This window comes from Halarcobacter mediterraneus (genome assembly GCF_004116625.1).
GTDB classification, from domain to species: domain Bacteria; phylum Campylobacterota; class Campylobacteria; order Campylobacterales; family Arcobacteraceae; genus Halarcobacter; species Halarcobacter mediterraneus.
In genome coordinates this window covers 115,343-346,028 of record NZ_NXIE01000003.1, presented here as the reverse complement: position 1 = coordinate 346,028, position 230,686 = coordinate 115,343, and the positions used below count along the sequence as shown (strand labels likewise).

Here is a 230,686-nt window from a genome sequence, read left to right as displayed (position 1 = left end):
GCAAACTTAACTGTAATGCCAGAAAATATGATGAAAAATCTTAATTTAACTGGTGGCTTAGTATTTTCTCAAAGAGTATTATTAGAGCTTCCAAAAGCAGGTGTTAGTAGAGAAGATGCTTACAAAATTGTTCAAAGAAATGCAATGAAAGTTTGGGAAGAAATCCAACAAGGTAAACCAACTATAAATGAAGAAGGTGAATCATTATACTTAGGACACTTATTAGCTGATGAAGAATTAAGAGCTAAATTAAGTGAAGAACAAATAAGAGAATGTTTTAACTATGATTATTACACTAAAAACGTAGACGCAATTTTTGATAGAGTATTTAAAAAATAAAACAATATTTAACTAATATAAGGCATTAATATGGCAATAATGATTCAAAAAAGAAATGGAAGAAAAGAAGTTTTAGATATTACTAAAATCCAAAAAATGACAATTGAAGCCACAGAAGGTTTAGATGGAGTATCTCAAAGTGAATTAGAACTTGATGCTCAAATTAAGTTTGTAGATGGAATGGGTTCTGCAGATATTCAGGATGCATTAATTAAAACTGCAGTTGAAAAAATTGATATTGATGTTCCAAATTGGACATTTACAGCAGCTAGATTATTTTTATTTGACCTTTATCATAGAGTTGGAAAATCAACTCATGGAATAAAAGGTGAACCATATTGTCATTTATCAGAGTATCTAAAATATGGAAAAGAAGCAGGGAGACTAATTCCTAGTTTAGGTGAGGGCTATGATTTAGAAGATTTAAATAATTATATTGATCCAAGTAGAGACTTACTATTTAATTATTTAGGGATTAAAACTTTATATGATAGATATTTGATAAAAAATAGAGATGGAAATCCAATAGAACTTCCACAGCAAATGTTTATGGCAATTGCTATGTTCTTAGCTCAGAATGAAGAAAATAAACAAGAAAGAGCAAAAGAGTTCTATGATGTAGTATCTAAATTTGAAGTGATGCTTGCAACTCCAACCTTATCAAATGCAAGAACAAATAGACATCAACTTTCTTCTTGTTATATTGGTTCAAGTCCAGATAATATAGAAGGTATTTTTGATGGTTACAAAGAAATGGCACTACTTTCTAAATATGGTGGTGGTATTGGTTGGGACTGGAACCAAATTAGAGCTTTAGGTGGTGTAATTGATGACCATAAAAGTGCAGCTGGAGGGGTAATTCCTTTCTTAAAAATTACAAATGATATTGCAATTGCTGTTGATCAATTAGGTACAAGAAAAGGTGCAATTGCAGTTTATGTAGAACCATGGCATATGGATATCAAAGATTTCATTGATTTAAAGAAGAACTCGGGTGAAGAAAGAAGAAGAACTCATGATTTATTCCCTGCTTTATGGATTTCTGATTTATTTATGGAAAGAATTCTTGAAGATTCTCATTGGACTTTATTTGATCCATATGAAGTAAAAGACTTATCTGAACTTAATGGGGAAGAATTCAAAAAAAGATATGTAGAGTATGAGCAAGATGAATCTATTACTAAAGATAGAATTAAAGCGAAAGATTTATGGAAAAAAGTTTTAACTTCATATTTTGAATCAGGTTCTCCTTTCCTTTGTTTTAAAGATAATGCAAATAGAGCTAATCCTAATCCACATGTGGGTCACATTAGATCTTCAAATCTTTGTACAGAAATTTTCCAAAATACAAATCCTAATCATTATAAAATAAAATTAGAATTTGAAGATGGTTCAATTGAGACTTATGAAGAACAAGAATTAGTAGAGGTTGATGGTGGACAAAAGAAAAAAGCTAATAAAGTAACTGCTTTAGATTCAATAAATGGTAAAAAAGTATTTATTGTTGAAAAAGAAAAAACAGATGGAGATACAGCTGTTTGTAACTTGGCTTCTATTAACCTTGGAAGAGTAAATACAAAAGAACATATTGAAAGAGTAGTTCCAACAGCAATTAGAATGCTTGATAATGTAATTGATTTAAATTTTTACCCTTTAAGAAAAGTAAAAGCTACAAATCTTAAATCAAGAAGTATTGGTTTAGGAGTAATGGGTGAATCTCAAATGCTTGCAGAAAATAAAGTAGTTTGGGGAAGTAAAGACCATCTTAAGAAAATAGATTCTATAATGGAATCTATTTCATATAATGCAATTAAATCTTCTTCTGAACTTGCTGTAGAGAAGGGTGTTTATCCTACTTATGAAGGTTCAAACTGGTCAAAAGGTATTATGCCTCATGATCATGCTCCTCAAGCTGTAAATGCTCTTGTAGACAAAGATTTATTTGATGCAGGATATGATTGGGACTCATTAAGAGAACAAGTTAAATCAAATGGTATGAGAAATGGTTACTTAATGGCTATTGCACCTACATCATCAATTTCTATTTTAGTAGGTACTACGCAAGCTATTGAACCAGTTTACAAAAGAAAATGGTATGAAGAAAATTTATCAGGACTAATTCCTGTTGTTGTACCAAATCTTAGTCCTGAAACTTGGCAGTTTTATACTCCAGCTTATGAAATAGATCAAATAGATATTATTAAAGCTGCTTCAGTTAGACAAAAATGGATAGATCAAGGGCAAAGTACAAATATTTTTATGAGTTTAGAAAAAGCAAGTGGTAGATATTTACATGAGATTTATACTACAGCTTGGAAATTGGGTCTTAAGTCTACTTATTATTTAAGATCACAATCTCCAGAAGCTTCAAATGATGTTGAAGACAGAAGTATGGAGTGTGCAGGTTGTCAATAAGATAAACTGCCATTTTTTTCATACAAATGTTTTGTAGAAAAAATAATATATGAAAAAAAACAAGGAATATTAAGTGGGAAGAAAAACAATATATAACCCAGACTCTAGAGAAACTTTTAATGAAAGAAGAATCTTTGGAGGTAATCCAGATGGAATGATTAACTTTACTAAAGTTAAATATCAATGGGCATTAAACCTTTGGGATATGATGGAAGCTAATACTTGGTTTCCAAGGGAAGTTCAAATGACAGGTGATGCTAAAGACTATAAATATTTAACTGTAGCAGAGAAAAGAATGTATGATTTAGTTCTTTCTCAATTAATCTTTATGGATTCTTTACAAACAAATAATTTGATGGATAATATCAATCCGTATATTACAGTACCTGAGATTAATGCGTGTTTGTCAAGACAATCATATGAAGAAGCAAATCACTCAAAGTCATATGCTGTAATGGTAGAATCGATTTCTGATAATACAGATGAAATATATGATATGTGGAAAACAGATGCAAAACTTAAAGAAAAGAATAATTATATTGCCGAAGTTTATCATAACTTAGCAGGGGATATTACTGATGAAAAAATTGTATTAGCAATGTTTGCTAATCAAATTTTAGAAGGTTTATATTTTTATGCAGGTTTTGCTGCTATTTACGCCCTTGGAAAATCTGGGAAAATGCTAGGTTCTTCTCAAATGATTAGATTTATTCAAAGAGATGAAGTAACTCACTTACTTTTATTCCAAAATATGATTAATTCTACAAGAAAAGAAAGACCTGATTTATTTACTCCTGAGTTAGAAGAAAAAGTGAGAAATATGTTTAAAAAAGCTGTAGAACTTGAAGCTTCATGGGGTGCATATATCACTCAAGGACAGATTTTAGGGTTTACAGATGCAATTATTACTCAATATATTCAATATCTAGCAGATAGAAGACTTGAAGCAGTTGGTTATACGCCAATGTATAATGTAAAACATCCAATCCCTTGGGTTGATGGGTATGCTTCATTTAATGATCAAAGAACAAATTTTTTTGAGGGTAATGTTGTAAACTATTCAAAAGGTTCTATCGACTTCGACGATTTTTAGAATTTTTTCTAAAAAATTATTCTTATAAGAGGATATTATTTACTAAAAAAAGTATCCTCTTTTGTAATCCAAATGAAATCAATCCTTTATAAAATAATCTTACTAAATATAAAGAAGGATAAGAAATGATTTCAAAATATGAAAGTGGAATACTTTTTTTTAGTTTATCAATTGTATATTATAGTTCAGCAGTAATCACTTATTTAGCAATTTATAATTATTAGCTACTATATCCTTTATTCTTTGTGGTTTTGCAAAGTAAAAACCTTGAAATAGCTTACACCCTAAATCTTTTAGGAATTCATAGTGTTCTTTTGTTTCTACACCTTCAGCTATAACTTGTAAATCTAAAGCTTCAGCAAGAAGAATCACACTTTTTATTATGGCTATATCACTTTTATCTTCTAAAATATTTTTTATAAAACTTTTATCTATTTTAACTTGGTCTAAAGGCAGTTTTTTAAGATATTGTAAAGAAGAGTAACCAGTTCCAAAATCATCAAGGGAGATTTGAATACCAAGATCTTTAAGTGCTTTCATTTTATCTCTTGTAGTATCTAAATCTTTTACAAGAAGAGATTCTGTGAGTTCAAGTTTTAAACTATTCTTTTTGATTTTATAGATGTTTAAATAGTTTTGCATTTCTTTTACAAAATTTTCTTCTAAGAATTGTTTTGCACTTATATTAATTGCTAATACCCAATCTTTCGTATAATCATTTTTTTGCCATTGTTTTAGTTGTATACAAGCTGTATTTATTACCCAAGATGTAATAGGTAAAATTAATGTTGTTTTTTCAGCAATAGGAATAAAATCATCAGGGGAAATACGACCTCTTGTTGGATGATTCCATCTAATTAAAGCTTCTGCTCCAAATATTTTATTATCTTCTGTATATTGTAGTTGATAGTATAATTCAAATTCTTTATATTCTATTGCTTTATGAAGTTGTGAATAAGTATCTAAATGAGCTTGTGCGATATTATTTGCTTGTCTATCAAAGAAAGCAAAACTTTGTTCATTTTTCTTTGCAAGATGTAAAGCTGTATCTGCTTGTTTAAATAATTCATTGGCATTAAGGAGGTCTTCATCATATAAAGCTATTCCTACATAAGGGATATTATTTATGACTTTATCTTCAAAAACTATTGATTCAGAGAGCTTAGAAACTAAAAATTCTGCTAATATTTTTGCTTCAATAGAAGCAGCACTTTTACTTTTTTCTATACTTGAAAACCAAATAACAAATTCATCTGCGCCTATTCTAGATATTAAATCAGAATCTTCAAAACTTTCTTTAAGTTTTTTTGTAATAATTTGTAAGATTAAGTCCCCAACATTGTGTCCATATGCTTCATTTATAATTTTAAAGTCTTTAAAATCTAAACAAAGTAATATTCCCCAATCTTCTTGTTTTTTTTCATCAATATGTTTTTGGATTTTACTAATTAATAAATCTTTATTTGCCAGACCTGTTAATGAATCATATTGTTGTAAATATTTTATTTTTGCTTCACTCTCTTTTTGAACAGTTAAGTCTATAAATGAAGCAACATAATAGATTAATTTAGAGTTATCATCTAATACAGCTTGAATAGTTAAGTGTTCAGGGAAGATAGTTCCATTCTTTCGTTTATTATAGATTTCTCCACTCCAGTAATGGAACTTGTTTAAAGTATTATGCATTTTTTCATAAAAGAATTTATCTTGATAAGAGGACTTTAATAAAGCAGGTGATTTTCCTATAGCTTCTTCTTTTTTGTATCCAGTAATTTTAGTAAAAGCTTTATTTACTTGTAGAATATTTTTATTCTCATCAGTAATCATCATACCACTAGTTATTTCAAAAGCAGCAGCTGCTATTTTTTCTGTTTCTTGAGCTTTTTCAACTCTTTGCAACATATAATTAACTTCATCATAAAGTTTTCCAAACTCATTATCTTCTTTTGTATAAATTCTATGTTTTAAGGAATCAAAAAGTTCTATGGTATTTAAAAAAGATACTAACTTTAAAATGGGTTTAGTAAATTTTTTTGCAAAGAAATTTGCTAATGAAAATGAAAATAATAGTAAGATGATGGAAGAAGAGATTAACATAAAAAAATCTCTTCTTATAATATCCCAAATAGTAACCACTTGGAAATTTAATTGGACATACCCTAAGTGGTTATCTTCGTAAATTGCATCGACAAACAAAGATAAAAGATTTTTATTTATTGTCATTTTTCTTTTATTGTCTTTTTCTAAAGGTTTTATTTCTCTATGCTTATTATTTTTACTATATTGAAATATAGGCTCTTTTGAAAGTTTATATAAAACCATAGAATCTAAATTATGAAAGTGTTTTAATTTGCTTGTGATATCTGCGGCACTTGATATATCTTTTAGAAGAATTAATTTTGCAATATCTTGACCTAAAATATTACCTACAGTTTTTGATAGGTTTACAGCATTGTCATATTGAGATTTTAAATTCCAATATACAAAAGAGCTATAACCGAATATTCCTGTAAGTAAAGTAACAAGTAATATAATTAAGGTTAGCCTAGTTTTAATAGACCCTTTGTACTCTTTTTTTGTCATTAGTTTAATTTTGAAGGGTTTGTTATAGGCACTTGAGTATCATTTCCCCATTCTACCCAAGAACCATCATAAACTGAAGCTTTATAACCTAATTCCTGAAGAACTATGTAGTTTAATGCTGCTTCTGCTCCTCCGTCACAATATAGAATTATCTCTTTATCCTTTGGTATATTTTTATATACTTTTTTTAACTCATCAAGATTTTTTATTTTATTTCCTGTATTAGTTACTTGATAATTTTGAGTACAAGCATAGTTTTTTGCTGTAGGTATATGTCCAAATCTAGTAGCTGTAGACTCTTTTCCTAAGTAGTGTGATTCTTTTCTTCCATCTATGATAGTTTTTTTACCAATTGAAAGTAGGGTACTTAGTTTTGTTTGTATTTTTGTATTATCAACTTTTGGAACAAAATTAGTTTTATTTGGAAGAAAATCATCTTTTGAAATAGGAAGAGTCCCTTCTTCCCAGTTTTTATACCCCACATTTAAAATACCAACATTTTTATGTCCTAATATTTCTAATATCCAATAAAGCCTAGCTGACCAGATAAAGCTTCCATCATCATAGGCAACTACTAAAGAATCATTTTTTATTCCTGCATTACTAAATAGGTTTTGAAGCTTTTCAATATCTGGCATAAAAAGTTTTTCATCAAAGAGGTTTTTTAATGCAGGAATATTCACTGCTTTTAAAAGGTGACCTTTTTTATATGCCTCTTTATCTCTTAAATCTAATAGCACCAAATTAGGATTATCGATATTCTTTTTTATCCATGTAGTTTTTACTATAGATGGCATGTTTTTATTTAAGTTAGTGTACTGAGCAAAAATATTAACTACTAATAAAAGTATTATAATTAATGACCTATTAAGCATAGGAGTCCTTCATATTACAAAATATTTACTTTTATTATTTTACAATAAGAAATATTAATATAAATTTATTTTCTTATTACAATTCAAATTTATATCCTATTCCTTTTATATTTATAATAGAGTCCTTTCCTAATACTTTACGTAAATTTTTTATATATGTTCTAATTGTTGTATCAGTTGGAAGCTCATCATATAACCAGTTGTTTAAAGTAAGCTCTTCAATTGAAACTGCTTTATTTGAGTGTTTTAACAAGTATTCAAAAACTTTTGACTCTGTTTTTGAGAGTTGAAATTTATTATTATTTACTATGAGTGATTTTGAAGAAAAATTATAGGATATCGATTCATTTATTTTTTCTACTTCTTTTGATTCTATTTTTCTTAGTCTTTTTATATTTTCAATTCTAAGTTTTAATTCACTTAAGTGAAAAGGTTTTTTAATATAATCATCTGCTCCTACATTAAACCCTTTTTCCATATCTTTTGTAGTATGCAGTGAAGTTATAAAAATAGTTGGAATATCCATAGCATTAGCTTTTAAATTTTCTAACAAATCAAAACCATTTAGAGAAGGGACATTTACATCTAAAATAAGTAAATCAAAATGATTCTCAAAAATTAATTCATAGGCTTCTTGTCCATCATAAGTTGTTACAACATCATATGTTAGTTCCTCTAAAAACTCTTCTATAATCTCATGTAACAAAGTATCGTCTTCAAGTAATAATATTTTCATTTGTTAAACTCCAAGTTTAAGTATATAAACTACACGTGTAAGTTATGTGGAAAATGTTATAATTAATTTTCATAAGGAGTATATCATAGATTTAACAAGAAATGAAAAAGTAACTTTTATTAGGTTTTTATCTTTATATTTAGGTTCATCTTTTATTTTATTAGTTCTTTTATCCTTGTTATATTATCAAAATGAAAAAACTCTACATCTTGATTTAGAAAAGACAAAAATGGAGAATATCTCTTCTCAACTCTCTTCAAAAATTATATTTGCACATATGATGGATGGAAAACTAGAAATAGAAAATTATTTAAAAATGCCTCAATATAAGATAGCTTTTTATGATAAAAATAAACAGAAGATATTAGGGGATTTTAATGGAGATGTAAAGTTAGAGAAAGGTTTCTATCAAAATGATAATAAATATATCTTAGTTGATAATTCTACTTTTGGACATTTAGGCATCTTCTATACAGTGATTAAAAATAAACAAGTATTTAAACTTATTGAAGATATTAAGAAAAGAGTTTTACTAATCTTTTTAATGATTTATTCTTTAATTTCTTTTATTGCTTACTTCTTAGCAAAGCTATTTATTAAACCAATACAAAATGAAAGGGAAAAGTTAAATAACTTTATAAAAGATACAACCCATGAATTAAATACTCCTATAAGTGCTATTTTGATGTCTTCAGAAAGTGATAATCTTACAAAGAAACAACTTGAAAGAGTAAAACTAGCAGTTCATAGAATCTCAGAAATCTATAGTGATTTAACATATGTTTTTTTAGAAGAGAAAGATGAAAATAGAGTATTGCATGAACTTGAACTAAAAGCTTTAATAGAAGAGCAACTTAAATACTTTGAAGTAATAGCTTTAAAAAGAAAGATAACTATTCACACGGAACTTGAAGAATTTAACTACAAAATAGATAAAAATGATTTTATAAGACTTTTTAACAATATACTTTCAAATGCCATTAAATACAATAAAAAAGAGGGTGAAGTATTTATTACTTTAAAAGGTTCTACTCTTAGTATAAAAGATACAGGTATTGGTATTGAAAACAAAAAAATAGATGATATTTTCAGTAGATATTACAGAGCTACAAAAGAGCAGGGTGGTTTTGGAATAGGATTAAATATCGTTCAAAATATTTGTAAAACTTATAATATAATATTTAATGTAGATTCACAGATTAAAGTAGGTACTACTTTTACTTTCACTTTCTAATTTCCACACATCTTCCATAAATAAAAACTAAACTTCTTGAAATAAAACTCAAGGAGACAAAATGAAACTATTGAAAATATTTTCAATGATAGCACTTTTAATAGGTGTATTAAATGCAGACCCAATTGATTTAAGTGGTAGCAAAGATGGATATGAGGTGACTTTAAAGTCTGAGAAGTCATTAGTAGTTGGAGATAACTATTTTTATGTAACACTTGCAAAAGATGGAAAGTCTGTAACTAATGCAAAAGTAAAAGCAAAATTTTTCATGCCTGAAATGCCTGGAATGCCATATATGGAATATGTAGGAAAAGCAAAGTTAGTTGATGGTAAATATAAAATGTTAATCAACTTAACAATGAGTGGTACTTGGCAATATCATCTGATGTTTAAAACTGCTGATGGAAAAGTACATAAGCTTAGATCTAGTGTGAATTTATAATGTTAAAGCAATCTCTTACTATCGTTCTTTTAGTAAGTTCTATTTATGCAAAGGAAGTAGGGCAAGTAGTAAAGGAAGCTATTAATAAAAATAGTTCTTTACAAGCTTTAAATCAATCAATTCTTTTGACAAAAGAGCAAATAAATTTAGCTTCAAAGTGGCAAAATCCAGTTTTAAATTTTGGGGCAAATGATATTCAATTTGATAATGTTTCAAAAAGAGATTTAGAACCTATGCAAGCTCAGTTTATTGGTCTTAATCAAGTTATACCAATAGGAGATAAAAAAGAGTTAGAAAAAGAGATTGCAAAAGATGACTATGAACTTTCAAAACTAGTCTTAGCTGATAAAAAACTACAATTAGAATCAAAAATATATGAGTATATCTATAGTATAAAGCTAGTTGAACAAAAAGTCTCTCTTTATTCACAACTAAAACAAAATGTTTTAAACCTACAAAAACTTTTAGAAGAGTTCTATAAATACAATAAAGCAAGTCAGATTGATATATTAAAGGTGCAAACTTTATATGATGAACTTGATATAAATGAAGAAAGACTAAAAAACAATCTTAAAATTTACAAACTCCAATTAGAGCAATTAACATATACAAAGTTTAAAGATATAGATATAAGTACTAAGTTAGAAAAAATTACTTTTACAACTAGTATAGAGACACATCCTAAGATTTTACAGATTAAAAAAAATATTGAAAAATTTAATACTACATCAGAGTTTGAAAAGCAAAAGAAAAACTCTGATATAAATTTAGCAGTTAAATATTTTCAAAGAGATAATAAATATGAAGACTACATAAATATAAGTGTAGCAATTCCACTTTCTGTTTATGGAAGTGAAGACATAAAATCAAGAAAAGCAAAGCATAAAGCAAATGAATACAAAAATATTTTAGAAGACTCAAAACTAAAATTTACAAATCAAATTAAAATTTTACAAAACAATATAAATAATGCTTTTTATTCATATAGAAAATTAAATGAAAACATTATTCCAAAATACAATCAAATTCAAAAAACACTTGAAAGCTATAACAGATTTTCATCATTAAAAAAAATTGACTCCAAGGAATTGATAAAAAACCTAAATGAATTAATCAAGTATAAACTAAAAGCAATTGATGAAAAACAAAAATATTTTACAAATTTAGCAAATTCTATTTACTACACAAAGGTTGATAAATGAAAAAGTACTTACTAGTCCTATTTTTAGGCGCCTGCATATTAAATGCTGAAATTCTTGAAGTAAAGCAGTTATTCAATAGAAAGCTTGTCAAAGTACAAAAAGAGCAAATAGGGGCATTAAAAAGCTTTTATGGACGTCTTGCCTTTGACGAGTCTTTGACATTTGATGTTGTAAGTAGATTTGATGGATATATAACAAAATTAGATGCTAATAAGCTTTATTCAAGAGTAAAAAAAGATGAAGCTCTTTTTTCAATTTACTCCGATGAGGTAAGTTCAATAATTCAAGAAATTAATATTGCAAAAAAATTTAATAAGAATTTAGTAAAAAGTAATGTAAACAAATTAAAAGCTTTAGCTGTGAATAAAAAAGAGATAGAAAGAATTAAAAAAGGTAAAGAAGAAATCTCTGATATTTCATTTTATTCTCCTTTTGATTCAGTGGTTATAAAAAAAGAGATTAATAATGGTAGTTTTGTAAAAAAAGGAAGTCTTTTACTTCAACTTGCATCATTAGAAAAACTTTGGGTTATTGCAAGTGTATATCAAAAGGATTTATCTTTTGTAAAGAAAGGTCTTAAAGCAAAAGTTTATATTGATGGCTTTGATGAAGCAGTTATCTCAAGAGTTGATTATATCTACCCTACAATAGATGAGACAAATAAAAGTGTTGATGTAAGGTTTCTTATTGATAATGAGGATTTAAAGTACTCACCAAACATGTTTGCTAAAGTTGATATAAAGCAAATTAAAGAAGAAATTCTAACTTTACCAAAAACAGCAGTTTTACAAAAAGGAAGTAAATACTATGTTTTTCAATATCTTTCAAAAACAGAATATGAGCCTATTGAAGTTACTGCAAAAAGAATCTCATCAAATAAATATGAGATTCTAGAGGGAATCCAAGAAGGGCAAAGAGTTATTAATAATGCTTTATTTTTACTTGATTCAGATGCAATCACAAATGGACTTTATAGTTCAGATGATGATGGCGACTGGTAGAGCTAGGATTAGTTATGGTTGAATCAATTATCTCTCAAAGTATAAAGAACAAATTTTTAGTCATCTTTACAATGCTTGTATTAGCTATTGGCTCAATTTGGGCAATAAAAAATACAAGCTTAGATGCACTACCTGATTTGTCCCCTCCACAAGTAATTGTACAAGTGAAGTGGGCAGGGCAAAGTCCTAAGACTATAGAAGAGCAAGTTTCATATCCTCTTATTTCAAACCTTATGAGCCTTCCAAATATTGAGACTGTAAGAGCAATGAGTTCATTTCAAAATGCACTTATTTATGTAATCTTTAAAGATGGAACAGACCTTTATGATTCTAGAAATAGAATCTTAGAACAGCTTTCACAACTTCAAGGAGCATTCCCCGAAGGTGTTGATGTAGCAATTGGTCCAGATGCAACTGGTGTAGGATGGGCTTATCAATATGCTTTAAAATCTGATACTAAATCCCTTGATGAGTTAAGAACATTACAAGACTACTATTATAAGTTTGCACTTTTGGGTGTTGATGGAGTTAGTGAGATTGCATCTATTGGTGGATTTATTAAAAACTATGAGATTACTATTGACCAAGATAAGATGGTGCAATATGATATTTCAATTGCTAATTTGAAAAAAGCAATAGAATCTAACAACGATGAAAAAGGTGGAAGAATCATTTTAGAAAATGGTTTTGAACATATGATTCAAGCAAAAGGCTTTTTAAAAACTGTTGAAGATATTGAAAATATTACTATAAAAACTTTTGATGCTAATCCTTTATTTGTAAAAGATATTGCAAGTGTTAATATCACTTCATCAAATAGAAGAGGTATGGCTGACTTAAATGGGCAGGGTGAAACTGTTGGTGGAATTGTAGTTGTAAGATATGGTGAAAATCCTTACTCTGTAATAAAAAGAGTTAAAGAAAAACTTGATACTTTAAAAACAAATGATGTAGAAGTTGTTGAAGTTTATGATAGAAGTTCACTTATTGATAAAGCAATTGATACACTTAAAAATACTCTTCTTGAAGAGTCAATTATAGTTATGATTATTGTGGCACTATTTTTATTCCACTTCAGGTCAGCACTTATTATTATCATTACTTTGCCACTTACAGTTATGATTACTTTTTTATTAATGAAGTTTTTTAACTTAGGTTCAAATATTATGAGTCTAGGTGGTATTGCTATTGCAATTGGAGCAATGGTTGACGCAACAATTGTTATGGTAGAAAATGCCCATAAACATCTTCAAGGCAAAGAAAACATTTCCAATAAAGAACGAATTGATATTATAATCAAGTCTTCAAAGCAAGTAGGGCGACCAATCTTCTTTGCACTAGTTCTTGTAGTAGTCTCTTTTTTACCAATCTTTGTTTTAACAGGACAAGAGGGAAGATTGTTTACACCTTTAGCCTTTACTAAAACATTTGCAATGGTAGCAGGAGCAATTTTATCTATTACGATTGTTCCTATTTTAATGATTTTTTTTATAAAAGGAAAAATCCTAAAGGAAGATAAAAATATCTTAAATAGGTTTTTTGTGAAACTTTATTCTCCTGTTTTAAAATTATCACTTAAATTTAGATATTTAATTGTTGCTTTTTTTGTTTTTACTTTGGCTCTTTCTTATCCTGTATATAAAAAGTTAAATTGGGAATTTATGCCAATGATGAATGAGCAAACTTTTATGTATATGCCTGTAACTCCTTATGGAATTGGAGTTGATTTATCAAAGGAATTAACTCAAAAAACAAATCAAATATTAAAGTCTTTTCCAGAGGTTGATACAGTATTTGGTAAAGCAGGGCGAGCAGATACTGCAACTGACCCAGCACCACTAGCTATGATCGAAACAATAGTTACTTTCAAGCCAGAAAATCAATGGCGTGAAGGAATGACATATAAAAAGCTTATGCAAGAGATGGACCAAAAGCTAAAAGTTGCAGGGCTTATTAATTCGTGGACATATCCAATCCGTGGAAGAATCGATATGCTTCTTACAGGTATTAGAACTCCTTTAGGAATAAAGCTTTATGGAGATGATCATCAAAAGTTAGAAGATACTGCTTTAGAGTTTGAGAAAAGACTTAAAAAATTAGATTCAACTTTATCAGTATCAACTGATAAAATAAACTCTGGATACTATTTAAATATAAAACTTGATGAATTAATGTTAGCTAGATATGGTATTACAAAAAATGATATTCTTTCAACAATCTCTTTAGGCGTTGCTGGTTCAAAAGTTACAACACTTTTTGATGGATTAGAAAGATATCCTATTAGCTTAAGATTTGAAACAAGTCAAAGGGAAGATATAAATGCTTTAGTTAATCTTCGAGTAAAAACAAAACTTGGATTTCAACCTTTACAGATGTTTGCAGATTTAAACTATGAAGAAGGACCTTCTGTAATAAAATCAGAGAAAGCACTTAACGTTAACTTCATTTATATTACTCCTAAAGCGGATATCTCATCAAAACAATACAAGGATGAAGCAAAAGAGATTCTTGCTGATATGAAGCTTCCTGAAGGCTTCTATTATGAATGGGCAGGGCAGAGTGAATATTTGGAATCAGCAATGAATAAATTTGTCTTTATTATTCCACTAACTTTTGTACTTATATTTATTCTTATATATTTTGCACTTAAAAATATCACATATACTTTTATTATATTTTTTACTTTGCCCTTTGCCTTAACGGGTGGAATATTTTATTTGGAAGTTTTAAATTTTAATATGTCAATTGCAGTTGTTGTTGGTTTTTTAGCTTTACTTGGAGTTGCAGCAGAAACTTCTATTGTAATGCTTGTATATTTACATGAAGCTATGAAAGAGCTACCAGATAAGTGTGAGGAACTTAATAATACTCATATTTTCCATGCAGTTTATAAAGGTGCAGTTTTAAGACTTAGACCAAAACTTATGACACTATTTGCTATCTTAGGAGGACTTATTCCTATTATGTATATTGATGGAGTAGGGAGTGAAGTTATGCAAAGAATTGCTGCACCTATGATTGGAGGAATGATTTCTTCAGCAATATTAACATTAGTGATAATACCTGCAATTTTTTATATTTTGGTAACAATAAGAAGAAAAAATTATGGAAATTAATATTTTTTATAAATTGTGTTATTTATCACACGATAACTACACAAAAAAGGTGTAGAATTGTTCTACAGTTTTAGCAGATATAGTGGAACTTGCGCTCACTTAAACATAATATAACCAACAACCAGCAAAGAGACTTCTCCTTATGAGTAAAAGTTCCATTATATCAACTGTAGTTAGTTTTTATGATTATTTCTCAATTGAGAGAAGAAGACTAGAATTGTCTTCTAGGTCTTTCTTCTCTTGGTTTTGCTTCATTTACTCTTAAAGCTCTACCTTCACAATCTTTACCATTTAAAGCTTCGATTGCTTCAGAACCAGATTCTGATGTTTGCATTTCAACAAATCCAAAACCTTTTGATCTTCCTGTATCTCTATCTACGATTACTTTCGCACTTTTTACTTCGCCAAATTCTGCGAATAACTTTTCTAAGTCACTGTCAATCATTTTATAAGACAGGTTTCCTACATAAATATTCATTACTATACTATCCTTTAATTAAGTAATAATATTATGCCTTAATTAAAAATAATTAGCAAGTAAATCTTACAATTCTTTATTAAAATTTACATTAATTGCAGAATTTAGTCTACTTTTAACCTCTTCAATTCCTAAAATTGCCATAATATCATACACTGATGGAGCTTGTGTTCCTCCTGTTAAAGCAATTCTAATTGGTTGGAAAAGTTGAGGAAATTTTAATTCAAACTCTTCAATGAAAGGTTTTGTAATTAATTCATAATCACAAGCTAAATGAAGTTTATCTTTATTTTCTTCTAAAATTTGTACATAAGATTCTAAAATTTTAATAGTATTTTCTTTTACAAATTTTTTTGTTCCTTTTACTTCATATTCAGTAGGAACTTTCAAAATCTTTTCTATGGCTTCTTTTAATTCAATTAATGTTTGTGCTCTTTCTTTACAAAGATCTAATAACATTTCTTTTTTGTCATGTCCATTTAAATGGCAATCAAAGAATTCTAATTCTTTGGCTAATCTATCATTTGAAACATTTTTAATATAATGAGCATTTAACCATAATAATTTCTCTTCATTATATGACGAAGCAGATTTATTTATATTTTCAGGATTAAATAATTCTAACATTTCTTCCATTGAAAAAATTTCTTGATCTCCATTTGACCAACCTAATCTAACAAGAAAGTTTAATAATGCCTCAGGAAGATAACCTTTTCTTTTATAATCCATAACATCAAGTGCACCATCTCTTTTAGATAATTTTTTACCTTGAGGATTATTAATCATAGGAACATGATAAAATTTAGGAACATCAAATCCTAAAGCTTCATAAATTACAATTTGTTTTGCTGTATTAGTTAAATGGTCATCACCTCTAATTACATCAGTCATATTCATAAGTGCATCATCAATAGTTACAACAAAATTATATGTTGGCATTCCATTAGATCTTGCAATTACAAAGTCATCTACTTCTGCACAATCAAAATTCATAACTGATCTAACTCCATCAATAAAAGTTATTATACCTTCATTTGGAGATTTTATTCTTACAACTGGTTCAACACCTTGAGGTATTTCAGGAAGAGTTTTGTCTACTTCTGGTCTCCATGTTCCATCATATCTTGGAGTTTCTTTATTTGCCATTTGCTTTTCTCTTAAAGCATCAAGTTCTTCTTTTGACATATAACAATAATACGCTTTACCTTCATCAAGTAATTGTTGAATATATTTTTTATATATATCTAATCTTTTTGACTGATATTCAACTGTACCATCATAAGATAATCCAACCCAATCGAATGCTTCTAAAATAGCATCCATTGCTGCTTCATTATTTCTTTGAGTATCAGTATCCTCAATTCTAAGTCTAAAAGTTCCTTTTGTTTTTCTTGCCCATAAATAACTATATAAAGCTGTTCTTAGGCCACCTATATGTAAGTATCCTGTTGGACTTGGAGCAAATCTAGTAATTGCCATTTTTATATTCCTTAATTATCGTCTTTATTTTTGTAGTTTTTGAAAAAGCCAATTGCAGAAAATATTGCAACTATTGCAATGAAGATTAACATTGCTAAATCAAGAGCTTCCATTAGTTTCCTTTTCTTTTAGTTGTCCACATGCAGCGGAAATATCTAATCCTTTTGACTCTCTAATTGTACATAATAAACCTCTTGAGGTTAAATATTCTTGAAATTTTACCATATCCTCCCTTTGTGGTCTTTGATATGATGTACCAGGATATGGATTAAAATAAATTAGGTTTACTTTTGCTTTTATTCCATCAAGAAGTTTTAAAAGTTTTTGTGCAGATGATATATCATCATTTTTATCTTTTATAACTAGATATTCAAACATAACTTTTTTTCTTGCATCAACTGGAAATTTTCTTACTGCGTCAATAATTGATTTAATATTGTATGCTTTATTCATTGGAATAAGTTCACTTCTTAGTTCATCATCTACAGCGTGTAAAGAAATAGCAAGTTGTATTCCTAAATCTTCATTCCCTAGTTTTTCAATTTTTGAAGATAGTCCAGATGTTGATACTGTTTGTCTTCTTCTTGAAATAGCTAAACCTTCTTCTTCAGAAAATACCTTTACAGAGTGAACAAAGTTTTTATAGTTATCAAGTGGTTCTCCCATTCCCATAAAGACAATATTAAGTGTTTTATTTTCAGGGATTTGGTTATCTTTTTTGATTTGAACAATTTGATTTACTATTTCTCCAACTGAAAGGTTTCTAACAAAACCACCTTTTGCAGTTAAACAGAAAGTGCATCCAACTTTACATCCAACTTGTGTTGATATACAGACAGTATATTTTTCTCCTCTTTCAATAGAACCATCTTCATTTACTTTTTTTTCTTTCATAAGTAATAAAACAGATTCAACTGTGTGTCTATCTTTTAATTGAAAAAGATATTTAATACTTCCATCAAGACTTTTTTCTTTTTTAACTATTTTTAGAATATCTATTTCATAGTTTTCTTTTAATTGCTCTTTTAAATCATTTGGGATATTTTTCATCTCATCATAAGATGTTACATATTTTTTATATATCCAATTATAAACTTGCTTTGCTCTGAAGCTTGGTTTTAATTTTTCTTTTAATTCATCTAATGTGAAATCATAGATTGTACTCATAGCTTTCCTTTTAAGCTTTAAACTTATTTTGAAGTGTACAAAATCTTTTATTTGTAACAGTTAAAATAAATAGCTTAGTTTATATTATTGTTGTAGTTCTGTCGTGTAGAAATTAAAGATGTATATTAATATATGATATTCTTGTTAAAATGTTTCACGTGAAACACCGTAAAAAAAATGTAAATAGTTTTACATTTTTCGGTGTTGAAAGTGGAGTGGTGTGCAAGCTTGCACCCACGTAACTAGAGAAACATTTTATTAGGCTGTTGTAAAATACTATTTAATAATTTGTTTTTCTAGTAAATAAGAAGTTAGTTTTTGCATTGCTGCTTTGTGGTTTTTTAAGAAGTCTTCGTGAGCATTTTCATTTGTATAGTTTGTAATAACAAAGATTCCCGCAACTGGAATTTCAAACTCTTTGGCTACTTGTAAAATAGAGTAAAACTCCATATTTTCACATCCGATTCCATACTCATTAAAGTTTTTTGATAATTCAAAGTTTTTAGAAATATAGTTTGAAGAGTTTATGATGGTATCATTTCGTACCATTTTATTTTCTGATTCAAGTACATTATCAAGTGGAGTATAAGAGTTGTCTTCTAAAAATGATAGTTCAATATTAGCTGCTCTTTTTGATTCTACTATATCAAAAATTTCATGATTTCCATAGCTTCCTGCACTTCCAATAAAAAGTAAAAAATCAGGTTTGTCAAATAAACATTGTCTTGTAAGATTAATTGCCGTCTCAATTAATCCTACTCCCATTTCTTTTGCGAAATTAAAAGTTTCATTTCTCCCTGCACAAATTATCATTATTTACACTCTAAAGTAAAAGATGGAGTAATTGATACTTCTTCTTCATTTGATTCAGGAACAGCAATTTTTGTACTAAATGAAGATTCTGAATTATAAGCCATTCTTGCAATTGGTCTATATGAGTTAGTATTAATACTTATATTTTTTATTTTACACTCTTTATTTAAAGTATTTGATAACTCATTTGCATAATTACTAAGCCATTGAATTGAAGTTAATCTTAATTCTTCTTGAGCTTTAATATATTTATCTTCTTTTACTGTCCAACTTAAATTATTAATAATAATATTTGTATCTCTATCTTTTTTTAAATCTATTAATTGACTTATAAATTCATTAATATTACTTGCTTTAGTTGAACTTACTTTATATCTTAATTCTCCTCTGTATCCAATAATCTTTGGAACATTGTTTGAAGTTCTGTAATCAGGTCTAATATTTAATGTTCCATAATCTTTTTCAACTTTATTATAAGACTTTATTTTTTTATTAAATTTTTCAAGTGTTTTGTTTATCTTTTTTTCACTATCATCTTTAATTACAATACTTAAATTTGTTGTGAGTGTATCTTGAACTAGTGTCTTAGAAAATTTTTTATTAAAATTCACATCAAATGAGAATAATAAAGCTGGCACTGCTGCTAATAAACAAATTTTTTTCATATTAAATCCTTACTGGTATATTATTTTCTCTTAAGTAGTTTTTTAATTCCATAATATCAATTTCTTTAAAATGGAAAATTGATGCTGCAAGTGCTGCACTTGCTCCGCATTCAAAAGCTTCTTTTATGTGTTCCATTGTTCCTGCACCGCCACTGGCAATGACAGGGATATCAACAATACTAGAGATTTTTGAAGTTATTTCTAACTCAAAACCTGTTTTAGCTCCATCTGTATCCATTGATGTAAGTAAAATTTCTCCAGCTCCTCTATCATATACTTCTTTTGCCCATGAAATTGCATCAATTCTTGTATCCTCTCTACCACCTTTTACAAAAACGTGGTATGAACCATCTGCTACTTTTTTTACATCAATAGCAACAACAATACATTGTGAGCCAAATCGTTTTGCACCTTCATTAATAAAGTCAGGATTAACAACTGCTGAAGAGTTTATGGATACTTTATCACAACCTACATTAAGCAAATTGTAGATATCTTCGAGCTTTCTTATGCCTCCTCCTACAGTTAGAGGGATAAAGACTTCTTTAGCTACATCTTTTACTATATCAACTATAGTATCTCGATTTTCATGGCTTGCTGTAATATCTAAAAATGTAATTTCATCAGCACCTTCATTATTGTATCGTTTAGCTACTTCAACTGGATCTCCAGCATCTCTTAATCCAATAAAATTTACACCTTTTACAACTCTTCCGTCTTTTACATCTAAACAAGGTATAATTCTTTTTGCAAAATAACTCAATATAAATTCCTTCTTAAAATTAAGTAAAATCTTATCTAATTGTAAGTTAAATGAAGCTATACTATTTATTCTTATGAAAAAGTTAATAAAAGCAAAGAAAAAGTTTGGACAAAACTTTTTAATCGACAAATCAATATTAAATAGAATCATCCAATCGATGCCCAATAATAGTAATAAATTAGTTGAAATTGGGCCTGGCTTAGGTGATTTGACAGAAAAGTTAGTCAAGTACAAAGATACGCTAGCGTATGAAGTAGATACTGATTTAATTAGTATTTTAAAGTCAAAGTTTGCAATAGAACTTGATAATGGCCGATTTCAACTTATCCACACAGATGTTTTAACGGCATGGGAAGAAGCTGGTAGTCTATATGAAAATAAATATGACTTAGTAGCTAATCTTCCTTATTATATTGCGACGAATATTATATTAAGAGCAATTGAAGATGATAATTGTGAGAATATTCTTGTGATGATTCAAAAAGAAGTAGCTTTAAAGTTTTCTGCAAAAGAAAATGAAAAAGAATTTTCTTCTTTGGGTGTTATAGCAAGTCTATGTTCGAAAGAAAATGGGATATTATTTGATGTTCCTCCTGAGTCTTTTGACCCTCCGCCAAAAGTTATGTCTTCAATACTATATATTAAAAAAGATATGGGTGTAAAACTAGATAAAGGTTTTTTAAAATTTTTAAAAGTTTGTTTTTCTCAACCAAGAAAAAAGCTTTTTAAAAATTTATCCAATATTTATGATAAAGAACTTTTATCTAATATTTATAGTGATCTTGATTTAATAGAAACTTTAAGACCTCATGAGTTAAGCGCATCTTTGTATAGCCAAATGTATACAAAGGTGAATAATGGAAAACAACGAAACAAATAAAGTAGAACAAGAAAATACTGAACAAAAAAATGGTACTCAGAAACAAGAAAAGTCTTCTGAGAAGAAACCATATAATAAAAGAAGAAAACCAAATCCTAGAGCTAGAACAAATAGCAGTAAAACTAATAAAAGTTGGTTAACAGACTTAAAAAAAGCATATATTATAAATGAAAAGTCTCATAAAAATAGATTAAATCCACATAATAAATTAAACCTTTCAACAAATGCAAAAATTAGGATAACACCTCTTGGTGGTTTAGGTGAAATTGGTGGAAATATGATGGTAGTTGAAACTGAAAAGAGTGCAATTATTGTTGATGTAGGAATGAGTTTCCCTGATGAAGATATGCATGGTGTTGATATTTTAATTCCAGATTTCTCTTATATAAGAGAAATTAAAAATAAAATTGAAGCTGTAATTATTACCCATGGACATGAAGACCATATTGGTGCTATGCCATATTTATATAAAGAGATGCAATTTCCTATTTATGGAACATCATTACCATTAGAAATGATTGGTTCAAAGTTTGATGAACATAAGATGAGAGAATATAGAAAACTATTTAGACCTATTGAAAAAAGAGTACCAGTCAAAATTGGAGATTTTGAAATAGAATGGATTCATATTACTCACTCTATTATTGATTCATCTTCTTTAGCTATTACTACAGAAGCTGGTACTATTATTCATACAGGAGATTTTAAAATAGATCATACTCCAATAGATGGCTTTCCAACAGATTTACATAGATTTGCACACTATGGAGAAAAAGGTGTTCTATTACTTATGTCTGATTCAACAAACTCTCACTCTCCTGGATTTACAAAATCAGAAAGAACAGTAGGACCTACATTTGATAGATTATTTTCTTCTGCAAAAGGTAGAGTGATAATGTCTACTTTCTCATCTAATATTCATAGAGTTTCTCAAGCAATTGAACATGGAATTAAATATGGTAGAAAAGTATGTGTTATTGGAAGATCAATGGAAAAGAACCTTGAAATTGCTATGAGTTTAGGATATATAAAATTCCCAAGGGATCAATTTATTGAAGCACATGAAGTAAATAAATATGATGATAAAGAAGTTCTTATTGTAACAACTGGTAGTCAGGGTGAATCTATGAGTGCTTTATATAGAATGTCAATCCATGAGCATAGACATATTAAAATTAAGCCAGGGGATCAAATTATTCTTTCTGCAAAAGCAATTCCTGGAAATGAAGCAAGTGTATCTGCTATTATTAATCATTTACTTAAAGCTGGTGCACAAGTAGCATATCAAGATTTTAGTGAAATTCATGTATCTGGACATGCTGCTCAAGAGGAACAAAAATTAATGTTAAGATTAGTTAAACCTAAATTCTTTATGCCTATTCATGGTGAATATAATCATGCATTAAGACATGCAAGGACAGGTATTGATTGTGGTGTATTAGAAAGAAATACTTATATTATGAGTGATGGAGAACAAGTAGAAGTTACTCCAAAATATCTTAAAAAAGTGAAATCTGTTAAAACTGGTAAAGTTTATATTGACAATCAACTTAATAATAAAATTGCAGATGACATTGTAATTGATAGACAAACCATGGCAAATGAAGGTGTTGTTATGATTGTTGCTCAAGTTAATGAAAATGATAGAAAAATGGAACAAAGACCTAGAGTTACATCATTTGGACTTGTTCCTAATAAACAAGATAGAGCTTTTTCAAAAGAGATAGAAGATTTATTAGATACATTCTTAAAAAATGCAAAAGAGGGTATATTTAAAAATAATAGAATTGTTGAAGATGAGATTAGAAAAGTTGTTAGAAAACACTGTATTAGAAAATATAAAAAATACCCAATGATTGTACCAACACTATTTGTTCAATAAGGAAAATAAATGAATTTTAACGAGATTGCTTTTGATGTATTAAAAACTGAAGCTAATGAATTATTAATAGCTGCTAATAATATAAAAGATTTTGATATAGAAAAAGCAGTTGATTTAGTTGTTTCTTGTAAAGGAAAACTTATTGTTACAGGAGTAGGAAAATCTGGTTTAGTTGGAGCTAAAATAGCTGCAACACTAGCTAGTACTGGAACATCCTCTTTCTTTTTACATCCTACTGAAGCTATGCACGGTGACTTAGGAATGATAGGTAAAGATGATATTGTTTTAGCAATATCATATAGTGGGGAGAGTGAAGAATTAATCCAACTTTTACCACATTTAAAAAGATTTGATATACCATTAATAGCAATGGCAAAAACAAAAGAATCAACTCTTGGAAAGTATTCTGATTTCTTTATTAATATTTCTGTATCTAAAGAAGCCTGTCCTTTAGATACTGCTCCTACTTCTTCTACAACATTAACAATGGCTATGGGTGATGCTTTAGCTGTTTGTTTAATGAAAAAAAGAGATTTTAAAAAAGAAGACTTTGCATCATTTCATCCTGGAGGAAGTCTTGGTAAAAAACTTTTTGTAAAAGTTTCAGACTTACTGAGAAAAGAAAATTTACCAATTGTTTCACGTGAAACAAAACTAAAAGATGCAATTGTTATAATGAGTGAAGGTAGATTGGGAAATGTTTTTGTTGTTGATGAAGATGGAAAATTAAGTTCAGTTTTAAGTGATGGTGACTTAAGAAGAGCACTAATGGATAAAAACTTTACTTTAGAGTGTGATGTTGAGTCAATTTCAAATAAAAATCCTAAAACTATAAATGATAAAAATATACTAGCAAGTGATGCACTAAGAATTATAGAAGATTATAAAATACAAGTGTTAATAGTTACAGATGAAGAGGGTAAAGTTCAAGGAATTTTACATATTCATGATTTAATTGAAGCAGGAATCAAATAATGAAAAATCAAGAAGAAATAATAGAACTAACTAGACTTAATAAATTTATATCTCATAATAGCAACTATTCTAGAAGAGAAGCAGATAAAATAATTGAAGAAGGAAGAGTATCTGTCAATGGAAAAGTAGTCACAAATCTTGCTACAAAAGTATCAATTAATGATGAAGTAAAAATAGGTAAAAAATTAATTAAAGAAGATAAAAATAGAATGTACACAGTAATTATGTACAATAAACCTAAAGGTGAATTGGTTACAAAAAATGATCCTCAAGGAAGAAAAACTATTTTTGATACTTTAGGACAAAAATATAAACATTTTCTACCAATTGGTAGACTTGACTATGCTAGTGAAGGTTTAATTCTTTTAACTGATTCTGTTGATGTGGCTAATAAATTAATGCATTCAAAACTAGAAAGAATTTATAAAATAAAAGTAGATGGAGAAATACATCCTAAAGTTGAAGAAGCCATGTTAAATGGTTTAGAACTTGAAGATGCAAGTTCAGGAGCCCATGAAAAATCAAAAATAAAAGCAATGAGTTTTGAACCTTTTATTGCATATCAAGTTCTTACAAATAATAAAAACTTCTCTAAACTAAAAGTTGCAATATCAGAAGGTAAAAATAGAGAACTTAGAAGATTTTTCGGACATTTTGGTTTAAATGTAATGGATTTAAAAAGATTTGAATTTGGAGGGATGACTCTAAATAATCTTCCTACTGGTAAAAGTAGATACTTAACAAAGGATGAATATAGAGACTTAAGGTCTTTCTTAAAAGTTGATGATGACTGACTTATCGAATATTTTAAGACCACAAAAGCTAATTGAGTTTGTGGGACAAAAACATATAATAGGGAAAGATAAAACTTTATACAAACTTATAGAAAAAAAAGAGATACCACATCTTTTTTTCTATGGTAAACCAGGAACTGGAAAAACAACACTAGCAAAAATCATTGCAAAAACAATAAATACAGATTATTATTATTTTAATGCAACAACAATTAAAATAGATGAACTAAGAAAAGTCTTTGATAGATACAAAAATGCTTTAATCAAACCTATTGTTTTTATTGATGAAGTACATAGATTATCTAAAAATCAACAGGAAGTTTTACTTCCTATAATGGAAAATTATGATGCAATAATAATTGGTGCAAGTACAGAAAATCCATTTTTTACCCTTACTAATGCAATTCGTTCAAGGTCTTTTCTTTTTGAGTTTAAATCCCTTACAAATGAAGATTTAGATCAAGTTCTTAATAGTGCAGTTAATAATGCAGATTTAACGATAAATAAAGAGTGTAGAGAGTATTTAATCAATTCAAGTGGTGGTGATGCAAGGGCTATGTTAAATTTGCTTAATTTTGCTTCTAAAATATCAAAGGAAATTGATATTGAAGTATTGAAAGATTTAAGAAAAGATAGTATTGTTGATGGAGTGAGTTCTAAGGATTCTCATTATGATTTAGCAAGTGCATTGATAAAATCTATGAGGGGTTCTGATGTGGATGCTGCAATATACTATTTATCAAGACTAATTGCTGGAGGAGAGAGTGTAGAGTTTATAACTCGAAGATTAGTAATTTTTGCAAGTGAAGATATAGGTAATGCAAATCCAAATGCTTTCAATTTAGCAGTAAATACTATGATCTCTACATCTAAAATAGGATATCCAGAAAGTAGAATAATTTTAGCTCAATGTGTAGTTTATTTAGCTTCTTGTCCCAAATCTAATAGTGCTTATGCAGCTATAAATAAAGCATTACATGAAGTAAAAAATGGTAAGATATTAAATATTCCAAAACATCTTGATAATAAACACGAAGGTTATTTATACCCACATGATTTTGGTGGTTGGGTTGAACAAGAGTATTTAAAAGAAGATTTAATATATTATGAATCATTAAATATTGGATATGAAAAAACTTTGAATGAATGGTTAAAAAAAATCAAAAATAAAGATTAGTAAATTAAAAGGGTTTAGATGGATTTTCTTTTAGAATATTACTTATGGATATTAGTATTTCATATTGTTGCTGTAATGTCATGGATGTCAATGTTATTTTATCAACCTAGACTTTATGTATATCATACAGAACATAAAGATAAAAAAGATTTTGTAGAAGTTGTTAAGATTCAAGAATATAAAATGTATAAATATATAGGAATGCCTGCAATGTGGGCTTCAATTGCTAGTGGAATTTTGATGATTGCTTTACAACCTGATATGTTAAAAGGTGATGGTTGGCTTCATGCAAAAATATTTTTTGCTTTACTTTTAATTGCATATTCTTTTTCTTTGGGTTATTTTATGAAAGAATTAGCAAAAGGTAATTATTCAAAAAAAGGAAGCTTCTTTAGAGCATATAATGAAGTTCCAACTGTATTAGCAGTATTAATAGTAGGCTATGTAGTGACAAAAACTTTTTCTCTTAGTTTTACAATTATTACTTTATTAATAGGAAGTTTTATAATATATAAAGTACTAAAACAAAAACCAAAAGAGAAAAAGAGTTAATATGAATTTTGAAAAAGTATATATTTTAGATACAAATATATTACTTGAAGATGCAAGTAATATATTTAAATTGAGTGATGAAAAGAAAAATCTAATTGTTTTACCTGAGACTGTTTTAGATGAAATAGATAGTAAAAAAAGTGGTTTTGATGAAATAAATTTTCAAGCAAGAGAATTCGCTAGAATCTTAGAGAATTCAACTATTATTAACACAAGAAAAGATGGAAATTTTAAAATAGTAAGTTTAGAAATTCTTTCTCAAAAAGAAGCAATAATTGATGTGATTTCTTGTGAAGAATATGCAATAAATACAAAAAATGTTGCAAACAATATAATTAATGATAGAAAAATACTAGAAATAGCAAAATTCTGTAAAGAAAACTATAAAGAGGAAAGTACTTTTCTTTCTTTAGATATTATGGCAAGAACAAGAGCCGTATCACTTGATATAAAAACAGATTCTTTATTAGGCTCAGATAATGATACTTTTAATTATGAGTTTATTAAAACAATAGAAATAAATTTTGAAGATACAGAACATTTAGATAATGCCTTAATTACTGATTATGATAAAGAGTATAAACCATATAATTTTAATTACTGTTTTAAAGTAAAAGGATCAGATCAAGTAATACTTGTAACAGTTCAAAATAATAGAGTTGTTTTATTAGATGAAGGTGAAATGAGAAATCAGATAATAACACCTTTAAATAAAGAGCAACTTTTCTTTTCATCTGGAATTTTATCTCATTTTTATAATGTATTAATAGTAGAAGCTAAAGCAGGTTCAGGTAAAACCTTGCTTGCTTTAAGTGGAGCATTAAAACTAGTAAGACAAAAATATTTTCAAAGAATTATATATATTAGAAATTCAATTGAATCTTTAGATAAAGGTGAAGATATTGGATATTTACCAGGATATGAAGAAAAATTTAAAATATATAATCATCCTTTAATGGATAGTTTAGACTATATTGTAAGAAGTGAACATAAAAGAAAACAAACAAATAAAAAGAATACAGATAATATCCAAGAATTAGATGATCAAGAGGTTACTCAAAGAATTGAACAACTTATACAAAACTATGGAATCGAAACAATGTGGGTAGGTGAGATGAGAGGAAGAACTCTTTCAAATGCTTTTGTTATAATCGATGAAGCACAAAATATGTCAAATAAGACAATGCAAATGGTCTTATCAAGAGTTGATAACACTTGTAAAGTAGTAATTTTAGGAAGTAATAAACAAATTGATAACTTTTATGTAAATAAACATACAAATGCTTTGACTACTCTTTTAAAGTCAACAAAAAATGAAAATTCACTAATCAATATTTTTGCAATAAAACTACAAAAAGTATTAAGAGGTCCAATTACAGAATGGGCTGAACAAATCTTTTCTACAAAAAATAGATAATTTTATTTAAAATATGATACCTTTATGTATTAAAATACGTAAAGGTAAACATATGAAGATAGTATTTTTAGATGCAGAAACTTTGGGAGAAGATATCTCTTTAGATAAATTTGATTCTTTTGGTGAAGTAATTAAATATCAAGATACAAATCCTGAAGAAACATTAATAAGAGTTAAAAATTGTGATGTTGTAGTTACAAATAAAGTAGAAATCACAAAAGAAATAATAGAAAACTCAAACTTTAAACTTATATGTGTTGCTGCTACTGGAATAAACAATATAGATATAGAAGCAGCAAAACAGGCAAATATAGAAGTAAAAAATGTAAGTGATTATTCAACATCAAGTGTTGCACAAATGACTTTTACTCTTACTTTGGATTTAATACATAAATTAGATTATTATAAACAATATGTTGAAAGTTTAAGCTGGTCAAATGGAAAATTATTTACTAATGTAGACAAACCATTCTTTGAGTTAAAAAACAAAAAATGGGGAATAATTGGACTTGGAAATATTGGAAAAGAAGTTGCAAAAATAGCAAAAGCTTTTGGATGTGAAGTAAATTACTATTCTACTTCAGGTAAGAATTTAGATACAAACTATAAGCATCTTAGTTTAGAAGAATTATTAAAGCAATCAGACATTATTAGTATTCATTCTCCATTAAATAAAACAACACACAATTTGTTAAATAAGACTAATTTAAATTTGTTGAAAAAGGATTGTATCTTGGTAAATGTTGGAAGAGGTGGAATAATAAATGAGAAAGATTTAGCAGAGAAACTAGATTCTCAAAAAAGCTTATATTGTGGGCTAGATGTTATAGAAAAAGAACCAATTGTAAAAGATAATCCTTTACTAAAAATCAAAAATAAAGACAGACTTGTATTAACACCACATATTGCATGGAGCTCAATAGAAGCAAGAATAACCTTAGTAGATAGAATATTTGACAATATAAAAAAATTTGTATTATAATACGTATTGTAATTTGTATAGGAGTACATAAATGAATCTTTTGCAGTATAAATCAAATGAGATGATATCCTCAACAGAATTGATAAGAAAGAGTAAAAGTATTTTTAATAAAATACAAAAAAAAGAGATTGAAAAAGCAGTTATTTTAAGAGATGGGAAACCTCAATTTATGCTACTTGATTTTGAAACTTATGAAAAACTAATGACTGAGTATTTATCTTTTAAAGAAAACAAAGAGAAAATAAAAAAAGAAGAAGTTCTAGAAAATACTGAAATTGCAGAAGAAGATATACAAAAGGCTTTTGATGAAATTGAAAAATTGAATCTAGAACCTAGAACTGTTAGCAGTACAAAGAATATAGAAATTACAGTTGATGATATAATAGAAGAAGAAATAAAAAATGAAGAAGAACCCTTAAAAGAGTTTTGGGAAAAGTAAAAAAGTAATGGTGACCATGATTGGGCTTGAACCAACGACAACTACGATGTCAACGTAGTGCTCTACCAACTGAGCTACACGGTCAAATTAATATAAAAATTACTTTTTTATTTCATGAAGTGTATTTAATAAATATGCTTCAACAATTTCATCTATACTTCTTTGTGTTGGAGCAACTAAAACAGTCATATTTTCTTCTTGAAATTGCCAAACATATTCTTGGTCATTTTCAACAACAACTGTTTCTATATAGGCATTAACATCTTCTTTGTTTTTGTGGAATTTACAATTTACTATTCTTCCCTCATCAAGCTCAATAAAAGCCCAATACTTACAATTATCAAGTGTTGTTAACAGTGCTTCATATCTTCTATCCGAATCTACAGGGATTAGTAAACACATACTATTTTCCTCAATTTTTTATTTTTAGGTGGTATTATATATTTTTACAACTTATTAAAACTTTACTTCTTTGCTATAAGTAATTTTTTTCAAACCATTTCGAAAAAATAAAGATAGTCCAAAGGTGTTGTTTAAACTTTTTTTGTGAAGCTAAAGTATAAATATGTTTTAAATATTCTTCATTAAATAGTTTTGTTTCTTTATTTACTTTCAATATTATTTCTAAAATAGAATCTTTATACTCTTCTTGAATCCACTCATTAAATGGCGAATTAAAACCTTTCTTTGTTCTGTGAACAATCTCTTTAGGTATATATTTAGAAGCTATTTTTTTAAGAAGATATTTATTTGTATCTCCAACTTTAAGTTTTGAATCAATACTAAAGGCAAGATTAACTAATCTATAGTCTAAAAAGGGAGTTCTAAGCTCTAAAGAGTTCTTCATAGAAATACGGTCAATCTTACTAAGTAATGCTTCTCCTAGCCATATTTTTAAATCAATATAACTCATCCAATCTACAGGGTCTTTTTTTGGGGTCTCTGTTTTGAAAGTAGGAACTTTCTTAAATAGTTTTCTTTTTTGAATATCTGAATAAATCTCACCAAAAGAGTTATAGATATTTTGTTTTTTTACAACTCTTCTTAAATATTCACTCTCCTTAGTATTGTTTTGTAAGGCACCAATAATGGAGTCTAAAAACTCATTTTGTCCACTATCTAAAGTTTTTGCAAAATCATAGTATCCTAAAAACTTAGCATAGTTATCATATCCTAAAAAGAGTTCATCACTTCCTTCTCCACTTAAAACAGTTTTTATTCCTACATTATGTATTTTATTTGTAAGAATATTAAGTGGAACCGCTGCACTATCTGCATGAGGTTGTTCCAATGCTGTTAAAGTATCTTCAAAATAGTTTATAAAATCATCTTTTCCTATTTCAAGTCTTGTATGATTTGAGTTTATATGTTTTGCTGTAATCTCTGCATAATCTAATTCGCAATAGTTTTTATATTCACTATATCCTACAGAGAAAGTGTTTATTTTACTATCTGTAATTTTAGAGTATAAAGCAGATACAAGTGAACTATCAAGCCCACCACTAAGTAAACTTCCAACTTCTACATCAGAAACTAGTCTTGCTTCAATACTTTTTATTAGAGCCTCTTCTATCTTTTCTAAGGCTTCATCTTCCTCTTTTATAGCTTTGTAGGTATTGATTTTATAGTATCTTTTCTTTTTTAAATCATTATTTTGTAAAGTAAAGTAAGTTGCTGCTTCAAGGGAATTTATATCTTGATAGAAAGTATTTGGAGATATTGGAACAAAATATTGTACATATTGACTTAAGGCTACTTTATTTAATTTTGGAGTACTTCCTAAGAGTTTTATAATAGAATGAATTGAAGAAGAGAAGATAAATTTATTGTCTTTTAAATAGTAAAAAAAGGGTTTCTTCCCATATCTATCTCTAGCACAAAAGTATTTCTCTTTTTTCATATCAAAAATGCAAAAAGAGAACATCCCATTTATTTTGTTTAAAAAATCTTCTTCATACTTTTGATATAGTCTTATTAAAACCTCTGTATCTGATAAGGTTTTACATTTTAAATTTTCTTCTTGTATAAGTTCTTTATAGTTATAAATTTCTCCATTAAAAACAATTAAAATATCATCAAAAACCATTGGTTGATTTGCTTCATTGTCTAAATCAATAATTGCTAATCTTGTATGTCCGAACTCTTTATCTTTTATTTTTAAAGAAGAACTAAAATCAGGACCTCTATTGTATAAATTCTCTAAAGCTTCTTTAAAATTATTTGATAAAAAATTACTTCCTAAAATACCACACATTTTATAGTCCAAAGAATTTATTTATTACAATTACATAAATAGCCATAAAAGCTACAAAGCAAAGTGTACTAATAATTACTGCAAAAGTTGTATCAATAGGCTTACAGTTATAAAGTGAAGATAGGTTTACATTATTTACGGCAAGTGGCACAATTAATTCTAGGAAAATGATTGCACCAACAAATGGATCAATTTTAAAATAAACAATTACAAATAAACCAATAATAGGTAAAATAATATGTTTAAAAAGAGTTATATTTATAGATAAATTCCAATTAGCACTTTTTACTTTAACTTGAGACATAAATATACCAAATACAATAAGTTGCATAACAATAGCTGCATAAGCACCCATATTAAATACTTTATCTAAATCCTCATTTAATGAAAAACCATAATAATTAAATAAAAGTGCTAATATTGCTGAATGCATAGCTGGTATTTTAAAAATCTCTTTTAACGCATCTGTAAATTTAAACTTTTCTCCTGCAAAAAAATAAACAGAAAAAATATAGATATAAAATATATTAGCAATATTTAAAATAGAAGTATAAGGAACAGAAGCTTCTCCAAAAAGAGCAATTCCAAGTGGAATACCTAAGTTTCCTGTATTTCCTACAAGAGAAGATGCCAAAAATATTGAACGGTCTTGATAATTCTTAAAAATCTTTTTCGAATAAAAAAATGCAATAATCAAGGTAATAAAAATAGCTATAAAATAAATAAGAGGAGATATTAAAAACTCATTATTGATAGGAGCTCTTGTTAAACCCCAAAAAATAAGTACTGGTTGTAAAAAGTATAGATTTAAAAGTACAAAGCTTTTTTCTTTTACTTCATTTTTGAAAACTCTTTTAAAAATAAAACCAATAACAATAAAAAGATAAATAGTACTAACAGATATTAATGCTTCTATGTAAGATTCCTTTTCTTAAAAAAGAATCTTATCAAAAAAAAGTAGTCTATTTGCTTTTAAGTCATAATACCTTTTATCATAAAAAAGATAGCAGCAGATAATAAAGCAGCCGTAGGAACAGTAATAATCCAAGCAGCAATTATTTTCTTAACAGCATCTCTTTTTACATATTTTACTTTTTTTGCAGATTTGAAATTTCTTTTATCTTCTCTAACTTGTTCTATTTTTTCTTCAATATTTTTATAAAGTTCAGCAATTCTAATATAATCTGATTTCTTTTTTTCTGATAAAGCTTCTAGTGTAGTTAGCTCTTCTTCATAATCATCTAGAATTTTTTTATCTTTTTTAAATTTTTTTCTTGTATCTGCTATAAATCTTGTTTCTGATGAATCAATCCACTCTCTTAAGAATCCAACTCCAAATACTCCACCAACTGCAATATGAGTAGAAGAAACAGGAAGACCCAATTGTGAAGCAAAAATCACAGTTACAGCTGCAGCCATTGCGATAGAAAAGGCTCTTATTTGATCTAACTCAGTAATTTCAGAGCCAACAGTTTTGATTAGCTTTGGACCATATAAAGCAAGACCTACTGCAAGACCAATCGCTCCTACTGCCATTACCCAAAAAGGTATATCAACTTTTGGAGAAATACCTCCATGCATTATTGCATCATTTATAGCAGCAAGTGGTCCAATTGCATTTGCTACATCATTTGCTCCATGGGCAAAAGATAGTAATGCAGCTGCAAAAATAAGTGGTATTGTGAATAAAGAGTTAACCCCTTCTCTATCATTAGCTATTTTTGAAGATGCTTTTATAACAAGTGGTTTAACAAAATAGTAAATACAAATAGCAATAATTAGTCCAATAAGGGAAGCAGTTAAAAAATCAAGTTTTATTAGTTTTTTAACACCTTTCAGAATTAAGTAAGTTGAAAATGCCCAAGACATAACAGCTACTAAAATAGGCACAAATTTTTTAGCAGATTCCAGTAAATCCTCTTTAAAAATGATTTTCTTTTTAATAAAATAAAGAAAACTAGCAGCAATAATTCCACCTAATAATGGAGAAATAACCCAAGAAGCTGCTATTTTAGCCATTGTTCCCCAAGAAACTATGGAAAAGCCAGCAGCTGCTATACCAGCTCCCATTACTCCACCTACAATTGAGTGTGTTGTCGAAACAGGTGCTCCTATAGATGTTGCGAAGTTTAACCAAAGAGCAGCCGCCAAAAGAGCAGCAGTCATAGCCCAAATAAATATTTCAGGATTTGTTATTAATGCTGGATCAATAATGCCTTTTTTTATTGTCTTTACAACATCTCCACCTGCAATAAAAGCTCCAGCGGCTTCAAATACGGCAGCAATAATAATTGCCCACATAAGAGTCATCGCTTTTGAGCCAACAGCTGGACCAACATTATTTGCAACATCATTGGCTCCAATATTCATAGCCATATAAGCACCAAATACTGCTCCAATGATTAAGAAAGTATTGTTATGAACATTGCCATGTGAAGTATAGCTCCATAAAAATACAAGTACAACGAATATAAGTGCTAAAGAAAATTTTGCAAAGCTTGGTAGTGTTTCATCTGTAGCTTTTTCAAATTTATGAAGTGTTTTAATATCCAAAGTTTCCCTTTTGTGTAACTATTTTGTAATTTAGTGTTGGTATGATTTTATTGGGTAATTCCTTATACAACCTTTAAATAAGCTTAAGTTTTATATTACTAATCTAGCTATATTATTTCATATCTCTATAATATATTCTTCTAAATTTCTAAATAATATTAAATTTTTATACAATTTAAATAATATTACTTGACAAAATAGTTTTTTTTCTATAGAATAGTAATAAAATATAGAGAAACTAAATTAAAAAGGAGAAAATATGAGCATTTCAATCTTAAGAAGTAAAGATTCTACAAAGATAGAAAAGGTTAAAAAAGAATTTGATGTGTTTAGAGTAATCACAATGAAAAAAGGAAATCTAAACAGTATTGAATTTTTTAATAAAGATGGTGCTTTTAGAGGTTTTGGTAGAGATTTTAAAACTGCTTATAGAAAAGCTAAAAAAACTTTAAAAAACTACTACAACTAATGAATAACAAGAAGAGGGTAACCTCTTCTTAATGAAATTTTATAACTCAAGCATTATATTAAAAAGAAAAGTTCTAGGATCCCCTTGCGTATCAGAATAAATATAATACTCTTCATTTAGTATATTTTTTATATCTAAATCAATTCTCAAGTCTTTATTTCTAAACTGCGTGAAAAAAGAAGCACCAATACTTCCTATTGTATAACTATCGAGTTCTTCATTGTTTGAACTATCACTATACCTTTTTGCAACATGTGAAACTTTACTTATAAATTTTATATTTTTTAAACTATATTCTAAACTTACATCGGCTTTTTTTTCAGGAGAATATTTAGGTTTTTTACCTATTAGATAATCCAAATTACTATTCGTAACTTCAATATCAGTAACCTTTGCTGAGGTGGTTACTTTAATATCTTCACTTAAATTCTTTGACAAAGAAAGTTCAACTCCTTGATAGTCTTCTTCAATATTTTTAAAACTATTATCCTCTTCTTCATCATAGATATAATTATAATCCCGATCTACTTTAAAAAATGAAGTTTTTATAGAGTATGAGTTTTGAACTTCTTTTGATAGTGAAAGACTAATTCCTTTATATCTTTTATCGCTTGTTTCTATATAATCATTGTCTAGTTCTTTTTCTTTTCTATATATATAGTCTCGATTGATTTGATATAAAGAGGTATCAATGGAAAAAAAATCAAAATCACTTTTTACATTAAAACTAAACTTTTTGTTTTTATTATCTTTAAAAACTTTGTAGTCTGATTTATGACCTATCGTGTCTATATTTGTTCCTTCAAAACTTAAACTTGTAGTAAGAAAAGAGTAGGGTTTATAGTATAGTTTTATATTAGACTCTTGAGAAATATCTTTTTTTCTGTAAATAGAGCTAGCAATATAGTTACTTCCTATAGAGTCTTTATATTGCATATTAATATCTAACCAGATTTCATTATTTAGATACATATAATTATTGAATAAAAGATTATACATATTTTCTTCATCATATAAATCATTATATTTAGTATAAGTATTGTCGTCACTTTGATAACCAGCTTTTTTAAGCTTATAATTTAGCATATATTTGAAAAAGTCATCTTCTTTACCCATTTTAAATTCAGCTTCTTCTTTATCTAGATTTACCCATTTTAATTTATCATTAAAACCATTATAAGTATCTACAAACTCATAAGTATTTTCTTCTGCAAGAAGTTTAGTTGATAATAAAAAAAAAGTAAAAAAAAGAAAAATACTTTTACTCATAGATAAACCTTTTAACCCCTTATTGTAAGAGAATTATACTATAAAAAGTATATATAAAAAGTTTTTAGTTAAAGGTAGAACATGGAAATTTATATGAATCAATACTAATACAAGGAACACAATTCTCAGCATATAAACCCATGTTCTAATTTTGGAGATTAAATGAGGCTTCAAATATTGAATAATCGGGGGAGAATATACAATATAAGTTTGAAACCTACTAAAGAAATTATAAACAAAAAAGAATAATGAAAAGTAAATAATCTCATTATAAGTTCGTTAACTTTTTATAAAATATTGGTTCTAACTAATAATTTATAAACTTACGGTTGGGTTCCAAGGCTTTTACATAATATCTATAGCTTGTTCTTTATCACCTACCATTCTTTGGATATAATAAAGAAGGTTTTTGTAATGTTTTGTCATTTTCTTACTTGAGATTTTTGATAGATGTTATCAAAAATAAAATTAGAGTTTTCTGTAGGCGTAGTTTTTACTTAATAAAACTGGGAAAAAATTCCCAATTTTTATCTTCTTCTTGGTCTTCTTTTTTGGTCTTGGTTTCTATTTCTAGAGTTGCTATTTCTTCTTCCTCTTCCACCTCTATTACCATTTCTTGAACCACCATTTCCTCTATCGTCTTTAAGTCTTTCAAATAGTCTTTTAATATCTGTATGAGATTTACCGATATTATTATTTCCTTTTACATAAGTACTATTTGTAAGCATAGAAGCTAGTTTGTGAGCAATTGTTGATAAATCATATTCTTCTTTTAAAGATTCAACTAAATCAACCCCAGAATCATAAACTTTTTGTTCTGTGATTTTACTTTTTAATGAGTCAGTCTTTTTTTCTTTTACAGATGCTACATTTGGAATAACTTTAGCTTCAAGTTTTCCACCAGTAGCTTTTTGAATTTTTTGTAACATTCTAAATTCATGGGGAGTTACAATAGAAACTGCTGTCCCATCTTTTCCTGCACGTCCAGTTCTTCCAATTCTATGAACATAGCTTTCTGAATCAAATGGTAAATGATAATTAAATACATGAGTTACATCATTTACATCTAGTCCTCTTGCTGCAACATCAGTAGCAATTAAAATTTCTAGTTTTTTCTTTTTAAAAGCATTTATTGCTTCTTCTCTTTGTCTTTGTTCCATATCTCCATGAAGACCTTTAGCACTAAAGCCTTGAGAAACTAAAAATGTAGATAATCTATCAACTTCTTTTTTCGTTCTACAAAAAATGATAGATTTCTCAGGGTTTTTAAAATCATAAAGTCTAATTAAAGCATCATCTCTTTCAAATTCATCAACCACATAAAATGTTTGAGTAATTTTTGAATTTGTTATTTCTGATTTTGTAATAGTTATAAACTCTGGTTCTTTTAAAATAGTTTTAGCAAGAGTTTTTATTGCTGTAGGCATTGTTGCAGAAAACAATAGTGTTTGTCTTTCTTTTGGCATAAAGTTGAAGATTTCTTTAATATCATCTAAAAATCCCATATCAAGCATCTCATCTGCTTCATCTAGAACTATAAAAGAAGGTTTGATATTAATCTTTTTACCTTTTAATAAGTCTAAAAATCTTCCTGGAGTTGCTACAATAATACCTGCATTTTCAATATGTTTTAACTGTCTTGAATAAGATTGTCCACCATATACTGTTGCTGTGTTAATTCCTAGATTTTTACCAAACCTAAAAAGTTCGTCACTAACTTGCATTGCAAGTTCTCTTGTAGGAACAATTACTACAGCTTCAACTTCTTTATCACCTTTCATCTTATTAATAAGTGGTAAACCAAAAGCTGCTGTTTTTCCTGTACCTGTATGTGCTTGACCTACAATATCTTTTCCTTCTAGAATTACAGGAATAGCATCTTTTTGAATAGGACTTGGTTCTTTAAAACCTGCTTCATCAATTGCTTTTTGTAAGTTTTCTTTGAAATTAAATTCATTAAATGTCATTTATTACCTTTGTGTATTTTGCCTTGACATAGGCATTTAATATAAAAAAATACACTAATATAAACCGTTTGTATTTAATAAAACTTGATTAAAAAACTTGATGCTTACTGAAAAAAGCAGTGCTTTGAAACTAGAGACTCAAAGTAGAAATAGTATATATCTGTGTATAGTTTTGCCAATTATATCTAAAATAGGCTAAAAGAAAGCTGTAAAGCCAGAGGTGGTTACCTCTAGCTTTTATAAGTCATCTAATTTTTTATAGTTTTCTAAGTATTTTGTATCATAATTATTTGAAATAAAATCTTCATTTTCCATCATCTTTTTATGGAATGGAATAGTTGTTCTAATTCCTTCTACTTCAAACTCATTTAAAGCTCTTTTCATAATATTTATAGCTTTTTCTCTACTTCTTCCCCAAACAATTAGTTTTCCAATCATTGAGTCATAATAAGGAGGAACTATATATCCTGCATAAACATGAGAGTCAACTCTTACATTTCTTCCTCCTGGAACAAACCATTGTGAAACTTTTCCAGGACTTGGTAGGAAAGAGTTTGGGTCTTCTGCTGTAATTCTTACTTCAATAGAGTGTCCTCTAAACTTAATAGTCTCTTGAGGAGGCAATTCTTCTCCTTGTGCAACTTTTATCATTAGTTCAATAATATCAATTCCAGAAACCATTTCTGAAACAGGATGTTCAACTTGAAGTCTAGTATTCATTTCCATAAAATAGAAGTTTTGTTGGTCATCTGCTAAAAATTCAAATGTACCAGCTCCTTCATATTTTAAATATTTTGTTGCCTTAACAGCAACATCTAAAAGATTTTGTCTTGTTTCTTCATTTAACAAAATTGCAGGAGACTCTTCAATAACTTTTTGGTGTCTTCTTTGAAGTGAACAATCTCTTTCTCCAATATGAATAGCATTTCCATGAGAATCACCAACAACTTGTACTTCAATATGTCTTGGATTATTGATAAATCTTTCAAGATACATTGTTCCATCACCAAAGGCAGCAAGTGCTTCAGAAGAGGCAGCTGTAAAAAGTTGTTCAAATTTATCTTCTGATTCAATAAGTCTCATTCCTCTTCCACCACCACCTGCACTTGCTTTTGCCATAATTGGATAACCAATTTCTTCAGCAACTTTTTTAGCTTCCTCTACAGAATGAACGGCACCAGGGCTACCTGGAACAACAGGAACACCTGCTTTTATCATTTCATCTTTTGCTTTTGATTTATCAGCCATTTTTTCCATTACATCAGTTGATGGACCAATGAATTTAATATCATGTAATTTACAAATTTCTACAAAATCTTGATTTTCTGATAAAAATCCATATCCTGGAAAAATTGCATCACAACCTGTAATTTCAGCAGCAGTGATAATTGCAGGAATATTTAAATATGAATCAATTGATTTAACATCACCAATACAAATTGCTTCATCTGCATGTTTTAAATATGAAGCATTTTTATCTCCTACACTATAAATTGCAACAGATTTTTTACCCATTTCTCTAATAGTTCTAATAGCTCTTTGAACTATTTCTCCTCTATTAGCGATTAATATCTTTTTTATTTCAGCCATAGCAAAACTCTTTATTAAAGTTTTTCTACTGCAAATAATGGCATATCATATTCAACAGGTTTTCCATTTTCAATTAAAACATCAATAATTTTGCAATCGAATTCTGCTTCAACTTCATTCATAATTTTCATTGCTTCTAAAATACAAAGTGTTTGACCTTTTTTTACAGTATCACCTTTTTTTACAAAAGCAGGAGCTTCTGGTGATGGAGCTTCATAGTATGTTCCTACCATAGGAGAGTTGATTGTATCTCCTGCAATAGTAGTTGCTGATTCTCCTGGAACTACAGCAGGAACAGGTGCTGCTTGAGTAGTAGCAGGTGCAGGTGCTGCAATTGGAGCAGCAGTTGTTACTACAGTTCCAGTTTCAAACCCTTTTTGCATAGAAACTTCAAATTCTCCTTCTTTTACTTTTAGTTTATTTAATTCACTTTTATCAAATACTCTTATTAATTCTTTTATTTCTTTAAAATCCATGTTTAACCTTTTATAATCAAATTTTGGAAATAATACCATAATTAATGTTATAAATTCTTATAGTAAATTTTAGAATTATGGTAAAATTAGCTCATATCTTACAAAATATACTAAATAGAGATAAAAAAAGAGCATAAACTGATAAAAAAACACTAATTTATAAAAATACAACTTTGTGGTAATTTTTATGAAATTAATTGAAACTAGGAAGAAAAATGATAAGTGATAGAAATTTTATTAACATTGCACATGAAATTGCAAGTGCTTCAAAATGTGTGTCAAAACAAGTAGGTGCAGTGATTGTAAAAGATGGGAGAATTTTATCTACTGGATATAATGGAACACCAGCTGGTTATATTAATTGTAGTACACATTGGGATGGAGAATATACAAAAGATCATCATGAGTGGTCAAAAACTTATGAGATTCACGCAGAAATGAATGCTTTAATTTGGGCTGCAAGAAAAGGGATTAGTATTGAGGGTGGTACTATATATGTAACTTTGGAACCTTGCAGTGAATGTTCTAAAAATTTAATAGCTGCAGGTATTAAAAGAATAGTTTATGATAAAGCTTATGAACATACCAACTCTGATATTGTTTCTAAATTTATAAAAGACAATGGAGTTATAATAGAGCAAATTAAATGATTGGTGGAATTAATAATCATAAATTCTATAAAAAAGCAATAGATAAATATGGAATAAGTGCAAGAGGTGTACATTGGCAGTCCCAATTTACTCAATACCTTAGATTCGAAATATTAAACTCTTTTATAAAAGAAGATATTGAAAAATCAACTTTAGTAGATGCAGGATGTGGCTTCGCAGAGTATTTAAATTATTTGAAAAAGTCCAGTTTAGAGCCTAAATTATATCTTGGTATTGATGTTGAAGAGAAGATGATTTCTTTAAGTGAAAAGCGTTTTCCTAATAATAAATTTTTAGTAAAAGATATTTTAAAAGACTCTTTGCCTGAAGCTGATTATTTTGTTTGTAGTGGTGCTATGAATATACTTAGAAAAAAACAGATGTTTAGGTTTATTGAAAATTGTTTAAATTCTTCAAAAAAAGGTTTTGTTTTTAATTTTCTAAAATCTCATACTTTAAATGGTGTAGCATATGAAAAAGTAATTGACTTTTGTGAAGGCTTAGGTAAAGAAATTTATATAAAAGACTATTACTTGGATAATGATATTTCCATTTTTTTAAAGCACTAAACTATTTAGTCAAATATAGTAAAATATCATAAATTTCTCATATTGATAATATATACTTTTTCTATAAATCAAAAATAGATTAAGGATATTATGATGAAAGTAGGTTTATTTATTCCCTGTTTTATGAATGAGTTGTATCCAAATAGTTCGATGGCAACTTTAAAACTATTAAAGAAATTTAATATGGATGTTGAGTATCCAATGGACCAAACATGTTGTGGGCAGCCAATGGCAAATTCAGGCTGCTCTAAAGATATGAAAACATTAGCACTTAGGTTTGTGGAAATATTCAAAAAATATGACTATATTGTTGCTCCAACTGGTTCATGTGTAACTATGGTAAAAGATCATTACGAAGCATTTTTTGATGAAGATGATAAAGACTACAATAAAGTGAAAACTTCTATTTACGAAGTGTGTGAATTTTTACATGATATTATTAAAGTAGAAAAAATTGATTCTTATTTCCCACACAAAGTAGGAGTTCATAACTCTTGTCATGGACATAGAGGTTTAAAATTAGGAAGTGCAAGTGAACTTAATATTCCTAAAAATAATAAGCTAAAAAACCTACTTAATTTAGTAGAGGGAATAGAAATTGTTGAATTAAACAGAGAAGATGAGTGTTGTGGTTTTGGTGGAACCTTTGCTATAACAGAAGAAGATATTTCTGTTGCAATGGGTAAAGATAGAATTAAAGACCACATTGACTCAAATGTTGAGATAATGACAGGTGCTGATATGTCATGTCTTATGCATATGCAAGGTTTAATAAATAGAGAAAATAAACCTTTAAAAGTAATGCATATAACTGAAATCCTTGCAGGAAAGGTTCAATTATGAGTATTTTACATAACCATCCAGCAAAAGCAAAAGAGTTTGTTGCAAACGATGAAAGAATGCATTGGCATGACCAAGCTCTTTGGTTTGTAAGAGAAAAAAGAGATAGAATCTCAAAAACTATTCCAGAGTGGGAAACTTTAAGAAAATATGCAGATCAAATCAAGTCTCATACTATGGCAAACTTAGATAAATATCTTTTAGAGTTTGAAAAAAATGCAAATGCAAAGGGAATAAAAGTTCATTTTGCAAAAGATGCACAAGAACACAATGAAATAGTACATAGAATATTAAGTGAGAACAACGTAAAAAAAGTTGTTAAATCAAAATCTATGTTAACAGAAGAGTGCCATTTAAATCCATACCTAGAGTCAAAAGGAATGGAAGTAGTTGATACCGATTTAGGTGAAAGAATTGTTCAACTTAGAAATGAACCACCTTCTCATATTGTACTTCCTGCAATTCACTTAAAAAAACAAGATGTTTCTGATACTTTTCATAAAGAAATGGGAACTGAAAAAGGAAACTATGACCCTACATATTTAACAAGAGCAGCAAGAGAAGATTTAAGACAAAAGTTCTTAGATGCTGATGCTGGTATTACAGGGGTTAACTTTGCTATTGCAAATACAGGTGGAGTTGTAGTTTGTACAAATGAAGGTAATGCAGACATGGGTGCTTCTTTACCAAAACTTCATATTGCATGTATGGGAATTGAAAAAGTAATTCCTAGACTTCAAGATTTATCTGTATTTACAAGACTTCTTGCAAGAAGTGCAACTGGACAAGCTATCACTTCATATACTTCTCACTTTCATGGACCAGTTGAAGGTGGACAAATGCATATTGTAATTGTGGATAATAAAAGAACACCATTTTTACAGTCTGAATCTTATAAAAAAGCATTAAACTGTATTAGATGTGGAGCTTGTATGAATACTTGTCCTATTTATAGAAGATCTGGTGGTCACTCATATGATTATGTTATTCCTGGTCCAATTGGATCAACATTAGGAACATTTAGGGATCCAAAAAAGCATAAAACTTTATCATTTGCTTGTACTCTTTGTGGTTCTTGTACAAATGTTTGTCCTGTTAAGATTGACCTAGATTCGCAACTTTACACCCATAGACAAGATTTAAGGGAAATGAATATTATCTCAAATCAAAAAAGACTTTCTATGCAATTTGCATCTTGGTTAATGAGTAAACCAGCACTATTTGATTTTGCAGGAAAGATAGCCAGAAAAGTGGTACCAAATTTACCTAAGTTTATGATTTACAATAGATTTAATGTTTGGGGAAAACAAAGGGATTTACCTGATATGCCAAAGAAAAGTTTTAAAGAGCTTTATAAAGAGGAGTTTGGAAATGACAAGTAAAGAATTAATATTAAAAAATATTAGAACTAATAATGTAGTCCAAGATACAACTCTTCCAGATTACTCAAATTTTGGATTAACTTTTGAAGATAAACACTCTTACTTTTCAACTATGCTTGAATCAGTTGGAGGAAAAGCTTTATTTATTAAAAAAGAAGAGTTAGAAGAAACAATTAAATCTATATATCCAGATGAAAAAATTATAACTTCCAATGTAGAGGGCTTTTCTTTAGCAAACTTTGATGCAAATAAAGAGAATGATCCACATAAGCTAAAAGATATTGATTTAGCTGTTGTAAAAGGTGAATTTGCAGTTGCAGAAAATGGTGCTGTTTGGGTTAAAAATAGGGACAACAGACACAGAGCTTTATATTTCATTGCACAAAATATCATTTTAGTATTAGAAAAAAGTGCGATAGTTAATAATATGCATGAAGCCTATGAATTAATCTCTTTTGGTGAGCCTTCATATGGAGCGTTTATTAGTGGTCCTTCTAAAACTGCAGATATTGAACAATCCTTGGTAATTGGAGCGCACGGTCCTAAATCAGGATATGTGATTTTTGTAGAATAAGCTAGTATCTGTGATATAATCATAAAATAATAGAAGGATTATTTTGAAAATATTATTAGTTGTATTAGTTGCTTTTACTTTTTCTTTTGCTTCAAAGGAAGTATTATTACTTCATTCATATCATAAAGGGTATAAATGGAGTGATGATATTTCTTTAGAAATTGAAAAAAGATTTAAAGATGAAAAAGATATAAACCTTACAACTATTTATATGGATACCAAACATATAGCAGGCTCTAGATATTTAAATCAATTGGGAGAAATTTACAAAAAACAGTTATCCACAAGGGATTTTGACCTTGTAATTGTTAGTGATAATAATGCTTTTGATTTTGCAATTAAATACCATGAGTATCTTTTTAAAGATTTACCTATACTATTTTGTGGAATTAATAATTTTGATAAAGCTTTTTTAGAACAAAATAATATGAAAAAATATATGACAGGTGTCGTTGAACAAGTTGATTTAGAAAAGAATTTTGAGTTGATTTTACGAATGCAACCAAATTTAGAAAAGTTGGTAATAATAAATGATAAATCAAAAACAGGATATGCAGTAAAAAGAGATTTAAGAAAAGTTATTGAGAAGTATTCAAAAAAGATTAATATTGAGTATATAGATAATTTAGATATTGATAACTTAAAAAAGAAGGTACTTAATTTAAACAGAAAAAAAAGTGCTCTTTTATTTGTACTTTTATTTAAAGATACTACAGGAAAGTTTTTTACTTATAAGCAAAGTTTTAAAAAAATATATGATGTGAGTCAAGTACCTATTTATGGTCTTTGGGATTTTTATTTAGATTATGGAATGATAGGTGGCTTATTAACTTCTGCAAAAGCACAAGGTGAAGCTGTTTCTTATATGGCTATGCAAGTATTAAATGGAAAAGATGTAAGGGAAATTCCAATTATAGAAAAATCCCCAAATAGATATATTTTTGATTATAAAGAGTTAGATAGATTTGATTTAAGTGTTAAAGATATTTTAGAAGAGTATGAAATAATAAATGAACCCCATGATTTTTTTAGGAAGTATACAAAACTTATTGTAACTATAGTCATAATTATTAGTGTTTTATTAATTATGATTTTTTCAATGAAAGCAAATATTCAAAGAAGAAAAAAAGTAGAAAAGGATTTACAAAATAGGATTAAGTTTGATAAGGTTTTATTAGATACTTTACCTAATGCAATCTATTATAAAAATATAGATGGAAAGTTTTTAGGTTGCAACAAAGCTTTTTCTGATCTTCTAGATATTCCCAAAAAAGAAGTAATAGGAAAAAACGCGAGGGATTTTTTCCCTTCGGATATAGCTAATAAAAATGAATTAATAGATAAAAGACTTTTAAAAACATTGGGTAAAAATACTTCTGAGATGACTTTACATTTAAATGACAATCAAATGAAACATATAATTATCAAAAAAGCTGTATATCTTAACAATGACAGTTCAATTGGTGGAATTGTATGTATAATGGATGATATTACAGAAGAGGTACAACAAAAACAGTTTTTAATTCAGCAAGGTAAATTAGCTGAAATGGGTGACATGATTGCAGCAATTGCTCACCAGTGGAATGAACCTTTAGTCGAACTTTCTGCCCAAGTTCAAGATATACAAACATCATTTTTATTAGGAGAATTAAAAAATTCCCAAGTTGAGGAATTTGTAAATGATTCAATGGTTCAAATAAAATATATGTCTAAAACTTTGACAGATTTTAGAAACTTTTTAAAACCATCAACAAAAAAAGTTATCTTTTCAATAAGAAATTCCTTTGAAGAAATTTTAGAAATTATGGGAAAACAACTTTTTTATTCAAATATAAATATGAAAATAAACTATAAAAATGATGATTTATTAATTTATGGTTATGAAAATGAATTTAAACAAGTTTTATTAAATTTAATTAATAATGCAAAAAATAAAATTTTAGAAAAAAAGACAGAAGAAAAATATAATTTAACTATTAATATTGAAGAATCTAAAAATCATAATAAAATAGAGATAATGGATGATGGTGGAAATATTGAAGCAAATATAATTGATAAAATATTTGAACCTTATTTCACAACTAAAAAAAGGGGTACAGGTTTTGGTCTTTATATGGCTAAAGTAATTGTTGAAGATAAGATGAATGGACAAATAACAGCACAAAATAGAGATAAAAATGTAGTCTTTACTATAAAACTTCCAAAAAAGAGGTAAAAAATGAAAATCTTATTACTTGAAGATAATAAAAAGTTAAATGAAACCATAAAAAAAAGATTAGAAATTAAAGGTTACAAAGTTTTTAATTATATAGATGGAAAAGAGGCTTTAGATAGTATAGATGAAGGTTTTTCTTGCTTTATTCTTGATATAAATGTACCTAATATTGATGGAATAAATATCTTAAAGAAAATTAGAAATTATTATGCTGAGGTACCGATTATTATAATAAGTGCAACAGTTGAGCTTGATATGATAAAAGAAGCATATGACTTTGGTTGTAATGATTATTTAAAAAAACCATTTTTTATTGATGAACTTGAAATAAAAATAGAAAAACTATGTAAAATAAAAGATGAAAAGGAGTACTTTGATGAAAACTCTTATTTTGATTATAAATCTTCAACTTTATGTATGGAAACTGAAGAACATAGACTTACAAAAAAAGAGAGATTACTTATGAACTTACTTTTAACTAAGAAAAATCAAGTAATAACCTATGCGGAAATAGAAAGTTATGTTTGGGAAGGTTCTTTTGCTTCAATTGACTCAATTAGGTCTTTAGTAAGAAGACTTAGAAAAGTTTTAAAAAAAGATTATATTCATACCGTAGTTGATACAGGATATATTTTTAAAGTTGAGTAATCGGTCTATAATAGCACAAAAATAGCAATTTTAATAAAAATCAAGAAACTAATAAAATTTCCTTAAAAATAGCTTCTTTCTTACTTTATAAAAGCAAAATATCATATCTTTTTCATTTCTGCAAGTTACAATTTTTATGATACACAAAAAAAGGAGTTCATATGAATATGTTTGGTAAGACAACTAAACTGCTTGTAGCTGCAGCACTTATTGCGGGATTAAGTTCTGAAGCAATGGCTAAAAAAGTATATAAATGGAAGTTGGCAACAACTTGGGGACCAACTTTATCACCCTTTATTGATGCCCCTAAAAATATGGCAAAAATGGTTGAGGAAATGTCTGATGGTAGGTTAATCATTAGAGTTGATGCTTCAAACAAACACAAAGCTGCCTTGGGAATTTTAGATATGGTAAAAGGTGGACAATATGATATGGGACATTCAGCTTCATATTACTGGAAAGGTAAAGATATTAATACTTTCCCTTTTAGTACAATGCCTTTTGGTATGACAATGCCAGAACAATATGCATGGTTCTATTATGGTGGTGGAATGGAACTTATGAAAAAAGTTTATAAAAAACATAAAGTATTGTCTTTCCCAGGAGGAAGTTCAGGAAATCAAATGGGAGGTTGGTTTAGAAAAGAAATCAATACTGTAGATGATTTAAAAGGTCTTAAAATGAGAATCCCAGGTTTTGCAGGGGAAGTAATGGCAAAACTAGGACTTACAGTAACTAATATTGCTCCAGGTGAATTATATACTTCACTTGAAAGAGGAACGATTGATGCTTTAGAATGGGTTGGACCTGGTATGGATATTAATATGGGATTCCATAAAATTGCTCCTTATTATTATACAGGTTGGCATGAACCAGGATTAGACTTACAATTTTTAGTAAATGAAAGAGCTTATAAAAAACTACCAAAAGATTTACAAGCGATTTTAATTACAGCAATGAGAGCAAGTGCTTATGATATGTACATTCAAAATTATCATATGAGTTCAGAAGCTTGGCAAAAGATGGAAAAAGAATATCCAAATATTAAAGTAAAAACTTTTCCAAAACCTGTAATGGATGCTATGAAAAAAGCAAATGCAGAATTAAGAAAAGAGATGGTTAAAGGGCAACCTCTATTAAAAGAGATTTTTGATTCTCAAGAAGCTTATCAGAAGAAAGTTAGAAAGTGGACAGAAATGTCTGATTATATTTACTTAAAAGATAATTTATAGGCTTGTCTTAATACTATAAAACTCTCCATTAGGAGGGTTTTATATGATAAGTAACATAAATATAGACTAACAAAATATTTTTATTTTACTTATTTTTAAAACCAAAAGGAATTTTAATGTTATTAAAACTTGAGCGAGCTTTTAATAAATTTGCTGACTTTATTGGAACTATTACTGCAATTGCAATGGTTCTTATGATTTTAAATGTATTTTATGATGTAATAATGAGATATTTTTTTAAAACAGGAAGTATTGCAATGCAAGAGATGGAATGGCATCTTTTTTCTGTAATCATTCTTCTTGGAGTAGCATATACTCTAAAAGAAGATGGACACGTAAGAGTAGATTTAGTTTATGATAAGTTTAGCCCTAAAAGAAAAGCGCTTATTAATATGGTAGGTTCTGTATTATTTATTTTACCTATTGCCCTTTTAGTAGGACTTAGTTCAATTAATAATGCTCATGAAGCTTATCTTTCAATGGAACAAAGTGGTGATCCAGGTGGTTTACCATACAGATGGATTGTTAAATCTCTTATTCCTTTATCTTTCTTTTTATTGATTATCACAACAATTGGATTTTTTATTAGAAATTTAAATATATATAAAGGTTTACATCCAATGGATGAATATAATTTAAAAGGTGAAATTGAAAATCTAAAATGTGAACTAAATGACCATAAACATCATATTGTAGATATTGACCCTTATGCAAATAAAGATGAAAAAGGAGAATCAAAATGATTGGTATAGTTATGTTCTTTACAGCATTATTTATGCTGATTATTGGATTTCCAGTAGCATTTACCTTTGCAGCTGTTTCGGTCTTTTTTGGAATATTTGCTGGTTTTTTAGAAGTTTTTTCTTATTCTGAAGAAGGAACTGCTTTAGCTCAACTTTTAAGTGAAGGATGGGCTGAGGGTATTGCAATGTTTGATTATATGCCTTTTAGAATTTTTGCTATACAACAAAGTACTATTTTAATGGCAATTCCTATGTTTATTTTCATGGGAATTGTTTTACAAAAAACTGGGCTTGCTGAAAAGCTTTTAGAATCAATGGGGTTTTTATTTGGAGAAATTAGAGGTGGTGTTGCAATTTCTACTGTTTTAGTTGGTACTTTACTTGCAGCTTCAACTGGAGTTGTAGGTGCTTCTGTTGTGGCAATGGGAGTTATTTCTCTTCCTGTTATGTTAAAATATAAATACAATACAGAATTAGCAACTGGTACAATCTGTGCTTCAGGGACCCTTGGTCAAATTATTCCCCCTTCTATTGTTCTTATTATTTTAGGGGATGTTTTTCAAGTACCAGTAGGGGATCTTTTTGCTTCAGCGGTTGGTCCAGGATTAGCACTTGTTTGTGCATATATTGTTTTTATTTTAGTAGTCTCTTTTATAAAAAAAGATATGGCACCTGTAATTCCTGCTGACCCAAGTAGAGGAAGTAAAAAGAAACAAGTTATTAGAGCTTTAATAGATATTATTCCTTCTTTAACTTTAATTATTTTAGTTCTTGGTTCTATTTTTGCAGGAGTTGCCACTCCAACTGAATCAGCTGCCGTAGGTTGTATTGGTGCGATTGTTTTAGCAGCCTTATATAAAACATTTTCAATTAAAATGGTAAAAGAAGCAGCTTTAGAATCAGTAAAAATCACTTCTATGGTTTTTGGTATTTTAATTGGTGCAACAGCATTTTCTATGGTGTTTTCTTATACTGGTGGAGAAGAAATTGTTGAGCATGCAATGATGAGTTTACCTGGTGATGATAAGTGGGGATTTGTAATTTTCACAATGTTGGCAATTTTAATTTTAGGGTTCTTTATTGATTTTATTGAGATTTCATATATTATTGTTCCTATTTTAATTCCAGTAGCAGAAACTTTAGGAATCAATCCTGTTTGGTTTGCGATTTTAATTGCAATGAACTTACAAACATCATTTTTAACACCACCTTTTGGTTTTTCACTCTTTTATTTAAAAGGATGTGCTCCAGCTGGGGTGACAACTTCTCAGATTTATAAAGGAGTCCTACCCTTTATTATAATACAAGTGATAGTACTTGGTCTTGTTGCCTTTTATCCAGAAATATTTGGAATGTCTGCTGACATATAATGATAAAGGAGTATGTAATGTCGATGTTTTTAAAACTTTTAACAAATTTAGTATTTAAAACCAAAGATAGAATGTACTCTTTTATTGATGATCCACAACAAAGAATATATACTGTCCCACGCCTTGAATAATATTTTTTATAAATTTAACAAAGAAAAATTTATAAGGACAAAAAATGTTAGAAGGAAAATACCAAGAGTTTTATAATGAGGTATCAAAAATAATTGATACTAAAAAATTATTTACAGACAAGTTGCATACATTAGCTTATGGAACGGATGCCTCTTTTTATAGATTAATCCCAAAAATTGTAATTAAAACAGACAATGCAAAAGAAGTTGAAGAGATATTAAAATTATCAAATGCAATGGAATTAAGTGTTACATTTAGAGCAGCAGGAACTTCGCTTTCAGGACAAGCAATAAGTGATTCTATTTTAATTGTTACATCTAGAAACTTTAGAGATTTTAGAATCTCTGATGATAAAAGTGCTATTACTTTACAACCTGCACTTACAGGACAAGAAGTAAATAATCTACTTGCACCATATGGTAAAAAAATTGGACCAGACCCCGCAAGTATAAATGCAGCAATGATTGGTGGAATTGCAGCCAATAATGCTTCAGGTATGTGTTGTGGAATTTCACAAAACTCATATAAGACTTTAAAATCTATGAAACTAATTTTTGCAGATGGTACAAAACTAGATACTGCAAATGAAGAATCAAAACAAGCTTTTAAGCTTTCTCATAAAGATTTAATTGAAGGTTTAGAAAAGATTTCTAAGGAAACAAAAAGTGATGAAGAGTTATCAGCTTTAATTGCAAAAAAGTTTAAAATTAAAAACACATGTGGTTACTCAATAAATGCACTAATTGATTTTGATGATGTATTTGAGATTTTACAGCACTTAATTATTGGTAGTGAAGGAACTTTAGCCTTTATTGAAGAGATTACTTATGAAACAGTTGAAGATTTAAAAGATAAAGCTTCAGCACTTATTTATTTTAAAGATGTAAAAGAAGCCTGTAATGCGGTTACTAAAATCAAACTTGCACGTGAAGCAAAAACTATTACAGTAGATGCAGTTGAACTTATGGACAGAGCAGGACTTGCAAGTATTGAAAATGATCCAGCGATGCCAGAGTATATTAAAGATTTTGATGAAAATGTAACGGCACTTCTAATAGAAACAAGAGCAGTAAATGATGAGTCCTTAGATGTTCAAATCAAAGAGCTGGAAGAGTTACTTGAAGAGTTCTCTGTTGTAAGAGATATTTATTTTACAAAAGATGTTCGTGAGTATACTCTTTATTGGAAGATTAGAAAAGGATTATTCCCAGCAGTTGGAGCAGTAAGAGAAGTTGGAACAACTGTTATTATTGAAGATGTTGCATATCCTATTGAAGTGCTAGCTGAAGCTACATTGGAGCTACAAGCACTATTTAAAAAACATGGTTATAGCGAGGCTTTAATTTTTGGACATGCATTAGAAGGTAACTTCCACTTTGTATTTACTCAAGACTTCTCAATTGAATCTGAAGTAAAAAGATATGATGAGTTTATGAATGATGTAGTTTCATCAGTTGCAGTAAAATATCAAGGAAGTTTAAAAGCAGAGCATGGTACAGGAAGAAACATGGCTGCATTTATTGAAGTAGAGTGGGGTAAAACTGCTTATTCAATGATGAAAAGAATCAAAGAAGTATTTGACCCAAAAGGACTTTTAAATCCTGGTGTTATTATAAATGATGATGCAGAAGCTCACCTAAAGAACTTAAAAGCAATGCCTGCAACAAATGAGTTAGTTGATACTTGTATTGAGTGTGGATTCTGTGAGCCTACTTGTCCTTCAAATGATATTACTTTAACTCCTAGACAAAGAATTGTTATAAATAGAGAAATCTCTAAGCTTGAAAGAGAAGGAAACTTTGAGGAGGCTAAAGAGTATAAAGATTTATATCAATATGATGGAATAGAAACATGTGCAACATGTTCTTTATGTTCAACTGCTTGTCCTGTTAAGATTGATACTGGAAGTTTAACAAAACATTTAAGAGCTGAACAAATAAGTTCTAGAGCTGATAAAATAGCTTCTTTTGTAGCAAATAATTTCTCTACAACTTTAAAGGGAATGAAATTTGGTTTAGGTGGAGCTAATTTACTTCATAAGATGATTGGAACACCAAGTATGGAAGGTTTCACTTCTTCTATGAGAGACCTAACAAAAGGAAACTTACCAAAATGGAGTGCAAGTCTACCAAGACCAACTTCAATAGATACAAACTTTGAGCAAAGACTTGTAGATAAAAAAGTTGTATATTTCCCTTCTTGTATAAATAGAACAATGGGAAGAGATAGCAAAACAACAGTTGAAGAAGAACTCTTTGATATAACAGTTAGCTTACTTCAAAAAGCTGGTTACCAAGTACTATTTCCTAAGAATATAGATAGCTTATGTTGTGGAATGCCTTTTTCTTCAAAAGGGTTTAATAAGCAAGCTAAACAAAAAAGTGATGAGTTAGAGCAGGCTTTAAAAGAGATTAGTAATTTTGGAGAGTATCCAATACTTTGTGATACAAGTCCTTGTACTAAAAAGATGCTTGAAAGTTTCCAAGATGGAATGAAGGTTTATGAGCCAATTGAGTTTACTTTAGATGTATTAAAAGAGAATTTAAAGTTTACACAAATAGATGAACCAATAACTATTCATACAACTTGTTCATCAAGAAAAATGGGATTACATGAAAAGTTTATAGAATTAGCAAAAATGTGTTCAACAAATGTAATTGTTCCAGAAAATGTAAAATGTTGTGGTTTTGCAGGGGATAGAGGCTTTACTTTCCCTGAACTTAATCAATCTGCACTTAGATTTTTAAAAGATGATGTAAAAGGTGCGAAATATGCATTTTCTACTTCAAAGACTTGTGAAATTGGTTTAAGCGAAACTTCTGGCTTAGATTATAATTCTATTTTTTATCTAGTGGATAAGTGTACAAATTAAAAAAATAAATAATCTTTTTTTAGAACAAAACAGATATTTACCATTAATTTGGTAAAATGTCTGTTTTTACATTAAACTTAAGTTTAATAGCTACAAAAGGATGAAATAATGGATGGAAAGAGAAACTTGTTTTCAGTTAAGAAAATACTACTTGCTTTAGTAACTTTTGCTTCTTTATCATTTGCGCAGCAATTAGTTGATGCAATAGCACTAGTTGTAAATGATGAACCAATTACACTTTATGATATTGAAAAAAGAAAAGCCCAAGCTAATATAAGCAAAGATAAAGCAGTAAGTCAACTTATTGATGAGGTTTTATTTGATCAATTAGTAGATGACAATAATATTACAGCAGATATTTTTGATGTTAATAACTATTTAGAAAAACTTGCGGCTTCTAATGGAATGGATTTATATGAATTTAAATCAATTATTAGGCAGCAATATAAAGATTATGCAGCATATGAAGAAAAAACAAGACAATTAATCTTAAGAGAGAAATTAACAAATAAACTTGTTAGAGGAAATGTAAAAGTAGCTACAGAAGAGGACTTGAAAATTTATTATGAAAATAATAAAAATATGTTTAAAACAGCATCAAAAGTAAAAGCAATCCAATATTCATCAAAAGATAGAAGAGCTTTAGAAGAAGCTAGAACAAATCCTATGTTAAATATTCAAGGAGTAAATAAAGCTCCAGTAGATTTAGACCAATCTAATTTAAATCCTCAATTAAGATATATTTTAAATGAGACAGCAATAAATAAATTTACTCCTATCTTTACTTCAGATAAACATTATGTATCTTTATTTATTTCTCATAAAGAAAATCAAGATATTATCGCATTTGAAAATGTTAGAGATAGAATATTTAATATAGTAATGCAAGATAGAGAGAAAAAATATTTAAAAGATTATTTTGAAAAACTAAAACTATCAGCTGATATAAAAATAGTAAGATAAAAGGAAATAGATGTTTGAAGTTATTATTGGATTAGAAGTACATGTTCAACTAAATACAAAAAGTAAACTATTCTGTTCTTGTGCAACAAGTTTTGGAGAAGAACCAAATACAAATGTATGCCCAACTTGTTTAGGACTTCCAGGAGCTCTTCCAGTATTAAATAAAGAAGCAGTACATAAAGCAATTATGTTAGGAACTGCACTTAAATCAAAAATAAATAAAAAGTCAGTTTTTAATAGAAAAAATTATTTTTATCCAGACTTACCAAATGGTTATCAAATTTCTCAATTTGAAGTTCCTGTTGTAGGACTTGGTGAATTAGTAATTGATTTTGAAGATGGAACAAGTAAAACTATTGGAGTTACAAGAGCTCATTTAGAAAATGATGCAGGGAAAAATATCCATGCTGGTTCTGTTTCTCATGTGGATTTAAACCGTGCAGGAACACCTCTTCTTGAAATCGTTTCTGAACCAGATATGAGAACAGCAGAAGAAGCTATTTTATATCTTAAAAAGCTTCATTCAATTGTAAGATACCTTGGAATTTCAGATGCTAATATGCAAGAAGGAAGTTTTAGATGTGATGTTAACGTATCAATTAGACCAAAAGGTGATGATAAGTTATATACAAGATGTGAAATTAAGAATATGAACTCATTTAAGTTCATCGAAAAAGCAATTAAATATGAAGTAAATAGACATATTGAAGCTTGGGAAGATGGAATTCACGATACGGAAATTGTACAAGAAACAAGACTATTTGACCCAGAAAAAGGTGAAACTAGATCTATGAGAGGTAAGGAAGATGCTGCTGATTATAGATATTTCCCAGACCCAGACCTTTTACCTCTTATAATTACAGATGAAATGATGGAAAAATATTCAAAAATCCCAGAGCTTCCAGATGAAAAAAAACAAAGATTTGTAAATGACTTTGGTATTAAAGAGTATGATGCTTCAGTTATTACTGCTTCTTTAGAGACTGCAAATTTCTTTGATGAAATGATGAAAGAAGGAATTTCTGGTAAAAATGCAGCAACATGGTTAACTGTTGAGTTACCTGCAAGATTTACAGAGGGAATGACTTTAGAAAACTCTCCAGTAGATGCTAAAAAACTTGCAGGTGTTGTAAAAGCTATTGAAGATGGAACTATCTCTGGAAAAGCAGCTAAAGAAGTACTTGATTACTTAATGAAAAACCCTGATTCAGAAATTGATGCAGTTATTGATGAACTTGGATTAAAACAAGTATCTGATGATGGAGCTATTTTAAAAATTATTGATGGAATATTAGCAGCAAATGAGGATAAAGTAGAACAATACAAAGGTGGAAAAGACAAACTGTTTGGATTCTTTGTAGGTCAAACTATGAAAGCTTCTAAAGGTAGTGCAAATCCACAAAAAGTAAATGAACTTTTAAAACAAAGATTAGGATAATTTATGGCTGAAAAATCTATTGCAGTAATAGGAGCAGGTAAATGGGGACAAGCACTTCATTTTGCCCTTAGCCAAAATCAAAAATGTTTAATAACTTCAAGAACAAAAAGAGATATTAAAGATTTTGTAGACTTACAAACTGCTTTAGATTGTGAATATTTAGTTATTGCTATTCCTGCTCAAGAAATTAGAGAATGGTTACAAGAAAACTTTGTTTTTTCAGGACAAAAAATACTTGTTGCAGCAAAGGGTATTGAAGCAAGTACAGGTGAATTTTTAAATGAAATTTATGAAGAGTTTATTCCTAGAAAAAATATAGGATTTATTTCAGGACCATCTTTTGCAAGTGAAGTTATGCAAGCTTTACCTGCTGCTATTGTAATTAACTCAAAATCAAGAAAGTTATATAAAGAAGTTTCTCCTATGTTTCCAAGATTCTTAAAAACATATTATTCAGATGATGTAATTGGGGCAGAAGTTTGTGGAGCTTATAAAAATGTAATTGCAATTGCTAGTGGAATTTGTCAAGGTTTAAAACTAGGAAATAATGCAAGAGCTTCACTTATTTCAAGAGGGCTTGTTGAGATGCAAAGATTTGGAAAAGAGTTTGGTGCAAGAAAATCAAGTTTTATAGGTCTTAGTGGTGCAGGGGATTTATTTTTAACTGCAAGTAGCGAACTTAGTAGAAATTTTAGAGTTGGACTCGGACTTGCACAAGGAAAAGCTTTAAAAACAATACTAGAAGAGCTTGGAGAGGTTGCAGAAGGTGTTAAAACTTCAGAAGCAATACACAAACTTTCAAAAAAGTATAAAATCTATACTCCTATCGCAAATGAAGTTAAGCTTATTCTTGAAGGTAAAAGTGCTCAAGATAGTCTTAAGGATTTACTTAAAAGTTAGAAAATGAAAACTATCTCATTTTTTAATTTATCTTTGATTTTTCTTCCTTTATTTTTTGTTTGGTTTTATTATTATAAATGGACAAATGATAAAACTGATATACTTATTTCAACTCTTAGAATGCTAATACAACTTTTAATTATAGGATATCTATTAGTTTTTATTTTTAAAACAGATGATATAAAAATAGGAATAGGTATACTTCTTTTTATGCTTTTTGTAAGCTCTTGGATTACTTTACGAAATACAAAAGATAAAAGTATTACTCATTATAAACAGATAGTTTTATCAGTTTTTGTATCAAGTTTCATAAATTTACTTTTAATTGTTTATTTTATTTTACAGTTAGAAAAAATATATGAACCTCAATATGTCATACCCATTGCAGGAATGGTTTTTGCAAGTACAATGAATGCCTTATCCTTGGCAATTGAGCGATTTGAAAAAGAAATAGAAAGAACGAACTTTTTTGAAGCAAGAAAAATAGCTTTTAAAGCCTGTATGATACCCCAAATAAATTCCTTACTTGCTGTAGGATTAGTCTCTTTGCCGGGAATGATGACGGGACAAATTTTATCAGGAGTTGATCCTTTGGTTGCAGTTAGATATCAAATTATGATAATGGCAATGACACTCTCAAGTGCAGGAATAAGTTCAATTGTTTACTTTTCAATTAAAAATAACAAATTATAATAATATTACTTATATTAAGTAGCCTCTAAAGATAGCTTTTTTATAATAATAAGAAGGATTATCATGATTAATTATATATTTATATTCTACTTGGCATTTATCATTATTGCACAAGAAATCTTGTCTGAAAATCAGATTTATTATTTGTATGGTTTTATAGCGGCTACTTTGATTAGTTATATACTAAATAGAATATTTGGCAACCCTTTTTTAAGATTTGAACAATATATTCAAAGAAGAAATAAAGGAACCCATACTTTATTAGGTATGAGCTTTATTCCATTTGAACTTATACTTACTATTGTTTTAATAATATCTACTGGGATATTTCTATTTCTAAAATTTTTTATTTAACTTTTTTTTATGAATTTCTCCCCAAAGATACATTTGTTTTAGTATAGGTTTTAAAGTTTCTCCATATTCTGTTAAAGAGTATTCAACCTTTGGAGGAACTATAGGATAGACTTCTCTATGAATTATTCCATCTTTTTCTAACTCTCTTAGTTTTTGAACTAACATTTTTTGAGTAACTTTAGGAAGCATTCTTTGCAATTCACTAAACCTCAAAGTTTCTCTTCTTAAATACCATAAAATTAAAATTTTCCACTTTCCTGCTAAAATATCAAGAGCAGTTTCAACAGGGCATTTTTCAATTTTTTCTTCAGTTTCAATTTTTTTTGTCATCTAATACTCCATCTTTTCATATGGTATCTTTTTTGATAGTACATATCTTTTTTGTATGTTCTTGTAATTATAACATATATTAGTTAGACTTTTACTAATAAAATAAAAAGGATAATAAATGAAAGCATTAGTAGTAGAAAAAGTTGAAGAAAAAAAGTTTCATTGTGGAGTTAAAGAAGTTGAAATTCCAACTTTAGAAGAAAATGAAGTTTTAATAAAGGTTTCATATTCTGGTTTAAACTATAAAGATGCATTAAGTTCAATAGGTAATCCAGGTGTAACAAGAGTTTTTCCTCATATTACAGGGGTAGATTTAGCAGGAACAATTGAAAAAAGTTCAAGTGAAAAATTTAAAGAAGGAGAAAAAGTTGTTGTTACTGGCTATGATTTAGGAATGAATACAAATGGTGGACATAGTGAATATGTAAAAGTACCAGCTTCATGGGTAGTTAATATTCCTGTAGGAATAAGTGATAAAGAGATTATGACTTATGGAACAGCAGGATTAACAGCAGCTTTATCTGTAAATGAACTTTTAAATAATGGTATTACAGAAGGGAAAATCTTAGTAACAGGTGCAACAGGAGGGGTTGGAAGTATTGCTGTTAGTATTTTAAATAAGCTTGGATTTGAAGTGACTGCAATTTCAGGGAAAGAAGATAAAATTCCATTTTTAAAAGAGCTTGGAGCTTCTGAAGTAATTCTAAGAAATGATTTTGATATTGAAAACAAAAGACCAATGGGGAGTGAAAAGTATGATGGAGTTATTGATACTGTTGGTGGAAATATTTTAGCTGAAGCTTTAAAAATAGTAAAATATGATGGAGTTGCTACTTGTTGTGGATTAACTTCTTCCTTTCAATTAAATACAAATGTATTTCCTTTTATTTTAAGAGGAGTTAGACTTATAGGAATTGATTCAGTTGAATGTAAAATAGAAAAAAAGATTAAAGCTTGGGAAAAATTAGCTAATGAGTTTGCAATAGATACACTAGAAAATTTAACAACAGAAATTAGCTTAGAAGAAATAAAAGAAGCTTATGATAAATTACTACAAGGAAAAGCAGTAGGAAGGTATTTAGTTAAAATATAAGATGAAAAATTCAATTCTTTTATTTATTATTGTATTATTTTTTAACGGTTGTGTAGCAATTACGGGGCACAATCAAACAATGAGAGAATTGGATAAAGTATTTCTTTCTAACTCTTGTAATTATGAAATAATTAATGAAAAAATAGAAGATAATGAGGATATTTTATTTTGGAGCCTTCAAGGAGGTTCCTTAGCAAGAAATTGTAAAGATTACAAAAGAAGTAATGAATTTTTTGATAAAGCAGAACAAGAGTATAAAAAAATAGATATTCAAAATACTTTGAAAAATATTTCTCAAGGAACAAAAGAGGTTCTTGTAAATAACAATATAAATGCTTATGAGGGAAATATTTATGAAAGAATAATGGTTAATACTTATAAAGCATTAAATTTTGCTAGTTTAGGTGACCATTCAAATGCAAGGGTGGAGTTTAACCGAACTTTAGACAGACAAAGAAGAGCAAAAGAATTTTTTGAAGATGAAATTAAAAAGAAAAAAGAACAACTTTATAAACAAGAATCTCAAACTATTAAGAAACTTGTAGAAAACCCAAAAAGCCAAAATATAGTATATAGTCAGTATAAGAATTTATTAAGTGATTTTCAAGCTTACCCTAATTTTATAAATCCTTTTTCTTCATATCTTGCTGGTATTTATTTCTTTTTACAAAAGGATTATCAAAAAGCAAGAACTCTTTTTAAAGAATCATTACAAATGAATCCAGATAATAAGCAAATAAAAGAAGATTACCTATTAAATGAAAGATTTTTAAAAAATGAAAAAGATACAACTAATTATCTTTGGCTTATATATGAAAATGGGCAAGGAATATATAAGGAAGAAAAAAGATTAGACCTTCCTTTATTTTTAGTTAGTAATAGAGTTCTTTATACTGCTATTGCTCTTCCTAGTTTGAAAGAAAGAAATTATTCTTATGATTATCTACAGATAAAAAATCAAAAAACTATAGAAATTTGCAGTATGGATACTATTATAAAAACAGAGTTTAAAAAAGAGTTTCCTCTTATTCTTTCGCAGGCAATTTTAAATTCATTAACAAAAACTTTAGCACAGTATGAATTTCAAAGGAAATCAGATGCTTTAGGAAGCTTTCTTTCTATTATGTATCAAGGATTAACAACAAGAGCAGATGTAAGAATATGGAATAATCTTCCCAAATCTTTTGAAAGTAAAAGAATAGAATTAAAAGAAAATCCTATTATTATAAAAGATGACAATGAAAATATAATTGAATTAATTTCTATTCCTAAGGGAAAAAATGCCATTATCTATATAAAATCTGAAATTAGAGGGAAAAATACTGTTCATAGTATTTTATATTAAGGAGTAAAAATGAAAAAAATAAGGTTTTTAGTTGTAACAATTTTTTTAATAGTGTTTTTTACAGCTTGCTCTACAAAAAGTCATTATGTAGGAGAAGGAACAAAAGAGAAATCTCCTATAACGTTAGGATTAGATAGTAGAGACTTTGAAAAAGCAGCTAGTAATATGGTCAAATCTTTACTTGAAAGTGGGACCTTAAATAGAAATGATACAAATAAATCAGTTCTTATGATAAGTGATATATTGAATGATACAACACAGCGAGTTAATGTAAAAATGTTAACTAAAAAGATTAGAGTTGCTATTTTGAAATCAGGAAAAGCAATAGTAACAACAGCCCTAGGAACCCAAAGAGATGATACTGCACAAGAAGTAAGAAAATTAAGAGGGAATGAAGAGTTTAGACAAGATACAATTGCAAAAAAACATACTCTTTATGCTCCTAATTTATCTTTATCAGGTGAAATTTTACAAAGAGTATCTAGAACAGACGATGATGATCAATATGTTGAATATTATTTTCAAATGACTTTAACAAATATAGAATCAGGTTTAGCTATTTGGGAAGATGAAACTATTATTGAAAAAGTTGGTTCAAACGATAGTGTAATTTGGTAGAATTGTGTGATTATTCAATCACACAATTTGCATCTTTTGTTAAATTTATTTCATGTTCTTTTGCATACTCTTTACCCCAATCATGGAGTTTTTGTAAAATAGGAATTAGTTTCTCACCGTCTTTTGTTAATTCATATTCAACCTTTGGAGGAATGACTGGATAAACAATCCTTTTTACAATTCCTACATCTTCTAGTTCTCTTAATTGTTGAGTTAACATTTTTTGACTAATGTATGGTATTAGTTTTTTAAGTTCTCCATTTCTTTTCACACCTTTTTTTAAAGCCCAAAGAACCATACCTTTCCATTTTCCTCCAATCATATCTGTTGCAAGTTGAAAAAAACAGTTGTAAATCTTTGCTTCCATGTTGAACCTTTTTAATTTATTATAAAGAAAAAAAGTTTTATAGGAACTTAAAAGTAACTATAGTACTAAATAGTACATACTTGACAATATTTTACTATTAAGTTAATATACTCTTACAAAAAAATAAAAGGATAATTTATGGGTAAATATATTGAATTAACAAATGATAATTTTGATGCAACAGTAAAAGAAGGTGTATCTTTAGTAGATTTTTGGGCTCCATGGTGCGGACCTTGTAGAATGCTTGCTCCTGTTATTGATGAATTAGCAGAAGACTTTGATGGAAAAGCAAATATTTGTAAAGTAAATACAGATGAGCAACAAGATTTAGCGGTTAAATATGGAGTAAGATCAATTCCTACAATTGTATTTATGAAAGACGGAGAAGTAGTTGATACTTTAGTTGGTGCACAATCTAAACAAGCATTAGCTGATAAAATAAACTCACTATAATCAAAATATAAAGAAGTAGTATCTAACTACTTCTTTTTCTCTCTTTCTTTTTTATAACTTCATAATTAAAATTAGATAAAATACCAAATCAAAAACAATTTAGGAAAATTGATGCAACAGTTTTTAGAAGAATCAAAAAAAGTAAGTAAACAAATAGCTACACTTAGTGGTGAAATAAAAAATAGAATTTTAAATGAAATGGCAGATGCTTTAATCGAAAATTGTGATTATATTATTGGTTGCAATGAAAAAGATATGAGCGTAGGAAGACTAGGAAACCTTGATGAAGCTCTTTTAGACAGACTTCTTCTTACAGGTGATAGAGTAAATGAAATGGCAAAAGCTATAAGAGAAATAGCTTCTTTAAAAGAACCAGTGGGAAGAACTCTTGATGGTTGGGTTACGGAAAATGGTTTAAATATTCAAAAAGTATCTATCCCTATTGGAGTAATTGGAATAATTTATGAAAGTAGACCAAATGTTACTAGTGATACAGCAGCACTTTGTTTTAAAAGTGGAAATGTTTGTGTTTTAAAAGGTGGAAAAGAAGCAGAAAACTCAAATAAAGCAATTGCTGATATTCTAAGACATGTTTTAGCAAAAAACAAATTACCAGAGCAAGCAATATCATTATTACCTGATTCAAGTAGAGAAGGGGTTGCAAATTTAATTAAACAAGATAAGTATGTAGACTTAATAGTTCCAAGAGGGGGAGAAGCTTTAATTAAATTTGTTAGTGAAAACTCTACTGTTCCAGTTGTTAAACATGATAAAGGATTGTGTCATGTATATTTAGATAGAGATGCAAATCATCAAAAAGCCATAGAAATTGCTCTAAATGCAAAATGTTCAAGACCAGGTGTTTGTAATGCAATGGAAACTTTACTTATACATAAAGATATAGCAAGTTATATTTTACCTCCTTTACATGAAGCTTATGAAAAGTACGGAACAGAGCTTAAAGGTTGTGATTTAACAAGAAAGTATATTGATATTCAATGTGCTACACATGAAGATTATGATACTGAGTATTTAGCAAATAAGTTAAATATAAAGATTGTAAATGATATTGATGAAGCTATTGATCATATTTCAAAATATGGTTCAGGGCATTCTGAAGCAATTATTAGTGAAAACTATTCAATGGTAAATAAGTTTTTAAATGAAGTAGATGCTGCCTGTGTTTATGCAAATGCAAGTACAAGATTTACTGATGGTGGAGCTTTTGGTCTTGGGGCAGAAGTAGGAATTTCTACAAATAAACTTCACTCAAGAGGTCCAATGGGAATAAATGACTTAACAACTTTTAAATATAAAGTTTATGGAAACGGTCAAACAAGATAGGAATCTTCCTATCTTATTTTGTTATCTTTGACTCAAAGCTAATTTTATAGCTAGACTACCTAATACAAAAGAAGTAAGAATATTTAGTACTTTAGAAATACTAGGGTTTTTTACTAACTTTTCGCTTAATACATTACCTGCAATTCCAATTAAAGAAAAAACTATTATCGTTAAAGCCATAAATATGAAACCTAAAATAATCATTTGCATTGGTACATTTCCTAATTGTGTATTTACAAATTGAGGCAAAAAGGCAAGGAAAAAAATAGATACTTTAGGGTTTAATATATTCATAACAAAACCTTTTATATAAAGTTTTTTCAACTCTTTTGTTGAATCTTGAATTGACAAGTCTAATTTTTCATTTCTATGTTTAAAAGCTTGATATGCAATATAAAGTAGATATGCTGCACCAATATATTTTACAAGATTAAAAGCAAGTTCAGATGTTTGGAAAATAACTGATATTCCAAATGCAGCAGCAGAAGTGTGAATAATAATACCAGAACAAAGTCCAAGGGTTGTAACAATTGCTGCTTTTTTACTTTTTGTTATTCCTTGTGTTAAAACATAGATATTATCTGGTCCGGGAGCAAGGCATAATAAAAAAGAAGCAATAATAAACATATATAAAGATGTGATATCAATCATAATAACTCTCCTAAGTAGCAATTATATTAAAAAGATACTTTATAATAATTAATAGTATATTTAGCTTAGTATAACTATAATTGATACTAAATATCAAAACCAAGGAAAATTATGACAATAGGTAAAAAGACAAGAAAATTTGAGCTTTTTAGAAAGTTTGGACAATATTTTTTTATGGTACTTCTTCTAATTACCATATGTTTACAAACCTATGAATTTTTAATGTATAGAAATAGTTATACTTTATCTACTATCTTAGGTTTTGGATTCTTTACTTTATATTTTAGGCATTTCTATGGAATAGAAGCCTTATTAAAAAGATTTGATAAACTTGATAAGGAAGCAAGAGAAGAAGCTTTAAAAGACTGAAAATAAAGCTTTATAAAATAATACCACTAAATGAACACCTTTTCTTTTTAAACTTCTAGATATAAAAATCTAGGAGTTTAATTATGAGTTTTTCTAAAAAAAGATATTTTACTTATCTTTTTATCACAATAATCGTTTTTGTAATGCCCTTTATAAAGATAAATGGTAACCATCTTCTTCTTTTATCTTTTGATAAAATGCAATTTCATTTTCTTGGACTTGCTTTTAATATGAATGAGTTATATGTTATGCCATTTTTACTAATGTTTTTATTTATTGGAATATTTGCAATGACATCTATTTTTGGTAGAGTTTGGTGTGGTTGGGCTTGTCCTCAAACTATTTTTAGGGTTATTTATAGAGATTTAATTGAGTCAAAAATATTAGGTCTTAGAAGAATTAAAAATAAGCAAAAAGAGCTTGATTACTCAAAAAACTCTACTAAAATAAAAAAATATATCTCTTTATTCCTGTGGGGCATAATTTCTTTACTTGCTTCAATAAATTTTATGTGGTATTTTGTTCCTCCTGAGGATTTCTTTTTATATCTTCAAAATCCTTTAGAACATTTTTTTATGATAATGTTTATTCTTAGTACAGCTTTATTTCTTATTTATGATATTGTTTTTATGAAAGAAGATTTTTGCACCTTTGCTTGTCCTTATTCAAGAATACAATCTACTCTTTATGATAATAACACAAAACAAGTTGTTTACAATACAAATAGGGGAGGAGAAATTTACCAAAACTCAGAAAAGTCTATTTTAAATATTAAACAGTGGAGTGGAAATGAAGAGTGTACCACTTGTGAAGCTTGTGTAAAGATTTGTCCTACTCATATTGATATTAGAAAAGGTTTGCAAGTTGAGTGTATAAACTGTCTTGAATGTTCAGACGCTTGTAGTACTGTTATGGGGAAACTTGGCAAAAAGTCTTTGATTTATTGGGAAAGTACAAATGAAGTAATAAATAATAAACTCTCTCCTTTATTTTCTTTAAAAAATCTTGTTTATATAGTATCTTTATTTTTATGTTTAGCCTTTGCTTTATATTTTACAGGAGAAAAAGAAGATTTTTTAGTAAATATAAATAAAACTACAAAACTTTATGGAATAAAAGAAAATACAGTTACAAACAATTATGTTTTAACAATTCATAATACAAATAAAAAAGAGTATACCTTTGATATAGAAATTCTTGATTCTAGTTTCAAAATAAAAAGATATAGACCACTTAAACTGCAAGGAAAACAAAGACTAAAAACTGTATTAATCTTACAAACCTCAAAAGCTTTAAAAACTACAAATAAAAAAGATAGTGCATATAAAGTAAAAATAAATATTTATGCAAAAGAGAATAAAGAAATAAAAGTTCAAAGAGAATTGTCTTTTATTTATCCTAGAAAAGATTTGCTTAAATAGCTTTTTCAAAAAGAAGGATAAATAAAGAACCTTCTTTTTGTGAAACTACTTGTATTTTTCCTTTAAAACTTTTTTCAATAATTAATTTAGATAAATATAATCCTAATCCAGTTCCTTTTTCTTTTGTTGTAAAATAAGGTTCAAATATCTTTTCTTGTATTTTTTTATTTATGCCTTTTCCATTATCTTTTATATGAATACTAACATCAGCAGAATTTGAATCAATAATTATATTAATAAAAGGTTTTTCTATATCACTTAAAGCATCACTAGCATTTGATACAAGAGATAATATAACTTGTGAAAGTTCGTTTTTACTTCCAAAAACTTTTATATTTTCATCTTTTAAAAAACTTATTTCATATTGAATATTTCGTTTTTTCAAGTCTTCTTCTAAAATATAAAGGCTATTTTCAATAGCTTCTTTTACTAAAAAAGTTTCCTTTTGTTTTGAAGGAGTATAAAACTCTTTAAATTCTTCTATAGTATTTGAGAGAAACTCGATTTGTTCTTTAGCTTGATAATATTTTTTATTAAAATAATCTATATCTAGCTTTTTATTTTCTAGTCTATTTTTTATATTGATTAAAATATATGAAAGATTATTAAGTGGTTGCCTAAACTGATGGGCAATATTAGCTATCATCTTTCCACTTTCTGCCATTTTTGATTGTTGTAAAAGCATTTGTTCAAAATCTTCATTTTTTTGTTCCAAACGGTTATATTTATGGGATACAGAAAAAGTGAATAAAATAGCTTCAATAGCAAAGGCTAAAAGAACAATATCTAAAAATCCTTTCTCTTCATAAAAGTTTTTAAAATCCAAAATAAAAAGTGTAAAACAAAGAATAGACCATCCCGCACTATAAATAAGTGTAGGACCTGCATTTTTTAAATTAAAAATAACAGAAATAAATAAAATGGCATAAATAATTGTAAAAGGAAGATACTCAAATAAAATATAGTGATAAAAAGCAGTTAATATTACTATATTTAAAAGCAAAGTATTGATTATTAGTTCTTTAAAGGTTTTAACTTTTGGAATAAACTTCCCTTCATAAAAATTTATTGCAAACACTAAAGCAAGTAAAGTTGCAAATAAGAGTGAAATTTGTTCTATATAATGAGAAATATTAAATAATGAACTATAAGCTAAAATATAAATAAGAGAAAAAATTTGCATAAGACAATATGAGATATAAAAGAATTCTTTTGAGTAAATATACCTAATAAAAGTATAAACAATAGTCATAATAACAATTCCAAAGATTATTCCATAAAGAAGAATATTAAAATCATCAAAGCTCAATTTTATAGCCTAATTTAGAGATATTAAGTATTAAGTCCTTTGGTATTTTTGTTTTTAAATTTTTAATTAGAGTTTTTAAGGCATCTTTTGTCATAGCACTATCTTGCCAAATAAAATTTTCAATTTCTTCATAAGTGATAAATCTATTTTTATTTTTAATTAGAAGTGACAATAAATCTAACTCTTTTTTTCTTAGTTTTATAATCTCTTTATCTTTTAATAAAACTTGGTTAAAAGTATCAAAGATAGTATGATTATCTAAATGTATTATATTTGACTCATTATTTTTTAAAGTATTAATACATATTTCAAGAGCTTTTTTTAATTCATTTTCACAAATTGGCTTTGTAAGATATTTTACAAGTTGTAACTCAATAGCCTCAAATAAGTACTCTTTTGTTGAAAAGGCAGAAAGAATGATAATCTGTGTTTGCTTATCTTTTTGTCTTATTTTTCTTATAAATTCTAAACCATTTAGTTTTGGCATTTGAATATCAGAGATTATTATATGAGGATTTTCTTGGTTATAAATTTTTAAAGCACTTAAGGCATCTTTTGCTTCATAAACTTTATCAAAATAGTTTTCAAGGTATTCTATTCCATTTTCTCGAGCAATATCATCATCTTCAACATATAATATTTTTATGTTTTTTGTTAATTCCTTTTGCATCTTTTATTATATCTCTTAATTTCTTTACTACTGAATAATTGCTATAATTTTCAAAATTTTTTCAAGGGTTTATATGGTAAATCAATCAATCTTTAGAGAGTATGATATTAGAGGTATTGTTGGAAGTGAGTTAAATAAAGAATCTGTAAAACTTATAGGATACTTTTTTGGAAAAAGAGTTTTTGAAAAGTTTGGTGAGAAATCTTTTATTGCAATTGGTTTTGATGCAAGAACTCACTCTCCTGAACTTTTCTCTTATTTAGCAAGTGGACTAAATGCCGCTGGTTGTAAAGTCTTAAATATGCAAATGGTTGCCACAGGAATAAACTATTTTGCAAATTATCAGACATTTAATATAGAAAATGAAAAAGTAACTCCCAGTGCTTCAATTATGATTACAGGTAGTCATAATCCTAGTGAATATAATGGTTTTAAAATAACATTTGATAAAAAGCCTTTTTTTGCAGAAGATATTTACTCTTTAGGAAATGAGATAATAGCTTCAAATATAGATATTGAAGACAATGATAAAGCTTATGAAATAGATGTGAAATCTTTATATATTGATTTTATATTAAAAGAATTTGCTTCTTTAAAAGCGATGAAAGAAAAGGTTATTATTGATTGTGGAAATGGGGTTGCAGATACAGTATTAACAGAAATTTTAGATAAATTGCAGTTAAACTATGAAGGTTTATATTGTGAACCTGATGGCACTTTCCCTAATCATCATCCAGACCCAAGTGTTGAAGAAAATTTACATGATATTAAGAAGAAACTAGAAGGTGACTTTGATTATGGTTTTGCATATGATGGAGATGCAGATAGAATTGCATTTTTAACAAAAAAACATAATGTAAAAGGTGACATAATGGCATTGCTTTTTTCTAAAAATATAGAAAAACCTGTAGTTGTAGGTGAAGTAAAATGTACGCAAGTTATGTATGATCTTATAAATCAAAGAGGAAAAGCTTATATGTATAAGACAGGGCATTCTAACTTAAAGGTAAAATTAAAAGAAGTAAATGCTCATTTAGCTGCTGAGGTTTCAGGACATATTTTCTTTAATGATAGATATTATGGCTTTGATGATGCAATATACGCAACTTTTAGAGTCTTAGAACTTATTAGAAATGGTATGGATATTGATAAAGAAATAGATGCTTTACCAAAAACATATTCTACAGAAGAAATAAAAGTTGAAACAAGTGAAGAAGAAAAGTTTTTGTTGATGGATAAATTAAAAGAACTTTTACAAAATCCACCAAAAGATTTTCCTAAAATCAAGGATATTATTGATGTTGATGGAGTAAGAGTTATTTTTGAAAAAGGTTGGGGCTTAGTTAGAGCTTCAAATACAACACCAGTACTTGTGACAAGATTTGAATCAACTGATGAAAATGAAGCAAAAAAGTATGAAAAACAATTAAATAATTTAATAAAAGAAGCAAAAAATGAACTTAGTAGCACTACAAACTAAAACAAGTGATAATTTCAAAGAAAATTTAAAAAACTTAAAGACTTTAATTAATTCTTGTGAAGATGGATCTTTTATCTTAGCACCAGAAGTATGCCTTACTGGTTTTGCATATGAACGAATGGATGAAGCAGCAGAGTTTGCTCAAAAAGCAATAAAAAAATTAAAAAAATATTCAGAGAATAAAACTATTGCAATAACACTTATAGAAAAAGAAGATATTGATTTTTTTAATACTTTATATATTTTTCATAATAAAAAAATAATTCATACCCAATCAAAACATAAGCTATTTCCTTTAGGGGATGAACCTGATTATTTTAGTAAAGGGAAACTAGATAATATGAAAATCATAGATATAGATGGTTTTAAAGTAGCAACATTAATATGTTTTGAAGTTAGATTCCCTAAATATTGGTTAAAAGTTTTAGGTGCTGATTTGATTTTAAATCCTTCAATGTGGGGGATTAAAAGAAAAAATCACTTTGAAACTATGACAAAAGCTTTAGCTGTTGCAAACCAATGTTATGTTTTAGCAGCAAATGCTGCGGATGATAATATGGCAAAAGGAAGTGGAATAATTACTCCTTGGGGAGAAGAAATTAGAGATGATTCAAAAGACAAAATAGAACATGAAATGCAACTTTCTGAAATTAAAAAGATTAGAAAATATATTGATATTGGACTAAAGAAAAAATGAGTAAGTCTATAATCTTTGTTTGTTTAGGAAATATTTGTAGGTCTCCTTTAGCTGAAGGAATTGCAAAAGAGTATATTAGAAATAAAAAACTTGATATTTATATAGAAAGTGCAGGAACAGGAAGTTGGCATATAGGTGAAGCACCTTGTGAAAATTCTATTAAAGTTGCACATCAAAATGGTATTGATATTTCAAGGCAAAGGGCAAAACAAATAAAAATAGAAGATTTTGAAAAGTTTGATTATGTAATTGGACTTGATGATTCTAATGTCTCAAATCTAAAAAAACTTGGCTGCAAAAAGGTTTTTAAATTAGGAGACTTTGGATATGAGGGGGAAGATGTTCCTGACCCATATTTCTTTAATGGATTTGAAGGCTTTGACAAAGTCTTTTCAATGATAAATACTTGTACTAAAAATTTTATTAACGAAATAAAAAACATATAAAAAAGTTAAATTTTATTAAAAATTTAACTTTTTTTCTATTCTTTTAACAAAAAAATCAAAATTACAATTAAAAAAAAATTCTAAAAAAAGCTCAAAAAAAGCCACTTAGAGACTATATAGCAGTACTTTAAGAAAATTTTCAGTTTATTTAGCAGTTTTTGGATTTATAATTTCAAAGTAGAATAAGGCAAAGAAAATATTGTTGTACTTAAGCTCTTAAGTACTTTTAGTCTTATATTTAGGAGAGACAAATAAATGATAAAAAAAATTGCTATTTTAGCTTTTTTATCTTTTTCAATATTAAATGCAAATATAGATGTTGAAAATACGTTAGAAGATAAATTTGCATCATGTGAAAAAGCATATGATGATTGTTTAACACAATGTGAAGAAAAAGAAAATTCTTATGATGAGTGTAGTTCTCAATGTGAGACAAAGTTATATGAATGCCAATCAGAAGTTGAAGAAGCATTAGAGAATTCAAAAGAAGAACTAAACTAAATTACTTGTAACACACCTTGTTCTACACTTTTTTTTAAGGCATAAAAATGAAATTTAAGAAGCTATCTATTAAAAAATCAAGTGAATTAATATCAAATATTGAAAACTTCACTTCTTTTCTAGATACTTTAAAACAGTTAATAAGAGTACCATCTGTAATTGGTTATGAACACTCATTTTTCTTATATTTAAAAAGAGAACTAGATGAATTAGGGATTAAAACATTTTATTATGATGGTATTTTAGTTTCACAAGGAAGTGAACCAAATGATGGAATGTTAAGTGCACATATTGATAGGCATGGATTAGTGTGCACTGGTCCAAATGAGTTTCAATTTGCAGCATTTCAAAGTAAAAATAGAACAGATTTAAAGGGAAATTCAGTATCTGAACAAACTTATCAAACTATTGCATCTAGATTTATAAACCAACAAGTTCAAGCATATGAACCTTGGTCAGGAAGTTATCTAGGAATAGGGCAGATAAATGAAGTCTATATGAATGAACAGATAAATAACTTAATGTTCAAAATTGATGGTTTAGAACACTTGTTACCGGGTACTCCAGTTGCTTTTGTAGATAAGTTAAATATTGATGAAGAATTGATTTCTGCTCAGCTAGATAATGTTATCTCCGCTGCTATTATAATTTATTTGTATAAAAGTGGATATCAAGGAACAGCATTTTTTACTGCACAAGAAGAGGCAGGAAGAAGTTGGAGGTTTGTATATGATTGGTTTAAAAAAAATGAGTTGACTACTTCTGAATTATTAGTTTTAGATACAAGTCCTTATAGTACTAGGAATGAAGCAGAACTTCAAGATGTTGTTTTAAGAAATAGAGATGCAAATGCAAGGTTTAAATCTCCATTGTTAAAAATACTAAAAAATTTTTGTCATAAAAATAACATAAACTTCTCTTGTAAAGATAGTTATATACAAGAGAAAAATAAAATTTTAAGTGAGCAAAACCTTCCTTTGCTTTCTTTAGGAAGTACAGAGTTAGGAAGAATAGTAAAAGAGTCAAAAGGCTCAATTCAAGGAACAACTTTACAAATACCAACTACTGGTTACCATACAGTAGAAGAAACAGCGAGTGTAAGGTCTGTAAAAAGTGTATTGTATATTTTAAAAAATATTTTAATTAAAGATGAAAGTGAATAATGAAAATAGCGATATTATCAAGAAATGAAAAATTATATTCAACAAAAAGATTAATAGAGGCTTGTGAACAAAGAGGGCATGGAGTAGAGGTAATTGATACTCTTTCTTGTTATATGAATATTACATCAAATAACCCTAAAATTCATTATAAGGGAAGAATATTAGATGAGTTTGATGCTATTATCCCAAGAATTGGTTCGGATGTTACATTTTATGGAACTAGTGTTGTAAGACAATTTGAAATGATGGGCGTTTATACTCTAAATAAATCTATTGCAATAACAAGATCAAGGGATAAATTAAGATCAATGCAAATTTTAGCAGGACATAATATTGCTTTACCTATTACAGGCTTTGCAAGTTCTGCTGATGATATAAAAGATTTAATTCAAATGGTAGGCGGAGCACCTTTAGTTGTAAAACTATTAGAAGGAACTCAAGGTTTAGGGGTAGTTCTAGCAGAAACAAATAAAGCAGCAGAGAGTGTTCTTGGAGCTTTTATGGAATTAAAAGCAAATATCTTAGTTCAAGAATATGTAAAAGAAGCACAAGGAGCTGATATTAGATGCTTTGTAATTGAAGACAAGGTTGTAGCTTCAATAAAAAGACAAGCCCCTGATGGAGAGTTTAGGTCAAATTTACATAGAGGAGGAACTGCAAGTTTAGTTGAAATTTCAAATCAAGAGAAAGGATTAGCAATACAAGCAGCAAAAGTTCTTGGATTAAGTGTTGCAGGAGTTGATATCCTAAGAACACAAAAAGGTCCGGTTGTAATAGAAGTTAACTCTTCTCCAGGCTTAGAAGGAATTGAAACTGCTTCAAAAGTTGATATTGCATCTTTGATTATTGAATATATAGAAAACAATTCAACAATTGAAAATAAAAAAAGTAAGAATAATTTATAGGTAAAAAGGTGAAAATAAAATCTTATAAAACAATGGTAAAAGAGTACTATGAAGAACTTTGGAATAAACATAATAAAGAGTATATTGATATTCTTTTTGATGATGAAATAGAGTTTCATGGTTCTTTGAACATTCAAACAAAAGGTAAAAAAGAGTTTGAAGAGTATATGGATAAAGTTATAACTGGAATTCCTAATCTTTATCATGGAATAGAAGTAATGATAGAAGAAGACTCAAAAATAGCAGTAAGAGCAGTTTATAATGGAACTCATAAAGGAAAACTTTTTGAATTTGAAGCTACTAATAATAGAATCAAATATAATGGGGCTTCTTTTTTTAAATTTAAAGATAACAAAATAGTTGATATTTGGGTTCTTGGTGATTTAGCAACCTTATATAAACAGTTGCAAAAATAGATTTATAGTAGATTGTTTATTATAAGGAAATATATTGGCAAACTATTATGATATTTTTATTGGCAATTATGAACTAGAAAACCCTATTATGAAAACTATTTATGATATAGCAAGTTGTATAAAGCTAAGAAGGGATTATATGGGAGCTATTAATCTAATTTTAGAAAATAACTTAACATTGGAAGATGTAGTCTCAAGAACAGCAAGGCTTACTTTAAAAGATGTGGTAACCTTAGCGGATATTTTAATTTCAAGGAAATAAAAGTGTTAGAGTCATTTATTTATGAGTTAAGAGCAAATGATGTTAAAGAAGAGCATATTGACTTAATTATGGAAAAAGTAAAAAATAGACTATCAGAGGAAAATGTTGATATTGAGTTACAAAAGTTAGGGTATCAAAAGATTTTCACTGTAGATTATGATGATTATGACGATATATATAATTATGACTTAGATGATGAAGATTAATTCATCATCTAATTTTTGGGTTTCTTGATAGATTTTTTGCTTCTATTAACCAGTTATCATTAGAAATTTGATTCTCTTCAAGTTTTAAATACTCTTCAACCCATTTACAGTTTTTTTCTGACCATTCTGAGATTTGATCAAAATGAAAGATACCAAGTTCATTTAGTTTTACTTCTATATTCTTATCAATACCTTCAATTTGCTGTAGGGAGTCTTTTCCCATGGGTCTTGGAGCACTTCTAATTATGGGCTTATTGTAAATATTACTTTGAGCTCCAACATTTGAGACAGTATTTGCACTATAAATAGTACTTTGATTTTTTTCTCCTACCATTTTCCCTGCAATAAAACCAATAAAAAATCCTATTACAGCTGCTATTATTAAGCATAAAACTATTTGAGATGCTATTTCTACCACTTTTTATTCCTCTACTATATTGAACTCAACTCTTCTATTTACTTTTGAATATCCACTTGGAGAGTTTTCTACAAGGGGAATATATTCTCCATATCCTCTTGCTTTTACTCTGTTTTTATCAAAGCCATATTCAATCATTTGTTTTTTTACTTCAACTGCTCTATTTACAGATACATTATAATTATATTTTTTAGAACCAGCTGCATCAGTATGTCCTGCAACTTCTATTTTAATATTTGGATAGTTATTTAAGATTTTAACAACTGTACTTATAGTTGTTAAGCCTTTTTGTGTAAGTTCATTACTAGATTTTTTAAAAACAACAGGATATTTTGTAACATAGTCTCTGATTCTTATTTGTAGTAGTTGACTATCAAGAGACATCTCTTCAATAGGTTTTTCTGCTCTTGTTCTTTTATATCTCTTATCTGTAGTTATTAAAGGAGTATCAGGTTTTTCAATAAAAATAGTATTTTCTTTTTCTTCTTTTTGTATTTTTATCTCTTCTTTTTTAGGTTTTTCTTTAACTGCAAGACTTTTATCTTTCTCTAAAGGTGGGACTATTTCTTCTTTCTTTTGAATACTCTCTTCCTTTAGCATAGGTGTTGTTGTAATAGGTTCTTCAAAAGCTTCAGGATATACTTTCTTGTGTAAGGAGTCTAAATGAGTAGTTACACATAAAATAATTAGTAATATAAGAAATAAAATTAAAAAAAATATTTTTTTACCTGGACTCATACTCTATCTTTGTGGAAAATTTAGTTATTTTATCTTATTTTTAATCAAAAGTATTTGAAACATATCCATAAATTACTTATTTCTATAAATTATTATTTAATTTTAAAGTTATATTCTTAAGATTTATCTTCTTTTTTCTTTAGTTTAAAAGTGAAACTTGTTCCTTCTCCTTCTTTAGATTCTACATTAATTTTTATTCCGTATGTTTTACAAATATGATAAACAATACTTAATCCTACCCCAAAACCACCTTGTTCTTTTGTTGCTCTATAGTATCTTTTAAAAATATCTTTTAATCTATCTTTTTTTATTCCAATACCTGTATCTTTCACTGTTAAAATATAGTCTTTTAGTTCTACAGAAATAGTTCCATTTATTTTATTATATTTGATAGCATTTGAAACAACATTATTGAACATACGAATAAAACTCTCTTTATCTATTTTATAAATAGTTTTCTCTAATTCTGAATTAATAGTTAGTTTCTTTTTATTTGCAAAAGCTTGGAAGTATTCAAGTTGTTCATTTATAACTTCATCTAAAGATATATTTCTAGGTTCGTGAATCTTTTTATTATCTTGTAAAAATAAATAAACTAAGTCTTTGTATATTTCTGAAATTCTTTTTGCACTTAAATTTATTCTTTGCATATTTTTTTCTGTCAAAGGTGCTCCTTTTCCTGTAGACATTAAAATAGCAGTAATAGGAGTATTTAATTCATGGGTTGTATCTTTTATAAAAGTATTTAACTTTCTTCTTTCATTGATAATTGGGTTAATAAACAAATTTGCTAAGTAGTATCCTATTAAACTTAAGAGAGAAAAAATTAAAACAAAATAAAAAACAATATCTTCAAGTAATTCTTTTCTAATCTTTATGAAACTATTTTCTTGAATGGCAATGTGGTATACGCCAAGGTGACCTTTTGGAGTACTATCTACTAAGATGTAACTACCTTTTATCCTTTGAATAGGTTCTTTTGTATTTACCTCTTCTTGAATGTTCCCTGCAATTTTATTATGATTTATGTCATATAAAGCATATTTATATTGAATACTATCAGATATTTTGGAAGTATCAATAGATAAACCAGACATATCTGCATATATAATATTTGCTGAAATCTTAGAAGCAATATTTTGCATATTTGAAGAAACTAAGTCATAATAAAGTTTATATTCAATTTTATAAAACTGCCAAAAAATTATAGTAAGAAGAATAAAAGAAGAACCTAAATAAAGTCCTAAAAATCTAAGAAAAGTGATTCTCTCATTTCTTGTTAAATCTATAACCTACTCCTTTTATTGTTTCTATATAATCTTCTCCTACTATTTTTCTTATATTTTTTATATAAGTTCTTATCGTAGAAGAAGTTGGTGCTGACTCATATGACCAGATATTCGAAGATAATTCATCTTGCGAAACACACCTATTTGTATTTTTTAAAAGGTACTTTAAAACTTGTGCTTCTTTTAATGGAAGTTTTGTTTTTATTCCTTCATAGTTAATATAATTTAATTTAGTGTTAAATTTAATTTTTTCATCAATAGCTAGTTCATCTGTATCTAAATGAAGTAGCCTTTTTATATTGTTTATTCTTAATTCTAATTCTTTTAATTCAAAAGGTTTTTTCAAATAATCATCAGCCCCTGCATTAAAACCTTCTTCTATATCTTCAATAGAGTTTAATGATGTTATAAAAATTGCAGGTGTGGTAATTGATTCTTCTCTTAAACTTTTTAAAAAGTCAAAACCAGTTATTGTTGGAACATTTACGTCTAAAATTAGTAAGTCAAATTGTTCATCATATATAGTCTCACTTGCTTTCATCCCATCATAAACACAAGTTACAGTATAACCTAGACCTTCTAAAAATTCTTCAATTATTTCATTTAGTATTAAATCATCTTCAAGTAGTAGTATTTTCATAAATTGAAGTATAACATAGAATAAAAAAATAAATCTACACAGGTTCTACACAATAACTTTACAAAACTTTATTAAAATTTTAATATCACAAAAAAAAGGAGTAAAGAATGAAAACTTTATTAAAACTATTTGCAGCAGGACTACTTTCAGTTGGCTTAGCAAATGCAACACCACATTCAATAGACAAAGGGCACTCAGATGTAGGTTTTTCTGTAAAGCATTTAATGATTACAAATGTAAAAGGAAAGTTTAGTGATTATGATGCAAAAATAGATTTTGATTATAAAAATAAGACTTTTAATGCTTTAGAAGCAACAATAAAAGCAACATCAATTAATACAGGAATTGAAAAAAGAGATAATCACCTAAGAAGTGATGACTTTTTTGCAGCAGATAAATTCCCTGAAATCACTTTTAAAATGAAATCTTATAAGGCTGATGGTGATGAAGGAGTAATGACTGGCGATTTAACAATGAGAGGTGTAACAAAAGAAGTTAAGCTAGAAGTTGATGATATTGCAACAGTAAAAGATTTTAAAGGGAATAATAGAGTAGGTTTCACTTTAGAAGGTGAAGTAAATAGAATGGATTATGGACTTAAATGGAACAAAGCTTTAGAATTTGGTGGAGTTGCTGTAAGTGAGAATGTAAAACTTATTATTGAGGTTTCAGCAGTAGAAAAATAGTTTGATTTTTTTAAATTATTTTAAAAGTAAATAAATAGAATATAAATACAAAAAAAGGATATGAATGAAAAAAAATACAAAAATAAAATTAGCAGGTGTTTTACTTGGGGCAGCACTATCTAGTACAGGTGCATACGCAGGAAATGGTTCTTGTGGTGCTGGAAAGTGTGGTGGAGAAGCTAAAAAAGTAGAAAAAAAAGGTTCTTGTGGAGCTGGAAAATGCGGTGGCGATACTAAGAAAAAAGCTAATAAAGGTGAAATGTCAGGAAATGCAGGTAAAAAATCTGTAGCTTCTTGTGGAGCTGGGAAATGCGGTGCAAATGATAAAGCAAAAAAGAAAGTTGAAGGTTCTTGTGGCGCTGGAAAATGTGGATGAAATGGTGAAGATAGTTAAATGATAAATTTAAAAGGCTGTGGTTTAGGTTTAAGAAGTGATTTTTTATTAGATATCTCTTCAAGTGATTTTCAACCAGATTGGTGGGAAGTCACTCCTGAAAATTGGATGCATATGCCAAGAATCTATGAAAAAGCCTTTGAGGAAGCTGTTTTTTCTAGACCTACCGTTGCTCATGGTTTATCTTTATCTATAGGTTCTGTTGATGGACTAAATAAAAAGTTCATCAAACAGATAAAAAACTTTTTAGATAGATATAAAATAGAATATTATTCTGAACATCTTTCTTTCTCTTCTTTACATGGAAAACAATCTTATGAATTATTACCTGTGCCTATGACTAAAAAAATGGTTGAAATAATTAGTGATAGAGTAAAAGAAGTTGAGGATATTATTCAAAGAAACTTGATACTTGAAAATGCTACATATTATTATGTCCCTTATTCAGAGATGAGAGAAGTTGATTTTATAAATGAAGTCTTAGAAAAATCTGGAGCAAAAATGCTTTTAGATGTGAATAATGTCTTTGTAAACTCTGTAAACCACTCTTTTAAAGCAAGAAAATTTATAGATGAAATAGATAAAAGCAAAGTTGCTTATATGCATATGGCAGGGCATTATAGTGATGAAGAATTAGGTTTAAAAATTGATTCTCATGGTATGCCTATTTGTTCAGGAGTCTGGAAACTTTTAGAATATACATTAAAACAAATACAAGCTCCTGTTATGATAGAAAGGGATAATAATATTCCTCCTTTAAGTGAACTTGAGCAAGAATATATTCAAATGAGTGATATAGTAAAAAGAGTTCAAAATGTCTGAAAAAATTTTAGAAAAAGATATTGAACAGAGATTTTTTGATAATTTATTATCTCAAAATGAAGAAGTTGCTAATTCAGCAGTTGCTGTTTATCAAAAACTTGTATATCAAAGATATTATGAAGTTATACAAAATAGTTTTCCTCTTTATATTGAACTAATTGATGAAAAAGATTTAGAAAAAACAATAAAAGCTTTTATGAAAGATACTCCTGAAACACCTTTTGTATGGCAAATACCAAATGACTATCGAAAGTTTGTAAAAAAGAATAAATTCTTCCATGATAAAAAATATATTTATGAACTTTTATTTTATGATTGGATAGAAATAGAACTTTATATGAAAGAGTATAAAGAGAAGAAACAAAAGAAATTCTCTTATAAAAATAGTTATAAATTAAGTCAAAGTGCAAGAATTAAAAAATTCAAATATGATTTGATAAATAAAGAGTGTGAAAGAAAAAGAGAAAACTATTTAGTGATTTATTATGATTTTGAGACAAATGATGTTATTTATAGAGAAATAAACCCTATAATCTACTATTTACTAAAAAACTTAAATAAAAAACAAAACCTATCATCACTTCTAAAAAAGCTTTGTAAAGAGAATGAAATAGATTTTAAAGAAGCAAAAAAACTTTTAAAAGAACCCTTAACTCACTTATTAAGTAAAAGAGTCTTTTAAAGTTCTTATCTTTTTAAGATTTTACATTTTACTAAATTTATTTAATCTTTTTTAACATGAAGTTTCAATAAGTTTTGCGTATAAAAATATGTAAAAATAGCTGCGCTATAAATCATAAATAAAACTCCAACCCAAAGATAAATGTACTCCAAAGCAAACCAAATAACGAGTACATATGCAATAGCATATTTAGCAATAATTTGTCTATATAAAGCTATGTATAAAATCATTTTAGGTTTTTTTATTCCTTGTAAAATTGATACACAAACAAATAACACAACATACGCATAGAAAATTAAAACTTCGACTACTAAATAGTCATATCCAAAACCAATTACAATAGGGTCTGAATCAAACTGAGAAATTATAGTTTTCCCAAAAATATATAAAAAAACTATCCCAAATGTTGCTATTATAAAACCATATTTTAAAGCTGTGTTTACTGTTTCTTGTACTCTGTCATATTTTTTTGCTCCATAATTATTTGAAACAAGAGCCAATACAGCGGAACTAAGTCCAAGAGCAGGCAATAGCATAATCTGTTCAACTCTAAAACCTATTCCGTATCCTGCAACTGCTTTTACTCCATATAAAGAAACAAAATACATTAAAATAAGTGAACCAATAGACATAATAAGCATATTCATAGAAGAAGGGATACCTTGACTTATCATTTCTTTATATATCTTTTTATGAGGAAAAAAATAGTTAATCTTTTCAAAGTGAACTAGTTTTGTTTCCATAACTTTTTTTAGTAAATATAAAGCATTGATTATTTGTATTAAAACAGTTGAAAGGGCAATTCCTTTTAATCCCATTGCAGGAATAAATAAAAATCCATAAATAAATAAAGGATTTAAAATCAAGTTTGCAAAAAAACCAAATATTAAAGTATTTCTATAAGACTTTGTATCTCCCCTTGATACAAGTATTGCATTTAAGGCAAAGTTTGTCATAAAAAATATTGTTCCAGCTAAAATTATATTTATATAATCCAAAGCCATATTCATATATTCGCCACTTGCTCCAAGTAGCTTAAATAAATATGGAGACATTATAAAACCAACTATGGTTAAAACAACTGCCACTAGCTGCATAAAAAATATTCCTTTATGGGCATAAAGTGAAGCTAAAAATCTTTTAGATTTTCCACTGGCATTTCCTATCAAAGCTGTGATTGCAGAAGAAAAACCATAACCTAGACCTATAATCGTAAAAAATATCATAAATGATAAAGAAAGTGCAGAAATAGCTTGTGTGGAAATAAGTCCAGCATAAAAAGTATCTACAACATTGTACATGGTGTTAAAAAACATACCAGTACTTGCGGGAATAGTGATTTGTTTTAATAATGTTGGAATATCATCATTAAGTAAATGTGAATTTGTTTTCAATTTGTTTGAGTCTTTTCTTTTATTTTTTTAAAGGCTTCTTCAAGTTTTTTTATTCTTTCTTCAACTTTTTTAACAGAAGCATCAAGAGTAAAACCTTCATCAAGGAGTTCTTTTATAAGAAGTATTTTTTTTATATTTAAATAATCAAATTTTCTAGTACCACCTTCTTTTTGGCAAGAAGATATTATTATCCCTTTATCTTCCCAGTATCTTAACTTTCTTTGTGGTATTCCAGTAACCTCTGAAACATCACCAATACTTACTAATAATTGAGAAACAAGTTTTGGGTCAAATAATTGTTCTATCATTTCATTCCTTTAGTAAGTTAGAATACAATAATTGTAATTAATTTACAATTAAGGATACTAATGTAAGAATTAACCTTCAAATATTGTAATTAATCTACAAATAAGGAAAATAAATGGCAAAAATATTTTTAATTTGCTTAGTAATACTAAACTTATATGCAAAAGAAGGAGAAAAAATGAAGAAAATTTCATTAGAAAAAAGTGCTTTAGTTTTGATTGAATACCAAAATGAGTGGTTAAAGGAAGGAACAAAGTTATCTAATATGATGAAAGACAAAAAACAATTTAGAAACTCAATTGATAATTCTAAAAAAGTTCTATCTTATGCTACAAATGTATGTGTTGATTCAACTATGCGAGAAGCTCACGATAAAGGTTATAATACAACTATTATTTCTGATGCTACAAGCTCTTTTACAAAAGAGGAGCAGGAATGTTTTTTTAGATATATTGTCCATCATTTTGCAAATGAAATAACAACAAAAAAGTTTTTGTCCTTGAAAGCTAAAGTAAATAAAAAGAAAATAGTTCAAAATTTTTTGAGCATTTAAATAAGTATTACAAAACTCTTGATTTTAGAATTGAAAGTTTAGGTGAAAATGAAAATAGTGTTTTTGTAAAAGGTTATTTAAAATATGAAATTAAAAAGAATAAAAAGAATTATGAAACAGATTGGATGGCATTAATTGACTTTGAAGAAGGGAAAATTAAAAGATATCAGTTTTTTAAAGACACAGCTTTATTGGAATATAAATTTAGTAAGAAATAGAAGCAGTTTATGCTTCTATTCTAATCATTGCAGGTTTTTCTGTTACTACACTTGCATCTTCTAATGCTTTAAGTGCATCATTTATATTTTTTTCAATACAAGTATGTGTTGAAAGTAGTAAGTGAGCTGCCTTATCTTTTAATGGTTTTTGAATCATTTTTTCAATAGAAATATTTTTATCAGCAAAAATAGTAGACACTTTTGATAGAACACCAGCTTTGTCTTCTACTTTAAGTCTTAAGTAATATTTTGTTTGAATCTCATCTTTTGGCATTAATGTTAAATTTTCTCCATGTGAAGATTCAAAACCTAACATTGGAGAACCTTTACCACGTCTAGCTATATCTACAATATTTGCAATTACAGCACTTGCTGTTGCATTTCCTCCTGCTCCTGGACCATAGTACATAGTTTCTCCAACTTTATCTCCAATTACAGAAACTCCATTCATTACTCCATCAACTTTTGCAATCATTTCATCATTTGGAATTAAAACAGGATGAACTCTTAATTCAATTTTACTTCCAACTTTTTTTGCAATTGTTAAAAGTTTAATTGAGTAGTTAAATTCATTTGCAAAATCTATATCTGCAGGTGTAATATTTTCAATACCTTCAATTAAAATATCTTCAGGTTTTGCATCGATTCCATAAGCAATCGAGCCTAAAATAAGAAGTTTATGGGCTGCATCAAAACCACCAACATCAAATGTTGGGTCTGCTTCTGCATAACCTAAATCTTGTGACTCTTTTAAAATAGTATCGTAATCTACACCTTCATTTATCATTTTTGTAAGCATATAGTTACAAGTACCATTCATAATACCTCTGATTGATTCAATATGGTTTGCCGTTAAACCATCTCTTAAGGCATTAATAATTGGAATACCACCAGCAACTGCTGCTTCATATTCAAAAGGAGTATCTCCTGCTAAATCTTGTAGTTCATATCTATGATAAGCAAGAAGAGCTTTATTTGCAGTAACCACAGCTTTACCTTTTGCAAGTGCTTTTTTTACTACTTCATATGGCTTTTCTATTCCACCCATTAGTTCTACAACAATATCAATTGAATCATCATTTAAAACATCATCAACATTATCTGTTAATTTTATTGATACATCTCTTTGTTTATTTAAGTTATTAACTACACCTATTACAGGTTCTAATTCAACTCCTGCTCTTGCAGTAATTATATCTTTATTGTCTTTTAGTATATTTGCAACACTAGCACCAACTGTACCGACACCAATAATTCCTATTTTCATTAAACCGTCCTATTATAAAGTATTTAAATATTTTTTTATATTTCTTGCAGCTTGTCTGATTCTTTTTTCATTTTCAATTAGGGCAATTCTTACATAACCTTCCCCATAATTACCAAATCCAATACCAGGACTTACAGCTACTTTTGCTTCTGTAAGAAGCTGTTTTGAGAATTCCATACTTCCAAGATGTCTTGCTTTTTCAGGAATCTTTGCCCAAATAAACATTGAAGCATCAGGGATACTCATTTCCCAACCAGCATCTTTAAATGCTTCAATCATAACATCTCTTCTTTTTCTATATTTTTCTGTATGCTCTGCAACACACTCTTGTGGTCCATCAAGTGCTACTGTTGCAGCAACTTGAATAGGTGTAAACATTCCATAATCAAGCCAAGATTTGATTCTTTTTAATGCTCCAATTAGTCTTTCATTTCCTACCATAAAACCAACTCTCCATCCTGCCATATTATATGATTTCGAAAGTGTGAAAGATTCAACAGCTACATCAAGTGCACCTTCTGCTTGGAAAATTGAAGGAGTTGTATAACCATCAAATGTAATATCTGCATAAGCAATATCAGAGATAATATAAAATCTCTCTTTTTTTGCTAAATCAACAAGTCTTTGGTAAAATTCTGGTCTTATTGTTGCACAAGATGGATTGTGAGGAAAGTTCACAAGAACATATTTTACTTTTGGAATTGACTCATTTAAAGTCTTTTGTAGTCTTTCAAAGAAAAGTTCTTCATCTACTTTAAAATTTTCTTCATTGAAAGGAAGCTCAAAGTTATGAATTGCCGCACCTGCAAGCATAAAAGCATATGAATGAATTGGATAAGTTGGATCTGGAACAACAGCTACATCACCTACATTTACCACTGCCTGAACAAGATGAACATAACCTTCTTTTGAACCCATTGTTGCACACGCATGTTTATTTGGATCTAGGTAATCAACTCCATATTTTCTTTTATACCAGTTACAAATAGCAAGTCTTAATTTATAAATACCTGCACTTGCACTATAGCCATGGTTTTTAGGTTTATCTGCTGTTTCTTTTAGTTTATCAACAATATGTTGTGGTGCTGGTCCATCTGGATTACCCATTGAAAAATCTATAATATCTTCACCAGCTCTTCTTGCTTCCATTTTTATATTATTAACTTCTGCAAATACGTAGTTTGGAAGTCTTCTCATTCTCTCAAATTCTATCTCTGGAAACATTTTATTTCTCCTTAATTATTACACTTAATCCTCGCTTGATATTAGCAAGGGTAAAAAGATCATCAACTTTTATATATTTTGTATATTGTGGTATTTCCACTTCAAGTTTTTGATGTCTTTGTTCTTTTTTTACAACATCTAAAATTTTTAGATGTCTATCATAAAATACAATATGCGGAAACCATCTATTGCCATATTTTGAATTTATTAATATTTTGTTTGCATTTGAAACTTTAAAAACATATGGTCTTAATGGTTTTTTCAAATCAATTTTTTCATTTACTAAAATTTCTTTAGCATCATAAATAGTTGAGAAAGATGTATCAATATCATATACCCAACTGATTAACCCCTCTTTTTTGATATCTATTAGTTTACAATTATATTTTTCAAACTCTTTTGATAACATAAGAGGGTCGATGGCGGCTTCTGTTTTTAGTGTGATTATCCATTGTAGATAACCTTCTTTAGTATATAAAAGTTTTTTTGTAAAATAGTGATAGTATCCCAGTGATTTTAATGAGTCTGCTAATATTTTTAAAGATTTAATAGGGTCTGAATTAATATTAAATGTTATATTTATATCTTGTGGTTTTGAAAAAGATAAATGAAGTAGTCCATTTTCTTGAAGTTTAGAAAGAAGTTCAATGTATTGTACTCTTCCATTTACATCATAAAAAGAGTTCTTCTTAGAAAATACATAGTTTATTAGACCTTTGTTTTCTATAAACTTATTATTCCCAATTATGTTAATAATTCTTTCACTTAAATCATTAGCATTTAAAACAATAGAACATATAAAGATTAGTAAAAGTTTTTTCATAGTTTTCTCTTATTTCATTAAATTATAAATTAATATTCCACCTGCTACTGAAACATTTAAAGAATCAAAGTTGTTAGCCATTTCAATAGATATTTTTTTGTCAAGTTTTTTAATAACTTTATTTGAAAGACCAAAGCCTTCACTTCCTAGAAATAAAGCAGTCTTTTCATTTTGGTTTTTAAACTCTTTTAGGTTTTCTCCATCCATAGAAGCTCCCATAAGTGTAAAGTTGTTTTGTTTTAATTCATTTATTACATCTAAAATATTTGGTATTTGGCAAAATTGAATATCAAATAAAGCACCACTACTTGTTCTTGCAATGCCTTCATAGTTCAGTTGTTTTACATTTGAAGCAATGATTGCATCAACACCTAGTGAATAAGCAGTTCTACAAATAGCTCCAATATTCCCTACATCTGTAAGTCCATCAAGTATTACAATAAAGGTAGAGTCTTTTATTGCTTTTAGATTAGTTGTTTCAAACTCCTTAAGTTTTAGAAAAAAACCTTGATGGTTTCCTCCTTTTGCCATAGCTTGTGCTTTTTTATTATCTAACTTGATAATCTTTTTATCTAAGCTTGCAAATTTTTTAAAAAGTTTTGGTTCTAATTCTTTTGAAAACATTACTTCTTCGATAAGAGAAGGATATTTCTCTAGTACATAAAGTACTACTTGTTTGCCATATATAATCATGGCTAGATTTTATCTAAAAGTTGTTGATAATTCACTTTCAAAGAGAAATATTGTTTCAAGTACTTGTACAAGATATATTCACGCTATATTCTTCTGCTACTATTTGAAAATGCAATACAGTAAAAAGGGTTTCTTATGCAATACATAAAAACTGTAAATACAGATGAGTTAAAAATAGATGAATCTTTTATAAAAGATTTGTATTTTGATGAAAAAGCACCAATCTTTGTATTAGGTTATATTTCTCCACATCTAAATTTTAATACTATTTCACAAAAAATAAAATCTTTATTTCCAAGTAGTACTAAAGTTATTTTACTAACTACAGCTGGAGAACTTTGCACTTTTGATATTAATCAAAAAAGAGATTTATTGTATAACGATGCTAGTTCAACTTGGAATAATATTGTTTTACAATCTTTTTCAAGTGAAATAATTGAAAGTGTTGAAATTATATCTGTACCACTTTTTAGTGAGGATTTAAATTCATCTAATATGAATCATTCACAAAGAGTTGAACGAATTGCTCAAGAGTTAAATAGAGTCAATATAAATACAAAAATTAATCATGAAAATACTTTTGCCTTGACTTTAATTGATGGTTTGTCAAATAGTGAGAGTTTTTTTACAGAAGCTGTTTACAAAAGTGGGAAATTACCATGCCTAATTGTTGGTGGTTCTGCAGGAGGTAAACTTGATTTCAAAGAAACTTATATTTTCAACAATGACCAAGCTGTAAGGCATAAAGCTGTTGTTTCATTGATAAAGTTAAAAGATGGGATAAAATACGGGGTTTTCAAATCTCAAAGTTGTGAAGAAACAAATGCCTCATATCTAATAGCTGAAGCTGATGTTTTAAAAAGAACTGTATCAAGTGTATTGAATAAATCAACAAATGAAATTGTCAACTTTTTAGATGTCCTTTGTCATCAGTTAAGATGCTCCTTAGAAGAGTTAGCAAATACACTTAAAGATTATACTTTTGCTATAAAAATTGATAAGGATATTTATATTAGATCAGTGGCAAATGTAGATATTGAAAATAAAAATATAGCATTTTTCTGTGATATCTCCTTTGGAGATATTTTATATTTGGTAAGAAATAAAAACTTTTTAGAACAAACAGAAATCGATTATAGAAGATTTGCTTCTGAAAAAAAAGTTCAACCTTTGGGTGCTATTTTTAATGATTGTATATTAAGAAGGTTATTAAATCAAAACCATTTAAATTCATTAAAAACTTTTAATGAGTTCCCTGTTGCAGGGTTTTCGACTTTTGGAGAACTTTTAGGTATAAATATCAATCAAACTCTTACCGCAATATTCTTTTACAAAGTTGAAAATGAAAATGATTTTAGAGATGAGTTTGTTGATGGTTTTGTTAGAAAATATGCTCAGTATTCATCATACTATGAGAAAAAAGAGATTTATCAACTTGAATTAATGGCAAGAGTAAGAACAGCTGTAATTAATACTTTAAGAGAAGCTTTTCCTTTGGTACAAGATATGATAAGTATCATTAATGATGTATATGAGAATACACAAAAAGGAAATGTAATTATTGATGAGTTAAATCAAAAATTTGATATTTTTACAAATGAAGTTATGGGAAATGTAGAAACAAATACTAATCTTGTAGAAAATATGAGAAGACTAACAAATAATGCCGATGAGATTAAAAAAGTATTGTCATCAATATCTGATATTGCAATACAAACAAATCTTTTAGCACTAAATGCTGCGATTGAAGCCTCAAGGGCAGGTGAATATGGAAAAGGTTTTAAAGTCGTTGCCGATGAGGTAAAAAAACTTGCAAAAAGAACTCAAGATGGTTTAAAATCAAGTAATACTTCAGTAGATTTAACAGTAAATTCTATTAAAGATACAGCAAAAATGATAGATGATTCAAGTTCTTCATTAAAATCTATTTCAGATAATACAGGAGTTATAAGTGATTCATTTGATAAAATAAAACAAAGTACAAGAGATACAAACTCTTTTATTGCTAATAAAAAAGATAGTTTTGATATGTTATCTGAAAGTATACTTCAAATTGATAAGGTTCAAAAAAGTTTAGAAAGATTGGAAAGATTTAGGTAAGAAGGTAGATCTTCTTATCTTAAATTACTATAAACCTCTTTTACACTTTTACCTGTCATCTTTGCAAGAAGTTTTGCTTTAATTTTTGGAGCAATATCAAGTTTTTCTATATCTTCTATATCAAGATTAGTTCCAGTTGTTTTAGTAGGTTCTATAATAATTACCCATTCACCTCTAATATTCTCTTTAGTAAATTTTTCATACATATTTAAAGCAGAATCTTTATAGGTTTTTTGATGAAGTTTTGTTATCTCTTTTGCTAAAAAGATAGTTCTACTCTCATCAATATTTTTTATCTCTTCTATAGTTTTTAAAAGTCTATGGGGAGATTCATAAAGAATCGATAAAGTAGGGCTTTGCATTACCTTTGTTAGTTTTTCTTTTCGCTCTTTTCCCTTATGAGCTAAAAAACCAAAAAAAGTAAATTCTGTATTTAAGAAACCGCTCATTGCAAAAGCTGTTAAAACTGCATTTGCTCCTGGAAGTACATCATATTCTAAATTATTGTTAATACAGTATTGTACAAGTGTAGCTCCTGGGTCTGAAACACAAGGCATACCAGCATCACTCATATAAACAATATTTTTATTGAAATCTTCAGGTGTTAATGTTTTTAAAACTTGATTTTCATTGTGTGAATGGAAAGATTTGAAATCTTTGCAGTTAAACTCTAAGTTTTCTCTTTCACTTAGAAGTTGAAGAAGTTTTTTTGTGACTCTTGTATCTTCACAAAAAATTAGTTCCGCCTCCATAAGAGCATTTAATGCTCTTTTAGAAATATCATCAAGATTTCCTATTGGAGTTGGAACTAAAGTAAGCAATTTATAGCAACAATTATTTTTGTGCGTATTTAGCTTTGAATTTCTCTACTCTACCAGCAGCATCAACAATTTTTTGCTCACCAGTAAAGAATGGGTGAGAGTCTGAAGAAATCTCAACATTGATAACGAAGTGCTCAACACCATCAATTTCTTTAGTTTTATCTGAAGTTAATGTAGAAATAGTAACGAATTCTTTACCTGTTGATACGTCAACAAATACTACTGGATTAACTTTTGGATGTATATCTTTTCTCACTTTATTTTCCTTAATTTGACTAATGTTTAATAAAAGGTCGAGTCTTTTGCCGCCCTTTAGTAAACTCTTTAAAATGAAGATGGATTATATCGAAAAATACTTAAGAATATCTGAATTTAAGTTTTCTATAATATTTGAAGTCTTTTCTTTGAATTGACCTTTATTAAAAGTATTTTGGCGTTTTGCTAATTTTGAAGTATTTAATGAAATTTTTTCTTCAAGTTCTTTTTTTGTAATCTTGCCATCAAGATATTCTAAGGTTTCTATTATTCCAATTGAAGCCATACAGTTAGGAGTTCTTCTATATTTGTTTTCTAAATAGATTACTTCATCAATGATTCCTTCATTTATCATTTGTGAGGTTCTTAGTTTAATTCTATTTTTTAATTCTTCTCTTTCCCAAATAATTTCAAAAACTTTTAAGTCTTTGGCAAGAGGAATTTTAGGATTTTTTTCAAAGTATTCACTAGGAATTAGCTTTGATTGTTTATAAATAGAGTAGGCTTTTTCTATTCTATATTTATCATTTGGAGCAATTTTTTCCATATATTTTTTATCTAAAGAATATAAAAGTTCATAGGCTTCTTTTAGGGGTATATCAAGTTTTATATCTTTGTTTACACCTGTTGATAAACCTTCAATCAAAGCTTTTAAATAAAAACCAGTTCCTCCAACAATAATAAGGTTTTTGTCATTCTCTTTTGCAAAATTTTTAGCTTTTTTGTAACACTCAAAAAATTCTATTACATCAAACTTTTCATTTGGGTAGACTTCATCTATTCCAAAATGAACAATATCTCCTCTTTCTTCTTTTGTAGGTTTTGCAGAGGCAATATCAATCTCTTTATAGACAGATAAAGAATCAAGGGATAAGATAATAGAGTTTGTTTTTTTAGCTATATCTAATGATAATCCTGTTTTCCCAGAGGCAGTTGAGCCAATAATTGCAATTTCTTTCATAAAAAGATTTTATCAAAAGAAGACTAAATTATATTTTGATATAATCCCAAAATGAATAAAATAAAAAAACTTTTAAATGATTTTAATGAACTAGTAATGTTCAAACACTCAATTTTTTCATTGCCTTTTATATTTATTGCAATGATAGTTGCTTCTGTTGAAACAAATAACTCTGCTTGGTTTGGTTTTAAACTTTTAGTTCTTGGTATATTAGCTGCAATTACTGCAAGAAATTTTGCAATGGGATTTAATAGATATATGGATAGAGATATTGATGCTTTAAATCCAAGAACTATAAATAGACCAAATGTTGATGGAAGAGTAAGTCCAATGGCAATGTTGATTTTTAACATTGCAAATGCTTTGGGATTTATAGTAGTTGCATATTTTGTAAATGATTTAGCTTTTTATTTATCAGTTCCTATTCTAATAATTATTGGCTCATATTCATACTTTAAAAGATTTTCATATTTAGCCCATGTGATTTTAGGAATTTCCTTAGCTCTTGCACCTATTGCAGGAGTTGTTGCAGTTAGCGAAACGATTACTTTATGGTCAGTTTTATTAAGTTTAGGTGTTATGTTTTGGGTTGCTGGTTTTGACCTTTTATACTCATTACAAGATATGGAAGTAGATAAAAAACTTGGGCTTCATTCAATTCCTAGTAAATTTGGTGCAAAAAATACTATGCTTATTTCTAGAGTTTTTCACTTTCTAACAGTTAGTTTTTGGCTTTTATTTGCAATAAATTCAAATAGTGGGATATTTACTTATCTAGCAGTTCTAGCAGGGGCTATTATGCTTTCTTATGAACACTATTTAGTAAATAAAGATTTTACAAAAATTGATAAAGCATTTTTTACTGTAAATGGTTACCTTGGTATTGTATTTTTCTTTTTAGTTTTATTTGATGCTATTATAAAATAATTTTAATCCATATTTGAATATAATCCCGTAGTTTTAAATTTTAGGACAATTTATTTATGAGTAATAGTTTAAAAGAAGTAACTTTTTTAACTGTAAAACAATTAAGAAAAGAAAATATAATTTTACCAGGTACTTATTCTCAAGTTTTTGAAAATAATGCAAAAGAATTAAAAGTTGATTTAGAAGATCAAAATGTTATTTTCAAAGACCTTAAACAAGATTGTGATTCAATAGATAATGTAGTAAAAAAAACAAATGAAAACCTAAATACTCTTCATAATTCTACAAGTAAAGCAAAAGTAGCTATTGAAAATAATGATACAAGAACATTAGAACATATTAAAAAAGAGCTTGATAAAATGAAAGAGCAAATTTCTTATTTACAAAAAGAACTTTTCTCTGATAATTTAACAGGTGCTTATAATAGAAAATGGTTTATGGATATTTATTTATCAAATGATAGATTTATCCATGATGGTTTTATGGCATTTATTGACTTGAATAAATTTAAATCAATAAATGATTCTTATGGACACTTAGTTGGGGATCAAGTATTAAAATATTTAGTAAACTTTTTAAGAAATGAGATTGAATCTGATGATATGGATATTGTAAGATATGCTGGAGATGAGTTTATAATTTTATTTAATAAAGATAAGTGTAGTGTTTTAAATGCTGATAAAAAAGTTTATCAAGCACAAGAAAAACTGTCACAACAAAAACTAAAATCTTCAAAAATTGATTCTTTAAGTTTTTCTTTTTCTTATGGTTTGGTTCCTTTCAAAAGAAATGATAACTTTGAAGATATTTTAAATAAAGTAGATGAACTAATGTATAAAAACAAAAAAGAGTTTAAATAAACCACTGAATTTAGTGGTTTATTTTCTTACAAATAGTGTTTGTGTTGGATATGCAAATTCACAATTATTTTTATGAACAAGTTCACTTATTTTGATAATAACATCTTCTTTTACTCTTAACCACTCTTCCCAATCTGGACTTTTACTAAAGCAATAAACTAAAATATTAACAGAACTATTATCAAATTCATCAATATAAACTAATAAAGTTCTTTTTACACCTTGTAAATCTTCTCTTTTTATAGCTTCAAATCTTCTTGCTTTTCCAAGAATAGAGTTTTTCTCTGTTGCAATATCAGGATGGTTTTGAAGCATATTTTCAATATCATCTTTAAGCTTTTTTATATCTGTCATAGCACTTTCATAAGTTACACCAACTTTCATTTGGATTCTTCTTCCAATTCTTCTTTTTGAATAGTTTTTTATATTTGTATTTGCAAGTTCAGAGTTTGGAATAGTAATCATTGCATTATCAAAGGTTCTTATTCTAGTAGTTCTCATTCTGATATCTACTACAGTTCCTTCAACACTATTTGCAACTATCCAATCTCCTTGAGAAAAAGAATTGTCGGTCATAATATTTAAAGAACCAAAAAAGTTTGCTAAAGTATCTTTTGATGCTAAAGCAATAGCAATACCCCCAACACCTAATGAAGCTGCAATAGCTTTGATATCAATTCCTAATTGAGAGAAAAGAAATAAAATTACAAGTAAAATTAAAACTACTTTTGTAATTCTTAAAATAAATACAATCATCTCTCTTCTAACATTTTGATATCTTTTTACTAGATTTTCAGCATAGTTTGAAATCCAGTTTGTAAGTAAAGAATATGAAGCCCAAGTTAAAACACCCATATAAATAGTATTTATCCAAGGAATTATTTTATCTATTACCTCCGTATCTTTTATAAGGGCATAAATAGAAATATGAATTGATAAAGTATAAAGAGCAAAAATCAAAGGTTTTTCAATAGAGTCTTTTATGAAAAGTTCCATCTCATCTTCTGCTTTTTCACTATTTTTTATAAAAATCTTATTTACGAAAGTTGTGAATAGGAAAATCAATCTAGTGTTTATTATTCTAAAAAATACCATTACCACTATTACAAATAATATTTCTCCTATAGAAAATTTGAAATAATATGATGTAAATTGTGAAACAGTTGAAATCATAGGCTGTGAGTCTATTTTATTGATAATATATTCAATATTGAAATTATCAATGAAAAAATATGACTCTCTATATTCATTTATATTATCAAGTAAGTATTTTAAAACAAAAAGTTGCTTAGAACTTTGTTCTTTCAAAGTATTATAGGCATCTACAAGTTCTTTTGATACTGGAGTATTGATATCTTTTAATGCTTTTTGATAAATATCATTAAATTGAGAAAAAGAGTTTTTTTCAAGAAGTTTTATATTATCTTCTAAAATCTTTCTAAAATAAGCTTTGTCTTTATAAGAGTTTTTTGCTTTGATTATCTCTTTTAATGTTTTTTCATACTCTCTTTTCTCTTGTAGAATCAGAATCTTTATTTTATCTCTTTCTACTGCAACAAAATTTCCTTCTCTTTTGTTTATATCAATTTTATTGAGTAAATAGTGAACTTGTTTATTAAGCTCTTTTTCATCTATTTGAGATTTTAAATATTTTTCTTTATTTATATTTTCAACAACTTTAAGTGCAACAAGCATTTGCTCGTCTAAATGCTCATCAATAGTTCTTTTTGTATCAAGATTCTGTGAAAATAGTAAAATAGGAATAAATAAATATAAAATTATTAGAAATTTATTTTTCATAAAATTACCCCTTATTGTGAAATAAATCCGATTATATTCAAAAAAAACTTACTATTGATATAAGATAAGATGTTCTTAATGACAAAATTTGTAAAATACTATTCTCAAAACTAACGCGTCTGTGGCTCAACTGGATAGAGCTCCCGGTTTCGGCCCGGGTGGTTGTGGGTTCGAATCCTACCAGGCGTGCCATTTTAATGAACTTATTACTTTCAATTTTCCTAACAAATAATATCCTTAATCAACACTACTCCAAACCCCAAAATTAAATACAAAAATTACCAGTTTAAATTTTTCAGTAAGAGTAAATACCATTTTATGTAAAATATTTACTATTTGGTTATATAAATAATTTATCTTCATAAAAATATTAAAAAATAAAAGAAATAAAATGGATTCAAAAACAAAACGAGAAATAGCTTTAAAAAAAGCACTTAATGAAAACTATGCAATCATCTCCTTTCGCATCGATGGAACAATTAAATATGCAAATGAAAAATTCCTTACCTTATTTGGATATAAATTAAATGAAATAGAAAATAAACATCATAAAATACTTTGTGACAAAAACTATGCTCATTCAAAAGAATATGATAAGTTTTGGCAGGATTTACTAGAAGGGAATATCCAAAATGAAGAGTTTAAAAGAATAAAGAAAAATAAAGATTCAGTTTTTATTCAGGCTTCTTATAAACCTTTATTAGATGATGAGGGAAAAGTTTTTGAGATATTGAAATTTGCACAAGATATTACAGAAAGAAAATTACAAAACCTTAATTATGCAGGTCAAATACAAGCTATAAATAAATCCCAAGCTGTTATTGAGTTTAGTTTAGATGGGAAAATTCTTACTGCAAATGATAACTTTTTAGAGATATTTGCTTTTGACTTAGATGAGGTTGTAGGTAAACATCATAGTATCTTTGTTGAAGACCCTTATAAAAACTCTATGGAATATAAAAACTTTTGGAAAAAGTTAAATGAAGGTAGATTTGATTCAGGAGAGTATCTAAGAATCGCAAAAAATGGTAGAAGAGTTTGGATACAAGCTACTTATAATCCTATTTTTAATATTGATAACAAACTTATAAAGATTGTAAAGTTTGCACAAGATATTACACAAGACAAATTATCAAGTTTATATCATACCGGACAATTAGAAGCGATAAATAAATCTCAATCAGTTATTGAGTTTGATATGAGTGGAAAAATACTAAATGCAAATGAAAACTTCTTAAAAGCAATGAATTACTCTTTAGAAGAGATAAAAGGCAAACATCATAGTATTTTTGTTGAAGATTCTTATAAAAACTCTATGGAGTATAAAAGTTTTTGGGATAAATTAAATGAAGGTAACTTCGATACAGGCAAATATTTAAGACTTGGCAAAAATGGCAAAAAAGTTTGGATACAAGCTACTTATACTCCTATTTTAGATATTGATAAAAAACCCATAAAAGTAGTAAAATTTGCCCAAGATATAACTGAATTTGAAATTGTAAAAAAAGACCAATTAACAGGTTTGTATAATAGAGAAAAACTATTAATAGATATAGAAGAAAATATAGAAAATTCTTTAGCTATTATAGAAATAAACAACTTCTCTTTTATAAGTGATTTTTATGGGTATAAAGTAGGAGATGAATTACTTGTTAAGTTCTCAAAAATACTTATAGACTTAGTAGATAAAGACTTCATCGTTTACAGAAGTTCTGTTGATAAGTTTGCAGTTTTAAACAGTAAAGTATCCCATAAAAAATTTCTTTCTTTTATAAATCAATTATTAAATAAATTAAAAAACACTTTTGTAAATTTAGAGATTGATGAAATTCATTTACTCACTACTTGTGGTGTTTCTTTTGAAAGCAAAGAAAAACTTCTTAATACAGCAGAAATAGTAAATAAATATGCGAAAAAAAACAATAAAGATTTACTAATTTATTCAAATGATTTAAATATTGAAAAAGAGTATGTAGAAAATATTAAGTGGACAGAAAAAATAAAATTAGCATTAAATGAAGATAGAATAATTGTTTATTATCAACCAATTTACAATAATACTAAAAAGAAAATTGAAAAGTATGAGGCTTTAGTTAGACTTCAAGATACAAATGGGGAAATTATATCTCCTTTTATGTTCTTAGATATAGCAAAAAAATCAAGACAATATTTAGATATTACAAAAAGAGTTATTCATAAATCTTTTGAAAAATTTAAAGATGAACCTTATGAGTTTTCTATAAACTTAACAGTTGAAGATATCTTTGATGAGGATTTAAAAAAATACTTATTTTCAAAAATAGAAGAGTATAAAATAGCAAATAGGTTAGTTCTAGAGTTAGTAGAATCTGAGAAAATAACTATTTATGAACCAGTTTATGAGTTTATAAATAAAGTAAAAGATTTAGGTTGTAAAGTTGCTATAGATGACTTTGGAAGTGGATATAGTAATTTTGAGTATTTAGTAAAAATAAATGCAGACTATGTGAAAATTGATGGTTCAATTATAAAAAGAATTTTGGAAGATGAAAACTCTTTAGAAATAGTAAAATCAATATTAACCTTTAGCAAAAAAATGAAAATAAAAACTATCGCAGAATTTATATCTAGTAAAGAATTATTTGATAAAGTATCTGGATTAGGAGTTGACTACTCTCAAGGATTTTATTTAGGTAAACCACAAGAAGATTTATAAAGGTGAAAACAATGAAGAAAGTCTTTTTTTATATATTAGTTTATTTAACTGTTTTTTCAAATATTCTTATGGCTAAAGAGAGTACGCTAGATAAAATTATAAAAAATAATGAAATCAAAGTTTGTATTTGGCCCCAATATTATGGGATCTCATATATTGACCCAAGAATCCAGAGAATAGTAGGAATAGATAGTGATTTAGCAAAAGAGTTAGCCAAAGATTTAAATGTAAAATTAACTTTTGTAAAAAGTTCTTTTCCTTCTTTAATAAAAGATGTTACTTCAAATAAGTGTGATATTGCAATGTTTGCAATAGGAAATACAGAAAAAAGAAGAGAAAAAATGAGATTCACAACGGCTCATTTACAAAGTGATATTTATGCAATTACAACAAAAACAAATAAGAAAGTAAAAACTTGGAATGATATTGATAAAAATGGAGTTATTGTAGCTGTTGCTCAAGGAACTTACCATGAACCAATTATGAAAGAAAAATTAAAAAATGCAGAGCTTATAGTTATAAAAGGTTTTAAGCAAAGAGAAGATGAGGTTCAAGCAGGGAGAGCTGATGTTTTTATGACAGATTATCCTTATGCAAAAAAAATGCTTGAAAAAACTGATTGGGCAAAACTAATTAGTCCAGAAAATAACTATTATCTAACTTCTTATGCTTGGACTTTAAAGTATTCAGATGATAAACTTTACAATAGAGTAGAGCGGTTTATTAAAGATATAAAAAGGGATGGAAGACTACTAAACTTAGCCAAAAAAAATGGTTTGGAATCAATAGTTAAGTTAAAATAAGTTTCATGAAAAAGCGAATAAAAATAATTGTAGCCACTTTAGTAGCTTTACTAAGTATTCTTTCAAGTATAATGTACTCTTTCTCCATGCTAAAAGATGAAGCTATCGATAGTTATATAAAGATATCTCAGTTAAATGCAAAAGCCTTTTCAAAAGAGTTAAACCAAGATATCTCAAATATAGAACAATCTATTTTAAATCTTTCTTCAATTATAGAAAAAAACAATGATTCTAAGATTAATCTACATTTAGAAAAGATATTAAGAAGTTATCCTCAAATTAGGTCTATAAATATCTTAAAAGATGAAAAGATACTTTTTAGTTCAAATGAACATAATATAGATTTATTTATAAAAAACCAAAACTTTTTTCCAAAAGCTATTTTTGATAGTTCTTTATTGCAGGTTTCAACGCCTTGGATTGGTAGAGATTTTATCTCAGGAAATAGTGTTTATTTAAATGATGAAGAAATAAATAAACATGATTTATCTTTTATCCCTTTGTTAAAAAAAATAAAAGTAGCCAATAAAGAGTATGATGTAATAGTAAACTTAAATAGTGAATATTTCTCTAATAGATTTATTTTAAATATGAATACAGAAAATATTGTTTTTGAAATAATTAGATTAGATGGAATACTTTTAATGTCTACTAAAGAAACTAATAAATTAGGTAAGCAAATTTCTAAAAATGATTTACTAGATGAAGCAGTAGAAAAGAACCAAGCTACAGGAATTGAGAACATAGATGAAGTTAAATATATAGTAACGTATATTTTGACTGAAGATTATCCTTTAGCTTTAGGTGTTAAATTAGACTATGAAAAAAGTCTTTTAAATTGGAATAAAAAACAATACAACTTTTTTGTAGTTACTTCAATGATTATTATTTTATGTATAAGTATAGCCTTTCTATTTTTCTATTTATATAATAAGAAAATAGAACAAGAAATAAAATTACAAAGAAAAGAAGTTCAAAGTCAAGAAAAATTTAAACTATTATTTCAAGATTCACACTTTTTAGCAAGTGTAATAAATTCTAATGGAACTATAGAAGAAATGAATAATAGAGCACTTTCTTTTCTTGGGGAAACAAGTTCTTCTATAAAAGAAAAAGCTTTTTGGGATTTAGATTGCTGGGAGGATAAGAGTCAAGTTAAAACTATGATTGAGAATTTTAGCAATAGAAAATATCAAGGTGAACTTACTATTAAAAATAAAGAAAATAAAGAAAGAATTATAGATTTTACACTTTCTTCTCTTACAACAGAAGAAGAAAATCTTTTAGTTGTTATAGGAATAGATGTAACCCAAAAAAAAGAAAAAGAAGCTAAATTAAAACAAGCCTATACTGTTTTTAATAATACAAGAGATGGTATTATGATTACTGATAAGGCAACAAATATTTTGGATATAAATAAAGCTTTTGAGAAAATAACAGGATATTATAAAAGTGAAGTTATAAATAAACAAACTAATATATTAAAATCATCTGTTCATTCTAAAGACTTTTATAAAAAAATGTGGATAAATCTAGAACAAAATGGTTTTTGGGAAGGTGAAATTACCAATAAAAATAAAAAAGGTGAAAACTTTACAGAATGGCTTACTATAAATGCAATATATAATAAAAACAAAGAAGTCATAAATTATATTGGTGTTTTTAGTGATATTACTGAACAAAAACTAAAAGAGAAACTTTTAAAAGAAAAAGATTTGACTTTATACCAACAGTCAAAAATGGCAGCAATGGGAGAAATGATAGGTAATATTGCTCATCAATGGAGACAACCATTATCAGTGATTTCTTCCGCAGCTACAGGTGTTTTAGTTCAACGTGAAATTGGTGTATCTAATGAAGAAAGTGAAGAAAGTTCTTTAAAAGCAATTAATAAATCTGCACAATATTTATCTCAAACTATTGATGATTTTAGAAATTTCCTTAAACTAGAAAAAGAAGTAAAATTGTTTAATATTAGTAAAGCTATTGAGGATGCTATAAATTTATCAAATATAAAAAGTAAAACTACTGGAATCAATTTACTATTAAATTTAGATGAAACTTTAGAAGTGTATGGAATAAAAAATGAATTTATACAAGTTTTAATTAATATTTTAAATAATGCAAAAGATGCCTTAAAAGAAAAAGATGAGAAAATTATTTTAATAGAAACAAAAAAATCAAACACTAATATTAATATAAAAATTCAAGATAATGCAGGGGGAATATCTCCTGAAATTATAGAAAGAATATTTGAACCGTATTTTACTACAAAACATCAATCCCAAGGAACAGGAATAGGACTTTATATGAGTTTAGAAATAATAAAAAATCATATGAATGGTAAGTTAGATGTGAAGAATGAAAGCTTTTTTTATAATAATAGAAAATTATTTGGAGCAAACTTTTTAATTACATTACCCATAAAATAAGCTCTTTAATAATTATTTATTTAGCTTTAAAAAAATTTTTGTAATATTTCATAAAAAATGAGCATATTAATTAGTATTTTTAATTAAAAATGAATTAAAAAATGTCTCACAAATGTCTCATCTTTATAAGAAATTATGTTACAATTAAACAATTAATTGTATAAGGACGAAAAATGTACAAAAATCTTTCTTCAAAAGTAAAATTACTTATTAATATGATTTTAGCTCAATTAGGTTTTGCAGTAATTACTACAACAGCAATAATAACATCAAATGATTTAACAGCCATACTAATTGTAAATTTATTCTTTGCTTTAATCGTAGGATATGTAAATTTTGCTGCGATGAAAAGAATCACAGGTGGGATAGATAGATTTAAACGATATATGGAAGATATGATGGATTTTGTTTTTATGAGAACAAATAGAATCCAAAAAGCTCAGTATATGAAAAATGATGAAATAGGTATGATTCTTACAGAAATGAATTCTTATGTAGATAAGATAGATGTAATTAGAAAAGAAGATATGAAGGTTTTAGGTGAAGTTGTTCTTACAATGGATAAGTTATCAAGGGGTATATACAAATGTAGAGTACATAGTGACTCAGAAAATTTTATGATACATGCTTTAAAAGATACTATTAATAAGATGTTAGATGAAAATGAAGAAAATATAACAAAATTAAGAACAACTGTTCAAGCATATGCAAATAATGATTATCGTGAAAAAATTGATATTAGTCCAAGGTTGAGTGAAGATATGCTTCATGTAATGGAAGCAGTTAATATTTTAGGTGAAAACTTATCAAATAATGCAAAAAGAAATTTAGACAATGGACAGTTACTAGAACAAAATTCTCGAAAGATGAATACGTCAATGACAAACTTAGCTGCAAAAGCAAATGAACAAGCAGCAAGTTTAGAAGAAACTGCTGCAGCTGTAGAGGAGATTACTTCAATTACAAGAAATAATGCAGAAAATGCTTCAAAAATGGCTAATCTAGGTCAAACTGTAAAAGAATCAGTTAAAAATGGACAAGGTCTTGCTAAAAAAACAGCAAACTCAATGGATGAGATTAATAGTGAAGTAACATCAATAAACGAAGCAATAACAGTAATAGATCAAATTGCATTCCAAACAAATATACTTTCACTAAATGCAGCAGTAGAAGCAGCAACAGCAGGTGAAGCAGGAAAAGGTTTTGCAGTTGTTGCAGGGGAGGTTAGAAATCTTGCGAATAGAAGTGCTGAAGCAGCAAAAGAGATTAAAGACTTAGTAGAAAAAGCAACTTTAAAAGCCAATGATGGGAAAATAATATCAGATGATATGATTAAAGATTATGAAAAATTAAATGAGCACATTTCTCATACTCTTGAGATTATTTCTGATGTTTCTACTGCTTCAAAAGAGCAAATGAGTGGAATCGAACAAATTAATGATACCGTTTCAATGTTAGATAGAGTTACACAAGAAAATGCTAATGAAGCAAATAATGTATCACAAATCGCAACAGATACTTTAAATATGGCTAATGATCTTGTAATGGATGCTAAAGAAAAGCAGTTTAGTTAAGAGGAGTATTTCATGAATGAAGAGCTTATCTTAGACAAATATGCTTTCTTAGTTAGTGAAACAGATGAAAAAGGTATTATCACCTTTGCAAATGATGATTTTTGTAGAGTTGCAGGTTATACCCTTAAAGAACTGTTAAATCAGCCTCATAGTATAGTAAGACATAAAGATATGCCTAAAGCAGCATTTAAAGATTTATGGGCAACTGTAAAAAGAGGTGAGGTTTGGACAGGTTATGTTAAAAACAAAACTAAATCACAAAAATACTATTGGGTATTTGCTACGGTATATCCTACAACTAATGAGAATGGAGAAATTTCTTATATGTCGTGTAGAAGAAAAGCATCAAAAGAAGAAATTGAAGAGTACAGTTCTTTATATAAAAAAATGTTATTAGAAGAGTAAAAGGGAAAAAGATGGGAGCAGGACAAGAGATAGTATTAGATGAATACGCATTTTTAGTTAGTGAGACAGATGAAAAAGGTATAATAAGATTTGCAAATGATGATTTTTGTAAAATAGCAGAATATAGTCTAGAAGAGTTAGTAGGAAATCCACATAATATGGTAAGACATAAAGAGATGCCAAGAAAAGCATTTAAAAGCTTGTGGGAGACAGTACAAAGAGGAGAAACTTGGACTGGATACGTAAAGAATGCAACAAAAACAGGAGGGTACTATTGGGTATTTGCAACAGTGTACCCATTTGAAAGTTGTGATGGGTCTAAAGGATATTTATCTTGTAGAAGAAAACCATCTAATGAAGAAATTTCTAGTGCTGAAAAGCTTTATTCTAAATGGCTTGAAGAAGAGAGAAGAGTTTAATTTCTTATTGGTAAATAAATTGTAAATTTTGCCCCTAAAAATTCTTTATTATTATAAGTTATTTTTTTGTTCTCTACAGAAATAAATCCTTTTAGGTGTTTATTAATAATTTCATATGTCATATAAAGTCCAATACCTGTTCCTTGTGACTTATGTTTTGTTGTAAAGTAGACATCAAATATTTTATTAAGATTTTGTTCTTCTATTCCACCTGCATTATCTTGAATAAGTATACTTAAATATCCTTCTTTCCCTTGTTCGCACTCTTTCATATTACAATTTGGAATTTTACATTGTTTTTCATATTTTATTAAAAAACTGATAAGTTTATCTTTTTGAGTTTTATTTTCAAAGGCATCAATAGCATTGTTTAATATATTAATAAGAGCTTGTAAAAGTTCATTTTCAAAAGTTGTAATTGTAACTTTGTCAACTTGAGATTTAAGTGTTATCTCTTTTGTTGATAGTCTAGCAGATACTAGTTGAATAGCTTTATCATAAATATCTTGCGTATTCACTTGTTTTACTGTTTTATCTGGGTTAAAAAACTCTCTAAAATCATCTATTGTTTGAGATAAATGTTTAGTAGTACTTACAATAGTATCCATTCCTTTGATAAACTCTTCTTCTTTTAAAATATTTAGTTCTTTTTGGATTTTAGACCCTGAAGCAATAGTAGAAATTGAAGATAAAGGTTGTCTCCATTGATGGGCAATATTTCCAAGCATCTCTCCCATTGAAGCCATTTTTGATTGTTGATATAAGAGCATATCTTTTTTTCTATTTGCTTTTATCTGATTATTTATTTTTGTATGATAAATATTAAAAAAATTCTTTAAAATGTTAGATATATAAAAGGCAAGGGAAATTAAAATTGTAGTAAGAATTAAACTAAAAGTAAGAGTGTTTATTAAAGATTCATTATTCATTTTTCTTAATTCTTCTTTCTTTACTTCTAGATATTTTAATAAATCCAGATTGTAAAAACCAGAACCAATAGCCCATTGCCAATCTTCAACACCTTTTATATAGGTTGTTTTAAAAGCAGGCTTTTTAGTTTCTGGCATAATTGAACCTATATAACTTATAAAACCAGAACCTTTCTTAGCTTGTTTAATAATCTCTTTTGTAATCATAAAACCACTTGAGTCAACTAAGTTAATTCGTTGTTTCCCTATATACTCTTTTTTTACATGAGCTAATTGGTAACCATCATAGTCAAAAATAAAAATATACCCATTTTTACCATATCTAACATTTTGAATATGTTCTTTTATTATATAGTCTTGTATTTTTTTTGTAAAAGAGTCCTTATATTCTCCTGTTCCTACAATAATATTTAAAGGTTTATATATTTCTAGGTAGGTGAACTTATCATATTTCTTTTTACCTGCATTTGGTTTAATTGCTTTGATATATCCTATATATTTATCATTTGTTTTAAAATGATTTATAACATTTGTATAAAAGTAAATTCCATCTTCATTTTTTTCCTTTGAAATATTTTTATTTTCATAATTAGGACTTGCAGGATGAAGTAAAATCTTTCCATTTGGCTCTGCAAGGTAAAAATAGCCTCTATTTTCATTAAATCTTATATCTCTAAGGGTCTCTTTTATAATATTAATTAACTCTTCTTTTGGTAAGTGTGAATATTTTTTATGTAGATTTTTTATAATACTCAATGCTTCTTGGACTCTAGCTTTTATTTCTTTTTCAAGTTCAAGTTCTAGATTTGCTCTTTTTCTTTGAATGTCTTTATAAACTTTTTCAACTTGGAACATAATAAGTTTCTTATTAGATTCTATATAGTTTTTTTTATATATATCTAAGTCTTTTTTAAAGTTTTGTTCATTTTGAATATATATATAAATATTTATTAAAAGTGTCATCATAAGAATTATTACTACAGGAGAGTATTTTATAAATTTTAAAAGGTCTTGTTCATTTTTTATAAACAATAAATTACTCCTCTAGATATTTGATGATTTTTTCTTTTGCTCTATTAGATAAAATATTAGAATATAAATCTTTATCAACTTTAAAAAGTTGTTTACTCCCACTTTGTATTTCTTGTGCAACGAAATCACTAGAAATTGAGATTTTTACATACAGAACTTTATTTTCATCAATCCAAGTATTTTTTATAATACTTTTTGAAAGAGATTTAATAGAAACCTCTTTTGCAAGTTTTTCTAAGTCTTTATCAAATAAATTAGAATTTGTAAGACTTTCTTCATAGTCTTTATAGAATCGAAGAGTCTTAGAATAAATTTCTTGGCTTAGTCTATTCCCTGCAAAAATCAATGCTTTCTTTTTAGTAAATTTTAAATCATCATTTTTTTTGATTTTAGATACTCCAAAGGTACTAATATAATTTTCATCTTTTATATTCTTTAACCAAGCTGGAGCATTATCAGGAATTTCAATAAAGTTTTTGGTTTCTTTATTTTCACTAAAAGGATTAAGTGAAGATAAAGAAAAACATCCACTAAACACAAATAAAATAGAACAGATAAAGAAAAAAGATTTAATCATTATTTATCACTATAATTTTCAATTAATTCTTTTGCTTGTTGTAATGCCTTATCACTATTATCTTTATCAAATGTTAAAGCAATTGCCATTCTTCTTCCTTTATGACTTTGAGGTTTCCCAAACACTCTTGCATAAGAAGTTTTAGTAAAGGCTTCATCTTTTATTTCTATACTAGGATTAAAGCTATCTCCTTTAGCCTTGTATGCAGCACTTGCTCCTGCTCCATAATCAATGAAATCTAAAGGTAATCCAAGGACTGCTCTAATGTGAAGTGCAAACTCACTTTGAGATTGGGTAATCATAGTTACCATACCTGTATCATGTGGTCTTGGACTTACTTCAGAAAAATAAACTTCATCACCTTTTACAAATAGTTCAACACCAAAAATACCTCTTCCACCTAAACCATCAGTGATTTTTTGTGCAACTTCTTGAGATTTTATTTTCGCCTCTTCACTCATATTCATTGGTTGCCATGAGAAAATATAGTCACCATCTTCTTGTATATGTCCAATTGGTTCACAAAATACAGTTTGTTTCCCATTTCTAACTGTTAACATGGTGATTTCATAATCAAAAGTGATAAACTCTTCTACGATTAACTCACTTGCATCACCTCTAGCTTCCTTTGCAAGTTCCCAAGAGTTTTGTAGATCAGTTTCACTTCTTGCAATACTTTGTCCATGGCCAGAAGAACTCATAACTGGCTTAATTACACAAGGGAAACCAATATTTGCTGCTGCTTTTTCTAAACCTTCAAAAGTGGTTACAAATTCATATTTAGAAGTAGGAAGTTTAAGTTCAACAGCTGCAAATTCTCTAATATTTTTTCTATTCATAGTTTTATTTACTGCATCTGCATTAGGAATTACATGGTAACCTTCTTCTTGGGCTGTAAATAAAGCATCAATATTAATAGCTTCTACTTCAGGTAAAATATAATCAGGTTTTTCTCTTCTAATTACATCTAAAATCTCATTTTTATTTTTCATATTAATTGTATATGCTTTATTTGCAACTAATTGTGCAGGAGCATTATTATAAGAATCAACTGCAATAGTTTCAATCCCTAATCTTTGTGCTTCAATAATAACCTCTTTCCCTAACTCTCCACTTCCAAGAAGCATAACTTTTATAGAATCTGCTTTTAAAGGTGCTGTAAAATTCATTTTTGTCCTTTTAATAAGAATTTTGTTCTTTCATAGAATTTTTTATCTAAATCTGCAAGTTTATATCTTTTAATAATAGATTTTAAAATTAATACATAATTATGACCAATTGCTGAATATTCAGTCATATCTCCACTTAAAATATAACCATCAATATATACATTGTTTTCTCTCATCTTTTGTCTATTTGTTCTAAAGTCTTCATATGCAGAAGTCCTATTTAAGTTTCTCATATAAATAGCAATAGAAGATTCAAGTGTAGGGAAAATACGTATAAGATGTCTTTTGTCTTCATCTCTTTCTCTTGGAACCATACCTATTTTAGGATTATAAGTCCAATGTCCAAAAATATTGTTAGCTTCTCTTATAAATCTACTTCTTCCCCACGCACTTTCTGTTGCTGCTTGTGCAATTGCTAAAGATGGGGGAATAATATCTATTCTTTTTAAGAATTTTTTATAATCATAAAGATCTTGTACTTTGTATTTTTTTTGCAATTGTTTAAGTTTTTTATACTCTTTTGAGTCAGTATTTAAGTTTTTTTTGCCTTTTAAGGATAATATAAAAATCCTTTCAGTTAGAATTTTTATATTTTCTACTCTTATTTTCTTTTCTAAAAAATTAAAAAAATATGTTTTTGCTTTTTTCCCTCTTAATTTATAATATTCTTGAGGAAAACCTTTTGTAGCTGTTTCTGCCAGGGATAAACTAGCAATAAAACAGGCAAGAAATAGATTTTTTAATAATTTCATTTAGCTATCCTATAGATGTAGTAAAAATCTTTTTTATTGCACCTTTAAAATAGATTTTTTTATTAATTTTAGAGATGGTAAGTTCTTCCATACTTTTTGGATAAACTAATGTTTTTTCATCAACAAGATTTAAATCAAGACATCTTAAAAAACAAGCAACCATACCTGTTCCACAAGCTTTAGTCTCTCCTTCTACACCCCTTTCATAGGTTCTTACAAAAAGTTTTTTATCTTCAGTTTTCACAAAATTTACATTTGCATTATATTTATATCTCATTTTTGCACTTAAATCATGATCATATTTTTCTAAATCATCAACTATTGTGACTAAATGGGGAACTCCTGTATCTATTAAGTACCAAGTACGTCCTTCTTCTTCAAAAGCTTCTTTGATAACTTTAGGCTCAGTCATTTGTGTTTCCACTATATTGTTTTCAACTGATGATTCAATAATTCCAGCTTTTGTTAGAAATTTCATTTTTTCTTGAGCTAGACCATTTGTATAGGCATAATGTGCAACTGCTCTTGTAGCATTTCCACACATTGAAGCAACACTTCCATCACTATTGTAAAATAACCATTTGAAATCTGCTTCATTACTAGGAACTAGTGCCACTAAACCATCAGCACCAATTCCTTCTGTTCTATTACATAATTCAATTGCTTTGTTAGAAAAATCTTGTTCAACAAAAGTGTGAAAGATTATAAAGTCATTTCCACTTGCAGAGTATTTTGTATATGTCATATAATTTCTCCTATAATTCTTTCAACTTCATCTTGTAAATTTTTTAAATCTTTTGAGTTATCAATTATCATATCAGCTAACTCTTTTTTCTTTTCTATATCCCATTGATTTGAGATTTTTACAAGTGCTTCTTTTTCATCTATATTGTCTCTTTTCATTAATCGTTTAATTTGCAAATCTTTTGGAGTATAAACAACTAAAGACTTAGGAATAGGGTAGTGCATTTTTTCAAAAAATAGAGGAATATCAATAAAATAAGGTTTATTTTGACTTTCAAAAAGTCTTGACTTTTTTACAATATCATCTTTGATAAGAGGATGAAGAAGATTTTCTAATCTTTGTTTATTTTCTTCATTTGTAAAAATGATTTTCCCAAGCTCTTTTCTTAAAACTTTACCATCTTTTACATATTGGCTACCAAACATTTCTGCAATCTTTGCAGAGTTCTCGTCAAGCAGTCTATGAGAAATCTCATCTGCATCAATAATTAAAAAACCATGAAGTTTAAAAAGGTTACAAACTGTACTTTTACCTGTAGATATTCCACCTGTTAAGGCGATTGCATTTTTAAATAAATCATTACTCATAGTAAATATTTTACTACAAAAATGATTTATTTATGATTATTGAGGGAAGATTATCTTTTTGCGATTCCAGTTAAGGCTCTATATTGAGCTGCTGGGAATACAAAAGATGCGTGGTGAATTTCAGTTGAATAGTAATCTAAGTCAACTAGTAAATCAGATCTTTGTAAAATAATATCTGCTGTTGGGTGATACTTTTTAGAAGCTAAAATTGCAGTCTCATGTCCAAATTTATATGGCATTGCAATCCAAAAACTATTACCAACTAATTGTAAATCTGTTTTTAGTTTATCATCATTTTTACTAAAACTTTTTGTTGAAAGGGCTATTACTCCATCATCTTTTAAAACTCTATCAATATTCGCTAATAACATTTCATCAAACTCAATATCTGTGAAAATCATTACATCAATGTTTTTTTCATTTTTTGAAGTTAAAACTGAAGTGTCACCATATTCAACATTTTTAAGATTATGTTTTTCAACTTCTTTTTTGAAATCGTCATTAATTGAACCAATAATTAAAACATTTTCTGGTTCTTTATGCGTACAAATAGGAGTATGTACCATCATTTCATTAAAGGCTTGATTATTCTTCATTTTTTTAAGTCCTTATATTTTATAAAATTTTAGGTATAATAGCAAAATACTATTAAACTAAATGAATATATCTTAAGGTCATAAAAAATTAAGCTTATATTTAAGAGTAATGTTCTATTAGGTACATAAAAATCAAAAAAGAAGGAAAGTAATGTCAACAGTAAGTTACAAAGATGCTGGTGTAGATATTGATGCTGGTAACCAGTTTGTTGAAAATATTAAACCACATGTTAAATCTACTTTAATCCCAGGAGTACTTGGAGGAATTGGTTCATTTGCAGGAGCATTTGAATTACCAACAGGATATAAAAAACCAGTTTTATTATCAGGAACTGATGGGGTAGGTACAAAACTTAAACTAGCGATTGACTCAAAAAAATTTGATACAGTAGGAATTGACTTAGTTGCAATGTGTACAAATGACTTACTTTGTAATTTTGGAGAGCCATTATTTTTCCTAGATTACTATGCAACTGCAAAGTTAGAAGTTGATGCAGCAACTGATGTTGTAAAAGGTATTGCAGAAGGTTGTATTAGATCTGAATGTGCATTAGTAGGTGGTGAAACTGCTGAAATGCCTGGTATGTACAAAGAAGGTGATTTTGATTTAGCAGGTTTTTGTGTAGGTATTGCAGAAAAAGAAGAGTTAAACAGAATTGAAAAAATAGAAGAGGGTGATGTTTTAATCGCACTTCCTTCTTCAGGTGTTCACTCAAATGGATTCTCTCTTGTTAGAAAACTTCTTTTAGAAAAACTTGGAATGACTTTAGAAGATGAATTTGATGGTAAAATTTTAAAAGATGTTTTATTAGAACCAACAAGAATTTATGTTAAAGAATTCAAAGCTAATAAAGATAAAATCAATGCCTTAGCACATATTACAGGTGGTGGTATTACTGAAAACTTACCAAGAGTACTTCCAGACAACTTAAAAGCAGTTGTTGATAGAAGTAAAATCCAGGTATTACCAATATTTGATTATATGGGACAATTCGTAGAACAAGAAGAGATGTACAGAACATTTAACATGGGTGTTGGTATGGTTCTTGTTGTAAATCCTTCAAATGTAGATTCTGTATTAGAAAACACAGATGGTTATGTTATTGGGGAAATTAAAGCCGGAGAAAAAGAAGTAGAATATATTTAATCTTTTACTTCTAAAATTAAAAGGCAAGTGTAAAAACTTGCCTTTTATGTTTCTTTCATTTCAATAAATAAGAAGTGAGAGTCTGTAGTTGCTTCAATAGTTAAATCTTTTTCTTTAGTAATTTCCATTGCATCACCTCCATTTATCTCATTACCATTTATTAATGAAGTCCCTTCAATCTGTACAAAATATATTTGTCTATTTTTAATTACTTTAAAGTCCAAAGTCTTTCCTTTTTCTAATTCACTTACATATAAATTTACATCTTGATGAATTTTTATAGGAGCTTCACCTTCGAGGGAAGAAACTATATTTAGCAAAGTGTTTTTTCTTTGTTTTTCTTTATATTTATAGGAACCATAAAGGGAAGGTAAGCCTTTTTTAGGAGGTATAATCCAAATTTGAAGAACTCGTAAGTCTTTACTTTTATGTAGATTATATTCACTATGAAAAATTCCATCACCTGCACTTAAATATTGCACTTCTCCTCTTTTTAGAGTTTCGGAATTATTCATTGAATCTTTATGTGTAATCTCACCTTCAATAATATATGTAATTATCTCCATATTTTGATGTGGATGAGTATTGAAACCACTTTTGGGATGAATAATATCATCATTTAAAACTCTTAAAACACCAAAGTTGATATTATTTGGATTTCTATATTCTGCAAAAGAGAAATGAAATCTACTTTCTAGCCAACCTAAATTTGATTTCCCCATACTTTCTTTTGTAATTTTTTTGATCATTTAGTTTCCTTTATCAAAGGCAAAAGACTCCATTGAGATATTAGAGTACATAAATTCACTATTAAAAGAGATACCTTTTTTATTATAAGCACTTCCATAGATTATATATAGTGGAATAAAATGTTCAGATGAAGGATGATTTTGATAGAAGCTTTTCTCTTTGGTTATATTTATAAGACTATTTTCATCTGCTTCTTCTATAGTCTTAATAACAATTTCATTAAATTCTTTAGCATATTTTTTTATTTCATTACTATGGGAGATGCCTCTTAAGTTATGGGTAATTCCTCCACTACCAATAATCATAGCTTCATCTTTTAATTCTTTTATAATTTCTCCTAAATGGATTAATTCTTCATAAGAGTATGAATAAGGCAATGAAAGTTGAATAATAGGAATATCTATTTTTTCATACATAAGAGCTAAACAAGTCCAAACTCCATGGTCAAAACTTGTTCTTAGAGCATCAATTGACACATTAATACCATTTTCTTTTAAGTGATTAAAAACTTTTAATGATATATCTTTATTACTTGATATATCATATTTATATTCGTATAACTCTCTTTCAAAACCATAAAAATCATACATTAAATCTTTTGTTGTGTAGTTTATAATTTTTAAGTCTTTAGTTAAATAATGAGAAGAAAAAATAATAATATATTTTGGTTTCTTTAATGTTTTTGAAAAAGAATTAATATTTTTATTACTTTGAGTATTTTGTAATACAATATTTGGTGCACCATGTGAAATAAATAATGAAGGAAAGGTAGTACTTTTCATAATTAGTCCTTGAAGGACCTTAGCTAATTACTTAGCTAAGATACCTTCTAGTTCTACAATTAGTTTTACTTCTTTCCCTACTGCTAGACCACCTGCTTCTAATACTGTATTATATTTTATTCCATAATCAAATCTATCAATTTTTCCAGTTAATACAAGCCCAACTCTAGTATTTCCCCAAGGATCTTTTATCGAACCATTATTTTCTAAGTCTAAAGTAATATCTTTTGTAACACCTCTCATAGTTAGTTTACCATGGGCTTTATCCCCTTCTACTTTATCTAATTTAAATGTAATTTCTGGATATTTATTAACTGCGAAGAAATCAGATTCTTTTAAGTGATCATCTCTTTTTTTATTTGCAGTATCAATTGAGGCTACTTTTACAGTACCATTTAGTGATTTTAGTGTTTTTGTTTTTTCATCATATTCAAAAGAACCAGTAAAGTCATTAAAACTTCCCGTTACATTTGAAATCATCATATGTTTTACTTTAAAACCAACATTTGAATGGCTCTTATCTAAATTATATGTACCTGCATATAGTGCACTTGTTGCTAAAATTGAAACTAAACCTGCTTTCATTAACTTTGTCATAAATCGTCCTTTTTGTTTTATTACTACTAATTAGTAATATAAATGTAAAATTTTTTAGTTTGCTTGATAAACCTTATCTAAAAGATTATATAAAGTACCAAGTTCTTGCTCATTTAAAACTGATAATGAATTATATAACTTTTTTGCATGGTCTGGAAATACTTTTTCAATTAAAAGCTTACCTTCTTCTGTTAATGTAAGAATAGAATTTCTTCTATCTTGAGGAAGTTTAATTGAGGTAATTAGTCCATCTCTTTTTAGATTTTTTATTACTACTGTAATATTTCCAGGTGTACTCATAGTAAGTTTTGTAATTGAACTGGTATTTAAATCACCACGATGATAAAGTACTTCAAGCACCTTAAACTGATTAAAAGTTAGATTGTATTCACTTAAATAATTTACTGTATTATTATGAATCTTAAGTCTAAGTCTCTCTAGTTTTACTATAGTTTTCATTGACTTATCAGTTCTTTTCCCATAACTTTTAAGTGATTCTTTTATCATAAACCTAACTCCTAAAATAAAATTATAATACTAATTAGTAATAATGTCAAGATTTTTTTGTTAAATTAATAATTTTAGTAAATAGATTGAGAAGAAATTATATAGAAAGTTTAATTAAAAAGGGCTAGTTAATAAACTAGCCCTTTTTATTAAGTAAGTTATTTATTAAGCAGCTTTTTTAGCAACTTTTTTAGCAGCTTTTTTAGCTTTTTTAACTTTTGTTGGTTTTAATTTTAAAACTTTTTTTGTAACTTTTTTAGCAACTTTTTTTACGTCTTTTTTCTTAGCAACTTTTTTAGCAGCTTTCTTAGCTATTTTAGCAACTTTTTTTTCTTTTAATTCTTTTGCCATAATTTTTCCTTTAAAATTGTGAAATTATCTATTACTTATTGAAAATAGTAATATAATATGGGCATTATACATATAAACATTTATAATGTCAAGGCTTATAACTGAAAAAAAACTTAAATTTATAAACTTTTTTATTTAACCATTAAATTATAATCACTTAGATATAATATCGAGTTTGACTAAAAGCTTATAAGGAAATTTATATGTTATTAACACCAGGACCAACTCCTGTACCGGAATTTGTTAGAAAAGCAATGGCTGATGTTACAATACATCATAGAACACCAGAATTTGAAAAGATTTTTCAAGAAACAAGAGAATTACTTTTTGAATTGTATAAAATGGATGAAGTTGTTATGCTTGCTTCAAGTGGCTCAGGTGCAATGGAAGCTTGTGTTACTAATTTAACAAAGAAAAAAGCATTAACTATTAATTCAGGTAAGTTTGGTGATAGATTTGGAAAAATTTGTAAAGCTTTTGATATAGAATATACTGAAATAAAAAATGAATGGAATACTCCTGTAAGTATTGAAAATGTAGTAGATATAATAAAAAATGATAAAGATATTGATTCAATATTTATTCAGATTTGTGAAAGTGCAGGAGGATTAAGACATCCTGTAGAAGAGATTGCAAAAGCAGTTAAAGAAATCAATAAAGACATTTCAATAATAGCAGATGGTATCACTGCAATAGGTGTAGAAAAAATTGATACAATAAATCTAGATGCAGTAATAACTGGAAGTCAAAAAGCTTTAATGCTTCCTCCAGGTTTAGCAGTAATAGGATTATCAAACTCTGCTGTTGCAAAGATTGAAGAAAATGCTAGAGGTTTCTATTTTAACTTAGCAACAGAAATAAAAAAACAAAAAACAAATACAACAGCTTGGACAGCAGCAACTACTTTAATTATTGGATTAAAAGAGATACTATCGTATATTAAAGAAAATGGTGGTTTCGAAAAACTTTATTCTGATACTTCAAAAAGAGCAAATGCTACTAGAGAAGCTTTAAAAGCTATTGGATGTGAAATCTATCCTAAAACACCTGCAAATGCAATGACAACAGTTTACACAGAAAATGCACCAGAAATTAGAAAAATATTAAAAACAAAATATAATGTAAATATTGCTGGGGGACAAGACCATATTAAGAAATTGATTTATAGAATAAATCATATGGGATTAGTAGAAGATTTTGAAGCAACTTGGGTAGTAAATGCAATAGAGCTTACAATGGATGAATTAAAAATAAGACCTTTTGATGGAACAGCTTCAAAAGTATTCTCTGAAGTAATGTTTAAAGGAAATTAAGATTATGGTTTTTGAACATGAAATACCAAAAGGTTCGAGATTATATTTTGGTAAAACAGCAAAGGCAAAAAGGAATTTAGAAAATAAAGTTTGTGATCTTCTTGATGTTAATGGTTTTGAGGAAATTATTACTCCTAATTTTTCTTATTCTCAACATCAAGCAATTGAAAATGATAAAAAATTAATAAAATTTTCTGATGAAAAGAATGAACAAGTTTCATTAAGAGCTGATTCAACTTTAGATGTTGTTAGAATTATTACTAAGAGATTAGGTAGAACAACTTCTCATAAGAAATGGTTTTATGTTCAACCTATTTTTTCTTATCCTTCAACTGAAGATTATCAAATTGGTTGTGAATGGATAGACCATAATAATATTGCAGATCTTATTAATATTACAGGAAATATTTTAAATGAGTTAGCTATTAATCCAGTATTACAGCTTTCAAATATAAATATACCAAAACTAATTTCAAAAGAGTTCGAAATAGATATTGATTTTTTTAAAAATGGTGAAATTTCAAAGTTATTTGATTTGGATATTGTTTGGTTAAATCAATTAATAAAAGTAAAAGATATACAAGATTTAGAAAAAGCGATAAAAATTGCTCCAGAAGTAATAAAAGCTGAATTAGAAAAACTTTTAAATACAGCAAATGAAATAGAATACAAAAATTTAGTTATTGCTCCACTTTATCATGGTAGTTTAAAATATTATGATGATGTATATTTTAGAGTTATTCAAGACAATTTTGTAATCAGCAAAGGTGGACAATACAGTTCTAATGGGATTTCTTCATTAGGCTTTGCACTTTATACAGATAGTTTATTAAAAATTTTAGAGGATTAGGGAAGATATGAAAGCAGATTTAATAGTTGGTATCCAGTGGGGAGATGAAGGTAAAGGTAAGATGGTTGATATGCTTGCCCAAGATTATGATATTGTTTGTAGGTCACAAGGTGGTCACAATGCTGGTCACACAATTTGGGTAGATGGAGTTAGATATGCTTTACACTTAATACCATCAGGAGTTTTAAATCCAAAGGCTATAAATATTATCGGAAATGGAGTTGTTGTTTCTCCTGAAGCTATTATTAAAGAAATGTCTCAATTCAATGATTTAGAAGGAAGATTATTTATTTCAGATAAAGCTCATTTAAATTTACCATATCATTCAGAAATTGATCAAGCTAAAGAGAGATTAAAAGGTGATAAGGCAATTGGAACAACAGGAAAAGGTATTGGTCCTGCATATTCTGAAAAGATATCAAGAACAGGTTTTAGAGTAGGTGAGTTATTAAACCCATCAAAACTTGCAGAAGGTATTACTGAATATTTTGAACAAAGTAAAGCTATTTTTGAAGTTTTAAATATTAAGATGCCATCAAAAGATGAATTAGTAAAACTACTAACTTCTTATAAAGAAAAACTTGAGCCATTTATTGCAAATACTACTAATATGGTATGGAAAGCTTTAGATGAAGATAAAAAGATTCTTTTAGAAGGTGCACAAGGTACCTTACTTGATATTGATCATGGAACATATCCTTATGTAACTTCTTCTTCTTGTGTAAGTGCAGGAGCTTGTACCGGTTTAGGAATAAGTCCAAAAGATATTGGAATTGTTACAGGAATTGTAAAAGCTTATACAACAAGAGTAGGAAATGGACCATTTCCTTCAGAAGATTTTACGGAGCAAGGACAAAAAATAGCTGATATTGGTAAAGAAGTTGGAGTAACTACAGGAAGAGGAAGAAGATGTGGTTGGTTTGATGCAATTGCTGTAAAACATGCAAGTAGATTAAATGGTTGTGACCAATTATCTTTAATGAAATTAGATGTTTTAGATGGTTTCCCTAAAATTAAAATTTGTGTAGCTTACGATTTTAATGGAGAAAGAATTGATTATATGCCATCAGATTTAGAAAGTGTTAAACCAATATATGAAGAAATTGATGGTTGGGATAGTGTTGTTGGATGTAGAGATTTTGACTCTCTACCTGATAATGCAAAAAAATATATTGAAAAAATAGAGGAATTAACTGGAGTAAGAGTTGGAATAGTATCAACATCACCAGAGAGAGCAGATACAATTATAAGAGGATAGCCCCATGAGAATGAAATTACATCACACGCCATATATCTCAAGAAGAATTTCACGTGACTTAGTTAATTGTGATTTTGTAGAGATTAGAAAGACTAAAGAGGAAATTTCAGAAGAGATAGAGAGTATCTTAGATGCTGATATAGAAAAAGAACATGACTTAGATGAAAAAGTACATGAATTATTAGATGGTCAAGAAGAAGAAATAGAGTTTTTAAATGCAGATAGAAGACAATTATTTTGGTTAACAAAAAAAAGACTTGCAAATGACTTTGGAGTAATTTTAAATAATGAAGATAGGTTTTCAGATATTGCACATAAAGTATTAGATTACTTATGGGAAGAAGATTATATTCATTATACTTGTTCTGATAATCAAGTAAAAAATGTAATTTTCGCATCTATAGATGAGTTTTTAAAAGGTTTTGAAAAAGCTGACGATGCAGTAATGGAAAAAATTAAACATTATAAAAGAAAGCTTATTCCAGGAACAGAAGAATATGATATTGTATATCATAGATTATATGAAGAAGAATTAATAAAAAGAGGACTAATGTAATGCAAAAAGTATGGATTTATTTAGAAAATGGAACATTCTTAGAAGCAAATTCTTTTGGAGCAACAGGTACAACAGTTGGAGAAATAGTTTTTAACACTTCTTTAACTGGTTATCAAGAAATCATTTCAGACCCAAGTTATGCTGGACAATTTGTAACATTCACTATGCCAGAAATTGGTAATGTAGGTGTAAATGCAGATGATATGGAAAGTAAAACTGCTTACTGTAAAGGAATACTTGTAAGAAATTATCATCATGAGTATTCAAATTATAGAGCAGAAAATGATTTAAACTCATTTTTAAAAGAGCACGGAGTTCTTGGAATCTGTGATATTGATACAAGATATTTAACAAAAATGTTAAGGGATGAAGGAGCAATGATGATGATTGCTTCTACAGAAATTTCTAATAAAGAAGAGTTAGCAGACAAATTAGAAAAGAGCCCAAGAATAGAAGATATTAATTACATAAAAGAAGTAAGTACTAAAGAAACTTATGTTCATAAAAATGGTGCTTGGAACCACTTAAAAAAAGAATATAATAAAGCAGTAATGAGTGATAAAAAAATTGTAGTTATTGATTTTGGTGTTAAAAGAAATATTTTGAATGAGCTTGTAGAATCAGGATTAGAGGTTGAAGTTGTTCCTTCTTCTTTTAATGCAGATGAGTTAATTTCAAGATTTGAAAAGAAAGAAATAGGTGGAGTTTTCTTATCAAATGGTCCTGGAGATCCTTTAACATTGACAGAAGAAAAAGAGCAAGTTCAAAAATTAATAGAAGCAAATATACCAATGTTTGGAATTTGCTTAGGACATCAAATGTTATCAATTGCTCATGGATATGACACATATAAATTAAAATTTGGACAACATGGTGGAAATCATCCTGTTGCAAACCCAGAGACAAGAGTTGTAGAAATTACAGCACAAAATCATAATTATAATGTTCCTGATAATATTGTTGAAATTGCAGAAATTACACACCAAAACTTATTTGATAATACAATTGAAGGTGTAAAATATAAAAATAAAGAGATTTTCTCTGTTCAACACCATCCTGAAGCTAGTCCTGGACCTCATGAATCAAAGTATATCTTTGATGAATTTGCAAAGATTGTAAAATAAGTTTTCTTATTTTACAATCAAAGTAGTTAATCTTTTATTCCCCAAAGTTCTTCCCTAATTTTTCTTGCATTTTTTATATATAAACTCAAAAAAGAACTATGATAAAGTATTAATATACAAAAAGAAGTTATTAGGGCAATACTATTAAAAGTGATTAAAAAAGCTTTATTCTCATTCCATGCGTAAACTAGGCTAATAAATACAGCGATAAACAAAATAATACTATAAATTCTCGATAAAGTAATTCCTATATTTTTTTGTATGATAACTAAAAAAATAGTTGTTACAAGAATAGTTGACATAATAAACATAGATAAAAAGATAATTAAAAATAAATCTTTACCTAATACTTCTATAGAAGTGATTGTAATAGATACAATAGTGAAACACTGTACTAAAATAGAAAAAACTAAAAGAAAAACTCCTTTAGGAAGTAAAGAATTAAAAGTTTTAAAAAATGAAGAAAAAGCTTGTATCATTAAGATAAGAGTTAAAGAACAAATTTTTCAAGAAGATAATATGTACCATTTGTTGCAATTCCCGCAGCAACACCTGCAAGTAAATCATCACCCATTACTCCCCAACCACCTTTTACTTCTCTATCGATTCTTCCAATAATTGAAGGTTTCCAAATATCAAAAATTCTAAAGTAAATAAATCCTAAGGCTGCAATATAATAGATATTTTCAGGTGTTATGGTACAAATAGATAGTGTTAGCCACATTCCTGCAAGCTCATCTATAACTATTTCTTTACTATCATGTTCTTGGACTTCTTCTTCATATTTATTAATTTCTCTGGCTGCTATAACTGATATTAAGATAGTTAATAAAAATAAAGTAGAAATATCTATTATTTGTAATAATAAAACTGCAAAAATCAAAGATAAAAAACTACCAGCTGTTCCTGGCGCCTTAGGGCTTAATCCACTATAAAAAACTGTTAAAAATAGCTTTCTCATTATTTTTTCTTCTCAATTCCTAATTTTTTTCTTTTTTCCCAAAGAGATTTTCTAGAAATCCCTAACTTTTTACTAAGTTCCGTATCTGGATATTTACTTTGATATGATAAAACCATCATTTTTACATAATCATTTATTGTCATAATACTATTTGTCATAAGAAGCGTATCTGATTTTTCAAACTCAATTTTTGTATAAGGAAACTCTTCTTCTTTTTCTAGGGAAACAAGAATACATTTTTTATCTTCAATAAGTTTATTTAAGTTCTCTTTCGCACTCTTTTTAAGTGAATGGTAATCTGTCAGATAAAAAATACCATTAAATTTTTCGTTTATGCTTTTTTGCCAATTATCTGTACCTAGTGATATAAATTTCATTTGAAGATCAAGTTTTCTTACTAGTTCAAAAGCTAATTTATCTGCACTAATTTGAGAATTTGTTTCTATTAATGTAGGAAAAGAAGTTGGTAATACATGGTTACTTGTATCAACATCATTAAATTGAAAATCAAGATAGTCTCTTAATGTTTGTAATTCTTTTCTTATTGACCTACATTCTCTATAATGGTAAATTTTTCTAACTAATTCATCCATTATAAAAGGTTTCATAATATAGTCTTTTGCACCTTCTTTTATTGGGTCTGTAACCGTTTCATCTGATATATAAGAAACTAAAAGAAGAATAATAGAGTCATTATATCTTCTGATAATTGTTTTGCATAATGCTGCAGGTAATGATGTAGAAAGAAGAATAATATCATAATCCTTTGTTAGATTATCAATATTAGGAGACTCTACAAAATCACAATTATGTCCATCATCTAATAGTCTAGATACAACTTTTTGTGCTAAGTAAATTTCACTTTCAATTATAAGAATATTCATTTTTTCGTCCAATCATAGTATTTTAAAGTAGCAATTGTTTGTACTGCAACTCCTTCTTTTCTTCCAATAAAACCAAGTTTTTCAGCAGTAGTTGCTTTTATATTTACAAACTGTTTTTCAATATGTAATAAAGAGGCAATTTTATTTTTTATTTGTATTTTATAGGGATTAATTTTAGGTTGTTGAGCTGTAATTGTTAAATCAATATTAACAATTTCATATCCTACATTATAAATAAATTTTATAATTTCTTCTAAAAGTATTTTAGAATCAATATTTTTAAATTTATTATCAGTGTCTGGGAAAAATTCTCCAATGTCTCCTGCTCCACAAGCTCCTAATAAAGCATCAATAAGAGAATGTATTAAAACATCACCATCACTATGAGCTTTAAACCCATAAGGCACATCTATTTTTATACCACCTAGATACATTTGTTTATTCTCTTCAAAAGGATGAATATCATATCCAATACCTGTAAAGAAGTTTTTACTTGGAGCTTTTAAACAAGTGATTTCATTTAGATCACTTGTAAGAGTAAGTTTTTTACTTTCTTTACTTCCTTGGATATAATGTATTGTTCCTTTTATTGCTTTTATTGCAGAACTATCATCTGTAAACTCAATATTTGTTTCAAGGGCTTTTTTTAAAATATTTGTTTTAGATAATTGAGGAGTTTGAATTAACTTTACATTTTCCCTATTAATTGTTTTTTCTTCATATATAACTGTATCATTTACATTTAAAACAGGAACTATGCAGTCAGCTTTTTCTTTTTCTTCAATAAGAGAAAGTATAATTTCTTTTGGGATACAAGCTCTTGCCACATCAGTTACCATTACATATTTTGATTCTACTTTCTGTAATGAGTTCTTCATTGATTGTTGTCTTGTCTCTCCACCTACAACAAATTCATATTCATCATTAAAATTTTTCATATAATTAAGTTCTTCTTTTGAAGAAGTGATGATGATTTTATCAAAATTGTATAAGTTTTGGATTTTTTTAGCAACAAATAGCCATAAAGGAGAGTTCTCTAGTCTTAACCATTGTTTCTTTGCTTGAAGACCAAATCTAGTGGAGTTCCCTGCACAGAGTATAATTAATGTAACATTTGACACAAAGCCCCTTTGAGTAAAAAAGTTACACATTATACTTGTATTAAACTTATGAAACCTTAAAGCCCTTCTTCTAATTTATATTTAATAGATTCAATGGATTTACTTAAAAGGTCTGTATCAAAACCATATTCTATTGCCTTATTTAAAGCTCTTTGAATATTAGCTTCTGATAATGGATTTGTAATGTCAGATAAAATTTTTATAATCTCTAAGATTTTTACTTTTTCAACATAGTCAGTAGGGCAGTGTTCTACGTCTTCAACAAATCCAATTGCAAAAATTAAGTTATGACTTAAGTTCCAATGTTTGAAAATATTTGCAGTAATTCTTGCACAAGAAAAACCTACAAACTCTTTTTCAACTAATGATATATTTTTAGTTATTGCTAATTGTTCTTGAAATTCTTCTTTTTTATCATTTTCTTGGATTATTTCTGAGATAACAAACTTCCCAGTTTCCTGTAAAAATGCAGGTAGTAAAAGCTCTTCTTTCAAGTCATGGTCAATTTTTGAAACCCAAGTATTAACTAAATTTGAAGCTAAATTACATGAAAACATAAAGTCATCAGTTGATACTGAATATGAAGATAAATCAGATTTAATTAGATTTTGAATAACAGAACCAAGAGCAATTGAAATAGTAAAGTTAACTCCAAGTAAAGAAATTGCTCTACTAGGTGTTTCTACTTCACTTACGAAGCCAAACATAGCAGAATTAGCAACTCTAAGTACTGTTGTAATAATTAAAGGGTCTTTTTCTATAATTTTTAGTAAATCAAGTGGTTCTTTTGTTGGCATTTTCCTAAACTCTTCTAATTCAAGGACAGAGTTTGGTAAAGGAGGTAAAGAATCAATTTTTTCTACTATTAACTGTTTCATTGTTGTTCCTGTAAATCAAATTTTAATATAATATCAATTAATTGTTTATACTCATCTGTATTTAATCGTAATAAGTCTAGTTTATCTTGAAATATATTAAAGTTTCTTTTTTTCTTTAAAAATATACCACTTGTGAAAAAGTCTTTTAAAAGGTCATCTTCAAAGCTTTTTATATCATATCCCTCTGAAAGAGTTTTATTTTTTAAATTTTCAAAATAAAGATCTATAATATTTTTAAATTTTGATTTTGTCATATCAAAACTTAGATTTTTAAAATATATTTTATGAATCAAGGTTAAAACTAAGAAAGAAGCATTATTTGTTAAAACTGCATATTCTGTATTTATTTCTGTAAACTCATTATTACCAAATCTAGATGATTTACTTAAATCAAAACCATGGAATATTTTTTCTAAATTAAGGTGATATTTTTCAAAGCTATATTCCAAAGGATATGAACTTATATCATGATAATCAACATGTGAAAAATAGTATAATTGTTCTCCTATTAGATTATTTAAAATATTTAAATGTTTCATATCTAAAGGTAGAAAAAGTTTTAACATACTTTTTGATTCTTTTAAAGTTTGAAAAAAGTTTTCAATATTTTCTCTTTTTTTATAATCTTTTGTAAATATACTACACAGTTCAGTAAAAATTTTAATAACTAATAAATAGCACTTAAATTCTAATTCAAACCTAGATTTATTTGAATTAAAACTCTCTTTTAATAACTCTTCATAAAACCTAAAAATTTTTGAAATTTCTTCTATGTTAAATTGATTATTTTCATAAATATTGAATTGTTTATTTAAAGTAAGATGATGAATTAAAGCCACAAATAGGTCTTGATTTCGTTCTTTATTACTTAATAAATATTCAAAATCATTTTTTGTTTTTGTGTAAATGTAATTTAATTCATTTGTAGTTTTCATAGAAACCTTAAATTGTAAAATAAGTTATTATATTCTAAGAAAGCTTATATGTTTAATAAATAAAAACTAGTTGTTTTAATTAAGTTTATATAAACTAAATTTGATATAATCAACTCAAATTATATACATAGGAATTTTATAATGAGAGATTGGTTAGACAATCATCAAAATGATGAAGTTAGGACACAAATGTATTATGCCAAAAAAGGCATTATTACACCAGATATGGAATATGTTGCAAAAGTTGAAAAAATTGAACCAGAATTGGTTAGAGATGAAGTAGCAAGAGGAAGGTTAATAATCCCTGCAAATGTTAATCATAAACATCTTAACCCTATGGCAATTGGTATGGCATCTTCGTGTAAGATAAATGCAAATATAGGTTCTTCAGCATTAGCATCAGATATTCAAGGTGAAATTGAAAAAGTTGATGTTTCTTTAAAATATGGTGCAGATACAATCATGGACTTAAGTACAGGTGGAGACTTAGATGCTATTAGAAAAGCTGTTATTGAGCACTCAACAGTTCCAATTGGAACTGTTCCAATGTACCAAATTTTACATGATGTTAAAGATAAAATTGAAAATTTATCTATTGATGTTATGTTAGATGTTCTAGAAAAACAAGCTCAACAAGGGGTTTCGTATTTTACTATTCACGCTGGATTCCTTTTAAGATTCATGCCTCATATTGCAAAAAGAAAAATGGGTATCGTTTCAAGAGGTGGTTCTTTAATGGCTGCATGGATGATGCACTACCATAAAGAAAATCCATTTTACGATGCTTTTGATGATATCTTAGATATTTGTAGAAGATATGATGTATCTTTATCTTTAGGTGATTCATTAAGACCAGGATGTCTTGCAGATGCATCTGATGAAGCTCAATTATCAGAATTAAAAGTATTAGGTGAACTAACACTTAGAGCTTGGGAAAAAGATGTTCAAGTTATGATTGAAGGACCAGGTCACGTTCCATTAAATCAAATTGAAAGAAATATGAAACTTGAAAGAGAGTATTGTCACGAAGCACCTTTTTATATCTTAGGCCCACTTACTACTGATATTGCAGCTGGTTATGACCATATTTCATCTGCAATTGGTGCAGCTGTTGGTGGATGGCATGGAGCTTCAATGCTTTGTTATGTAACTCCAAAAGAACACTTAGGATTACCAAATGCCGAAGATGTAAGAGAAGGTATTATTGCATATAAAATTGCAGCTCACTCAGCAGATATTGCTAGAGGAAGAAAGGGTGCAAGAGATATTGATGATGAAATGTCAGATGCAAGATATGCTTTTGATTGGAATAAACAGTTTGAATTATGTTTAGATCCTGAAAGAGCAAAAGAGTATCATGATGAAACTCTTCCTCAAGATGTATTTAAAGAAGCTGAATTCTGCTCAATGTGTGGACCAAAGTTTTGTTCATACAAAATCACTCAAAAGATTGTAAAAGATCATGGTGATAAGATTGAAGCAACTGCTACAGCTTAGAAAAATTTAATAAAAGATAAGTTATAAAAAAGGTCAAGTTTTTTACTTGACCTTTTTTTATTAGTAATTTGAATTAAGACAAAAGTTATCCTATTTAAAATATAATGTTAGGAAATTTTAAATAGAAACTATTTATAAGGATAGAAAGATATGGCAACTATAGCTGATATAAAAGAAGAGTTATCAAAAGTTATATATCCAGGATTCCAAAAGTCAATTGTTGATTTTGGTTTCGTAAAAGATATTCAAATAGATGCAGATGATGCCTGTACAGTGCTTTTAGATATTACTTCAAGTGCTGAAGATGTAGCTTCAAAATTAGAGGAAGATATTTCAAAAGTTTTATCTACAATTGGTATTACAAATGTAAATTTAAAGATTAGTAGACCAGAAGCTCCAAAACAACAAAGTAATAGTATGAGTGGAAATAATATTGCTCCACAAATTAAAAACTTTGTAATGGTAAGTTCAGGTAAGGGTGGAGTTGGTAAGTCAACTACAACTGTTAACTTAGCAATTGCTGCTGCAATGCAAGGTAAGAAGGTTGGTATTTTAGATGCTGATATTTATGGACCAAATATTCCAAGAATGATGGGAATAAATGGATTAGATGTTGAGGTAGTTGGAAATAAAGCAAAACCTTTTTCTGTATATGGAGTAGATGTTATGTCTATGGGGTCACTTATGGAAGAGGGGCAATCTCTTATTTGGAGAGGTGCTATGATTATGAAAGCTATTCAACAATTACTAAGGGATATTCTTTGGGAAGAGTTAGATATTTTATTCATTGATATGCCACCAGGAACTGGAGATGCTCAATTAACTCTTGCACAAAGTGTACCAGTAACATGTGGTATTAATGTCACTACTCCTCAGCATGTAGCACTTGATGATTCAAGAAGGTCTTTAGATATGTTCTCTAAACTTCATATACCTATTGGTGGAATTATTGAAAATATGAGTGGCTTTATTTGTCCAAAATGTGGAGAAGAATCGGATATTTTTGGACAAGGCACATGTGAAGATTTAGCTGACCAATATAATACACAAGTTTTAGGACTACTTCCCATTGAACCAGCAATTAGAGAAGGTGGAGATAGTGGGAAACCAGTTGTTTATTTCCAACCAGAGTCAGAATCTGCAAAAAGATATATGATTGCAGCTCAAAAATTAATTCAATTTATAGATGAAAATCATGATAAAGCAGAAAATGCTTCTATTCAACCTACAACAAATGGAGTATCTGCTTGTTCAACAAGTGCAGCTTCTTCTCAACAAAAACAAGAGTCTTCAGAAAGCTGTGGAACAGGTTGTGGGTGTCATTAAATAAAAGAGGGTGACCTCTTTTATTTATATGATTAATATTTAGTCTTTCTACTCTAAAGTTTTTATTAATATAAATTATATTATTATGAATTAACTTCTTATAGTTAATCTAAAATTTTAGGAAGATTTATGAATAATAAATTAAAATCTTTTCTTTATATAATCATAGTATTTGTTATTGTCAGTGGACTTTATTTAATTTATAAAGATATAAATAAGACAGAACTTCCAGAGGAATTTGCTTTTGGAAATGGAAGACTAGAAACTACTCAAGTTGATATCACAACAAAATTATCAGGAAGACTTCTTGAAATAAATGTAGAAGAAGGAGATATTGTTCAAAAAGGACAAATCTTAGCAAAACTTGATACAAATGAGTTGGAAGCAAAATTAAAACAAGCAAAAGCTTATGTAGAACAAGCAATACAAGAAGAAACTTATGCAAAAGCTATTGTAGAACAACGTGAAAGTGAGCTATCTTTAGCAAAAATAAATTATGATAGAACTTTAAAACTTTATAAAAATAAGAGTTTACCTTTGATTAATTTACAAAATGATGAAACAACGTTAAAAACTGCAAAAGCTGCATTACTCGCGGCAAAAGCACAAGTTGTAAATGCACAAGCTTCAATAAATGCAGCAAAAGCACAAGTTGAAACAATTCAAGTTAATATAGATGAGAGTGTACTTTATTCTCCAATAAAAGGAAGAGTATTATATAAAATAGCTCAAACTGGAGAAGTTATTGCAAATGGAGGGAAAGTTTTAGTAGTTTTAGACTTAATGAATACTTATATGACAATCTTTCTTCCAACTGCTCAAGCTGGTCTTGTAGATATTGGTTCAAAAGCTAGAATTATACTTGATGCTATTCCAGATATTGCTATTCCCTCTTATGTAACTTTTGTCTCTCCTTTAGCTCAATTTACTCCAAAAGAGATAGAAACTCAAAGTGAAAGAGAGAAGCTTATGTTTAGAATCAAAGTAAGAATTGATTCAAGCTTATTAGAAAAATACTTTGAAAAAATTAAAACAGGACTTCCAGGAATAGCCTATGTAAGGTTAGATAATTCTAAACCATGGCCAGAAGAATTAAGTCATTTACCAAAAAACTTTAAAGAATAAATAAATGGATAAATATATTGCCAAAATCAATGGGGTAACTCATAAATATGGTGATGTACAAGCTTTAAGTAGTATTGATTTAAACATCCCCTTAGGTAAAACCATTGGATTTATTGGTCCTGATGGAGTTGGAAAGTCTACACTTTTAGCTATTCTTTCTGGAGTTAAAAAGATTCAAACTGGTGAAGTTGAAGTTTTATCTGCAAATCTAAAAAAAAAGAAAGAACGAAATAGTATTCTTCCACAAATTGCTTATATGCCTCAAGGTTTAGGAAAAAATCTTTATATGACACTTTCAGTTTATGAAAATATAGAGTTTTTTGCAAGATTATTTGGTTTAGAAAAAGAGGAAAGAAAAAATAGAATTGAAAGACTTTTAAAAAGTACAGGTTTATACTCTTTTAAAGATAGACCAGCAGGGAAATTGTCAGGAGGAATGAAACAAAAACTTGGGCTTTGTTGTGCTCTTATACATGATCCTGAACTTTTAATTTTAGATGAACCTACAACAGGTGTAGACCCTTTATCAAGGAGACAGTTTTGGGATTTAGTAAATAGTATAAGAGAAACAAATCCTAAAATGAGTGTATTAGTTGCAACAGCATATATGCAAGAAGCTCAAGACTTTAATTATATTATAGCAATGGATGAAGGCAAGATATTATTTGAGGGAACCTCAAAAGAGTTATTATCAAAAACAGATACTTGTAATATAGATGAAGCCTTTATCCAGCTTTTACCAAATAATAAAAAAAGTGAACACTCAAAATTAGAAATAAAAGAGAAAGAGTTTGATGAAGAATATGCTATTCAAGCTTCTAATCTTACTATGCATTTTGGTGATTTTATTGCTGTTGATGATGTGAGTTTTGATATAAAAAAAGGTGAAATTTTTGGTTTTCTAGGCTCAAATGGTTGTGGAAAAACTACAACAATGAAAATGCTAACAGGACTTTTAGTTCCAACAAAAGGTAGTGCAAAATTATTTGGAGAATATGTAAAGGATAATTCTTTAGAAACAAGAGAAAAAGTTGGTTATATGACTCAAGCATTTTCTTTATACAAAGAATTGACAGTTTTTCAAAACCTTCATTTACATGGGGAACTTTTTCAAATAGAGAAAAAGGAGTTAAAAAATAGAATAGAAAAAATGCTTCAACAGTTTAAGTTAAAAGAATATGAGAATACCTTAACTGAAGATTTACCTTTAGGGATTAAGCAAAGATTATCTTTAGCCGTTGCTGTAATTCATGAACCTAAAATGCTTATTTTGGATGAGCCAACTTCGGGAGTAGACCCTGTATCTAGAGATAGCTTTTGGGAGCTTCTAATCCAGTTATCAAGGAAAGATAATGTAACTATATTTATCTCTACACACTTTATGAATGAAGGTGAAAGGTGTGATAGAATATCTTTAATGCATAGGGGAAAAGTTTTAGCAAGCAATACTCCTGAGAAGTTAATTGAAAAGAAGAATAAAGAGAACCTTGAAGAAGCATTTATTTCATATCTTAAAGAGGTTACTGATACTGAAATTTCAGAGGAAGTTGATATTACTGCTTCTAAGAATGATAAAAAAGAAACTAACAAGAATAAAAGTCTTTTGAGGTTATTTGGTTATAGCTATAAAGAGAGTTTAGAACTTTTACGAGATCCTGTAAGGTTGACTTTTTCTTTATTAGGAACTGTTATTTTAATGTTTGTAATGGGGTACGGAATTAGTATGGATGTAGAGGATTTAAAGTTTTCTGTTTTAGATCAAGATAAGTCACCTCAAAGTAGAGAATATATTCAAAATATTTCTGGTTCCAGATATTTCTTAGAACAAGAACAATTAATAAGTCAAAGTGATTTAGATGAAAAAATGAAAGCTTCTGAAATAAGTGTTGCTTTTGTTATTCCACCTAATTTTGGTAAAAACTTATTAAAAGGTTATTCTCAAGAAGTTGCAGTTTGGATTGATGGTACCATTCCTTTTAGAGCAGAAACAATCAAAGGGTATGTTCAAGGATTAAATAGTTCTTATCTTATTAGCACTTTAAAAGAACAATATGGGATATCATATGAATCAAAAGCAAATATCTTAGTACGATATAAGTATAATCAAGACTTTAAAAGTATAAATGCAATAGTTCCTGCTGTAATTCCTATGCTTTTAATCTTTATTCCTTCAATTTTAATGGCTTTAAGTATTGTAAGAGAAAAGGAACTTGGTTCTATTACAAATTTTTATGCAACACCTGTTAGTAAATTTGAATTCTTAGTTGGCAAACAAATTCCTTATATTTTTATAAGTATGCTTAGTTTTTTAGCTTTAGTGGTTTTAACTCTTTTAGTATTTGAAGTTCCTTTAAAAGGTAATTTTTTAATTCTTTTTTTTGCTGCTTTTTTATTTATAATAGTGACTACATCAATTGGCTTGTTTATGTCTTCTTTTGCTAAAACACAAATTGCAGCTTTAGGTGGAACAGCTATTTTCTCTCTTCTTCCTACTATTCAGTTTTCTGGTTTACAAGATCCCGTAAGTTCCTTAGAAGGCATTGGGGCATTTATAGGAAATATCTTTCCTGTAACTTATTTTATAAATATTAGCAGAGGAATATTTAGTAAGGCAGTTGAGTTTAAAGATTTACATTTAGATTTTTTTGTTTTAGTAGTTAGTATTTTTGTAATTATCTTTGTTAGTATTTTAGTTTTAAATAAGCAGGAAACATAATGAAAAGAAGTTTAAGAAACATCTATGCTCTAATGATAAAAGAATTAAGAACCTTATTCCATGATAAAATTATGTTATTTTTAATAATATACTCTTTTTCTTTTGCTATTTATATAGGAGGAACGGCAACTTCTACAGAAATAAGAAATGCTTCAATTGCTTTTGTTAATGAAGATAATTCAATATTATCAAATAGAATTATTAGTTCTTTTTATAAGCCAAGATTTAATACTCCTGGCGTTATTAATAATAATGAGATAGATTCATATATGAATTCAGGATATTATACTTTTGTTGTTGTTATTCCTAGTGAGTTTGAAAAAAATGTTATTTCAGGTAATACACCTAATATTCAAGTAAATATAGATGCAACAAGAATGTCTCAAGCGGGAATAGGTGCAGGATATATTCAAGCTATTATAAATCAAGAAATCTCATCTTTTTTAAATGCTTCAGGCACTGATTCTTTAGAGCTAGTAGAAGTTATAAATAGGTATAAATATAATTCTAGTCTTGAAAGTAGTTGGTTTGGTAGTATAAATGAAATTATAAGTAATATTGTGATGATATCCATTCTTTTATCCGCTGCATCTTTGATAAGAGAAAGGGAACATGGAACTATAGAGCATCTTCTTGTTATGCCTTTAAATCCTATTGAAATAATGTTAGCTAAAGTTTGTACTGCAAGTATAGTAGTTTTAATTTGTGTATCTTTTAGTCTAAGTTTAGTGGTTGAATATATACTTAATGTTCCTCTTAGTGGGTCAATAATACTTTTTCTATTTTGTACTTTTTTAGTTTTATTTGCTACTACATCAATTGGTATTTTTATTGGTACTATTTCTAAAAATATGCCTCAAATGGGTATGATCTTTATCTTAACAATATTGCCTTTAATGATGCTTTCTGGAACTGTAACTCCATATGAAAGTATGCCAGAATCTATACAGTTTTTAATGCACTTACTACCTATTAGTCATTTTGTAGATATTTCACAAGCAGTACTTTTTAAAGGTGCAGGAATTACAATTATTTATAAAAGTATGTTAAGTATGTTTTTAATTGGAGTAGTTTTTTTTATTTTTACATTTATTCTTTTTAAAAGAAGCTTAGATACTCAAAAGTAGTTTATTTTTCTACTCTTGAGTTTTTTTCTTCAATACCAGACATTCCAAATCTTTTAGCAAGTTCCTGTTTTACTCTTTCCGGACTTATATTCTTACTTCCAAGTGCTACTAGACAATGGTACATTAAATCAGCAGCTTCATAGATTATTTCTTCTTCATTATTGTCTTTAATTGCAAAAGTTAATTCTCCGGCTTCTTCCACAATTTTTTTCAACATAGAGTTTTCATTACCCTTTAATAATTTTGCTGTATAAGATTTTGAAGGGTCATCATTTTTCTTTTCAAGAATTGTATGGTAAAGAGTTTCTATTACTCCATATGCTGCAGTTGTGTCAATTTCTACATCTGAGATAATTTTATTTGTTTCTAAATCTGTAAAAAAACAAGACTTTCTTCCTGTATGACAAGCTACACCATTTTGATTTACTTTTATTAAAAGGGTATCATTATCACAGTCAACCATTGTTGAAACTACTTCTTGAGTATGCCCTGAACTTTCACCTTTTTTCCAAATTCTTTTTTTACTTCTACTAAAGTAATGTGCTATTTTTGTTTCAAGAGTTAATTCTAAAGCTTCTTTATCCATGTAAGCTAACATTAGAACTTCATTTGTATTTGCATCTTGAGTAATTACGGGGATTAACCCGTCCATCTTTTCCCAGTCTATTAAGTCTATAGTTTCCATGTTTTACCTTAAAACTTTTTTCCTAAGTTTATATTTATACTTTCAAGAGTTTTTGTTTCTTTATTGAAATTAACCCCACCATCAACTTTAAGAGAGTCTTCTTTTTCTTTTGTGTCTTCTTTAAGACCTTTGGGTTTTTCTAATAAATTAATCTCTTTTTCATAATCATCTTTTGTTTTTTTTACACTTTTTTCATTTAATATTTTGATTTCAATATTTTTGTTTTGTAAATTCACATTATCAGAAGCAATGACTAAGAAAAAAGGACTGAGCAAGAAAAAAATTGTTTTTAACATTTTCTATTTTTACAATAAGAGTGAAAAATCACTCTTATTGATTAATTGCTGTATCTCTTGATTTGTTTTTTGTATCAACCCAAATATTTGGAGTAGAACCACCAGGAGTTAAGAAAATTTTTGCATCTTTATTTTCTCTAAGTGCCTCATTAAATTTACCTTGCACTTGGATTTGTTGCATTTTAAGTAAATTTGATGTAAGTGAAGCGGCAATTGATTTATTTGCAGCAGCTTGTGCTTTTGCTTCAATTGTAACTGCATCTGCTCTACCTTGTGCTTCAATTCTATTCTTATCAGCTTCCCCTTTTGCTAAGGCTGCTTTTTTCTCTGCTTCTTGTTTTGCTCTTTGAACTTCATATCTTACTCTTTGAGCTTCTTGATTTGCTATTTGAACTCTCTCAATTTGATCTTTGATTTTTTGAGGAAGAACAATTTCTCTTAATTGAACAGATTCAACTGATACGGGTTTGTCTTTTAGTGATTCAATTTCTGTTCTAATTCCATTTTCAATCATTGTAGCAATTTCATTTCTTCTTGTTGGTAACTCTTCCGCATTAAATCCACCAACAACATTTCTTACAATATTTCTTACTACAGGGTTAACAATTTTATCTTCCCAACCTCTACCCCAAGTAGCAATAGTAACAGGAGCTCCTGCAGCTGTAAGTCTATATTGAACTGTTAATTCAATAGAAACAGGTAAACCTCTTGCATCAAGAATATTAATTGCTGGATTTAGTTTAATACTTCTATCAAAACCACCACTACCACTTGTTTCAATTGAAGCATAGTTTATTAATCTTACTTTTGTATCTACTACAATAACTTGTTGGACTACAGGAAAATATAAGTGAAAACCAGGATTTAAAGGTCTATCTTCATATTTACCTGCTGTAACTTTAATCCCAACTTGCCCTGATTCAATTATCACAAAAGGTTTAAAGATGAATAAGATAGCAACTATTATTATAATTGCATATATAAAACCTGCTTTTTTCCCAAAGTTTTTAAAAAATTCAGGTGGTTCAAAAGGAGGTTGGTAGTTTCCTCCACCTCCATTGTTGTTTGAGTTGTTTTTATTTTGTTGTCTATTTTTGAAATAGTCATTATCTATTGGCATACATTTTCCCTTTTTAGTTTATATAAGTTAAGTATTTTTGATACTTTTCATTTTTCCCTTGAACTACATCAAAATAAGCTGTTTGTAATGCTTCTGTTATAGGTCCTCTTTCCCCTTCTCCTATAACTCTACAATCAACTTCTCTGATAGGTGTTACTTCAACAGCTGTACCTGTAAAGAAGGCTTCATCTGCAATATATATTTCTTCTCTAGTAATTCTTCTTCTTGTAACTTTGTATCCTAAGTCTTCAGCTAAGTCAAGAACAGTTGCTTGAGTAATTGATTCAAGTGAGTTATCATTTGGAGGTGTGATAATCTCTCCATTTCTAACGATGAAAAAACAAGCTCCACTAGCTTCAGCAATGTAACCTTGGTCATCTCTTAATAATGCTTCATCATATCCTGCTTCAACTGCTTCAAATTTTGCCATTTGAGAGTTAAGGTAATTAGCAACTGCTTTTGCTTTACCCATACCTGAAGTATTAGGAGTTCTTGTCATAGATGAAATTTTTACTCTAACACCTTTTTTCATTCCTTCTTCACCTAAGTATGCTCCCCATTCCCAAGCAGAGATTGAAACTTGGGCAGGTGCGTCTTTATGATAAAGTCCCATAACACCATATCCTAAATATACTAATGGTCTAATATAAGCACCTTCAAATAGTTCATTTTTTTGTAATAGTTCAATTTGTGCTTCATTTAATTCATCAGCTGTAAAAGGCACATCAATTAGTGTCATTTTTGCAGAGTTAATTAATCTTTTAGTGTGCTCTTCTAGTTTAAAAATAGCACATCTTCCATCATGCGTCTTATAAGCTTTTGTACCTTCAATCGCACCATTCCCATAATGCAATGTGTGGCTTAATACATGTACTTTTGCATCTTGCCAATTAACAAATTCCCCATCCATCCAGATGTATTTAGCTTCAGTCATATTAAATATCCTACGATAAAATTTTTAAGAAATATATTAGCTAAAGAAATATTAAAATAAAGTGAGATAAAGATTATAAATTAAAAACAGATAAGTTTAATTTATAAATATATAAAAAAATGATATTTTTAACTTCCTAAGATAAAATTCTACTTTTAAAATAAAGGAAAATATAATGAGCCAACAAAATTTTTGGAATGATAAGTTTTCAGTAAATGAGTATTTTTATGGGAAAGAAGCAAATGAGTTTATAAAGTCTTGTAAAGAGAATTTTGATAGAAGTAAAGATGTCTTATGTTTAGGTGAAGGAGAAGGTAGGAATGCTGTCTTTTTAGCTAAAAAAGGTTTTAAAGTAACTGCTTTAGATGCCTCTAATATAGGATTATCAAAATTACAGCAATTTGCTAAAGAGCATGATGTGGATATCCTAACAAAGTGTATTGATTTAAATCATTGGGAAGTAAACAAAAAGTATGGTTCTATTGTCTCTTCATATTTGCATATGCATAAAAATGATAGAAAAAGATTGTTTGAAAATATCGAAAATGCTTTAGAAACTAATGGATACTTTATAGGAGAATTTTTTTCTACTAACCAATTAGCTTACAATAGTGGTGGTCCAAAAGACTTAGACTTGCTTTATAGTGTAGAGGATTTTAAAGAATCTTTTCCTTCTTGTGAAAAAATTAAAGTTGAAGAAGTTATTACTCATCTTAATGAAGGTAAAGGTCACCAAGGGGAAGCAAGTGTTATTAGAGTGATTCTTCAGAAGAAATAGTTTGATTTTTAATATGCTTTTAAATATACTATTTAGATATTAATATAATAAAGAAGTGAAAATATAAGAAAAAATGATAGATATAAAAAAACTAATAGAAGAAAAAGTTATAATTATTGATGGAGCTATGGGAACACAGCTTCAAGTGGCCGATATCAAAGATGAATATTGGATTTATGAAGGTATAAACTTAGAAGGCTGCAATGAACTTCTAAATTTAACAGCTCCTCATATTTTAGAAAAAATTCATGATGCGTATGCAAGTGCTGGTGCTGATTTAATTAGTACTAATACTTTTGGTTCTATGCCATGGGTTTTAGATGAATATGATATTCCTGAAACTTCATATGAATTATCAAAGTTAGGTGCCCAACTTGTAAAAAGGTCTTGTGAAAAGTTTAGTACAGAAGATAAACCTAGATTTGTATTAGGTTCAATAGGACCTGGAACAAAATTACCTTCTTTAGGTCATATATCTTATGATGAAATGTTTGAGGGCTATAAGATTATGGCTCAAGGTTTGATTGATGGGGGAACAGATATCTTTTTACTTGAAACTTGTCAAGATCCCTTACAAATAAAAGCAGCATTGCATGCTTTAAAGGAAGTCTCACCTGAAACTCCTATTATGGTTTCAGTTACTATTGAACTTAGTGGAACTATGCTTATTGGAACAGATGCAATGACAATTGCAGCTATTCTGGAACCTTTTAATATTTTATCTTTAGGTTTTAACTGTGGTACTGGACCAAAACAAGTACATAAGCATGTTAAAACTTTAAGTGAAGTATGCAAATTCCCAATTTCTGTACACTCAAATGCAGGTCTTCCTCAAAATAGAGGTGGACAAACTTATTATCCAATGCAACCAAAAGAGTTTACAGAATTAACAAAAGAATTCTTAGAGTTTAATGGAGTGTCTTTTTTAGGTGGTTGTTGTGGTACAACTCCTGAGCATATAGAAGCTTTAACTAAATCTGTTGAAGGGATTAAACCAAGAAAACCAAGTGGGTTTTTAAAAGCTTCTTTATCTTCTTTATTTAATGTAGTTCCTTTAAAGCAAGATCCTGCACCACTTTTAATAGGTGAGCGATCTAATGCAACGGGTTCAAAAGCCTTTAGAGAATTACTTAAAGCAAATGATTATGAAGGAACACTTTCAGTAGGACAACAACAAGTAAGAGCAGGGGCTCATGTTATTGATGTGTCAGTTGGATTTGCAGGACGTGATGAAACAGGAGATATGGATAAAGTAGTATCTTTATATTCTCAAAAAGTTTCACTTCCTTTAATGCCAGATTCAACGCAAGTTCCAGCATTAGAAGCTGCTTTAAAACAAATTGGTGGAAGATGTATTATCAATTCAGTTAACTTAGAAGATGGGGAAGAAAAATTTGATGTTATTTGTAAGTTAGCTAAAAAGTTTGGTGCAGCCCTGGTTTGTCTTGTAATTGATGAAGTTGGTATGGCAAAAAGTAAGAAAAGAAAACTTGAAGTAGCAGAGAGAATCTATGATTTATGTGTAAATAGACATGGATTTAAACCTGATGATTTAGTATTTGATATGCTTACCTTTACTATTGGTTCAGGGGATGATGAGTATAGAACTGCAGGTATTGAAACACTTGAAGCAATTAAAGAATTCCAGCTACGTCATCCAGAGGTAGGAACTACCCTTGGACTTTCTAATATCTCATTTGGTCTTGACCAAAAAGCAAGAGTTTACTTAAACTCTATTTATCTTGATCATTGTGTAAAAGCTGGATTAACTTCTGCTATTGTAAATGTTAAACATATCTTACCACTAAATAAAATCTCCGATGATGATAGAAAAGCTTGTGATGATTTAATCTTCAATAATCAAGAAGATGGTGACCCTTTATTTAAATTTATAGAGCATTTTGCAAATGTTGATGATATGGAAGAGCAAAGTGATGAAGAGTACCAAAAACTTGCACCAATAGATAAAGTTAAAAAGCTTTTACTTGATGGTGATAAAGAAAGAATGTTACCACTAGTTGAAGAGTTAAGACATGAAGTAAATCCAGAAATCATAGTAAATGAGTGGCTAATTGATGGGATGAAAGTTATTGGAGAATTATTTGGAAGTGGACAAATGCAGTTACCATTTGTACTTCAAAGTGCAGAGACTATGAAAGCAACAGTTGATGCTTTAAATCCATATTTACCAAAAGAAGAGAAAGCTAGTGAAACAGTACTAGTCTTGGGTACAGTTAAAGGTGATGTGCATGATGTTGGTAAAAACTTAGTTGATATTATTCTTTCTAATAATGGATTTAAAGTAATCAATATTGGTATCAAAGCTGATTTAAATGATTTTATTATAGCAGTACGTGAGCATAAAGCTCAAGCTATTGGTATGAGTGGTTTACTTGTAAAATCAACAGCAGTAATGAAAGAAAATCTTGAAGAGTTACAAAAACAAGGTATTGATATTCCTGTTCTTTTAGGTGGAGCTGCACTTACAAAAGGTTTTGTAAATGATTATTGTAGATCAATTTATGATGGTCCAATTTTTTATTGTAGAGATGCTTTTGATGGTGTTGTTTCAATGCAAAGAATTGAAGAGGGTGACCTAGAAAATACTGCACTTGCAGCTGATTTAGTTGATGAAGAAGAAGTAGCAAGAAAAGAAGAAAAAGAAGTAGTTATCAATGAAGAAGATGTTGTACTTCCAGAAGCAGGAGAATTCACTTTCCCTCCATTATGGGGAAGAGTTGCTCTTGATAATTCAGTTATTGATAAAGACTTAGTTTTCAAATGGATTAACCATAGGGTTTTATTTAGACAAAGATGGGGTTATAAAAGAGCTAAAAATTCAAAAGAAAAGTTTTTAGAGCATGAAAAAAATGTGGTTGAACCTATTTATGAAAGATTAAAAGAAGAGTTTATTGAAAAAGAACTTTTTGACCCAATTGCTATTTATGCTTATTATCCTTGTATTTCAAAAGAGAATAAATTATATATTTTTAGTGAAGATTATGCATTTCATTCTTTAGAAGAAGCAAAAAATATTCCACCTTTAGAAAAAGCAATAAAAGTAATGCAGTTCCCTAGACAAAGAAAGACACCTCATAGATGTATAGCTGATTATTTTGCAAATGATAGACTTGATGTAGTTGCCTTTACTTTTGCAAGTGCAGGATTAAAACTAAGTCCTTATGAAGCTGAACTTTATAAAGATAGTAAGTTTACTGAATATTATCAAGTACATGGATTAGGTGTTGAGTTAGCAGAAGCCTTAGCAGAAGTTTTACATAAGCAAATAAGGCTTGATCTTGATATTGTTCCAAAAGAAGGGAATACTTTACATGATGTACAAATGAAACAGTATGTAGGATGTCGATATTCTCCAGGTTATGCAGCTTGTCCTGATTTAGAACAAAGTAGAGATATGTTTGATTTATTAAAACCAGAAGAGTTTGGAATAGAATTAAGTGAGACTTTTCAAATTCATCCTGAACAATCAACTTGTGCAATTGTTGTTCCCCATCATAAGGCAAAATATTATAATGTATAAGAATCTAAAGAAATCTTAGATAAAATAGCTTTAATTAGTAGTAGAGGAAAGAACATGCCCCATAGAGATAGAACATTAATAAATAGAGTTTTAGACTATGTATATATTTTATCAAAACAACCAATCTTATTAAGAGATTTATTAGATGCAAATAGACAATATAATGAAGGAATGCATGTAGACCCAGGAAAATTAGGATTTAGACTTAGATTAGGAAGAGCTTATATAGTTTATATCTTAATTGTATTAGCAATTATTGTACCTATTTCTACTTTAATGCATAAACCTTTGGCTAACATAGACCCTCATATTTCTATTTTAGGTGCTATGATTATTACAGCTGTTATTTTCATAGGTTTTAATTTTTTTATATCTAAGTTAAGAGATGTAGTTACAAAGAGGCAAATAAAAAAATCTTGGAAATTAAGATTTCCATATTTTTCTTATGAAGAGTATAATGGAAAAATAGAAAAGATTTATGAACAAGCTATAAAAGATGAAATTTCTAAAAAAGACTTAGAAAGATATATCTTAGATAATCTTGTTGAGGATTAGAAGTGTTATTTATAAAAAACACTTCTAATATTATTATAGTCTATTTTTTAAATTCATAAACTTATCAACTTGTTCTTGGATAAGTTCTCTATTTTTATCTCTAGTAACAAAAATTTTAAATATATGTTCTCCTTTTGAATCATAAAATACAATACTATGAGACAACATTCCTCTATGTTTTTTAGATACAAAAATTATCTTTTCAATATTACTAACTTTTAAATGTCCAGAAATGGAAGAGTTACTTGAATTAAAATTATAGTAACCATGTCCATATGTACCAGTGGGCATAAAGTCTTTTATTTCTATAACAAATGAAGGGGTTATTTTTATCATTAGAATTTTCCCCCAAGTTGAAATATCTTCAATGATTTCATCAAACTTTTCTTTATCAACAGCTTTTGCTAAATCTTCATTTATGTTCTGCAAGACTACATATTCACTTACTTCTAATTGTTTTGCAATATCAATGGTTGAAATCTCTGGATTTTCCTTTAAAATTTTGTTTATTTTTTCTTTCATTTTTTTCCTTTATATTAATTGTTTTTTTATAAAATTTAAGTAGTGACCTTCTTCTAATTCTAAATCATTATGGTTACCACTTTGAATAACTTTTCCTTTATCAAGTACATAAACTATATCAGCATTTTTTATTGTACTTAATCTATGAGCAATAGTAATAACAGTTTTTTCCTTTAAAATATTTTCTAAGTTATTAAATATTTTTGCTTCTGTATGAACATCTAAAGCTGAGGTGGATTCATCAAAAATTACAACTGAAGGATTTGCTATGAGCATTCTTGCAATACTTAATCTTTGCCTTTGTCCTCCACTTAGTCTTATACCATGTTTTCCAACAATTGTATCAATATTATCTTTCATTAATAATACATCATCTTTCAATTGAGTTATTTCTAAAACTTTATAAATAGTTTCTTCTTTTATTTCTTTCCCCATAGTTAGATTAAACCTTAGTGTATTATTAAAAAGTATAGGCATTTGAAGTACTAAGAAAAGATTCTTTCTTAATTCTTTTTTATCTATATTTTCAATTGAAATATTATTATAAGTGATTTCTCCACTGTCTTTTGTATAAAAGCCTGCAATTATTTGAGCTAAAGTAGTTTTTCCACTACCACTAGCACCAATTAAGGCTACTTTTTCCCCTTGTTTTATATTTATTGTAATATCACTTAAAATTTTATCACCACTATTATAAGAAAAATTAAGATTACTTAATTTAATATTTAAACCTTTATTATTAAAAGATTCTATTCCTCTTGGTTCTTGTTTTAGTTGTAAAATTTTATTTATTCTATTTAATGCTGCTTTTGCAGTTGAATAAAAATATTGGAATGAAAGAATATCATTTACAGGATTTATAATAAACCAAATATATGCAAACATAGCTAACATCATACCAATTGATAAATCACTATAAACAACCATTAATAAGCCACTGGCTCTTAAAACTTCAAAAGAAATCAAAAATAGTGTAAAAGAGAATTTTTGATATATCACATTTTTGTAACTGAATTTATTTGAGCTAATTTGAATATTCTTTGCTTTACTAATAGCATTTTCAAAAAAATAATCTTCTTTATTGCTAGCTTTGATTTGTCCAAATAAATCCAAGGATTCTCCAATATTATCCTGGAATTCCGAAATTGCTTGATTCTCTTCTTTTTTTAAATCACCAACTTTCTTCACAATTCTTTTGGATAAATACATTATAAGTGGTTGTATAATTATAATCATTAATCCCAATAATGGATGAATCATAATAATTACAATTGCAACAGCAAATAAACTTAGAACAGAAGTTACAAGTTTGCTAATTCCTGACATAATAAAATTATCTAAGGTATTTATATCTGTTATCAAGTTTGCAGTAATAGAACCACTGCCTAAACTTTCATATTCATTCATACAAACATTTTTTAAGTGTAAAAGTAGCTTTTCTCTTATTCTAAAAGTTATATACTTTGAGATATTTGTAAATATTTTTGTAAGTAAAACTGATATTATAAGATGAAGAAGTCTTAAAAGAATTACTAAAACAGTTATTATAAAAATATAATAAAATTCATTTCCTTCCCCAAATATTTTATTTATTGAAGATACAAAAAAAGCAGGATTTCCTAGAAGAACTTCATCAACTAAAGCAGGAAGCATTAATGGAATAGGAATACTTATTAAGATTGCAATAACTGTTAATAATTGTCCTGTAATTAATATTTTTCTTTTTTTTAGAAGTATTTTCCATATATATTTTAAATCTATTTTTTCCATTTTCTCTCTTTATTTTTTTTAATTCTATAAAAAAGCTAGTTCGTTTGAAATTAAGATAAAAATAGAGTTTTTTAAGAATTGTTTTTTTAAGCTTTTTTAAAGTTAAAGAAAGGATTTTAATAAGGAAAGCTTATAGTTATTGATATTAATTTTAAACTTTAAAATGATTAAAAGCAACATTAAAATAAAATTCATTTTAATAATCATTATTTAAGAGAGTAAAAAATGACTAACTTATCTAAATCAAAATTGTTTAAAACTGGTAATGTTTTAATCAAAGCAGAAGAAAGCAAATCTTTTGTAAAACAAGTTGCCAAGATTAGCAATCAATTTATAGAACTTAAAATTGTTAATGCAATGGTTGAAGATAATATATATTTGAATATTGTTGATAATAATATCAAACAATCATATATTCAAAAACTACGTTCAAAGAATAAGCATTTACAAATTAGAATTGTTCTTCAAGGAGTTGTTGAAAAATTAAATCAAGTTAATAATAAGAAAACAACATATAATGAGAATGAAATAAGTGTTGAATATAGTCAAGATATAAATGAATCCTTGTTAAATAAAGAAGGAAGTCATATAAAGTATATTTGTATTACTCTAAATGAAGAATATCTGGATGAAAATGGTTACTTTAGAGATATATTTAAAGAACCTTTTTTTATGAAATTTTATGAACCAAATATAAAAAATAAATTTTATGAATTATTTAATAGAGAATACACAAGTGGTCTTGACAAAATTTATTTAAAAAATAAAACAACAGAGGTAATACTTTATGTTTTAGAACAAATTGATAATAAAAGTTTTAAGGTAGATGGATTAGATGAAGAAGATATAAGAAGAGTTAAAAAGGCTGAAGTGATACTTCAAAATACTTTTAATGAAAAAATAACAATTGAGCTTTTATCAAAGAAGGTTGCATTAAATCAATCAAAATTAAAAAAAGGCTTCAAAGAAATTTTTCATAAGACAATTCACAATTATCTTAAAGATATACGTTTAGAAAAAGCTGTTAAGTATTTAAAGGAAAATAAATACTCTATTAAAGAGGTCTCAACTATGGTGGGATATACCAATCAAGGAAGTTTTTCTTATGCTTTTTCAAGTAAATATAATTGTTCTCCAAAGGCTATAACAAAAAAATCTAATTTGTGAAAAAAAAGTTCCAATTTATAATAGAAAATATTGATATTCACTATTATTTAAATTATACTTTGAAAAATTTATTTAGAAATATATATTTTGAATTAAAAAGGAAAAAAATGAAAATGATGAAGAAAGAAGAAGCACAAAAAGAACTGGATAGTTTCTTAGATAATATTAAGACAGTTGTATTATCAACAGTAAGTAGTGAAGGCGAACCTTTTGCAAGTTACTCACCTTATGTACAAGATGAAGAAAGTAACTTTTATGTGTTTATAAGTACAGCGGTACAGCATTCACACAATATGTATAATACAAAAAAAGCACATTTGCTTTTTATTGAAGATGAAAGTGTTACAAGTCATATTTATGCAAGAAGAAGAATGTACTTTAAAGCAAAAGCAGAAAAATTTGAAGAAAATGATGATCGATTTGAGAAAATTGCTCAATTATTTGAGCAAAAACATGGTTCAGACGCTTCATTGATAAGACAGATGCCTGATTCAAGATTTTATAAATTAAGTCCTTATGATGGAAATATAGTTTTAGGGTTTGGTGCTGCATTTAAGATTGATGAATCAAACAAGAAAATAAGTAAACTTAATACTATGGGTGGTAAAGCTCATGGAGGAACACATGAAGAAGGATTAAATAAAAATGATTAGATTTGTAAGAGTTGCATTATTTTGCGGTTTATTAACCATAAGTTCTTATGCCTCAAAAATAGTAAGTGTAGGTGGAAGTATAACTGAAACTATTGTTGCTTTAGGACATAAAGATAAATTAATTGGAGTTGATTTATCTAGTATCTATCCAAAAGAAGTAACTTCTAAATTACCAAATGTTGGTTACTGGCTAAGCTTACCACAAGAAGGTATTCTTTCTTTGAAACCAGAAGTTGTAATTGTAAGTAGTCTAGCAAAACCTAAAAAAGTTGTTGAAAATCTTCCTAAGTATGGGATTAAAACATATATTATTGAGGATAAGCCTTCAATTGAAGCTGCAAAGAAAAAAATTTCTCAAGTTGCAAGTATTTTAAATGAAGAAGAAAAAGCAAAAGAAATAATTTCAAGAATAGAAAAAAATATAGCGAAAATGCAAAAAGAAATTAAAGGTAAAAAGAAACCAAAAGTTTTATTTTTATTCTCAAGGGGAAAAGGAACTATCATGGCAGCAGGTGGACAAACGAAACCAGGTGTTATGATTTCATTAGCAGGAGGAGTAAATGCTGTTGACTTTAAACAATATACTAAAATATCATCAGAATCTATTTTAGAAATGAATCCTGATGTAATAATTACTTCAAATCATGCGGGTGACAGTGGACTTGATAAAAATATTGTTTCTTCAACTAATGCAGGAAAAAATAAACAAATCTACTCTATGGATATGCTTTTAATTTCAGGTTTTACAGTAAGAATAGATAGTGCATTACAAGATCTATCTTGCATGTTAAATAATAACCACCTATCATATTGTGAATAAGTAAATCTATGGTAGGTTTAAAAAAATCCCTTATAGGGATATTTTTTATTTTGTTAGTTATATCTATTTTTCTTAATATTACGATAGGAGCCTTTAGTATTAGCTTTTCAGAAATATTAAATACTTTGTTAAGTCCCGAAGAAAATAAGATTTATTATCAGGTTTTAGCTGATATCAGAATTCCAAGAGTTGCTTTAGGCGTTTTAGTTGGTATTGCTTTTGGTATTAGTGGAGCAATGATGCAAACTTTATTTAAAAATCCATTAGCAGATCCTTCTATTATTGGAATATCCGCTGGAGCTTCTGCCGGGGTTGTTATTTTTATGTTATTAGGAAGTTTTTTACCTTCTTTACTTTATGATGGGTTTCTATCTTATTTATCTTTGCCTTTTAGTGCTTTTTTAGGAAGTTTAGTAACTATTTTTGCTGTTTATAAATTAGCAACAATTTATAATAAGGTTGCAGTTACAGTAATGCTTTTAGCTGGGATTGCAATAAATGCAATGCTTGGTGCTTTAGTTGGAGTATTTACTTATGTAAGTACAGAAGAAGAACTTAAGAGCTTTACTTTCTGGACTATGGGAAGTTTAGCTGATGGTGATATAAAGGTTATTTTAACATTAATACCAATTGTAGTGGGTATTTATATTTTTGCAATTAGAAAAAAAGTTGAATTAAATTTAATGCTTTTAGGTGAAGATGAAGCAAAAAATTCAGGAGTAAATTCTGAAAGATTAAAAAAGTTTATTATCTTTTTTGTTTCTTTAGCAATTGGTGCAAGTGTTGCTTTTTGTGGAATAATTGGTTTTATAGGTCTTGTAGTCCCACATCTTGCTAGATTATTAGTAGGTTCAAACCATAAGTTCTATCTACCTCTTAGTGCTATTTTAGGAGCTTTTATTTTGATATGGGCTGACTCTTTTGCCAGAATAGTAATTGCACCAGCAGAATTACCTATTGGAATAATTACATCTTTACTTGGGGCTCCATTCTTTTTATGGCTTTTAATTAAAAATAGACAAAATGCAACGGCTTAAAGGAAAAAAAGTGTATGAAGTAAAAAATTTAAATTTTTCAATACAAAAAAGAAAAATATTAAATAATATCAATTTAAAAATTAAACCTAATAGTTTTTTATCTATTGTAGGACCTAATGGCTGTGGAAAATCAACACTCATTAAAAATATTAATAGGAATTTAGATATTCAAGAGGGAATAATAACGTTAGATGATAAAAAGATTGATGATTTTGATGATAAAGAACTTGCTTTAAAAAGATCAGTTTTACAACAATCCTTCTTTTTCCCCTATAGTTTTAAAGCAATAGAAATTGTAGAAATGGGTCTTTATGTATATAAGTTAAATCCAAAAGAGAGAAAAGATATTTTAAATTATATAGTTGATAAATTAAATATTGAGCCATTGAAAGATAAAGATTATCAAGGGTTATCAGGGGGAGAAAAGCAAAAAATCCAGCTTGCAAGAGTTATTGTTCAGCTTTATGCAAGTAAAGAAAAACAGAAATATCTTTTTTTAGATGAACCTACATTAAACTTAGATATTTTTTATCAATATAAAATCTTAGATTTAACAAAAGAACTTCAAAAAGAGATGAACATTGGAGTTTGTGCAATACTTCATGATATTAATCAAGCCTATTTATATTATATTCTGATGAAGTAGTTATGATGAAAGAAGGGGAGATTAAATATTTAGGTGAAACTAAAAAGGTTTTAACTCATAATAATATATATGATATTTTTAATGTTGAAAGTGAGTTTGTTTATTCTAAAAAACTACAAAAAGAAGTTTTAATTATAAGTACATAAAATTCCAATAAAAAATTCCAATTTATAAAAAAATAAAACCAATTTGTAAAATATAATATTGATATTCATTCTTAATCTTAATATAATTTCGCTAACAAATTTATACTTACACATACAAAGGAAAAAAATGTATAAAAAAAGTTTATTTACAATGACTGCACTTTCATTGTTAACTACAAATTTATTAGCAGAGACACAAAAATTAGAAAATGTAATTGTAACAGCAAAAAGTGAAAAGTCTATAAAAGACTTAGCAGGTGCTATCACAGTTATTACAGAAGAAGATATAAAAAAAATAAATGCTACAAATATTAAAGATATTTTAGTTAGAACACCTGGAATCATAAAAACTGCTGCAACTGCAATGATGGGAGGAAGAGAGAGTATCTCTATTAGAGGGCTCGATAGTACGTATTCATTGATTTTAGTTGATGGGAAAAAAATAAGTCCTTCGGATAATTATATAGGACATAGTGATTTTCAATATTCATGGGTACCTATTGATATGATAGAAAGAATTGAAGTTATGAAAGGACCCAAAAGTTCAATTTATGGTTCCCAAGCAATTGGTGGAGTAATAAATATTATTACTAAGAAAGATAGTAAAAAAATTTATGGTGAAGTAAATGTACAAGCAGGTTTTTCTTCAGCTGAGAATGGTGGAGATGAAAAGAAAATTAATGCTAATATTGGCGGAAATATTGCTGAAAAACTTTATCTTTTTCTAGGTGCAAGTAAAAGTGAACGAGATGTAACTGGAGGGAATGGCTATACTGCTTTTGGTACACCTACAGATGAAGCAACTTTTATTGAAGGTCTGGAAACTAAAGATGCAATTGCTAGATTAAGATATGATATAGATGATACTCAAAATATTTATGCTTCATATATAAGAGGTGAAGAGGAAAGGGAAGATTTTGATAAAACTATTACCTATGATATAGAAAGAGATATTTATAGCATAGGTTATGAAAAATCTTTTGAAGATTTATCTTTTAGTATAGATTATTCTAGGGCAGAGAGTGATTCAAAGGCTAATAGTATGTTTGCTCAATATACTCATAGCCTTGAAAGTGATTCATTAAAAGCAGAAGCAAAAATCTCAATGATAAAAAATAGTTATATTATATTAGGAGCGGAAACTTCAGAGGATTCTTATGATAGATTACGTTCAAATGGTAATAAGCAGTATTCTTTTGATGCTAGAGCAAATGCTTATTATCTTCAAGATGAAATTGAATTGGGTGATTTTATTTATACTTTTGGTGGAAGATTTGATGATAATAAAAAGTATGGAACAGAGTTTTCTCCAAATCTTGGATTTGTATATAAAATAGATGATAATCAAAGGTTGAAAGCAAGTTATGGAGAAGGATTTAAAGCTCCATCTGTAACAAAAGGTTCTGATGGCTTTGGAACGGGTTCTCATGGGGCACCTTTTGGAAATGATGATTTAGAAGCAGAAACTTCAAAAAGTTATGAGTTAGCCTATGAGTTTTATGGTGATTCTGCCACATTTAAATCAGCTATTTTCAAAACAGATGTAAAAAATATGATAAAAGCAGAAGAAGATAGTTTTGGGGATATGAGATATGGAAATGTTGGTGAAGCTGAATCTAAAGGTTTTGAATTAGGGCTGGAATATGATTTTAATGATAATCATTCAATAAATGCAAATTATACATATGTAAAAACTGAAGATAAAGGGACAGGAAATGAACTAACTTATAAACCTGAACATACTTTTAATGCAGGTTTAAATTCTGATTTCATTTGGGGTATTTCTTCTTATATAAGTGTGAATTATGTTGGACAACAATATATTAATGCTGATGAAAAAGTTTCTCCTAATACAATATTCAATGCCCAAGTTTCTAAAAAAATCACTAAAGATTTAACTGTAAGATTAGGGGTAGAAAATATCACTAATGAGAAGTTTGAAAACAATGAGCCTTATTATTTAGAAAGAAGAGTTGCGTACATTGGATTGAACTATAAGTTCTAAAAGTATATAAAAGCTATTGTAAGATTTTCTTACAATAGTTTAAATTAAAAAAAATTAAAAAAGGTAAAATATGTTAAAACTTTCAATTACAATTATTGCAGCAATTTTTTTTCTTACAGGCTGTACTAAAAATAATCTAGCTACACCTCTTACTCATAATATTGAAAAAAAAGAAGGAATTTACTCTGTAAAACAAGCAAAAGAAATAAATATAGAAAAGCTTGTAGAAGAAGTAGAACATTATCCTATCATTTTTGTTGGAGACCACCATAATACAGAAAAAACTCATGAATTCTTTGAAAATTTTTTACAGAAATTAGATAAAAAGGGTTATAATTTGAACTTGGCAAATGAATGGTTTACTCCTAATCATAATGAACTACTTAAAATGTATACTGATGGAAAGATTGATGGAATAAGATTAAAAGAAAGACGACATTGGGATGAGTTTACAAGTTTTAAATGGGAATATGTAGAACCTCTCTATGAAGCTGTGAAGAAGAATTCAGGAAGACTTTATGGAATGAATATTCCAAAAAAAGATAGAAAGAAAATTTCATTAAAACAATTTGATAAAATGAGTAAAGAGGAAAAAGAATTTTATGACTCTCTTGATTTGAGTGTTAGTGCCCATAGGCAACTTGTAATGCCTTATTTAAAGCATTGTAATAAAATGCCTCAAAGAAGTGAAGAGGCTTGTGAAGAAAGAATGTATAGAGTTCAAGTTTCTTGGGATAGTTATATGGCTAATAAAGTAAAAGAAATAGCAAATAAAGTTTTAAAAACATCAAGAGATAAACTTTTAGTTTTTGTTGGAGCTATGCATGTGGAACAAAATGTTGGAATACCATTAAGATTTGCAAGACAAAGTAATTTACCATATGTAATTATTTCAAATGAACAGATTCAAAAAGAAAAAGCTCTTAAGATAGATAATAATAAAGCAGATTTTGTATTTGTATATAAAAAAGATTAATCATAAAGAGCTTTTAGCTCTTTATTTCTAGTTTGTTTTAATTGCATATCAATATATTTGGCTTCTTTAACTTCTTTTTTATTTTTTATTGCAATTGTTTGTTTTCTCTTTCCTGTTGGATTGATTTCATATATTTCAAAACCAGCTTTATAAAGTGATAGTCGTACAGTACTTGAAATAGAATAAGTGGTTACTATTACATCATTATTTGAAGCTTTAAAGATATCAGCAAAATATTCAACAGTCCAAAGCTCATTATTAACTTCTGAACTAAAAGCATCTTGATAGACAATATCTATATTATCAAGTGTTTTGATATAATCTCTTGCATCACCTAAAAAAAGTTCTATTTCTAAATTTTCATCTTGATATTTCTTTCTTTCAAGGAGTTTTTTTATTATATAAGATATTTTTTCAAACTCTTTTGGATATTCAAACTCTTTTAGTGATTCAATAAGGTTTTCATCTAGTTCTGGGGAAAAAATTTCTAGTTTTTTATTAAGATTATTCTCCAAGATATAGTTTATAGTAGAAAAAGTGTTATATCCTAGTCCAAAACAAATATCAAGTATTTTTAGATGTTTTTTTTCTTTATGAAAATTAAGTGCTGGAATAACATGTTTTATTAAAGACTCTTTTATAGCTCCTGTTTTTAGATCATGAAAATGTTGATTATATTTTGTTGAATATAAAGTGTTAGAATTATCTATTGTTTTTACTATCATATAAAAACTAAGCCAAAGGCTTAGTTACCTAAAGAGTTTAATTTTTCTTCTGAAAGATATAATTCTTTATTTGACATTACACCAATATTTTGGTCTAAAATATCTTGTGCAATTTGTTTTGCTTCTTCTAATGAGTGCATTTTATATGTACCACATTGGAATTCATTTAATTCTGGAATATCATTTTGTGACTGAACATTTAAAACATCTTTCATTGATTCTTTCCATGCTTTTGCAACTTCTTCTTCTGAAGGGTTTCCTAATAGGCTCATATAAAAACCAGTTCTACAACCCATAGGAGAAACATCAATGATTTCTACTGAATCAGAATTTAAATGTTCTCTAATAAATCCTGCAAAAAGATGTTCTAAAGTATGAATACCTTTTTCCCCTAACATTTTTTCATTTGGAACACAGAATCTTAAATCAAATACTGTGATAATATCACCAGATGGTGACTTCATTGTTTTGGCAACTCTTACAGCAGGTGCTGGCATAATCGTATGATCAACTCTAAAACTATCTAATAATGGCATTTTGTAAACCTTTTTTTATAATTATTTTGGATTTTATCTAAATAAACTTGAATTGAAAATTAGTATAAAGAAGTAAATCATATCAAATAGTTTATTGAAGGACGATGTCAACTTAGGAGTGTTTAAATAGGTTCTTCTATTTGATATGATTAAAAAATCTTAAGAGAACTGCTAACTCTTAAAACATGATATAAATATATCAGAATAAATTTATTTTTATACAAATAAACTGTTTAAAAAATATAACTTTTTAAAATTATTCCATTAAAATAGTAGTTTTTAGATATTTTGAGGCCTTTCTTTTTTGGAAATAAGTAAAAACAATGATAAGAATGACACCTACTCCATAAGTAAATAAAATACTTAATATAACCAATACAGTAAGAATCAAAGTATCGTATAATTCTGCTTTTACTTTGATTTTATTATCTATAAATTCTAATGAAACATCATATTTTAATAAAGTATTTAAATGACATTTTTTTAAGAGTAGGCTATTTTTTGTTTCTTGAATGTTTTCTTTAGATACTAAGTTATTTTTTAGATTATCTATATACTCTTTTTTTAAATTCTGATTCTTAATATTTTCTAGTATTTCTATATTAAATAAACTCATTATTGTAAAACCTTTTTATAAAAAGTATAACAAATAAAAAAAGAGTATACCTGTTTAAATTGTATATTTTATATATATGTGATTACTTTTCCTCTTCATTTTCTAACTCATCACTATAATCTAATGAAGCCCATCTTGTGATTTGTCTATATCTATATTGAGCATCTTTTTTGTTTTGTTCAAGTAAAAAATCAGCATGTTCAGGGTTAAGTTTTTTTAAAGATCTATATCTATTTTCTTTCATTAAAAATTCTTCATAACTTTCCCAATTTGGTTTTTTACCAGAAATCTTAATTGGATTTTGTCCTTGGTCAATTTTTCTTGGATCAAAAGTATATATTGGCCAGTAACCACAGTCTGTGGCTAAAGCCCCATGTTCTACAGATTTCATCAATCCCCCTTGAATTCCATGGGCGATACATGGTGAATAAGCGATAATTAAAGAAGGTCCTTCATATTCTTCTGCTTCTTTCATTGCTTGAACAGCGTGTTTTTGATTTGCTCTTGAATTAATCTGAGCTACAAAAATATTTCCATATGTCATTGAAATATAACCTAAATCTTTTTTCTTATTAAGTTTTCCATCATTTGTAAAGTCTGCAATAGAACCTGTTCTTGCAGATTTTGATGATTGTCCTCCTGTATTAGAGTAAACTTCTGTATCTACCACTAATACATTTACATTTTCTCCTGTTGCAAGAACATGGTCAAGTCCTCCATATCCAATATCATATGCCCAACCATCTCCTCCTATCATCCATTGAGATTTTTTTACAATGTATTTTTTAAGGTCTAATATCTTTTTTACTCCAGGTAAATCTAAATTTTGTTCTAATTGTGGAACTAACTTATCTCTTATTTCTTGTGTTTTTACTCCATCATTTCTATTTTCTAGCCATTCTTTATATAAAACTTTTAAAGGATTAGAAACTTCTTGCATAGTTTCATCCATAATTCTAGCAATTGAGTTTCTTAATGTTTCTATTGCGGCATACATTCCATAACCAAACTCAGCATTATCTTCAAATAAAGAGTTTGCCCAAGCTGGTCCTTCTCCTTTTGCATTTTTTGTATAAGGTGTTGAAGGAGCTGAAGCTGAATAAATAGAAGAACATCCTGTAGCATTTGCTATCATCATTCTTTCTCCAAACAGTTGTGTAGCTAGGGTAATATATGGTGTTTCTCCACATCCTGGACAAGCTGAATGAAACTCAAAAAGAGGTTGTGCAAACTGAGAATTTTTTACATTGTTTTTTTCAACTAAATAGTCTTTATATGAAACATCATTAAATAAATAATCTGCATTTTCTTGTTCCTTATTATTTTCTTCAACTGTAAAAGGAACCATTTTAAGAGATTTTTCTTTTGTTGGACATATATCTACACAAACATTACAGCCTGTACAGTCCAAAATTGAAACTTGAATTTTATATTTTAAGTTTTCTTCTTTTATTCCTTTCCCTTTTGCATCAAGGCTGTGCTCTTTTACTGTTTGTGGTGCATTATTAAATTCTTCTTCATCCATTAAAAAGGGTCTAATAACTGCATGGGGACATTCAAAGGCACATTGGTTACATTGAATACAGGTATCTTCATTCCATTGGGGAACCATTGTTGCAATCCCTCTTTTTTCAAATTGAGTTGAAGCATTTTCGAAGGTACCACATTCCATACCAAGGTTAACTATTGTTGAAACAGGAATTTCATCTCCTTTTGCAGCATTTACAATTTTTGCAAAGTTTTCTACATAATTAGAACCTTTATATTTAGAGTCTAAATTAAGCTCTTGTGTTTCTAGTTTGGCCCAAGCTTTATTAACTTCTATTTCTTCAACTCCATGTTCTCCTGAATCAATAGCAAGGTAATTCATTTTGACTATTTCTTCACCTTTGTTTCCATATGCTTTTTTAGCATACTCTTTCATATGCTCTTTTGCTTCTTCATAAGGAATTATATTTGCAAGTTTAAAAAAGGCTGCTTGCATAATAGTGTTTGTTCTTGTCCCTAGTCCAATATCTCGAGCTAGTTTTGTTGCATTTATGATATAAAATTTAGCATTTTTTTGAGCTAAAAGTTTTTTTACTCTATTAGGTATTTTATTGATTAATTCTTCTTTTGAATAAATAGAGTTTAAAAGAAAGGTACCATTATTTTTTAGTTTATCAATAACTTCATATTGTTCTAAATATACTTCTTTTGAACAGGCAATAAAACTTGGATTTAAAACTAAATAGGTTGACCTAATTGGGTTTTTACTAAACCTAAGATTTGATCTAGTATATCCACCAGATTTTTTAGAGTCATATGCAAAATATGCTTGTGCATAAAGGTCTGTTTTATCTCCAATAATTTTTACTGAGTTTTTATTAGCTCCAACAGTACCATCTGCACCTAAACCATAAAAAAGGCATTCTGTTACATCTTCAACTACTGAAATATTTTCTTTAACTTCAATTGAAGTATTTGTAACATCATCTATAATACCTACTGTAAAATTATCCTTTGAATCAGATTTTGCTAGATTATCATAAATCGCTATTATCTGATTTGGGGGTACATCTTTTGATGAAAGACCATATCTTCCTCCAATAATTTTTGGCTGCTTTTCTTGTCCATAAAAAAGTGCTTTTACATCAAGGTATAAAGGTTCTCCTAAACTTCCTGGTTCTTTAGTTCTATCAATAACACAGATTCTTTCTACACTATTTGGTAAAGCTTCCATAAAATACTTTGCTGAAAAAGGTCTGTATAGATGTACTGCAAGAAGACCTACTTTTCTATTTTCTTGTTCTCTTAAATAGTCAATTGTTTCTCTAATTGCTTCTGTTACAGAACCCATTGCAACAATAATATCTGTTGCTTCCTCATCTCCATAATAAGTAAATGGAGCATAAGTTCTTCCTGTTATTTTTGATATTTCTATCATATAATTATTTACAATATCTGGAAGGGCATCATAATATCTATTTGCTGCTTCTCTTCCTTGGAAATAGACATCATCATTTTGTGCTGTTCCTCTAGTTATAGGAGATTCAGGATTTAAGGAAGTATCTCTAAATTTTTGTACAGCATCATAATCAAGTAGCTTATCAAATTCGTCATAAGGCATTACTTCAATTTTATTTATTTCGTGTGATGTTCTAAATCCATCAAAAAAATGTAAAAAGGGAACTCTACCTTTTATTGCACTAAGATGGGCAACACCTGCTAAATCCATTACTTCTTGTACTGAACCAGTTGCAAGCATTGCAAATCCAGTTGCTCTTGTACTCATTACATCTTGATGGTCTCCAAAGATAGAAAGGGCATGAGTTGCTAAAGATCTAGCACTTACATGTATAACTCCAGGTAATAATTGTCCCGCAACTTTATACATATTTGGAATTTTAAGTAATAAACCTTGAGAAGCTGTATAGGTACTAGTAAGTGCTCCCACTTGTAAAGAACCATGAAATGTTCCTGCTGCTCCAGCTTCACTTTGCATTTCAATTACTTTTACAGTTGAGCCAAATAAGTTTTTTTTCCCTTGCGTAGCCCATTTTTCTACATTGTCTCCCATTTGAGAAGAGGGGGTTATTGGATAAACTCCTGCTACTTCAGTGAAAGCATATGATACATATGCCGCCGCTTCATTTCCATCCATTGTGGCAAATTGCTTAGTCATTAGTTATCCTTATAATTCAATGTTATATATTGTAGATAATAATTAATTATGACTTAAACATACATGAAGTCTTATTTAATAAGTTTAGATTTATAAATAAGCTAAATAAGTGATTATAAAATTTATAATTCTTGTATTAATTTTACTGCTTCAAAAGAATTCTCTGCAATATATGGAGTATGTTGTTTTAATGTTTCTTCTTCTCCATAACCACATAAGACACCAACGCAATTTATTCCTGCACTTTGAGCTGCCAATAAGTCAAGTTCAGTATCTCCTACCATCCATATATTACAAGTTTGTTTGATATTCATTAAATCTAAAGTTCTATGAATTGGTTCTGGATGAGGTTTTGGATACTTAACATGTTCTCTTCCTGTGATATGTTCAAAATATTTCATGATATTCATATGTTCTAATAATTCTTGACTATAAAGACCTGTCTTTGTTGTTACAACAGAAAGTCTAGCAAAAGTATTTGCTAATTCAACAGCCTCTTTTGCAAAATCCAATAATTCAGTTTGTTGTCTTGAAATTTGTCTATATCTATTTTTATAAGAATCTATATAATCCTCTACAAGATTTTTTTCTATTCCTAATTCTTGATACATAATATCTAAAGGGTAGCCTATTAATGATTTTATATCATTGTCTGTTCCTGTAAAGTTATAATCTAATTCCTTAAAAGAGTGATGAAAGGTTGAGATAATAGCATCTGTTGAGTCTATTAATGTTCCATCTAAATCAAAAAGTATAATTTTTTCCACTAAAATATTCCTATGGTAATTTTTTTCAATATAGTATATTAATCTTTATAATACTATTTAATAAAGAAATTAATTCTTATGGTTTTATCCAATTTTCTTGGTTATGTCTTATTCCTGTAAATGCAGGTTCAATGTTTTTTATTTTAGAGTTTACAACTGTAATCGAGTTTGGAATATATAAAAATAAATAGGGTAAATCTTCTGCAATAGTTTTGAAAATTTGTTTATATTTTTTTGCAAATTCATCTTGTTCAACTATACTTGAAGCATCTTCAATAAGAGTGTCAACTTTTTTATTTCTATAACCTGTTAAATTAAAACCTCCTAATCTATCAGAGTTAGTATGCCAAAGAGGATAAGCATCAGGCATCAGAGTTAATGCCCAGCCTAAAAGTATTGCTTCAAATTTTCTTGGATGAACAATAGTATTTAAAAAAGCTTGCCATTCCATTACTTTTATTTTTACATCAACTCCAATTTTTGCAAGTTGATATTGGATTATTAAGGCTGCATTTAGTCTAGTTTCATTTCCTGTATTTGTTGTGATTTCAAAGGAAAAAGGATTATTCTTATCATATCCTGCTTCTTTTAAAAGTTTTTTTGCTTCTTCTAAGTTCTGATTTGTTTGTTTAACTTTTTCATTATAAACAAAACTTCCTGGTAAAAAAGGACCATTACAAATTTTTCCATGTCCAAAAAATAATATATCTACCATTTCTTGTCTATTTATTCCTAAAGATAAAGCTTGCCTGACTTTTTTATTTTGAAACTTTTTATTTCTTAAATTAAAACCTAAGTAATCATAAGAAAAACTTTGAGATTCAACTATTTGAAAATCTTTTTTAAAATCTTCAGATATTTGTCTATCTAGTTGTAATGGAGTTAAAGATCCTACATCTAACTTATTTTCTTTAAGCATTAAGAATACAGTATCTGAACTAGGAATAAATTTATAATAAACTCTATTTATTTTAGGTTTTCCTTCATAAAAATTTTCATTTGCAGTAAGTATTATATCTGAGGAATTTTTAAATGAATCAAGAATATAAGGACCATTTCCTATTGGGTTTTTATTAAAAGAGCTTGTCATTAGATTTTTTTCATCTTTTAGAATATGTTTTGGTAAAAGTCCTATTAACCAAATTTGTAAGGCTTTAAAGTAGGGTTCTTTATATATTATTTCAACTGTATAATTATCAATTGCCTTTACACTTTTTACTTTCTTAAAATTTGAAACAATAGAATTAAAAACTTTAGGGTCTATAACTTTTTCATAAGTGAAAACTACATCATGGGCTGTAACTTTTTTATTATCATGCCAATAGGCATCTTTTCTTAAAGTAATAATTAATTTTGTATCACTTTCAAACTTATATGAACTTGCAATATCTTTAACAATATTACCATCTTTATCATATTTAAATAAACCATTAAAAAGCCATGAGCTTATTTCTGAACTTGCAGTATCATTTGATAGAATAGGGTTTAATCTACTTGGACTTGAAGTCATTGAAAGGTTTAATGTTCTTGCTAGGACATTTATTACAAATAAATTTAAAATTAAAAATAGATATAGTTTTTTCATGGAAAAATTATATCTTAATTATATAAAACATAATTTATACATCTTTTTTATGAAAGGATTTAAGTAAAGTACTAGCAGTTTATTTAATTATTTATAAAAAAAGGTGAGAAGAAAATTCTTCCCACCTTGATAAAAACTTGTACAGTTTTGTAAAAGAAATTCTGAGTTGATTATCTTTTTGAGAACTGTGTAGATTTTCTTGCTTTTTTCTTTCCGTATTTCTTTCTTTCTACAGATCTTGCATCTCTAGTTAATAATCCATAAGGTTTTAAGATTGCTCTGAATTGCTCATCATAAGCAACTAAAGCTCTTGAAATACCATGTTTAACAGCATCAGCTTGTGCAGAATATCCACCACCAAGAGTTTTTACTACAATATTTACAGAACCATCTTGTTTAGATACTTCTAGAGGTTGCATAACTCTTTTTTTGATTGCTTCATGTCCACCTAACCACGCGTCTAAAGTTTGACCATTGATTGTAAGTTGTCCATTTCCGTTTTCTAACCATACTTTTGCTATAGCAGATTTTCTTCTTCCAGTTGCATATACTTTTGCCATTAGTCTTATCCTTTAATTTGCGCAGTGTGTGGGTGCTCGCTACCTGCGTATACTTTTAATTTTTTTAGCATTGTTTTTCCAAGTTTTGTTTTTGGAAGCATACCTCTAGTTGCTAATTTATATAGTTTTTCAGGGTTTTTTTCTAACATATCAGACATCTTATGTGTCTTAGTGCTTCCAAAGTATCCTGAGTGAGTATAATAGTTTTTATCTTCTAATTTAGCTCCAGTGAACTTTGCTTTTGAAGCATTGATGATAATTACATTGTCTCCACAATCTACATTTGGAGTATAGCTAGGTTTATGTTTCCCTCTTAATAGTGTTGCAACTTCAGTAATAATTCTACCAAAGACTTTATCAGTTGCATCAACTACAATCCAATCTCTTTCGATTTCGTTAGCTTTTGCCATTTGAGTAAATTTCATTTATTTTCTCCGATTTTGTTAATGAGGTGGAATAATAGTGTATAGATACTTAATATAAACTTAAATTAAGTAATTTTTAATATTTTATTATAAATTTAGAACCTTTTTCTTCTACACTTTCAACCTCAAGATGGAATTCATGTAATTTAATAATTGAATTTACTATAAAAAGACCTAAACCTAGAGAGTTGTTCCACCCATTTTGGGATACTCTATAAAACTTTTGATTAATTCTTTTTAAATCTTTTTCTTCTATTCCTATTCCTTGATCAATTATCTGAATACAATTTTCATTATATTCTATAAAAACTTCATCTTCTGAATATTTTAAAGCATTTTCTACGAGATTTTCTAGAGCCATTAAAAAAAGAGTTTCATCAACATTTATCTTAAAGTCTTCATTTTCTTTTAAAATAATTTCTCTCTTTGGATACTTGTCAGTTAAATCATAGATAACTTTTTTACAAAGTTCTTTTATAGAACAGTTTGTAGTTAAAATTTCTTGTTTCCCTTCTTCAAGTTTTAATGACAGTCTTAGTTTATCAATAATTCTACTCATTTTAATACCATTTGACTGAATTTTTTTTAAAAATTTTTCTTTCATGGCTTCTGGCAAATCTTGGTCACCTATCATAGTTTCACTGTATCCTGTAATTACTGCAATAGGGTTTTTAAATTCATGGGAAATTGCTGAAATTATTTCATCTTTTTGTTTATTTGCAAGTTTTAGTTTAGCTGTTTGTTTTGATTTTTGTTTTTCTCTTTTTGCAAGTTTTGAAGCTACTTTATTTAGGAGTCTTGTTATTTTATAAAACTCTTCTGAAAAGTCTGAATAAATATTTGAAGTTGGTTTTTTATTACTTAATTCAATTAAATACCCTAAAATGGCATTTGTTTCATTCCTAATTTTAATACTTATTAAATAAGTTATTATAAAAGCAAAAATTATAAACAAAGAAATAAATCCTATAATCTGAAAAGATAATTTTGAAAAGTTTTCTATGATTTTTGCTGTATAATCAGCAAGTCTTAAGAAGTATATTTCATCATCAATAACAATTTTTTTTGCTACATATAAAAGTTCTTCTTTTAAAGTATTTGAATATCTAATCTTTTTTCCATATCCTTCATATTTTGCATGAATAATTTCATATCTTGTAGAGTGGTTTCCCATGGCTTTAATATCTCTATCACTATCTGCAATTACAACTCCTTTTTCATTTATTATTGTAATTCTAAGTCCTGTTTTTGCTTTAAATGTTTTAATTATATATTCAATATTATCAAAGGAATTTAGACTTAAAGATAATGAGTCTATATTTTGAGACAAATTTTTTTCTATCTGATTTAAGTAGACATTTTTTGACCAAAAATAAGTAGTAGTTGAAATTATTATTAATATTAATAAAAAAATTACAGAGAATGCTCTTAAAAAGACTTGGTGTATTTTTAACAAAACAAGTAACCTTCTCCTCTAATTGATTTAATATATTCTTTTTCATTGTGAGGATCAATTTTTGCTTTCAATCTTTTTATTGCAACATTTACTGTTTTTAATTTTTTATCATAAGAGTCTTCCCAAACAGCTTCTAATAGGTGTTCTCTTGACATGAGAATATCTTTGTTTTTTATAAACTCTAGTAGCAAGTCATGTTCTAAATGAGTAAGCTCTATTTCATTTGAATCAATATAGAACTTTTTATTTGATGCTTTATAAGTAATATCTCTTACTTTTAAAATATTAATATCTTTTGAGCTTCTTTTTATAACAGCTTTAATTCTTGCTAATAACTCTTTTATATTAAATGGTTTTGTAATATAATCATCTGCGTGAGACTCAAATCCTTCTAGAATATCTTCGTCCTTATCTTTTGCTGTAAGATATATTACTGGGCAGTTGTGACCTTTTTTTCTAATATTATTAATAAATTCAGTTCCATCAATTCCTGGAAGGTTTCTATCCATTAAAATAAGATCAATACTTTCCTCATCTAAAACTTTTTCTAATTTTTCATTTACGTTTAAAAAACCTATAGTGTCATAAGACTCTTTTTGTAAAGTATATTCTAATAATTCTAAGATATCTTCTTCATCTTCAACGATTAGTACTAATTTATTATGCATTTTAATCTTCTTTATTATTTTCTTTTTGTGGTTTTACAATTCCTGGAGAGTATTTTATAGCTAATATTCTAAAAATAAAGAATATAAAAATCACAAAAAGTAAAAAGATAATAGTAAAATAGTCTTTATTTGTATGAGAAGTGTAAATAATCACATCACGAATTAAAAAGATAATAAAGATATCAATAACAAATCGAAGTCTAAGTTTTTCTTTTTTTATAAAGTCTGAAATCATTTTAGCTACTTCCATTAGTACAATGAATTCAAGCATTAAAATGATTGTTTTGTAGAATTCAAGTTTAGCAACAATTACTATTATAAAAATAATAACTGCAGCTAAAACTTCATAGTTTGAACTGAAATATTTTTTTATATTTTCAATTAATTTCATAAAAATCAAGTGTTTTCTAAATCTCCACCAACTTCAGCAAAAACTAATAAGTTTGCAATTGAGCTTGCTCTTCCTGAAACTTTTTCTAGTTTTCTTAAGGAACTTAGTACTTCAAAATAGTCTTTTGATAATTCAATATTTTTAGTGATAAGTTTTAAAATATTTTTTTCTATCATTGCATATAAATCATCTGTTTTACTATCTTCAACTAAAACTCTATTGAACTTTTCTTCAATAAGTTTTTCATCATCTTCTTTAACCATTTCAATAGCCGTGTATAAAGCTAAGTTAGATGATTTTAGTAAAGGAATTGCATATTCTAAAATTGCTTCTGCATCTAATTCAGGAGAAAAAGCTTTTCTAAAAGATTTTGCAAAAGCTTTTGAATATGCAGCTGCTCTCATTAGTTCATTGGTAATTTTTAAAAAAGAAACCATTTCTCTTAAGTCTTTTGCTTCTGGTGAATATAATGCTAATGTTTTAACTATTAAGTTATCAATTTCAGTTGACTTTGATGATAGTTTCTTCATTGATAAGTTAACATCTTTTAACATTGATGAATCATTTTCTTTTAAGGCAGACAAAGAAATTTTATTTGCATGTGAAATCTCTTCTCCTATATTTGTTATTTCTTCTTTTATTTTGTTAATATTCTCTATATATGGTTTTAACATTACCCAAACCTTCCTGTAATATAATCTTCTGTTTTTTTGTTTGATGGATTTACGAAAATTGTTTCTGTTTCATCATATTCAATAAGTTTTCCAAGGTGGAAAAATGCAGTATAATCAGCAACTCTAGCTGCCTGTTGCATATTATGAGTTACAGTTATTATTGTATACTGCTTTTTTAACTCTAACATCAAAGCTTCAATTTTTTCTGTTGAAATAGGATCTAAAGCTGATGTTGGTTCATCCATTAAAATAATTTCAGGTTTAACTGCAATTGTTCTTGCAATACAAAGTCTTTGTTGCTGTCCACCTGAAAGTGATGTTCCTGGTTCATTTAATTTATCTTTTACTTCTTCCCAAAGTCCTGCATCTCTTAATGATTTTTCTACTAATTCATCACACGCTTTGCCTTTTTTTACTTGATTATGTTTTAAAGGTGCATAAGCAACATTGTCATAAATAGATTTAGGAAAAGGATTTGGTTGTTGAAAAACCATCCCAACTCTTTTTCTAACACTTACTTCATCAACATCTTTATCATAAATATTTTTATTATCAATTACAACAGAACCATCAATCTTAACACTTGAAATTAAGTCATTCATTCTATTTAAACATCTTAAGAATGTAGACTTTCCACATCCAGAAGGTCCAATTAAAGCTGTGATTTTATTTTCATATAAAGGAACTGAAATACTATGAAGGGCATGGTTACTTCCATACCATAAATTTAATTCATTTACATCTACTTTTATTTTATTTTCATTTGCCATTTTATTATTTTCCTTAAACTTCTTCTTTTTTACCATTTTACTTCATATTTTTTTCTAAGGTATATTGCTAATGCATTTAGAGAAATCAAAATCGTTAGTAATACCATAATTCCAGCAGCAGTTTTTTCTATATACATTCTCTCTGGCATCCCAGCCCATGTAAATAATTGTGCAGGCATAACTGTAGCTGCTTCCATTATAGAGCCAGGTGCATCTGGAATAAATGCAATCATACCAATAATAATTAATGGTGCTGTTTCTCCCATAGCTTGTGCTAAACCTATAATTGAACCAGTCAAAATCCCAGGGAATGCTAATGGTAAAACATGGTCTCTTGTAACTTCAATTTTAGTTAGACCTAAACCATAACCTGCTTGTCTAATAGAATCAGGAACTGCTCTTAGTGCTGCTCTTGAACTTACAATAATAATTGGTAGGGTCATAAGAGCTAATGTAAGACCCCCTACAAGAGGTGAGGATCTAGGTAATCCAAATAGATTAATAAATATTGCAAGACCTAATAAACCAAATAAGATTGAAGGAATAGCTGCTAAGTTATTAATATTAACTTCAATTGTTTGTGTGAATTTATTATCATCGGCAAACTCTTCTAAATAAACAGCTGTCATTACACCTATTGGAAAGGCAACAAGCATTGTTATAATCAAAGTTAAAATAGAACCTATTATTGCTGAGTTTAAACCTGCAAATTCAGGTGTTTTTGAGTCCCCATTTGTAAAGAAAATTGTATTAAATTTTAATTCAGCATCACCATAAGCTTTCATTTCATCAATTAAAGCTCTATCTTTTCTTTTTAACTTAAAATAGTGACCTTTTAAGTATTGGTCTACTTGGTCATCAGCTAGAACCCAAGTTTTGATAGTTTTCCCCATAAGTTCTGGGTTCTCTTCAATTAACATTGGAACAGTTCTTAACCAAGCTCTAGAAACAATCCTAGTATATTTTTTATCAATTGCTTTTCTATAACTTTTTTTTGAGGCTTCATTATATGTTACTTCTACATTTACATATGCTTGCTCAAAAGCAGGAGTTCCTTTTCCTATAATATCAAATAAGAAAAAAACTAAAAAAGCAATTGAAAAAACTAAAGAAGCTAAAGTAAATGTTTTAAATCTTTTTGAACTTCTATGTCTTTTTGTTAACGTTGGATCATAAAAAGGATTATTTTTATTTTTGTTCTTTTTCTTAATCATAATGTATTTACCTTGTACTTTTCTTTAAATTTTCTAATCAAAGATAGAGAAACAATATTTAAAGCTAGAGTTACTACAAATAATGCCAATCCTAATGCAAATGCAACTAATGTTTCCGGAGAATTGAAAGCTTGGTCTCCTACTAAGGCATCTACGATTCTAACCGTAACTGTAGTCATATCTTCTAAAGGGTTAATTGAAAGGTTTGGTCTTAACCCTGCTGCCATAACAACAATCATTGTCTCTCCAATTGCTTTTGAAAAACCTAATAGTGTTGCAGAAATAATACCTGGTAAAGCAGATGGAAGTACAATGTTCTTAATTGTTTCACCTTGTGTCATTCCTAAGCCTAATGAAGCTTTTCTTTGACTATCTGGAACAGCTTTAATTACATCATCTGATAAAGATGAAATTACAGGAATGATCATAATCCCCATAACAACTCCAGAAGCTAAAGCAGAGTTGAAGGTAGCTTCTAAGCCAAAAAATGCAGCACCTTTTACAATTAAAGGAGCAACTGTTATTGCAGCAAAGAAACCATAAACAACAGTAGGTATTCCAGCAAGAATTTCTAAGACAGGTTTTAGGTATGATCTTGTTCTATGAGAGGCATACTCACTCATAAAAATAGCACTACCTAATCCAATAGGTAAAGCAACAGCCATTGCAATAAAAGTAATCATAAGTGTACCTGCAAAAATAGGTACTGCTCCAAATTTACTTCCTGGTATTCCCGGTGACCATTCTGTTCCTGTTAAGAAGTACCAAAAACTTCTTAGCTCAAAGAACGAAATTGCTTCAAATAGTATTGAAAAAAGAATCCCAAAAGTAGTAAGTATTGATATGGTAGAAGCTACAATCAATGCTGTTTTTATGAGATTTTCTTTCATTACAGTTGATTTATTTTTAGACTCAAATGAATGCAAATCCAACCTTTGTATTAAATTTTCGTAATTTTACAGTTGATTAGTTACAGTCTGGTTACATGCAAATACAGCTACCATAAGGATAAGAGTATTGTTTTGAAAGTTTTTTAATCTCTCCGAGTTTTGAGTTAAATATATTTTGTGTGCTTTTATGTGAAACTTCAATTATTGCAGCACAAACAGAAAGTAGATTAAAGTTTCTACTTACTCCAAATCTATCTTTAGAGGTCATATATCCATTTAAAATATCTTTTTCATTATATAAACTTGAAGCATTTATTCTGAATTCCTCTTGAATATTATGGATTATTTTATGAACTTCTTCATAATTACTATTTGTAAAAGCAACAAAAAAATCATCTCCACCAATATGAGCTATGAAGTTTTCATTTGAGATATTTTTTTGTAAAATTTCGGAGAACATTAAAATTGCTCTATCTCCTTGTCTAAAACCATATGTGTCATTAAAAGGTTTAAAGTCATTGAAGTCAAAATAAACTATTTGTGTATGAATTTTTTTTTCAAAGGCATTTAATATAAAACTATCAATTTGATTATTACCTGGTAACTTTGTTAAAGGGTTTTGATTTTGTGCAATTTCTAAATTTCTTTTATATGATAGGCTTAGTAGGTTATTTAAGTTTATAAAGCCATAGTATTTTGAGTCTTTACTTACAAAAATACCTTGGGAATCACTTCTCATATTAAATATTTCTAAGGCTTTATCTATTCCCCAAGTAATATCAATTTCTAATACGGGTTTAATATAATTTTTTAGTTTTGCTTTAAAAGAGTCATTTTTAGCTAATGATAAACCATATTGTGAGTATGAAATCTCTTTTATATCAACTTCATATATTGCTCCTAAAATTTTTTTATTATCATCTACAATTGGAACAAAGGTATTTAAAGTGTGCTCTTTAAAATATACAAACAATTCATGTAAGCTAGTACTTACATTCAAAGGATCAATTTTATCAATAAATGATTTATCAATAAAGTTATTATGTGAAACTCTTCTGTCTTTTGTAAACATATTTTCTTTAGAGTATGACTTTTTTATTTTTCTTATATCTAAAATAGGTTTTGAGACAATAAAACCTTGAATATAGTCAATTTTTATTTCTTTACATGAGTAATATTCTCCTGAAGTTTCCACTCCTACAGCAATTACTTTTATTCCTAAAGTATGAGCCATTTCTACTATAGAAGCACAAAAAAGTCTTTTCTTTGCATCTTTATTTATTCCTTCTACAAAAAATTTATCAATTTTTATAAAGTTTGTTTCAGACAAGTATAATAAATGAAGTCCAGAAACTCCTGTTCCAAAGTCATCAATTGCAATATTAAAATTATTTGCTTTATATACACTTACTATATGCTTTATAAGTTCATCATCTTTTAGGGAACTATGTTCTGTTATTTCAAAACATACAGAATCTTTATCAAGTTGATTTTTTTCTAATATTTTAGAGGTTTCCCCTATTTTAAAATCAGGCATAGCAAAAAACCTATTATCTACATTATAAAATAGTTTTAGATTATGAATATCTATTTTCTTGAATTTTTTAACTGCTTTTTTTCTTAGTATAATATCCATACTAAATAAAATATTTTTTTGTGATAATTTATCGAAGAAGTCTTGAATTGAAGAGAAACCTAATTCTTCTGTATTTCTAATAAGAGCCTCTACAGCAAAAATTTTTCCTGTATGAGTATTTACAATTGGTTGAAAAGCAAAATCAAGTTTGTCAACATCAATTTTAGTTGACATGTGGACTACCTTTGTAATAGAGTTATATATGGACTTTTATCTCTCAAGTTCGCGGATCAACAGATAAAAGTCCATATATAACACTATATTAAGAAGAGAAAGTATCTCTTCTTTTATTATTAGTGTTTTAAGCTTTCTAATGTAACTTTTTTTGCTTTAATTACAGAGTTTCTTATTTCTGTTCTTTGAGCATCTGGTAAAGCAATTAAACCAATTTCAGTTAAGATTCCATCAGGTCCAATCATATTTTCAGACATAAACATTTCAATGTATTTATTCATTGCAGGAACTTCTTTTTTATGTGAATTTTTAGTATAGAAGAATAATGATCTAGCAATTGGGTATTTACCACTTGCAATTGATTCAGGAGTTGGACTAACACCATTTACTTTTGCTCCAGATAATTTGTCATCATTTTCAATTAAGAAAGAGTATCCAAAGATACCAAATGCATTTTTATTTTTAGTTAATTTTTGAACAATGATATTATCATTTTCTCCAGATGGAACATAAACACCATCAGTTCTAACTACAGAGTATTTTTTATATTTTTTATTTGCTTTTTTATCAGCTTTATAAAGGTCTGTATAAACTGCCATTTTTTTGAAAGTACCTTGCATTACCATTTCTTCAAATGCATCTCTTGTACCAGAAGATTTTGGTGGTCCATAAACAATAATTTCTCTATTTGGTAATGAAGCATCAATATCTGACCATTTTTTATATGGGTTTTTAACTAATGATTTACCATCTTTAGAAGGAACTTCTTCAGCTACTGCTAATGCTAAGTGTTCTTTAGAAATTGAAAATGCTTTATTTGATTTATCTTGCGCAAAAGCAATTCCATCATAACCAATTACAGCTTCTGTAATATCAGTAACACCATTTTTTTCACACATTGTGAATTCTTTTGTTTTCATTCTTCTTGAAGCATTTGTAATATCTGGAGTATTTAAATCGTTTCCAGCACAAAATAATTTCATACCTCCACCTGAACCAGTTGATTCAACTACAGGAGTTGGATATTTAGTTGTTGCACCTAATTCTTCGGCTACTGCAGAAGAGAATGGATATACAGTAGAAGAACCTACGATTTTTATTTGCTCTCTTGCACTTAAAGAAACAGTAAGTGCTGCACTTGCTAATAAAGCAATTGTTGTCTTTTTTAATGTCATTTTTATCTCCATATTTAAGTAATGATATGGAAGTATATATTTGTTTGATTACAACTTGGTTACTAAAAGAAAGGTTTTATATAATTATTTATTATGTAGTTTTACAAACGAGCTATTTATAGCCCATTTGCTTCAATAAGTCTTGCTTGATAATCAGTAATAAGAGGATCAATTACTTCATCAAAAAGTCCATCATTCATAATTGCATCTAATCTATATAAAGTTAGATTAATTCTATGATCTGATATTCTTCCTTGTGGATAATTATAAGTTCTAATTCTTCCACTTCTATCTCCAGTACCAACTTGTTCTTTTCTTGTGGCACCTTCTTCTTGCATTTTTTCTTGCATTTGTAAGTCATAAAGTCTAGCTTTAAGAACTTTCATTGCTTTATCTTTATTTTTATGTTGAGACTTTTGGTCTTGGTTTGTTACAACTATTCCACTTGGAATATGAGTAATTCTAACTGCTGAGTCAGTTGTATTTACTGATTGTCCACCATTTCCACTTGCTCTCATAACATCAATTTTTAAATCATTTGAATTGATATCAATTTCAACATCATCAACTTCAGGCATAACTGCAACAGTAATTGCTGAAGTATGAACTCTACCTTGTGATTCTGTAGCAGGAACTCTTTGAACTCTATGTGTCCCACCTTCAAATTTTAGTTTTGAATAAACGTGATCACCTTTAAATAAAGCTACAATTTCTTTATATCCACCTGCTTCACTTTCACTTTGATTCATAAGTTCAACTTTCCAACCATTATTTTCGGCATATTTTAAGTATGCTCTGAAAAGGTCTCCTACGAAGATTGCCGCTTCATCTCCTCCAGTACCAGCTCTTAGTTCTAGGTAGATGTTTTTATCATCATTAGGATCTTTAGGAATCATAAGAAATTTAATTTCTTCTTCTAATACAGGTTTTTGAGCTTCTAGCTCTTTAAGCTCTTCTTTAGCTAATTCTCCAAGTTCTGGATCATCTAGCATTATTTTATTTTCTTCAATATCTTCTAACACTTTAATGTATTCTTTTGCTTTAGAAACAATAGGTTCAATGTTAGATTGTTCTCTTGAAAGATCTGTCATTCTTTTTATATCAGATGTTATATCTGGAGAGATTAATAGTTTATTAATCTCTTCATATCTGTCTATAAAAGTTTGTAGTTTATCTTGTAGCATATTTGTTTATATTTATATCAATTTATTTATAGATTATACTAAAATATTATGAATTATAAAGAATTAACTTTTAATTGTAAGTTTGAAACTTTTCTTGCTGCAGTACCTTTTTTTAGAATACCTTTTGATACACAATGGTGAAGATATTTATTTGCAGATTTCATAGCTTCTACAGCTTTTTCTTTATCAGCAGTTTCAATTGCTGTTAATACATTTTTAGTAACATTTTTAATTCTAGTTTTATAGAATCTATTTCTTTCTGTTCTAACCTTAGTTTGTCTTGCTCTTTTTTCAGCAGATTTATGATTTGCCATTATTATTTAACCTCTTTGTAAAAAATTTAAGGATAGAATAATATCTAAATAACTTTAAAGTTAGTTTAATTTTAGGAAGATTTAATGAAACTATTTGGAACTGATGGAGTAAGAGGATTAGCTGGAGAATTTTTAGATGCAGTTACTGTATTAAACTTAGCAAAGGCTGCTGGTATCTATTTTAGAAAGCATTCTAAGACAAAAAAAATTCTTGTTGGAAAAGATACAAGAAGAAGTGGTTATATGATAGAAAATGCTTTAGTTAGTGGGCTTACTTCTGTGGGCTATGATGTGATACAAATAGGCCCTATGCCAACACCTGCCATTGCATATTTAACTGAAAGTATGAGATGTGATGCAGGTATTATGATTTCTGCTTCTCATAATCCTTTTGAAGATAATGGAATTAAATTCTTTGATAATCATGGAAATAAGTTAGGTACTCAATGTGAAAATAATATTGAAAAAATATTTTTTAATGACGAAGCTTTAAAGGAAGGTACTGTAACTGGTAAGAATATAGGTTCTTCAAAAAGAATTGATGATGTTATAGGAAGATACATTGTTTCAATTAAAAGTTCTTTTCCAAATGATTTATCTTTGCAAGGAATGAGAATAGTACTTGATTGTGCAAATGGTGCTGCATATAAAGTTGCTCCTACAATCTTGGATGAATTAGGTGCAGATGTTATTACTATAAATGATAAACCAAATGGCTTTAATATAAATGAATCTTGCGGGGCTTTATATCCTAATGAAGTAGGGAAGATAGTAAAAGAGTATAGGGCAGATATTGGAATAGCTTTAGATGGTGATGCAGATAGACTTGTAGTAATAGATGAAGAAGGAGAAGTTATAGATGGAGACAAATTACTAGGGGCTCTTTGTCTTTTCCTTAAAAATGAAAATAGTCTAAAAGGCAATGCTTGTGTTGCAACTGTCATGTCAAATAAAGCTTTAGAAGATTTTTTAAAAGATAAAGGCTTAAATTTAATAAGAGCTAATGTAGGTGATAAACATGTTCTAGAAAAGATGAAAGAAAATAATGTAAATTTTGGAGGAGAACAAAGCGGACATATAATTTTTTCAGATGTAGCAAAAACAGGTGATGGTCTAGCTTCAGCCTTGCAAGTATTAGCTTTGATTTTAAGAAATAAACAAAAAGCAAGTATTGCTTTAAACCCTTTTGAATTATATCCTCAACTTTTAGTTAATTTAAAAGTTAGTGAAAAAAAACCTTTAGAAGAGATTGATGGATTAGAAGAAATATTAAAACCAATTAGAGAAAAAGGAATTAGAGATTTAATAAGATATTCGGGAACAGAAAATAAAATTAGACTTTTACTAGAGGGCAAAAATAAAAAAGAGGTTGAAAAATCTATGAAAACCTTAAAAGACTTTATTTCAAAAGTTTTATAAAATGAAAAAAGAGTATAAATTAGCTTTATTTATTTTTATAACAATTTTTGTAATAGATCAGTTTGTAAAGTATGCTTTTGTAAGTTTCTCTTGGGATATTGATGGTCCTTTTATGTCTTTGAAATTAGCTTATAATTATGGTGTAGCTTTTTCAATGTTCTCTTTTTTACAAGAATATTTAAAATATATACAATTATTAATTGTACTAATTGCAACAATATATTTATTGAAAAATAAAGAAGTCTTTTTTAAGTACTATATTGCAATTTCAATTTTGTATTCAGCAGGATTATCAAATATCCTAGATAGATTTACTTATGGTGCTGTGGTTGATTACTTTTATTGGCATTATGGCTTTGAATTTGCAATCTTTAATATTGCAGATGTGATGATTAATCTTGCTGTTGCATTAATTATTCTTATGCAAATAAAAGAGATGAGAAAAGAGAAAAAGAACAAAGAAATTAAATTTTAAATTTGGGACTTAAATCTAAATTTAGATATAATCCAAAAAAATTATTGAAAAAAGTAGGTAATATGGGTCAAACAATAACAGAAAAAATATTTAGTGAACATGTAGGAAGAGAAGTTTTTGCAGGTGAAATTATAAGAAGTCCAATTGATATGGTAATTGGTAATGATATTACAACTCCTATCTCAATTAGAGCTTTTGAAGAAGGTGGATTTAAAGAGTTAGCAAATCCAAATGGTTTTGCAATTGTTTTAGATCACTTTATTCCAGCTAAAGATATAGCAAGTGCAAATCAAGCAAAAATTTCAAGAGATTTTGCTATGAAACATGATTTAAAATATTTCTTTGATGAAAAAGATATGGGAATAGAACATGCACTTTTACCAGAGAAAGGTTTAGTATTACCAGGAGATGTAATTATTGGTGCCGATTCTCATACATGTACACATGGTGCTTTAGGTGCATTTAGTACAGGTATGGGAAGTACAGATATTTCATTTGGTATGATTACAGGTGGAAACTGGTTTAAAGTTCCAGAATCAATAAAAGTAGTTTTCAAAGGTAAACCAGCAGAACATGTAACAGGAAAAGACTTAATTTTAGAAATAATTAGAATCTTAGGTGTTGATGGTGCTTTATATAAAACTTTAGAATTTACTGGTGAGTCTATTCAATACTTATCAATGGATGATAGATTTTCATTATGTAATATGGCTATTGAAGCTGGTGCAAAAAATGGTATAGTAGCTTTTGATGAGACTACAAAAGAATTCTTAGATAAAGTAGCTGAAAAAAACAATGGATTGAGAGCAGAACCAAAGATTCACTATTCAGATGAAGATGCAAAATATTGTCAAGTAATTGAAATTGATACAGCTTCTTTAGAACCAGTAATTGCATATCCATTTTTACCATCAAATGGACATTCTGTTTCTCAAGCAGTAGCTGATGAAATTAGAGTAGACCAAGTATTTATTGGTTCATGTACAAATGGTAGATTAAGTGATTTTAAAATTGCTGCAGAAATTTTAGATGGAAAAAAAGTAGCAAGACATGTTAGGCTTATTTTAACACCTGGAACTCAACAAATTTTAAGAGAAGCAACTAAGCTTGGCTATATTGATACTTTAGTAGATGCAGGAGCAGTTGTTTCAAATCCAACTTGCGGTGCATGTTTAGGTGGATATATGGGAATTTTAGGAGATAATGAGGTTTGTATTTCAACTACAAATAGAAACTTTGTAGGAAGAATGGGAAGTAGATCATCAAAAATTTACTTAGCAAATTCAGCAGTTGCAGCAGCAAGTGCAATTTCAGGTTACATAACAGACCCTAGAAGCTTATAATGCATCAAAAACCATTTGATATACCTTGTGTAATTTTATCAGGTGGTAAAAGTTCAAGAATGGAAGAAGATAAGTCTCTTCTTCCTTTTTCTACTTCAGACTCACTTATTCAATTTCAGTATAATAGATTAAAACCCTTTTTTAAAAAACTTTATATATCATCAAAAATCAATAAATTTCCTTTTTTAAATAAAGAATATTTACTTTTAGATGAAAGTGAAGTTTATTCTCCTATTATTGCATTAAATACAGTTTTTAATTTTTTTAAAGATGAAACAGTATTTATTATTACTGTAGATACACCTTTAGTTAAAATTAATTCACTTGCTAAAATAATAGAAGAAAAGACAAAAGAGAATGATATCTGTATAGCAAGAACAAAAACAAATCACAACTTATGTGGAGTATTTGAATCTAAGGCATGTAGAGATAAAATAGAAGAAATGCTAAAGAAAGACATACATAAAGTAGGTTTTTTGCTTAATCAAATGAAAACTAAAACAATAAAATTTTTAGATGAAGATGAGTTTATAAATTTAAACAAAAAAGAAGACTATTATCGAGCTAAACTTATCATAAGTGAAACAAATAATTATCATTAAACATTTTCAGTAAAGTCTAAGTTTTGTATTATCTATTTTTAGATACTATCTTACATAAATTTTACTTATAGTAAGGATATTAGTATGGCTAATAACAATGAGTTAGAAGAAGCTTTAAATATTATTGATAAAGAATTAAAGAAAAAAGGTTTATCAAGAAGGGATGCTTTAAAGGTTGCAGGATTAGGTTCTGCTTCTTTTTTAATGGGAGCAAGTGAAGTTCAAGCAGCAACACCTGCAAAAGCAAGTGATGCGAAAGCAAAAATTTTAATTATTGGTGGAGGACTTGCAGGTATTTCTACTGCAGCAAGATTAACAAATACTTTATCTAATCCAGATATTACAATAATTGAACCAAATCCAAAGTCGGTATCTTACCAACCAGGGAATACTTTAATTGCAGCAGGAATCTATACAAAAGATGACATAATGTATGATACTAAAGATTTTATTCCTAATGGTGTAAAAGTTATCCAAGATAAAGCAATTGAATTTGACCCTGATAATAATAATGTTAAAACTGAAAAAGGTGATACTTATTCATATGATTATATGATTGTAGCTGCTGGCTTAAAACTTGATTTAGGAAGAATTCAAGGTTTAGAAGAAATTGGAGAAACTACAACTTTAGGGGATGCTAGTAAAATCTTATCAAAACTTGAAAATACAGGTGTTTGTACAATTTATTCAACTGATGCTGCTGTTGCAACTTGGAAAGAGATGCAAAAATTTGTAGATGCTGCAAAATCTGGTAAAAATGTAAAAGGAGTATTTACTCATCCTAATACATCAATTAAATGTGGTGGAGCACCAAAGAAAATCATGTATCTTACAAATTCAAGATTAGTTGAAGCGAATGCAAGAAAAAATGCTGAATTGACATTCTATCCTAATGGTGGAACAATGTTTGGTGTAAAAGAATATCATGAAGCTATTTTAAAACAATTTGAAGCAAGAGATTTTAAATGGCATTATCATCATAATTTAACAGGTGTTGATTTAGATAAAAAGATTGCAACTTTTGATAAACATTGGGAAGAAAAAGGTGCGTATGACCCAGATTTAGAAGAGTATGATATTGTTACAAAACATGAAAATGTTGAAGTACCTTATGACTTACTACACATAACTCCTCCAATGAAAGCTCCAGATGAAATTGGAAACTCACCTATTGGTTCAGGAAAAGGTTGGGTGCCTGTAAATAAAGAAACATTACAACATGTAAAATATGATAATATCTTTTCTTTAGGTGATATTGCTGCAATTCCTATGGGAAAAACTGGTGGTAGTGTTAGAAAGCAATATAAAGTTTTAGTTGATAATTTAGTTGCGAAAATGGAAGGAAAAGAGTTAACTGCAAAATATGCAGGATATACAGTATGTCCTTTAATTACTGATATTGGAAAAGTAATGTTAGCAGAATTTAACTGGACAAAGAAACCAACTCCAACATTCCCTCTTGATCCTACAGTTGAAAGATATATTTGGTGGTTATTGAAAGTTTATATGCTGAAACCAATGACACAATATGGAATGTTATCAGGTAGAGCATAAAGAATGAAAAATGAAATTCTTATTATAGTAGGCATTTTTGTAGTTTTGACTATAGGAATGCACTATAAAGAGTTTCTTTCTCATCCTATAGAACATATTTTGGCATTGCCCCATTCTTCAGCATATGGTTTAGGTGCTTTTCATCCTTTTATTTTTTCACTTTTAGCTTATATCTTTTTATTAATACCTCGTTTTTTTATATATTTATATAAGAAAGTAATTTCCAAAAAATAAATACTAGTTTAAATAAATCCTTAAAATATATACTATCTCTACAAATAATGATTATAATAATAAAAATATAATAATTATCCACAAATAAGACATAGAATTAACCTGAAACATTATATAATTTTTTGATATTCATTAAAAGGAAGAGAGAAGATGGATAAAAAAAAGTTATTATATGAGTTTGAAAAAGAACTTGAAAAAAAAGGTATCTCTAGAAGAGATGCTTTAAAGGCTATGGGAATTGCTACTGCAAGTACAGCATTATTAAATCCTATTGAAACAAAAGCATCTGAAGCCAAAGCTAGTGATGTAAAAGCAAAAATTGTAATAGTTGGTGGTGGTTTAGCAGGTATCTCAACTGCAGCTAGATTGATTAATTCTTTAAGTAATCCAGATGTTACTGTTATTGAACCAAGTGATGTATCAGTTTCTTATCAACCTGGTAATACATTTATTGGTGTAGGCATATATGAAAAAAAAGATGTAATGTATGAGTTAAAAGATTTTTTACCTAAGGGTGTAAAATTAATTAAAGATAAAGCAGTGGAGTTTGACCCTAATAATAATAATTTGACTATTTCTAGTGGAGAAAGAATTACTTATGATTATTTAGTAGTTGCTGCTGGGGTGGCTTTAGATTTTGGAAGAATCAAGGGTTTAGAAGAACTTGGTAATACTTATACAATGGATGAAAAAAGCAAAATCAAAGAGTTATTTGATGGCACAGGAGTAAGTACAGTTTATAATACTGATGCTGCTGTTTATACTTGGAAAAATATGCAAGCTACAATAGAAGAAGCAAAAAAGGGTAAAAAACTCAATGCTATTTTTTCTCATCCTGATACAGCAATAAAGTGTGGTGGTGCTCCTAAGAAAATAATGTATTTAATGGATGCAAGATTAAACGAAGTAGGAAAAGATGTTCGGGCAAATGTTAATATGACTTTTTATCCAAATTCAATGAAAATGTTTTCAGTAAAAGAGTATGAAGATGTTATAAAAGAACAATATAAACAAAGAAATATGAATTGGAAATTTGCTCATAATTTAAAAGAAGTTGATATTAAAAATAAAGTAGCAACTTTTGAACATTACTGGGATGAAAAAGGAGCTTGGGATCCGGATTTAGAAGAGTATGATTTATTAAGAAGAACAAAACTAGTAGATGTTCCTTATGATTTTTTACATCTTACTCCTCCTATGAAAGCTCCAGATGAGATTGGAAATTCTCCTATAGGTTCAGGAAGAGGTTGGGTACCTGTAAATAAGGAAACTCTGCAACATGTGATTTATGATAATATTTTTTCTTTAGGAGATATTGCCGCAGTTCCTTTAGGAAAGACAGGTGGTAGTGTGAGAAAACAGTATAAGGTAGTAGTAGATAATATAATTTCTGCAATGGAAGGAAAAGAGTTAACAGCTAAGTATGATGGATATACAGTATGTCCTATTATTACAGGAATTGGATCAGTTATGCTAGCAGAGTTTGATTGGAGTATGAAACCAACCCCATCATTCCCTTTAGATCCAACAAAAGAGAGATATATTTGGTGGTTATTAAAAGCGTATATATTGAAGCCTATGACACAATATGGAATGCTATCTGGTAAAGTTTAATAAATAAGGAGAAAAAATGAAAGCAAATAGTATATTTAGGAGTTTACTTATTATAGGTTTATTAATAAGTAGTACCTTTTCAAGTGGTTTAGGAAATTTAACAAAAGCAAGTCCTAAAGTTAAGGAAATGATTAAAGAATTTAACTTAGAGCTTGTTGATTATAATTATGTTAAAGCTAAAATTTCAAAAGGAACAAAAAGTTCTGCAAAGGTTATTTTAATTGATGCAAGGCCAAATAAAAAGTTTAAGATAGGAACTATCCCAACAGCAATTAATATCCCAGATACTAATTATAAAGAGTATATAGGGCAATTAAAGGATGTTTCAAAAGATAAAGAGCTTTTAGTATTTTGTGGTGGTTGGAATTGTATTAAATCTCCTAAAGTAGCGAATATGCTAAAAAAAGAGGGGTATTCAAATGTTAAATTATATCAAGCAGGAGAACCCCAATGGTCTAAAAGAAATTATAAAGAAGTTGATTTAATAGTTGTTCAAGCTGCTCAAAAGAATAATAGTGCTGTTTTAATAGATGCAAGACCTTATAAAAAATATTTGAGTGAAACTATTGCAGGTTCTATTTCAATACCTGATACTCAAGTAGAAAAGTTAAAAGGAAGATTTCCAGTTCATCAAAATGAAAAGATTATTGTATTTTGTGGTGGATATGAGTGCTTGAAGTCACATAATATTGCTAGAAAACTTATTTCAATGGGATACAGAGATGTAAATGTGTTTGCAGGTGGAGTTCCTGTCTGGAAAAAAGCTGGATTATCAACTACAAAAAATGCAGGAACTATAAGTCAAAATAAAGTAAGTTCACAAGTAAGTATAAGTAAGAATGGAGCAAAACTTGGACTTGATGAAGGAAGTATTGATGGAGAATGGTTATATTCATTAATAAAAGAAGATAAGGTACCATCTTTTATTCAAATTGTTGATGTCACTAGTCCTGAAGAGTTTTTAAGTGGACATTTAAAAACAGCTATAAATATACCTGCTGATGCTCTTGATGCCAAAACTTTATATGAAAAACTTCCTAAGGATAAGACTATTGTATTTAATTGTACAGCTGGTGGTAGGTCTATTGAAGCATGGACTAAATTGAAAAATGCTAAGTATGATGTAGAAGAAGTTTTTTATTTTGATGCAAATATAGATTGTAAAGGAACTAATTGTAAAATTGAAGTAAATGAAGCTTTAGGTATTTAATTTAAAGTTTTAATATATAAAAAAAGGGCAAAGAATTTAATCCTTTGCCCTTTTTATATTTTAGCAAATTTATTAATTATGCTGCTAATGCTTCTTTTGCTTTTGCAACTAGTGCTGAAAAAGCTTCTGCATCATTCATAGCAAAGTCTGCTAGGATTTTTCTATCTAACTCAATGTTAGCTAGTTTTAATCCATTCATGAATCTTGAGTAGTTAATATCATTTAATCTACAAGCAGCATTGATTCTTACGATCCAAAGCTTTCTAATATCTCTTTTCTTTTGTCTTCTATCTCTAAAAGCATATACTAAAGAACGTTCTAATTGTTCTTTTGCTTTTCTAAAGTGTTTTCTTCTTCCTGAGAAAAATCCTCTAGCCTGCTTTAAAACTTTTTTGTGTCTTCTTCTTCTTACTATACCAGTTTTTACTCTAGGCATTTTTTTCCTTTCTTTACCATATTTTTTTAATAGGTGTCGATTTTAAAATCGAACTTATCCACATAATATTGTGGAGGGACTAAATAATTAACTTTTTAAGTCAATTATCCTTGACATAACATTTTTTTAACTCTAGCTGCATCTGTTGCTGCTACAGTTTGAGGTCCTCTAAGAGCTCTTTTTCTTTTTTGACTCATTTTAGTTAAGATGTGGCTTCTAAAAGCTGATCCTCTTTTGATAGAACCATTCTTTTTTACTTTAAATCTTTTTAAAGCACCACTGTTTGATTTCATCTTTGGCATCGTACAGTTCCTTTCTAATAAATTTGCATTTTCATATTCAATGAAAAAGTTTGAGATTTTACTTAAATTTAGCTTTAATTATGATTAAATAAATAAAAAGAAACAGAGGGAGTAGAACCTCTGTTTTATAAAAAGTGTTTTTAGTTTACTTTTTGTTTTCAGCTTTTGGGAAAACCATCATATTAACAAATCTTCCTTCTTGCTTTGGTAAAGCATCTCTTGTTCCATACTCTTCAAGCATTGGCCATACTCTTTCAAGAACTTCAGCACCAGCTTCAGGATGAGCCATTTCTCGACCTTTTAAGAATACTCTACATTTTACATGGTAACCTTTTTCTAAAAATTCTATCGCATGTTTAACTTTATAGTTTATATCATTCTCTGCAATTTTTACAGAAAATTTAACTTCTTTTACAACTATAACTTTTTGTTTTTTCTTAGCTTCTTTTTTCTTTTTTTCTTGTTGATATTTGAACTTACCATAGTCCATAATTTTTGCAACAGGTGGTTTTGCATCTGGAGCTATAAGTACTAAATCTAGTCCAAGTTCATCTGCTGTTCCCTGTGCATCTCTTGTTGAAATGATTCCATAATTTGTACCGTCATCCCCCGTACACCTAACTTCTCTCGCAGTAATTTCTTCATTCATTATTGCTTCTGATTTCTTCTCTCTTCTACTCAAATTTTGCTCCCTAGTTTAATTTCGTTTAACATTTTAATAAATTCTTCTTTAGTTAAATTAGACTGCTCTCTTTTTCTTCTATCTCTTAAAGCAATTGTCTCATTTTCAACTTCTTCATCCCCAATTACAACAATCATTGGTACTCTTTGTTTTTCAGCCATTCTAATTCTTTTATTTAATGATTCATTCATATCATAAATTTTAGAATCCATATCCTCTTCTATAAGTTCTCTTTGCAACTGTTTTGCATATGCTACATGTGTTTCTGCTATTGGAACAAAGATTACTTGTGTTGGAGCAATTACAAATGGAAATTCTCCAGCACAGTGTTCTGTTAAGATTCCAATAAATCTTTCAAATGAACCTAATATTGCTCTATGAATCATAACAGGTTGTTCTTTTTCACCTTTATCATTTATATACTCAACATTAAATCTACTAGGTAAATTCATATCCACTTGAACAGTCCCACATTGCCATTTTCTTCCAATTGCATCTAATATCTTTATATCAATCTTTGGTCCATAGAAAGCTCCCCCACCTTCGTCAATACCATATGATAAACCTTCTGAATCAAGGGCATCCATTATACCTTTTGTTGTTTTCTCCCAAAACTCATCATCTCCAATAGCTTTTTTAGGTTTTGTAGAAACTTCCATCTCATATTTAAAATCAAATAATCTCATCAATGAGTCAACAAACTCAAGAACTTCTATAATAACATCTTTTACTTGATTTTGAGTACAGAAAATATGTGCATCATCTTGAGTAAATTCTCTTACTCTAAATAGTCCATGCATTGCACCACTCATTTCATGTCTATGTACAACACCATACTCAAAAAGTTTTTTTGGTAGGTCTTTATATGACACAAGATCATTCTTGAAAATCTGAATGTGACCAACACAGTTCATAGGTTTGATTCCATATTCTTGTTCATCAATAACTGTAAAATACATGTTTTCTTTGTAGTTTTGATAGTGTCCTGAAATTTTCCACATATCAGATTTTAACATTTCTGGACCACGAACAGGCTCATAACCTCTTATTCTATGAGCTTTATATAATAAATGCTCAAGTTTCGATCTTAGTCTTGAACCATTAGGTAGCCATAGTGGAAGTCCAGCTCCTACATCTTCATTGAAAGTAAATAGTTCAAGTTCTGTTCCTAATTTTCTATGATCTCTTTTTTTAGCTTCTTCTAGCATTCTTACATAATCATTTAATTCTTTTTTATCAAAAAAAGCAATACCATAAATTCTTGTAATCATTTCATTTTCTTCATTTCCACCTAAGTATGCACCTGCAACTCTAGTTAGTTTGAAGCTTCTTATCATTCTTGTATTTGGAACATGTGGACCTCTACAAAGGTCTTCAAAATCCCCTTGTTTATATAAGGTTAGGGTATCATCGGTAATATTTGAAAGCACTGCTTGTTTTAACTCATCATTTGCAAATTTTGTTTGAATTTCTTCTCTTGATGCTTCGTACCTTTGAATTGGAAGTTTAGCATTTGCTAACTCTTTCATTTTCTTTTCAATTTTAGGTAAATCTTCATCTGAAATTTTTTCTTCGGTCTTAAAATCATAGTAGAAACCTTCTTTTACTACTGGACCAACAAAAAATTTAGCATCAGGATATAATTCTTTAATTGCTTGTGCCATTAAGTGAGCACATGAGTGTCTTAATATTTCAAGAGATTCAGGAGAGTTATCAGCTTTAATCTCATCTCCACTTAAGTTTAAAGCTTCCGCTGTTTGAAGGTCATAAATTTGCCCTTCCTTTAATATACCAATAGGTTCCAATAAATTCCTTTTTAATCAAAAATTTTTAAAATTCTTATATTTTATCTTAAAAGCTCTTAAATTTAATCTTAACAGTGATTTATTAATAAAAAATTGGTAAAATAGTGTATGATTTTGAACCTATCTAAAATAAAAACAGAAGCTTTACTATTGTTTTGTAGAGATTTAATAGAATCTTATAAAGATAAAGATGAAAAACTTTTTGATTTTGATGAAGAAATAAATGAATATCTTATTAAAATCTCAAATGATATGCATAAAGAGATTCTAAAAGTTACTTCAACAAATGAGTACTATATCAAAAATAATAAACACTTTAGAATAAAAGCTATTCTAGATTCTTATAATTTTATAAATAAAGAAATAGGAATGCATTTAGAAAAAGGAAAAGTATTTAATCCTACAATGCTTTATTTTTCATTGCTTGCAGTTTGGTTTAAAGAGTTGGATAAAGAGAGTCGTTCTAAAGAATATATATATTTTATAATTTATCCTTATGCTAATGTATATGATAAGTTATTACTTAATATAAAAGATGAAAAATTTAAACTTTTGAATATCTCAATGATTGAGCTTGCAGAAAAAGTTATATATAAATTAGACCAATATTCATTTAGATAAAAGAGAAATTCTCTTTTATCTTTTTTTAGAATTTATATCTAATACTAGCTTTTAAATCCTCTGCTGTTTTTACATAAGGCATATTTAAATCAGGGTTACCATCAAATCCAAAGAAACCATTACTTCCATAATAGTCATAATCTATTCTTGTAAATGATAATTCAAAACTTAAAGCATCATTTATTTTTTGATGTCTATAAATCTCCCAAGCTGTACCTCTTGCTGCAATTTTTGAGCCAGCCATTGTATCTTCACCATAAGTCATTGATCTCCAATATTTTGAACCTTTGTTCCATTCAATACCAATTCTAGAAGTATCAGGACTTATTGGACATGGTGCATTTACTCCTAACCAAAAAGAGTGACCTGTTTGTGAATCTGTACTACCTAGCATTGACATATTCTCTTTTGGATGTGTTCTAGACATCGCATAAGAAGCGAAGAAAGTTGTATCATCTAAATAGTCTGAAATTCCATCTCCTATTCCATAAGCTTTAAACATAACAGTAGCTAAATCCATATCTCCAAAATCTTTAAAGTTATTATTAGTATTGTCTCCATCAAACATATCTGCTTGTGTAAATCCAATCATATTCCAAGCTCTTGCATAGTTTGTATGAATTGAGTATTGTCCATCATCATACGGAACAAAAATAAATCCAAACATATCCATATCAGAAGTTTCATTATCATCTTTTACATAATCAGCCCCATCTGCACTGAATCTAGGTGTAGCATTTGTTAATCCTCTTCCTGCACAGAATTTTAACCACATTCCTGGAATGTCTGTAACTTTGTCTAGTGTAAATTTTGAACTGAAACCATCAAACTCTACATTTACTGTATGAGATAGAGGTGAGTTTGGAGTCATATTTTCTCTTAAGTTTATCCCTAATCCATCTGTTGAAGGTCTTCTTCCTACAGAGAAAGTCCAAGGAACTTTAGTATCAAGAAAAGTATCATTCATATATAACCAATATGCTTCTTTTACTTTTAAAGAGTTATCTGTAGCATTTTCATTTGTAACCCAATCAAAGTTTGCATAACCTGGTTGTACATTTGCTTGCGAATGATTTGCAGAGTCTCCATAGGCTTTTAGATATGATAGTTTACCTTTGAAAATAGTATTTTCATTTGGTGAGTATCCCATTCCTAGCCATAATCTATTTGTCATTAAAGAGTTGTTTTTTTTCTTTGTTCCATCTGTGAATTTATATTGTAGATTATCAATTTGTGTTCTAAAATCAATATCCCACTTAATATTATCATTTGAGTCGTGAATCTTAACATCTTTTATAGTTTTTTGATTTCTTGCAACTTTTTTTTCTAGTTTTTTGAATCTAGTATCGTCAACTTTTATTGTCTCACTTTTCATCATATTTTCTAGTGATACTTTATTTTCTTTTGATGTGTTTTGTGTTTGAGTTAGTTTATTCTCTAAAGCTGTAATTTGAGCCTTTAATGCATTTATTTGCTTTAACATCTCTTCATTTGAGATTGCATTAGCAAAACTTGAAGTTGCAAAAGCAGCTACTACAGATAGAGCAATCATGCTTTTTTTCATTTTTTTCCTTTGTTTCAATAAGTGTTAGCCAAAAAATTAGTGTTTTGTAGTTAAAGAGTTTAAGAGTAAAGGGATTTACCCTAAACTCTAGCATTAGATTAGCAAGATGGAACATTCCCTGAATCATTTGCATAATCATAAGAGAAATCATATAAATGAGGTACCCAAGAATCTTTTATATCAGACTCTTTTACATCTGGACAAATTGTCATCATTTCTTTTTTGAAATTACCTGCTTCATTAATCTCTTCCCATTCTGCTTGAGAATGTTTTGCAGCAAATTTTGCTCCATTAAAACCACACTTAGCCTTAAATTTTTTAATAAAAATTTTTTGACCTTTTCTTGCATCAGCTGAAGCTGTTGTTGAAACTGCACCTAAAAGTAGTGCTACTGCCATTGTTAACTTTAATAATTTAGTCATATTTCATCTCCTAATAAATATTGTGGTATCATTATATCTAATATACATAAAAACAATACTTACACAAATATAAGAAAAAGTGATTAATCGTGAAATATTTTTTATTAAAAGAAATTGTAAACTATTTAAAAGAAAAAGTCCAAATTATTAAGAGAATTAAGAGGATTGACAATAATACAATTATAATAGAGTTTAATGATAAAAATACTATATATTTTGATTTAACAAAAGGTAGAAGCTTTATTTATAAGAAGAATAGTCCTGCCAATACAAAAAAAGATTTTAATGCTCCTTTTGATGTTGTATTACAGAAAAGGTTTATTAATTCAAAAATTGAAAATATAGAGATATATAATGAAGATAAAGTAATAAATATAAGAGTAAACTCTTCTTCTTCCTACAAAAAGCTTACTACCATTTTACAATTAGAATTTACAGGTAAGCATACTAATATTATAATTTTAGATGAAAATAGAGTTATTTTAGAAGCTTTAAGACACATTGATGAATTTTCTTCAAGCAGAGTTGTTAAAGTAGGTATTAAATTAGATGAAATACCTAAACAAAACTTTACTCCAAAACTAGAAAAAGTTGAAGATATAGAAAACTATTTATATAAAATATATGAAGAAATAGAATATACTAATTTAGAAAATCATAAGAAACAAAAAATCACCCAAGTAAATAAAAAGCTTAAAAAATTAGAAAAAACTTTAACTACTCTTCCTAAAAAAGAAAATTTAGAAAAAGAATCCAATGAACTTTATGAAAAGGCAAACCTTATTCTTAATAACTTGCATCTTATTAAACCTTATCAAGAAGTGTTAGAAACTTATGATTATAATGGAAATAAAGTACAGATTGATTTAGATACAAGATATTCAGCTTCTACCTTTTCCAATACTTTATTTAAAAGAGCAAAGAGAAGTAAGCAAAAAGCTTTAAATATAAAAATAGAAAAATCAAATTTAGAAGAAAAAGTTGATTTTTTAAAAAGATTAATAAATAATATTAAAAAGTGTAAAACTATAGATGAAATAGAATTTTTTCTTCCAAAAAAACAAAAGAATCAGATAAAAACAAAAAAGAGTCAAAATTATGAAAGCTTTTTTTATAATGGATATAAAATATTATTAGGAACAAATGAAAGAGAAAATATCTATTTACTGGAAAATTCAAAAGCAAATGACTTTTGGTTTCATCTAAAAGATGCACCTTCTTCCCATGTAATTGTTCAAAATAGTAAAAAAAGTCTGCCAGAGGATGTTATAGAAAAAGCAGCAAAGATTTGTGCTCAGTTTTCAACAGATTTCCAAGGAAATTATTTTGTAGATTATACTCAAAGAAGAAATGTAAAAATCCAGCATGGAGCAAATGTTTTATACAATCCATATAAAACAATTTCTATAAAAATATAAAATTGAGACACTTCTGAGACATTTTTATTGTAAAATATTAAAAACTAAAAAGGAAGAAATATGAAAAAAACTGCTTTAATTACGGGAGTATTATTAGTGTTTGTTTTAATGTTATCAGGATGTAGAACAACAACTGTATACAATATTGATAACTCTAATTATTTAAGTGATAAAAAACTTACTACTAGTAAAGTAGAAAGAGCAATTATAAAAGGTTCAATGAAAAGAGGGTGGGTTACAAAGAAAATTAAAACAGGTTTAATTGAAGCAAAAAATAATGTAAGAGGAAAACATTTAGTTATTGTAAATATAAATTATAATAGTAAAGGATATAAAATTTCATATAAAGATAGTAGAAATATGAAATATGATGCAGGTTCTAATACTATTCATAAAAATTATAATAAATGGGTTTCTAATTTAGAAAATGATATCAATTATGAGTTATTCCAATTAGGTGCAAAATAATAATGAAAAAAACAGTTTTAGTTACAGGAATATTATTAGTATTTATATTAATCTTATCAGGTTGTAAAACAGCAGCAATTCATAATATTGATAATACAGATTATATAAATGACAAAAAAGTTAATACAAAAAAAGTTGAAAATGCAATAGTAAAAGCTGCAATGAAAAGAGGATGGGGTACTAAAAAAATTAAAACAGGTTTAATTGAAGCAAAAAATAATGTAAGAGGAAAACATTTAGTTATTGTAAATATAAATTATAATAGTAAGGGATATAAAATTTCATATAAAGATAGTAGAAATATGAAATATGATGCAGGTTCTAATACTATTCACAAAAATTACAATAAATGGATAGGTAATTTAGAAAAAGATATTAACTATGAGTTATTCCAAATAGGAGATGTTGGTCCTACTTCAAGAGAAGTGCTTAACATAAAACCTAAAAAGAAAGAAGAAAATGAAAATTACTCTAAATCAAATAGTTCAGAAATAAATGGAAAAATAATATATTTAAAAAGAATGACCCCTTTCTCTACAAATAGCAGAGTTGCCACAAATATAAAAACTGAGTGTACTATCAATGAACAACTTGCTAGTTTTATTAAACAATATGCTTTAGAACAAGGTTTAAAAGTAGAATATAAAGACAATCCTTCTTCAAAGGATTTATTTTTAGATGTAAAAATTACTGAAGCAGTAAGTCAAGGAGGAGCATTTAGAGGACATAGCAAATTCGTAATTATTGAGGGAAAATTAGTAAAAGGGAATAAAAAGTATGGTTCTTTTAAAGCAGCAAGAGTTTCAGGTGGAGGTTTTTGGGGTGCTTATAAAAGTTCTTGTTCAGTATTAGGAAGAACTGTGAAAGCTTTAGGAAATGATGTTTCAATTTGGCTATATAGTCCAATAGATAATGCAAGATTAGGTGATACAGATTTACTTAGATAATTATCAAGAATATAGAGGAACTTTTTTAGTTTCGCTATATTTATCTAATTGAATTATTTATTAAATAATTCTTTGATATAATATAATATTATATATAGTAGGTTTTATTTTGAATATTAAAAAAGTATTAGTTATATCATACTCTCAGACTGGACAATTAACACAATTAACAGACTCAGTTTTAGCCCCTTTAGAGGCAGATACAAATGTAGAAGTGGTTTATAAAAAAATTGAACCATTAAAACCATATCCTTTTCCATGGGATTTTATGACTTTTATGGATTGTTTTCCAGAATCAATATATTTAGACCCTCCAGAAATTAAAGAGATAGAAGATGATGACAATGATTATGATTTGGTGATTTTACCTTATCAAGTATGGTTCTTATCTCCATCTTTACCAATAACAGCTTTTTTAAAAAGTGATTATGCAAAAAGAAAGTTAAAAGGTAAGCCAGTTATTACTTTAATTGGTTGTAGAAATATGTGGGTTATGGCACAAGAAAAATTAAAACAAATGCTTAGTGATGTTGAAGCAAAACTTATAGATAATATAGTTTTAATTGACCAAGGAAACTCTTTTGCAACTTTTGTTACAACTCCAAGATGGATGTTAACAGGGAAAAGAGACTCCTTATGGGGAATTTTTCCAGAGGCTGGTATTTCAAAACAAGATATAAAAGAAGCTTCAAGATTTGGTAAAGCAATAAGTCATGCTTTAGCAAATGATGAAGAGAAAAAACAAGAATCTATTTGCCATGGATTAAATGCAGTTATAATAGATGAAAAACTAATAAAAAGTGAACAAATAGCAACTAAAAGTTTTATGATTTGGGGAAAACTTATTAGAAAAGTTGGAAAACAAGGGGACCCTAAAAGAAAGCCTATAGTAATGCTTTATGTGTTTTTTTTACTTTTAATTATTTTAACAATTGTTCCAATTAATATGTTGGTTCAAACAATAATTAGAAAAGTTAATAAAGAGAAAATTTTAAAACAAAAAGAAGTATTTGAAGCACCCTCTGGAAGTGCAAAAGATAGAATGAAGGATTTTTTATAAAATGAACAGTGTTTATATAAACAATATACAAAAATTTATGCCAAATAAACCAGTATTAAATGATGAAATGGAAGAATATTTAGGTTATATAGGTGGAAAGAAATCAAAAGCTAAAAAAATAGTACTTAGAAGTAATGGAATAAAAAGAAGATTTTATGTACTAGAAAAAAATAGTTTAAAACCTCTTTTTACAAATGCACAAATTACTGCTAATGCTATAAAAAAATTAGAAAATGATGATTTTAACTTAGAAAAGTTAGAAGCTTTATCTTGTGGAACAACTTCGGCTGATCAATTAATGCCTGGACATACTCTTATGGTACAAGGGGAGTTAGGAATAAATGAAATCGAGACTTTAAGTGCTTCAGGTATTTGTTTAAGTGGAATAAATGCCTTAAAATACATCTATTATGGAATAAAAGCAGGTGAACTAACAAATGGTATTTCAACTGGTTCAGAAACTTCATCAATGATATTAAATTCAAATAATTTTAAAGAAGAATCTAATTATAAAGAGTTAGAAAAAAATCCAGGAATTGAGTTTGAAAAAGATTTTTTAAGATGGATGTTATCTGATGGTGCTGGAGCAATGCTTTTAGAAAACAAACCAAATGAAAAAGGTCTGTCATTAGAAGTAAAATGGATTGATATTTTATCTTATGCAGGTGAAATGCCAACTTGTATGTATAGTGGTTGTGAATTTGATGAAAATCACAATATCACACCGTGGAGAGCTTTAGAACAGCAAGAAGTTATGAGTAAATCTCTTTTATCAATAAAACAAAACGTAAAACTTTTAAATGAAAATATTATTGAATATACTGTAACAAAACCTATTCAAAAGATATTAGAAAAAAGAGATTTAAAAGAAGAAGATATTGCTTACTTTGTTCCCCATTATTCCTCAACTTTTTTTAGAGAAAAAGTATATGAAGGAATGAAAAAAGGTGGTTTAGAAATTCCTTTTGAAAAATGGTTTACAAATCTTACAGAGTTTGGAAATACAGGTTCTGCATCAATTTATATTATGCTTGAAGAGTTGTTTAACTCAAATAAATTAAAAAAAGGTCAGAAACTTCTTTGTTATATTCCTGAAAGTGGAAGATTCTCAACGGCCTTTATGTATTTAGAAGTTGTTTAATGCAAAAGATAGAAGTTCCAAAAGAGGAGAATAAGATATTAGAAGGACATCAAAAAGTGATGTATTCTACAGATGAGAAGGGTGATTTTCAAAGAATTAATTATGGAAGTTCTGTTGAGGAATTTGCTACACAAGTTGCAGTAGAAGAGTATGAAGTTTTAAAAGTAGAGAGCTTAGAGAATATAAAAAAAGGTCTTAGTTCTCCTATTGAATACTTTATGTTTGAAAATAGAATGGATTTACCAACACTAGCAAGTGTTGTAGAAATGTTTCAATTTAGAGTGAAAAGACATCTAAAAATGAAACATTTCAAAAAACTAAATGATAAGATTTTATCAAAATATGCCCAAGCGTTTAATATCAAAATAGAAGAGTTAAAGGATTTTAAAGTATGAGTGAAAAGTTTGAACATTTACAATTTGCACACTGTGAAAGTGGAGTTGTTTCGACTTTATTAACTCATTATGGGTTAAAGCTTAGTGAGCCAATGGTTTTTGGTCTTACTAGCTCTTTATCTTTTGTATTTCTTCCAATAATAAAACTTAATAATATGCCTTTAATAGCATATAGAGAACTTCCAAAAAATATAATTAACAAGGTATCAAAAGTTTTAGGTGTAGAGATTGTAAAAAAAACATATAAAAGTGAAGATGATGCAAATAGTGATTTGACTAAATTTGTGGAAGACAATCAATTAGTTGGTCTTCAAACATCAGTTTTTTATCTTCCATATTTTCCAAAGGATATGAGATTCCACTTTAATGCTCATAATCTATTAGTTTATGGAAAAGAGGGAAAAGATTATAAAATATCTGACCCTGTTTTTGAAGAAGCTGTTTTATGTGATGAACAAGAGCTTACAAGAGCAAGATTTGCAAAGGGAGTATTTGCACCAAAAGGTTTTATGTATTATCCTAAAAATATTCCAAATAATCTTGATTTTGAATCGATTGTTAAAAAAGCAATAAAGAAAAATGCTAAATCAATGTTAACTCCTTTTCCTTATGCAGGAGTAAAAGGAATGAGAACATTAGCAAAGAAAATCTCAAAACTAAATCCTACTTCTGACCCTAGATATTTAAAAAACTATTTGACTCATATTGTTAGAATGCAAGAAGAAATAGGAACTGGAGGCGGAGGCTTTAGGTTCTTATATGCGGCATTTTTAAAAGAAGTAAAAAAGTATGATTTAGATAATGAGTTATTAGAGGAAGCATCTTCTTTACTTGTAAAATCAGGAAATACTTTAAGAGAGTTTGCTTTACTTTGTGTAGAGTCTAGTAAAAAAATTGATAAATTTGATCCAAATAAAATTGCTGAAAAATTAGTAGAAGCTTCAACTTATGAAGAAAAGGCTTTCAAACTATTAAAGAAAGTACAATAGAACTTAAATTTTAAGTTCTATTGTTATGAAGTTATTATTAACATCTTTTGCAATATAAAGGTGTTCACCTTTATACTCAAGTAATTCTAAAACTCTTAACGCTCCTTCACATCCAAAGAAATCCTTTTGGTCAATAACTTTTTTACTATCAAACTTAGAAGTAATAGTTTCATCATTTTGTGCAAACTGATTAAAAGATATTTTCGTATAAGAGTCTTTAATACTGTCTATTAACTCTTTACTTGAACTAAACTCTTGGATGTTTGTAATTTTTCCCAAAGAGTTAGACTTATCATTGTTTAAATATAACCAACAACTTCCATCTTTTGAAGCTTGATTATTTGCAAAACTTACATACTTTTCATAATCTTTTACTTCATCTAAGGATTCATCAACTGCTCCAATTAAGATATCTGATATCTCATCTATTTCAAGTTCAAACTGTGCAAGTTGTAAGGATTTTTCAAATGACAAGTATTGAGAAGTTAAAAGCATGTTTTTACCCTTTGCATTTAAAGCTTGGGAAACATAAAAGCTAACATTGTTGCTATTTACATTTAAAAAATCAAAAGGCATTACAATATTGTTTTCTTCATTTATTGTTTGCATTAGTTTATAAACATCATTAATAGGCCCATATTCACTTGCAATATAAATCCCAAGGTTTTGTCCAAGGTTAATATCTTTTGTAGCTCTTAGCGCTCCTAGGACTGCTAAGATATTAAACTTACTTGATCTTCTAAGATTTATCTTTGAAATCTCTTTTAGCTCTTTTCTATACTCTTTAACACTTGTGTTTGAATTGATAAGTTTATAAGTAGAGTGAATATACATATCAATCCTTGTTGCTTAAAATAATTGAACTATTATTTCCACCAAAGGCAACATAGTTTAATAAAATAGTTTGTTTATTTTCACAAGTTTTATTTTCTAAAATTGGAGTAAAGGCTAAGTTTTCAATTGGCTCTTCAAAGCCAAAAGTTGCAGGAAGAAAACTATTTTTAATAGCTTCAATCATTAAGACAATTTCATTTGTACCACAAGCACCTAAAGTATGTCCTAAAATAGGTTTTAAAGCAGTAACTTGCGTGCTTTCTTTATAAGTATCAAATAGTTGTGCTAAAGCTTTTGCTTCAGAAGAGTTATTATTTTCACTTCCTGTAGCATGAGCTTTTATACAATCTAAATCTTTTACTTGTAAGTTTGCAGCATTTAAAGCACTATTCATAGCTTCAAAAATAGGAGTTCCTGTAGGATCACTTGTAGTTTCAGAGTAATTATCACAAATATTTGAAGAAGAGATATATTTAAAATTATCTTCTTCTTTTTTTTCATTTTCTAAAATAACAGCTGAACAACCTTCTCCTAAGATAATACCATCACTATTTTTATCAAAAGGTCTATATATTTTTGATTGAGAAAGAAGCATTAAAGAAGAAAAACCACCAAACGTAGATTTATTAAAAAGCTCAAAGCCAATAACTATAGCTTTTTTTATTTTTTTTCTTTCAATCATTTTAGCTGCATATGCTAATGCATTTACACTTGAAGTACAAGCTGTTGAAAAAAGAGTTGCTTTATGTTTTGAATTTAATATTTTTTCTATATATTGACCAATTGCACCATAGCCAATACTTTTGAATTCTAGGTCACTAGCATCTTTGTCAAAGTTTTCTTTAAATTCTTCATTTGTTCCCATTTCCATTGATGTGGAACCAAAAAAAATATGTAAATCTTCTTGCTCTTCTTTTGAAATTTTTGCCTCTTTTAATGCATCAGAAATTATTTTTTCAAGGATTTTATGAAATCTTTTATTTTGGGAATAATTATAATTATATATTTTATAGAAAGTTTTTTCTTTTAAAATCTCTTTTAAATTTTCTTGATATCTTTTAGGGGAGATGTTTTTTAAATTGGAAATAATATCTTGTTTATTATCTGCAATATTGCAAACTAATGAGCTACCTGTAATATATGCGTTCAATGTTATTCCGGTTGTATATGGTCTGCTAAAGTATTTATTGACGCCATAATTTTTCTAAGTTTTTTACTATCATTTGCATCAACTCCATATTTTTTATGTAAAGCCATAGATATTTGTAAGGCATCCATTGAGTCAAGTTCTAATTCTGTGTCTGAACCAAATAGTACTTCATTATCACTTATATCTTCTGGCTCAATATCTTTATCGCACTCTTCAATAATTAATTCTTTTAATTCTAGTTTTAACTTCTCATCTTTAGAACCTATCAATTTATCTCCTCTTTTTTAGTAAAATATATGCTAATAGTAAACAGATTATAGCAAAAGTTATCATGTTATAAACATAAGTAGAAATGTCATTAAAACTTCCACCTCTAACAAATACTTCTAAGAAGCTCTCTAATCCCCAAGACATTGGAGAGTATTCTGAAAAGTCTTGCATAAATTTTGGCATTACAAATTTTGGAACCATGATTCCACCAATTGCTGCTAGAATAATATTTGAAACACCACCGATAGTTGTTGCTTCTTCTGTTGTTTTAGCTATGTTTGCAATTAAAAGTGCAAAAGAGATAGAAGCAAAACTAACAGCAGATGAAACTAAGAAAATCAAAGGAATACTTCCTTGTATAACTAGGGAATCTCCACCTAGTAGTGGAACAATGTACATACCAACAAGTATCATAAATACTACTTGTACTTGATTTATAAAATAGTATGGAACAATTTTTCCTAATAAAATAGGAAAGAGTGAAACATTTATACTTCTAATTCTATCAATTGTTCCAAAGGCTTTTTCGTTTATAAAAGTATTTGATATAGGAATTAATATAAAAAACATAGAGAAGACAAGCCATGCAGGAACACTTTGCTGCACTGATGTTGGTTTTACTTCAAAGCCATCTTTTTTATAGATATATGAGTTTTGTATTTTAGACTCAAAATCAAGTACATTTTTTGTATCTATTTTTTGAGCAAGCATTAAATCTTCTAAGATAAGTTTTGTACTTGCACTTGAAATAACTTTTTTAAGAATCTCTATTTTTTGTAAAGAGCTATCTGGTTTAGTATAAATAGATACTTTAAAGTTTTTATCATTTAGTTTTATTCTTTCAATATAGTTTCTTTGAATATCTATTATAAAATCATAGTTTTCTTTATATAGAATCTCTTTATTATCTTTTACTTTTAGAAAGTTAGCATCGAAGAAGTTGTTTTCATTGATACTTTCAATCATCGTTTTGATGGACTTGTTGTTTTTAGAGCTTGTAATAGCAACTTTTAAAGGTGTATCTACACTATTTGAATAACTATTTTTTAAAGCCAATGACATAATTAAAATAAAAATAACAGGCATTACAAATAATACTAATAAAGCATGTAAATCTCTAAAGATAAGTGTAAACTCTTTTTTTAGTAAATATTTAAACATTAGTCTCTTAAATCCTGTTTTGTTAAATTTAAAAACATATCTTCAAGATTTTTATATCCAAAATCAATATTTTCTATTCTTTTATTCTCTTTTTCTAATTTTGCAATCATCTTAGTAAAGTTATCAAAACCATCTTTTGTATCAACTTCTATAACTTCATCTAAAAGTTTTATTTTTATAATTGAATTCTTATGTAGCAAATTCTCTTTTTTCTCTTGTAAAATGATTTTTGACTTATCTAAAATAGCTATTTCATCACATAAAAATTCTACTTCTTCCATATAGTGGGAAGTATAAATAATAGTAGTTTTCTCTTTTTCATTGATTTTTTTAATAACATTTAAAATATATTTTCTTGATTGTGGATCAATTCCAACTGTTGGCTCATCTAGGTATAAAATTTTTGGACTATTTAATAAACCAATAGCAATATTCAATCTTCTTTTTAAGCCACCTGAAAAAGTGTGGGCTTGTTTATTTATATATTTTTCTAAAGAAGTTACTTCAATACAGTATTCAATTCTTTTTTTTAGGGCTTCTTTTCTTAGTCCATAAAGACTTCCAAAAAACTCTAAGTTTTCAAAGGCAGTTAGTTTTGGATAAAATGCATAAGTTTGAGGAACAATACTACAAATAGATTTTATTTTGTTTTCTTCTTTATCTAAATCCATATTATCAATTAAAGCTGTTCCTGAATCCTTTGGAACTAAAAAGTTTAATATAGATACTAAAGTGGTTTTTCCTGCTCCATTTGGACCTAATAAACCAAATAAAGAGCCTTGCTTTATTTCTAAATTTAGATTATCTAAAACAAGATTTCCCTTATAGGATTTACATAGATTTTTTATAACTATTGACATTAAATATCTTTTCCCCGTATTTTGCGAAGTATAGCAAACTATTAGTTTATTTTCAACTTTTTACCAACACTTGAAATTGGTATTTTGTCCACATGCTTTAGTGTCAGTGAAAACTTTAGATTAGAAAGTTTACTTTGTAAAATCTTTTTTATCTCTCTTCCTGTGAACTCTTTAGTACTTTCTAGTGTAATATCTAAAACTTCACCCCTTAAAGAATTATTATCAGAACTTACAAAAACTAAGGCTTTGTTTATCTCTTTTTCCTCTTCTAAAATATTTTCTATTTGAATAGTAGAGTATCTTTTCCCTGCAATTTTCAAAATCTGTGAGCTTCTACCTACAAGTTTAAACTTCTCATTCTCTTTTTCAATATAATCAAAAGTTTGCATAACTCCATTTATATCTTTAAAACTATTTTCATAAATAGTTGTTGAAACAAAAGGTGAAATGACTTTTAATTCATTTTGCTCATTTGTTTGAATTTCAACTTTAGGCATAGCAGTCCATAAAATTTCATCATTTAGTTTATAAGCAATTCCACCTGTTTCAGTTGAACCAAAAATTTGCATAACATCTGTATTAAACTTTTCACTAAACTCTTTTGCATTTTGTGAATCAAGTGGTCCTGTTGAACTAACAAAGGTAGCTTTTGATAAATCTTTTTCTTGTGAGATTTTATTTAAAGCTTTTATATAAAGTGGAGTAGTTACAACTAAACTATTATCATCAATTAAATTTAGTAAATCATTTGGTAAAAAGTGTTCTTTTAAAATAATATCAATATCATTTAAAAGTGGATATAAAAGACCAAATAACATTCCATAAATATGGATAAATGGCACAGTTAGAATGACTTTTTTTATCTCTCTTTTCTCAAATAGTTTTGTTAAAACTTCAACTTCTTCTTCAAGATGTTTTTTTGTTTTTAAAGCACCTACTGGATTTCCAGTACTTCCACTTGTAAAAAACATCATTGAAAAATCTTTTTCATCAAAAATAGTATTTATCTTTTCATTGTGTAAAAACTCTTTAATATTTAGTTCATCAAGTTTTTCTTTTAACATCTGGTTTGTTTCATCAAATAAAATGATTTTTGAGTCATTGAAATATGCTTTGATAATATTTAAGGCATTTTGTTCTTTGGATTTTGAATTAATGTACCCTAAATGATTTTGTAAAGAACTATTTGAAAAATCTTTTTTATTTATATTGTGAGTTGTAATAGTTCCATTATCGTTATAAACTTCAATCTTCATTTGGTGACCTTTTTAAAAATATTAGTAAAAATACAATAGCTAAAACTCCAATTGTTGCAACTATTCCAATAGAGTAAAGTGAATTTATTTTGCTAAATATTAGTACTCCAAATCCTGCAAATGTACTAAGAAGGGAGTAAAGTATAGCTTTTTTTGTATTTATATCTAAGCTTTTAGAACTGTAAATAGCATAATCAATACTAATTGCTAAAATAATAAACATCATAAAAATATGTAAGATGTTAAATGCTACAAAGTTAGAGTATAAAAGAATTAAAGATAAAGGGAATAGTAAAAAAGTAAGTGCAAAAACAAATTTCTTTTTTGTAATAAATAAAAGCATTAAAATGATTAAAACTAAAGCGATAATTCCAAGTACTAAAATTTTTTGTTCTACTTTTTGTAGGGAATTTTCAAATAGAAACTTAATGCTAAGGGGTTTTACAAATTCTAGGATTTTAATTTTTTCATAATCTTTGATATCAAGGGCTAAAAATACATAGTTTTTTTCTTTGTATTTAAAGTAGTTTATTTTTATCTCTTTTAGTTTTTTAAAACTATAGTTTGGAAGCTCTTTTTCTGTATAAGCCTCTTTAAAATACTCTTTTTTAAATCCTAAATTAGAAGCTTGAAGTTCTAACTCTTTTTTTAATTCTTTAATTTTTTCACTAGTTAAAAGCTCTTTTGTCTTTTCATATTTCTTTTTTGTAATGATTAAATCAAGTGAAGAGTCTAAAGAAGGAATAGTTTGTTTGATTTTTTGATATTTTTTCATTAAATCTTTTATTGAAGTAGTTTCAATCAATAGGGCAACTTTGTTTTCTTGTTCTAACTTTTTTTGAAAGAAAAAGTTTAACTTATCAAGTTTTTCATTTTGATAATCAAGGTTCCGTAAGTTTGTATCAAAAGAGATATTAGTTAGTGAAAAGGCAATAGCTGTAAAAGAGAATAGAAGAATATAAAATCTATCAATCTTAACTTTAATATTATTTGTTTTTTTGTTTTGTTTTAATGTAAAACCAATCTTTGGATATAAAAAACTAAAATGAAGATATGAAGTAGTAAGAGATATAATTGTAAAAATAGCTATTTGCGTAATCAAAGAAAAAGAGATAAAACTAATAGCAATAAAAGCAATAATAGTTGTTAAAAAGCCAAAAAACACTTCTTTGTTAAACTCTTTCTTTTTCACATAGTGACCATGCATATAGTGGTGAAACATATAATCAATTGCAACTGTACTAATTGATAAACCAAATACTAATACAAAGATAGAAACCTCACTAAAAATAGTAGTAACAACAAGGGTAGAGATAATAGCTGAGGTAGCAAGTGTTGTTAGAGTATTTAAAAGTAAAGGAATATTTCTTAGAATAAAAATATATAGTGTTAGTAAAATCAAAAAAGCAAATATTATGATTTTGTTTACATCATCTTTTATAGCTTGGGAGTTTTCCACAAAATAGAAAATTGTACTAAAGGTTTTGATTTTTTTATATTTATTTTCTATTGTTTTTATTTTTGAATAAACTTCTTTATATTTAGCAAGACTATTTATTGTTTTATCAAAGGTATAAACTCTTATATTTTTGTTTATCTTTCCATGTCTTGTTTTTTCAAAAAGATTTAAAGGGTCTTGCTTATTTATTAAAACTGGGAAAAAAGAGTTTAGCAAAGAGTTTTGTATCTTTAATAATTCTTCTTTTATCTCTATACTTTCCAATCTTTTTTCATCTAAATTTTTTAAAAAAAGTTGATACTTTTCTTGATACTCTAATAAAGCTTTTTTATCTACAGTATTTTCTTTGTGTAAACCTTTTATATCTAAAAGCTCTTTCTCTATGTTTTTGATTTCTAGTTTAGAAAGTTTTTCAAAAGATACAAAAAGAGTTTTTGAGTCAGAGTACTTTGTGTAGGCTTGTAGGATTTGTTTATTTTGTGAATCTGGTAAAATTGATAAAATACTATTTGAAATATTTGTATAGCTATTTGATAAAAAAAGAGCTAATAGAACAATAGAAAAGATAAAGAAATTTGATAGTTTAATCAATTTGCTCAATGCTTATCCTATCATTGTTTAACATATTTATATGAAGATATTCTAATTTTTTATTCTTTTTATAGTTAATACTTTTTATATAGTTTGCAACAATACTTTTAGGTTTTAGAAATACTTCATCATTTTTTTGTTCTATTTCAAAGTATAGTTCTAAGTTTGAGATATCATCTAAATAAATAGCTTCAAGTAGAGTATAATATATCTTTTTAGGCATATCTCTATTTAAATCAATCTCTACAGTTTCATCTTTTTTCTTTATAAAAAGAGTATCTTCTTGAAATAGCAAAACTTCATCACTATTTTCATATGAAGTTTCAATAGAGTCTTCTTTAAAGTTTATATAACCAGTTTTTTTAGTACTTGTATCTAAAGCATCTATATATTTAGATTCTTCAAAATGAATAGTTTGTGCAAATATATTTATAGCAAAAAGAGTAAGAAATAGTGCTTTAATCATTTGAATCCTTTAAAAAAATAAATTTTCTATGTAAAAACTGTAATACTCCTGCAAAAATAAAAATAAAGTACCAGCCAATAGAACTATAATAAATCCAATAATCCATATTTGTATTAAAAAGAATAACAAGATGAATTATAGCATTTATTAAAGAAGTAAAAAACCAAAAAAGAGTTGACTTATGAATATACTCTTCTTCTTTTTTACTAAACTCTTTTTTAGAAAATTTTTTAGCAAAAAATAGAATAATAGACTTTTTATTAATATATGAAATAAACATTATTGCTGTAATAAAACTTGAAATTAAAAAGGGTATAGTTTTTAAAAGTAAGAACTCTTTTAAGAAAAAAGCCAAAATAGAGATACAAATATATAAAAGAGGATATAAATACTCTTTATAGCCTCTTTTAAAAACTATTATGAACCAAAGAGTACTTAAACAAAATATTACAAAACTTACTTTTGTAATATCAAAATATTTAAGTGATATAAATACTATTGGTGCATAAAGCAGTGAGATAATTAGGTTCATTCTTACCTAACCATTGCTCCACTGATATTTAAAACTTCACCACTTACATAAGTAGCATCATTTCCTATAAAGTAAGCACATTTTGCTACTTCTTCTGGCTTTCCAAATCTATTTAAAGGAATAGCTTTTTTTAATTCTTTACTATTTGGAATGTTCTCTATCATCTCTGATTCTATGATACCTGGAGCTATTGCATTTACTCTAATATTATATCTTCCAAGCTCAATTGCTAAAGTTTTTGTGAAAGCTATTACTCCACCTTTAGAAGCTGAGTAATTGGCTTGCCCAGCATTTCCAGAGATACCAGAAACAGAAGCTACATTTACGATACTTCCTTTTTTGTTCATCATCATATTTCTAGAGATAGTTTTTGTAACATGATACATCCCTGAAAGGTTAGTATTTATTACATCTTCCCATTGCTCATCTTCCATAAAGAAAAATAGATTGTCTTTGATAATTCCAGCATTATTTACTAAAACATCAACAGAAATATTTTCTAAAGTAGCTTTAATATCCTCTTTGTCTTGCATATTAAAAGTGATTAACTCTCCAAGTTCTATTGAGTCTAAAATAGCTTGGGCTTTCTCTTTGTTACTATTATAATGAACATATACAAAGTAACCATTATTTGCATACTCTTTTACGATAGCTTCACCAATAGAACCTGTTGCTCCTGTTACTAATACTTTTTTTATTCCCACAATAAACTCTTTATATAAATTTAGCTTCTTTTATTAATTTATTGATATTTTTTATATCAATATCCATTCTTCTATCTTCAAGTAAAGGCTCTACAATCTCTCTTGTTGCATCATAGATTTTTCTTAGGTGAGCAGATACTTGTTCCTTCCCTCTAATATCAACTGCTTGTGCCATACCAATAAAGGCAATAGAAAGCATATTGTGAAGTTCTGGCATCATTTTTGCAAAGTCATTTGCTGCAGTTGTACCCATAGATACTTTATCTTGGTTTAGTGATTCCGTTGGTCTTGAGTGAATAGAAGCTGCAGTTGTATTTTTAATAACATCGGCACTTAATGAACTAAGACTAATTTGCATAGCTTTAAATCCATGGAAAAATGGCTCTTTTGAAAGTTTTAAGTTTTCACCTAATCCTCTATTAAATTTGTGATCAACAAGTAAGGCAAACTCTTTATCAAGTAAGTCAGCTAAGTTTGCAGCACAAATTTTTAGTGTATCCATAGCGTGAGCTACATATCCACCATAGAAGTTTCCAGAAGTATAAATCTTTTGATTTTCTCCATCAATTAATGGATTGTCATTTACTGAATTGATTTCAGTCTCAACCCATTTTTTAGAAATATCAAGATTATCTCTAATTACACCAAGAACTTGTGGAGCACATCTCATAGAGTAAGTATCTTGAATATTTAAATTATTATCTGCAAAGAATTTATCATATCTATCATCTCTTCCATGAGTTAACTTTGAACCAGAAATCTTGTTTTTAATATTTTTTGCAGATGCAATTTGTCCATCAAATGGTTTTGAATCATGAACAAAATCAGCAACAGGAGTATCATCTCCTAATAAAACCTCAAACATACCAGCAACATATGATTCCATAGAGTCTAAAATAATTTCAAACTCTTCAATCGCTTTTAAAGCAATAGCACTCATGATAGTTGTTCCATTCATAATTGCTAAGGCTTCTTTAGGTTCAAAAGAGTACGGTTCTATATTAAGTTCATTATAAACTTCAATAGCAGGTTTAATTTCACCTTTATAGTAAACTTCTCTCTCTCCTGCAATAACTGCTGCAATATATGATAGTGGAGTTAAGTCACCACTTGCTCCAACTGAACCTTGACTTGGAATAACTGGAATAATATCTTTTTCAATTAACATTTCAAGTCTATGTAAGAGGTTCATAGAAACCCCAGATCTTGCTTTACTTAATGAGATAGTTCTGCAAATAACTGCATATTTACATACTTCGTAAGATAGGTTTTTACCTATTCCACAACCGTGAAATCTAAATAGATTTGTTTGAAGTTTTGCAGCATCATCATAATCTACATAGTTTTTACCACTATCTCCATATCCAGTTGTAATTCCATAAATAGGTTTACCTTGCTTGATTGTATCCATCATAAAATCATGAGTATGGTTAATAAAAGTTATAAACTTTTCATCATTTGAGATCTCAACGCTAGATGCATTCACAATCTCTTTAAGACTAATATGTCTCTTGTCAATTATTAATTTCATTTGTCCTCCCAGAAATCGTAAAAATTGAACCATTGTAAAGGGTGTTCTTTTAAAGTTTTCTCTAATAGTTTTACATACCTTTGCATAGCCTCTTCTACAGCTTCATTTTCCTTTTTATTGGTATTTATATTAATTCTTTCAAATATCATTTCGTAAGTTTTTTTCTTTTTTAAAACAACAAAAAGTGCAATAATAGGTTTTTTTGTTTTATATGCAATAAGAAATGGATTTTTATTAAAGTTTGCATCTTTTTTAAAGAAAGAGATTTTGTGTAGGTGTTTTTTGTTTATAGCTCTATCACCCATTAAAGCAACAGCTTCATTATTTAGTAAAGCATTTCCAATTGAAATTGATGTAGCAATATCACCCTTTGACAGGTCGATGATGTTTACATTTTTATCATTTTTTTTATCTATAACTTGTTCAAATTCACTTGCATTTTTTATCATAGCTTCATTCATAATTATATTTATTTTAATATTGTCATCTTTAAAATAATTACTTGCTGTTGCCCAACCACCAAAATGGTTTGATAGAAGAATAGAACCATTTTTTAACTCATTTAGTAGTTCATTTCTATTTTGGTTTATGAAGTTATATATTTCTGGGTTTGCCTTTGAGATAAATCTATCAGAGGTAGCTAGGGCATAGTTAAATAGGTGTTTAAAATATTTTTTATTTGAAAACTCTTCACCAATATTTTTATAGTATTGCTTTAAAGATTTCCTTACATTTGAAGCAAATAAAAAGTAATATAAAACAACAAAATACAAAGAGAAATAAACACTTCCATATCCAAATATTTTATAAAATGAATATAGAGTTTTTACAATAGGTCCACCAACTCTTTGCTTTGTTGCCATTAAAGAATACCTTTTAATAAAAATATCTTTTGTAAAAAAAGTTTTAGATGTAAAAGTGTAATATTTATTGTGTCATTATAATTATCAAAGTGACTTACTCTTTCTTCAGGAGTCGGATAATAGCATTCAATTATTGTATCAGTAATGTTTTTGTGTTTCCAATAATGTTTTACTAAAACTTCAACCTCAAAGTTAAATCTTCTTGTTTTGATATTTAAATCAAGTATTGAAACAGGATAAAGTCTAAAACCAGTTAGAGAATCATTTATAGGATAACCACTATTTAATCTAATCCAAAAGTTGTGAAAGATTCTTCCTATTTTTGACTTTTGTGGAACATTGTCTATTTCAAAATTTCTAGCACCCATAACAATTTGGTTTTTACTATTTATGCAGGCTTTTAGTTTTGCTATTTCTGAAGCAAGATGTTGACCATCTCCATCCATACTTATAAAATACTCATATCCAAGCTCTTTTGCTTTTTTTGCACCTGTAAGAATAGCTTGACCCTTACCTTGGTTTTGTTCATGTCTTAAAACAGTAACATCTTCATTTTTTTCAATTAAACAAGAAACTTTAATATCTGAACCATCATCTACAACGATTACTTTGTAGTTGTGATTTAAAATATCTTTTATTACATTTGAGATTGTTTTTGGATTGTTGAAAGTAGGAACAACTATGATAATATCATTTTTGTACAATGGAGAACTCACTACATTTTTTATTTTCTTTTTCGACTTTTACATTAAAAGTTTTATCTTTTATCTTTACAAAATAAGTAACTTTATCTTTTGGAAGAATTGCTTGTAAAAATTTAGCTTTTTTTATTTCTATAACTTTGATTGATAAAATTTCACTTATGATATCTATTTGAAGAAATCCTGGAAGTAAACTATTATCAGGAAAGTGAGCTTTGAAAATTTCATGACTTTTGTCTGCAAATAATACTTCTATTTCAGTATAGTCATTCTCTTTTTTTAGAACATTAAAACTATATAAATTGTTCAATTACTTATTACCTTGTTTATACAAATATTAGATTCAATTGTATCAAAAGTAAACTAAGTATATAATAAGAAAAAGTTATTTGTATTACTTCTTGGAGGACTTAATGGAAGAAAATTGTGATGTGTTGGTTATTGGTGGGGGACCTAGTGGTTCTGTTGCTGCGTGTAAATTATTAAAAGCTGGCTTTAGTGTAATAATATTAGAAAAGTTAGAGTTTCCTAGGTTTGTTATTGGAGAATCACTACTTCCAAGATGTAATGAGATTTTAGAGAAAAATGGTTTAATTGATGTTATTGAAGAGCAAGGTTTTATGCTAAAGCCAGGTGCAATTTTTATTGATGAAAAAAAACAAGAAGAGCTAATTGATTTTAGAAATAACTTAGGTCAAAAATGGGGAACAAGTTATCAAGTAAAAAGAGAAGAGTTTGATAATGTTCTTTTAGGAACTGCTAAAAAACGGGGAGCAGATGTTAGACATAAGTATGAAGTAATTGCTTATGATAATGACAATAACAAAGTTACTGCAACAGATGAAAATGGTGAAGAAAAAGTATTTAAAGCAAGATTTGTATTAGATGCCTCTGGATATGGAAGAGTATTACCTAAACTTTTAGATTTAGATATCCCATCAGATTTAAGACTTAGAAATGCAATTTTCACAAGAGTTGAAGGTGAAACAAGAAGAAAAGGTGATAATGAAGGTTTTATTGATATTGTAATTCATGATGATAATAAAGCATGGTTATGGGGAATTCCTTTTAGTGATGGAGTAACATCAATTGGTGTCGTTTGTGAAGAAACATACTTTGAGAAAACAGGTCTTAGTCTTGAAGAATTCTTTGATAAAGTAATCAATGAGCACGAATACTTAAAAGAAAAATACAAAGATGCAAAGAAATTAAGACCTGTAGGAGTTATTAATGGTTACTCATCAGCAATTAAAACTATGCATGGAAAAGGTTTTGCATTAAGTGGAAATGCAACTGAGTTTTTAGACCCAGTTTTCTCTTCTGGTGTTACTCTTGCTTTAGAGTCTTCTGATAGAGTTGGGGATTTAATTATTAAAGAATTAAATGGTGAAAAAGTAGATTGGCAAAAAGATTATGAAGATTATATGATGATTGGAATTAATGTATTTAGAGAATTTGTTTATGCTTGGTATGAAGGAAAATTAAGAAAAATTTTCTATGCTCCAAATAAAGCTGAAAAGATAAAACAATCAGTAGCTTCAATTCTTTCTGGATATGTTTGGGATGAAGATAACTACTTTGTTAGAAGTTCAAAACAAAAAATCGATGCCCTTATTTCAATGGTTTAAACATCTATATAAGATGTCTAAAAGGGCTAAAATAATATAATATAATAATAAAATAGACTAAAAGAGGTATAAAATTAATGGCAATTTCAAGCAATGAATTTAAGCAAGTTTTGATTGATGGTTTAAAACTTGAAGATATTGAAGTTGGAGATATTGAAGATGCAGATGCACTTTTTGGTGATGAGGGTTTAGGTTTAGATTCAGTTGATTCAATTGAATTAGTATTAATTATTGAAAAAGAGTATGGTGTAAAAATTCAAAACCCAGAGCAGTATAATGAAATTTTCGCATCAGTAGAGAACTTATTAAAATATATTAATGATAACAAATAAAAAGGCATATATAAATAGTTTTGAAGCAGTAAGCTGTGCTGGACTTGATTCCCAACAGCTTTTCGCTTCAATCTGCGAAAAAAAAGATTGTATTTCAATTGATAATTCTTATGTTCAAGATAGAAGTGTTGCAATTGGAAAAATTGATTCAAAATTACCTTTTAATGACTTACTTACAAAAACAGTAAACAAAGTACTTACAAACTCTAATCTAGAAAACTACAATAATACTTTACTTATAATTGGCTCTTCTGTTGGTGGAATGAATGAAACAGAAAAAGTTTTTTTTAAAGATTCAAGTTACGAAAATATTGATTATAAAAAACATCCAATTGATGCAATTGCTTATCATCTAAAACAAGATTTCACTTTTTATGATGACATCTCTTTTTCTACAGCTTGTACTTCTAGTGCAAATGCATTAGGTTATGCAAAAGAGGTAATAAATAAAGGTATTTATAAAAATGTTTTAGTAGTTGGCGTAGATGCTTTATCTTATACTACTGTTTGTGGGTTTTCAGCACTAAGTGTTTTATCATCAAAACCTTGCACACCTTTTGAAAAGAATAGAGAAGGAATGAATGTAGCTGAAGCTATTGCAGTTCTTTTAATCCAAGATGAAAAAGAAGATTCAAAAAGTGTCGAAATATGTGGAGCAGGATATAGTTCAGATGGTCACCACATGACTCAGCCTCACCCTGAAGGTTTAGGTGCTGCAAAAGCAATGCAAAATGCCATTAATGATGCAAAAATAAATAAAGAAAAAATATCTTATATCAATGCCCACGGTACAGGAACTATGGCAAATGATTCTTCAGAGTTAAATGCAATTTCATTGGTATTTGATACTTCAAAACCTTATGTTAGTTCAACAAAATCTTTTACAGGACATACTTTAGGAGCTGCTGGAGCTATTGAAGCTGTTATTGCTTGTATGAGTTTACAAAAACAGATAATACCACCTTCAAAAAATATCAAAGATGTTGAAAGAGAAGATATTTCATTTACGAATGAACCATTAAAACAAGAAGTTTCATATGTACTTTCTAACTCATTTGCCTTTGGTGGAAACAATACAAGTATTCTTTTAGGACTAAGTAATGACAATTAATTTAGAGATTTTAAATGCAGCATTTTTATTAGCTCCTACACAAGTTGAAGATCTAAATACAAAAGCTTTAGTTCCTAAGATGGTATTTAGAAGAAGGTTAACAAGAGCCTCTAAGTTAACAGTAGAGCTTATGGATAAAGTTGATTTTAAACAAGGAAGAATTATGTATGGAAGTGCATATGGTGAACTTCCTGCAACTGCAAATATTTTAAATGCAATTTTAAATAAAGAGGGAATCTCTCCTACAGGTTTTCAAAACTCTGTTTATAATACTCCTGTATCTTATGCTTCAATTTTAGAAAAAAATGAAAGTGAAATCTTGACTATCTCTTGTGGAGACAATACTTCTAATAGGCTTCTAAAAATGGGAGCTATAAAAGCATTAGATGGGGATGAAATTTTATTAGTGGTTACTGAAACTATGAATATTGAAAATATTGAGCAAGTAAATAAGTGTACTGATTTTCTTGAAGTTGCAGTTGCTTTAAAAGTAAAACTTACTAAAGAAGAAGCAACAATGGATTTAAAAGATGATAATACTAAGTGTCCAGAGTCTGTAAAAGAACTTTTATCATATGCAAAACAGTTCAATGAAAATCAAAAAAATATTATAGAGGTGAAACTATGAATATCCCTCATCAAGAACCAATAAAATTTGCAAAAGAACTTTTGGAAGTAAATAAAGAGTTTATAAAAGTAAAATGTGAATTTACTTCTTTACCAACATTGCCAATGCTTTTTGAAGCAGCAGCTCAAAGTTCTGCAGGATTTTCACAAGAAAAAGAAGCGAAAATCGGTTTTTTAGTATCAGTAAGAGAAGTAAAACTAAATAAAGAACCAGATACTTTAGATTATATAATTAAAGTAGAAAAGAATTTAGAGTTTGGCGCTGTTTGTGAATTCTCTTTTAATGTTTTTGATTTATCAGAGAATACAAATTATGCAACAGGTGTTTTAACAGTAATGATACAAGAGTAATGAAAAAGTTTCTTTTCACATTTTCTTTCTTTATTTATTGTTTAAATGCCCAGTTTATTAAAGAACCAATCTTTAATGAAGTAAGTTATGTAGAAACTTATGGCAATCCTAAAAATGAAGCAATAGTTTTTGTTCATGGTTTAGGAAAAGAGGCTTCATCTATTTGGCTTGAATCAGTTGAAGCTTTAAAAAAAGATTACTATATTTTGATATTTGATTTACCAGGTTTTGGAAAATCAGATAAATCCAACCAATTATATTCTCCTAAAAGATATGTAGGTTTTATAGATACTCTAATAGATAACTTTATTGATAAACCTTTTCATTTAGTAGGACACTCCATGGGAGCTAGTATTAGTTTAAAATATACAAGTACTCATCAAGAAAGAGTAAAGAGTTTAACGCTTATAGATGCAGCAGGTATTTTACATAAAGCTGCTTATTCAGAATTTTTGCTTAAATACAAAGTTAAAGAGAAAGTTAAAAGTGATGCTATCTCTGATTTTGTGTCTGAACTTCCACAAGTGATAGATTCTATTATACCCTTTGAAGTGGATACTATGCTAAATTCTAAAGTTTCACGAAAAGTTATATTTCGTTCAAATCCCAATACAATTGCTGCAATGGCTTTAGCTGAAGAAGATTTTTCTACCATTCCACAGAAGATTAAAGTACCAACTTTAATAATATGGGGGAAAGATGATAAAACAGCACCTCTTAGAACAGGGTATGCTTTAAATAAATTAATTAAAAATTCTAAACTAGAAATTATTGAAGACTCAAAACATACTCCAATGATAGACAACTTTGATATCTATTTAAGGTTGTTAAAAAAACATCTAAAAACAAAAAGATATATAAAAAAAGATACTAAAATAGAGCCATCATCTAGAGAAATTGTAATTAGAAATGATGAGAATAGAGTTTTAAAGGGTTACTTTAAAAAAGTAGAAATTCATGATAGTAAAGAAATAGATATAAAAGATGCTTTTATTGAAGAGTTGATTATAGATAATTCTAAAGTTGATATTTTAAATTCAAAACTAGATTTAAAAAAGAGTAGTTTTATTATTAATTCAGAAGTTCAAATGACTGCAACAAGCATAATAATAGATAAACCTATTGAAATAAATAATTCAAATTTTGACTTAGCAGCAGTAGGTGTAAAAACAAAAACTAAGATTTTTTACACTAATAGTGAAAAAAAACAAAAAGTTATTTATTCTTTATGTACTTTAAATTCGGAATCAAAACATGGAGTCTTTTCAGCAGGTTATTTCTAAGGTAAAGCTTATTATTTATTACCAAGAGATAAAATGTTAAAATATTACATTTAAATATTAGGCCAATCATGAATGAAATAATAAAATCCAGTTCTACACGTATAAAAACAGGTATTGCATTAATATTAGCAGTATTAGTTATTGGTTATATAGACTCATTTTTTATAATGTGGCTTTTCTTTGGAATATTGCTTGTTATATCTATTAATGAATCTATGAAATTGTATAAAATGAAAAGTGATTCTGTATATGTATATACTGGAATTGTATGGTTTTTAGCTTATTTTTATCCATCTGCTGAAGATTTAGTTTTTCTTTTAGCCCTTGTTTACGCTTCTCTCATTGCTTATAAAGCAAAAATAAATAGAAAGCTATTTTTCCCACTTTTATATCCAACTGCTTCTTTTTTGTTTCTTTTAGCTCTTTATAATGAGTATGGAATTCTTTCTTTATTATGGTTACTTGTAATTGTAGCTGGTGCCGATGTTGGTGCTTATTTTATTGGGAGAAGTATTGGTAAAACTAAATTTTGTGAAACAAGTCCCAATAAAACAATCGAAGGTGTAATTGGTGGTGTATTTATTGCTACTATTTTGGGTATATTGTTTTCTCTTGAAAATATTTCATTAACAGGTGCAATTATTATTTCTATTCTTGTCTCTTTAGCTTCAGTTTTTGGAGATCTTTTTGAATCATACTTAAAAAGACTTGCAAAAGTAAAAGATAGTGGAAATATTCTTCCTGGACATGGAGGGATTTTAGATAGAACTGATGGATATCTTTTTGGTGGAATTGTAATGTTAATAGTTTTAAGAGCAGTAATTTGATAGTTCTTGGTTCTACAGGTTCAATAGGAGTAAATACTTTAAATATTGCAAATAAGTTTAACTTAGATGTTGAGGTTTTAGTAGCAGGAACAAATATTGAATTATTAAATAAACAGATCAAAAGATTTAATCCTAAGATGGTTGTGATATCAAGAAAAGAGGATATTTCTAAAGTAAAACACCACAATGTAGGTTTTGGGCAAGATGATATTTTAAAAGCAATAGAAGAGTCAAGCTCAAAAACAGTTGTAAATGCTCTTGTTGGTTTTTTAGGACTTCGTCCAACATTAAAAGCAATAGAGTGTAGAAAAAAGATTGCCTTAGCAAATAAAGAGTCTTTGGTTGTTGCTGGAAAATTTATTGATCAAACTCACTTAAGCCCTATTGATTCAGAACATTTTGCTCTTTGGTATTTACTACAAGATAAAAAGATCTCATCAATGACAATTACTGCAAGTGGTGGTTCTTTTAGAGATTATCCCCTTGAAAAACTAGAAAAAGTTTCTATAAAAGAAGCATTAAGTCATCCAAATTGGTCAATGGGAAATAAAATCACAATAGACTCTGCAACTATGACAAATAAAATGTTTGAGCTTATGGAAGCAGCATGGTTATTTGATACAAGAAATTTGAATGCAGTTATTGAAACTAAATCTCTTATTCATGGACTTGTTAATTTTGAAGATGGAAGTTCAACAGCACATATTGCAAATGCTTCTATGCAACTTCCTATTGCATATGCAATTTTAGGTAAATGCGATGAACAAGTTTTAGAACCAGTTGATTTAGTAAAAGTAGGAAGTTTAGAGTTTAGAGAAATTGAAAAACAAAGATATCCTATTTGGGAAGTTAAGGATACTATTTTAAATAATCTTGATTTAGGTGTTGTTTTAAATGCAGCCAATGAAGTAGCTGTATCTAAGTTCTTAAATTCTGAAATTAGCTTTTTAGATGTTTCTAAAATAAGTTTAGCGGCATTAGAAAAATTTTCAAATGTAAAAACAAATTCTATTGATGATATTTTTGAAATTGATAAAGAAGTAAGGGTTTACTGTGAGTCTTGATTTACTTATTCCTTTTGGAATTTTATTTGTTTTAGTTATTTACTTAATTTATACAAGAAATAAATTTGAAAAAAATATTGTAAAGATGTATGAACAAAAATTTGAAAATTGGAAAGAAAATTCTCAATCAAATAATGAGAAGAAAAAAGTTTGTAAAGAACTGGTTGGAATTATCTATAAAGAAGAGTATAATATAACAATTGAGCTTATAGATGAAAGTGTAAGAAGAAACTTACAACAAGGAAAGTATAAAATAAAGGATAAATAGTGAAAACTCTATTTATATTACTTTTTCTTTTTTCTTTTATATTAGGAGGTAATTTTAAAAGAAATACTTCTTCTAAAGTCGTTATTGATGTAGATAATAGACTTATGTGGATAGATAATGTTTCAGTTTTAAAAACATTATTAACTCATGAGGAAGCAATAAAATATTGTGAGAATCTTAGTTATAGTGGATATACAAACTGGCGTTTACCTGAGATTGAAGAGTTTAAATTAATTGTAGATAAGAGAAACTCAAGATCTTATATTAATAAAAAGTTTAGATTTAATGTTCCAGATGGTTATTGGGCAAGAAGAGCTCACTGGAGAACATTATGGTTTTATGCTGATTATATGCATTTTATTAGTGGTACAGCATATTTCGATAGTAGACATAAGAAAAAATATGTACGTTGTGTTAGAAGTATGTAAAGAAAGGAAAAAATGGAAAAAAGAGTTTTAATTTTACATGGTTTAGGTGGAAGTGACTTTCCCCATTGGCAAGCACATTTAGCAAGGGATTTAATAAAACAAAATACTCCTGTATCATTTCCTCTTTTACCAAATAGAGATAATCCAAATCTTGAAGAATGGAAAGATTTTGTAAGAAAAGAAATTGAACATTTTAGACCTACTATCATAGTTTGTCACTCTTTAGCAAATATTTTATGGTTTCATTTATGTGAAGAGTTAGATATAAATTTAAAAAAATTAATGTTAGTTGCTCCTGTAAGAAATGAAAAATTAGAAGATGCAAAAACATTCTTTTCTTATCCTATTCCAAATGATTTAAAAGCAGAAGAAATAATCATAGCAGCATCTACAAACGATCCTTATATGAGTCTTGAAGAAGCTGTAAGTTTACAAAGTAAACTTAATGTTGGAATGAAACTTTTAGAAGAAGCAGGGCATATAAATGCAGCATCGGGTTATGGAAAATTAGATTGTGCTCTTGATTGGTTAAATAAAGAAGAAGAGTGTGAGGAAAGTGTTTAAATGCCTGATTCTTTAATTTTATCAATAGAGTCATCATGTGATGATAGTTCAATTGCCATAACAGATATTGAAACAAAAAAATTAGTTTATCACAAAAAAATATCCCAAGAACTACAACACTCTGTTTATGGTGGAGTTGTTCCCGAACTTGCAGCTAGACTTCATGTAGAAGCTCTTCCTAAAATACTTGAAGAGTGCAAAGAATATTTTCCAAGACTAAAGGCAATAGCTGTTACAAATGCTCCAGGACTTTCTGTTACTTTAATGGAAGGTGTGACTATGGCAAAAGCTTTAAGTATAAGTTTAGACCTTCCTTTAATAGCTGTAAATCATTTAAAAGGTCATATTTATTCATTGTTTATAGAAAAGGAAGAAGTTTTACCTATGACAGTTTTATTAGTTTCAGGTGGACATACTCAGCTAATAGAGGCTAATTCTTTAAATGATATGAAATTAATTGCTTCAACTTTAGATGATAGTTTTGGAGAAAGTTTTGATAAGGTTGCAAAAATGATGAACTTAGGTTACCCTGGAGGTCCTATTGTTCAGGAAAAGGCACTTAAAGGAGATGAGAATAGATTTGAGTTACCTGTTCCTTTAAGGCAAAGTCCAAATATTGAGTTCTCATATTCAGGGCTTAAAAATGCAGTTAGAATGAAACTAGAAAAACTTGAGAAAGAAGGTCTTTGTGAAGAAGATGTTTGTGATATCTGTGCCTCTTTTGAAAAAACAGCTGTAGCTCATATTTTGCAAAAAGTAAAAAAACTATTTAAACAAAAAATTCCTAAAAACTTTGCAATAGTTGGTGGCGCTAGTGCAAATATTAGACTTAGAACTGCTATTGAAGAATTATGTAAAGCAAATAAAATAAATCTTTATCTTAGTGAATTAAAGTATTGTTCTGATAATGCTGCTATGATTGGAAGAGTTGCAGTAGAACAATACAAAAATAAAGAGTTTATTACTGTAGATAAAATAGATGTAAAAACAAGATTAAAGGAGTTTTAATGGGTGGTTTATCTGATATGTTAGCTCAAAACCTTGGTTCAAATCTTGATGGCAATGAGTTTGATACAAGTAAAAATAATAAGAAAAAGAAACTAACTGAAGGTGAAATTCTTCCTAAAAATCAACACCAGCTTGTTTTTACTTTTGAAAAAAGACGTGGAAAGCCTGTTACCTTAGTAGGTAGATTTAATCTTGAAGAAAAAGACAAAAAAGAGGTTTTAAAACTTTTAAAGAAAAAACTTGCTTGTGGTGGAAGTATTAAAGAAGAATGGATAGAGTTGCAAGGTGATGTAAAAGAAAAAATTAAACTAACTTTAGAAAAAGAGGGTTGGAAATTTAGAAAATAAATATTTCAAGGGATAGATTATGGAAAAAGTTTTTTATGAAGTGAACTCCTTAGATAAAAAATGTTATGACAAACTTGCTCTAACAGAAGATATTTTGATGGAACATGCAGCTTCTTCAATAGCAGATTTTATCGAAGATAAGTTTGAAGAAAAAGTTTCTGTTTTGATTGTTGCTGGTCCTGGAAATAATGGAGCAGATGGTATTGCTCTTGCAAGATTACTTTATAAGAAATATGATGTCAAACTATATCTTCCTTTTGGTGCAAAATCACAAATGGCAAGAATACAATTACAAAGAGCAGAACTTTTAGGTGTACCTTTTGTACAAAGTATCACTTCATCAGATATTATAGTAGACTGCTTATTTGGAAGTGGTTTAAATAAAGATTTAGATGAAACATCTTTATCAATCATTAATTCTTTAAATGAACAAAAAGCTTACAAAATAGCTTGTGATATCCCAAGTGGAGTAAATATCAAAGGACAAATAAATCAAGAAGCTTTTTTCGCTGATGTTACTGTTACTATGGGAGCTTTAAAAGTAGCACTATTCTTAGATGAAGCAAAAGATTATGTTGGTAAAGTAAAAGTGGCTAATCTTGGTGTTCAAAGAACTATTTATGAAGAAGAAACAAATATATATCTTTTAGATAAAGAGGATATGAAGTTACCTTTTAGAAGTAAAAAAAATGCTCATAAAGGAAGTTTTGGTCACCTAAATGTAATTGCAGGTTGCAAAAAAGGTGCAGGCGTTATTGCTGCAAAGGCTGCTTTTGGTTTTGGAACAGGCTTGGTTAGTGTTGTAAGTCATGAAGATATTGACTTACCATATCATATTATGCAAACACATTTTTTAAGTGATAATTGCACAGCAATAGCTATAGGTATGGGACTTGGAAAATACGAAAAAGATGAAATCAAAAAAATATTAGAAGAAGATATTCCTACTGTAGTAGATGCTGATTTATTTTATGAAGAAGTTCTTTTAGATAAATTACAAAAAGATGTGGTTTTAACCCCTCATCCAAAAGAGTTTGTTGCTCTTTTAAAATTATGTGATATTGCAAATATTTCAGTAAAACATTTACAAAAGAATAGATTTGAATATGTGGAAAAATTTTGTAAAAAATACCCAAATACAGTTTTACTTTTAAAAGGAGCAAATACTCTTATTGGAAAAGCTGATAAAATTTATATAAATAGTTTTGGAACAGCAATTTTAAGTAAGGGTGGAAGTGGAGATGTTTTAAGTGGTTTAGTAGCTTCTTTATTAGCTCAAGAGTACAATTCTTTAGATGCAGCAATAACTGCAAGTTTAGCCCATGCAATAGCTGCAAATAATTATAAAAAAGCTAACTATTCTTTAATTCCAGCTGATTTAGTAGAGGAGATAAGAAGATTATGAAATTAATTATTATACAAACAACTTGTTCAAGTAAGGAAGAAGCAAGAAAGCTTTCAAAAAATCTTATAAAAAGTAAACTTGCAGCTTGTATTCATATGAGTAAAATAGACTCTTTTTATATGTGGAAAGATGAGTTTTGTGAAGATGAAGAGGTGCTTTTAAATATCAAAACTAAAAAAGAAAACTTCAAAAAAATCAAAAGCAAAATTAAAGAATTACATAGCTATGATGTGCCTGAAATTATTAGCTTTGAGCTTGATGATGTTAGTAAAAAATATGAAAAATTTATAGGAGATAATACAAAATGAATGATGATATTCTAAAAATTGGTAAGTATGAATTTAATAGTAGACTAATTGTTGGAAGTGGTAAATATGATAGCTTTCAAACAACAAAAGATGCAACTCTTGCAAGTGGAAGTGAACTTATCACTGTTGCAATTAGAAGAGTAAATATTACAAATCCAAATGAAGAAAATTTATTAGATTATTTTAAAGATACAAATGTAAAACTTCTTCCAAACTCTGCTGGATGTTTTACAGCTGAAGAAGCAATTACAACTTTTAGACTTATGAGAGAAGCAACAGGAATTGACTTAATCAAATTAGAAGTAATCGGGGATGCTGATAAAACTTTATATCCTGATGTAATTGATACTATAAAAGCTTGTGAAATTCTAAAGAAAGAAGGTTTTACAATTATGGCTTATACAAACGATGATCCAATTATTGCAAAAAGATTAGAAGATGCAGGTGCTGATGCAATTATGCCATTAGCTGCTCCTATTGGTTCTGGACTTGGTATTCAAAATAAATATAATGTTGCTTTTATTAAAGATGCAGTAAAAGTTCCAGTTATTGTTGATGCTGGTGTTGGTTGTGCAAGTGATGCAGCAATTGCAATGGAACTAGGAGCAGAGGCTGTATTAACTAATACTGCAATTGCACAAGCTAAAGACCCAATCTTAATGGCAGAAGCTATGAAATATGCAGTAAAAGCAGGAAGAATGTCATATAAAGCAGGAAGAATTCCTAAAAAACCATATGCAACTGCAAGTTCTCCAGTTGATGGATTAATTCAATTTTAATTTACCTTGGACTTCTTTAAAAAAGAAGTCCATTTCTATATAAAGCTACAATAAAAACAGCTGTACTCATAGCTAATAATACATTTTTTACTTTATACATAATAAGAATAGTAATTAATGAAGCAATAATTCCAATTAATCCAGTTTTGATTATGGAAGGAACAATCAAAGAGATTAAAAGTGTTGCAGGAATAGAGTCTAAAAAAATATCTATATTTTTAAATTTTTTTAAACGATTAGATAAAAGTAAACCTGATACTCTTAAAGTATATGTGCCAATTGCTACAAAAAATATAATAGTTAGAATATCTATATTACTCATCATTTTGCCTTTTATTTAAATATACATATAAAAAAGAGCCAATAAAAGCTGAAAATATTATATATGACATATTTGCCAAAAGTTTTTCTAGTAAAACAGCTATAATTGCTGTGATAAGATAAATGATTAAATCATTTTTTGTTTTATACATACTTGTGATAATTGCTGTAAATAATGCTAAAAAAGCAAAATCTAAACCATATAATTTAGGATTAGAAATAAACTCTCCAAAGTAGTAACCACTTAAAGTTCCTAAAAACCAAACTATAAAAATACAAAAACCTCCTCCTAATAAAAAAAATACACTTACTCCTTGTTTTTTATTTTTACTCATTGTTACAGCCCAAGATTCATCTGTTACAAAGTGCATAATAAAAAGTCTTTTTTTTAAACTTGTATTTGTAAAAAACTCATTTAATGAAGCACCTATTAAAAAATAACGAAGATTAATAAGTAGGGCACTCCATACAACAACAGAAATATTAACAGGACTACTTAACATATCAACAATCAAAAATTGTGCAGACCCAGCAAATATAAAAATATTCATTAAAGCTAATTGTAAAAAACTTATACCCTTTGATGTACAAATAATTCCTAATACTGCTCCATAAGTAAAAACACTTATACTAATTGGCAAATTTGCCATAAATCCATTTTTTAGTTCATTTTTCATTTTGGAAGATTAGCAAAATCAAAAGTATTTGTATTGTATGAACTTGCTAATTAAAGAAGTTTTTATATTCTCCTGGAGTTAAACCTGTTATTGCTTTGAATCTTTTATTTAAATGGCTTTGATCATTAAATCCACACATATAAGCAGTATCAATTATACTAAGACCTTTTTGTAAAAATTGTTTAGCCTTTTCAACTCTTACTAACATTAAGTATGCATGTGGAGATACAAATGTATGTTTTTTGAATAGTCTCAAAAAATGATATTTAGAAATAGAAAACTCTTTTGCAATATCATCTAATGAAATCTGTATATAAAAGTTATCATGAAGATACTCTTTTACTCTTTTTATCAATAAGTGATTTGAAGGTAGTTCTATTGGCTCTGTGGCTTTTGAATTTATTTGTAAGATACTATTTACAACTTCAATTAATTCACACTCCCAACTAAAGGTATTAAAATAAGAAATATTTTCTTGTTTAACTAAAAAAGATAACTTGTTATAAATAAAAGAATTTGAGAAGTGAATATCAGAAAAAGATAATTGCTTTTTATTAAAATTAAGTTTTAATATCTCTTTTACAATATTAGGTTTTAAATAAAGAGAATGATGTTTATATTCTTCATTGTCTGCAATTTTACAAGCATGGACTTCATCTGGATTAATTGTGATAATTGATGATTTGTCGAATTTGTGATTAAAGCCTTTTAAAAAAGCATTCATATGTCCTTTTTCTATTAGACTAATTGTATATTCTTCATGAACATGCTTATCATAGTTGAAGTGATTAAAGTGACCTTCATATAGAACAATATCTTTATTTAAATTTGGTTTTGAAAATTTTATATTATGTACAATGTGCTCTGATTTACTCATAATTAAATTATATCAAGAAAGGTTCAAATAATATTGTATAAAATTGCTAAATATAAAAAGAAAAAAAGAAATTTCAAAAAAAATGAATTTTTTTTGAAAAGCCCTTGACAAATCAAAAAAGATATAGTATAATTCCGTCCACTTTTCGAAAGAAATTGTGGTTGTAACGGGGCGTAGCGCAGTCTGGTTAGCGCACCTGGTTTGGGACCAGGGGGCCGGAGGTTCGAATCCTCTCGCCCCGACCATTTGATTAATGGTGGGTATAGCTCAGCTGGTTAGAGCATCGGGTTGTGGTTCCGAGGGCCGTGGGTTCGAATCCCATTATCCACCCCATTTCTTATTTATAATTGCGTCTGTAGCTCAGCTGGATAGAGCACACGCCTTCTAAGCGTGCGGTCAAAGGTTCGAATCCTTTCAGGCGTGCCACTTTTATAGATTTTGTTGTAGTTGCAACTTAATCTTTTTTTTTGTCTTTATGACATACTTTTGCGGATGTGGTGAAATTGGTAGACACGCCAGACTTAGGATCTGGTGCCTCACGGTGTGGAGGTTCGAGTCCTCTCATCCGCACCACTTATATTTTTAACAATTAAAACTTTTTTATTTTATTGTGATTCAAGTATTTATATAATTTTAAACAAATATTTATATTATTGAGATATCTTTAAATATAAAGGCTAAATGCCTTTATATTTATTTCATTAATGGGTCAACTAATCCTAGCACATACATTCCAATTAAACCTAAGATGCCAGCTACTAAACAATAGTAAACTGTAGGAATAATTGTTCTTCTTAATGTTTCACCCTCCTGGTCAAGTAAACCAACAGTAGCACTTGCAGCAACTACATTGTGAATAGCAATCATGTTACCAGCTGCTGCTCCAACTGCTTGTAGTGCAATCATAAATGCAGTTGAAACTCCAAGTGCATCTGCAACACCAAATTGAAATTGAGATAACATCATATTAGAAACTGTATTACTTCCAGCAATAAATGCACCTAATGCACCAACCATAGGAGCAAATAATGGATAAATATCACCAACTGAAGTAGCAACAAAATTTGCCATAGCAACAGGCATAGAATCAAACCCTGATTCATTAACTCCTGAGTTAATTAAAATTCTAACTAATGGAATAGTAAATATAAGAACAAATCCAGCTCCAAGCATAACTTTTGAAGACTCACCAATTGCAGCTTTCATCTCTTTAAATTCCATTTTATGTAAAAAGTAAGTTACAAGTGCAACAAATACTAAGATACCACCTGGTAAATATAATGGAGTAATTGCATATCCTAAACCTTCACCCATAATATCTTTAAAAGGAATAACCAAAGCTTTTACAAATGCTTTAGCTTCATCAGAAACTCTTGTAATAACAAGAATAACAGCAACTAATACATATGGAATCCAAGCTTTAGTTAAAGACATTTCAGCCTTTGTACTCATTGCATCTAGTTTTAATTCTAATTTACTTACCCAGTGAAGAGGCCACTCTTCTTTTGGTGCAAAGTCCCAACTTGTTTTTGGTAAAAGAAAACCTTTTTTTGCAGCAAATACAACAATAGGAAGACCAATTAATGCTCCAATTAATGATGGGAATTCAGCTCCTAAGAATACACCTGTTATTGCATAAGGAATAGTAAATGCAAGACCACCAAAAATAGCAAATGGAATGATATTTAAACCTTCAGTCCAAGATTTATTTTTACCAAAGAATCTTGTTAACATCATCACCATGAATAGTGGAATAAGTGTTCCCGTAATTGCATGAGTCAGCGCAACTTCACTTGTAATTACTTGTAAATAAGCTTCCCAGTTTGAACCAAGACCTTCTAGTGTTGTTCCAATTGCTGCACTATCTAAACCTTTGTTTACACCAATTAAAATAGGAGTACCTACTGCACCAAATGATACAGGTGTACTTTGAATCATCATCCCTACCATAACAGCCGCCATAGCAGGGAATCCAATTGCAACTAAAAGTGGTGCTGCAATAGCTGCTGGTGTACCAAATCCTGATGCACCTTCAATAAATGAACCAAATAGCCAAGCAATAATAACAACCTGAACTCTTCTATCTGGACTAATGTTATTAAACCCTTGTCTAATTACTGCAATTGCACCAGAGTGCTTAAGTGTATTTAATAGTAAAATAGCACCAAAAATAATCCATAAAACCGCAACTGTAATAAGTAGACCTTGTATTGATGAAGCTAAAATTCTATTAAAAGTAACTTCCCAAACTAAATATGCAATTGCTGTAGTTGTAAGAAAAACAATAGGCATTGCTTTTTTTGCAGGTAGCCTTAAACCAACTAAAAGAATAGCTGCAATAAATATTGGTAATGCTGCAAATAGTGCTTGTGTACCAATTCCCATACTAACTCCTTTGATATAATTAAGAGTTAATAATATGTAGAAGTTATGATATTTTTATGATATTTAAATGTAACATCAAAATAGCAAAAAAGAGTGTTTAGTTTAGTAGCAGTGAAAGAACTATGGGAAAATTATAGTTTTTCCCAAACAGTTCCAGTAGGAGTATCCATAATAGATATCTCTAGTGAAGATAGTTCTTCTCTTATTTTGTCAGCAGTTTCAAAATCTTTGTTTTTCTTTGCTTCACTTCTTTTTAAGATTAATTGTTCAATTTTTTCAATATTCTCTTGAGAAATTCCAAATTGAAAGTATTTGAAGGCATCATTAAAGCCAATTCCTAATACTTCATTTATAAATTCAAAACTTGAAACTAGTTCTTTTTTTATATTTTTGTTTTTTGGTTCTTTATCTAGGATTTCATTTGATAGATTTATATATTCATCTATTACTGAAATAGCTTTAGCAGTATTTAAATCATCATTTAAAGCTTTCATAATATTTTCTTTAAGTTCTTTGTTGACAGCAGATTTTCCTAATCCATAAACTCTTTTTTTTACTCTATAAAATTTATCAAGTCTTTTTTTAGATGCAATTAAATCTTCTTCATTAAAATTAAAATTTGTTCTATATTGAGCTGTTAAAAGATAAAATCTTATAACTTCTCCTGAGTATGATTTTAGAATATCTTTTAAGAAAAATGAATTTCCTAAAGATTTACTCATTTTTTCTCCATTAATTGTTACAAAACCATTGTGCATCCAGTATTTAGCTAAATGAACTTTTGATGAACATCTTGTCTGTGCAGCTTCATTTTCATGGTGAGGGAATAGAAGGTCAGCTCCTCCACCATGAATATCAATTTGATACTCTTCATTTTTGTATGCAAGATGTTTATTAATCATAGCAGAACACTCAATATGCCATCCTGGTCTTCCTTTCCCAAAAGAAGCTTCAAAACTTACATCATTTTCTTTTTCAAATTTCCAAAGGGCAAAATCACTTGAATTTCTTTTTTCACTGTTTGCCTCAACTCTTGCTTGTGAATTTTCATCACTTGCTCTTTTTGAAAGACTTCCATATTCTTTATCTTTTGAGACATCAAAATAAATACCGTCACTTGTAGCATAGGCAATATCTTTAGCAATTAAATTTTCAATCATTTCAATCATCACATCAAGATTTTGTGTTGCTTTTGGTTCTAAAGTATTATCTAAAATATTTAAAGTTTGCATATCGTTTTTATATGCATTTATATAGTGATTTGTAATTTCTTCCAATGATTGATTTGTATCATTCATTTTTTTGATGATTTTATCATCAATATCTGTGAAGTTTTTAGTCATAGTAACATTATAATTATTTGCTTTAAGTGTTCTATGTAAAATATCAAAAGCAATTGCAGATCTTGCATGACCTAAGTGCGAATCATCATACACTGTAGGTCCACAAACATAAACTTTTACGTCGTTGTTTTTTATAGGTTTAAATTCTACTTTTTCTTTTTTTACAGAATCATATATAAAAAGTCCCATTATTTAAATAAGGCCTCTAGTCCTGCTGTATCAGTTGTTTTTTCAGCTTCTTGTTGATTTGATTCTGATGAACTTGTACCTTCTATTTCTTGTAATTCAATTTCATATCTTGTAAGCATAGAAGCAAGTCTGATATTTAATCCAGCTTTTCCAATTGCTTTTGATTTTTGATCACTAGGAATAGTAACGATTGCTTTACCTTTATCATTCCCCTCTGCAGGTTTTTCAATTTTTACACTTTGAATAATAGCAGGAGATAATGCTCTTGAAATAAACATTTCAGGAATAGCTGAGTATTCTACACAATCAATGTTTTCACCATGTAATTGTTTTGATACAGCTGAAATTCTTACTCCTTTTACTCCTACAATTGCTCCAATTGGATCAACAGAAGCATCACTTGTTGAAAGGGCAATTTTAGCTCTACTCCCAGGTATTCTAGCACTTGCTTCAACAGAAATAACTTCGTCTTTTAATTCAGGTACTTCTAGTCTTAAAAGAGATTCTAAGAATTTTGGACTTGTTCTTGATATTTCAATTATTAAACCATTTGTTTTATCAATATTAACACTTTTTACAACAGCTTTTACAGTGTCTCCTACTTTAAAAGACTCCCCTTTAATTCTGCTTTTTCTAGGTAACATTCCTTTTACTTCACCTATTTCTACAAAAGTATTTTCTTGTCTATCAATTCTTGTTACAGTACTTGTAATAGTTTTTCCAACTTTATTTTTATATTTGCTAACAAGATTTTCTTCTAAGTGTCTTTGAATTCTATATTCAAAGTTATTATGTAGAATAGTTGCAGCGTTTCTACCCATATTTTCAAATTCTAAATCATAGTCAACAGTATCACCTACTTCAAGGTCTGGATCAATCTCTTTTGCTTCAGAAAGTTCAATAAAGTTTTCAGGATTAATATTATTACCTTCTTCATCTAAGCCTAAACTTCTACTATCTCCATCAGGTACAACTTCAACCTTTTGTGAAAGCTCTAATTTTTTATTTGTTCTATCAATATTAGCATCAAAAACTAATGTCTCATCTACCATTTTTTGGGCTGTTTTTATTAATGCTTCCTTCAAAGCATTTTCTACCTCTTCTATTTTTAAGCCTTTTTCATAGGCAATAGAGTCTAATATATCTATTATTTTATCCATCGTTACCTTCTTTATTTTTGACATTGAAATGTGATGTTCTTGATTTTCAATGTAGAGTAGAACAATATTATAACATAAACATCTTTTATACAAGTTAAAGCAATTTTAAGATAAACTATTTAGCTAATTAAAAATAAAAAGGTTATATAAATGGAACTACTATATGCAAGAAATGAACTTACAGAGAAGCCAAAAAAAGTTCAACTTGACAAGATTAAAGAAGAGTTAGAAAAAAGTGGTGAAAAAATATTCTATTTTGATAGAGATAACTCTCATAAGGATATGATGTCTTTAGTAGATGCTTTAGAGGATGTGGGGTTCAATGTTTATTTCAGAGAAGTAAAGTATGGATTGGCTGATGATGAATACATGTATGAGGTACATGCTTTATAAAAAAGTGAATAAAATAGATGAGTAAACAAGAAAAAAAACTATTTATACAAACCCTTGGCTGTCAAATGAATGACACTGACAGTCAACATATTATTTCTGAATTAAAAGAACATAAAAATTATACTACAACTGATCAAATGGAAGATGCTGATTTGATTATTATTAATACCTGTTCTGTAAGAGAAAAGCCTGTTCAAAAACTATTTTCAGAAATAGGGCAGTTTAATATAAAAAAGAAAAAAGATGCAAAAATCGGTGTATGTGGTTGTACTGCAAGTCACTTAGGAGAAGATATTATAAAAAGAGCTCCTTATGTAGACTTTGTCTTAGGAGCAAGAAATATCTCAAAAATTAAAGATGTTGTAGATAAAAAAGGTTCTGTTGAAATTGATATAGACTATGATGATTCAACATATCAATTTGCTTCTTCTTCACACTCTTTATATAAAACATCTGTAAATATTTCAATAGGATGTGATAAAGAGTGTACTTATTGTATTGTTCCAGCAACTAGAGGGGATGAAATCTCTATTCCTCCAGAAATGATTGTTTCACAAATTGAAAAAGATGTAGCTAATGGTGCTAAAGAAGTAACCTTACTAGGACAAAATGTAAACTCTTATGGTAGAAGGTTCTCTGATAAAAGAGAGAGAACAAGTTTCACTAAACTTCTACAAGAAGTATCTAAAGTAGATGGATTAGAAAGAATTAGATTTACTTCTCCTCATCCATTGCATATGAATGATGAATTTATTGAAGAGTTTGCAAGAAACCCTAAAATATCTAAGTGTATTCATATGCCTTTACAAAGTGGTTCTACAAAAGTTTTAAAAGCGATGAAAAGAGGATACACAAAAGAGTGGTTTTTAAATAGAGCAAAAAAAATAAGAGATATGGTTCCTGGTGTAAGAATTACAACAGATATAATTGTGGCTTTCCCTGGGGAAACTCAAGAGGATTTTGAAGATACAATTGATGTAATAAAACAAGTTAAATTTGACCAAATATTTAATTTTAAATATTCTCCAAGACCAAATACAAAAGCTTTAGAATTCAAAGACCTAGAAATTGCAGATGATATTGGAAGTGCAAGACTTACAGAAGTTATTGAGTTACATAAACTTCATCAAAGTGAATTAATGAGTGAAAATATTGGAAAGACTGTTAAGGTTTTATTTGAATCACTTAAACCTAATGGTGAGATTGCAGGTTTTACAGATAATTACTGTCAAGTATTTATAAAAGGTAGTGATGAACTTTTAGGGCAGATTGTTGATGTTAAAATTATTGATGCAACAAGAACTGCATTAAAAGGTGAGTTGGTAAAATAAATGAAACTATTTTTGATTACAAAAGTTGTTCCTTTTCTTTTACAACTTTTTGTAAGATTTATATATTTTACAAGTAAAAAAGAGTTTCATCATCCAAAAATAAATGATAAAGAGTCTTTTATTGTGGCTTTTTGGCATGGTGAGCTTTTAATGCAACCTTTTAATTATCAAAAATTAAAACCATCTGGTAGAGTTAGTGCTATGATTAGTGAGCACAAAGATGGAGAAGCTATAACAAAAACTGTAGAGTATTTAGGAATAGGCTCGATTAGGGGCTCAAGTACCAGAGGTGGTGCAAAAGCTTTAATTGGAGCACTTAAAGAATTGAAAAATAATAATGATATTGCAATTACTCCAGACGGGCCAAAAGGTCCTAGGCATTCAGTTGCAGATGGAATAGTAGCAATATCAAAGAAGAGTAATGCTAGAATTTTGATATTTAATTGTAAAGCAAATAAATATTGGCAGTTTAATTCTTGGGATAAGTTTATAGTCCCTAAGCCTTTTGGTAAATTAGAATTTTTTATTCAAGAACCTTTAGATATTAGTAGTTTAGATGTTCAAGAGGCAAAAGAGTTAATAAGAGAAAAAATGTTAGTTAATGCTATGAAATAAGAGGTTTTGCTCAAAATGTTTTCAAAAGAATCATTATATATAAATGCAATAAAATTTAGTAACCAATTAAAAGTTAACTATAAAAAGTTAAATAATGATGAAATTATTGAAACTAATAGCTCTACATTTATTGCAACTGATGATATCTTAGGAAGAGATATTGCTACAAAATTAAATAACCATGCCTCGGAAATAAATAATACTTATATCTCTACTCTTTTAATTGCAGATGATACAATATTATTGAGAAAAAAAGAAGTTAAATTAAGAGATTATGTAGTAACTTCTTTAAACAATGATTATAATATAGCTGTTTCAAAAAATACTTTGTTTGAAACACGAAATTATTTTGAAAAGTGTGGTATTGACTATATTTTTTCAGCTTATCATATTTTAAATTTACATATAGAACAAAACCCTTGTAATAATAATTTAGTTGTCTTACTTTTTAACAATCAAGCTTTTTGTATAGTTGTGAATGATTCAGGGCAGATAATTTATAATAAAAGATTTACTTTAACTGCTTTTGAGGATATTAAACAAAGTAAATTTTATGAAAATGAGGTTCTTGGGCAAAAACTTTATGATGAGGTTTATGCTTTAGAATTAGAAGAGCTTGTAAAAAATATAATTGAAGAATTTTATAAACAGGGAAAAAATATTTTTATAGAAAAAGTTTCTTTGCTTTATAATATAAGATATTTAACTGAAGCACAAATATCACAAATGAGTAGTGATCTGATGATTGATTTAACTTATCATCCTATTTCAGTAGATGAAGAGTTATATGAATTATCTAAAAGTACTCATAGTAATAAAAGTTTTATAAGACCTAGACCTAAACCTACAAATACCTTTAGAAATATGCTAATAACTTTAGTTATATTTCTTTTTTTATTTACAGTAAGTCTTTTTATTTTACCATATAATAAATGGTTAGGAATTGAGAAAAAAATAGAGAAAGTTGAAGAAAAAAAAGTAGAAAAGATAAAAGAAATAATTCTTCCCAATCATATAAAAAGTAATTCTATTATTGAATTTAAAGCTTTGGAAGCATTAGAAACTATCCCTTATGATGTTGTATTAAGAGAATTTATTTTAGATAGAAATAATATTATATTAGATGTGGATATGCTTAAAAAAGATACTTTTATTAAGGTTATTAAACCTGAATTAAAAAAATCTTATGAAAATGTTGATATTAAATTCAAAGAAGAAAATATTATTTTAAAAGCATTGATAAAAGCAAATAAATATCATAAGGAAATGAAAGGTAATACTTTTAAAAACTATAAAGATGTATATATCTCTAATGAATTTATGCCAATTATAGCAGTAACCGAACAATTAAAGATTTTATTTCCTACTAATACTATTATAAATTTTAAATCAAGTTCTAAAGATAAGTTTAATACTTTTAACTACCTTATTAACTTAGTTGTTAAGTCTCCTTTAGAGTTTTTCAAACTTATTGATACTTTAAATAATGAATTGTATTCTATAAATATAACATATCCAGTTAATTTCATAAAAACTGAAGCTGGTATTGAAATAGAGTTTACATTACAATTTAACCAACCAATATAGTTGATTAAAATTGTATTACAAATTTAACACCCTCTTTAGAGTTTTCTAGTTTTAAATTACCATTAAAGCTATTTTTTATAACAATTTTTACCATGTACAAGCCAATTCCTGTTCCTTCTGCTTTTGTTGTATAGTAAGGGTCAAATATTTTTTCAAGATTATTTTCTTCTATTCCTCCCGCATTATCTGTAATAATCAAATAATTTTTGTTGTCTTTACTATAAGTAATTAGTTCAATCTTTCTATTTTCTATTTCTCTTTCATTAAAAGCTTGAATAGAGTTTGTAATAAGATTTATAAGTACTTGAGACAACTCCATTTCTACTCCTTTTAAGGAGAAATTAGATTCTATTTGCATCTCAAAATCAACATTATTTTTGCCAATTTGTGATTTTAATAATTCATAGGTAGCTTCTATAACTTTTTTTATTTCAAATGAGTGTTTATCTTTATCTGGATTAAAAAAACTTAAAAAACCATCAATAGTATCTCTCATATAGTGTATCTGTTTCTTTGTATTTTCTGAAAAATCTTCTATTATTTCATCATCAATTTCACCATGTTCATATGAAAACTTTATATCATCACAATATAGTGATAAAACGTTTAATGGTTGTTTTAATTGATGTGATATAACTCCTATCATTTCTCCAATACTGGCCATTTTTGTATTATGTACAACTAATTTATTTGCTTGGTCAAGAGAACTTCTTATTTCTTTATTTTTATTAAATAGTTCAATATATGCCTTTAGTTTAGAAGTTAATAATACATCATCAATTGGTTTTGAAATATATTCTATTGCACCTAAATCATAACCTTTTTTTTGATATGAATCTTTATCATAAATTCCTGTAATAAAAATGATTGGTATATCTTTTAATTTATCAATACCTTTAATATATTCAGCAAATTGAAAACCATCTACATCAGGCATTTGTATATCACATAGTATTAAGTCAACAGGATTCTTCATTAAGATACTTACTGCATCATTTGCATTTAAAGCAGAATATATATTCACATTAAATTCTTCTATTAAAAGTTCAAGAGAATAGATATTTTCTTGAACATCATCTATAATTAATACTGAAAATTTATCTTTCATAATATATCCTTTTTTAATTCATTTATAGTTTCTGTAATACTTTTGTCTCTGTCAATCAAAAATAATTTTTTATTGAAGTTATCATTTAAAGTATTAAAAATTGTATGGTCGATACTACTTTTATCAACAATAATTTTTTCAAAATTTTCTATATCTATATCATTTAGTTGATCTAATTGATTAATTTGCTTTACATTAAAAAACTTGTTTAAATGCATAACATAAGAAAAAAAAGTTATGGCATTGGAGTTGAAAACTAAGATATCTTTTTTTGATTCTTGAACTTCTTCTTTTTTATAGTTTCTCATTACATCAAGTTCATCTAAATGTTTTAATTCATTAAGATTTTTTGGAATAGTTACATAAAAAGTTGAACCAATGTTTTCCTTACTTTTTACAAATATTGAACCATTCAAAAGTTTTAATAATTCTTTAGATATTGATAATCCTAAGCCTGTTCCGCCATATTTTCTTGTAGTAGTACTATCTGCTTGTTTAAATCTATCAAAAATATGTTCTAATTTTTCTTGTGCAATTCCTACACCATTATCTTCTACACTAATCATTATATTGCTATCTTCATCTTTTACGCTAAGTTTTATATAGCCTTTATTTACAAATTTTATTGCATTACTTAGAAGGTTTTTAACTATTTGTTTTATTTTATTATTATCGCTGTAAATTTCTTTGATATTTTCATCAAAGTTAAAGATAAAATCTATACCTTTTTCTTCTAATTGAGGTAAAAAAATATTTTGAATTTCTTCTAAAGACTCTTTTAGGTTTACTTTTTCATAGTGAACTGTAGTTCTTCCTGATTCTAACCGAGATATATCTAAAATATCATTTATAAGATTTAATAAATAGTTCCCACTACTATTTATGATTTCAATATTTTTTAGATTTCTTTCATTTAGAGAATTATCTTTATTCTTTTTCATAACAGATGAAATCAAATTTATAGAGTTTAGAGGAGTTTTTAATTCATGACTTATGTTCGCTAGAAAATCATCTTTTGCCTGATTTAATTCTTTTAGTTTTTGTACATTCATACATGAATCTATACTAATATTTAATTTTTTTATTAAGCTTTCAAACATTGAAATAAAAAAGCCATAATCAGTTTCGAGATTTTTAGAAATAAGAAAAATTGAACCATATTCTAGTCTTATGATAATAACTACTTTTTCTTCTTCTTCAATAAAATTAATTTCTTTTTTATATTCATCATAATCCTCAGCACAGAATTTATCAATTTTACCAAAATAACTAAATTCTTTATTCTTAATACAATAAGAGCCATACGTACAATAGCTTTCTGAAACAAAAACTTTTAAAACTTCATACATCATTTTTTTTAAATCAAATGAATTACCAATAGCACTATAACATTTAAAAGCAATCGCTAAATTTTGAACTAACATAATACACCTACTACACAAGTTTTATTATAAAGATTTATATATTCATTACCATTATTTGCAATTTCCCCAAGACTTAATGCTCCAAAAATGAGTTTGTCATTACTTTGTTTTTTTATATGGTTAAGTTCTTCAACAAAATCTTTTCCTAAATAAGTTGATCTTGAAATGCAATCAAAAATTGCAATAGCCTGAATATCATCTTTTTGTATATTTTTACAAGCTTTATTAACAATATTTTTTGAAGCATTTAAGAGATACTCTTTATTTCCTTTTAAAATATTTATTGTAGAGTTTTGTTCTATATCACCAATTAAAATTATATTTTCATCTTCATCTAGAAATATAGGATCTCTTACTATTATTTCTTCATCAAATTTAATAATTCCTAGGGGATAAGATTTACAAACATCAAGAAAATTATCTTTAGTGATTTTTATTTTACAATCTTTTTCTATAACTTCTTTATATGCTTTAAAAGCTTTTGAGAAATTTAAAGATTTAAGGCAGTTTTTATCACAGGAAGAAACTAAAAAAGGTCCCTCTAAATATTGCCAACCATTTTCTACTGCAATATTAAGTTTTAAATTCATTGATATAACTAAGGCTGAATCTTGATAAATACCAGAGTTTGAAAAGATTATAGGCTCTTGTTTTAAGGTAGATTTCCCTGCTCCTCCTCCTACAATTTTACTGTTTAAAGGTAAAACTTGAAAAGTTGACTCAAGAAACTTTGTAATATAACTACTTAGACCATCAACTATTATTATAAAAGAAGAGTGTTTATGAAAGTTTTCTTTTTTTAAATAATCAATATTATTCATATCTTCAATTAAATTCATTTGACTATTTAGGTTTAGGGTATAAATAACTAAACCTTCTTTTAGATGTTTGTTATCAAATATTATTTCAGGGACAATAGCCCCTACAAATTCAATATTTAAACTATTTAATTGTTCTAAATCAAATATTGTGTTTTCAGCTACTAGAATAAGGTATTTATTACTAAATTCAAGTTTTGAATTTAATAAATGAATCATATTTTCAAAATATTGTACTTTCTTCATAATAAAACTCTTTTTTTTATATTTAATTATAATAACATATAGTATTGTAAAAATATCAAAAAATTTTATTTATTAATACTTTTATAGTATTATTTGTTACTATAATTTCATTTAGGAGGGTAGAATAATTAATTTATTCTATTATATATGATGATAAGTTTAATTGAAAAATTCAAAAATAGTATAGGTTATATATTATTTAAAAAAGTTTATTTAACATATTTTGTTTTTATGTTTTTATTTGTATCTTTTCAAATTTTTACAGAATATAGAAATGAAAAAAAACAAATAACAAAAATATTTCAAAAGATAGAAAATGTATATAAAAATATATTAATAGAGAATGTAAAGCAAAGAAATATTAATGCTTTAATAAATCTTGCTAATGCAATTGAATCTACTACAGACATTACAGGGATATCAATTATAAATGAAAAAAGGAGTTTTATTTTTTTAGATGGAGTAGTTAGTGAAGATATAAAGAATCTTGAGCCAATTATCCGTTTAGAAGGTTTAACCTATGCCTATTCAAATAATTTATTAACCCATACAATAGAGTTTAAATTAAAAGAACAAAACTACTATATCTTTCTGTTTATAGATTTAAATGAAGTATATATTAATTTAGAAGAATCAATTTTTCTAATTTTACTAAATATCATAGCAAGTATGATTTTATTAGGTGTATTATTTTTTATTTTCTCTTCAAAACATTTAATTAGACCCTTAAATACAATTATTGCTGCAACTAAAAAGTTTGATGTTGTTGAGCATGAAACAATAGAGATTGATCTTAAAGAAATAGAAAAGAATGAACTTCATAAGCTTGCAGGTACATTTAATAAAATGTCAAAAAGGATTAATGAAGCATATATTAATATGCAACAGTTAACAATGATTAGAGAAATACAAAAAAATAAATTAGAACAACAGAAAAAAGAGTTGCAAGATGCAAACAAAGCAAAAGATGACTTTATGGCAAATATGAGTCATGAATTGAAAACACCTTTAAACTCAATTAATGTAATCAGTAATGTAATGATGAAAAATAGAAGAGGTGTTTTTGATGAAAAAGAAATTAAAAATTTTGAAATAATTAATAAATGTGGAAAAGACTTGTTATTTTTAATAAATGATGTTTTAGATTTATCAAAACTAGAAGCTGGGGAAATTATTTTAAATAATGATAGAGTAGATATTAAAGATATAGGAGATAGTATTTATGATATGTTCATCGAACAAATGAATGAAAAGAATCTTGATTTTATATATGAGGTTGATGAGTCTATAGGCTATATTTTTAGTGACAAGGATAGAATTAAACAAATAGCAAAAAATTTATTGAGTAACTCTTTAAAGTTTACAGAAAAAGGGAAAATCAAATTTATTATAAGAAATGATGATGAAAATATAAAAATGATAATTGAAGACCAAGGAATTGGTATTGCAAAAGAGAAATTATCTCATATTTTTGATAGGTTTAAACAAGTAGATGGTAGCACAACTAGAAAATATGGTGGAACAGGATTAGGGTTAGCTATATGTAAAGATTTAAGTAAGTTATTAAAAGGAGATATCTCTGTAACAAGTGAAGAAAATGTAGGTTCTAGATTTATTGTTACTATCTCTAAAAATAAAGAACTTCTAAAAGGACTTGATACTTTAGAATTAAAAGCAGATTCAAAAGATAAAAAAGAAGATATAGAAGAAGTATTAATGGAAAATCAAATAGAAATATTAGATGAAGAAAAAAAAGAGATTTATATTTTAAATAATGACCCTATTTTATTTTTTAATTTAATAATACAATTAAATAAAAAATATTTAGTAAAGCAGGTATCAAGTTTTGAAGAGTTTAAAAAGTTTAAAGATAAAGAAAGTAAGATTTTAATTGATATTTCAAAACTAAATGAAGAAGAAAAAGAGTTTTTAGTTGATGAGTTCAAAGGAGAACTTATTGTTATTTATGAAAATAACTTAGAAAATGATATTAAAGAAAAAGCTATCAAAACTTATGAAAAAACATTAATTAAAGATGGATTGAAGGATATCTAATGGAAAGTACAATTAATATAAAAAATTTAAAAGTCTTATATGTCGAAGATGAAGAGTTAGCTAGGGAAAAGTTAGGTAAGTTTTTAAAAAGAAGATTTACTGATGTTCAGTTATGTGCAAATGGTTTGGATGGTTTTTTTGCTTTTCAAGATGCATTTAATAAGAATGAAAAATTTGACTTGATTATCAGTGATATTAATATGCCTAAAATGGATGGCTTAGAAATGCTTGAAAAAATAAAAGAAATTGATAGTAAAGTTCCAACAATGCTTATTACGGCAAGAACAGAGACTGAACAAATGTTAAAAGCAATTTCTTTGCATATAGATAGTTATATTTTAAAACCAATTGATTTGAATATAATAAATGGAAAACTTGATAGGATTTGCACAGATATTTTCTATCAAAAAAATTATGAAGTACAGAAAAAAGAACTTCAAACCTATTTAGATATCTTAAATCAAGAAGCAATAGTTTCAAAAACAGATTTAAGTGGTAAAATAACTTATGTAAATGATGGCTTTTGTGAGATTACAGGTTTTACAGAAGATGAACTAATTGGAAAATCACATAAAGTAATAAGACATCCAGAGGTTTCAAAAGATTTTTTCAAAAATCTATGGGAAACTATTCAAAGTGGTAAAGTGTGGAGTGGTACTTTTAAGAATTTAGCAAAAGATGGCTCTACTTTTTTTGTAAATACAAAAATAATACCTATTTTTGATAGTTCAAATAAAAAAATAGAACAATATATAGCTATAAGATTTCTTGTGACTGAAGAGGAACTAAAAAAAAGAGAAAACTTTAAAAGATTTTTAGAACAAATAACAGAATATAAAAAGAAAATTGGAACTTTATCTAAAGAAAAAGAAGAATTGTTTCAAAGACTACAAGAGTCTTCAAACACTATTAAATCTCTTGATTCTCGAGCACAACAAATAGAAATGAAAAGAAAACAATTATTAAGCCAATTAGAAGCCTATGAACGTAACAATTTAGAATTTGATAAACTAAATTTAATGACTAGACAAGATAAAACAAAGCAATTTGAGCAAATGTATGAAGCTTTAAATGCTTTAAAAAGTGTTAATAGAAAACATGAAAAACATATTAAGGATATGGAAGTAATGTTGGCAGAAAAAACTGAAGAGTTAGATTCTTTTATTAAAAAAGATCTTGAAAATAAAAAAAGAATAAATGATTTAAGAGATTTAGTTACTAATTTTCAAGAAGAAATTGAAGAGTTAAAAAAACAACATCATAAACGAAGTTTATTTTAACCTTTTATATAAATTCTACAACCTACATTTGGGATTGTTTCAATTAAATCGTAGTGCAGTTTTGACCTTAATCTATAAATAAGGGTTCTTAATGTACTACTTGAAACAATATGTGTATTCCAAATCTTATATTCAATCTTTTCAAAAGATACAATTTTCCCTTTTTCTTCAATAAGAATTCTTAAAAGTTTTCTTTCTTTTAATCCAAGTTTTATATATAATTCTTTGTAGTATAATTTATCTAGTTCTTCATCATAAAAATATTGATATCCCAAATTTAAAAGTTTCTTATCTATTTTTGTTT

Annotated in this window: 232 protein-coding genes, 6 tRNA genes and 1 pseudogene (2 of these 239 cut by a window edge); 129 read left to right on the top strand and 110 right to left on the bottom strand. The window is 27.8% G+C overall.

The window, feature by feature from the left end:
* From purB to CP965_RS09165, 3 genes are all read left to right on the top strand, one after another.
* Window positions 1–339, top strand: the end of a protein-coding gene (gene purB / locus CP965_RS09175) for an adenylosuccinate lyase (RefSeq protein ID WP_129061793.1). The gene continues 993 nt to the left of window position 1, outside the view; 339 of the gene's 1,332 nt are visible here — the last part of the coding sequence; its start codon lies off the left edge, out of view; the stop codon is at window positions 337–339.
* Between the two features lie 30 nt (window positions 340–369).
* Window positions 370–2,754 carry a ribonucleoside-diphosphate reductase subunit alpha gene (locus CP965_RS09170; protein ID WP_129061792.1) on the top strand — a complete coding sequence of 795 codons (2,385 nt, stop codon included), beginning with the start codon at window positions 370–372 and terminating at the stop codon, window positions 2,752–2,754.
* Between the two features lie 73 nt (window positions 2,755–2,827).
* The gene (locus CP965_RS09165) at window positions 2,828–3,847 is read left to right on the top strand and encodes a ribonucleotide-diphosphate reductase subunit beta (protein ID WP_129061791.1); all 1,020 of its coding nucleotides are present in this window, start codon (window positions 2,828–2,830) and stop codon (window positions 3,845–3,847) included.
* Window positions 3,848–4,042: 195 nt separating this feature from the next.
* Here CP965_RS09165 and CP965_RS09160 read toward each other — a convergent pair whose 3' ends face one another.
* From CP965_RS09160 to CP965_RS09150, 3 genes are all read right to left on the bottom strand, one after another.
* The gene (locus tag CP965_RS09160; protein WP_129061790.1) at window positions 4,043–6,430 is read right to left on the bottom strand and encodes a sensor domain-containing protein; all 2,388 of its coding nucleotides are present in this window, start codon (window positions 6,428–6,430) and stop codon (window positions 4,043–4,045) included.
* Complete coding sequence (locus CP965_RS09155; RefSeq protein ID WP_129061789.1) at window positions 6,430–7,305, bottom strand: sulfurtransferase; 876 nt, start codon at window positions 7,303–7,305, stop codon at window positions 6,430–6,432. Before CP965_RS09155 ends, CP965_RS09160 begins: the two co-directional genes overlap by 1 nt.
* Window positions 7,306–7,381: 76 nt before the next feature.
* A complete protein-coding gene (locus CP965_RS09150) occupies window positions 7,382–8,041 on the bottom strand; it encodes a response regulator transcription factor (RefSeq protein WP_129061788.1) in 660 nt (219 codons plus the stop codon).
* Between the two features lie 46 nt (window positions 8,042–8,087).
* On the opposite strand from CP965_RS09150, the gene CP965_RS09145 reads away from it, so the two are divergent.
* From CP965_RS09145 to CP965_RS09125, 5 genes are all read left to right on the top strand, one after another.
* Window positions 8,088–9,275, top strand: a complete 1,188-nt coding sequence (locus CP965_RS09145; RefSeq protein WP_206732282.1) for a sensor histidine kinase — start codon at window positions 8,088–8,090, stop codon at window positions 9,273–9,275.
* Between the two features lie 61 nt (window positions 9,276–9,336).
* A complete protein-coding gene (locus CP965_RS09140) occupies window positions 9,337–9,717 on the top strand; it encodes a FixH family protein (RefSeq protein ID WP_129061787.1) in 381 nt (126 codons plus the stop codon).
* Window positions 9,717–10,919, top strand: coding sequence for a TolC family protein (locus CP965_RS09135; protein WP_129061786.1), 1,203 nt, complete (start codon window positions 9,717–9,719; stop codon window positions 10,917–10,919). The genes CP965_RS09140 and CP965_RS09135 overlap by 1 nt, the downstream gene beginning before the upstream one ends.
* Window positions 10,916–11,920 (top strand): efflux RND transporter periplasmic adaptor subunit, encoded by a 1,005-nt coding sequence (locus tag CP965_RS09130; protein WP_129061785.1) that lies wholly within the window; start codon window positions 10,916–10,918, stop codon window positions 11,918–11,920. Before CP965_RS09135 ends, CP965_RS09130 begins: the two co-directional genes overlap by 4 nt.
* A 14-nt stretch (window positions 11,921–11,934) precedes the next feature.
* The gene (locus CP965_RS09125) at window positions 11,935–15,036 is read left to right on the top strand and encodes an efflux RND transporter permease subunit (protein ID WP_129061784.1); all 3,102 of its coding nucleotides are present in this window, start codon (window positions 11,935–11,937) and stop codon (window positions 15,034–15,036) included.
* A gap of 211 nt (window positions 15,037–15,247) precedes the next feature.
* On the opposite strand, the gene CP965_RS09120 is transcribed toward CP965_RS09125, so the two are convergent.
* The 6 genes from CP965_RS09120 to hisF all read right to left on the bottom strand — a co-directional run bounded on the left by CP965_RS09120 (window position 15,248) and on the right by hisF (window position 20,401).
* Window positions 15,248–15,514, bottom strand: a complete 267-nt coding sequence (locus CP965_RS09120; protein ID WP_129061783.1) for an RNA recognition motif domain-containing protein — start codon at window positions 15,512–15,514, stop codon at window positions 15,248–15,250.
* A gap of 66 nt (window positions 15,515–15,580) precedes the next feature.
* Window positions 15,581–16,993, bottom strand: a complete 1,413-nt coding sequence (gene gltX, locus CP965_RS09115; protein WP_129061782.1) for a glutamate--tRNA ligase — start codon at window positions 16,991–16,993, stop codon at window positions 15,581–15,583.
* A 99-nt stretch (window positions 16,994–17,092) separates the two neighbouring features.
* Entirely contained in the window at window positions 17,093–18,160 is a 1,068-nt protein-coding gene (rlmN, locus tag CP965_RS09110) for a 23S rRNA (adenine(2503)-C(2))-methyltransferase RlmN (RefSeq protein WP_129061781.1), read from the bottom strand.
* A gap of 276 nt (window positions 18,161–18,436) precedes the next feature.
* Window positions 18,437–18,973, bottom strand: a complete 537-nt coding sequence (locus CP965_RS09105; protein WP_129061780.1) for a phosphorylase family protein — start codon at window positions 18,971–18,973, stop codon at window positions 18,437–18,439.
* Complete coding sequence (locus CP965_RS09100) at window positions 18,973–19,638, bottom strand: SIMPL domain-containing protein (RefSeq protein WP_129061779.1); 666 nt, start codon at window positions 19,636–19,638, stop codon at window positions 18,973–18,975. Before CP965_RS09100 ends, CP965_RS09105 begins: the two co-directional genes overlap by 1 nt.
* Before the next feature lies 1 nt (window position 19,639).
* Window positions 19,640–20,401 (bottom strand): imidazole glycerol phosphate synthase subunit HisF, encoded by a 762-nt coding sequence (gene hisF / locus CP965_RS09095; protein WP_129061778.1) that lies wholly within the window; start codon window positions 20,399–20,401, stop codon window positions 19,640–19,642.
* A 73-nt stretch (window positions 20,402–20,474) separates the two neighbouring features.
* Between hisF and rsmA the strand changes: the two genes are divergently transcribed.
* Genes rsmA through CP965_RS09050 form a run of 9 tightly spaced genes read left to right on the top strand, consistent with a single transcriptional unit; the run spans window position 20,475 to window position 29,499 of the window.
* A complete protein-coding gene (rsmA, locus tag CP965_RS09090; RefSeq protein ID WP_129061777.1) occupies window positions 20,475–21,281 on the top strand; it encodes a 16S rRNA (adenine(1518)-N(6)/adenine(1519)-N(6))-dimethyltransferase RsmA in 807 nt (268 codons plus the stop codon).
* Window positions 21,259–23,163: a ribonuclease J gene (locus CP965_RS09085; RefSeq protein WP_129061776.1), complete on the top strand. Its 1,905-nt coding sequence runs from the start codon at window positions 21,259–21,261 to the stop codon at window positions 23,161–23,163. Before rsmA ends, CP965_RS09085 begins: the two co-directional genes overlap by 23 nt.
* 9 nt (window positions 23,164–23,172) lie before the next feature.
* Entirely contained in the window at window positions 23,173–24,138 is a 966-nt protein-coding gene (locus CP965_RS09080; RefSeq protein ID WP_129061775.1) for a KpsF/GutQ family sugar-phosphate isomerase, read from the top strand.
* Window positions 24,138–24,932, top strand: a complete 795-nt coding sequence (locus CP965_RS09075; RefSeq protein ID WP_129061774.1) for a pseudouridine synthase — start codon at window positions 24,138–24,140, stop codon at window positions 24,930–24,932. Before CP965_RS09080 ends, CP965_RS09075 begins: the two co-directional genes overlap by 1 nt.
* Window positions 24,925–26,109, top strand: a complete 1,185-nt coding sequence (locus CP965_RS09070; RefSeq protein WP_129061773.1) for a replication-associated recombination protein A — start codon at window positions 24,925–24,927, stop codon at window positions 26,107–26,109. Before CP965_RS09075 ends, CP965_RS09070 begins: the two co-directional genes overlap by 8 nt.
* An 18-nt stretch (window positions 26,110–26,127) precedes the next feature.
* Window positions 26,128–26,661, top strand: a complete 534-nt coding sequence (hemJ, locus tag CP965_RS09065) for a protoporphyrinogen oxidase HemJ (protein WP_129061772.1) — start codon at window positions 26,128–26,130, stop codon at window positions 26,659–26,661.
* A gap of 1 nt (window position 26,662) precedes the next feature.
* Window positions 26,663–28,078 carry a PhoH family protein gene (locus CP965_RS09060; RefSeq protein ID WP_129061771.1) on the top strand — a complete coding sequence of 472 codons (1,416 nt, stop codon included), beginning with the start codon at window positions 26,663–26,665 and terminating at the stop codon, window positions 28,076–28,078.
* A gap of 52 nt (window positions 28,079–28,130) precedes the next feature.
* Window positions 28,131–29,060, top strand: coding sequence for a D-2-hydroxyacid dehydrogenase (locus tag CP965_RS09055; RefSeq protein ID WP_129061770.1), 930 nt, complete (start codon window positions 28,131–28,133; stop codon window positions 29,058–29,060).
* Between the two features lie 31 nt (window positions 29,061–29,091).
* Window positions 29,092–29,499: a hypothetical protein gene (locus tag CP965_RS09050; RefSeq protein ID WP_129061769.1), complete on the top strand. Its 408-nt coding sequence runs from the start codon at window positions 29,092–29,094 to the stop codon at window positions 29,497–29,499.
* Window positions 29,500–29,507: 8 nt separating this feature from the next.
* On the opposite strand, the gene CP965_RS09045 is transcribed toward CP965_RS09050, so the two are convergent.
* The 5 genes from CP965_RS09045 to CP965_RS09025 form a co-directional block, all read right to left on the bottom strand.
* Window positions 29,508–29,583, bottom strand: a tRNA-Val gene (locus tag CP965_RS09045).
* 15 nt (window positions 29,584–29,598) lie between these two features.
* A complete protein-coding gene (locus CP965_RS09040) occupies window positions 29,599–29,901 on the bottom strand; it encodes a hypothetical protein (protein ID WP_129061768.1) in 303 nt (100 codons plus the stop codon).
* Between the two features lie 73 nt (window positions 29,902–29,974).
* Entirely contained in the window at window positions 29,975–31,753 is a 1,779-nt protein-coding gene (gene asnB / locus CP965_RS09035) for an asparagine synthase (glutamine-hydrolyzing) (protein ID WP_129061767.1), read from the bottom strand.
* A 1-nt stretch (window position 31,754) separates the two neighbouring features.
* Window positions 31,755–32,657 carry an AEC family transporter gene (locus tag CP965_RS09030; RefSeq protein ID WP_267285282.1) on the bottom strand — a complete coding sequence of 301 codons (903 nt, stop codon included), beginning with the start codon at window positions 32,655–32,657 and terminating at the stop codon, window positions 31,755–31,757.
* A gap of 68 nt (window positions 32,658–32,725) precedes the next feature.
* Complete coding sequence (locus CP965_RS09025) at window positions 32,726–34,306, bottom strand: inorganic phosphate transporter (protein ID WP_129061765.1); 1,581 nt, start codon at window positions 34,304–34,306, stop codon at window positions 32,726–32,728.
* Between the two features lie 259 nt (window positions 34,307–34,565).
* Here CP965_RS09025 and CP965_RS09020 point away from each other — a divergent pair, with 259 nt between their 5' ends.
* On the top strand, window positions 34,566–34,775 hold the full coding sequence (locus CP965_RS09020) for a hypothetical protein (protein ID WP_129061764.1): 210 nt from the start codon (window positions 34,566–34,568) through the stop codon (window positions 34,773–34,775).
* A gap of 39 nt (window positions 34,776–34,814) precedes the next feature.
* Here CP965_RS09020 and CP965_RS09015 read toward each other — a convergent pair whose 3' ends face one another.
* The 4 genes from CP965_RS09015 to accB form a co-directional block, all read right to left on the bottom strand.
* Window positions 34,815–36,044, bottom strand: coding sequence for a porin family protein (locus CP965_RS09015; RefSeq protein ID WP_129061763.1), 1,230 nt, complete (start codon window positions 36,042–36,044; stop codon window positions 34,815–34,817).
* A 527-nt stretch (window positions 36,045–36,571) separates the two neighbouring features.
* Window positions 36,572–38,011, bottom strand: a complete 1,440-nt coding sequence (locus CP965_RS09010) for a DEAD/DEAH box helicase (protein ID WP_129061762.1) — start codon at window positions 38,009–38,011, stop codon at window positions 36,572–36,574.
* 237 nt (window positions 38,012–38,248) lie between these two features.
* Complete coding sequence (locus tag CP965_RS09005; RefSeq protein ID WP_129061761.1) at window positions 38,249–39,601, bottom strand: acetyl-CoA carboxylase biotin carboxylase subunit; 1,353 nt, start codon at window positions 39,599–39,601, stop codon at window positions 38,249–38,251.
* Between the two features lie 14 nt (window positions 39,602–39,615).
* The gene (accB, locus tag CP965_RS09000) at window positions 39,616–40,077 is read right to left on the bottom strand and encodes an acetyl-CoA carboxylase biotin carboxyl carrier protein (protein WP_129061760.1); all 462 of its coding nucleotides are present in this window, start codon (window positions 40,075–40,077) and stop codon (window positions 39,616–39,618) included.
* A 215-nt stretch (window positions 40,078–40,292) separates the two neighbouring features.
* Between accB and CP965_RS08995 the strand changes: the two genes are divergently transcribed.
* The 15 genes from CP965_RS08995 (at window position 40,293) to CP965_RS08925 (ending at window position 57,298) form a co-directional block, all read left to right on the top strand.
* The gene (locus tag CP965_RS08995; RefSeq protein ID WP_129061759.1) at window positions 40,293–40,727 is read left to right on the top strand and encodes a deoxycytidylate deaminase; all 435 of its coding nucleotides are present in this window, start codon (window positions 40,293–40,295) and stop codon (window positions 40,725–40,727) included.
* Window positions 40,724–41,296 carry a class I SAM-dependent methyltransferase gene (locus tag CP965_RS08990; protein ID WP_228712701.1) on the top strand — a complete coding sequence of 191 codons (573 nt, stop codon included), beginning with the start codon at window positions 40,724–40,726 and terminating at the stop codon, window positions 41,294–41,296. Before CP965_RS08995 ends, CP965_RS08990 begins: the two co-directional genes overlap by 4 nt.
* A 93-nt stretch (window positions 41,297–41,389) precedes the next feature.
* Window positions 41,390–42,139 carry a (Fe-S)-binding protein gene (locus CP965_RS08985; RefSeq protein ID WP_129061758.1) on the top strand — a complete coding sequence of 250 codons (750 nt, stop codon included), beginning with the start codon at window positions 41,390–41,392 and terminating at the stop codon, window positions 42,137–42,139.
* The gene (locus CP965_RS08980) at window positions 42,136–43,518 is read left to right on the top strand and encodes a lactate utilization protein B (RefSeq protein WP_129061757.1); all 1,383 of its coding nucleotides are present in this window, start codon (window positions 42,136–42,138) and stop codon (window positions 43,516–43,518) included. The genes CP965_RS08985 and CP965_RS08980 overlap by 4 nt, the downstream gene beginning before the upstream one ends.
* A complete protein-coding gene (locus CP965_RS08975; protein ID WP_129061756.1) occupies window positions 43,508–44,092 on the top strand; it encodes a LutC/YkgG family protein in 585 nt (194 codons plus the stop codon). Before CP965_RS08980 ends, CP965_RS08975 begins: the two co-directional genes overlap by 11 nt.
* A 43-nt stretch (window positions 44,093–44,135) precedes the next feature.
* Window positions 44,136–46,307 carry an ABC transporter substrate binding protein gene (locus CP965_RS08970; protein WP_228712700.1) on the top strand — a complete coding sequence of 724 codons (2,172 nt, stop codon included), beginning with the start codon at window positions 44,136–44,138 and terminating at the stop codon, window positions 46,305–46,307.
* Between the two features lie 3 nt (window positions 46,308–46,310).
* Window positions 46,311–46,955 (top strand): response regulator transcription factor, encoded by a 645-nt coding sequence (locus tag CP965_RS08965; RefSeq protein ID WP_129061754.1) that lies wholly within the window; start codon window positions 46,311–46,313, stop codon window positions 46,953–46,955.
* A gap of 161 nt (window positions 46,956–47,116) precedes the next feature.
* A complete protein-coding gene (locus CP965_RS08960) occupies window positions 47,117–48,187 on the top strand; it encodes a TRAP transporter substrate-binding protein (protein ID WP_129061753.1) in 1,071 nt (356 codons plus the stop codon).
* A gap of 116 nt (window positions 48,188–48,303) precedes the next feature.
* Window positions 48,304–48,930, top strand: coding sequence for a TRAP transporter small permease subunit (locus CP965_RS08955; protein ID WP_129061752.1), 627 nt, complete (start codon window positions 48,304–48,306; stop codon window positions 48,928–48,930).
* Window positions 48,927–50,300, top strand: a complete 1,374-nt coding sequence (locus CP965_RS08950) for a TRAP transporter large permease (protein ID WP_129061751.1) — start codon at window positions 48,927–48,929, stop codon at window positions 50,298–50,300. The genes CP965_RS08955 and CP965_RS08950 overlap by 4 nt, the downstream gene beginning before the upstream one ends.
* A gap of 175 nt (window positions 50,301–50,475) precedes the next feature.
* Window positions 50,476–53,304 (top strand): FAD-binding and (Fe-S)-binding domain-containing protein, encoded by a 2,829-nt coding sequence (locus tag CP965_RS08945; RefSeq protein WP_129061750.1) that lies wholly within the window; start codon window positions 50,476–50,478, stop codon window positions 53,302–53,304.
* A gap of 108 nt (window positions 53,305–53,412) precedes the next feature.
* Window positions 53,413–54,267 carry a peptidylprolyl isomerase gene (locus CP965_RS08940; RefSeq protein WP_129061749.1) on the top strand — a complete coding sequence of 285 codons (855 nt, stop codon included), beginning with the start codon at window positions 53,413–53,415 and terminating at the stop codon, window positions 54,265–54,267.
* A gap of 10 nt (window positions 54,268–54,277) precedes the next feature.
* Window positions 54,278–55,705, top strand: a complete 1,428-nt coding sequence (gatB, locus tag CP965_RS08935; RefSeq protein ID WP_129061748.1) for an Asp-tRNA(Asn)/Glu-tRNA(Gln) amidotransferase subunit GatB — start codon at window positions 54,278–54,280, stop codon at window positions 55,703–55,705.
* Window positions 55,706–55,708: 3 nt separating this feature from the next.
* Window positions 55,709–56,605, top strand: coding sequence for an NAD(P)H-dependent glycerol-3-phosphate dehydrogenase (locus CP965_RS08930; protein WP_129061747.1), 897 nt, complete (start codon window positions 55,709–55,711; stop codon window positions 56,603–56,605).
* A gap of 3 nt (window positions 56,606–56,608) precedes the next feature.
* The gene (locus CP965_RS08925) at window positions 56,609–57,298 is read left to right on the top strand and encodes an ABC transporter permease (protein WP_129061746.1); all 690 of its coding nucleotides are present in this window, start codon (window positions 56,609–56,611) and stop codon (window positions 57,296–57,298) included.
* A gap of 336 nt (window positions 57,299–57,634) precedes the next feature.
* Here CP965_RS08925 and CP965_RS08920 read toward each other — a convergent pair whose 3' ends face one another.
* Window positions 57,635–57,982 carry a winged helix-turn-helix transcriptional regulator gene (locus CP965_RS08920; protein ID WP_129061745.1) on the bottom strand — a complete coding sequence of 116 codons (348 nt, stop codon included), beginning with the start codon at window positions 57,980–57,982 and terminating at the stop codon, window positions 57,635–57,637.
* Between the two features lie 118 nt (window positions 57,983–58,100).
* On the opposite strand from CP965_RS08920, the gene CP965_RS08915 reads away from it, so the two are divergent.
* Genes CP965_RS08915 through lpoB form a run of 3 tightly spaced genes read left to right on the top strand, consistent with a single transcriptional unit; the run spans window position 58,101 to window position 61,038 of the window.
* Window positions 58,101–59,075, top strand: a complete 975-nt coding sequence (locus CP965_RS08915; protein WP_129061744.1) for a YhdH/YhfP family quinone oxidoreductase — start codon at window positions 58,101–58,103, stop codon at window positions 59,073–59,075.
* Between the two features lies 1 nt (window position 59,076).
* On the top strand, window positions 59,077–60,420 hold the full coding sequence (locus CP965_RS08910; RefSeq protein ID WP_129061743.1) for a COG3014 family protein: 1,344 nt from the start codon (window positions 59,077–59,079) through the stop codon (window positions 60,418–60,420).
* A gap of 9 nt (window positions 60,421–60,429) precedes the next feature.
* Window positions 60,430–61,038, top strand: a complete 609-nt coding sequence (lpoB, locus tag CP965_RS08905) for a penicillin-binding protein activator LpoB (protein ID WP_129061742.1) — start codon at window positions 60,430–60,432, stop codon at window positions 61,036–61,038.
* A 10-nt stretch (window positions 61,039–61,048) separates the two neighbouring features.
* Here lpoB and CP965_RS08900 read toward each other — a convergent pair whose 3' ends face one another.
* Window positions 61,049–61,405, bottom strand: a complete 357-nt coding sequence (locus CP965_RS08900; RefSeq protein ID WP_129061741.1) for a winged helix-turn-helix transcriptional regulator — start codon at window positions 61,403–61,405, stop codon at window positions 61,049–61,051.
* Between the two features lie 138 nt (window positions 61,406–61,543).
* On the opposite strand from CP965_RS08900, the gene trxA reads away from it, so the two are divergent.
* Both trxA and CP965_RS08890 read left to right on the top strand, forming a co-directional pair.
* Window positions 61,544–61,858 (top strand): thioredoxin, encoded by a 315-nt coding sequence (trxA, locus tag CP965_RS08895; protein ID WP_129061740.1) that lies wholly within the window; start codon window positions 61,544–61,546, stop codon window positions 61,856–61,858.
* A gap of 111 nt (window positions 61,859–61,969) precedes the next feature.
* Window positions 61,970–63,202: a glutamate-5-semialdehyde dehydrogenase gene (locus CP965_RS08890; protein ID WP_129061739.1), complete on the top strand. Its 1,233-nt coding sequence runs from the start codon at window positions 61,970–61,972 to the stop codon at window positions 63,200–63,202.
* A gap of 21 nt (window positions 63,203–63,223) precedes the next feature.
* Here CP965_RS08890 and CP965_RS08885 read toward each other — a convergent pair whose 3' ends face one another.
* On the bottom strand, window positions 63,224–63,853 hold the full coding sequence (locus CP965_RS08885; protein WP_129061738.1) for a LysE family translocator: 630 nt from the start codon (window positions 63,851–63,853) through the stop codon (window positions 63,224–63,226).
* 111 nt (window positions 63,854–63,964) lie between these two features.
* Here CP965_RS08885 and CP965_RS08880 point away from each other — a divergent pair, with 111 nt between their 5' ends.
* Both CP965_RS08880 and ccoG read left to right on the top strand, forming a co-directional pair.
* A complete protein-coding gene (locus CP965_RS08880) occupies window positions 63,965–64,222 on the top strand; it encodes a hypothetical protein (RefSeq protein WP_129061737.1) in 258 nt (85 codons plus the stop codon).
* Between the two features lie 83 nt (window positions 64,223–64,305).
* Window positions 64,306–65,643 carry a cytochrome c oxidase accessory protein CcoG gene (gene ccoG, locus CP965_RS08875; RefSeq protein ID WP_129061736.1) on the top strand — a complete coding sequence of 446 codons (1,338 nt, stop codon included), beginning with the start codon at window positions 64,306–64,308 and terminating at the stop codon, window positions 65,641–65,643.
* Here ccoG and CP965_RS08870 read toward each other — a convergent pair.
* Window positions 65,636–66,952 carry a sensor histidine kinase gene (locus tag CP965_RS08870; protein ID WP_129061735.1) on the bottom strand — a complete coding sequence of 439 codons (1,317 nt, stop codon included), beginning with the start codon at window positions 66,950–66,952 and terminating at the stop codon, window positions 65,636–65,638. The genes ccoG and CP965_RS08870 overlap by 8 nt on opposite strands.
* The gene (locus tag CP965_RS08865) at window positions 66,942–67,622 is read right to left on the bottom strand and encodes a response regulator transcription factor (protein ID WP_129061734.1); all 681 of its coding nucleotides are present in this window, start codon (window positions 67,620–67,622) and stop codon (window positions 66,942–66,944) included. The genes CP965_RS08870 and CP965_RS08865 overlap by 11 nt, the downstream gene beginning before the upstream one ends.
* Before the next feature lie 73 nt (window positions 67,623–67,695).
* Between CP965_RS08865 and CP965_RS08860 the strand changes: the two genes are divergently transcribed.
* The 9 genes from CP965_RS08860 to CP965_RS08820 all read left to right on the top strand — a co-directional run bounded on the left by CP965_RS08860 (window position 67,696) and on the right by CP965_RS08820 (window position 73,698).
* Window positions 67,696–69,102 (top strand): phosphomannomutase/phosphoglucomutase, encoded by a 1,407-nt coding sequence (locus tag CP965_RS08860; protein ID WP_129061733.1) that lies wholly within the window; start codon window positions 67,696–67,698, stop codon window positions 69,100–69,102.
* Window positions 69,077–69,799: a carbon-nitrogen hydrolase family protein gene (locus CP965_RS08855; RefSeq protein ID WP_129061732.1), complete on the top strand. Its 723-nt coding sequence runs from the start codon at window positions 69,077–69,079 to the stop codon at window positions 69,797–69,799. The genes CP965_RS08860 and CP965_RS08855 overlap by 26 nt, the downstream gene beginning before the upstream one ends.
* Complete coding sequence (locus CP965_RS08850) at window positions 69,796–70,245, top strand: low molecular weight protein-tyrosine-phosphatase (protein WP_129061731.1); 450 nt, start codon at window positions 69,796–69,798, stop codon at window positions 70,243–70,245. Before CP965_RS08855 ends, CP965_RS08850 begins: the two co-directional genes overlap by 4 nt.
* A 255-nt stretch (window positions 70,246–70,500) precedes the next feature.
* Window positions 70,501–70,746 carry a hypothetical protein gene (locus tag CP965_RS08845; RefSeq protein WP_129061730.1) on the top strand — a complete coding sequence of 82 codons (246 nt, stop codon included), beginning with the start codon at window positions 70,501–70,503 and terminating at the stop codon, window positions 70,744–70,746.
* Between the two features lie 47 nt (window positions 70,747–70,793).
* Window positions 70,794–71,909: a peptidase M42 gene (locus tag CP965_RS08840; protein WP_129061729.1), complete on the top strand. Its 1,116-nt coding sequence runs from the start codon at window positions 70,794–70,796 to the stop codon at window positions 71,907–71,909.
* A complete protein-coding gene (rimK, locus tag CP965_RS08835; protein ID WP_129061728.1) occupies window positions 71,909–72,814 on the top strand; it encodes a 30S ribosomal protein S6--L-glutamate ligase in 906 nt (301 codons plus the stop codon). The genes CP965_RS08840 and rimK overlap by 1 nt, the downstream gene beginning before the upstream one ends.
* A gap of 8 nt (window positions 72,815–72,822) precedes the next feature.
* Complete coding sequence (locus CP965_RS08830) at window positions 72,823–73,230, top strand: ester cyclase (RefSeq protein ID WP_129061727.1); 408 nt, start codon at window positions 72,823–72,825, stop codon at window positions 73,228–73,230.
* 34 nt (window positions 73,231–73,264) lie between these two features.
* A complete protein-coding gene (locus CP965_RS08825) occupies window positions 73,265–73,492 on the top strand; it encodes a hypothetical protein (protein ID WP_129061726.1) in 228 nt (75 codons plus the stop codon).
* A gap of 2 nt (window positions 73,493–73,494) precedes the next feature.
* Window positions 73,495–73,698 carry a hypothetical protein gene (locus CP965_RS08820; RefSeq protein WP_129061725.1) on the top strand — a complete coding sequence of 68 codons (204 nt, stop codon included), beginning with the start codon at window positions 73,495–73,497 and terminating at the stop codon, window positions 73,696–73,698.
* Window positions 73,699–73,702: 4 nt separating this feature from the next.
* Here CP965_RS08820 and CP965_RS08815 read toward each other — a convergent pair whose 3' ends face one another.
* The 4 genes from CP965_RS08815 to CP965_RS08800 all read right to left on the bottom strand — a co-directional run bounded on the left by CP965_RS08815 (window position 73,703) and on the right by CP965_RS08800 (window position 76,783).
* A complete protein-coding gene (locus tag CP965_RS08815) occupies window positions 73,703–74,116 on the bottom strand; it encodes a hypothetical protein (RefSeq protein WP_129061724.1) in 414 nt (137 codons plus the stop codon).
* Window positions 74,117–74,119: 3 nt separating this feature from the next.
* Complete coding sequence (locus CP965_RS08810; protein WP_129061723.1) at window positions 74,120–74,854, bottom strand: OmpA family protein; 735 nt, start codon at window positions 74,852–74,854, stop codon at window positions 74,120–74,122.
* 116 nt (window positions 74,855–74,970) lie between these two features.
* Window positions 74,971–75,999 (bottom strand): sensor histidine kinase, encoded by a 1,029-nt coding sequence (locus CP965_RS08805; RefSeq protein ID WP_206732281.1) that lies wholly within the window; start codon window positions 75,997–75,999, stop codon window positions 74,971–74,973.
* 124 nt (window positions 76,000–76,123) lie between these two features.
* Window positions 76,124–76,783, bottom strand: a complete 660-nt coding sequence (locus tag CP965_RS08800; RefSeq protein WP_129061721.1) for a response regulator transcription factor — start codon at window positions 76,781–76,783, stop codon at window positions 76,124–76,126.
* A 107-nt stretch (window positions 76,784–76,890) separates the two neighbouring features.
* Between CP965_RS08800 and CP965_RS08795 the strand changes: the two genes are divergently transcribed.
* The 4 genes from CP965_RS08795 (at window position 76,891) to CP965_RS08780 (ending at window position 79,367) form a co-directional block, all read left to right on the top strand.
* Window positions 76,891–77,469 carry a YceI family protein gene (locus tag CP965_RS08795; RefSeq protein WP_129061720.1) on the top strand — a complete coding sequence of 193 codons (579 nt, stop codon included), beginning with the start codon at window positions 76,891–76,893 and terminating at the stop codon, window positions 77,467–77,469.
* A gap of 64 nt (window positions 77,470–77,533) precedes the next feature.
* Entirely contained in the window at window positions 77,534–77,845 is a 312-nt protein-coding gene (locus tag CP965_RS08790; protein WP_129061719.1) for an HvfA family oxazolone/thioamide-modified RiPP metallophore, read from the top strand.
* A gap of 18 nt (window positions 77,846–77,863) precedes the next feature.
* Entirely contained in the window at window positions 77,864–78,685 is an 822-nt protein-coding gene (locus CP965_RS08785) for a DUF692 domain-containing protein (protein ID WP_129061718.1), read from the top strand.
* Entirely contained in the window at window positions 78,678–79,367 is a 690-nt protein-coding gene (locus tag CP965_RS08780) for an HvfC family peptide modification chaperone (RefSeq protein ID WP_129061717.1), read from the top strand. The genes CP965_RS08785 and CP965_RS08780 overlap by 8 nt, the downstream gene beginning before the upstream one ends.
* Window positions 79,368–79,408: 41 nt before the next feature.
* Here CP965_RS08780 and CP965_RS08775 read toward each other — a convergent pair whose 3' ends face one another.
* On the bottom strand, window positions 79,409–80,761 hold the full coding sequence (locus tag CP965_RS08775) for an MATE family efflux transporter (RefSeq protein ID WP_228712699.1): 1,353 nt from the start codon (window positions 80,759–80,761) through the stop codon (window positions 79,409–79,411).
* On the bottom strand, window positions 80,758–81,069 hold the full coding sequence (locus CP965_RS08770) for a MerR family transcriptional regulator (protein ID WP_129061716.1): 312 nt from the start codon (window positions 81,067–81,069) through the stop codon (window positions 80,758–80,760). Before CP965_RS08770 ends, CP965_RS08775 begins: the two co-directional genes overlap by 4 nt.
* Window positions 81,070–81,182: 113 nt before the next feature.
* Here CP965_RS08770 and CP965_RS08765 point away from each other — a divergent pair, with 113 nt between their 5' ends.
* The gene (locus tag CP965_RS08765) at window positions 81,183–81,620 is read left to right on the top strand and encodes an isochorismatase family protein (protein ID WP_206732280.1); all 438 of its coding nucleotides are present in this window, start codon (window positions 81,183–81,185) and stop codon (window positions 81,618–81,620) included.
* 29 nt (window positions 81,621–81,649) lie between these two features.
* Window positions 81,650–81,838: a nuclear transport factor 2 family protein gene (locus CP965_RS14480; RefSeq protein WP_323807971.1), complete on the top strand. Its 189-nt coding sequence runs from the start codon at window positions 81,650–81,652 to the stop codon at window positions 81,836–81,838.
* 7 nt (window positions 81,839–81,845) lie between these two features.
* Here CP965_RS14480 and CP965_RS08760 read toward each other — a convergent pair whose 3' ends face one another.
* Genes CP965_RS08760 through rlmB form a run of 4 tightly spaced genes read right to left on the bottom strand, consistent with a single transcriptional unit; the run spans window position 81,846 to window position 85,845 of the window.
* Window positions 81,846–83,105: a homoserine dehydrogenase gene (locus tag CP965_RS08760; RefSeq protein WP_129061715.1), complete on the bottom strand. Its 1,260-nt coding sequence runs from the start codon at window positions 83,103–83,105 to the stop codon at window positions 81,846–81,848.
* A 12-nt stretch (window positions 83,106–83,117) separates the two neighbouring features.
* Entirely contained in the window at window positions 83,118–84,329 is a 1,212-nt protein-coding gene (locus CP965_RS08755; RefSeq protein WP_129061714.1) for an LL-diaminopimelate aminotransferase, read from the bottom strand.
* A gap of 1 nt (window position 84,330) precedes the next feature.
* Complete coding sequence (locus CP965_RS08750; protein WP_129061713.1) at window positions 84,331–85,152, bottom strand: hypothetical protein; 822 nt, start codon at window positions 85,150–85,152, stop codon at window positions 84,331–84,333.
* Window positions 85,153–85,161: 9 nt separating this feature from the next.
* Window positions 85,162–85,845 (bottom strand): 23S rRNA (guanosine(2251)-2'-O)-methyltransferase RlmB, encoded by a 684-nt coding sequence (gene rlmB, locus CP965_RS08745; protein WP_129061712.1) that lies wholly within the window; start codon window positions 85,843–85,845, stop codon window positions 85,162–85,164.
* A gap of 135 nt (window positions 85,846–85,980) precedes the next feature.
* Between rlmB and CP965_RS08740 the strand changes: the two genes are divergently transcribed.
* Window positions 85,981–87,945, top strand: coding sequence for a methyl-accepting chemotaxis protein (locus CP965_RS08740; RefSeq protein ID WP_129061711.1), 1,965 nt, complete (start codon window positions 85,981–85,983; stop codon window positions 87,943–87,945).
* A gap of 14 nt (window positions 87,946–87,959) precedes the next feature.
* On the opposite strand, the gene rsmI is transcribed toward CP965_RS08740, so the two are convergent.
* The 3 genes from rsmI to miaA form a co-directional block, all read right to left on the bottom strand.
* Window positions 87,960–88,766 (bottom strand): 16S rRNA (cytidine(1402)-2'-O)-methyltransferase, encoded by an 807-nt coding sequence (gene rsmI / locus CP965_RS08735; RefSeq protein ID WP_129061710.1) that lies wholly within the window; start codon window positions 88,764–88,766, stop codon window positions 87,960–87,962.
* A gap of 13 nt (window positions 88,767–88,779) precedes the next feature.
* Window positions 88,780–89,022, bottom strand: a complete 243-nt coding sequence (locus CP965_RS08730) for a type B 50S ribosomal protein L31 (protein WP_128997302.1) — start codon at window positions 89,020–89,022, stop codon at window positions 88,780–88,782.
* 84 nt (window positions 89,023–89,106) lie between these two features.
* Window positions 89,107–89,982, bottom strand: coding sequence for a tRNA (adenosine(37)-N6)-dimethylallyltransferase MiaA (miaA, locus tag CP965_RS08725; protein WP_129061709.1), 876 nt, complete (start codon window positions 89,980–89,982; stop codon window positions 89,107–89,109).
* A gap of 51 nt (window positions 89,983–90,033) precedes the next feature.
* Between miaA and mqnP the strand changes: the two genes are divergently transcribed.
* Window positions 90,034–90,909, top strand: coding sequence for a menaquinone biosynthesis prenyltransferase MqnP (mqnP, locus tag CP965_RS08720; protein ID WP_129061708.1), 876 nt, complete (start codon window positions 90,034–90,036; stop codon window positions 90,907–90,909).
* 56 nt (window positions 90,910–90,965) lie between these two features.
* Window positions 90,966–91,769: a GGDEF domain-containing protein gene (locus CP965_RS08715; RefSeq protein ID WP_129061707.1), complete on the top strand. Its 804-nt coding sequence runs from the start codon at window positions 90,966–90,968 to the stop codon at window positions 91,767–91,769.
* A gap of 18 nt (window positions 91,770–91,787) precedes the next feature.
* On the opposite strand, the gene CP965_RS08710 is transcribed toward CP965_RS08715, so the two are convergent.
* On the bottom strand, window positions 91,788–93,569 hold the full coding sequence (locus tag CP965_RS08710) for a mechanosensitive ion channel family protein (protein WP_129061706.1): 1,782 nt from the start codon (window positions 93,567–93,569) through the stop codon (window positions 91,788–91,790).
* A 115-nt stretch (window positions 93,570–93,684) separates the two neighbouring features.
* Here CP965_RS08710 and CP965_RS08705 point away from each other — a divergent pair.
* The 7 genes and pseudogenes from CP965_RS08705 to CP965_RS08675 all read left to right on the top strand — a co-directional run bounded on the left by CP965_RS08705 (window position 93,685) and on the right by CP965_RS08675 (window position 101,897).
* A tRNA-Arg gene (locus CP965_RS08705) sits at window positions 93,685–93,761 on the top strand.
* Window positions 93,762–93,960: 199 nt separating this feature from the next.
* The gene (locus tag CP965_RS08700; protein WP_129061705.1) at window positions 93,961–96,264 is read left to right on the top strand and encodes an EAL domain-containing protein; all 2,304 of its coding nucleotides are present in this window, start codon (window positions 93,961–93,963) and stop codon (window positions 96,262–96,264) included.
* 11 nt (window positions 96,265–96,275) lie between these two features.
* Window positions 96,276–97,067, top strand: coding sequence for an ABC transporter substrate-binding protein (locus CP965_RS08695; protein WP_228712698.1), 792 nt, complete (start codon window positions 96,276–96,278; stop codon window positions 97,065–97,067).
* A gap of 5 nt (window positions 97,068–97,072) precedes the next feature.
* The gene (locus CP965_RS08690) at window positions 97,073–99,499 is read left to right on the top strand and encodes a PAS domain-containing sensor histidine kinase (RefSeq protein ID WP_129061703.1); all 2,427 of its coding nucleotides are present in this window, start codon (window positions 97,073–97,075) and stop codon (window positions 99,497–99,499) included.
* 1,001 nt (window positions 99,500–100,500) lie between these two features.
* Window positions 100,501–101,073, top strand: a pseudogene (locus CP965_RS14515) (methyl-accepting chemotaxis protein); the annotation flags it as partial.
* 12 nt (window positions 101,074–101,085) lie between these two features.
* Entirely contained in the window at window positions 101,086–101,478 is a 393-nt protein-coding gene (locus tag CP965_RS08680; RefSeq protein ID WP_129061701.1) for a PAS domain-containing protein, read from the top strand.
* Between the two features lie 11 nt (window positions 101,479–101,489).
* Entirely contained in the window at window positions 101,490–101,897 is a 408-nt protein-coding gene (locus tag CP965_RS08675) for a PAS domain-containing protein (RefSeq protein ID WP_129061700.1), read from the top strand.
* Here CP965_RS08675 and CP965_RS08670 read toward each other — a convergent pair.
* The 7 genes from CP965_RS08670 to CP965_RS08640 are packed head-to-tail and all read right to left on the bottom strand — an operon-like array spanning window position 101,894 to window position 108,284.
* Window positions 101,894–103,858, bottom strand: coding sequence for a sensor histidine kinase (locus CP965_RS08670; protein WP_129061699.1), 1,965 nt, complete (start codon window positions 103,856–103,858; stop codon window positions 101,894–101,896). The genes CP965_RS08675 and CP965_RS08670 overlap by 4 nt on opposite strands.
* A 4-nt stretch (window positions 103,859–103,862) precedes the next feature.
* A complete protein-coding gene (locus tag CP965_RS08665) occupies window positions 103,863–104,435 on the bottom strand; it encodes a hypothetical protein (RefSeq protein ID WP_129061698.1) in 573 nt (190 codons plus the stop codon).
* Entirely contained in the window at window positions 104,435–105,604 is a 1,170-nt protein-coding gene (gene purT, locus CP965_RS08660) for a formate-dependent phosphoribosylglycinamide formyltransferase (protein WP_129061697.1), read from the bottom strand. The genes CP965_RS08665 and purT overlap by 1 nt, the downstream gene beginning before the upstream one ends.
* On the bottom strand, window positions 105,601–106,356 hold the full coding sequence (locus CP965_RS08655; RefSeq protein ID WP_129061696.1) for a glucosaminidase domain-containing protein: 756 nt from the start codon (window positions 106,354–106,356) through the stop codon (window positions 105,601–105,603). The genes purT and CP965_RS08655 overlap by 4 nt, the downstream gene beginning before the upstream one ends.
* Before the next feature lie 4 nt (window positions 106,357–106,360).
* The gene (dapF, locus tag CP965_RS08650; RefSeq protein ID WP_129061695.1) at window positions 106,361–107,101 is read right to left on the bottom strand and encodes a diaminopimelate epimerase; all 741 of its coding nucleotides are present in this window, start codon (window positions 107,099–107,101) and stop codon (window positions 106,361–106,363) included.
* Entirely contained in the window at window positions 107,098–107,688 is a 591-nt protein-coding gene (coaE, locus tag CP965_RS08645) for a dephospho-CoA kinase (protein WP_129061694.1), read from the bottom strand. The genes dapF and coaE overlap by 4 nt, the downstream gene beginning before the upstream one ends.
* A 50-nt stretch (window positions 107,689–107,738) precedes the next feature.
* On the bottom strand, window positions 107,739–108,284 hold the full coding sequence (locus tag CP965_RS08640) for a spermine/spermidine synthase domain-containing protein (RefSeq protein ID WP_129061693.1): 546 nt from the start codon (window positions 108,282–108,284) through the stop codon (window positions 107,739–107,741).
* Window positions 108,285–108,435: 151 nt separating this feature from the next.
* Here CP965_RS08640 and purM point away from each other — a divergent pair, with 151 nt between their 5' ends.
* On the top strand, window positions 108,436–109,431 hold the full coding sequence (purM, locus tag CP965_RS08635; protein WP_129061692.1) for a phosphoribosylformylglycinamidine cyclo-ligase: 996 nt from the start codon (window positions 108,436–108,438) through the stop codon (window positions 109,429–109,431).
* 44 nt (window positions 109,432–109,475) lie between these two features.
* On the opposite strand, the gene CP965_RS08630 is transcribed toward purM, so the two are convergent.
* The 5 genes from CP965_RS08630 to CP965_RS08610 all read right to left on the bottom strand — a co-directional run bounded on the left by CP965_RS08630 (window position 109,476) and on the right by CP965_RS08610 (window position 112,418).
* On the bottom strand, window positions 109,476–110,180 hold the full coding sequence (locus tag CP965_RS08630; RefSeq protein ID WP_129061691.1) for a pirin family protein: 705 nt from the start codon (window positions 110,178–110,180) through the stop codon (window positions 109,476–109,478).
* Window positions 110,181–110,963 (bottom strand): DODA-type extradiol aromatic ring-opening family dioxygenase, encoded by a 783-nt coding sequence (locus CP965_RS08625; RefSeq protein ID WP_129061690.1) that lies wholly within the window; start codon window positions 110,961–110,963, stop codon window positions 110,181–110,183.
* A gap of 27 nt (window positions 110,964–110,990) precedes the next feature.
* A complete protein-coding gene (locus CP965_RS08620) occupies window positions 110,991–111,560 on the bottom strand; it encodes a YceI family protein (RefSeq protein ID WP_129061689.1) in 570 nt (189 codons plus the stop codon).
* Window positions 111,561–111,614: 54 nt separating this feature from the next.
* Complete coding sequence (locus tag CP965_RS08615; protein ID WP_129061688.1) at window positions 111,615–112,067, bottom strand: MarR family winged helix-turn-helix transcriptional regulator; 453 nt, start codon at window positions 112,065–112,067, stop codon at window positions 111,615–111,617.
* A 165-nt stretch (window positions 112,068–112,232) separates the two neighbouring features.
* A complete protein-coding gene (locus CP965_RS08610; RefSeq protein WP_129061687.1) occupies window positions 112,233–112,418 on the bottom strand; it encodes a hypothetical protein in 186 nt (61 codons plus the stop codon).
* Window positions 112,419–112,621: 203 nt separating this feature from the next.
* On the opposite strand from CP965_RS08610, the gene CP965_RS08605 reads away from it, so the two are divergent.
* From CP965_RS08605 to carA, 5 genes are read left to right on the top strand one after another with little or no spacing between them, the layout of a single operon-like run.
* Window positions 112,622–113,731: a pyridoxal-phosphate-dependent aminotransferase family protein gene (locus CP965_RS08605; protein WP_129061686.1), complete on the top strand. Its 1,110-nt coding sequence runs from the start codon at window positions 112,622–112,624 to the stop codon at window positions 113,729–113,731.
* Between the two features lie 4 nt (window positions 113,732–113,735).
* Window positions 113,736–114,581: an ATP phosphoribosyltransferase regulatory subunit gene (locus CP965_RS08600; protein WP_129061685.1), complete on the top strand. Its 846-nt coding sequence runs from the start codon at window positions 113,736–113,738 to the stop codon at window positions 114,579–114,581.
* Between the two features lie 7 nt (window positions 114,582–114,588).
* Entirely contained in the window at window positions 114,589–115,839 is a 1,251-nt protein-coding gene (locus CP965_RS08595) for an adenylosuccinate synthase (protein ID WP_129061684.1), read from the top strand.
* A gap of 4 nt (window positions 115,840–115,843) precedes the next feature.
* Window positions 115,844–116,395, top strand: a complete 552-nt coding sequence (locus CP965_RS08590) for a DUF507 family protein (RefSeq protein WP_129061683.1) — start codon at window positions 115,844–115,846, stop codon at window positions 116,393–116,395.
* Window positions 116,395–117,519: a glutamine-hydrolyzing carbamoyl-phosphate synthase small subunit gene (carA, locus tag CP965_RS08585; RefSeq protein ID WP_129061682.1), complete on the top strand. Its 1,125-nt coding sequence runs from the start codon at window positions 116,395–116,397 to the stop codon at window positions 117,517–117,519. The genes CP965_RS08590 and carA overlap by 1 nt, the downstream gene beginning before the upstream one ends.
* Window positions 117,520–117,545: 26 nt before the next feature.
* Here the strand turns inward: carA and CP965_RS08580 are convergent, their stop codons facing one another.
* The 6 genes from CP965_RS08580 to CP965_RS08555 are packed head-to-tail and all read right to left on the bottom strand — an operon-like array spanning window position 117,546 to window position 122,298.
* A complete protein-coding gene (locus CP965_RS08580) occupies window positions 117,546–117,998 on the bottom strand; it encodes a hypothetical protein (protein WP_129061681.1) in 453 nt (150 codons plus the stop codon).
* An 11-nt stretch (window positions 117,999–118,009) separates the two neighbouring features.
* Window positions 118,010–118,480, bottom strand: coding sequence for a phosphatidylglycerophosphatase A family protein (locus CP965_RS08575; protein ID WP_129061680.1), 471 nt, complete (start codon window positions 118,478–118,480; stop codon window positions 118,010–118,012).
* A complete protein-coding gene (locus tag CP965_RS08570; RefSeq protein WP_129061679.1) occupies window positions 118,480–119,364 on the bottom strand; it encodes a DNA-binding transcriptional response regulator in 885 nt (294 codons plus the stop codon). Before CP965_RS08570 ends, CP965_RS08575 begins: the two co-directional genes overlap by 1 nt.
* Window positions 119,361–120,485 (bottom strand): bifunctional 2-C-methyl-D-erythritol 4-phosphate cytidylyltransferase/2-C-methyl-D-erythritol 2,4-cyclodiphosphate synthase, encoded by a 1,125-nt coding sequence (locus CP965_RS08565; RefSeq protein ID WP_129061678.1) that lies wholly within the window; start codon window positions 120,483–120,485, stop codon window positions 119,361–119,363. Before CP965_RS08565 ends, CP965_RS08570 begins: the two co-directional genes overlap by 4 nt.
* Window positions 120,486–120,541: 56 nt before the next feature.
* Complete coding sequence (locus tag CP965_RS08560; RefSeq protein ID WP_129061677.1) at window positions 120,542–121,363, bottom strand: HDOD domain-containing protein; 822 nt, start codon at window positions 121,361–121,363, stop codon at window positions 120,542–120,544.
* Window positions 121,360–122,298: a hypothetical protein gene (locus CP965_RS08555; RefSeq protein WP_129061676.1), complete on the bottom strand. Its 939-nt coding sequence runs from the start codon at window positions 122,296–122,298 to the stop codon at window positions 121,360–121,362. The genes CP965_RS08560 and CP965_RS08555 overlap by 4 nt, the downstream gene beginning before the upstream one ends.
* Window positions 122,299–122,439: 141 nt before the next feature.
* On the opposite strand from CP965_RS08555, the gene thiC reads away from it, so the two are divergent.
* The 5 genes from thiC to CP965_RS08530 all read left to right on the top strand — a co-directional run bounded on the left by thiC (window position 122,440) and on the right by CP965_RS08530 (window position 130,089).
* A complete protein-coding gene (thiC, locus tag CP965_RS08550) occupies window positions 122,440–123,795 on the top strand; it encodes a phosphomethylpyrimidine synthase ThiC (protein WP_129061675.1) in 1,356 nt (451 codons plus the stop codon).
* 150 nt (window positions 123,796–123,945) lie between these two features.
* Window positions 123,946–125,121: an Mrp/NBP35 family ATP-binding protein gene (locus CP965_RS08545; RefSeq protein WP_129061674.1), complete on the top strand. Its 1,176-nt coding sequence runs from the start codon at window positions 123,946–123,948 to the stop codon at window positions 125,119–125,121.
* A 129-nt stretch (window positions 125,122–125,250) separates the two neighbouring features.
* Window positions 125,251–126,246, top strand: a complete 996-nt coding sequence (locus CP965_RS08540; protein WP_129061673.1) for an HlyD family secretion protein — start codon at window positions 125,251–125,253, stop codon at window positions 126,244–126,246.
* 4 nt (window positions 126,247–126,250) lie between these two features.
* Complete coding sequence (rbbA, locus tag CP965_RS08535; protein ID WP_129061672.1) at window positions 126,251–128,962, top strand: ribosome-associated ATPase/putative transporter RbbA; 2,712 nt, start codon at window positions 126,251–126,253, stop codon at window positions 128,960–128,962.
* Window positions 128,962–130,089 carry an ABC transporter permease gene (locus CP965_RS08530; RefSeq protein WP_129061671.1) on the top strand — a complete coding sequence of 376 codons (1,128 nt, stop codon included), beginning with the start codon at window positions 128,962–128,964 and terminating at the stop codon, window positions 130,087–130,089. The genes rbbA and CP965_RS08530 overlap by 1 nt, the downstream gene beginning before the upstream one ends.
* A gap of 1 nt (window position 130,090) precedes the next feature.
* On the opposite strand, the gene hisIE is transcribed toward CP965_RS08530, so the two are convergent.
* The 4 genes from hisIE to CP965_RS08510 are packed head-to-tail and all read right to left on the bottom strand — an operon-like array spanning window position 130,091 to window position 133,124.
* Window positions 130,091–130,774: a bifunctional phosphoribosyl-AMP cyclohydrolase/phosphoribosyl-ATP diphosphatase HisIE gene (gene hisIE, locus CP965_RS08525; RefSeq protein ID WP_129061670.1), complete on the bottom strand. Its 684-nt coding sequence runs from the start codon at window positions 130,772–130,774 to the stop codon at window positions 130,091–130,093.
* 8 nt (window positions 130,775–130,782) lie between these two features.
* Entirely contained in the window at window positions 130,783–131,070 is a 288-nt protein-coding gene (locus CP965_RS08520; protein WP_129061669.1) for a hypothetical protein, read from the bottom strand.
* Between the two features lie 34 nt (window positions 131,071–131,104).
* Window positions 131,105–132,190, bottom strand: coding sequence for an SPFH domain-containing protein (locus CP965_RS08515; RefSeq protein WP_129061668.1), 1,086 nt, complete (start codon window positions 132,188–132,190; stop codon window positions 131,105–131,107).
* Between the two features lie 13 nt (window positions 132,191–132,203).
* The gene (locus CP965_RS08510) at window positions 132,204–133,124 is read right to left on the bottom strand and encodes a branched-chain amino acid transaminase (protein ID WP_129061667.1); all 921 of its coding nucleotides are present in this window, start codon (window positions 133,122–133,124) and stop codon (window positions 132,204–132,206) included.
* 175 nt (window positions 133,125–133,299) lie between these two features.
* On the opposite strand from CP965_RS08510, the gene CP965_RS08505 reads away from it, so the two are divergent.
* The 3 genes from CP965_RS08505 to CP965_RS08495 all read left to right on the top strand — a co-directional run bounded on the left by CP965_RS08505 (window position 133,300) and on the right by CP965_RS08495 (window position 137,998).
* Window positions 133,300–133,902: a class I SAM-dependent methyltransferase gene (locus CP965_RS08505; protein ID WP_129061666.1), complete on the top strand. Its 603-nt coding sequence runs from the start codon at window positions 133,300–133,302 to the stop codon at window positions 133,900–133,902.
* A 73-nt stretch (window positions 133,903–133,975) separates the two neighbouring features.
* Window positions 133,976–137,443 (top strand): methionine synthase, encoded by a 3,468-nt coding sequence (metH, locus tag CP965_RS08500; protein ID WP_129061665.1) that lies wholly within the window; start codon window positions 133,976–133,978, stop codon window positions 137,441–137,443.
* 54 nt (window positions 137,444–137,497) lie between these two features.
* Window positions 137,498–137,998 carry a hypothetical protein gene (locus CP965_RS08495; protein ID WP_129061664.1) on the top strand — a complete coding sequence of 167 codons (501 nt, stop codon included), beginning with the start codon at window positions 137,498–137,500 and terminating at the stop codon, window positions 137,996–137,998.
* A gap of 33 nt (window positions 137,999–138,031) precedes the next feature.
* On the opposite strand, the gene hutX is transcribed toward CP965_RS08495, so the two are convergent.
* The gene (gene hutX / locus CP965_RS08490) at window positions 138,032–138,520 is read right to left on the bottom strand and encodes a heme utilization cystosolic carrier protein HutX (protein ID WP_129061663.1); all 489 of its coding nucleotides are present in this window, start codon (window positions 138,518–138,520) and stop codon (window positions 138,032–138,034) included.
* 9 nt (window positions 138,521–138,529) lie between these two features.
* On the bottom strand, window positions 138,530–140,290 hold the full coding sequence (locus tag CP965_RS08485) for an ABC transporter ATP-binding protein (RefSeq protein ID WP_129061662.1): 1,761 nt from the start codon (window positions 140,288–140,290) through the stop codon (window positions 138,530–138,532).
* Between the two features lie 225 nt (window positions 140,291–140,515).
* Between CP965_RS08485 and CP965_RS08480 the strand changes: the two genes are divergently transcribed.
* From CP965_RS08480 to CP965_RS08450, 8 genes are all read left to right on the top strand, one after another.
* Complete coding sequence (locus CP965_RS08480) at window positions 140,516–141,457, top strand: AraC family transcriptional regulator (protein WP_129061661.1); 942 nt, start codon at window positions 140,516–140,518, stop codon at window positions 141,455–141,457.
* Window positions 141,458–141,564: 107 nt separating this feature from the next.
* Window positions 141,565–142,110, top strand: coding sequence for a HugZ family pyridoxamine 5'-phosphate oxidase (locus tag CP965_RS08475; RefSeq protein WP_129061660.1), 546 nt, complete (start codon window positions 141,565–141,567; stop codon window positions 142,108–142,110).
* Window positions 142,103–142,930 (top strand): heme/hemin ABC transporter substrate-binding protein, encoded by an 828-nt coding sequence (locus CP965_RS08470; RefSeq protein WP_129061659.1) that lies wholly within the window; start codon window positions 142,103–142,105, stop codon window positions 142,928–142,930. Before CP965_RS08475 ends, CP965_RS08470 begins: the two co-directional genes overlap by 8 nt.
* Before the next feature lie 50 nt (window positions 142,931–142,980).
* On the top strand, window positions 142,981–143,967 hold the full coding sequence (locus tag CP965_RS08465; RefSeq protein ID WP_164971011.1) for a FecCD family ABC transporter permease: 987 nt from the start codon (window positions 142,981–142,983) through the stop codon (window positions 143,965–143,967).
* Between the two features lie 10 nt (window positions 143,968–143,977).
* Window positions 143,978–144,613, top strand: a complete 636-nt coding sequence (locus tag CP965_RS08460; protein ID WP_164971010.1) for an ATP-binding cassette domain-containing protein — start codon at window positions 143,978–143,980, stop codon at window positions 144,611–144,613.
* Window positions 144,614–144,615: 2 nt separating this feature from the next.
* Window positions 144,616–144,759, top strand: coding sequence for a hypothetical protein (locus CP965_RS14125; protein ID WP_164971009.1), 144 nt, complete (start codon window positions 144,616–144,618; stop codon window positions 144,757–144,759).
* A 127-nt stretch (window positions 144,760–144,886) separates the two neighbouring features.
* Window positions 144,887–146,764 carry a TonB-dependent receptor plug domain-containing protein gene (locus CP965_RS08455; protein WP_129061656.1) on the top strand — a complete coding sequence of 626 codons (1,878 nt, stop codon included), beginning with the start codon at window positions 144,887–144,889 and terminating at the stop codon, window positions 146,762–146,764.
* A gap of 70 nt (window positions 146,765–146,834) precedes the next feature.
* Complete coding sequence (locus tag CP965_RS08450; protein ID WP_129061655.1) at window positions 146,835–147,740, top strand: ChaN family lipoprotein; 906 nt, start codon at window positions 146,835–146,837, stop codon at window positions 147,738–147,740.
* Here CP965_RS08450 and CP965_RS08445 read toward each other — a convergent pair.
* From CP965_RS08445 to rpsT, 19 genes are all read right to left on the bottom strand, one after another.
* Window positions 147,737–148,465 (bottom strand): tRNA (5-methylaminomethyl-2-thiouridine)(34)-methyltransferase MnmD, encoded by a 729-nt coding sequence (locus CP965_RS08445; RefSeq protein ID WP_129061654.1) that lies wholly within the window; start codon window positions 148,463–148,465, stop codon window positions 147,737–147,739. The genes CP965_RS08450 and CP965_RS08445 overlap by 4 nt on opposite strands.
* Window positions 148,466–148,485: 20 nt before the next feature.
* Window positions 148,486–149,001, bottom strand: coding sequence for an S-ribosylhomocysteine lyase (gene luxS / locus CP965_RS08440; RefSeq protein WP_129061653.1), 516 nt, complete (start codon window positions 148,999–149,001; stop codon window positions 148,486–148,488).
* A gap of 256 nt (window positions 149,002–149,257) precedes the next feature.
* Complete coding sequence (locus CP965_RS08435) at window positions 149,258–149,617, bottom strand: hypothetical protein (RefSeq protein WP_129061652.1); 360 nt, start codon at window positions 149,615–149,617, stop codon at window positions 149,258–149,260.
* Between the two features lie 82 nt (window positions 149,618–149,699).
* Entirely contained in the window at window positions 149,700–153,281 is a 3,582-nt protein-coding gene (nifJ, locus tag CP965_RS08430) for a pyruvate:ferredoxin (flavodoxin) oxidoreductase (RefSeq protein WP_129061651.1), read from the bottom strand.
* Between the two features lie 122 nt (window positions 153,282–153,403).
* The gene (locus CP965_RS08425) at window positions 153,404–154,048 is read right to left on the bottom strand and encodes an HAD family hydrolase (RefSeq protein WP_129061650.1); all 645 of its coding nucleotides are present in this window, start codon (window positions 154,046–154,048) and stop codon (window positions 153,404–153,406) included.
* A gap of 76 nt (window positions 154,049–154,124) precedes the next feature.
* Complete coding sequence (locus tag CP965_RS08420; RefSeq protein ID WP_129061649.1) at window positions 154,125–155,633, bottom strand: peptide-binding protein; 1,509 nt, start codon at window positions 155,631–155,633, stop codon at window positions 154,125–154,127.
* Between the two features lie 170 nt (window positions 155,634–155,803).
* A complete protein-coding gene (gene rpsI, locus CP965_RS08415; protein ID WP_129061648.1) occupies window positions 155,804–156,193 on the bottom strand; it encodes a 30S ribosomal protein S9 in 390 nt (129 codons plus the stop codon).
* Between the two features lie 5 nt (window positions 156,194–156,198).
* On the bottom strand, window positions 156,199–156,618 hold the full coding sequence (rplM, locus tag CP965_RS08410) for a 50S ribosomal protein L13 (protein WP_129061647.1): 420 nt from the start codon (window positions 156,616–156,618) through the stop codon (window positions 156,199–156,201).
* A gap of 76 nt (window positions 156,619–156,694) precedes the next feature.
* Window positions 156,695–158,074, bottom strand: coding sequence for a sensor histidine kinase (locus tag CP965_RS08405; RefSeq protein ID WP_129061646.1), 1,380 nt, complete (start codon window positions 158,072–158,074; stop codon window positions 156,695–156,697).
* Window positions 158,068–158,742, bottom strand: coding sequence for a response regulator transcription factor (locus tag CP965_RS08400; RefSeq protein ID WP_129061645.1), 675 nt, complete (start codon window positions 158,740–158,742; stop codon window positions 158,068–158,070). Before CP965_RS08400 ends, CP965_RS08405 begins: the two co-directional genes overlap by 7 nt.
* Window position 158,743: 1 nt before the next feature.
* A complete protein-coding gene (locus CP965_RS08395; RefSeq protein ID WP_129061644.1) occupies window positions 158,744–159,133 on the bottom strand; it encodes a phosphate-starvation-inducible PsiE family protein in 390 nt (129 codons plus the stop codon).
* A 5-nt stretch (window positions 159,134–159,138) separates the two neighbouring features.
* Window positions 159,139–159,807 (bottom strand): phosphate signaling complex PhoU family protein, encoded by a 669-nt coding sequence (locus CP965_RS08390; RefSeq protein WP_129061643.1) that lies wholly within the window; start codon window positions 159,805–159,807, stop codon window positions 159,139–159,141.
* Window positions 159,807–160,559: a phosphate ABC transporter ATP-binding protein PstB gene (gene pstB, locus CP965_RS08385; protein WP_456064535.1), complete on the bottom strand. Its 753-nt coding sequence runs from the start codon at window positions 160,557–160,559 to the stop codon at window positions 159,807–159,809. Before pstB ends, CP965_RS08390 begins: the two co-directional genes overlap by 1 nt.
* Window positions 160,560–160,606: 47 nt before the next feature.
* The gene (pstA, locus tag CP965_RS08380) at window positions 160,607–161,791 is read right to left on the bottom strand and encodes a phosphate ABC transporter permease PstA (RefSeq protein WP_129061641.1); all 1,185 of its coding nucleotides are present in this window, start codon (window positions 161,789–161,791) and stop codon (window positions 160,607–160,609) included.
* Complete coding sequence (pstC, locus tag CP965_RS08375) at window positions 161,788–162,681, bottom strand: phosphate ABC transporter permease subunit PstC (protein ID WP_129061911.1); 894 nt, start codon at window positions 162,679–162,681, stop codon at window positions 161,788–161,790. Before pstC ends, pstA begins: the two co-directional genes overlap by 4 nt.
* Window positions 162,682–162,772: 91 nt before the next feature.
* Complete coding sequence (locus CP965_RS08370) at window positions 162,773–164,491, bottom strand: GGDEF domain-containing protein (protein WP_129061640.1); 1,719 nt, start codon at window positions 164,489–164,491, stop codon at window positions 162,773–162,775.
* Between the two features lie 119 nt (window positions 164,492–164,610).
* Window positions 164,611–165,666: a substrate-binding domain-containing protein gene (locus tag CP965_RS08365; RefSeq protein WP_129061639.1), complete on the bottom strand. Its 1,056-nt coding sequence runs from the start codon at window positions 165,664–165,666 to the stop codon at window positions 164,611–164,613.
* Window positions 165,667–165,782: 116 nt separating this feature from the next.
* On the bottom strand, window positions 165,783–166,850 hold the full coding sequence (prfA, locus tag CP965_RS08360) for a peptide chain release factor 1 (RefSeq protein WP_129061638.1): 1,068 nt from the start codon (window positions 166,848–166,850) through the stop codon (window positions 165,783–165,785).
* A 53-nt stretch (window positions 166,851–166,903) separates the two neighbouring features.
* On the bottom strand, window positions 166,904–167,164 hold the full coding sequence (gene rpsT / locus CP965_RS08355; RefSeq protein WP_129061637.1) for a 30S ribosomal protein S20: 261 nt from the start codon (window positions 167,162–167,164) through the stop codon (window positions 166,904–166,906).
* 84 nt (window positions 167,165–167,248) lie between these two features.
* Between rpsT and glmM the strand changes: the two genes are divergently transcribed.
* From glmM to CP965_RS08315, 8 genes are all read left to right on the top strand, one after another.
* Complete coding sequence (gene glmM / locus CP965_RS08350) at window positions 167,249–168,583, top strand: phosphoglucosamine mutase (RefSeq protein WP_129061636.1); 1,335 nt, start codon at window positions 167,249–167,251, stop codon at window positions 168,581–168,583.
* 1 nt (window position 168,584) lies between these two features.
* Window positions 168,585–169,058 (top strand): signal peptidase II, encoded by a 474-nt coding sequence (gene lspA, locus CP965_RS08345; RefSeq protein ID WP_129061635.1) that lies wholly within the window; start codon window positions 168,585–168,587, stop codon window positions 169,056–169,058.
* A 62-nt stretch (window positions 169,059–169,120) separates the two neighbouring features.
* Window positions 169,121–170,401, top strand: coding sequence for a 3-isopropylmalate dehydratase large subunit (locus tag CP965_RS08340; protein ID WP_129061634.1), 1,281 nt, complete (start codon window positions 169,121–169,123; stop codon window positions 170,399–170,401).
* On the top strand, window positions 170,401–171,003 hold the full coding sequence (gene mobA, locus CP965_RS08335; protein ID WP_129061633.1) for a molybdenum cofactor guanylyltransferase MobA: 603 nt from the start codon (window positions 170,401–170,403) through the stop codon (window positions 171,001–171,003). Before CP965_RS08340 ends, mobA begins: the two co-directional genes overlap by 1 nt.
* 84 nt (window positions 171,004–171,087) lie before the next feature.
* Entirely contained in the window at window positions 171,088–172,557 is a 1,470-nt protein-coding gene (locus CP965_RS08330) for an NAD(P)/FAD-dependent oxidoreductase (RefSeq protein ID WP_129061632.1), read from the top strand.
* A 3-nt stretch (window positions 172,558–172,560) separates the two neighbouring features.
* On the top strand, window positions 172,561–172,791 hold the full coding sequence (locus tag CP965_RS08325) for a hypothetical protein (RefSeq protein WP_129061631.1): 231 nt from the start codon (window positions 172,561–172,563) through the stop codon (window positions 172,789–172,791).
* Between the two features lie 150 nt (window positions 172,792–172,941).
* Complete coding sequence (locus tag CP965_RS08320; RefSeq protein ID WP_129061630.1) at window positions 172,942–174,405, top strand: NAD(P)/FAD-dependent oxidoreductase; 1,464 nt, start codon at window positions 172,942–172,944, stop codon at window positions 174,403–174,405.
* 16 nt (window positions 174,406–174,421) lie between these two features.
* Window positions 174,422–175,615: a rhodanese-like domain-containing protein gene (locus CP965_RS08315; RefSeq protein ID WP_129061629.1), complete on the top strand. Its 1,194-nt coding sequence runs from the start codon at window positions 174,422–174,424 to the stop codon at window positions 175,613–175,615.
* 76 nt (window positions 175,616–175,691) lie between these two features.
* Here CP965_RS08315 and rplT read toward each other — a convergent pair whose 3' ends face one another.
* The 4 genes from rplT to thrS form a co-directional block, all read right to left on the bottom strand.
* Window positions 175,692–176,051, bottom strand: coding sequence for a 50S ribosomal protein L20 (gene rplT, locus CP965_RS08310; protein ID WP_129061628.1), 360 nt, complete (start codon window positions 176,049–176,051; stop codon window positions 175,692–175,694).
* A 104-nt stretch (window positions 176,052–176,155) separates the two neighbouring features.
* Window positions 176,156–176,353, bottom strand: a complete 198-nt coding sequence (gene rpmI / locus CP965_RS08305; protein ID WP_129061627.1) for a 50S ribosomal protein L35 — start codon at window positions 176,351–176,353, stop codon at window positions 176,156–176,158.
* Between the two features lie 145 nt (window positions 176,354–176,498).
* The gene (gene infC / locus CP965_RS08300; RefSeq protein ID WP_129061910.1) at window positions 176,499–177,002 is read right to left on the bottom strand and encodes a translation initiation factor IF-3; all 504 of its coding nucleotides are present in this window, start codon (window positions 177,000–177,002) and stop codon (window positions 176,499–176,501) included.
* 29 nt (window positions 177,003–177,031) lie between these two features.
* Window positions 177,032–178,840 (bottom strand): threonine--tRNA ligase, encoded by a 1,809-nt coding sequence (gene thrS, locus CP965_RS08295; protein WP_129061626.1) that lies wholly within the window; start codon window positions 178,838–178,840, stop codon window positions 177,032–177,034.
* 108 nt (window positions 178,841–178,948) lie between these two features.
* Between thrS and CP965_RS08290 the strand changes: the two genes are divergently transcribed.
* The gene (locus CP965_RS08290) at window positions 178,949–179,461 is read left to right on the top strand and encodes a hypothetical protein (protein ID WP_129061625.1); all 513 of its coding nucleotides are present in this window, start codon (window positions 178,949–178,951) and stop codon (window positions 179,459–179,461) included.
* Between the two features lie 25 nt (window positions 179,462–179,486).
* Here CP965_RS08290 and CP965_RS08285 read toward each other — a convergent pair whose 3' ends face one another.
* Together CP965_RS08285 and CP965_RS08280 are read right to left on the bottom strand one after the other, a co-directional pair.
* Window positions 179,487–181,025 carry a DUF3373 family protein gene (locus tag CP965_RS08285; protein WP_129061624.1) on the bottom strand — a complete coding sequence of 513 codons (1,539 nt, stop codon included), beginning with the start codon at window positions 181,023–181,025 and terminating at the stop codon, window positions 179,487–179,489.
* Window positions 181,026–181,123: 98 nt separating this feature from the next.
* Complete coding sequence (locus CP965_RS08280; protein WP_129061623.1) at window positions 181,124–181,447, bottom strand: cytochrome C; 324 nt, start codon at window positions 181,445–181,447, stop codon at window positions 181,124–181,126.
* Window positions 181,448–181,536: 89 nt separating this feature from the next.
* Here CP965_RS08280 and CP965_RS08275 point away from each other — a divergent pair, with 89 nt between their 5' ends.
* The 7 genes from CP965_RS08275 (at window position 181,537) to CP965_RS08245 (ending at window position 187,865) form a co-directional block, all read left to right on the top strand.
* The gene (locus tag CP965_RS08275) at window positions 181,537–182,865 is read left to right on the top strand and encodes an NFACT RNA binding domain-containing protein (protein WP_129061622.1); all 1,329 of its coding nucleotides are present in this window, start codon (window positions 181,537–181,539) and stop codon (window positions 182,863–182,865) included.
* A 60-nt stretch (window positions 182,866–182,925) separates the two neighbouring features.
* Complete coding sequence (locus CP965_RS08270) at window positions 182,926–183,333, top strand: hypothetical protein (RefSeq protein WP_129061621.1); 408 nt, start codon at window positions 182,926–182,928, stop codon at window positions 183,331–183,333.
* A 2-nt stretch (window positions 183,334–183,335) separates the two neighbouring features.
* Window positions 183,336–184,280 carry a hypothetical protein gene (locus tag CP965_RS08265; RefSeq protein WP_129061620.1) on the top strand — a complete coding sequence of 315 codons (945 nt, stop codon included), beginning with the start codon at window positions 183,336–183,338 and terminating at the stop codon, window positions 184,278–184,280.
* Between the two features lie 109 nt (window positions 184,281–184,389).
* Window positions 184,390–185,340 (top strand): dialkylrecorsinol condensing enzyme, encoded by a 951-nt coding sequence (locus tag CP965_RS08260; protein ID WP_228712696.1) that lies wholly within the window; start codon window positions 184,390–184,392, stop codon window positions 185,338–185,340.
* 1 nt (window position 185,341) lies between these two features.
* Entirely contained in the window at window positions 185,342–186,481 is a 1,140-nt protein-coding gene (locus tag CP965_RS08255; protein WP_129061619.1) for a beta-ketoacyl-ACP synthase III, read from the top strand.
* On the top strand, window positions 186,481–186,876 hold the full coding sequence (locus CP965_RS08250) for a hypothetical protein (RefSeq protein WP_129061618.1): 396 nt from the start codon (window positions 186,481–186,483) through the stop codon (window positions 186,874–186,876). The genes CP965_RS08255 and CP965_RS08250 overlap by 1 nt, the downstream gene beginning before the upstream one ends.
* The gene (locus tag CP965_RS08245; RefSeq protein ID WP_129061617.1) at window positions 186,873–187,865 is read left to right on the top strand and encodes a BtrH N-terminal domain-containing protein; all 993 of its coding nucleotides are present in this window, start codon (window positions 186,873–186,875) and stop codon (window positions 187,863–187,865) included. Before CP965_RS08250 ends, CP965_RS08245 begins: the two co-directional genes overlap by 4 nt.
* Before the next feature lie 3 nt (window positions 187,866–187,868).
* Here the strand turns inward: CP965_RS08245 and CP965_RS08240 are convergent, their stop codons facing one another.
* From CP965_RS08240 to CP965_RS08175, 14 genes are read right to left on the bottom strand one after another with little or no spacing between them, the layout of a single operon-like run.
* Complete coding sequence (locus tag CP965_RS08240; RefSeq protein WP_129061616.1) at window positions 187,869–188,699, bottom strand: hypothetical protein; 831 nt, start codon at window positions 188,697–188,699, stop codon at window positions 187,869–187,871.
* A 1-nt stretch (window position 188,700) separates the two neighbouring features.
* The gene (locus tag CP965_RS08235) at window positions 188,701–189,849 is read right to left on the bottom strand and encodes a beta-ketoacyl synthase N-terminal-like domain-containing protein (protein ID WP_129061615.1); all 1,149 of its coding nucleotides are present in this window, start codon (window positions 189,847–189,849) and stop codon (window positions 188,701–188,703) included.
* Window positions 189,850–189,851: 2 nt separating this feature from the next.
* Entirely contained in the window at window positions 189,852–190,118 is a 267-nt protein-coding gene (locus tag CP965_RS08230) for a phosphopantetheine-binding protein (RefSeq protein WP_129061614.1), read from the bottom strand.
* Window position 190,119: 1 nt separating this feature from the next.
* The gene (locus CP965_RS08225; RefSeq protein WP_129061613.1) at window positions 190,120–191,280 is read right to left on the bottom strand and encodes an ABC transporter permease; all 1,161 of its coding nucleotides are present in this window, start codon (window positions 191,278–191,280) and stop codon (window positions 190,120–190,122) included.
* Complete coding sequence (locus CP965_RS08220) at window positions 191,280–192,140, bottom strand: ABC transporter ATP-binding protein (protein ID WP_129061612.1); 861 nt, start codon at window positions 192,138–192,140, stop codon at window positions 191,280–191,282. Before CP965_RS08220 ends, CP965_RS08225 begins: the two co-directional genes overlap by 1 nt.
* Window positions 192,141–192,181: 41 nt before the next feature.
* Window positions 192,182–193,396: an AMP-binding protein gene (locus tag CP965_RS08215; protein WP_129061611.1), complete on the bottom strand. Its 1,215-nt coding sequence runs from the start codon at window positions 193,394–193,396 to the stop codon at window positions 192,182–192,184.
* Entirely contained in the window at window positions 193,386–195,455 is a 2,070-nt protein-coding gene (locus CP965_RS08210) for an MMPL family transporter (RefSeq protein WP_129061610.1), read from the bottom strand. The genes CP965_RS08215 and CP965_RS08210 overlap by 11 nt, the downstream gene beginning before the upstream one ends.
* Window positions 195,439–195,912 (bottom strand): hypothetical protein, encoded by a 474-nt coding sequence (locus tag CP965_RS08205; protein WP_129061609.1) that lies wholly within the window; start codon window positions 195,910–195,912, stop codon window positions 195,439–195,441. Before CP965_RS08205 ends, CP965_RS08210 begins: the two co-directional genes overlap by 17 nt.
* Window positions 195,905–196,444, bottom strand: a complete 540-nt coding sequence (locus CP965_RS08200; protein WP_129061608.1) for a hypothetical protein — start codon at window positions 196,442–196,444, stop codon at window positions 195,905–195,907. The genes CP965_RS08205 and CP965_RS08200 overlap by 8 nt, the downstream gene beginning before the upstream one ends.
* A gap of 2 nt (window positions 196,445–196,446) precedes the next feature.
* Window positions 196,447–197,148: a 3-oxoacyl-ACP reductase FabG gene (fabG, locus tag CP965_RS08195; RefSeq protein ID WP_228712695.1), complete on the bottom strand. Its 702-nt coding sequence runs from the start codon at window positions 197,146–197,148 to the stop codon at window positions 196,447–196,449.
* 10 nt (window positions 197,149–197,158) lie between these two features.
* Window positions 197,159–198,679, bottom strand: a complete 1,521-nt coding sequence (locus tag CP965_RS08190; RefSeq protein WP_129061607.1) for an HAL/PAL/TAL family ammonia-lyase — start codon at window positions 198,677–198,679, stop codon at window positions 197,159–197,161.
* Window positions 198,676–199,542, bottom strand: a complete 867-nt coding sequence (locus tag CP965_RS08185; RefSeq protein ID WP_129061606.1) for a lysophospholipid acyltransferase family protein — start codon at window positions 199,540–199,542, stop codon at window positions 198,676–198,678. Before CP965_RS08185 ends, CP965_RS08190 begins: the two co-directional genes overlap by 4 nt.
* On the bottom strand, window positions 199,542–200,246 hold the full coding sequence (locus tag CP965_RS08180) for a glycosyltransferase family 2 protein (protein ID WP_129061907.1): 705 nt from the start codon (window positions 200,244–200,246) through the stop codon (window positions 199,542–199,544). Before CP965_RS08180 ends, CP965_RS08185 begins: the two co-directional genes overlap by 1 nt.
* Entirely contained in the window at window positions 200,233–200,553 is a 321-nt protein-coding gene (locus CP965_RS08175) for a hotdog family protein (protein ID WP_129061605.1), read from the bottom strand. Before CP965_RS08175 ends, CP965_RS08180 begins: the two co-directional genes overlap by 14 nt.
* A 103-nt stretch (window positions 200,554–200,656) precedes the next feature.
* Here CP965_RS08175 and CP965_RS08170 point away from each other — a divergent pair, with 103 nt between their 5' ends.
* The 16 genes from CP965_RS08170 (at window position 200,657) to CP965_RS08095 (ending at window position 212,573) form a co-directional block, all read left to right on the top strand.
* A complete protein-coding gene (locus tag CP965_RS08170; protein WP_129061604.1) occupies window positions 200,657–201,871 on the top strand; it encodes an NAD(P)/FAD-dependent oxidoreductase in 1,215 nt (404 codons plus the stop codon).
* A gap of 77 nt (window positions 201,872–201,948) precedes the next feature.
* Complete coding sequence (locus tag CP965_RS08165) at window positions 201,949–202,203, top strand: phosphopantetheine-binding protein (protein ID WP_129061603.1); 255 nt, start codon at window positions 201,949–201,951, stop codon at window positions 202,201–202,203.
* The gene (locus tag CP965_RS08160) at window positions 202,190–203,314 is read left to right on the top strand and encodes a beta-ketoacyl-[acyl-carrier-protein] synthase family protein (RefSeq protein WP_129061602.1); all 1,125 of its coding nucleotides are present in this window, start codon (window positions 202,190–202,192) and stop codon (window positions 203,312–203,314) included. Before CP965_RS08165 ends, CP965_RS08160 begins: the two co-directional genes overlap by 14 nt.
* Window positions 203,304–203,942, top strand: a complete 639-nt coding sequence (locus CP965_RS08155; RefSeq protein ID WP_129061601.1) for a beta-ketoacyl synthase chain length factor — start codon at window positions 203,304–203,306, stop codon at window positions 203,940–203,942. Before CP965_RS08160 ends, CP965_RS08155 begins: the two co-directional genes overlap by 11 nt.
* Entirely contained in the window at window positions 203,939–204,292 is a 354-nt protein-coding gene (locus CP965_RS08150; RefSeq protein WP_129061600.1) for a hotdog family protein, read from the top strand. The genes CP965_RS08155 and CP965_RS08150 overlap by 4 nt, the downstream gene beginning before the upstream one ends.
* Window positions 204,292–205,575 carry an alpha/beta fold hydrolase gene (locus tag CP965_RS08145; protein WP_129061599.1) on the top strand — a complete coding sequence of 428 codons (1,284 nt, stop codon included), beginning with the start codon at window positions 204,292–204,294 and terminating at the stop codon, window positions 205,573–205,575. Before CP965_RS08150 ends, CP965_RS08145 begins: the two co-directional genes overlap by 1 nt.
* A 68-nt stretch (window positions 205,576–205,643) precedes the next feature.
* Window positions 205,644–206,402: a phosphatidate cytidylyltransferase gene (locus CP965_RS08140; protein ID WP_129061598.1), complete on the top strand. Its 759-nt coding sequence runs from the start codon at window positions 205,644–205,646 to the stop codon at window positions 206,400–206,402.
* Window positions 206,399–207,466, top strand: a complete 1,068-nt coding sequence (dxr, locus tag CP965_RS08135; RefSeq protein WP_129061597.1) for a 1-deoxy-D-xylulose-5-phosphate reductoisomerase — start codon at window positions 206,399–206,401, stop codon at window positions 207,464–207,466. The genes CP965_RS08140 and dxr overlap by 4 nt, the downstream gene beginning before the upstream one ends.
* Window positions 207,456–207,734, top strand: a complete 279-nt coding sequence (locus CP965_RS08130; protein WP_129061596.1) for a hypothetical protein — start codon at window positions 207,456–207,458, stop codon at window positions 207,732–207,734. Before dxr ends, CP965_RS08130 begins: the two co-directional genes overlap by 11 nt.
* Window positions 207,734–208,162, top strand: coding sequence for an Lcl C-terminal domain-containing protein (locus CP965_RS08125; protein ID WP_129061595.1), 429 nt, complete (start codon window positions 207,734–207,736; stop codon window positions 208,160–208,162). The genes CP965_RS08130 and CP965_RS08125 overlap by 1 nt, the downstream gene beginning before the upstream one ends.
* A 12-nt stretch (window positions 208,163–208,174) precedes the next feature.
* Window positions 208,175–208,726: an RBBP9/YdeN family alpha/beta hydrolase gene (locus tag CP965_RS08120; protein ID WP_129061594.1), complete on the top strand. Its 552-nt coding sequence runs from the start codon at window positions 208,175–208,177 to the stop codon at window positions 208,724–208,726.
* On the top strand, window positions 208,727–209,734 hold the full coding sequence (gene tsaD, locus CP965_RS08115; RefSeq protein WP_129061593.1) for a tRNA (adenosine(37)-N6)-threonylcarbamoyltransferase complex transferase subunit TsaD: 1,008 nt from the start codon (window positions 208,727–208,729) through the stop codon (window positions 209,732–209,734).
* Window positions 209,734–210,081 carry an SUI1 family translation initiation factor gene (locus tag CP965_RS08110; RefSeq protein WP_129061592.1) on the top strand — a complete coding sequence of 116 codons (348 nt, stop codon included), beginning with the start codon at window positions 209,734–209,736 and terminating at the stop codon, window positions 210,079–210,081. The genes tsaD and CP965_RS08110 overlap by 1 nt, the downstream gene beginning before the upstream one ends.
* Window positions 210,082–210,100: 19 nt before the next feature.
* Window positions 210,101–211,486, top strand: a complete 1,386-nt coding sequence (locus CP965_RS08105; protein ID WP_129061591.1) for an NAD(P)H-hydrate dehydratase — start codon at window positions 210,101–210,103, stop codon at window positions 211,484–211,486.
* Entirely contained in the window at window positions 211,483–211,794 is a 312-nt protein-coding gene (cutA, locus tag CP965_RS08100) for a divalent-cation tolerance protein CutA (RefSeq protein ID WP_129061590.1), read from the top strand. Before CP965_RS08105 ends, cutA begins: the two co-directional genes overlap by 4 nt.
* Window positions 211,791–212,573 (top strand): thiazole synthase, encoded by a 783-nt coding sequence (locus CP965_RS08095; RefSeq protein ID WP_129061589.1) that lies wholly within the window; start codon window positions 211,791–211,793, stop codon window positions 212,571–212,573. The genes cutA and CP965_RS08095 overlap by 4 nt, the downstream gene beginning before the upstream one ends.
* A 16-nt stretch (window positions 212,574–212,589) precedes the next feature.
* On the opposite strand, the gene CP965_RS08090 is transcribed toward CP965_RS08095, so the two are convergent.
* Genes CP965_RS08090 through CP965_RS08080 form a run of 3 tightly spaced genes read right to left on the bottom strand, consistent with a single transcriptional unit; the run spans window position 212,590 to window position 214,448 of the window.
* Window positions 212,590–212,895: an AzlD domain-containing protein gene (locus CP965_RS08090; RefSeq protein ID WP_129061588.1), complete on the bottom strand. Its 306-nt coding sequence runs from the start codon at window positions 212,893–212,895 to the stop codon at window positions 212,590–212,592.
* Window positions 212,888–213,571: an AzlC family ABC transporter permease gene (locus tag CP965_RS08085; protein ID WP_129061587.1), complete on the bottom strand. Its 684-nt coding sequence runs from the start codon at window positions 213,569–213,571 to the stop codon at window positions 212,888–212,890. The genes CP965_RS08090 and CP965_RS08085 overlap by 8 nt, the downstream gene beginning before the upstream one ends.
* A 46-nt stretch (window positions 213,572–213,617) precedes the next feature.
* A complete protein-coding gene (locus CP965_RS08080) occupies window positions 213,618–214,448 on the bottom strand; it encodes an AraC family transcriptional regulator (RefSeq protein ID WP_129061586.1) in 831 nt (276 codons plus the stop codon).
* Window positions 214,449–214,615: 167 nt separating this feature from the next.
* Between CP965_RS08080 and CP965_RS08075 the strand changes: the two genes are divergently transcribed.
* The 4 genes from CP965_RS08075 to CP965_RS08060 all read left to right on the top strand — a co-directional run bounded on the left by CP965_RS08075 (window position 214,616) and on the right by CP965_RS08060 (window position 215,021).
* A tRNA-Pro gene (locus CP965_RS08075) sits at window positions 214,616–214,693 on the top strand.
* Window positions 214,694–214,704: 11 nt separating this feature from the next.
* Window positions 214,705–214,781: transfer RNA gene (locus tag CP965_RS08070), tRNA-His, on the top strand.
* Between the two features lie 16 nt (window positions 214,782–214,797).
* Window positions 214,798–214,874 (top strand) — tRNA-Arg (locus tag CP965_RS08065).
* 62 nt (window positions 214,875–214,936) lie between these two features.
* Window positions 214,937–215,021 (top strand) — tRNA-Leu (locus CP965_RS08060).
* A gap of 120 nt (window positions 215,022–215,141) precedes the next feature.
* On the opposite strand, the gene CP965_RS08055 is transcribed toward CP965_RS08060, so the two are convergent.
* The 3 genes from CP965_RS08055 to nusA form a co-directional block, all read right to left on the bottom strand.
* Complete coding sequence (locus tag CP965_RS08055; RefSeq protein ID WP_129061585.1) at window positions 215,142–216,833, bottom strand: L-lactate permease; 1,692 nt, start codon at window positions 216,831–216,833, stop codon at window positions 215,142–215,144.
* Between the two features lie 131 nt (window positions 216,834–216,964).
* Window positions 216,965–218,365 carry a cysteine--tRNA ligase gene (cysS, locus tag CP965_RS08050; RefSeq protein WP_407646400.1) on the bottom strand — a complete coding sequence of 467 codons (1,401 nt, stop codon included), beginning with the start codon at window positions 218,363–218,365 and terminating at the stop codon, window positions 216,965–216,967.
* Complete coding sequence (gene nusA / locus CP965_RS08045; protein WP_129061583.1) at window positions 218,365–219,525, bottom strand: transcription termination factor NusA; 1,161 nt, start codon at window positions 219,523–219,525, stop codon at window positions 218,365–218,367. Before nusA ends, cysS begins: the two co-directional genes overlap by 1 nt.
* A gap of 150 nt (window positions 219,526–219,675) precedes the next feature.
* On the opposite strand from nusA, the gene CP965_RS08040 reads away from it, so the two are divergent.
* From CP965_RS08040 to CP965_RS08025, 4 genes are read left to right on the top strand one after another with little or no spacing between them, the layout of a single operon-like run.
* On the top strand, window positions 219,676–219,918 hold the full coding sequence (locus tag CP965_RS08040; RefSeq protein ID WP_129061582.1) for an HP0268 family nuclease: 243 nt from the start codon (window positions 219,676–219,678) through the stop codon (window positions 219,916–219,918).
* A 17-nt stretch (window positions 219,919–219,935) separates the two neighbouring features.
* Window positions 219,936–221,249: a tRNA (N6-isopentenyl adenosine(37)-C2)-methylthiotransferase MiaB gene (miaB, locus tag CP965_RS08035; protein WP_129061581.1), complete on the top strand. Its 1,314-nt coding sequence runs from the start codon at window positions 219,936–219,938 to the stop codon at window positions 221,247–221,249.
* Window positions 221,250–221,864, top strand: coding sequence for a lysophospholipid acyltransferase family protein (locus CP965_RS08030; protein ID WP_129061580.1), 615 nt, complete (start codon window positions 221,250–221,252; stop codon window positions 221,862–221,864). It abuts the gene before it with no gap.
* 15 nt (window positions 221,865–221,879) lie between these two features.
* Window positions 221,880–223,451, top strand: coding sequence for a hypothetical protein (locus CP965_RS08025; protein WP_129061579.1), 1,572 nt, complete (start codon window positions 221,880–221,882; stop codon window positions 223,449–223,451).
* 4 nt (window positions 223,452–223,455) lie between these two features.
* Here CP965_RS08025 and CP965_RS08020 read toward each other — a convergent pair whose 3' ends face one another.
* The 3 genes from CP965_RS08020 to CP965_RS08010 are packed head-to-tail and all read right to left on the bottom strand — an operon-like array spanning window position 223,456 to window position 227,047.
* Window positions 223,456–224,559 carry a hybrid sensor histidine kinase/response regulator gene (locus tag CP965_RS08020; protein WP_129061578.1) on the bottom strand — a complete coding sequence of 368 codons (1,104 nt, stop codon included), beginning with the start codon at window positions 224,557–224,559 and terminating at the stop codon, window positions 223,456–223,458.
* A complete protein-coding gene (locus CP965_RS08015; protein WP_129061577.1) occupies window positions 224,556–225,983 on the bottom strand; it encodes a sensor histidine kinase in 1,428 nt (475 codons plus the stop codon). The genes CP965_RS08020 and CP965_RS08015 overlap by 4 nt, the downstream gene beginning before the upstream one ends.
* Window positions 225,977–227,047: an FIST signal transduction protein gene (locus CP965_RS08010; protein WP_129061576.1), complete on the bottom strand. Its 1,071-nt coding sequence runs from the start codon at window positions 227,045–227,047 to the stop codon at window positions 225,977–225,979. Before CP965_RS08010 ends, CP965_RS08015 begins: the two co-directional genes overlap by 7 nt.
* Before the next feature lie 150 nt (window positions 227,048–227,197).
* On the opposite strand from CP965_RS08010, the gene CP965_RS08005 reads away from it, so the two are divergent.
* Together CP965_RS08005 and CP965_RS08000 are read left to right on the top strand one after the other, a co-directional pair.
* Entirely contained in the window at window positions 227,198–229,102 is a 1,905-nt protein-coding gene (locus CP965_RS08005) for a sensor histidine kinase (RefSeq protein ID WP_164971008.1), read from the top strand.
* The gene (locus tag CP965_RS08000; protein ID WP_129061574.1) at window positions 229,102–230,382 is read left to right on the top strand and encodes a response regulator; all 1,281 of its coding nucleotides are present in this window, start codon (window positions 229,102–229,104) and stop codon (window positions 230,380–230,382) included. The genes CP965_RS08005 and CP965_RS08000 overlap by 1 nt, the downstream gene beginning before the upstream one ends.
* Here CP965_RS08000 and CP965_RS07995 read toward each other — a convergent pair.
* On the bottom strand, window positions 230,379–230,686 hold the 3' portion of the coding sequence (locus CP965_RS07995) for a response regulator (protein WP_129061573.1). Its footprint extends 382 nt past the window's final position; only the last 308 of its 690 coding nucleotides appear in the window; its start codon lies off the right edge, out of view; its stop codon occupies window positions 230,379–230,381. The genes CP965_RS08000 and CP965_RS07995 overlap by 4 nt on opposite strands.

What these genes read in the sequence shown, in the direction of transcription:
- CP965_RS09170 (WP_129061792.1), top strand. Translation starts at nt 370, where the DNA reads ATGGCAATAATGATTCAAAAAAGAAATGGAAGAAAAGAAGTTTTAGAT.
- CP965_RS09160 (WP_129061790.1), bottom strand. Translation starts at nt 6,430, where the DNA reads ATGACAAAAAAAGAGTACAAAGGGTCTATTAAAACTAGGCTAACCTTA.
- CP965_RS09155 (WP_129061789.1), bottom strand. Translation starts at nt 7,305, where the DNA reads ATGCTTAATAGGTCATTAATTATAATACTTTTATTAGTAGTTAATATT.
- CP965_RS09150 (WP_129061788.1), bottom strand. Translation starts at nt 8,041, where the DNA reads ATGAAAATATTATTACTTGAAGACGATACTTTGTTACATGAGATTATA.
- CP965_RS09140 (WP_129061787.1), top strand. Translation starts at nt 9,337, where the DNA reads ATGAAACTATTGAAAATATTTTCAATGATAGCACTTTTAATAGGTGTA.
- CP965_RS09135 (WP_129061786.1), top strand. Translation starts at nt 9,717, where the DNA reads ATGTTAAAGCAATCTCTTACTATCGTTCTTTTAGTAAGTTCTATTTAT.
- CP965_RS09130 (WP_129061785.1), top strand. Translation starts at nt 10,916, where the DNA reads ATGAAAAAGTACTTACTAGTCCTATTTTTAGGCGCCTGCATATTAAAT.
- CP965_RS09125 (WP_129061784.1), top strand. Translation starts at nt 11,935, where the DNA reads ATGGTTGAATCAATTATCTCTCAAAGTATAAAGAACAAATTTTTAGTC.
- CP965_RS09120 (WP_129061783.1), bottom strand. Translation starts at nt 15,514, where the DNA reads ATGAATATTTATGTAGGAAACCTGTCTTATAAAATGATTGACAGTGAC.
- gltX (WP_129061782.1), bottom strand. Translation starts at nt 16,993, where the DNA reads ATGGCAATTACTAGATTTGCTCCAAGTCCAACAGGATACTTACATATA.
- rlmN (WP_129061781.1), bottom strand. Translation starts at nt 18,160, where the DNA reads ATGAGTACAATCTATGATTTCACATTAGATGAATTAAAAGAAAAATTA.
- CP965_RS09105 (WP_129061780.1), bottom strand. Translation starts at nt 18,973, where the DNA reads ATGATAATTTGTGCAGGGAGAAATGAAACTTTTAATTTCGCAAAAGAA.
- CP965_RS09100 (WP_129061779.1), bottom strand. Translation starts at nt 19,638, where the DNA reads ATGAAAAAAATTTGTTTATTAGCAGCAGTGCCAGCTTTATTATTCTCA.
- rsmA (WP_129061777.1), top strand. Translation starts at nt 20,475, where the DNA reads ATGAAAAAGTTAATAAAAGCAAAGAAAAAGTTTGGACAAAACTTTTTA.
- CP965_RS09085 (WP_129061776.1), top strand. Translation starts at nt 21,259, where the DNA reads ATGGAAAACAACGAAACAAATAAAGTAGAACAAGAAAATACTGAACAA.
- CP965_RS09080 (WP_129061775.1), top strand. Translation starts at nt 23,173, where the DNA reads ATGAATTTTAACGAGATTGCTTTTGATGTATTAAAAACTGAAGCTAAT.
- CP965_RS09075 (WP_129061774.1), top strand. Translation starts at nt 24,138, where the DNA reads ATGAAAAATCAAGAAGAAATAATAGAACTAACTAGACTTAATAAATTT.
- CP965_RS09070 (WP_129061773.1), top strand. Translation starts at nt 24,925, where the DNA reads ATGACTGACTTATCGAATATTTTAAGACCACAAAAGCTAATTGAGTTT.
- hemJ (WP_129061772.1), top strand. Translation starts at nt 26,128, where the DNA reads ATGGATTTTCTTTTAGAATATTACTTATGGATATTAGTATTTCATATT.
- CP965_RS09060 (WP_129061771.1), top strand. Translation starts at nt 26,663, where the DNA reads ATGAATTTTGAAAAAGTATATATTTTAGATACAAATATATTACTTGAA.
- CP965_RS09055 (WP_129061770.1), top strand. Translation starts at nt 28,131, where the DNA reads ATGAAGATAGTATTTTTAGATGCAGAAACTTTGGGAGAAGATATCTCT.
- CP965_RS09050 (WP_129061769.1), top strand. Translation starts at nt 29,092, where the DNA reads ATGAATCTTTTGCAGTATAAATCAAATGAGATGATATCCTCAACAGAA.
- CP965_RS09040 (WP_129061768.1), bottom strand. Translation starts at nt 29,901, where the DNA reads ATGTGTTTACTAATCCCTGTAGATTCGGATAGAAGATATGAAGCACTG.
- asnB (WP_129061767.1), bottom strand. Translation starts at nt 31,753, where the DNA reads ATGTGTGGTATTTTAGGAAGTAATTTTTTATCAAATAATTTTAAAGAA.
- CP965_RS09020 (WP_129061764.1), top strand. Translation starts at nt 34,566, where the DNA reads ATGAGCATTTCAATCTTAAGAAGTAAAGATTCTACAAAGATAGAAAAG.
- CP965_RS09015 (WP_129061763.1), bottom strand. Translation starts at nt 36,044, where the DNA reads ATGAGTAAAAGTATTTTTCTTTTTTTTACTTTTTTTTTATTATCAACT.
- CP965_RS09010 (WP_129061762.1), bottom strand. Translation starts at nt 38,011, where the DNA reads ATGACATTTAATGAATTTAATTTCAAAGAAAACTTACAAAAAGCAATT.
- CP965_RS09005 (WP_129061761.1), bottom strand. Translation starts at nt 39,601, where the DNA reads ATGGCTGAAATAAAAAAGATATTAATCGCTAATAGAGGAGAAATAGTT.
- accB (WP_129061760.1), bottom strand. Translation starts at nt 40,077, where the DNA reads ATGGATTTTAAAGAAATAAAAGAATTAATAAGAGTATTTGATAAAAGT.
- CP965_RS08995 (WP_129061759.1), top strand. Translation starts at nt 40,293, where the DNA reads ATGATAAGTGATAGAAATTTTATTAACATTGCACATGAAATTGCAAGT.
- CP965_RS08990 (WP_228712701.1), top strand. Translation starts at nt 40,724, where the DNA reads ATGATTGGTGGAATTAATAATCATAAATTCTATAAAAAAGCAATAGAT.
- CP965_RS08985 (WP_129061758.1), top strand. Translation starts at nt 41,390, where the DNA reads ATGAAAGTAGGTTTATTTATTCCCTGTTTTATGAATGAGTTGTATCCA.
- CP965_RS08980 (WP_129061757.1), top strand. Translation starts at nt 42,136, where the DNA reads ATGAGTATTTTACATAACCATCCAGCAAAAGCAAAAGAGTTTGTTGCA.
- CP965_RS08975 (WP_129061756.1), top strand. Translation starts at nt 43,508, where the DNA reads ATGACAAGTAAAGAATTAATATTAAAAAATATTAGAACTAATAATGTA.
- CP965_RS08965 (WP_129061754.1), top strand. Translation starts at nt 46,311, where the DNA reads ATGAAAATCTTATTACTTGAAGATAATAAAAAGTTAAATGAAACCATA.
- CP965_RS08960 (WP_129061753.1), top strand. Translation starts at nt 47,117, where the DNA reads ATGAATATGTTTGGTAAGACAACTAAACTGCTTGTAGCTGCAGCACTT.
- CP965_RS08955 (WP_129061752.1), top strand. Translation starts at nt 48,304, where the DNA reads ATGTTATTAAAACTTGAGCGAGCTTTTAATAAATTTGCTGACTTTATT.
- CP965_RS08950 (WP_129061751.1), top strand. Translation starts at nt 48,927, where the DNA reads ATGATTGGTATAGTTATGTTCTTTACAGCATTATTTATGCTGATTATT.
- CP965_RS08945 (WP_129061750.1), top strand. Translation starts at nt 50,476, where the DNA reads ATGTTAGAAGGAAAATACCAAGAGTTTTATAATGAGGTATCAAAAATA.
- CP965_RS08940 (WP_129061749.1), top strand. Translation starts at nt 53,413, where the DNA reads ATGGATGGAAAGAGAAACTTGTTTTCAGTTAAGAAAATACTACTTGCT.
- gatB (WP_129061748.1), top strand. Translation starts at nt 54,278, where the DNA reads ATGTTTGAAGTTATTATTGGATTAGAAGTACATGTTCAACTAAATACA.
- CP965_RS08930 (WP_129061747.1), top strand. Translation starts at nt 55,709, where the DNA reads ATGGCTGAAAAATCTATTGCAGTAATAGGAGCAGGTAAATGGGGACAA.
- CP965_RS08925 (WP_129061746.1), top strand. Translation starts at nt 56,609, where the DNA reads ATGAAAACTATCTCATTTTTTAATTTATCTTTGATTTTTCTTCCTTTA.
- CP965_RS08920 (WP_129061745.1), bottom strand. Translation starts at nt 57,982, where the DNA reads ATGACAAAAAAAATTGAAACTGAAGAAAAAATTGAAAAATGCCCTGTT.
- CP965_RS08915 (WP_129061744.1), top strand. Translation starts at nt 58,101, where the DNA reads ATGAAAGCATTAGTAGTAGAAAAAGTTGAAGAAAAAAAGTTTCATTGT.
- CP965_RS08910 (WP_129061743.1), top strand. Translation starts at nt 59,077, where the DNA reads ATGAAAAATTCAATTCTTTTATTTATTATTGTATTATTTTTTAACGGT.
- lpoB (WP_129061742.1), top strand. Translation starts at nt 60,430, where the DNA reads ATGAAAAAAATAAGGTTTTTAGTTGTAACAATTTTTTTAATAGTGTTT.
- CP965_RS08900 (WP_129061741.1), bottom strand. Translation starts at nt 61,405, where the DNA reads ATGGAAGCAAAGATTTACAACTGTTTTTTTCAACTTGCAACAGATATG.
- trxA (WP_129061740.1), top strand. Translation starts at nt 61,544, where the DNA reads ATGGGTAAATATATTGAATTAACAAATGATAATTTTGATGCAACAGTA.
- CP965_RS08890 (WP_129061739.1), top strand. Translation starts at nt 61,970, where the DNA reads ATGCAACAGTTTTTAGAAGAATCAAAAAAAGTAAGTAAACAAATAGCT.
- CP965_RS08885 (WP_129061738.1), bottom strand. Translation starts at nt 63,853, where the DNA reads ATGATTGATATCACATCTTTATATATGTTTATTATTGCTTCTTTTTTA.
- CP965_RS08880 (WP_129061737.1), top strand. Translation starts at nt 63,965, where the DNA reads ATGACAATAGGTAAAAAGACAAGAAAATTTGAGCTTTTTAGAAAGTTT.
- ccoG (WP_129061736.1), top strand. Translation starts at nt 64,306, where the DNA reads ATGAGTTTTTCTAAAAAAAGATATTTTACTTATCTTTTTATCACAATA.
- CP965_RS08865 (WP_129061734.1), bottom strand. Translation starts at nt 67,622, where the DNA reads ATGCAAAAGGAATTAACAAAAAACATAAAAATATTATATGTTGAAGAT.
- CP965_RS08860 (WP_129061733.1), top strand. Translation starts at nt 67,696, where the DNA reads ATGGTAAATCAATCAATCTTTAGAGAGTATGATATTAGAGGTATTGTT.
- CP965_RS08855 (WP_129061732.1), top strand. Translation starts at nt 69,077, where the DNA reads ATGAACTTAGTAGCACTACAAACTAAAACAAGTGATAATTTCAAAGAA.
- CP965_RS08850 (WP_129061731.1), top strand. Translation starts at nt 69,796, where the DNA reads ATGAGTAAGTCTATAATCTTTGTTTGTTTAGGAAATATTTGTAGGTCT.
- CP965_RS08845 (WP_129061730.1), top strand. Translation starts at nt 70,501, where the DNA reads ATGATAAAAAAAATTGCTATTTTAGCTTTTTTATCTTTTTCAATATTA.
- CP965_RS08840 (WP_129061729.1), top strand. Translation starts at nt 70,794, where the DNA reads ATGAAATTTAAGAAGCTATCTATTAAAAAATCAAGTGAATTAATATCA.
- rimK (WP_129061728.1), top strand. Translation starts at nt 71,909, where the DNA reads ATGAAAATAGCGATATTATCAAGAAATGAAAAATTATATTCAACAAAA.
- CP965_RS08810 (WP_129061723.1), bottom strand. Translation starts at nt 74,854, where the DNA reads ATGAGTCCAGGTAAAAAAATATTTTTTTTAATTTTATTTCTTATATTA.
- CP965_RS08805 (WP_206732281.1), bottom strand. Translation starts at nt 75,999, where the DNA reads ATGCAAAATATTGCTTCTAAGATTTCAGCAAATATTATATATGCAGAT.
- CP965_RS08800 (WP_129061721.1), bottom strand. Translation starts at nt 76,783, where the DNA reads ATGAAAATACTACTACTTGAAGATGATTTAATACTAAATGAAATAATT.
- CP965_RS08795 (WP_129061720.1), top strand. Translation starts at nt 76,891, where the DNA reads ATGAAAACTTTATTAAAACTATTTGCAGCAGGACTACTTTCAGTTGGC.
- CP965_RS08790 (WP_129061719.1), top strand. Translation starts at nt 77,534, where the DNA reads ATGAAAAAAAATACAAAAATAAAATTAGCAGGTGTTTTACTTGGGGCA.
- CP965_RS08785 (WP_129061718.1), top strand. Translation starts at nt 77,864, where the DNA reads ATGATAAATTTAAAAGGCTGTGGTTTAGGTTTAAGAAGTGATTTTTTA.
- CP965_RS08780 (WP_129061717.1), top strand. Translation starts at nt 78,678, where the DNA reads ATGTCTGAAAAAATTTTAGAAAAAGATATTGAACAGAGATTTTTTGAT.
- CP965_RS08770 (WP_129061716.1), bottom strand. Translation starts at nt 81,069, where the DNA reads ATGATAGAACAATTATTTGACCCAAAACTTGTTTCTCAATTATTAGTA.
- CP965_RS08765 (WP_206732280.1), top strand. Translation starts at nt 81,183, where the DNA reads ATGGCAAAAATATTTTTAATTTGCTTAGTAATACTAAACTTATATGCA.
- CP965_RS08760 (WP_129061715.1), bottom strand. Translation starts at nt 83,105, where the DNA reads ATGAAAATAGGAATTATTGGTGTCGGTACAGTTGGTGCTAGTGTTGCA.
- CP965_RS08755 (WP_129061714.1), bottom strand. Translation starts at nt 84,329, where the DNA reads ATGTTTCCAGAGATAGAATTTGAGAGAATGAGAAGACTTCCAAACTAC.
- CP965_RS08750 (WP_129061713.1), bottom strand. Translation starts at nt 85,152, where the DNA reads ATGAAAAAACTTTTACTAATCTTTATATGTTCTATTGTTTTAAATGCT.
- rlmB (WP_129061712.1), bottom strand. Translation starts at nt 85,845, where the DNA reads ATGATTATATATGGCAAACAAGTAGTACTTTATGTACTAGAGAAATAT.
- CP965_RS08740 (WP_129061711.1), top strand. Translation starts at nt 85,981, where the DNA reads ATGCAATACATAAAAACTGTAAATACAGATGAGTTAAAAATAGATGAA.
- miaA (WP_129061709.1), bottom strand. Translation starts at nt 89,982, where the DNA reads ATGAAAGAAATTGCAATTATTGGCTCAACTGCCTCTGGGAAAACAGGA.
- mqnP (WP_129061708.1), top strand. Translation starts at nt 90,034, where the DNA reads ATGAATAAAATAAAAAAACTTTTAAATGATTTTAATGAACTAGTAATG.
- CP965_RS08715 (WP_129061707.1), top strand. Translation starts at nt 90,966, where the DNA reads ATGAGTAATAGTTTAAAAGAAGTAACTTTTTTAACTGTAAAACAATTA.
- CP965_RS08710 (WP_129061706.1), bottom strand. Translation starts at nt 93,569, where the DNA reads ATGAAAAATAAATTTCTAATAATTTTATATTTATTTATTCCTATTTTA.
- CP965_RS08700 (WP_129061705.1), top strand. Translation starts at nt 93,961, where the DNA reads ATGGATTCAAAAACAAAACGAGAAATAGCTTTAAAAAAAGCACTTAAT.
- CP965_RS08695 (WP_228712698.1), top strand. Translation starts at nt 96,276, where the DNA reads ATGAAGAAAGTCTTTTTTTATATATTAGTTTATTTAACTGTTTTTTCA.
- CP965_RS08690 (WP_129061703.1), top strand. Translation starts at nt 97,073, where the DNA reads ATGAAAAAGCGAATAAAAATAATTGTAGCCACTTTAGTAGCTTTACTA.
- CP965_RS08680 (WP_129061701.1), top strand. Translation starts at nt 101,086, where the DNA reads ATGAATGAAGAGCTTATCTTAGACAAATATGCTTTCTTAGTTAGTGAA.
- CP965_RS08675 (WP_129061700.1), top strand. Translation starts at nt 101,490, where the DNA reads ATGGGAGCAGGACAAGAGATAGTATTAGATGAATACGCATTTTTAGTT.
- CP965_RS08665 (WP_129061698.1), bottom strand. Translation starts at nt 104,435, where the DNA reads ATGATTAAATCTTTTTTCTTTATCTGTTCTATTTTATTTGTGTTTAGT.
- purT (WP_129061697.1), bottom strand. Translation starts at nt 105,604, where the DNA reads ATGAATTTTACAGCACCTTTAAAAGCAGATTCTATAAAAGTTATGCTT.
- CP965_RS08655 (WP_129061696.1), bottom strand. Translation starts at nt 106,356, where the DNA reads ATGAAATTATTAAAAAATCTATTTCTTGCCTGTTTTATTGCTAGTTTA.
- dapF (WP_129061695.1), bottom strand. Translation starts at nt 107,101, where the DNA reads ATGACATATACAAAATACTCTGCAAGTGGAAATGACTTTATAATCTTT.
- coaE (WP_129061694.1), bottom strand. Translation starts at nt 107,688, where the DNA reads ATGAGTAATGATTTATTTAAAAATGCAATCGCCTTAACAGGTGGAATA.
- CP965_RS08640 (WP_129061693.1), bottom strand. Translation starts at nt 108,284, where the DNA reads ATGAAGAATAATCAAGCCTTTAATGAAATGATGGTACATACTCCTATT.
- purM (WP_129061692.1), top strand. Translation starts at nt 108,436, where the DNA reads ATGTCAACAGTAAGTTACAAAGATGCTGGTGTAGATATTGATGCTGGT.
- CP965_RS08630 (WP_129061691.1), bottom strand. Translation starts at nt 110,180, where the DNA reads ATGATCAAAAAAATTACAAAAGAAAGTATGGGGAAATCAAATTTAGGT.
- CP965_RS08625 (WP_129061690.1), bottom strand. Translation starts at nt 110,963, where the DNA reads ATGAAAAGTACTACCTTTCCTTCATTATTTATTTCACATGGTGCACCA.
- CP965_RS08620 (WP_129061689.1), bottom strand. Translation starts at nt 111,560, where the DNA reads ATGACAAAGTTAATGAAAGCAGGTTTAGTTTCAATTTTAGCAACAAGT.
- CP965_RS08615 (WP_129061688.1), bottom strand. Translation starts at nt 112,067, where the DNA reads ATGATAAAAGAATCACTTAAAAGTTATGGGAAAAGAACTGATAAGTCA.
- CP965_RS08610 (WP_129061687.1), bottom strand. Translation starts at nt 112,418, where the DNA reads ATGGCAAAAGAATTAAAAGAAAAAAAAGTTGCTAAAATAGCTAAGAAA.
- CP965_RS08605 (WP_129061686.1), top strand. Translation starts at nt 112,622, where the DNA reads ATGTTATTAACACCAGGACCAACTCCTGTACCGGAATTTGTTAGAAAA.
- CP965_RS08600 (WP_129061685.1), top strand. Translation starts at nt 113,736, where the DNA reads ATGGTTTTTGAACATGAAATACCAAAAGGTTCGAGATTATATTTTGGT.
- CP965_RS08595 (WP_129061684.1), top strand. Translation starts at nt 114,589, where the DNA reads ATGAAAGCAGATTTAATAGTTGGTATCCAGTGGGGAGATGAAGGTAAA.
- CP965_RS08590 (WP_129061683.1), top strand. Translation starts at nt 115,844, where the DNA reads ATGAGAATGAAATTACATCACACGCCATATATCTCAAGAAGAATTTCA.
- carA (WP_129061682.1), top strand. Translation starts at nt 116,395, where the DNA reads ATGCAAAAAGTATGGATTTATTTAGAAAATGGAACATTCTTAGAAGCA.
- CP965_RS08580 (WP_129061681.1), bottom strand. Translation starts at nt 117,998, where the DNA reads ATGATACAAGCTTTTTCTTCATTTTTTAAAACTTTTAATTCTTTACTT.
- CP965_RS08575 (WP_129061680.1), bottom strand. Translation starts at nt 118,480, where the DNA reads ATGAGAAAGCTATTTTTAACAGTTTTTTATAGTGGATTAAGCCCTAAG.
- CP965_RS08570 (WP_129061679.1), bottom strand. Translation starts at nt 119,364, where the DNA reads ATGAATATTCTTATAATTGAAAGTGAAATTTACTTAGCACAAAAAGTT.
- CP965_RS08560 (WP_129061677.1), bottom strand. Translation starts at nt 121,363, where the DNA reads ATGAAACAGTTAATAGTAGAAAAAATTGATTCTTTACCTCCTTTACCA.
- CP965_RS08555 (WP_129061676.1), bottom strand. Translation starts at nt 122,298, where the DNA reads ATGAAAACTACAAATGAATTAAATTACATTTACACAAAAACAAAAAAT.
- thiC (WP_129061675.1), top strand. Translation starts at nt 122,440, where the DNA reads ATGAGAGATTGGTTAGACAATCATCAAAATGATGAAGTTAGGACACAA.
- CP965_RS08545 (WP_129061674.1), top strand. Translation starts at nt 123,946, where the DNA reads ATGGCAACTATAGCTGATATAAAAGAAGAGTTATCAAAAGTTATATAT.
- CP965_RS08540 (WP_129061673.1), top strand. Translation starts at nt 125,251, where the DNA reads ATGAATAATAAATTAAAATCTTTTCTTTATATAATCATAGTATTTGTT.
- rbbA (WP_129061672.1), top strand. Translation starts at nt 126,251, where the DNA reads ATGGATAAATATATTGCCAAAATCAATGGGGTAACTCATAAATATGGT.
- CP965_RS08530 (WP_129061671.1), top strand. Translation starts at nt 128,962, where the DNA reads ATGAAAAGAAGTTTAAGAAACATCTATGCTCTAATGATAAAAGAATTA.
- hisIE (WP_129061670.1), bottom strand. Translation starts at nt 130,774, where the DNA reads ATGGAAACTATAGACTTAATAGACTGGGAAAAGATGGACGGGTTAATC.
- CP965_RS08520 (WP_129061669.1), bottom strand. Translation starts at nt 131,070, where the DNA reads ATGTTAAAAACAATTTTTTTCTTGCTCAGTCCTTTTTTCTTAGTCATT.
- CP965_RS08515 (WP_129061668.1), bottom strand. Translation starts at nt 132,190, where the DNA reads ATGCCAATAGATAATGACTATTTCAAAAATAGACAACAAAATAAAAAC.
- CP965_RS08510 (WP_129061667.1), bottom strand. Translation starts at nt 133,124, where the DNA reads ATGACTGAAGCTAAATACATCTGGATGGATGGGGAATTTGTTAATTGG.
- CP965_RS08505 (WP_129061666.1), top strand. Translation starts at nt 133,300, where the DNA reads ATGAGCCAACAAAATTTTTGGAATGATAAGTTTTCAGTAAATGAGTAT.
- metH (WP_129061665.1), top strand. Translation starts at nt 133,976, where the DNA reads ATGATAGATATAAAAAAACTAATAGAAGAAAAAGTTATAATTATTGAT.
- CP965_RS08495 (WP_129061664.1), top strand. Translation starts at nt 137,498, where the DNA reads ATGCCCCATAGAGATAGAACATTAATAAATAGAGTTTTAGACTATGTA.
- hutX (WP_129061663.1), bottom strand. Translation starts at nt 138,520, where the DNA reads ATGAAAGAAAAAATAAACAAAATTTTAAAGGAAAATCCAGAGATTTCA.
- CP965_RS08485 (WP_129061662.1), bottom strand. Translation starts at nt 140,290, where the DNA reads ATGGAAAAAATAGATTTAAAATATATATGGAAAATACTTCTAAAAAAA.
- CP965_RS08480 (WP_129061661.1), top strand. Translation starts at nt 140,516, where the DNA reads ATGACTAACTTATCTAAATCAAAATTGTTTAAAACTGGTAATGTTTTA.
- CP965_RS08475 (WP_129061660.1), top strand. Translation starts at nt 141,565, where the DNA reads ATGAAAATGATGAAGAAAGAAGAAGCACAAAAAGAACTGGATAGTTTC.
- CP965_RS08470 (WP_129061659.1), top strand. Translation starts at nt 142,103, where the DNA reads ATGATTAGATTTGTAAGAGTTGCATTATTTTGCGGTTTATTAACCATA.
- CP965_RS14125 (WP_164971009.1), top strand. Translation starts at nt 144,616, where the DNA reads ATGATGAAAGAAGGGGAGATTAAATATTTAGGTGAAACTAAAAAGGTT.
- CP965_RS08455 (WP_129061656.1), top strand. Translation starts at nt 144,887, where the DNA reads ATGTATAAAAAAAGTTTATTTACAATGACTGCACTTTCATTGTTAACT.
- CP965_RS08450 (WP_129061655.1), top strand. Translation starts at nt 146,835, where the DNA reads ATGTTAAAACTTTCAATTACAATTATTGCAGCAATTTTTTTTCTTACA.
- CP965_RS08445 (WP_129061654.1), bottom strand. Translation starts at nt 148,465, where the DNA reads ATGATAGTAAAAACAATAGATAATTCTAACACTTTATATTCAACAAAA.
- luxS (WP_129061653.1), bottom strand. Translation starts at nt 149,001, where the DNA reads ATGCCATTATTAGATAGTTTTAGAGTTGATCATACGATTATGCCAGCA.
- CP965_RS08435 (WP_129061652.1), bottom strand. Translation starts at nt 149,617, where the DNA reads ATGAGTTTATTTAATATAGAAATACTAGAAAATATTAAGAATCAGAAT.
- nifJ (WP_129061651.1), bottom strand. Translation starts at nt 153,281, where the DNA reads ATGACTAAGCAATTTGCCACAATGGATGGAAATGAAGCGGCGGCATAT.
- CP965_RS08420 (WP_129061649.1), bottom strand. Translation starts at nt 155,633, where the DNA reads ATGAAAAAACTATATCTATTTTTAATTTTAAATTTATTTGTAATAAAT.
- rpsI (WP_129061648.1), bottom strand. Translation starts at nt 156,193, where the DNA reads ATGGCAAAAGTATATGCAACTGGAAGAAGAAAATCTGCTATAGCAAAA.
- rplM (WP_129061647.1), bottom strand. Translation starts at nt 156,618, where the DNA reads ATGAAATTTACTCAAATGGCAAAAGCTAACGAAATCGAAAGAGATTGG.
- CP965_RS08400 (WP_129061645.1), bottom strand. Translation starts at nt 158,742, where the DNA reads ATGCATAATAAATTAGTACTAATCGTTGAAGATGAAGAAGATATCTTA.
- CP965_RS08395 (WP_129061644.1), bottom strand. Translation starts at nt 159,133, where the DNA reads ATGAAATTAATTGAAAATATAAAAAAATATTTCAGTTCAAACTATGAA.
- CP965_RS08390 (WP_129061643.1), bottom strand. Translation starts at nt 159,807, where the DNA reads ATGTTAAAACCATATATAGAGAATATTAACAAAATAAAAGAAGAAATA.
- pstA (WP_129061641.1), bottom strand. Translation starts at nt 161,791, where the DNA reads ATGATTAAGAAAAAGAACAAAAATAAAAATAATCCTTTTTATGATCCA.
- pstC (WP_129061911.1), bottom strand. Translation starts at nt 162,681, where the DNA reads ATGAAAGAAAATCTCATAAAAACAGCATTGATTGTAGCTTCTACCATA.
- CP965_RS08370 (WP_129061640.1), bottom strand. Translation starts at nt 164,491, where the DNA reads ATGTCAACTAAAATTGATGTTGACAAACTTGATTTTGCTTTTCAACCA.
- CP965_RS08365 (WP_129061639.1), bottom strand. Translation starts at nt 165,666, where the DNA reads ATGACATTAAAAAAGACAACAATTGCTTTATTAGCAAGTGCAGCACTT.
- prfA (WP_129061638.1), bottom strand. Translation starts at nt 166,850, where the DNA reads ATGCTACAAGATAAACTACAAACTTTTATAGACAGATATGAAGAGATT.
- rpsT (WP_129061637.1), bottom strand. Translation starts at nt 167,164, where the DNA reads ATGGCAAATCATAAATCTGCTGAAAAAAGAGCAAGACAAACTAAGGTT.
- glmM (WP_129061636.1), top strand. Translation starts at nt 167,249, where the DNA reads ATGAAACTATTTGGAACTGATGGAGTAAGAGGATTAGCTGGAGAATTT.
- lspA (WP_129061635.1), top strand. Translation starts at nt 168,585, where the DNA reads ATGAAAAAAGAGTATAAATTAGCTTTATTTATTTTTATAACAATTTTT.
- CP965_RS08340 (WP_129061634.1), top strand. Translation starts at nt 169,121, where the DNA reads ATGGGTCAAACAATAACAGAAAAAATATTTAGTGAACATGTAGGAAGA.
- mobA (WP_129061633.1), top strand. Translation starts at nt 170,401, where the DNA reads ATGCATCAAAAACCATTTGATATACCTTGTGTAATTTTATCAGGTGGT.
- CP965_RS08330 (WP_129061632.1), top strand. Translation starts at nt 171,088, where the DNA reads ATGGCTAATAACAATGAGTTAGAAGAAGCTTTAAATATTATTGATAAA.
- CP965_RS08325 (WP_129061631.1), top strand. Translation starts at nt 172,561, where the DNA reads ATGAAAAATGAAATTCTTATTATAGTAGGCATTTTTGTAGTTTTGACT.
- CP965_RS08320 (WP_129061630.1), top strand. Translation starts at nt 172,942, where the DNA reads ATGGATAAAAAAAAGTTATTATATGAGTTTGAAAAAGAACTTGAAAAA.
- CP965_RS08315 (WP_129061629.1), top strand. Translation starts at nt 174,422, where the DNA reads ATGAAAGCAAATAGTATATTTAGGAGTTTACTTATTATAGGTTTATTA.
- rplT (WP_129061628.1), bottom strand. Translation starts at nt 176,051, where the DNA reads ATGCCTAGAGTAAAAACTGGTATAGTAAGAAGAAGAAGACACAAAAAA.
- rpmI (WP_129061627.1), bottom strand. Translation starts at nt 176,353, where the DNA reads ATGCCAAAGATGAAATCAAACAGTGGTGCTTTAAAAAGATTTAAAGTA.
- infC (WP_129061910.1), bottom strand. Translation starts at nt 177,002, where the DNA reads ATGAATGAAGAAATTACTGCGAGAGAAGTTAGGTGTACGGGGGATGAC.
- CP965_RS08290 (WP_129061625.1), top strand. Translation starts at nt 178,949, where the DNA reads ATGATTTTGAACCTATCTAAAATAAAAACAGAAGCTTTACTATTGTTT.
- CP965_RS08285 (WP_129061624.1), bottom strand. Translation starts at nt 181,025, where the DNA reads ATGAAAAAAAGCATGATTGCTCTATCTGTAGTAGCTGCTTTTGCAACT.
- CP965_RS08280 (WP_129061623.1), bottom strand. Translation starts at nt 181,447, where the DNA reads ATGACTAAATTATTAAAGTTAACAATGGCAGTAGCACTACTTTTAGGT.
- CP965_RS08270 (WP_129061621.1), top strand. Translation starts at nt 182,926, where the DNA reads ATGAAAAAAACTGCTTTAATTACGGGAGTATTATTAGTGTTTGTTTTA.
- CP965_RS08265 (WP_129061620.1), top strand. Translation starts at nt 183,336, where the DNA reads ATGAAAAAAACAGTTTTAGTTACAGGAATATTATTAGTATTTATATTA.
- CP965_RS08255 (WP_129061619.1), top strand. Translation starts at nt 185,342, where the DNA reads ATGAACAGTGTTTATATAAACAATATACAAAAATTTATGCCAAATAAA.
- CP965_RS08250 (WP_129061618.1), top strand. Translation starts at nt 186,481, where the DNA reads ATGCAAAAGATAGAAGTTCCAAAAGAGGAGAATAAGATATTAGAAGGA.
- CP965_RS08245 (WP_129061617.1), top strand. Translation starts at nt 186,873, where the DNA reads ATGAGTGAAAAGTTTGAACATTTACAATTTGCACACTGTGAAAGTGGA.
- CP965_RS08240 (WP_129061616.1), bottom strand. Translation starts at nt 188,699, where the DNA reads ATGTATATTCACTCTACTTATAAACTTATCAATTCAAACACAAGTGTT.
- CP965_RS08225 (WP_129061613.1), bottom strand. Translation starts at nt 191,280, where the DNA reads ATGTTTAAATATTTACTAAAAAAAGAGTTTACACTTATCTTTAGAGAT.
- CP965_RS08220 (WP_129061612.1), bottom strand. Translation starts at nt 192,140, where the DNA reads ATGTCAATAGTTATAAAAAATCTATGTAAATCCTATAAGGGAAATCTT.
- CP965_RS08215 (WP_129061611.1), bottom strand. Translation starts at nt 193,396, where the DNA reads ATGAAGATTGAAGTTTATAACGATAATGGAACTATTACAACTCACAAT.
- CP965_RS08205 (WP_129061609.1), bottom strand. Translation starts at nt 195,912, where the DNA reads ATGATTAAAGCACTATTTCTTACTCTTTTTGCTATAAATATATTTGCA.
- CP965_RS08200 (WP_129061608.1), bottom strand. Translation starts at nt 196,444, where the DNA reads ATGAACCTAATTATCTCACTGCTTTATGCACCAATAGTATTTATATCA.
- CP965_RS08190 (WP_129061607.1), bottom strand. Translation starts at nt 198,679, where the DNA reads ATGAAATTAATAATTGACAAGAGACATATTAGTCTTAAAGAGATTGTG.
- CP965_RS08185 (WP_129061606.1), bottom strand. Translation starts at nt 199,542, where the DNA reads ATGGCAACAAAGCAAAGAGTTGGTGGACCTATTGTAAAAACTCTATAT.
- CP965_RS08170 (WP_129061604.1), top strand. Translation starts at nt 200,657, where the DNA reads ATGGAAGAAAATTGTGATGTGTTGGTTATTGGTGGGGGACCTAGTGGT.
- CP965_RS08165 (WP_129061603.1), top strand. Translation starts at nt 201,949, where the DNA reads ATGGCAATTTCAAGCAATGAATTTAAGCAAGTTTTGATTGATGGTTTA.
- CP965_RS08160 (WP_129061602.1), top strand. Translation starts at nt 202,190, where the DNA reads ATGATAACAAATAAAAAGGCATATATAAATAGTTTTGAAGCAGTAAGC.
- CP965_RS08155 (WP_129061601.1), top strand. Translation starts at nt 203,304, where the DNA reads ATGACAATTAATTTAGAGATTTTAAATGCAGCATTTTTATTAGCTCCT.
- CP965_RS08150 (WP_129061600.1), top strand. Translation starts at nt 203,939, where the DNA reads ATGAATATCCCTCATCAAGAACCAATAAAATTTGCAAAAGAACTTTTG.
- CP965_RS08145 (WP_129061599.1), top strand. Translation starts at nt 204,292, where the DNA reads ATGAAAAAGTTTCTTTTCACATTTTCTTTCTTTATTTATTGTTTAAAT.
- CP965_RS08140 (WP_129061598.1), top strand. Translation starts at nt 205,644, where the DNA reads ATGAATGAAATAATAAAATCCAGTTCTACACGTATAAAAACAGGTATT.
- CP965_RS08120 (WP_129061594.1), top strand. Translation starts at nt 208,175, where the DNA reads ATGGAAAAAAGAGTTTTAATTTTACATGGTTTAGGTGGAAGTGACTTT.
- tsaD (WP_129061593.1), top strand. Translation starts at nt 208,727, where the DNA reads ATGCCTGATTCTTTAATTTTATCAATAGAGTCATCATGTGATGATAGT.
- CP965_RS08110 (WP_129061592.1), top strand. Translation starts at nt 209,734, where the DNA reads ATGGGTGGTTTATCTGATATGTTAGCTCAAAACCTTGGTTCAAATCTT.
- CP965_RS08105 (WP_129061591.1), top strand. Translation starts at nt 210,101, where the DNA reads ATGGAAAAAGTTTTTTATGAAGTGAACTCCTTAGATAAAAAATGTTAT.
- cutA (WP_129061590.1), top strand. Translation starts at nt 211,483, where the DNA reads ATGAAATTAATTATTATACAAACAACTTGTTCAAGTAAGGAAGAAGCA.
- CP965_RS08095 (WP_129061589.1), top strand. Translation starts at nt 211,791, where the DNA reads ATGAATGATGATATTCTAAAAATTGGTAAGTATGAATTTAATAGTAGA.
- CP965_RS08090 (WP_129061588.1), bottom strand. Translation starts at nt 212,895, where the DNA reads ATGAGTAATATAGATATTCTAACTATTATATTTTTTGTAGCAATTGGC.
- CP965_RS08085 (WP_129061587.1), bottom strand. Translation starts at nt 213,571, where the DNA reads ATGAAAAATGAACTAAAAAATGGATTTATGGCAAATTTGCCAATTAGT.
- CP965_RS08080 (WP_129061586.1), bottom strand. Translation starts at nt 214,448, where the DNA reads ATGAGTAAATCAGAGCACATTGTACATAATATAAAATTTTCAAAACCA.
- CP965_RS08055 (WP_129061585.1), bottom strand. Translation starts at nt 216,833, where the DNA reads ATGGGAATTGGTACACAAGCACTATTTGCAGCATTACCAATATTTATT.
- cysS (WP_407646400.1), bottom strand. Translation starts at nt 218,365, where the DNA reads ATGGGACTTTTTATATATGATTCTGTAAAAAAAGAAAAAGTAGAATTT.
- nusA (WP_129061583.1), bottom strand. Translation starts at nt 219,525, where the DNA reads ATGGATAAAATAATAGATATATTAGACTCTATTGCCTATGAAAAAGGC.
- CP965_RS08040 (WP_129061582.1), top strand. Translation starts at nt 219,676, where the DNA reads ATGGAACTACTATATGCAAGAAATGAACTTACAGAGAAGCCAAAAAAA.
- miaB (WP_129061581.1), top strand. Translation starts at nt 219,936, where the DNA reads ATGAGTAAACAAGAAAAAAAACTATTTATACAAACCCTTGGCTGTCAA.
- CP965_RS08030 (WP_129061580.1), top strand. Translation starts at nt 221,250, where the DNA reads ATGAAACTATTTTTGATTACAAAAGTTGTTCCTTTTCTTTTACAACTT.
- CP965_RS08025 (WP_129061579.1), top strand. Translation starts at nt 221,880, where the DNA reads ATGTTTTCAAAAGAATCATTATATATAAATGCAATAAAATTTAGTAAC.
- CP965_RS08020 (WP_129061578.1), bottom strand. Translation starts at nt 224,559, where the DNA reads ATGAAAGATAAATTTTCAGTATTAATTATAGATGATGTTCAAGAAAAT.
- CP965_RS08015 (WP_129061577.1), bottom strand. Translation starts at nt 225,983, where the DNA reads ATGTTAGTTCAAAATTTAGCGATTGCTTTTAAATGTTATAGTGCTATT.
- CP965_RS08010 (WP_129061576.1), bottom strand. Translation starts at nt 227,047, where the DNA reads ATGAAGAAAGTACAATATTTTGAAAATATGATTCATTTATTAAATTCA.
- CP965_RS08005 (WP_164971008.1), top strand. Translation starts at nt 227,198, where the DNA reads ATGATAAGTTTAATTGAAAAATTCAAAAATAGTATAGGTTATATATTA.
- CP965_RS08000 (WP_129061574.1), top strand. Translation starts at nt 229,102, where the DNA reads ATGGAAAGTACAATTAATATAAAAAATTTAAAAGTCTTATATGTCGAA.